Origin of the sequence: Paractinoplanes bogorensis (genome assembly GCF_018829635.1) — a bacterium.
GTDB lineage: Bacteria > Actinomycetota > Actinomycetes > Mycobacteriales > Micromonosporaceae > Actinoplanes > Actinoplanes bogorensis.
In genome coordinates, this window is record NZ_JAHKKG010000007.1 from 55,588 (window position 1) to 284,016 (window position 228,429).

Consider the following 228,429-nt stretch of genomic DNA (forward strand, 5'->3'; position numbering starts at 1 on the left):
CCACAATGGACGAATCACCCCACGGCCCCCTCGCCGTGAAGGTCAACCGGCTCTTCGAGGTGATCCGGCGCCCCGACCGCACGCCCTATCGCAACGAGGAAGTGGCCACGGCCTGCCGCGAGGCGACCGGCGAGAGCTTCTCCACCACGTACCTGTGGCAGCTGCGCAACGGCAAGCGCACCAACCCGACCAAGCGGCATCTGGAGGCTCTGGCCCAGTTCTTCCAGGTCCCCGCGGCGTATTTCTTCGACGACGAGCAGAGCACGCGCATCGCCGAGGAGCTCGAGCTGCTCGGCGCGCTGCGCGACAACGCGGTCCGGCAGATCGCGCTGCGGGCGGTCACGCTCTCGCCCGAGGGGCTCGACACGATCAGCGACATGATCGACGTCATCGGGCGGCGAGAGGCCCGCCAGGCCGGCCTCTCGCGTGACGCTGACGGCGGGGCCGGGCCCGATGGCGGTTGAGCGCGACATGTGGCGCCGGTGCCGCCGGATCGTCGACTCGCTGCCGATCCCGGCGCCGTTCGACCCGGCCCGGTTCGTCGACGCGCTGGCCCGCCGGCGCGGTCGCCCGGTCGAGCTGGTGCCGATGCCTGGCGGCATGAAACAGTGCGGCGCGCTGGTCGCGACCGACCGGGCCGACTACCTCTTCTACGCCGCCAGCACGACCCGGCTGCACCAGGAGCACATCCTGTTGCACGAGGTCGGGCACCTGCTCTGCGGCCACACCGACGACCGCACCCTCACCGCCCTGCCGGCCATGCTGCTGCCCAACCTGTCCGACGACCTGGTCCGCCGGGTGCTCGGCCGCTCCGACTACTCGGTCGCCCAGGAACAGGAGGCCGAGCTGATCGCCTCGATGATCGCGCAGCGGGCCCGCCGCGGCCCGGCCGCCGGCACCGGTCCGGTCGACCCCGAGGTGGCCGACGGCCTGGCCCGGCTCGGCTCGATCTTCGACACCGGCTGACCCCGGCGGGCGCGGTGCTGATCTGGCTCAACATCCTGGCCCTGCCCTGTGCCGCCCTGGTCGCGGCGTACAAGCTGATCCCGGTGAACGGCCGGCGCCCGGCCGAGGGCACCCGTTACCTCTCCGCCTTCTTCCTCTGCATCGGCCTCGGACTGGCCGTGATGTCGCATCCGGTGCTGACCGCGATCAGCCAGGTCGAGCCGCTGCCCAACCTGGGCCGGCTGCTCGGCAACTCGCTGGAGATGCTGGCCGCCTACTTCCTCGGCGCGCTCGGCCACAGCATCGCCCGTCCGTCCGGCACCCGGCGCTGGCTCCGCCGGTATGCCGTCCTGCTGATCGGCGCGATCACGCTGATGCTGGTGCTGCTGGCCACCGCCGGCACCACGTTCACCCTCAACTACGTCAACGCCTACTCGCGGAACCCGGCGGTCGTCGTCTACCTGCTGGTCTTTTTCGGCTACATCATGCTGTGCCTGGTCACGTTCATCGCCAACGTGGGCGGCTACGTGCGGCACCTGGCCCCCGGCGTGTTGCGGGTCGGGCTGAGTCTGGTGGTCGCGGGCGCCGCGCTGGGCATCGTGTGGGCCGGCTGGTCCGGGTTGCGACCGGTGGTCACGCTCACCACCGGCCGATCGCTGGCCACCACCCTGCCGGTCGGCACCACGCTGGGCGCGATCTGCCTGCTGCTGTGGCTGATCGGGGCGACCCTGACCGCCTGGGGTGACCGGATCACCGCCCCGCTGCGCTGGTGGCGCGCGCTGCGCGAACTGCGCCGCATCCAGCCACTCTGGCGGGCGCTGCGGACGGCGGTGCCGCAGGTCGCCCTCGACACCGGCGGCGGCTGGCCGTCGGCCGGGGTGGAGTTCGCGCTCTACCGGCGGGTGATCGAGGTCCGCGACGCCCAGCTGACCCTGCGCCCCTATGCGCATCCCGACGTCTCCGAATGGCTGGGCCCGGCCGCCGATCCGGCCACGCTGGAGGCGGCGGTGATCGCGTCGGCGCTGGTCGGGCACGCCCGGGGCCGCAACTACGGCACCGAGCACCCGTTCCAGGAGCTGGACGCCTCACTGGCCTCGGAGAGCGCCTGGCTGTCCGAGGTGTCCCGCCAGTTCACCGGCTCGTCCGAGGTGCAGCGAATCCGCCGCCTGGCCGACACGTCCCTGGGTGGTGACGGGTCACAAGGCGGCTCGGCGGGATGACCGGGGTCAGCGCTGAGCCTCCCAGCGAGGCGTGAAGGTGATGGACTGGGCCTGGGCGGCGTCGTTGCTCTGGACGATCCACTCGAGTTTCCAGGTTCGGCTGGTGCCGGTGGTGGCCGACCAGGTGCCGACGCCGTTCGCCCAGGAGCCAGTGGCGGCGATGAAGGCGTCGAGGGTCTTGGTGCCGTCCTTCATGCCGGTCGTGTTGTAGAGGGTGCTGGTGGAGCTGAAGTCGCTGCAGTCGGTGTTGTTGCCGGTGCCGACCTGCAGGCGAAACACCATGTACGAGCCGAGCGCGCCGGTCGCCGGGGGTATGTACATCTTCACCGTGGCCGGCAGCGAACCGGTGTAGGTCGTGATCACGCACGCGAGGGCGGTGCTGCCGGGGATGACATTCGTCGCCGTGAAGAACTGGCTGCCCGAGGCCGCGGTGCCGGTGAGCACCACCGTGCCGGTGTAGAGGGTGTTGCCGTTGTTCGAGGTCTGCGCGGTGAACCGCGCGTCGGCCGGGCGCAGTTGAGTGACCGTGACGGCGAGTGCCGCGGCCACGGCGTACCAGCGCAGACGTCGCCAGAGGTGGCGCCGCGGCCGGCGGGTATGTCTGCCCACAGCTCCGGCCTCCTCACCTCACCTGTTCGGCAGGTTGGGAATCGGGCTGAACGCGGAACGGCTCCGGCGGCTGGAAGCCACCGGAGCCGATCTCACTGGTCCGTTTGGTGATTAGCGCTGCGCCTCCCACGTGACGCCGAACTTGACGCCGTCACCCTGCACCGAGTCGGGCGCGGTGGACGGGAGCGCATAGGTGAAGCGGAAGACGCGCCACTGGTTCTGGCCGATGGTCGGGGCCGACAGGGTCGTGCCGGCGTAGTTCTGGTTGTTCTTGATGAGGGTCCGGAGGCTGGTCGCCGCCGTCACGTTGCTGAAGGTGCCGACGCCGGACGGCGCGCAGTTGCCGTAGCCGGGGTCGGTGGCCAGGTCGGCGCTGTTCACCTCGATCTGCAGGGTGGTGTAGTCGTCCATCTCCGACGCGGCGCTGTCGGCCCAGTCGACGTAGGCGGCGCCGGCGGCGCTCTCCTGCGCCTTGTTGGTGCCGGTGATGGGGAAGTACATCTTGATCGCGGTGGGCGTCAGCGAACCGGTGTAGGTGACGGCCATACACACCGTTCCCGTGGCGCCCGGCGCCATGGCCGACGGGGTGAACATCGCGGTCGAACCGCCGTCGTTGTCCGCGATGGCGACCGTACCGGCGCCCAGGGTGTTGCCGTCGTTGCTGGTGGTCGCGGTGAACGTCGCGTGCGACGACTGCCACACGACGCCCGAACACGCGATCAGGCCGACGACCGCGGCAACCCCGCGACGAGCGCGGTTGCTCTTGACGGCCTTGGTGATGATCCCCCGCATATGTTTCCCCTTCATCGATCCCCCATGGAAACCGCTGCGGCGGTCTCAGGGATCCAGTTCGGTCGAGGGGCGGGGGCCATCGAGTCGCGAATCAGTGCAGCTGAGTTGCCAATCGGTGCACGGCGCAGGCGGTAGGAGTCGGCGTCCACGGGACCGTCGAGAACCCCGTGAGCGACCGGGACACGCCGGACGCGGTACGGGTCGGCGTCCACCGGCCCGTCCGACAGGCGCCGCGGGGCGCTGGGCGGCGGCGTGGGCGGCTCGTTCCGGCGTGGCTGCCAGAGCAGCAGGGTGAGCAGCAGGATGGCGGCCGCGACGACCGGCACGTAACGCCCCTGCCGGATCCAGAGGTAGGGCAGCCCGATGTACGGGATGCGGATCCGCGGAATGCCGACCAGGTGGTCCATCGGCACCGGCGTGCTGTCGGCGGTCGGGTTGGCGTCGCCCTTGGTGATCATGCGGCCGGCCTCGTCCAGGCGGATCACCCGGTGCATGAGCAGCTCACCGGGATGCGCGGGGTCGTTGACCAGGACGACCGTGCCGACCTCGACGTGCGTCGGCGGCGGGGCGGCGGCGGAGATGACGTCGCCGGGCCGGATCCTGGGCATCATCGAACCGGAGACCACAACCGTGGACTTCCACCCCAGCAGCACCGGGGCCATCGACACCAGCAGCAGTCCCACGATGCACGCGAGGGCCGCGTCCCGGGCGTCGAAGAGCAGCACGCGACCCTCGGAACGAGCGCGGAGCAGCAGCGCCCGTCCGTCCCTGGGTGCACAGTGCTTGCCCACGGCGCGCTAACCCCCTGTCATCCGTTTGTCACATCGGCGTACCGGTGAGACGACTGAGCCCGACTCCTTATCCGGGCCACCCGCGGGACCGATCAAACGGCGGTCAGCACACCCGGGGGAGGAGAAAAGCATGGCGGCCGTACGGCGTTCACGTGTGACAGCCGTCCTGATGACCCTCGCGGCGTCGGGGGTGCTGCTGTCGGCCGCGCTCGGTGGCAACAGCACCGAGATGGCCCGGATGTCGCTCGCCGGAAGCGCCGGAAGCGCCGGAAGCGAAGGCACGCCCGCGATGTTCAGCGCACGCCAGCTCGTTCCCGGCCACGCGGTCAGCAACTGCCTGCCGATCGTCAACGGCAACACCGCCGACCGCGGGCCCGTACGCCTGACCGCCGCCGATCTGACCGGTCCGCTCGTCGCCGGCCTGCACATCCGGGTCGAGCTCGGCACCGGCGGAGCTTTCGGCAACTGCACCGGATTCACCGGCACCACCGTGTTCGACGGGCCGCTGACCGGCCTGGCCGCGAGCGGAGTCTCCACCGGCTGGGTGCCGGCCGCGCGGGAGACCCGCACCTATCGGCTCACGGTAGAGGTCGCCGACGACAACGCACTCCAGCACAGCCGCGCCACCGGAACGCTCACCTGGCTGCGCACCCCGGGCACAGCCATACCGAGCACGCCGAGCACACCGGCCACACCAGATACATCGGGTACTCCGGCTACCACGGATCCCAGGATCAACGCCGACGGTCAGACCCAGGCTTCCGTACGCCGTACGAACGCGCCCTTCTTCGACGCCGCATCGACGGGCAACGCGCCACAACCGAACGCGGCGCGATCCGGCGGTCCGGCTGGAGGAAGCGCGGTCCCGGCGCCCACCGGCTGGCACGCGGCGGCGAAGACGGCGGCCGACACGATCGACGTCGCCATGAAGCTGGTCGGCGCCACCGCCCGCCATCCCTGGTACGTGCTGTCCTCGCTGGCCGTCATGTGGCTGTTCCTGTTCGCCGCCGACCGCTCCGAGAAGCGTGACCCCAAGCGTGCCTATCTGCGGTTTCCCCCCGACCCCGAGGACGGCCGAAAGTGACCCCGACGCGCGATCGGATCCGATGGATGCTCGTCGGCCGGGTGATCCTGGCCGCGGTGGTGCTCTTCCTGTGGTGGCGCGGCGCTCCGCCGTACGGGGAAGCCCCGGTCTGGCTCGGCTGGGGCGTGGCCTGGCCCGCGATCACCGCGCTGACCCTGTTCGCCGGCCGGTTCGCCCGGATGGCTCTGACCGCGACCCTGCTCGGTGACGGTCTGCTGCTCGGCGCGGCCGGCTGGGCCCTGGGCGACCTGGCCGGCCGGATGGGCGTGCTGATCGTGCTGCACGCGGTGGCGGTCACCCTGTTCGCCTCGTTCCGCACCGGGGTCCGCATCGCGTTCTGGCACAGCCTGGTCGCCATGCTGCTGATCGACGCGGTCGGCCTCGGCCTGCTCCCGGACACCGGGGGATGGACGTGGTCCGCATCCTGGCCGTATTTCGCGGTGCTGTGGCTCGCGGTGTCGAGCGCGGCGGTCTACGCGGCCCGGAACGAGCGGACGCTGCGCCGGCGGCACGACGAGGAAGCGGTCCGGCAGTTCGGCGTGGCCGTCGCGGAGGCGCCCGGTCCGGTGGCGGTCACGACGGCGCTGGCCGAGTTCGGACGGCGGGAACTCGCGGGCCGGCGGGCGGCCGTCCTCGCGTACGGGGAAGGCTTCGGTCTGGGGGTGGTGGCCGACGGCGTCACCCACGTCGACCGGCCGGGACCGGAGAACGAACCTGCCTTTGCCCGTGATGAGCCGGACTACCGCCTGCTTTCGCGGCTCGACGACCGTACGGGGAAATGGTTTGCCTCGGTCTTGCCTGGTGCCCGGAACGTGGTTGTCATGCCGTGGGCGACCGGCGCGCTCGTGGTCGAGGTCGGCGCCGAGCGGGTCGAGCGCGGCGCGGTCGAGAACGTGGTGCGGGCCGTCCGGATGGTCGCGGAGACGGCCCGATGAGGCTGATGCGGCGGCGCGCCCTGGCCGTGGTCGGGCTGCTGGTGACGGCGGGGACGGTGTGGCAGGCGAGTTACGCGAGTTTCGCCGACGGCATCACCAGCCCGGGCAACAGTTGGGAGACCGGGGCGGTGACGCTGACCGACAGTGCCGGCGGAAGCGCGTTGTTCGCGGGCTACGGAACCGGTCTGGCGCCCGGCCCGCAGCCTTCGCGGTGCATCGAGGTGACCTACGGCGGTGATGTGGCCGCCGACGTCCGGCTCTATCTGGCCGGGCTGGACAACTACGGCGGGCGGCTCGACACGTTGGTGACGATGCGGATCGAGCTCGGTTCCGGCTCGTCGTGCGCGGCGCCGGGCACATGGACGACGCTCTCGGACACCACCCTGCGGGCCACGCCGAGCACCTGGGCGGCCGGACCGGGCGGGTGGACCGTGTCGGGTCGCGAGACCCACCCGTACCGCTTCACGCCCACGATCGCCGGCGACAACGCGGCCCAGGGTTCCCGGGTGTCGGCCGACTTCGTCTGGGAGGCGCGCAGCCGGTAGGCCCGCTCAGTTTCCGTCCGGTTGCGCCGAACCGGTAACTATGCGGCGCAAGCGATGGGGAACCGCCCTTGTGGTGGCGCTCGCCGGGCTGATGGGCGTGCTGTTCCTGCTGCCGCCGTCGTCGGCCACCTTCACCTCGCAGGTGAACACCCCGGCGACGATCGCCGCCTCGGCCAGTTTTCCCGGTCAGCCCAAGCTGATCAGCGACAAGGGCCCGGTCTTCTACCACCGCATGGAGGAGGCCCCGGCGGCCACGACCGGGTCGGTCGCGGCCGACACGATGAGCTCGAGCGCGGGCGTCTACGGACCGGTCACCAACTCGTCGTCGCTGTGGTGGCGCTTCGACGAGACCGCGACGACGGCCCCGTTCAGCGACGTCTCCGGCTCGGCCGACACCGCCTCGATCAACGGCACCGCGACCGCGGGCGGCGCCGGGCCGATGGGCGGATCGGTCCAGCTGGGCAGCGGCAGCTCGCTGTCGTCGGCCCTGTCCCCGTTCCGGGCCGGTTACAGCTTCACGATGTCGGTCTGGGTGAACATCGGGTCGGTGGTGCCCTCCGGGAGCACCCGCTTCGGGGTGCTGAGCATGACCGGGAACTCGGCCGGCACCCCGAACGGATCCGGCACGTACGCCCGCAGCGACGCCATGATCATCGCGGACGCGCCGGCCAACTGCCCGGTGACGTCCAGCCCGTGCTGGGCGTTCGGGATGGCCGGCAACCCGCAGAACGCCGCGGTCGCCTTCGACTACACGCGCAGCACGACCGCGGTGGTGGCCAACACCTGGGTCAACCTCACCGCGGTGTACGACACGTCGACCTCGCTCATGTCGCTCTATGTCAACGGGGTGCTGGAGGGCACCCCCAAGGCGCACACGGTTCCCACCGGTGCCGCCACCAACAGCGGGCTGGACGTCGGGCGTTTCCGGGACACCACTTGGCAGGGCACGACCGGCGGCACGACGCTGATCGGCGAGACGCGGACCTGGCGACGGGCGGTCACGGCGGCCGACATCACCCAGCTCGTGGTGCGGCCCAACGTCCGCTACGGGTTCACCGAGGCCGCCGGCACCAGCACGACCTATACGAGCGCGGCCAACAGCACCGGCGCTCCGGGCGCGGTCAGCCGGTCGTCCGCGCTCACCACGCAGTCCGGCGCGAGTCTGGTCGCGGGCCGGGAGGGAAGCGCCTTCTGGGCCGGCACCAACCTCGGCTACATCATGGGCCCGAACACCCAGCTCAACACGGCCAGCAGCTTCACCGTCTCGGCCTGGGTGAAACTGACCGACACCACGGTCGACAAGACCTTCTTCTCGGCCAACTACGGGGCCGGCACGGTCGTCAGCCTCGGTTATGTGCAGAGCACCAACCGGTGGACGATGGGCGTCCTGAGCGGGCTGACCACCTATCCGATCAACAGCGACGTCACCACTCCGGTGGTGACCAACCAGTGGGTGCACCTGGTCGGCGTCCACGACGACTTCAACAACCTGCTCCGGCTCTACGTCGACGGGGTTCCCCAGGCGACGGTGCCCTTCGCCCTGACTCCCGCCACCGCCAACGGCCCCACGGTCGTCGGGGCCAAGCAGCAGCTGGGGATCGTCACCGACACCTGGTCGGGATACGTCGACGACCTGCGCCTCTACAGCGGTTACCCGCTCAACTCGGCGGCCACGACCACCACCACCATGCAGAGCTTCGTCAACCAGCTCAACCCCGCCCTCTCGGCCGAGACGCCGGGCGGGTTGCTGGGCACCAAGAGCGGTCATGCCGGCTCGACCGCGGTGGCCTTCGGCGGCACCGGCAACGGCTACAACGGCAAATACGCCGTGGCCGCCGCCACGACCGTGTTCTCGGTCGAGTGCCTGGTGCGGGTGGCGGCCGGTCAGAGCGGGATCATCGCCGGACTCACCAGCTCGGCCACCAGCCTGGGCAACACCACCGGTGACCGCTACCTCTACGTCGATTCGGCGGGCAAGGTGCGCTTCGGGGTGCTCGTCGCCGGCAGCCCGGTCACCGTGGTGAGCGCGGCCAGCGTCGACGACGGCGCCTGGCACCACATCACGGCGAGCGTCGGCCCGATCCTCAACGCCGGCACCACCCTGGCCACCGGCGGGCTCAAGCTCTCCCTGGACGGCACCATGGTCTCGAACTCCGCGGTGACCGCGGCCGTCGCCTCGACCGGCTACTGGCGCTGGGGTGGCGCGCCCATGCTGCCGGCGGCCAACTGGCCGTCGTCGCCGAACAACCTGTACCTGACCGGCACGCTCGACGAGTTCGCCGTCTACGACAAGCAGCTGAGCGACCAGGACGACCTCGCGCGCATCTACGGCAACTACTGAGTCTTTTTTAGGGGATGAGCACCAGCTTGCCGTGGCCGATCTTGTGGGCTTTGGCCGCCTCGTCGAGTGGAAGCATCACGTCGACAATCACCCGCAGGGCTCCTGATCCGGCGCTCTCGACCAGCTGCGCCCGGGCGGCGGCGCGGATCTCGGTGCCGGCGTCCTGCCCCGGTCCGTAGCCGAGCAGCTTGATGCCGGCCGTGGCCCGGCGCGGCGACCCGGTGATCGAGGCGATCCGGGCGCGGTCGGCCACCAGCTCGAGCGAGACGTCGAGCGCCTCGTCGGTGCCGGCCAGGTCGATCGCGGCGTCGATGCCGTCCGGGGCGGCGGCGCGCACCCGATCGGCCAGCCCGGGGCCATATTCGATCGGAACAGCACCCATTTCCCGTACGAGGGAATGGTTGCGCTCCGCCGCGGTGGCGATCACTTTCGCTCCCGCCGCGACGGCCAGTTGCACGGCCATCAGGCCCACCCCGCCCGACCCGCCGTGGATCAGAACCGTGTCACCGCGTCCCACCCCGGCCGCGTGCAGGGCGTGGACCGCGGTGGTGCCGGTCAGCATCAGCGAGCCGGCCTCGGCCCAGCCCAGCCCGCTCGGCTTGGCCAGGATCGACGTGGCCGGCGCGGTCACGTAGTCGGCGTAGGCGGCCGTCACCGGATAGACGATGACCTCGTCACCGACCCGTACGCCGGTCACGCCCGCCCCGACCTCGGTGACCACGCCCGCGCACTCCAGGCCGATCGAGGGCATCGAGGCGGCGACCCCGGCCGCGTCCTTGTGGCTGTCGTCCACCTTGTGGAAGGCGCCGCTGTAGATCTTCCAGTCGATCGGGTTGACGCCCGCGGCGCGCACCCGGACGACGACCCCGTCCGCGGCGGCGTGGGGCATGGGCTGGTCGAACACGGCGAGCACATCGGGGCTGCCATAGCTGGTCGGACGCACGATTCGAGGCATGAGCCCAGTATCGGGTCGCCCCTGGCATGATGCCCAGTGCATTGTTGGTACGGACTACCTGCATCAAACGCACTGATGGAGTCGGTATGCCTTCGGATCTCAACCTGCTGCGCGTGTTCGACGCGCTGATGGACACGGGCAGCGTCGCCGAGGCCGCCGTACGCCTGAATCTGTCCGCCCCCGCGACCAGCCGCGCGCTGGCCCGGCTCCGCCGCATGATGAACGACCCGATCCTCGTCCGGGCCGGCCGCGGACTCGTCCCCACGCCGTTCGCCCGGCAGTCCGCGGGCACGGTCAAGGCGCTGCTCGAAGCGGCCGACGGTCTGCGGGCCGACCCCACCGGCGGCGACCCGGCCACCTGGCAGCGGACCTTCGCCATCCGCCTGAACGACGCGCTCACCCCCGTGCTGGCGCCCCGTCTGACCCGGCGCATTGCCGATGAGGCTTCCGGCGTACGCCTCCAGTTCGTGCACCAGGACTCCAAGGAACCCGAACCACTCCGCGACGGCACGATCGTCCTCGACATCGGGGCGGCCGGCCCGCCACCGCCCGACATCCACGTCTCGACGCTGTTCACCGCCCGCTTCGTCGCCGTGGTCGCGGCCGACTCCGACCTGGGCCGCGCCCCGGCCCTGACCGTCGACGACCTGTGCCGCCACCCGCACATCTCAGCCTCGCGGCGCGGCCTGGCCCGGGGCCCGCTCGACGACGCCCTGGCCCACATCGGACGCTCCCGCCACGTCGCCGCCGTCGTTCCGTCCTATGCCATGGGCGCGTTGATGGCCCTCGAAGACGAACTCATCTGCCTGGTACCCCAGGTGACGGCGGCCCACCTGATCGACCGGGGCGTTCCCCTGCGAGCCCACGAGGTCCCTTTCGACCTGCCCACCACGGATGTCGAGCTGCGCTGGCACCGCCGCGTCCACCACGACCCGGCCTCGCTGTGGTTACGCACCCACGTGCTCGACGTCCTCATCCCGCTGGTCGGCGTGTTTGACGCCGATCAATAGGTTGTGGCGGTGAAACGGACCTTGGTGCTCTCGGTGCGCTGGCTCCTCCTGACCGCGCACGCCGCGGCGCTGGCACCTGCTCTCTGGGTGTGGGTCACCGAGGCGTCGGCGGCCTTCCACACCGGCCCCGACCTGAACATCAGCGCCGCGGTCTACGCGCTCTACCTCGGGTTTCTCGGTCTGCCGTGGACGCTGCCGTTCGTCGCGTTCGACATCGGCCGGCTGCCGGACCCGCTCCAGGACGTTGTGGTGGTCGGCTTCGCCGTGCTCAACTTCGCCCTGCACGCCACCCTGGTGGTGCGCCGGACGGCCCGGCCGCGTCCAGCAGCGGAGAGTGTCCGCCATGACGGATGAGCCGATGACGGTGGAGATCCGCGAAGCCCGTCCGGAGCTAGCGCGGCGTACCGGATCCGGAACGCACGAGCTGGCATCGTGGGCCTGACCCTGGAGAGCGGTGCCGCCCACGTAGTGGTGCGCGGCGGTGGAGGCCATGATGACCGCACCGTTCGGCGACGGTTCGCCGCACGTGATTGTCCGGGCCGTGGCGGTGTCCGGTTCGGCCGACATCGACGCCGCTGCTCTCGGCGAGAATCCAGAGCCCCGCATCCTGCTCGGCACGACACGGCCGACGGCCGCGTTCAGCCGCCGCGACACGCACCTGCCGGGCTACGAGCGGGCCCTGGTCGTCTGCCGTGAGCACGGCTTCGAACCGGTGATCCGGCCGGTCGGCGGGCGGCTCGCGGCCTACGACGAGGGCTCGCTGGTCGTGCACTGGACGGCCCCGCACCGCACGGCCCAAGACTTCATCACCGCGCGGTTCGAGTTGTTCGCGGCGACGCTGGCGGCCGCGCTCACGAAGCTCGGCGTGCCCGACGTCCGCGTCGGCTCGGTGCCGGGCGAATACTGCGAAGGCGAGTGGAGCGTCAACACCGGCGGGACGGCCAAGCTGGCCGGCACCGGTCAGCGGATGAACCGGCACGGCTTCCTGTTCTCGGCCGTCGTCACCGTGACCGCCCCGGAACGGATCCGGGCCGTGCTGACCGACGCCTACGCGGTGCTCGACCTCGAGTTCGAGCCGCGCTCGGTGGGGGCGGTCGCCGACTACGCCCCCGGCGTCACCGTCGAAGACGTGATCGACGAACTCCGGGCCGTCTTCTAGTCAGAGATATCTGGCCAGGGTGGTGGCGATCTCGGCCCGCATCGGGTCGGGGTCGGCCCAGCTCCAGTTGGGGTGGGCGCGGTTCGTCATCAGCGACACCACCACCTTGCGTGACGGGTCGACCAGCAGTGAGGTGCCGGTGAATCCGGTGTGGCCGAACGTCGTGGCCGACGACAGGGTGCCCATGAACCAGGGCTGGCGCAGCGTCACCCCGAGGCCGTGGTCGGACGGGCGGCCGGGGCGTTCCGGGTCGACCGCGGGCAGCCCGGCGTTGTGGTTCTTCACCATGTCGGCGACGATCTCGGCCGAGAGCAGGCGCTTGCCGCCGTAGGTGCCGCCGGCCAGCAGCATCTGGCCGGTCAACGCGACGTCGCGGGCGGTGCCGAACATGCCGGCGCTGCCGATCACGCCGCCCATCTGCCAGGCGATGTCGTCGTGCACGTGGCCGCGCAGCAGGCCTCGCGACGTGCGGGCGTCGGTGGCGGCCAGGCGGGTCGCGATCTCGGTCGCGGTGAGCCACTTGCGCGGGTTGAAGCCCATGTAACGCAGGCCCAGCGGTGCGGTCACGTTGGTCTTGATCGCGGCGTCCAGGGTGAGGCCGGTGACCTTCTCGACGATCTGGGCGGCCACCATCAGGCCGACGCTCGAATAGCGGAACGCCCGGGCCCCGCTGACCAGGGGAGTGGCCAGCACCTTGGCCCGTTGCGCCGCCGCCGACAAACCTTTCACGCCGGTGGCGCCGACCGGCAGGCCGCTGGTGTGGGTCAGCAGCATCCGTACGGTCACCTTGTCCTTGCCCGTGCCGGTGAACCCGGGCAGGTAGCGGACGACCGGCGCGTCCAGGTCGACCTTGCCCCGGTCGACCTGCTGCAGCAACGCGATCGACGTGTAGACCTTGGTCAGCGAGGCCAGGTCGAAGATGGAGTCCGTACGCATGGCGACCCGCTTCGAGGCGGCCAGCTCGACCGGCCCGGCGTTGTAGCGTAGGGCGTGCCCGACGGCGATGTTCACCGTGGTCGCGTTGTTGACCATCACGACCAGGGCGGCCCCGGCGTACGTCGGGTGCTTGGGGTTGGCCGTCGTCGGCTTGAGGTATTTGGTCAGCACCGCCTGCAGCGGGGCGACATAGGTAGCGGCCGCCGCCGCTACGCCGCCCGCCCCGCCGGATGAAACGCCGTCGACCCAGGCACGAGAGCCGGGCGAGGAGCAGCCGGCCGCGGTGGCGGACAGGGCGACGGCTCCCAAGAGGTGGCGACGAGTCAACGGCATGGGCGCGATCATCTCAGGGGCCGCCGCGTCCCGGCAATCGCGGGCGTTGTCCAGCCTTTTCGAAACTCCCATGGTCTGAGCTGCGGCCATGGTTATCGTCGCCTCACCTTGATCGCGCCGGGTGGGTCAGCGGACCCCGGCGCCATATCTCTGTGTGATTTTCACACGGCCCCGCCGGCCCCGGTGAACCCCGGAAACCCGCGCCTGGACGACGTTTTGTTTCCCCGTGGACACACTCTTGACATCGTTCGGCGGCCGTGAATATGGTGCTTCTCACACGGCAAGAGCTAGATCTATCACAGAGATAACGTGAGGGAGTGGCATCGGAGATGCGCGCAGTGGTGTTCGCGGAACAGGGGAAGCTTTCGCTCGAGGACCGGGCCGACCTGGTGCCCGGGCACAAGGAAGTTCTGGTCGAGACCGCCGCGGTGGGCATCTGCGGCACGGACACTCATGTGTTCGACGGGGAGTTCGAGGGCACGGTCTATCCGCTGGTGCCGGGCCACGAGGCCACCGGCACCGTGGTCGCGCTCGGCCCGGGCGTCGAGAACGTCCAGGTCGGCGACCACGTCGCGGTCAACCCGAGCACCACCTGCGGCGAGTGCGAGTACTGCCTGACCGGCCGGCAGAACCTGTGCCGGGCCTGGAACGGCCTCGGCGTCGTGGCCTCGGACGGCGCGGCCCAGGAACGGTTCCTGGCCCCGGTCGCCAACGTCTTCAAGCTCCGGCCCGAGACCGACATCTACCAGGCCGCGCTGATCGAGCCGCTGGCCTGTGCCATCCGGGGCTGGGACGTGCTGCCCCGGCGCATCGGCGACCACGTGCTGGTCTACGGCTCGGGCACGATGGGCCTGCTGATGGCCCAGCTCGCCCCGCGGGCCGGTGCCGCCTCGGTCACGATCGTCGACATCAACGAGGCCCGGCTGCGGGTCGCCGCCGACGTCGGCATCACGTCGCGGGTGACGAACGCCGACGACGCCGGCCGCGACAACTGGGACGTGGTCATCGACTGCACCGGCAGCGTCCGGGCCATCGAGGACGGGCTCAAGCGGGTCAAGGCGGGCGGCTTCTTCCAGCACTTCGGCGTGGCCCCGGCCGAGGCGGTGGCCGGCTACTCGCCGTTCCGCATCTATCGCGACGAGGTCTCCATCGTCGGCACCATGGCCGTGCTCAACACGTTCGGCCGGGCGGTCGAGATGTTCGAGGCGGGCGCGATCCAGGCCGCCCCGATGATCAGCCACTCGTTCACGCTGGACGACTACGAGGCCGGGCTCGAGATGTTCCGCGCCGGCACCGGCCGCAAGCTGCAGATCCGGCCCAACGACACCCAGTCCCGGGTGCTGCTGCCGTGAAAAACCGTATCTGGATCGGCATCGCCGTGCTCGTCGTGGTCGCGATGGGCTTCGGCACCAAGGTGGTCGACGGCAACGAGGCAACCGCCGCCGCCGCGCAGAAGTTCGACCCCGCCACGTACGGCACCACCGAGTTCCCCAAGATCCAGGCCGCTCTCGAGGAGCGGGCCGCACCGGCGGCCGAACTCGCCGCGGCACTGAAGAAGGACAAGGCGGCGGCCGAGAAGCAGTACGGCGTCCCCAGCAGCACCGGCGCCGAGATGGCGACCAGCTTCACCGGCACGGTCGGCAAGATCGACGGCGGTATCGCCACGGTCGACGTCGAGGGCCTGCCGTCCGGGCTGGTCGTCCGGGTGCAGGTCGGCCCCGCGATCAACGGCACCGATCTGCGCGACTCGACCGGCACGATCACCTTCGGCCAGTTCACCAACCAGATCGAGTACCAGGACGCGGCGTCGGCGCTCAACGAGGAGATGAAGAAGCAGGTCCTCGCGCCGCTCGGTGACGCCAAGGAGCTGACCGGGCAGAAGCTCACCGTGGTCGGGGTCTTCCCGCTGATCAACCCGAACGGCTGGCTGGTCACCCCGGCGAAGGCGAGCAAGGGATGAACAGTGCAGGCGAGGTGGTGCTCAGCGCCCGGCAGGTGGTGAAGACGTACGGGTCGACCCGGGCTCTGAAAGGTGTCGACTTCGACATCCACCGGGGGCAGGTCACCACGCTGTTCGGCGAGAACGGGGCCGGCAAGTCGACGCTGATGAAGATCCTGTCCGGGGTCGAGTCACCGACCGGCGGCGAGATCGTCCTGCACGGCGAGCCGGTGCGTTTCGATTCCACGGTGGCGGCCCGCGAGAAGGGCATCTCGATCATCCACCAGGAGCTGAGCCTGGCCCCCAACCTCAGCGTGCGCGACAACATCTTCATGGGACGCGAACTGCGTACCCGCACCGGGGTGGACTTCGCCGAGGAGGCCCGGCAGACCCGGGCGCTGATGACCGAGCTGCAGGAGGACATCGACCCGTCGACGTTGGTGGCCGACCTGCGGCTGGGTCAGCAGCAGATCGTCGAGATCGCCCGCGCGCTGTCCGTCAACGCCCAGATCCTGATCATGGACGAGCCGACGTCGGCGCTCAGCGCGGCCGAGGTCGAGGTGCTGTTCAAGGTCATCCACGACCTGACCGCGCGCGGGGTGTCGATCGTCTACATCTCGCACCACCTCGAAGAGGCGCTGCAGGTCACCGATCACGCCGTCGTACTGCGGGACGGGGCGATCGCGGCCACCGCCGAGCGCTCCGAGATCGACCTCGAGTGGATCGTGCGCCGGATGGTCGGGGCCGGCTTCGACCTCGGCGAGCCGCCCGCGGGCTCGCAGCAGGATCAGGTCGCGCTGTCGATCGAGAACGTGGTGGCCGACGGTGTCGACGACCTGAGCCTCCAGGTGCGGGCGGGCGAGATCGTCTGCCTGTACGGACTGATGGGCGCCGGCCGCACGGAGTTGCTGGAGGCGGTCGCGGGCCGGGTCCCGATCGAGTCCGGCACGATCCGGCTCGCCGGCCAGGACGTCAGCGGCCTGACCATCGCCGAGCGGATCGATCGCGGGCTCGGCCTGGTGCCCGAGGACCGGCAACGCGACGGGCTGGTGCAGACCATGACGGTCGGCCGCAACCTGTCGCTGGCGAGCATCGAGTCGTTCGTCCGGGGCGCCTTTCTCTCCCGGGGGGCCGAGCGTCGCCTGGTCGACGGGGCGATTCACGACGTACGGGTAAAAACCGCCGGAGGCGACGCCGCGATCGGATCCCTCAGCGGCGGCAACCAGCAGAAGGTCGTGATCGGCAAGATCCTGGCCACCGGGCCCGACGTCATCCTGCTCGACGAGCCCAGCCGCGGCATCGACGTCGGCGCCAAGGGCGAGGTGTTCCGGCTGCTGGCCGAGCGGGCCAAGGCGGGGCTGGCCGTCCTCTATTCCACCTCCGAGGTGGGGGAGTGCCTGAGCATCGCCCACCGGATCGTCGTGATGCGGCGCGGGCGGATCGCCGCCGAGTTCGACGCCGGCGTCACCAAGGAAACCATCATGGCCGCCTCGGGTGAGGCGGTGGTCGCATGAAGCCTCCAGACAGGGACCGTCAGATGAACGTCGGCAAACTGATCCTCGAGGGCCGCGCGTTCCTCGCGCTGCTCGTCGTCATCGTCGTCTTCTCGTTGCTCTCGCCCAACTACTTCAGTGTCAGCAACCTGCTGACCATGTCGTCGCACGTCGCCGTGTACGCGGTGCTGGCCATCGGCATGCTCCTGGTCATCCTCAACGGCGGCATCGACCTCTCGGTCGGCTCGACCCTCGGCCTGTCCGGGGTGATCGCCGGCGCACTGATGCAGGGCGTGCCCGTCTTCGGGGTCCGGCTGTTCCCGTCGGTCTGGGTCGTCGTCATCGTCACGTGTGCCGTCGGCGCCCTGATCGGCCTGCTCAACGGGGTGCTGGTGGCGAGATTCAGAGTCGCTTCCTTCGTGGCGACGCTGGGCACGCTTTATGTCGTACGGGGAATCGGTCTGCTCATGACCGACGGCCTCACCTACAACGACCTCGGCGGCGACCCCGCCCTGGGCAACACCGGGTTCGACTGGCTCGGCTTCAACAAGCTGCTGGGCATCCCGATCGGTGTGCTGGTGATGATCGTCGTCGCCGCGGTGGCCAGTGTGCTGCTCAGCCGCACGGTCTTCGGCCGCTGGCTGTACTCGGCGGGCGGCAACGAGCGCGCGGCCGAGCTCTCCGGCGTCCCGGTCAAAAAGGTCAAGGTCTGGGTGTACGTGGTCTCGGGGCTGTGCGCCGCGGTCGCCGGCCTGATCCTGTCGTCCGAACTGACCTCGGCCGGACCCACCGCGGGCACCTCCTACGAGCTCACCGCGATCGCCGCGGTCGTGATCGGCGGCGCCGCGCTGACCGGCGGCCGGGGCAACGTGCGGGGCACCATGCTCGGCGCGTTCGTCATCGGCTTCCTCTCCGACGGCCTGGTCATCGTCGGCGTCTCGGCCTACTGGCAGACCGTCTTCACCGGTGCCGTCATCGTCCTCGCCGTCCTGCTCAACGCCGTGCAGTACGGCCGTAAGCGCCCTCGCAAGAAGCCGGCCGACACCCCCACGGACACGCCGAAAACCTTGGCTTCCGTCGCCTGAAATCCCGTTCGCGCAATTCCTTCAGATAAGGAAGTGGGTACCCCCATGCCTCGTTACGGTTCGGTCGCGCTCGCGACCGGCGCACTCGCCCTGGTGCTGACCGGCGGTTGCTCCGCCGCGGCGGAGAAGACCGACGCCGCCGGCGGTGACTCGAAAGCCGGCGGCCTGATCACGATCATCGTCAACGACCCGTCCAACCCCTATTGGCAGACCGAGGGCACGGTGGCCGAGGCCGAGGCCAAGAAGCTCGGCTACACGGCCAACGTCTCGGCCTCCAAGGGCGACACCAACACCGAGAGCAACCTGATCGACACCGCGATCACCAACAAGTCGGTCGCCATCATCCTCGACCCGGCCAACGCCAGCGGATCGGTCGGCGCGGTCAAGAAGGCCAACGCCGCCGACATCCCGGTCTTCCTGGTCAACGCCGAGATCAACCAGGAGGGCCTGGCCAAGGCTCAACTGGTGTCGAACAACGCGCAGGGCGCGGCGATCGGCGCCCAGCAGTGGATCACCGCGGTCGGCGACTCGGGCGAGTACGTCGAGCTCTTCGGCGCGCCGTCGGACAACAACGCGGCCACCCGGTCCAACGGCTACAAGACCGTGCTGACCCAGTACCCGACCCTCAAGCAGGTCGGTAAGGACGTCGCCAACTGGGACCGGACCCAGGGCCACGACAAGATGCAGAGCCTGCTGCAGGCCCACCCGACCATCAAGGGTGTGATCTCGGGCAACGACGAGATGGCGCTCGGCGCGATCGCCGCCCTGAAGTCGGCCGGCAAGCTCGGCCAGGTCAAGGTGGGCGGCTTCGACGGCTCGCCCGACGCGATCGCCGCCATCAAGGCCGGTGAGCTGCAGTACACCGTGCTCCAGCCGGTCGCCACCTTTGCCAAGAAGGCCGTCGAGCAGGCCGACTCCTACCTGCGTACGGGAAAAACGGGTGTGGCGGTCGAGAAGCAGGCCTTCGACTGTGTGCTGATCACCAAGGAGAACGTGGCCGACTACATCGCCCCGTTCACGCTCAAGTCCTAGAGGGAGGGTCCCAGTGAGCTACCTCCGGATCGACGCGTCGACCTTCCGGGACGACATGATCGGCGGGTTCGTCGCCGCCCACGGTGACGTGGTCCGCCCGGTGACCGGCGGCGTCACCCGGGTCGCGGGCACCCCGGCGGGCCAGGTGGCAGTGGTCATCGGAGGCGGATCCGGCCACTACCCGGCGTTCGCCGGGCTGGTCGGACCGGGTCTCGCCCACGGGGCCGCGATGGGTGAGGTCTTCGCCTCGCCGTCGGCCCAGCAGGTGTACGCCGTGGCCCGCGCGGTCGCCGCCGGCTCGGGCGTGCTGCTCGCCTACGGCAACTACGCCGGTGACGTCCTGAACTTCGACCAGGCTGAGCAGCGTCTGCGGTCGGACGGCATCCCGTGCCGCACGGTGGTCGTCACCGACGACATCGCGAGCGCCACGCCCGACCAGGCCCACCTGCGGCGCGGGATCGCCGGCGACTTCGTCGTCTTCCGCGCCGCCGGGTGGGCGGCCGAGCAGGGCCGCGACCTGGACGATGTGTGGGAACTGGCCGACCGGGCCAACCGGCGGACCCGGTCGCTCGGCGTCGCGTTCTCGGGTTGCACGCTGCCCGGGGCCGACGGGCCGCTGTTCACCGTGCCGGCCGGGCGGATGGCGGTCGGGATCGGGATCCACGGCGAGCCCGGCATCGACGAGACGGCGTTGCCGTCGGTCGACGAACTGGCCGAGCTGCTGACCCGGCGGGTTCTGGCGGAGGCCCCGGCGGGTGAGCGGGTCGCGGTGATCCTGAACGGTCTTGGTTCGGTCAAGGCCGAGGAGCTGTTCGTCATCTATCAGCGGGTGGCGACACTGCTGAACGACGCCGGGCGCACGGTCGTGCAGCCCGAGGTGGGCGAGCTGGCCACCAGTTTCGAGATGGCCGGGGTCTCGCTCACCGTGACTGTGCTGGACGAGGAGCTCGAGCAGGCCTGGACGTCCCCGGCACACAGCGCTGCCTATCGGCGGGGGACTGTGATCGCGGATGGATCGGCCTTGATGAGCGAGTCGATCTTGCCGCCGACGAAGATCAACCGAGGGTCCGACGACTCGCGGGCCGCGGCTGCGGTTGTGGTGCACGCGTTGCACCAGATCACGGCCACCATCGACACGCACATCGACGAGCTGGGCCGCCTCGACGCGCTGGCCGGCGACGGCGACCACGGCCTCGGGATGCACCGGGGCGCGACCGCCGCCACCGCCGCGGCCGACGAGGCGTGCCAGGCCGGTGGCGGGGCCCGGGCCACGCTGGACGCCGCCGCGCAGGCCTGGGCCGACAAGGCGGGCGGCACCTCGGGCGCGCTCTGGGGGCTCGCCCTGGCCGCGGTGGCGGCCGAGTTCTCCGACGACCACGCGCCCGCCACCGGTGACGTCGTGGCCGGCGTGCGGGCGGCCGCCGCCGCCATCACCCGGGCCGGTAAAGCCGAGCTGGGCGACAAGACCATGGTGGACGCGCTGCTGCCGTTCGCCGACCGGCTGGCCGAGCTGGTCTCCTCGGGCGCCGACCTCGGCGCGGCGTGGCCGGTCGCCGCCGAGACCGCCACCTCGGCCGCCCGGGCCACGGCCGACCTGCAACCGCGTCTCGGACGGGCCCGCGCCCACACCACTAGGAGCATCGGTTCGCCCGACCCGGGCGCCGTCTCGATGGCTCTCGCGCTGACCGCCGTGAGCCCGCTGCTCTTCGCCAGAAAGGCCGTGTGATGAGTTTTCGGATAGTGGTCGGATCGGACGACGCCGGCTTCGAGTACAAGGAGGCGCTCAAGGCCGACCTGCTGCGCCACCCGTCGGTCACCGAGGTGGTCGACGTGGGGGTCGGCGCGGACGACCACACCGCCTATCCCAGCATCGCCATCGCCGCGGCCGAGATGATCGTGCAGGGGACGGCCGACCGGGCGCTGCTCGTCTGCGGCACCGGCCTCGGCGTGGCCATCGCGGCCAACAAGGTTCCCGGCGTACGAGCCGTGACCGCGCACGACAGTTTCTCGGTCGAGCGTTCGGTGCTGAGCAACAACGCCCAGGTGCTCACGTTCGGTCAGCGGGTCATCGGCCTGGAACTGGCCCGGCGGCTGGCCCGGGAATGGCTCAGCTACTCGTTCGACGAAACCTCGGAATCCGCGCGGAAGGTCGCCGTCCTCTCCGAATATGAGCAGAATGCGTCGTCCTGAACCCGGTCCGGCCCGCACCTTCCTCGCGGTCAGCCTGAAGATGTACTTCGACCCGGCGCGGACGCTGGAGTGGACGGCCGGGGTGGCCGAACTGGCCCGCACCCACCCGGCCGTCACCGGCGGCCACGTCGACCTGGTCGTGCTGCCGTCCCTGCCGGTTCTCGGTTCCGTGGTGGAGCTGCTGGCCGGCACCGGGGTGGCGGTGGGCGCCCAGGATCTCTTCCACCTCGACCGCGGGGCCTACACCGGCGCGGTCAGCGGGGCCGACCTGCGCCAGCTCGGATGCGCGTACGCGGAGGTCGGGCACTTCGAACGACGCACGATCTTCGGGGAGGACGACCGGATGATCCGGCGCAAGATGGTCGCCGCGCGGCGCAACGATCTGATCCCGCTGCTCTGCGTGGGGGAGTCGCGGGCCGTCTCGGTCGACGAGGCGGTGTCCGAGTGCGTGGGTCAGCTCGAGGCGGCGGTCGGGCGGGACGACATCCCGCTCGTGGTGGCGTACGAGCCGACCTGGGCCATCGGGGCCGCCGAGCCGGCCGGGCCGACGCACGTGAAGGCGGTGACGGCCGAGATCCGGGCCTGGCTGGGCGACCGCGACGCCCGGGTCATCTACGGCGGCAGCGCCGGGAACGGCCTGCTCACCGAGCTCGACGGCGCCGTCGACGGCCTGTTCCTGGGCCGGTCGGCCCACCGGGTTCCGGCCCTACGCTCTATCCTCGACGAGACCAGGGGCGTCCGATGACGCAGCGCGCAGATCACGACGGGGGATCCAGCACCATGTCGACCGAGCCGGTCGCCGGCGACACCCGCCAGTCGCGGCAGCTGGCCCGGCAGCGGGCCATCACCGAGGCCGTGGTGGCCGAGGGTGCGGTCCGCATCGAGCAGCTGGCCGAGCGTTTCCAGATCAGCCTGATGACCGTGCACCGCGACCTCGACGAGCTCGAGGCGCGGGGCATCCTCCGCAAGTCCCGCGGGGTGGCCACCGCCCTGTCGACCAGCCTGATCGAGTCGAGCGACGTCTACCGGCTCAGCCGCCAGTCGGCCGAGAAGGAAGCACTGGCCGTGGCCGCGATGAGTTTCGTCGAGCCCGGGCAGGCCATCTTCCTCGACGACTCGACCACTGTGCTGCGGATGGCCCCGCACCTGGCCGACAAGACGCCGCTGACCGTCATCACCAACGTGCTGAGCCTGATCAACGAGCTGCGCGGCACCACCGGCATCAACCTGCTCGGGCTGGGCGGCCAGTACTACAACTGGTGCAGCGCCTTCATGGGCCCGATGACCACGCAGACCATCGCCGGGCTGCAGGCCGACCTGTTCATCATGTCGACGTCGGCCATCACCAAAGACATCGCGTTCCACCAGTTCCTCGAGACGATCGAGACCAAGCGCGCGATGTTCGAGTCGGCCAACCGGCGCATCCTGCTGGCCGACCACACCAAGTTCGAGCGGCAGGCGCTGCACGCGCTGGCCCCGCTGAAAGACTTCGACACCGTCATCGTGGACGACGGCACCGCGCCGGAACACGTCGAACGGATGCGCTCGAAGGGCATCGAGGTGCTGGTCGCCCCGACGCCCCGTCGCCTCAGTAAATCCTGAGCATGGACTTGATGCGCAGCTCGGGGACGGTCTTCGTGCCGCCCTTGACGGTCTCGAAGGTGAACCAGCCGACGACGTCCGCCTTCGCCTCGAACATCTGGTCCACCTTGTAGGCGCCCAGCATCTCCGCGTCACCGCTGAAGATGACCGGATAGACCGCCGGGTTCTCGTACGGGGTGTTGCTCGCGTTGGCCAGCATGCGCTCGGAGCCGGTGCGGCTGTCGTACTGGCCGATCCGGCCGTAGATGACGATCTTCTCGCCGGCGTGGGCCGTCGGGTTCTTGGCGATGCTGGTCCAGGCGCGGCTGGTCAGCCCCTTGTAGGTGGGGGTCTTCTTTGGCGTCGGGGTGGGGGTCGGCGTCTTTGCGGTCCGGACCGGGGTCGCCTCGTTGACCGGAATGATCACGACCGGGTCCTCGGTCACGGCCGGGGCCGGGGCGGTGGTGCGGACGACCTCGGCGGGACGCGCCGCCACGATCTCGACCGGCGAACCGGAGCTGCCGGCGATCCGGACGACGGCGGTGCCGCCGATCGCGAAGGCCACGACCGCGCCCACGGTGCCGAGGACGTACGGCAGCTTCGAGCGCTTCGGCGCCGGCTTCCCGTAGCCGTAGTCGTAGTGCGACATCGTGGTTCCTCCCCCGAGGTGGGCCTGCGTTCCCGGCTCGATCTGCCCATTCGGCCGATCCGCGGTCGGTATGAGGCGTTGGCGAATCCCGGGTCGGCGGGACTGGGAGCTCTGCCGCCCGGGACCGGGCGCGGCCGAGGCTACGGACATGGACATTCGCACTGTTTCCCGCCGCTTCGGCGCCGCGTCGCTCATCCTCGGCCCGCTCGCCCTGGCGATCCCGCTGACCGTCACCGACGAGTCGGCGCCGGTCGCCGACCAGCTCCGCGACTACGCCGGTCACTCCGGCCTCGCGCTCACCAGCAACCTTCTGCTGTTCCCGCTGATGCTGCTGGTGCCGGCCATGGTCTACGCCGGTCGGCTGGCCACGCCCAAGCTCGGCTTCTTCGGCGGTGGGATCGCCGCGTTCGGGTGGCTGTGCGGGCTGATCGGCATCGGCGGCGGCGGGATCCTGCTCTACCAGGCGTCCCAGCAGGCCGACCAGGGCGCGGCGGCCTCGATGGTCGAGGCGGTCAACGGCGATCCGGTCTACGGCACCCTGGTCGGGGTCTTCGTGCTCGGGCACCTGGTCGGCATGATCGTGCTCGGGATCGGGCTGCTGCGGGCCAAGATGGTCCCGACGTGGGCGGCGGCGCTGTTCACGGCGTACCCGGTGCTGCACTTCGCAGGCAACGCGGTGAACCCGATCGTCGACACCGTGGCCGGCGTGGTGCTGCTGGTGGGCTGCGTGGTGCTGGCCACCCGGCTGGTCCGGACGCCCGGCGAAGAGCCGATTCCGTACGCGGCGGCGGCCCAGCACAATCCAGCGTGATGACGTCGAACACCTCCCGGGGCGCGGTCGTGACGGCCGCGCTCTTCGCGCTGCTCGCCGTCGCCCTGTGCCTGACCGGGCCGACCGGCCCGATCACCGTGCTGGTGTCGGTGACCGCCCTGGTCTACGTGGCGGTGGCCCAGGTCGGCGCGGTGATCATCCGGAGCCGCCCGCGCCGCCCGATCGGCTGGATCTTCCTGGTCTCGGGCGTGGCGATGCCGGTCTCGGCGGCGATCCAGGCGGCGTCCGATCTCGCGCTGCACACCGGGCGGGTCACCACGGGCGCGTGGCTGGCCGTGGTGCAGACACCGTTCGCCGTGCTCGGCGCGCCGCTCGTGGCGACGTACGGAATCCTGCTCTTCCCCGATCGTCATCTCGGCTCGCGCGGCCGCCGGATCCTGGCCCGGGTCTACGCGTTCCAGCTGGCCGGACTGCTGATCTGGGGCACGTTCTCGACCAACGCCAACGACCTGCCGGTGCCCAACCCGATCGCGATCCCGGCCACCGACGGCGGCGTCCTGCTCATCCTGATCATGGGCCCGCTGAGCGCGCTGGCCTGCGTCTCGCTGTGGCGCTACGCCCGGGCCGACCCGGGGGAGCACGCGCCCGCCCTGCGTACCGCGAGCAGGGTCGCCTGGGTGGTGCCGGCCGCCTATCTGGCCTGCGTGGTGGCCGGGATGACCACGGGCGAGACCGCCCCGGTGGCCGTGCTGGAGAACATGGCGGCGGTCGCGGTCGGTGTCGCCGCGTGGGTGGGAATCGTCCGGTACGGGCTGTTCGACACCCGGGCCGTACTCAGCCGCACCCTGACGTACGCCCTGCTCACCGTCGCCCTGGCCGCGGTCTGGCTGGCCGTGGCGGTCGGGCTCGGCCTGGTCTTCGGCGGCCTGGTTCCGCAGGTGGTCGCCGCGGTCACCGCCGCGCTGGCCGTACTGCCGCTGCGTGACCTGGCCCAGCGCCGGATCAACCAGTTGGTGTACGGGCTGCGCGACGACCCGGCGGCTGCGTTCGCGCGCCTGGGCGATCGGCTCGACGCGACCGCCGAACCGGCCGAGATGCTGCCCGCCGCCGCCCGCACGGTCGCCGAGGCATTGCGATTGCCGTACGTGGCCATCGAGGTCGGCGGCGAGACGCTGTGCCGGCACGGGAAGCAGCTGCCCGACCGGCCGGTCGACGCGCTGCCGCTGCCGTTCGCGGGCGAGACCGTGGGCCGGTTGCAGTGGCAGGACCCGCCCGGCGGCCGGCTGCGGCCGGACGAGCGCCGCCTTCTCACCGGCCTGACCCGCCAGGTCGCGGTGGCGGCCCGCGCGGTGGTGCTGACCGAGGCGTTGCAGAATGCGCGGCAGACACTGGTCGCCGCCCGCGAGGAGGAACGCCGTCGTCTGCGGCGCGACCTGCACGACGGGCTCGGGCCGACACTGGCCGGCATCGCGCTCGGCATCGACACGGCCCGCCGCTCGGTGCCGGCCGGGGAGGGCACGGCCGAGCTGCTGGGCACGCTGCGCGAGGCGACCGAGGCCGCGGTGGGGGACATCCGCCGGATCGTGTACGACCTGCGGCCGCCCGTCCTCGACGAACTGGGCCTGGCCGGGGCGGTCCGCGAGCAGGCGGTCCGGCTCGGTGCGGCCGACATCGACGTCCCGGCCGACCTGCCGCCGCTGCCCGCCGCGGTGGAGGTGGCGGCGTACCGGATCGCGGTGGAAGCCCTGACCAACGCGGCCCGGCACGCCCCCGGCACTCCGGTGTCGGTGCGGCTGTCGCTGGATTCCGCGCTCGAGGTCAGCGTGTCCGACGACGGCGCCGGGCTGCCCGACGGCTATCGCGCCGGGGTCGGCCTGACCTCGATGCGGGAACGGGCGGCCGAGCTGGGCGGGCACTGCCGGATCAGCCGGCGCGAGCCGCGCGGCACGCTGGTGCACGCGCTCATCCCGCTTCCGGGGGTGGCCGGGTGACGCTGCGCGTGCTGGTGGCCGACGACCATCCGCTGTTCCGCGAGGGCCTGCGGGCGCTGATCGCCGACTCGCCCGAGACCGAGCCGGCCGGGGTGGCGGCCGACGGGGAGCAGGCGGTCGCGCTGGCTCTGCAGAACCGTCCCGACGTGGTGGTGATGGATCTGCGGATGCCCGGCCTGAACGGGGTCGAGGCGACCCGGCAGATCGTGGCGGCGCTGCCCGGCGTCGCCGTCCTGGTGCTCACCATGGTCGAGGAGGACGCGTCGATCTTCGCGGCGATGCGCGCGGGCGCCCGGGGCTATGTGCTCAAGGGGGCCGAGCCGGAGGCGATCCTGCGCTCGATCCGGGTGGTCGCCTCGGGCGAGGCGATCTTCGGGGCGGACGTGGCGGCGCGGCTGACCCAATTCTTCGCGGGTGCCCCGGAATCGGGGGCGGTGCCCTTTCCCGGCCTGACCGCCCGGGAACGCGACATCCTCACCCTGATGGCGACCGGCGCGGCCAACGCCGTCATCGCCGCGCGGCTCGGCCTGACCGAGAAGACGGTGCGCAACAACGTCTCGAACATCTTCGTGAAGCTGCGGGTGGCCGACCGGGCCGCCGCCGTGGCCCGGGCCCGGGACGCCGGGCTCGGCGGTCAGGCCTGACTCAGCAGGACGCCTTGCCGTTGTTGACGCGCTCGGTGCTGTGCCGCTGGTAGCCGAGTTCGGCGCCGCCGCGCAGCGTGATGGTGTTGCAGCGATGGCTGGCCGGGGTCGAGTGGGCCACGAAGCTGGCCGTGCTGACCGTGTTGCCGTCGAACGTGACCTTGCTCAGGTCGCCGTCGAGGATCGGTGGGTCGCTCGAACCGGTGCTCGAGATGGTGTTGCCGGTCCACGCGATCTGCGCGTCCCCGATGGCGAAGTTGCCGCCGGTGTGCAGCACCATGCCGCCGTGCGTGTTGCTGAACTTGTTGTTGCGCAGCCGGATGTTGTGCGCCGACGAGTCGCCCGAGTCGCTGCCGATCTCGAGCACACCCTGGGTGTTGTTGCCGGTGCTGTGGTGCACGTCGAGGTTGTCGCCGTAGTTCCATACCTCGACGAAGCCGCCGTCGTGCCCGTAGTCGTGGCTCGGGGCCCGGCAGTTGGTGCAGCTGCTGTAGCCGATCTCGACGTCGTGCGCCTCGACCAGGAAGCCGACCGCGCCGTAGTCGTCGTCGCCGCCCGGGGTGTCGCGCACCATGCTCAGGTCGCGCACGGTGACCCGCTGGGCCCAGCCGCCGCGGCCGCGGAACTGCACGCCGACGCCGGCGTTGTCGACCGTGCTCGACTGGACGCCGCTGTTCGACCCCATGATCACGATGCCGTTCTTGAGGGCGTCGGTGACCCGGATGTTCTCCACGATCTGGTACGAACCGGAGAGCGTGATCACGCCCTCGCGGTCGGTCTTGCCGCCGTCGATGACCGGGAGGGCGCCGGAGCCGTACGCGGTCAGCTTGATCGGTCTGCTCTTGGTGCCGTCGCCGCGCAGGTCGATCAGCGTGTTCCAGGTGCAGCCGCGGGCCAGCCCGATCACCGTGCCGGCGTCGATCGACCGTGAGGTGGCGGCGTCGACGCTGCGCAGCGGCTTGGCCTGGGTGCCGTTGTTGCCGTCGTTGCCGTTCCGGCAGTCGACGTGGACGTCGATGCGCTGGGTGGCCGAGGCCGACGGCTTGGGTGGGGCCGACGTCACATAGGTGGCCGGGCCGAGCTTGGGGGCGACGCTGACCGCCGTGCCGGGCGCGGGCGCCGCCGAGCCGGACAACGGGGCCGGAGTCGGTGTGCCGGTGAGGGTCTCGCTCACCGTCTCGGGGTCGGCGGAACCGCGGTGGGCGACGACAAATGCGCCACTTCCGGCGATCGCGACAGCGGCAAATGCCAGCGGGAGGCGGAGGCGTCTGCTCAGCATTGCGCCACCCTAACGGACGACGGAATCAACATATCGACATTCGTCAGCGACCCCCGGGCGGGTTGCGCGCATTTGGTTTGTTTCGCCGTTCCGCCGAATGGACCGGGTGACCTAGGCCACTCTGCCCGAAAAACGTATCCACCATTTTGTGATCTACATCGGATTCGCTTTCACCTGGGGAAACGTACGGCGATACGGGAGCGGTCCGTCCGACCTCTGGTGCGGAGATAGACGCGCCGCTAGGGTTTGCACCGCTTGATCGACGGCTGACGGGGCGCCGCGATGAGTCTTCCTCTACCCAGATGGGATGAACCTTGACGTCCACATCGGCCGGTCAGGCGACGGACCGAAATCAACGACAGCAGTCCATCGCCCGGCGGGTCGTCCGGCTCGTCCTCGTGCCCAGTGTGGTGGCCCTGCTGATCTGGTTCGCCGCTTCCGGATACCTGGTTTTCCAGGGCTTCTACAACCGCGCGGTGGCCAACTCGGTGCGGCAGGTGTCGATCCCGGCCGTGGCCGCGCTCTCGTCGTTGCAGCAGGAGCGCCGGCAGAGCGTCTCCTTCCTGGCCCGCCCGTCGAACGGGCTGACCTCGCTGCTCGAGCGGCGCCGGCAGACCGACCAGCGGGTCGACGCCCTGCGGTCGGCCGCCGACGGCGCGCTCGGGCAGGCCCCCGAGTCGATCAAGTCGCGCTGGACCAGCCTGTCCGGCTATCTCGACCGGCTGCCGGCCACCCGCAGCGCGATCGACGCGCGGTCGATGAGCGGTGACGACGCCTACGCCTTCTACAACACTCTGCTCGACGCGGCCACCGACCTGTTCGACAACCAGGCCCGCGTGGTGCCCGATGTGACCGCGACCCAGGGCGGCATCATCGCCACCGAGGTGTTCCGGGCCAGCGACCTGATGTCCCGGGCCGGCTCGATCGTCGACGGCGCGCTCGCCTCCGGGCCGCTCACCCGGGCCGACTATCTCGAGTTCGTCCGGCTCGTCGGGGCCTACCACGCCGCGCTGACCACGTCTTCTCCGCACCTCGAACCGGCCGTGCGGACGAGGTTCGCCGAGATCGAGGCGAGTACCGCCTGGAAGCAGCTGATCCAGGCCGAGAACGCGATCACCTCGGGTGGCCCGTGGGCCCGCAGCGTGCCGGCCTCCCTGTCGCTCGGCGTCGACCGGTGGTCACAGCTCACCGGCACCGTCTCGGCCGACCTGATCGACCTGACCGTCCAGCAGGCCGACCAGGTCTCGGCCCGGGCCCTGCGGACCGGTAACAACCAGCTGCTGACCGCGACCCTGGGTTCGGTGCTGGCCCTCGCGATCGCCGTCGGCGCCATCCTGTGGGCCGTCCGCCAGTCGCGGGTGCTGGTCGACCGGGCCTTGTCGGTGCGTCTGGCCAAGCTCGGCAGCGACGCCGACACGCTCGTCGACCAGCGGCTGCCCTCGGTCATGGACCGGCTCCGCCGCCGTGAGCAGGTCGACCTGGCCTCCGAGTTCGCCGCACCCGACTACGGCGGCGACGAGATCGGCCAGGTCGCCCGGGTGATCAACCGGTCGCTGCAGGCGGCCGCGGGCGCGGCGGTCGACGAGGCCAAGGCCCGGGCTGCCGGTATGGCGATGCTGATGGGTGTCGCCCGCCGTCCGCAGCGCCCGCTGCAGCGCGGCCTCAAGGTGGTCGAGGATCTGCAGGAGCAGGTCGGCGACGAGAAGCTGCTGACCGATCTGTTCGACATCCACCACCAGCTCAACCAGACCCGGCGCTTCCTGGAAAATCTGGTCATTCTGGCCGGCGGTCAGATCGGCCGGCGCTTCCAGAATCCGGTCGCCCTGCGCCGCGTGCTGCTGGCCTCGTTCGCCGAGGCCCGCAACTATCAGCGGATCACGCTGCGCCGGGCCAACGACGTGGCGCTCGCCGGGCACGCCGTGGCCGAGGTCATCCACCTGCTGGCCGAGCTGCTGGACAACGCGCTGGCCTTCTCGCCGCCGGACACCACGGTGTGGGTCACCTCGAGCCGGGTGCAGCACGGCGTGGCGATCGAGATCGAGGACGCCGGCGTGGGCATGTCGGCCGAGGCCGTCGAGCGGGCCAACACGCTGCTCGCGACCGCGCCGACGCCGGACGTGACGGAACTGCGGGACGGCGCCCAGATCGGTCTGCACGTGGTGGCCGAGCTGGCCAAGCGCGAGGGTGTGCAGATCAGCCTGCGGCGCTCCGCGTACGGCGGTCTGCTGGCCATCGTCCTGCTGCCCGAGCGCATTCTGGTCGGCTGCGAGCGCGACGGTTCCGGCGACAGCCGGGCCATGCCGATCGTCCCGGCCGCTCAGCGCCCGGAGCCGCCGCGCCCGGCCCCGGCGGAGCCCCAGGCGCCGGTGGAGCGGACGACCGCGGTCGCGGTGCTCGAGCCCAAGCCGAACGGGAAGCCCCCGCTCCCGCACCGCCGTCCGCAGCAGCACCTCGCGCCCGGACTGCTCGAGGAGGACGAGCCTTCCGAGGCCGAGGTCACCGAGGTTGTCCCGACCCGGTCGCCCGAGGAGGCCCGGGCCCGGTTCGCCCGCTACCAGCGCGGCTGGGCCGAGGGCGCGACGGCCGACCGCACCGACGACACCACCGATGATGAGCAAGGCGGGAACCCGTGACCGATCCGACGACCAGCCCGACCGACCTGCCCTGGATGTTGGACGACCTGGTCGAGGTGCCGCACGTCATCTCGGTCGTGGTGCTGTCGACCGACGGGCTGATCATCCAGAAGTCGTCGCTCATCTCGCAGGACCTGGCCGAGATCCTGGCCGCCGGCGCGTCCTCGATGTACAGCGTCGCGGCCGGCACCGGTCGCCGGTTCAAGAGCGGCCCGGTGCACCAGGTGATCATCGAGTACGGCGACAACACCCTGTTCATCGCGGCCGCCGGGCAGAACGCGCGCCTGGCCGTGCTGTGCGAGCAGGACGTCGACATGGGCCTGGTCGCGTACGAGGTGAGCCGGCTGGTCACCCGCATCGGCGACTTCCTGGGCACCGGGATCCGGTCCGTGGCGCCGGTCGACTCATGACGTTGGAGACGTGGGACGGTGACGACGAGTCGGCCGCGGGCCGGTTCGTGCCGCTGTACGTCCTCGTCAACGGCCGGACGGCGCCGCGGGACTCCAGCCTCGACCTGGCCACCCAGGTGGTGGCGCTGCCGGTGGACACCCGTCGGCTGGAACCGGAATACCTCGAGATCCTGCGCCGGTGCGACGGCTGGATCTCGGTGGCCGAGATCGGCGCATACCTGCGGATGCCGCTGGCGATCACCAAGGTGATGGTCGACGTGCTGATCGAGCAGGGCTATCTCGAGGTGGGCAATCCGGCCCAGCAGAAGATCATCGACCGGCACGTGCTCGACGCCGTGCTGGCCGGCCTGGAACGGCTGTAGGGGGGAGGCGACGTGGACCGCACTTCAGTCAAGATCGTTGTGGCCGGCGGGTTCGGCACCGGCAAGACGACGCTGGTCGCCTCGGTGAGTGAGATCCCGCCGCTGACCACGGAGGAACTCCTGACCGAGGCGAGTGTCGGGGTGGACGACACCACCGGGGTCGAGGGGAAGACGACCACCACCGTGGCCCTCGACTTCGGGCGCATCACGATCAGTCCCGACGTGGTGCTCTATCTCTTCGGCACCCCGGGCCAGGACCGGTTCTGGTTCATGTGGGACGAGCTGGCCCAGGGCGCGGTCGGCGCGATCGTGCTGGTCGACACGCGCCGGCTCGACTCCAGCTTCCCCGCCGTCGACTATTTCGAGCGGCGGGGCATCCCGTTCGTCACCGCGGTCAACCGGTTCTTCGGCGAGTGCGACTACACCGAGGACGAGATCCGCGGGGCGCTCGAGCTGGATCCGAAGGTGCCGCTGGTCTGGTGCGACGCGCGGGACCGGGGATCGAGCAAGCTGGCCCTGATCACCCTGGTCCGGCACGCCATGGCCCGTCTGCCCGCCCGCGCTTAAGCCAGTGGCGCCAGCCGTACCTTGAAGTGCCGCAGGATGGGTGGCGTCGAGACGATCCGGTAGCCCTTGATCCGCTCCGGGTCCTTGGCGATGCCCGCGAGCGTCTCGGCCACGTACTCGAAATGCTCCTGGGTGTAGACGCGGCGCGGGATGGCCAGCCGGACCAGCTCGAAGGGCGCCGCGGTGACCAGCCGGTGCTGATCGTCCATCGTGCCCAGATAGAGCGAGCCCAGCTCGGCGCACCGGATCCCGCCGTCCAGGTAGAGCTGGCAGCCGAGCGAGTGGCCCGGGAACTCGGCCGGGGTCAGGTGCGGCAGCAGGCGCCCGGCGTTGAGATAGAGCGCGTGCATACCGGCCGGCTGGATGATGTCGACGCCGGCCTCGGTGATCATGCGGGCCAGGTTGGCGGTCGCGGCCGCCCGAGCCGCCAGATAGGCGGGATCGACCACCTCGCGCAGGCCGACCGCGAGCCGTTCCAGATCGTGCCCGGCCAGACCCCCGTACGTGGAAAAGCCCTCGGTGGCGATGAGCAGGGCCTCGCAGCGGGCGTGCAGAGCGTCGTCGCGCAGCCCGATGCACCCGCCGATGCTGGCCAGTCCGTCCTTCTTGAGGCTGATCACGCACCCGTCGGCGAGGTCGAACGCCTCCCGGGCGATCTCGCGCGGTGACCGGTCCTGATAACCGTCCTCACGCTCGCGCACGAACCAGGCATTCTCCGCGAACCGCGCCGCATCCAGGAAGAACGGGACATCGTGCGAACGACACATTTCCCGTACGGCCCGCAGGTTGGCCATCGACACCGGCTGGGCGCCGAGCCCGTTGTTGGTGATCGTCATCAGCACCAGCCCGACGCGTCCGCCGTCCGGGCCGGACAGCAGCGCGGCCAGCGCGTCCAGATCGATGTTGCCCTTGAACGGCTCCGGGCTGTCCAGGTCGAGCGCCTCGGCGCAGGGCAGGTCGAGCGCCTCGGCCCCGGACAACTCCACGTTGGCGTGGGTGGTGTCGAAGTGGGTGTTGCTGACGCAGATCTGCCCCGGGTCGAGCAGCGTGCCGAACAGGATTCGCTCGCCGGCCCGGCCCTGATGCACCGGCAGCACGTGCGGGTAGCCGGTCAGGTCGGCCACCTCGTCGAGGAAGCGGAACCAGGACCGGGCTCCCGCGTACGACTCGTCGCCGACCGCGGCCGCCGCTTCCTGGGCGGCCGAGGTGGCCCCGGTGCCCGAGTCGGAGAGCAGGTCGATGGTGATCTGGTCGGCCCGCAGGTTGAACGGGTTGTAGCCGGCCGCGTCGAGGGCTCCGGCGCGTTCCTCGGGACTGAGGAACGGGATCGGTTCGACGACCTTGATCCGGTACGGCGGGGGAAGGGGCACAGCGACTCCTCTTTACGCGGCAGGCAGCCAGACGCTGCGCGGAGGGGTTACCTCGTACGCCTCGGCCGACAGATAGACAGTGACACCCGGGCGTGGCGGGCCCAGTCGCAGGGAAACGTGCGCGATCAGTCCGACGCCGGCCCCGAGCGGGCGGCGCGATACCGCGGCCACGCACCGGTGCAGCAGGTCGGTGCTGAAGCCGTGCCGGGCCACCACGGCCGTGACCCGCTCGTGGGCCTGCAGATCGTCGTCCACATAGTCACGGATCGGCACATACAGGCTGTAACCGACCGGCCGGGTGGCGCCCCCGGCCAGGGTGTAGCTGCCGACCAGCGGGCGCCGGTCGAACACGCCCTTGCCGCCCGCCTCCAGGCAGAACTCGGCGATCTCGGCCGGGTCGACGCCGGGCACCACGGTGGCGGCGCGGGCCACGTCGGCGGCGTCGGCCTCGTGGTGGCTGACGTAGAGCTTCACCCGGGCCTGGGGACCGTCGTGCAGGTCGACGGCGAAGAAGGAGAGCCGGTCGCGGCGGCCGAGTTCGCCCGGGCGGATCGAGCGGGCCAGCATCGTCCGGTACGCGTCGTGCAGCCCGAGCCGGCCGAGCGCCTCCTCGACCAGTTCCGGTGCGCGGTCGACGCCCGCCACCTCGGGATTGAAGTAGACCTTGAACTCGGGATCACGGCCGTGCCGGAACACCAGCGAGCACCACAGGGTGAAGTTGCCGGTCGGGTCCGGTGTGAAGAACACGTCGCGGATCGCGTCGAGGCGTCCGGTGGCGAGCCCGAACCGGGCGGCGTTGGCGGCCAGGAAGGCGTACGCGGCCTCGGTGTTGGCCTCGAGCCCGGGGGTGAGGCCCGGCACCTCGGCCAGGATGCGCAGGGCCGGGGCCTCGGTGTCGTTGAAGGCGACCGAGAACTCGATCGGGGAGTGGTCGTCGGCGACGTCCGACGGCCAGGCGGGCGGCTCGGCGAGCGAGCGGGTCCCGTGCGGTCCGAGCAGTCCGGCCAGCAGGTCGAGCGGGACGGCCGGGTCGAGATCGAGCGACCGGCATAACGGATTCAGCTGCCCGGCCAGATGGTGAAGGACCGAGAAGTGGCGCATGGAGTTGTCCTGTTCGGCCGGTGTGGATCACATGGGTCGCACCTATCGTGAGTGGACAACTACGCTTAGTCGAGCGAGACATGGATCACAATGCATGCCGCATGGACGATTCGATCACGGTTCGTGGTGACCGAAAGGGATCGTTCACGCATCGCGGGGCGAACCTCGATCACGCAGCGCTAAGTGCCTGCGAAAACCGGAAAAAGGTTCACAATGCCAAGGTGGACACCGTGACCGCGCTCAATCCGCGGGCGGAGAGGGCGGTCAGCAACTCGTCGGTCGTCTCGGCCACGCCGCGGCGTTTGTCCGAGCCCTCGTGCAGGACGACGATCGAGCCGGCCCGGATCGAGGTGCGCAGCCCCTCGGCGATCGCCTGGTCGCCCGGTCCGCCGTTGTGGCCGGCCACCAGGGTGCCGAGCACGGCCCGCAGCTTCATCCCGGCGGCCGCCCGCAGCATGCTCGGCTTGTAGAAGCCGGAGCCGGGGCGGAACCAGCGGACCGGCCCGTACGGCGCGAGCAGCCGGTTCACCTCGGCCAGGTCGCGCGCGAACTGCTCGTCCGGCACCAGCACCGAGCGCTCGTCGCGCATCAGGTGGTTGGCGACCTCGTGGCCCTCGGCGATGATCCGCTCCATCAGTTCCGGGTGGGCCCGGACGCGTTCCCCGACGACGAAGAAGGTGGCCCGCGCCCCGTGCCGGCGCAACACGTCGAGCAGCCGGGGTGTGGTCGCGGGGTGCGGGCCGTCGTCGAAGGTCAGAGCGAACAGGGGTTCCGCGGTGTCGACATACCAGAGGACGTCACCCGGGAAGAGCCGGGACAAGACCCTCGTCGCCGGTTCCCGCCACCGCAGAAAGCCCCGATTGGTCATCCTCTTTTTTACACCCGGGGGATCAGGACGTTGGTGACCTTCTTGGCCACGGCCAGGTTCTCGTCGTCGGAGCCGCCGCGGACGTAGATGTCGAGCTGGACCGTGCCGTAGAGCACGTAGAGGTGACCGGCCAGGGTGAAGGCGTCCTCACCGACACCGTCGACCGGTTCGGCGTCGGCGATCACGATGTCGAAGTCCTCGGCCGTCGTGCGGCCCAGGAACACGGCGAGCTGGCCGTCCTCCTGCTGCCACTGGCAGAAGCGGGTCGCGTCGCCCTTGCTGCCGCCGTCCTCGTCGATCTGAGTGATCTTGCGGCCGGTCAGCGACACGACCTCCTGCTTCGACAGCAGTGTGCACGGGTCGGGGATGTCACCCGAGTCCTTGACCGAGCCCATACCGGACTCGGACTCCGGTTCGGTCGTCTTCCCGGCCGGGGTGGGCTTGTCCTTGGGCGCGGCCGTGGTCGCGGCCGGGGTGGGGGAGCCGGCGACGGCTTCCTCGATGAGGCCGCAGCCTCCGGTGAGCGAGACGGCGACGACGGCGGCCAGGGCGACGAGGCGGTGCTTCACGGGGTCTCCTCATTCAGCGGTGCGGTTGAGAGAACGATGCGGGAGGCCGCCAAAAATCTTCTAAAGAAGCTCGGCCACGGCCTCGGCCAGCGACGTGGCCGAGGCGGCGCGGAAGGCCAGAGCCACCTCGGCGGGGGACAGGGCGGCCCGGGCCCGCGCCTCGGCGTCGTCCCGGTCGGCGATCTCGTCCGGGGTGAAGCTGGGCGCGCCCAGGGCCGAGCGTTCCCGCTCGGCCAGCACGAGCAGGCGCAGCCCGTCGACCGCCGAGCCCTCCAGTACGGCGAGCTGGGCCAGGCCCTCGACCGCGTCGAGCTGGCCCTCGGCGATGCCGAGCTCGGTATAAATGGCCAGCGCCTCACGCATGGTCGAGCGGGCCGGCTCGTAGCGGCCGCGGCGCCGGTGCGTAGTGGACAGGTTGGTCAGCGCGGCCGCCTCGCCCCGCCGGTCGTTCAGCGCCCGGAAGCCGTCCAGCGCGCGGGTGAACAACGGTTCCGCCTCGTCGAGCCGGCCCATGCAGCGCAGCGTCCCGGCGGTGTTGTTGGAGGCGGCGGCGATCATCCGGGCGTCCCCGGCGGCCTCGGCCAGCTCCAGGGCCTCCTGCCCGAAGGCGAGCGACGCCGGATAGTCCTCCTGGGCCTGCGCGGTGATCAGCAGGTTGTTCAGTGCGGCGATCATGCCCGTACGGTCGTCGAGCGTCCGGAAGGTGGCCAGCCCCTCCTCGCCCAGCCGGCGCGCCTCGGCCAGGTCGCCCGAGTTGCGGGCCAGCGCGGCCGCCGCCCGCAGCGCCTTGGCCCGCAGCGCGGTCGGCTCGGCCGAGCGGTCGAGCGCGCGGCCCAGCCAGCCCAGGCCCTCGGCCATCCGCCCGGCGACCCACCAGTACCACCACATCGCGGCCGCGATGGCCAGCCCCTCGGCCGGGTCGCCCTCGTGCAGCGACCAGTCGACCGCGGCCACGATCGTGTCGTGGTCGGCCCCGATCGTGGCCAGCCATTCGGTGTGCGCGGGCCCGTCCACCGGCGGCGGGGCCTTCAGTTTCGTCGTCCAGTAGTTGGTCAGGGCGAGGAAGGCCGCGGCCCGCTCGACCGGTCCGAGGCGCTCACGCGCGTATTCGCGGATGGTCTCGGTCATCCGGTAGCGCCCGTCGCGCCACTCCACCATGGACCGGTCGACCAGCTGGGTCAGCGGGTCGAGCGGGTCGCCGCCGGCCACCTCGGTCGCCGCGGCCAGGTCGAACCCGCCCGCGAAGACGCCCAGCCGGCGCAGCAGCTCCTGCTGGGGGACGTCGAGCAGGTCATAGCCCCAGTCGATGGCGGCCCGCATGGTCTGGTGCCGGGCCACCGGGGAGGTGCCGGTCAGCACGTCGAGGCGGCGGTCGAGGCGGGAGACGATCTCGGACAGCGGCAGCGCCCGCAGCCGGGCCGCGGCCAGCTCGATGGCCAGCGGCAACCCGTCCAACCGGCGGCACAGTTCGGCCGCCACGGCCTGCTCGGCCGGCGCGAGACCGGCACCGCCGCGCGCGGCCGCGACGCGATCGGCCAGGAGGCGTACGGCATCGGAATGTGGATCGGTCGACCCCGGCGCCGGGGTGGCCAGGCCGCCCAACCCGAAGATCACTTCGCCGCTGAGGCCGAGCTGCTCGCGGCTCGTGGCCACCAGCCGCAGACCCGGGCACGCGGCCAGCAGGGTGTGGGCCAGTTCGGCGGCCTCGGCCCGTACGTGCTCGCAGTTGTCCAGCACCACCAGCACCCGGCCGCCGAGCTGCCGGGTCACCGTGTCGAGCAGCGGGGTGCCCGGTTCCTCGCGGATGCCGGCCGCCGCGGCCAGCCGGATGGCGAGCGGGCCCTCCCGGTGCTCGGCCAGCTCGACGACGTGCACGGTGTCGTGGTCGGAGGCGACCTCGCGGGCCAGTTCCAGGCTGAGCCGGGTCTTGCCGGCCCCACCGGGCCCGACGATGGTCAGCAGCCGGGCCGTGCCGAGCAGATCGATCACCCGATCGAGTTCGGCCCGCCGGCCGATGAAGCGGTTGCGGCGCGCGGGCACCCCGTTGGCCGGGCGGTCCAGGGTCGGGTCCTGCCGGCGGACAGCGGCGGCCAGGGCGTCGAGTTCCGGGCCGGGCCGGGCGCCGAGTTCGTCAAGTGCCGCGGCCGTACGGTCGTAGGCGCGCAATGCGTCTCCGGCCCGCCCCGAGCGATAGAGGGCGACCATCAGATGCCGGACCAGTCCCTCGGCGGTCGGCTGCTCGGCCACCCACCCGGCCAGCTCGGTCGCGGCCTCGACGTGCCGGCCCTCGGTCAGGGCGCGCTGAGCCCACTCCTGCCGCGCGTTCAGCCGCAACTCGGTGAGCCGGGCGCCGGCCGCGGCAACGCTGGGCCCGGCCGCCACCCCCTCGTACGCCTCGCCCCGCCACAGGTCGAGCGAGCGCGACTGCTCGAACTCGGCCGCGTCGAAACTCGCCCCGGCCAGGTCGAGCCGGTAGCCGCTCGGGGCCGTGCCGACCCGGTCGCCGACCACCTTGCGCAGCGCCGAGACGTGCATCTGCAGCGTCGCCGTGGCGGTCGAGGGCGCACCGTCGGGCCACAACTCGGCCAGCAACCGCTCGACCGTCACCGGCTTGCCCCGGGCGGCCAGCAGCACCGCCAGCAGAGCGCGTGGCTTCGGGGGCACCGGAAGCTCGCCGTCGTCGTGACACACCCGCACCGGACCCAGCACCTCGAACCGCACCCGCGCCTCTTTTTTGGTGGTTTTTTGGCGGCGCCGTCCAGGCTTCCCGCACAAGGTCGGACAGGGAGTGAAGACATGCTACGGGTACGACGTACCAGCTCAGCGATACTGACCACGATCGTGTTGGCGACACTGACCGCTTGTACGACGGCGGAATCACCCGTCGCGGGAGACAGCGGCGACGACGGTGAGTTCTCGCTCGGACCAAAGGTCACGCTGACCTTCGATCTGTCCGGAGCGATCACCCTTTCGGGTAAGCAGACCGCCCTGGCGCCCTCTGGCGGAGCGGAGTTTCTCAAGAGTTGCGACGAGTACGCGAACAGGTCGCAGTACTCGATCGCCGGCCTGCTCGACGGCGACGTGGACGGCAAGAAGGTCATCGTCGAGCTCGAGATCGAGGACTACAAAGGCCCGGGCACGTACCCGAAGGACCAGTTGGTCGCTCCGGGTTCGCGCCCGAGCATCGGCGTCGACAACAAGGTCTACGGCACCTGGCCCGAGTCGACGTCGAGCGAGGTGACCACCGACGGCAAGGGCGGCGGAACCTGGACGTTCAAGAAGCTCGCGGCCACCGCCGAGGGCGGCCTACCGGGCGAACCTGTCAACGGCACCCTGAAGTGGACTTGTAAGAACCCCTAGTCTCTTTTACTGGATCGCGAGGTAATCCAGCTCCGCATACCCGTCACCCTTGGCCAGCCGTACGCGATTGACTCCCGCGGCCAACGGGACGTCGACGAACGAGTGGCGCAGCACGGCGTCCTGGCGGGGACCCGTGAGCCACTCGTTCGTCGACGGGTACGACGCCACCCCGCGCTCGACGCCGTTGACCAGCACCCGGTGGGTGGCCGTGCCCGGCAGCCCGTTGGCATAGCCGATGTCGAGCCGGTAGGTGGCGGCCATCGGCACCTCGACGGTGAACTCGACCGCGCTGTCCGGGTTGTCGATGCCGCCGACCAGGTCGGGGAACTCGTTGTAGCCGTAGTGCCCGATCCGTGCGTTCGTCACGGCGGCCAGCTCGGCCTCGTAGCGGTGCTGGTCCGGGCGTACGTCCAGGAAATCGACCTCGGCGTAGCCGTTGCCTTTGGTCAGCCGCACCTGATTCGTGCCCGCTTTCAGGACGAGCCGCTTGGTGACCGTGCCCATCGTGGTGTCGGCCCAACCGCCGGTCGACGGATAGGTGATCTCGCCCTGGCCCGTGCCGTTGACGGTCACCTGATGCGTGGATGTCGCGGCGGTGCCGTTGGCGTAGCGCACCTGCACCTCGTACAGGCCGGTCGTGGGAGCCTGGACGGCGAAGGTGAGCGCGCTGTCGGCGAAATCAATGCCGCCCACGTACGCGTTCCCCGACGCGAGCTTCGCCGCCTGGTGCTGGACGACGTGGGTGGCGGTCGCGCGCTCGGCCTCGTAGACGGTCGACGGCGTCACCGGGTTCGCGGGCGGGCTGATGACGATGCGATAGCCGTCGTACTGCTCCATCCGCTTGATCGGCACGGTCACGCCACCTGACGAGTCGAGCGTCATCGTCTGGTCGAAGAGCTGATAGGTCCCCGTACGGGGATCGCCCTGTCTCTCCACGCGCTGATCCACCGCGTACGGGTCCCGGCTCCACCGGGTCGTCTCCAACCGCACCCGCACGTTCCCGCGTTGCGGCAGGTTGGTGATCCGCACGTCGACGTCGCCCTGCTCACCCCCGGCCAGCACGGTCAGTGACTGACTGCCGTCGTCGTACGTGGCCACGGCGTCGGACGCCTGATAACGGCGCGTGTCCCAGCGGCTCACGAACACCCGCTGCCCGGCCATGGACCGGTACCAATTCATCATGAACCAGCCCGCGTTGGGCTGGAGACCGTTCCCCGTACGCCGGAGCGTGTTCCCGAGCAGCCCCGGATTGGTATAGATGCCCATCGCCCCGTAGTCGACGCCGTACCGCTCGAACTCGGCCCAGTGCTTGACCATCGTGCCCGGCACACCCTCGAAGTCCCCGGTGCCCGGCCCGTACTCCTCGATCACCACCGGCAGCGGACGCCCCGGCACGCCGAGCTCATTCTCGAGCGGCCGGTAGTAGCGGCTGAGCCCCTCGGGCACGTCCCCCGGGCTGGCGCCGAGACTGTGCCAGCCGATCATGTTCGGGGTGGTGCCGGTGGCGACCGCGTTGCTCAGGAAGGCCCGCATCCGCGCCTGCAGGTCGGGCTCCCACGGGCGGTAGTGCTCGAAGTTCGGACCCATGATCTTCACCTGCGCGTCGATCGCCCGGATGCGCCGGAACGTCTGCGTCCACAGCCACCGGAACTTCTCGTCGTAGCTCGCGCCGGGCACATTCGGGTCCTGCGCGAACCCGCCCTGGAGCTTGTTGTCCGGCTCGTTGAACGGGGCGACCGCGAGCACCAGATCCCGGTACTTCTGGATCGATCGGGTGGCGCTGTCCACCTTGGCGAACCAGTCGGCGGTGCCCTTCCACTGGTAGGGCCAGCCACCCATCAGGTCGTTGTAGCGCACGATCATCCGTACGCCGGTGCCGTTCAGTTTTGACGCGACGGCCTCGGTCGACGTGGGGTAGGAGGCGTCGCCGTCGGCGCTGGCATGCTGGCTGAGCCAGAGCTGGCTGCCGCTGGTCAGATCACGCGGGGTGGCCGGCGTGGCCGCAAACCCGAACAGGGTGCCGAGGCCCGCCTTCTTCAGCGGCCCGAACCTCTGCCCCGCATCCACCGTGATCACACTTGGGGCTGCATTTATCGGCGCGGGCGCTACGGCGAAAGCGCTCAGGAGCAGGGCGACGGCGGCGACTTTCATCGAAACCTCCCGATGGATGGCGGTCGATCGCCAGCATCGGTCGTCGCGCTGTGTCAGGCCTACAGGTTTCGAAACTCGGTCACTGTTTCTGTACGGCGGACACGTCTACGCAGAGGACGCCGCGGTTGCCCTCCTGGTCGGCGATCACGGTGAGCCCTTCGCTCTGGTCGACGACAGTCCCACCAGCGGCGACGGCGGCCGCGACCCGCTGCTCGGCCACGTCGGGCGCCACGTAGACCTCGACGTGGAACCGCCGGCCCTCGCCGGCGTCACCGAACCACAGATTCGGAACCCGAACGGTGGCGTCCCGGATCTCGTCCCCCGGCGTGCCGCGCCCGCGCGACCCGGCGTCCCCGGTCAGCAGGGCGGCCCACACCGGCGCGATGGTCGCGGAGTTCGCCGTGTCGAGGCCGAGCTCGCACTCACTGACCGACCCCGGATCCGCGACCAGCCCGCGCTCGGCCGCGATCGTGGTGATCCGGCGCGCGAGATCCACGTCCTGCTGGGTGACCCACTCGATGACGTACTCGGTGCCGTCGTCGTCGCGATAGATGGCGTCGGCGGTGACCAGTTCGAGGTCGACGTAGCCATGGCCGATCGACACCCGCGGGTGGTGCCCGATCGCGTCACCCGCCTCACCCACCGCGCCGACGAACCGCACCCCGTCACCGAAGCCGTCGATCAGATAGCGGGCGTGCAGCCCTTGGGCCAGCTTGCGCCAGTCGGCCAGCTCAGCTGCGGCGATCCGGTCACCCCTCAGCATGTCCATGGCCCCGGACCATATCGCCTCGGCGCGCCCTGCATCAGACTCCCGCGATGATCCTGGTGAGAAAGCGGACGGTGATGAACAGCAGCGCGAGACCGCCAACCACGATGATCAAGACGGTCGCTCCCCGCGACCGCGGCCCCCGCTGGGAGCGCCTCACCATCGCGTCGTAGTCCCGCTTCCCCTTCCGGGCGACCTTCCTGCGGTAGCTTTCATCGCGCATCTTCTTCATTTCGTACCAGTCAGCCATCGTTACTCCTTTCCCTGTCCAGCGCCTCTTTCGTGAGACGGGCGACCTGTCGCTGGACCAGGTGGATGCCGATCTGCGGTGGGGTTCGCTGTCTCCATCTGACGGACAGAAAATCGGCCGGGTGGCGATAGTGTGGTGATGGATCTCGATTCGAGTGTTCGCCGTTGCCGAGGTCGTGGTGGACGCCGCCTGGGAGGTGCCGCTCGACTCCGAACGCCGCGTTGCCGATGCGACGCGGTCCCGGGCGACCTCACAGCAGCGATTTGTCTTCACCAAGGAATGGTCGCGGGCGTGGTGTTCGACACCGAGATCCGTCAGGTGGAAATCCCCGGAGCGAAGCGGTGGCGCCGGCGCGGGTAGTCCGAGTCGGCGCAGCGCAAATCGTTCGCGGTGTCGGTGGTGATGAAGGTAGCTTCCCCGCGTTACTGCGATGGCCGGGAGGCAGCTGGATGAAGGTCGGGGAAGCCAGCCGTACGGCGTGGGCCGCGGCGGAGTTCCGGGCGGCGCATCAGGTGGTGGACGGTGGGCGGGTCTTCGCCGATCCGCTGGCGGTGCGTCTGCTGGACAGCCGGCCGCGGGATCGGATGCCGGTCGACCCGGCGCAGCCGTCGGCCCGGGCCACCCGGCTGTTTCTCGCGGCTCGATCCCGGTTCGCCGAGGATGCGGTGGCCGGTGCGGTGCGGACCGGAGTGAAGCGCGTTGTGGTGCTGGGGGCGGGGCTCGACACGTTCGCCTATCGCAATCCGTTCCCGGACGTCCGGGTCGTCGAGGTCGACCACCCGGATACGCAGGCGTGGAAGCGGGAACTGCTGGCCCAGGCGGGCATCGGTGTGCCGGACTCCGTCACGTACGCGGGAATCGATTTTGAAACGCAGTCGCTGGTCGACGTGTTGACGGGTGAGCGGTCGTTCTTCGTCTGGCTGGGTGTGGTGCCCTATCTGAATCGGGCGGGGTTCGACGCGACGCTGCGGTATGTGGCCGGCCATCCCGGGTCCGAGGTGGTCTTCGACTACACGATGCCGCCGTCGTCGATGCCGGCGGTGGCCCGGGCGGCGCTCGAGGATCAGGCGAAGCAGGCCGCGAGCGTGGACGAACCGTTCCAGACCTACTTCCGGCCGGACGACCTGGCCGCCATCATGCGGGCCGAGGGCTTCGCTGTGGTGGACGACATCGGTCCGGCCGAGATGGCGGAACGCTGGTTCGAGGCGCAGGACGCCGTGCCCGCCGGAACGCCCGGCGGACACATCATGCACGCCCGCGTCTAGAGCTTCCGCGTGGCGAACCGGGCTACGGCGCCGGCGACCAGAAGGGCCAGGCCGATCAGGGCCACCGCGGTCGTGTTGCCGCCGGTGATCGGGAGGCCGCCGCCGCTGCCGCCCCCGGTGCCGGCGCCGGTCGCGGTGATCACGATGGCCGCGCTGTCGTCGGACGGGTCGGGGTCGCCGGCCGGGGGCGGACCGAGCCGCTCGGTCTTGATCGTGCCCCGCAGGGTGCCGGGCTGGTCGATGCGGAGCGTGAACTCGAAGTCGACCGTCTTGCCGGGCAGATAGGGCACGCCCAGGGTCGGCTCGGTGAAGCAGTAGAAGTTGCCGTCGCCGGCGTGGGCTCCGGCCGGGAACGGCGCACCGGGCGGCGGACGGTCGAAGTTGAACGGCTCGCACAGGCGGGAATGCTTGACCACCGTGGTGCCCCGGGGCGGGGTCACCGTGACCTGCAGCTCGGACCCCTCCTCCAACCCGTAGCCCTCGATGCGGGCCGGGCCGTTGTTGCGCACGCCGAGGCGTACGGGAATGGTCTGGCCGGTCCGGGCCGAAGCGGTGGCGCCCAGTGCCGTGAAGTTGGACTGGTTGACGCCGGTGACCGAGATGGTGAAGCTGTCCGCGTTGTCGTTGGTCCCGGTCTCGGTCTGCGGGTCGGCCAGCGTCGCGGCCACCGGGGCCAGTTCGAGCGCGGGACCGGACCCGGCCGGACGCGGGCGGCCCAGATCGGCGTAGTCCTGCGCGGTGTACCAGGTGAAGTTGGCGAGCCACTTGCTCGGTGCCCACACCGCGCCGGCCGCGGTGAGCTGCCAGGGCGTGGCCAACCGGTAGGCCTGACCCGGAGCGAGCTCGCGGTCGAACACGCAGGCGGCTCCGAACTCGGTGGGCGCGCAGTTGCTGTGCCGCGTGCTGGCGAACCCGCGGACGGTGGACAGTTCGAGGACCACGCCGGTCACCGGGTCGTCGCCGCTGTTGCGGACGCCGGCGTTCAGCCCGGTGGACGCTCCGGTCGCCACCGAGACGTCGCCCTGGGTTTCGACCGCGGTGAGCGAGACCTGCTCGGCGATGGTGATCCGGCCGGTCGCGGTGGCTCGCGTACGGCCGTCGACCACTGCGCGTACGGTCAGTTGCGCGCTCGCACCCAGCCGGGCACCGGGCTTGGCGGTCACCGGGAGCGAGACGTTGCTGGCACTGCCAGGGCACGTGATCGTGGTGGCCGTGGTGACGCAGCGGGGATCGGTCCACGGCGCGACGGTGGCGATCGCGCTCGCCTCGGCGAAGTCGACCACCAGGTTGCCCGCGGTCGCCACCGAGTAGGGAAGCACCGAATATTCCACCCGCATCGGCTTGGCGGCACCGCCCGGCTCGACGCTGACATCGGCCACCGTCAAACTCCAGGCGGGAGCAGCCTGGGCCGCAGCCGCGGGCACAAGGGCGGCGAGCAGGGCAATCAGGGTGGCACCAGCGAGCCTGCGCATGTGGCTTCTCTCATCCCGGGGCGGACGAACGAGCGGAGCGTACCCCTCCGCCTCGCTCGAAAGTGGTCCACCGACCGGTTTTCCGAGGCCGACCGTTCTGCGCCGCGACCTGTCCGCTAGATCCACTTCTGGGGGCACCGGCCATCCGTTCTCCATACCGAGGAACGAAATGACCGGATTTGAGAGGAATACAATGAACAAGCTTGCTCGCGCCATCGCCCTCGGTGGGTTCAGCGTTCTCACCGCCATGACCGTCGGCATGGGACCGGCCCAGGCCGCCCCGGCTACCCCCGTCGCCCCGGACAGCAAGGCCACGGTCACCCACAACGTCTGGCGAGGAGAGAGCCAGATCGTCGGCTTCTACCGCTCGCTCCGCGCCTGCCAGCTGGCCGGCTACTTCGGCGAGCGCCGGGGCGCCTGGGACGACTTCGACTGCACCTTCGTGCGGGTCGGCCTCCGCCGGGGCGCGTGGGCCCTCGAGGTCGCCGACTACGACAACTGGAACTCGTACGGCTTCGGCCGTCCGTTCCAGGTCGTCCGGGGCTTCCCGGCGCAGTACCGGCCGGTGTGGGCCGGTCAGTACCGGCCGGGCCGCCCGGGTCAGTTCCGGCACTACCGCCCGGGTTCGCAGCGCAACGACTGGATGCGGGACCGCGACCGCCGCCAGGGTGGCCGGGACGACAACGGCCGCGGGGGCTGGGACGGCCGGGACGACAACAACGGCCGTGGCGACAACGGCCGTGGCGACAACGGCCGTGGCGACAACGGCCGTGGCGACAACGGCCGTGGCGACAACGGCCGCGGTGACAACGGCCGCGGTGACAACGGGCGTGGCGACAACGGGCGCGGCGACAACGGGCGCGGCCACAGGGGCTGACCTGTAGGCGTGATGTCCCAGGCGGCGCCGACACGGTGCCGCCTGGGATCACGGCTGCATGAGGAGCAATGTCTCGTCGTCGGCCAGCGGCGGCACCGGCCCGGCCGGCGAGGCGGGGAAGGCCCGGGGCACGGAATAGAGGTCGGACGTCCACAAGGCCTCGCCGCCCGCGCCCGGGCGCATCAGCGCATATCGCGCCTCGGCTTCCCGGATCTTCCGCTCGACGTCGAACAGGGCGTAGTAGTTCTCCCGCCACTCGTCGACCCAGCGCTGATACCACCGGCGGCCCGGATCGCCCGTGTCTCCCGGCGATGCGAACTGATCGGTCTTCTCCAGCAGCCGGATCACCATGACCTCGGTGCACCACGCGCAGAAGTGCCTGGTGTCCCGCAGGCCGGCGCCATGCTCCTCGGTGTAGGTGCCGTCCGGGTTGGCGGTCGGATCCTGGGACGCCATCTGGGTGTAGGCGAAGTTGTCGTGGGTGCCGTTCATCAGGCACTGGTACTCGGCGTGCCAGGCCCCGATCTGCCGGGCCCCGCCGATCCAGAGCCAGCCGACCACCGGCGACGGATCGCGGCCGGCCCCCACCCGGGCGAAATGACCGGTCGGGGCCAGATGCAGCCACGGTACGGAATCAGCGGTGTCCTGATAGGACAGGTTGGACACGTTGAAGACCGTCAGAGGCGACGGATTCGTACGGTCGCTGCGGGTTCCGCGCCCGTCGATGTACTCGTCGGCGAGCAGACCGAGCGCGTGGCTGAGTTCGTGGATCGAGTTCGCCCCGTACGCCACCCGGACCTGCCGGGCCTGGTCGGGCGGCTCGCGTCGCACCTGGTTGGTCATCCCGCTGACATTGCCGCTCGCAGCCGAGCGGATGAGCATCGAGACGACCAGGTTGCGATAGATCCCGCGCAGATCGTCGGCGGTGCCGGCGGTCGGTCCGAGTTGCACCTCGGCGGGATAGAAACGCAGGTTGGCGTCGCCGAACGTGCCGACCGCGTCCCACAGTCGCTGCCGGAACCGCCGGCCGGCGTCGTCACCGGCCGACCACCAGCCACCGGTCTTGACGATGCCGGTGCCGTCGCCGTTGACGTTGCAGCCGTAGTACGACGTACGCGCGGACGACGCCCGGGCGGTGGACGGCGTGTAGAGCGCGCGGACCCGGATCGCTCCCGCGAAGGTCGTGTAGACGTCCAACGCGTAGAACGCGGCCAGCCAGTTGGTGAGTTCGGCCCGGAACTCGGCCGCGTTCAGATAGCCGTCGCCGAGGATCAGCACGTCGATGCCGCGGTCGCCGGCGAGCGGAACCGTCGAGCCGGGGCGGCGGATGTCCGGAACCGAGCGGGTCGCCCAGTTGGCCCGGCCCAGCTCGTACCGGACCTGGCCGTTGCTCAGCGCGGTCTCGGTGATGGTCAGGTCGGGCATGGTTCAGAACCGCATCGGCGAGCGGAGCACCCGTACCCCGTCGACCTCGAACGAGTCGCCGGGCGCGCTCTTCTGGAACGAGGCGGCGCCGCCGTGGCTGACCTTGATCTGCAGCCCGGACCGCATGGCCTCGGTGATCAGGGTCATCTGGGCCAGATAGAACGGGCGGTCGGCGGCCTCGAGGTTCATCGTGAACCAGGCGCGCAGCGGCCCGATCTTGATCCAGTTGTCCGCGGCCGGGTCGGCCGTGAGCGCGAACCACAGCCGGGAGACGTCCCGCGTCTCGACTTCGATGGTGCCGACGAATCCCACGGTGTTCATGACCTCAGAGGATCACGACCGGCCGACCGGCGAGAAGCACCTATCAGATGGACGACTCAACCCTTCAGGAGAGCTGAGCGTTGACCGCGCGGACGAGTTCGTCCGGATGGTCGATGACGGCCTGGGCGCCGAGGACGGTCAGCTGCGCCGCGTTCTGGGTGTAGACGAGGACCGGCTGGGCCAGGCCGGCCGCGCGCATCTCCTTGATCAGGCCGAGGCCGCTGCGGCCGGTGATGACGACCGCGAAGTCCAGCTCGCCGAGGTAGCGTACGGCGGACCCGATCGAGGTGGTCTTGGTGACGAACCGGCCGAGTTGTTCCAGCGCCACCGTCTCGTAGAGGTTGTCGTCGGGGTTGCCGTCCAACCAGAGCACCCGGGCGAGCGTGGCCGGCTCGCGTGGCGTCAGGCCGGCGACCTGGGGCGCGGGCTCACCCCGCTCGCGGGCGGCTCGCTGGACGGCGTCGGCGGCTGACGCGGTGTTGCCGGGCCGCAGCGTGACCGTGGCGGTGAACAGCTCTCCGAACGTGTGCGCCCGGAACAGCAGGACGGCCATGAGCGCCATGATTACCAGGGCAAGAAAGGAAGACCACCACAGCAGTGCATTCTTACGGTCACGGTGCGTCGAGGTGACCCCGCATATATCGATCGCTCTCGTGATGAGCAAACCGGCATAACACCCGATCACGGCAGGCGGGTGAGCCAGCGCATGACGTCGAGGGCGTGTGAGGCCGGGTCGGGAATCGGGTGGAAGACGTGCTCGACGGTGTCGTCGTGGACGATCAGGGTCAGGCGGTCGTAGAGGGTGCCGCCGGCCAGGGTGGGCAGGCCGGTCGCGGCGGCCAGGGTCAGCTGCGGGTCGGGGATCAGCGGGTACGGCAGTTGCAGCCGGTGGACGAGTTCGCGCTGGTAGCCGGTCGACTGGGCGGACAGGCCGTACACCCGGGCGGCGCCGGCGGCCAGGATCTCGGCGTGGTGGTCGCGCAGCCAGGTCGCCTGGTCGGTCGCGCCGCGGGCGCCGCACACCTCGAGCAGGCTGCGCGGCAGGTCGACGCCGGGGCGGCCGGTCAGCGGATAGATGAAGATGACCGTACGGCCGGGGCCCAGCGCGCCGAGGTCGACCGGGCGCCCGTCGGTGGCGTAGAAGTGCAGGCCGGGCAGCCGGGTCAGGTCGATCCGGCCCGGGGTCGGCCGGGGTGACGACACGACCTGCCGGGCCGCGTCGTCGATCCGGGCGTCGAGCGCGTTCCGCTGCGCGGTGAGCTCGTCGATCCGGCGCTCGAGGCCGGTGGCCGTGCTGCGGAAGGTGGCCAGCGCCGCGGTACAGACGTCGGAACCCAGGGCGATCGACTCGACGAACGGGCGCGTCTCCTCGACGGTGAGCCCCAGCGCCATCAGCTCCCGGATCTGCGCGACCTGCTGCTCGGCGACCGGCGCGTACTCGCGGTAGCCGTTGCTCAGCCGGCGCGGCACGACCAGCCCGGCCGCCTCGTAATAGCGCAGCGCCCGGATCGTCGTTCCGGTGCGTCGTGCCAGCTCACCCACCCGCATCCCGCGACCCTAAACCCGTACCCCGAGGTGCGGGTCAAGGTGTCGTTTCTCGCCGTTCTCCCGAGCGCGAAGAGGTGCCAGTCTGGCCGCTATGACAGCCATCAGCAGAGTGCACGCCCGGCAGATCCTGGACAGCCGCGGCAACCCGAGCGTCGAGGTCGACGTGGAGCTGGCCGACGGGTCGCGGGGCCGGGCCGCCGTGCCGTCCGGCGCGTCGACGGGGGCCAACGAGGCGGTCGAGCTGCGCGACGGCGACCCGCGGCGCTTCCACGGCAAGGGCGTGAGCCGGGCCGTCGCCCACGTGAACGGCGAGATCGCGGCCGCGGTGACCGGCCGGGACGCCGAGGACCAGGCCGCCGTGGACGAGGCGATGATCGAGCTCGACGGCACCAAGGACAAGTCGCGGCTGGGCGCCAACGCGATCCTCGGCGTCTCCCTGGCCACGGTCAAGGCGGCGGCCGAGGCCCATGACCAACCCCTTTTCCGGTACGTCGGTGGGGTCGGTGCGCGCCTCCTTCCGGTGCCCATGATGAACATCGTCAACGGCGGCGCCCACGCCGACAACCCGCTCGACTTCCAGGAATTCATGATCGCCCCGGTCGGCGCGACCAGCTTCTTCGAGGCCGTGCGGATGGGTGCCGAGGTGTTCCACACGCTGCGCCGTTCGCTGGCCGCGGCCGGGCACAACGTCAACGTGGGCGACGAGGGCGGGTTCGCGCCGAACTTCACCACGGCCGACGAGGCGCTCGGCTTCGTGGTCGGCGCGATCGAGCAGACCGGTTATCGGCCGGGCGAGGACATCGTGATCTGCCTCGACCCGGCGAGCTCGGAATTCTGGCGGGACGGCCGTTATGCGTACGCGGGAATGGGTCTCGACCGCACGAGTGACGAGCACATCGACTATCTCCTCGAGCTGGCCGGACGCTATCCGATCAGCTCGATCGAGGACCCGATGGCCGAGGACGACTTCACCGGCTGGAAGCGGCTCACCGCCCGGGCCGGTGAGCGCCTGCAACTGGTCGGCGACGACGTCTTCTGCACCGACGCCGACCGGCTGCTCGACGGCATCGAGGGCGGGTACGCCAACGCGATCCTGGTCAAGGTGAACCAGATCGGCACGCTGACCGAGACGATCCGTACGGTGAACACCGCCCACAAGGCCGGCTACCGCGTGGTGATGTCGCACCGGTCGGGCGAGACCGAGGACACCACGATCGCCGACCTGGCCGTCGGGCTGGGCTGCGGACAGATCAAGACCGGTTCGCTGTCCCGGTCCGATCGCACGGCCAAGTACAACCAGCTGATCCGGATCGAGGAGATGCTCGGCGCGAGCTCAGAATTCGACGGGCGGGGCGTTGTGCGGGGTGATCACCTGCACCGCTGACGGGTTGGTGCGGATCGGGCCCGGCAGCACCCCGTGGGCCTGGAGGATGGCATGACAGGCGCGCCTCAGGTCCGTACGCAAATCGTGGTGAAGGACGGCGGAGAGTCTGCGCTCACGCAGCAACGCCGTGTTCTCGCGATCGAGATCGTGGGCCACGAAGACGTCGTACGGGCGGCCCTGGAATGCCTCGACCACGGCCGCGTTGCCGCCGGCGCCGGCGTAGAGCGAGTAGATGGCGCGGATGGCCGGGTTCTGGTCGAGCGCGTCGCGGATCATGTCGACGGCATCGACGACCTCGGTTGCCGGGCGCGTCATCTCGGCCCGGAACCCGGCGGCCCGATCGTCTTCGCCCCGGAACGACTCGTGCCCCCGCACCACCAGCACGTCGCCGGGCCGGTCGCCGAGCCACTGCTCGATCAGATAGGCGGCGGTCGCCCCGGCGGCCCGGTTGTCCAGGCCGACGTAGGTGATGCGGGGGCTCGCGGGCAGGTCGGTCACCAGCGTGACCAGGGGAACTGTCAGTTTCCGACAGGCCGCGACGATCTCCGGACGGTCGGGGGCCTTGAGGATGACGCCGTGTGAGCCCGTCCGGCTGACCCGCTCGAGGGCGGGCACCACATCGCGTACGTCATGGAACCTGGCCCGGAACACCGCCGGCCGCAACCCCGGCAGCTCGGCCTCCATCGCGGCCCGGATGGTGGCCGAGAACCGGGCCGGCGCCTGCACGATCACGTCGACCATGAAGGTGCGGCCGCCCAGACGCACCTGGTCGCGCTGCCGGTCGAGGTCGGCGATGGCCTGGTGCACCTCGCGGACCGTGCTCTCGCGGACTCCGGCCCGGCCGTGCAGCACCCGGTCGACCGTCGCCTCGCTGAGACCGGCCTGCCCGGCGATCTCGCGGATCCGGTACCTCATGCCCTCACGATGAGGGCCTTTTGACGGGTTCTCAAGGGTCTGGCGCGCCGCCCGCGCACCTAGCGTGATGGCCATGACAAACACCTGGTTCACCGCAGCGGACTGCCGGCTGGAGGACTTCCGGGCCGTCTGCGAACAGAAGACCGACCTCGGCGACTATCCCCACGCGACCGACGTCGTCGACAACGTCCTCATCTATCCGGGCGACCTGGCCAACACCCGCGACATCCAGAGCGAGCTCATCCGGGCTCTGCGCGACGGCCCCGGCATCGTCGTTTTTACCGGCGCTTTCCGTACGGACGTGGTCGACCGCGCCACCGAAGTGTTCACGGCGCTCATCGCCTCCGGCGAGTCCGGCGGCGACCATTTCGCCCCGCCCGGCGCCAACGACCGGGTGTGGGGCGCGCTCGACAAGTTCGCGCTCCGCGACCCCGTCGCGTTCGCGCAGTACTACGACAACGACACGCTCGCCCTGATCAGCGAGGCCTGGCTGGGCACCGGATACCAGGTGACGTCACAGGTCAACGTGGTCAACCCGGGTGGCCCGGCGCAGGTCGCCCACCGCGACTACCACCTCGGCTTCATGTCACAGGAGCAGGCGCTGCGCTACCCCGCCCACATCCACGCGCTGTCACCCGTGCTGACCCTGCAGGGCGCGGTGGCGCACGTCGACATGCCGGTCGAGACGGGCCCGACGATGTACCTGCCGCACTCCCAGAAATACCCGGCCGGCTACGTCGCCTTCCACCAGCCGTCTTTCACCGACTACTTCAACGAGAACTACGTGCAGCTGCCGCTGGCCAAGGGTGATGCCGCGTTCTTCAACCCGGCGCTGTTCCACGGGGCCGGGACCAACCGATCTTCTTCCGTACGCCGGATGGCGAACCTGCTGCAGGTCTCGTCGGGCTTCGGCCGGGCCATGGAGTCGGTCAACCGGACGGCGATGGTGACCGCCCTCTACCCGGTGCTGCTGTCCTACGCCGGTTCGGTCGGCAACGTGATCGCCGCGTCGGCCGAGGGCTACGCGTTCCCGACCAACCTCGACCACGACCAGCCGCTCGACGGCCTGGCCCCGCGGACCCAGGCCGACCTGCTGCGCCAGGCGGTGGCCGAACGCTGGCCGGCCAACCGCTTCGAGTCCGAACTGGCCGCCGCCGACGCCCGCCGCCACGCGTAACGCTCCGGCACCCCGCCACGGTTCCGGAACGGATCCTCCGACCGGCCGTGGACCACGCCGGAAAATCCGGTGGCCTTTGTTGCGAGCGGTGAACACACTGGATCTCCCAGTGATCGGGAGGACGATGGAGACACCGCGCGCGCTTCCGGCTCCCTGGCTGGGCCGGACTCCGGAGATCGATGTGGAGGCTCTGCTCCGGCAACTGGAGGCCGAGGAGCCCACCCCGGACCGGCGCGATCTCGCCCTGGTTCTGCGGTATGCGGCGGGCCGCCTGGCCGACGCGGAATCCAAGATCCTTTTTGCTCAGTTACCGGATTTCCTCCTACGCGCCCAGCTCGTGCTCGATATCGCTGTCGAGTGGCGGATCCCCGCGGTGGAGCGTTGGGCGGTGGCCTGGCTCGAAGCGACCGGTCGCCCCTATCTGCGTACTCGCTGGTCCTCCCGGTCGAGGGACGGCCGGGAGCGGCGGGACCGGCGGACCCGGGCCGGTGACGTCACCGCGGTGGCCCGCTACGGAACGGGTGCCGTCTTCGGAACCGTCCGGGGTGTGGTCGCCTCATGGACGTCCGACGGCGAGATCCGCACGCTGGCCCACATGCCGGAGGACGTCCAGGTCCTGGCCCTGGCCTCGGACGGCGACCGAGTGGTGGCGGTCGGCGAGCACTGCGCTGTCACGACCGCCGGCTGGGCCGACGGGCCGTCCTCACCGGAGCGCCGCGCCAATCTGGTCGCCGTGGCGGTGGCCGACGGCGTGGTGGGCTGTGGCGACGAGGAGGGAACGATCCGTCGATGGCAGACCGGGTCCGGCTGGTCCGAGCCGGTGGTGGGCTACGGAACCGGTCGGGTGATCGCGGTGACCATCCGATCCGGCGCCGTCATCGCGGTATGGGCGGACGGGTTGGTTGCCGCCCTCGACGCGAACGGAACCGGCTGGGCTCCGCAGATCCCCCTGGGCGGGCCGGTGTCGGCCGCCGCCTGGGACGACCAGGGCGAGCGGCTCGCCTACGTCCGGTCCGGTGAGAAGGTGGTGCGGGTCGACGGCGAGCCGGTCCGGCAGCATCCCGGGGCACGTCTGCTCGCATGGTCGGCCGACGGCCGGCTGGCCTCGAACGGGCAGAGCCACCGGATCGCGATCGGGCCCCCGGACGGCCCCTACGACCTGCTGAGCACTGAGGAACGCACCGATGCCATCGTCTTCATCGGCCGGTCGTCCCTGGTCACGGCCCACCGCGACCACCTCGTGCAGTGGGATCTGACACTTTCCGGCAGCGACGACCCGACGCTGGTGGACGACCCGGTCGAGGCGATCGGCGTGAGCGATGCCGATCCGGGCGGCGCTGTGGTCGGCACCGCGTCGGGCCGGCTGATCGTGCATCGTGGGGACGGCGCCTCGATGGGGGACGAGGCCAAGGTGCCCTCGATCAAGGGTCTGGTGCCGTACGGCGCGGGATGGCTGATCGCCACTATGGCGGGTGCCTACGAGTGGGTGCCGGGCGGCCGGCTAAGGCAACTCTCATCGGTGCCGTGCAACAGCGTGACTGTACGGCGGGGTCGCGCGCTGTACGGCCGGGGCTCCGATGTGCGCGATGCGGACGGTTCTCGCCTGACGCGCATGCCGGCGACGGTCGCGCGTCTCCGGGCCGCCCCGGACGGCACCCTGGCCGTTCAGGACGTGGCCGGCCACCTGCGGATCATCACGATGGACGGCCGGCGGACGGACGTGGCCGTGGGGGCGGAGGAGTTGGTTACCGCGTTTCCCGGCGGCGCGCTGACCATCCGCCGGCCGACGGAGACGGAGCCGGCGACGCGGATCCGCGAGTGGCCCGGTCCTCGGCCGGCGGTGCGATTGTCGGCCGAGCCGGAGCAACTCGTGGCTTGGGGTGACGGTGAGCTCGTCGGTGCGTACGCGCGGGGAACTGCCGTGATCAGGCCCGGGCCGGACGGTGTCATCGTCGTCGCCGCCTCATTGTCGGCGTCGCGCAACGTAGCGGCCCGCGGCAGCCATCTCGTCGCCGCCGACGGCATCCGGCGCACCGGCTACGAACTACGCCGGCCCGGTCCGGGCAGTGGGGACGGCCGAGTGTCGGTCACCGCCTCCGCCGACGGCGCCGAGTGCCAGGTGCGGGTGGCCGACGGCGACCCGGTCCAGCTCGACCCCACGATCGTCCGTGATCTGCGGGAGCGGGCCGACCAGGACACCCTTCAAGGCCAGTCCGAGGCCGCCGACCTGGCCGGCGTACTCGGGGACGCCCTGTGGTCGGCCGGACTCGGCCGGGAGATCGATCGGGCCCGCGGCGACGATCCCGAGCGGCCGGTCCGGCTCGAGCTGGGGTTCGCCGACGGAGCTCCGGACTGGCTGGCCGATCTGCCGTGGGAGCTGCTGCACCGTCGATGGGCGCCGCTGATGTGGTTCGCCGACCCGCCGGTCACTCTGGTCCGGGTGGTGCCGCACGGGTCGGCGCCCCGTCCGGCCACGGCGACGCCGAGCCTGCTGGTGATGCGGGACAGCGACGATGCCCTCAAACCGGTCGGCGAGGCGTACGAGGAGATTCGGCGGCGTACCCGCTCGACGACGATCCGGCTGGTGCACGGCACCCCGGTCCGATACCCCGACGCCGCCCGGGCTGACCTGGTGCACCTCTGGGCGCACGCCACGCCCGTGGGTGTGGAGATCGACGAGACGTTGCACAGCAACGAGACGGTCGCGGACACGTTGGCCGCTCAGGGGGCCCGGTTCGTGGTGCTGGTCGGATGTTCCTCCGCCACGCTGGCCCGGCTGCTGGTCACCCGTGGGGTGGAGGCAGTGGTCGGCATGCGCGCAAAGGTCTACAACCGAACTGTCGTACCCCTCGTGGAAGGTCTGACCACGGCGGTCGTCCGGGGTGAGCCGGTCGACCAGGCCTTCGCGGCCGCCCTTCGGCAGTACGTCTTGACCGGACAACCGGGAGCCGCGGCCGTCCCGGTGCTCTATCTGCGGGCCGGCTCGTCCGGCGTCATCTTTGGAGGAGGACGAACACAGTGATCGAACACCTCACGTTCCACGAGTCGTTCGACTCGACCCGGGCCACCGCCGAATCCGCTGACACGGACCCCAATCTCACCCAGGGCCAGATCGAGGCGGTGGTCAGCCTGCTGCTCGGCCGATCACTGTCGGTCAACAACACCTATGCCTTCGATTCGCGCACGTTTCTGGAACTGGCCGACGTCGTGCTCAGCACCCGGGCCCAGGTCATCGAAGCGACCGAGGACAAGGCCGCCGTCGAGGAGCTGACCGCGGCCCGGCCGTTCGTGCTCCACCGGTTCCGCCAGCCCACCTTCCTGGTCGCCTGCGCCGACCAGCTCAACCGGACCCGGGAGAAGTTCGGTTCGGGCCTCTTCCGGCTCTCCGCCTGGAGCGAGATCAACGAGGACGCCGCAGCCCGCAAGGAACTCGCCGATCTGCTCCTGCGCATCGACGGCGGCGCGGTAGCGAAAATGCCCGGCTGGTTGGAAAAGACGCATCCGGCACTCGGCCCACGCGTCGAGACCCTGATCCGCCTGAACTCCTTCTTCAAACTCCCGGGCTCGAACCGGGATGCCCGAGTGCCACGCATCCCGGAGCAGGGATACATCGAGCATCTGCTCGAGGTGGCGGACGGGGATCAGGTCCGCTTCCACGCCATCGCCGCCGACCAGCAGTGCCCGCCACAGGTCGCGGACACGGTGCTGAGGGGCGTCCGCGAGCGGGTGGTCGAGGCCGGCCCGGCCGGGGTACGGCGAGCGTGGGTGCACGACGTCGTGGGCGCCACCGACCAGTCCGATCCTCAGCTGTTCGCCCGGCAACAACTTCAGGAGTTCCAAGACACCATCTACAACGCGGTGATGGCCGACTCGGCCTTCTCCCAGTTCGACTACATGTCGTCGACCCCTCGCACCGACGCGCGCGACGAGCTCAAACACGTCAACGCCTTGGCCGTCGGCATCATCCGCGACCGGCTCCGCCGCGATCAGACCGTCCCCCAGGACGCGGAACGCGCGGCCGACCGGATGAGCGGCCTGTTGTCGGCCGCGTCCGTTCTGCCACACGTGCCGAAGCACTCCCTCTCCGCGTTGTTCCGGGCCTACTGGGAGCTGCAGGCCGGCGAGCGGCTCCCCCAGTGGCAAGCCTCCACCCGGCAGTTGCACGAGATCCTGGGCGCCCCGGAGCGTAGTGACCGCCGCCTGCGCACAGCCTGGGCCGACCATCTGCGGCTGCTGTCCGAGACGCTGCCCGACGCTGTCGAGGCCGACGACGTCGAGCTGTGCGTGGCCACCGACGCCAATGACGGAGTCGTGCACAACCTGCGACTGGGATCGTTCGACGCCGACGAGCTCGACCGGTCGATCTCCGCCGGCGAGCACCTCGCGAAGGACTTCCTGAGCGACCTGGCCCGGCCCGCGCGATGACCGAGGCATTCGATCTGCTCATCGGCCGGTCCGGCGCGCCCGAGCCGTCCCTGCTGGCCTGGATCGCCCGCAACGCCGATCCGGCGGACTGGCCACGGGTGCTGCTGGCCGCCGAGCGGTTCGGTGGACTGGAATCGGGCGCGGCCTGGCCGGCCATCGGACTCGCGGTCCAGGAGATCGCGATCGCCTATGGCCAGGCCGAGCCGTCGCTGCCGGCCTGGCCCGAGCTCTTCACCCGTGACCTCGGCGGGCTGCTCGAGGAGGAGGTCGCCTGGATATTGCCGGAGGCTCCGGCGGAGCACCGTGCCGAGTTCCGCCGATCCGCCCTGAGCGAGATCGAACAGGCGCTGCTGTCCGGCCTCTACTGGTACGCCGCCCTGCTGATCAGTCACCTCGCGCCCTACCTCGGCTCCCTGCGCGACCGGGCCGGACGCCTGGTGGCGCAGCTGGCGAGCGGCTACTGGCGGGGGCACCTCATCGCTCTGGCCGGCCGGGAAGTTCCGGCCGGCTCCGCGACCGAGGAGGTGGATCAGTCGCACCCGGCAGCCGCCGACCTCGACCGAGCCGCCCGTGACATGTCCGTGGGCGAGTTGCGCGACCTGTGCCGACTCGCGTTGTCCATATTGCTCGGCGATCTCCCGGCCGATGCCGATTACCTCGCGCATCCCCATCGCTCCGTCCGCGAGTGGTCCGATCGGACCGAGCCGCTGGCGGTCGAGGACGCCCCTGCGCGCTGGGTCAACAACGGCATCGCCGATCCGGTCGACCGCACTCCCCGGCCGCCTGACCGCACCCTGCGCGTCGACACCGGATATCTGTTCTGGTTCGAGATTGCTGACGCGCCGCACCCGTCGGCCACCGTCCGGGAACCCGTCGAGTTCGAGCTTCCGGACGACGTCGCCGAGGGCGCGATCCTGCGGGTCACGCTGACCAGCCGGCCCGGTGAGCTGGTCGTCGAGGCCGGTCGTGAGACCGGCGAACTGGTCGTGGGGGCCGACGGGCGGGTGCGGGTGGCCCGGTCGCCCGACGGCTCGGCCGCGAGCGGGTCACGGCTGTTCTTCCCGATTCGCACCCCGGCTCAGGCCGGGCGGCACCAGCTCCGCTGCAACCTTCACTACGGCGGCCGCATCCTGCAGTCCCGCACATTGACCGCGATCGTCGACGAGGCGGAACGGGTGCAGCAGTGGGCTCTCGAGACCACCGTGGACTTCTATGGCGGCCAAGCACTCGACGGTGCCGCTCTGGCCGCGATGGAGCCGATCGACCTGTCGATCATGGTCGACGATCGGGCGCCGACCGGCGGCCAGACCGGGCTGGTGGTCGCGCAGGGCGCCGAGGTCGCCGCGGTCACGATGCCGATCGACGAGTTGCAGGAGCAGGTCGAGCGCACCCGATACGCACTGCGGACGGTGTCCCATCTGAACAAGAAGCAGCCGCGGCCCGGTGACTTCAAATACGACGACTACGAGGGCGCGTCCACCGTCGGGCCCGCGATGTTCCAGCGCGACCTCGAGCTGTTGGCCCGGCGAGGCTTCGACGCCTGGGTCGAGCTCGGCTTCGCCATCGCCGACTCGTTCGAGCGGTCCGGCCGGGCCGAGTTGCTTTCGCAGCCCGGTCCGCCCGGCGACGAAGACTCCGCGCTCTGGCGGTTGTCGGCCTGGCTGCGGCAGCCGCGGGTCATCGAGATGGCGAACGTCGCCGATTTCCGGATCCTGGTGCCGGCCACGATGATCTACGACCGTCCGCTGGCCCTGCGCGGCGCCTTGCAGATCTGCGGCACATTTCAGAACGCCCTGGCCACGCACGCGAATCTGTCCGCGGTGGAGTGCTTCCGCGGGAACTGCCCGAGCTGGGGCGACAAGAAGGTCCTCTGTCCCAGCGGGTTCTGGGGGTTCCGGCACCTGCTCGGTTCGCCTCAGTCGGTCGGCCCGCTCGGTGGCGCCGCCACCGGTCTGGACCTGAAGCCACGCAAGCAGACCATCACCTATTCCGGCCGTCCGCGCTGCGCCGTGGGCCGGGCCGCCGCCTTCGGGCGCGAACATCCGCTGTGGGTGAGCAGGCTGGGCGACGGATCTCTCCCGGTGCGCACCGACGCGGAGCGTTTGCTCGATGACCTGCGGCGCCGAGACCCCGAGCCACACCTGGTCTACTTCTATTGCCACGGCGACTTCTCCGACGGCATGCCGGTGCTCCAGTTCGACGAAGCCGGCGCGGATCAGATCGCCGCCACCGAGTTGGCGGCGTACGTGCGCTGGCCGACGAGCCGGCCCCTGGTCTTTCTCAACGCCTGCCGGTCGATCGCCACCGAACCCGAGCACGCGTCCAGCTTCATCAACGCCCTGATCCGGCGGGCCGGCGCCTCCGGCATGGTCGGCACCGAGATCATCACGTACGAGCGGCTGGCCGCGACCTTCGCCGAGCAGGTGCTCAACGAGTTCGTCACGCACGGACGCCCGATCGGCGAGGCGATGCGAACGGCCCGCCTCACGCTGCTGTCCCGCGGCAATCCGCTGGGCCTCATCTATACCGCCTACGCTCCGCCGCACCTGGCCATGCGGAGCGACACCTAACGCCTGGTGTACGGGTCCTGAGTGTCCGGGCCGGCGTCGTCATCGTCCGGCCGCCCGCCACCCATGGGCCGGGAAGCACGGCTGTTGTCGTCGGGACCCATTTCGTCCCGGCCGTACTTCGGGCGCCGGCCGTCCAGGAACCAGGCCAGGGTGAAGCGCTTGTTGATCACGACGAGGAGCAGCAGGACGATGAAGTAGGAGAAAAAACCCACGGCCAGACCGATGCCGTACGCCCCGAACAGCACGGTGTCGGACGGGAACAACTCGAGCACCGCGGCGCCACCGATCGCGCCCAGGATGCTCGCCACATCGGCCAGCTTGATCTCGGTGCGGTAGCGGTTGACGAAATAGGTGAACCACCCGATCACCGTTCCGAAGAAGAAGGCTCCCCATTCGGCGCTCATCCAGGTGTCTCCCTTTCGACGGATCGGCGGACACCCCACCGGAAGATCGCGTGCACGGCCATCCCGGCGACCAGCCCGGCCGCGATCTGCGGAGCGACACCGATGCCGGCCACCAGGGCCGGCACGCCAGTGGTCAGCACCGCGACCGCCGCGACCACACCGGCCGAGGGCCGGCCACCAGTGAGAAGCCACCAGCCGGCCACCAAGCCGAAGGCGACCCCGCCACTGATCAGCACAGTGGCGCACTGTAGCGGACAGTGCCACACGGTCGGCAGCGACTTGTCGGCGTTTCGACTACCGAAGTCGGCCCGATCGTGTATTTCCACGAAGCACGCCCTCCAGCCGGCCAACGCCCCGGGCCCGACGGGCGCTGCCTCCACACCTGAACGGGGTGCGGATCGAGGACGGCGGAGCATCATGTGGTGGTGGCAGTCAACGAAGTCAGGGTTCTCCTCGTCGATGATCTGCGGTCGTTCGTCGACGGCCGGGAGGCTGAGGTGGCCCGCACCAGCGCGGCCGGAACGGCGATCCTCGAGCGTTATCGGGATCGGCGTCTGGACGAACTGTGGCTCGACCATGACCTCGGCGCCGATGACACGATCTGGCCGGTCGTGGAGATGCTCGAGCGAGCCGCCTTCGACGGCCGCCCGTTCGATATCGGCGTCGTCTACATCCACTCCGCCAATCCGGCCGGCGTGCCGAAGATGGCTCAGGCTCTCCGGCACTGGGGCTACCGCGTCGTCATCGCCACCGGGTCGACGGAGGTCGGCTACGTGGACAAGCCCGACGCACCGCGGCTCGTCCGGACCGAGAAGCGAATTCAGCGCCGGCCGCGAACCGGATGACTTACCTTGTGCGCGCTGATGGCGCTGACCGGGCTGTTCCGGGCGCCGGGTGAAACAGCCCGCGGCGTGCTGCGGCCCGCGCTCGCCGACCGCGCCGGAAGGCAACAGATGTAGTGACGCGGGACCGCCATGGCGGCATTTCGTCAGTCGGGCTGGATGTCGGGAATCGGGGTTCCGAGTTCCCAGAACTTGTTGATCGCTTCCCAGTACTTCGCGGACAGCGGGCGGAGCCAGGGCCGGAACGCCTCGGGGTCAACGCCGCGCGAGGTGACGGTCTGCATCTGCATACCTTCGAGATAGCCGATCACGCCCAGCTCGGAGACGTACGGGTCGCCATGGAGGATCAGATGCTCGATGTAGTCGAAGGCGGCGTCGAACTCGCTCGTGTCGCCCGCGGCGACGCGATCGGCGAGGTGGCCGACCACCCAAGCCGCGTCCAGGTAGCCGAGACGACCACCGGGAAAGTCGGGGTCGGCGTTGTCTTCAGCTATCTCGGCCCACTCGTCCGACAGGGACGGAAGCGCAGTGAGCAGCAGCGCAGGGACCTGCTCGGCGGTGACACGTGCTCCGGTGGACCCCACGCGCGCCAGCCTAGCGAGGAGTCCTGACATCGCCGGCCCAGGGGACTTCACGCCTGCTACCTGGCCGCCGACGTCCGACCCGCGGACGTGCGGCCTCGGTGAAAGGGGGCCACACGTCCGTACGGGAAAAGCGGTCTCAGAAGACTCGGATGGCGGACTCGGCCGGGGCGTGCAACAGGGTCTCGATCTCGTCGTCGAGGCGGACCAGCGTGAGTGATGCGCCGGCCATGTCGAGGGACGTGCAGTATTCGTTGACGTAGCTTCGGCCGACCGTGATGCCCTGCGCGGCCAGGCGCTGGTGGGCCCGCCGGTAGAGGATGTAGAGCTCGCTGATCGGGGTGCCGCCGAGGCCGTTGATCATGAGGGCGACCCGGTCTCCCGAGTTGTAGGGCAGGTCGGAGACCACCGCGTCGAGCAGGTCGTCGGCGATCTGGTCGGCCGCGACCAGCCGGCGGCGTTCGCGCCCGGGCTCGCCGTGGATGCCGACGCCGAACTCGATCTCGTCGGCGCCCAGTTCGAACAGCGGGGAGCCCTTGGCCGGCGGGGTGCAGGCGGTCAGCGCGACGCCCATCGTCCGGGTGACGTCGTTGACCTTCCGGCCGATGCGCAGCAATTCGTCCAGGTCGGCGCCCTGTTCGGAGGCGGCGCCGACGGCCTTGATCACGAAGAAGTTGCCGGCCACGCCGCGGCGGCCGACCGTGTAGAGGGAGTCCTGCACGGCGACGTCGTCGTTGACAGTGAGGATCTCGCACCGTACGCCGTCCGCCTCGGCCATCTCCTTGCCCATGTCGAACGCCATCCGGTCGCCGGTGTAGTTGTTCACCAGCAGCAGTACGCCCTTGGGCGAGTTGAGCAGCTTCGCCGTCTCGTAGACGTAGTCCATCGGCGGCGCCGCGAACACGTCGCCGGGGCAGGCCGCGTCGAGCATGCCCTTGCCGACCACCATCACGTGGGCCGGTTCGTGGCCGGAGCCGGAACCCTGCACGATGGACACCTTGTTCTCGTTCGGCATGTCGGCCCGCATGATCAGGTTGTATGCGGGCACGTACTTGAGGGTCTCGGGGTTGGCGAGCGCGATCCCCTCGAGCATCTCGGGGACGAAGCTCTTCGGATCGTTGACGAATTTCTTCACGACGACGCTCCTTGTGTCGGCCAGATCTCGCTGATTCGTTCGGCCAGGACCGCAACCGCCATGGCTCCGGCGTCGACCGAACCGCGGCTGCGTTCCCCGGTGTAGGCGGCCCGCCCGCGTTTGGCGACCATGTCGCTGGTGGCGTCGGCCGCTTTCCGGGCCGCCGCCGCGGCCGCGTGGATGTCCGACGTCGCTTCCAAAGAGTCGGTGAACGGCACCAGCGCGTCCAGCAACGTCTTGTCGCCCACATCGGACTGCCCGCGCGCCTTGATGCCGTCGACGGCCGCCCGCAACATGGCTACGACTTGTTCGGTGGAGAGCTCGGATGCGCCGCCGGCCGCGCCACCCGCGCGCATGAACGCCGTGCCCCAGATCGGTCCCGACGTGCCGCCGATCCGGGAGGCGATGACCATTCCCGTACGTTTGAGGAAGGTCCCCGAGTCGGTCCGGTCCAAATCGTCCCAGCCCTCGAGGAGCTTCTCGAAGCCCCGGGCCAGCGAATAGCCGAAGTCGCCGTCGCCGACGACCGAGTCCAGGTCGCCGAAGTACTTCTCGTTCCCGATCGCGGTGTCGGCGATCGTCCGGACCACGAGTTCGGTCTTCTCGATGCTCATCGGGCTTCCTCCACACAGGCGCGCAGATCGTCGAGCGTCAGATAGTCGCCGGGCCGGGCCGCGCCCCGGTTGGCCAGCACCTCGATCGGCGGCCGGCCGGGGTCGCCCAGTTCCGAGACGACGAGTACGGACTCGGTGAAGTCCTCGGCCCGGGTGTAGTCGTTCACGGTCACCAGGCAGCGCAGGCCGGCACCGGTCGCGGCGAGCAGGCCGTTGCGCGAGTCCTCGACCACGAGCGTGTCCCGTTTGTCCAAAGACAGGCGCTCGACGGCCAGCTCGTAGATTGCCGGATCGGGTTTCTTGGCCGGGACGACATCTCCGGCGAAGACGGGAATGTCGGATGCACCGACCGCGTTGGCCAGCACCGCCCGGACCGACTCCTCGGCCGACGTGGAGGCGACCGCGACAGTCCAGCCGGCATCGATCGCACCGTGGATGACTCGCGCGATGCCGGGCCGCGGCGGGATCTTGCCGTCCACCACCAGCTGCTTGAACGCCGCAGTCTTGGCCTTGTGCCAGGTGACCAGCAATTCGGTACGGTCCGCGTCGCCGATAGCCGCCGCGAACGACGGGTCGGCGAACAGCGAGGCCATCCGCTCCTTCCCGCCGCCGATCTTGAGCTTCTCGCCGTACTGCTCCTCGGTCCACTGCACCGGCAACCCGAAACGCGCGAAGGTGGCGTTGAACGCGGGCAGATGTCCGTAGCGCTCGGTGTCGGCCAGCACGCCGTCACAGTCGAAGATCAGGTTCACCAGGCCTTCCCCGATCCTCCGAAGAGCCGGATGTGCTGCCGCGCCATCGCGAACACCGCCTCGCGCTGGGCCCGGAACAGGCTCGGGGGGTCCCACTTGTCCTTCTCCTGGGCGGCCCGCAGCTGCTCCAGCGACGACTTGAGGAAGCTCTCCTTGAGCGCGGTCGAGATGTTCACCTTGGCGCAGCCGCGCGCGATCAGGTCGGTGAACTGCTCGTCCGACAGTCCGGTGCCGCCGTGCAGGGCCATCGGGACGCCGGTCGCCTCGACCAGATCGCTCACCCGTTGCGCGTTCAGGGTCGGCGCCTGTTTGTACTGTCCGTGCGCGTTGCCGATGGCCGGGGCGAAACAGTCCACGCCCGTACGGGAAATGAAATCGACGGCTACCTCGAGCGATTGGATCTTCGACGCCTCGTCCGAGCCCAGGTCGTCCTCGACGCCCTGGATGCCCTCGATCTCCCCTTCGACATGCGCTCCCGTACGGCGGGCCTCCGCGACAACCTCAGCGGTCTGCTTGAGGTTGTCGGCCACGTCGAGCTCGTGCGCGTCGAACAGCACCGAGTTCCAGCCGCCGGCCAGGCAGTCCGAGATCACCGTACGGTCCGGGCAGTGGTCCAGATGCAGGGTGACCGGCACGTCGACACCACCCACGAGGGTGTCGAAGATGCCCTTGAGCTGCGCCCGGCCGTACTGCTTGACCGTCTTGACGGACGTCTGCAGGATGACCGGCGCCCGCTCCTCGACGGCGGCGGCCAGCACGGCCTCGATGCTCAGGTCATTGACGATGTTGAAGGCGGCCACCCCGTACCGCTCGGCGAGCGCGCGGTCGAGGATCTCCTTCATGGACACGACGGGCATGTGGCCAGTCAAGCCACGATCACCCTCACGCGGTATGGGGTGAATCCCCCAGGCCGAGCCAGCCGCAGTCGAGCGCGGTCACCACCGCCGCGGTCCGGTTCGAGGCGCCCGTCTTCCGCATGATGGCACCGACATGTTTCTCCACGGTTTTCGGCGAGAGTCCCAGCCGGGTCGCGATCTCACGGTAGGTCAGGCCCAGCCACATCAGCTCGAGCACGTCGGCCTCACGCGCGGTCAGCGGTGATCGAAGTCCGGGACGATCCGCCCGGACGATGGCCGCCGCCACGGTCTGGGTCAGCACTTCGAGATCATCGACGTCGCGCGTGGTGAACTCGCCGGCCCGCGGCGCGAAGGTCACGCTGACCGCGATCACGTCGCCGCGCCACCAGATCGGCACCGCCGCGGCCGGACCCCGCCGCACCGGATCGGAACCGGCCAGATGACCGGCGCGCAGTTGCCCGTACTCGGCGATGACCACCGGCCGGCGCCGCGCGAAGGCCCGCCCGGTGGCGCCCTCGTCGAGCGGGAACGTGTCACCGAGCCGGCACAGCGCGCCGTACTCGGCGGCCTTCGTGTACTGACCCGCCTCGGCGTCGACCAGCGAGACACTGCCCGCGGCCGAGCCGGTGAGCCGCGCCGTGTGCCGCAGCAGCCGCCGCAGCACGGGCGCCAGCCGCAGATCGCGGTATTCGTCCGCGATCGCGTCCTTGCCCTGCTCAGGCCTCACCTCTCGAACATAGGGTCCGGTTCCGCCGTACGGTAGTCCTGTGCACCCGGATCCGGCGTTCCCCCGCTTCCACGGCCGGCCCGATCGAGGCTGGGTCAACGATCCGAACGGCTGCTCGTACTTCGACGGGCGCTACCACGTGTTCTTCCAGCACAACCCGGACGAGCCCGTGCACGACCGGATCACCTGGGGACACATGAGCTCGGCCGACCTCGTGTCCTGGCGGTCCGAGCCGATCGCGCTGGTGCCGCGGGCGGGCGAACTGGATGCGTACGGGTGCTGGACCGGTTGTGTCGTCGACGACGGGGGAGTGCCGACGGCCGTCTACAGCGCGGTCGCCGACGAGTCCCACCGAGCTGCGGTGTTGCTGGCGCGAGGTTCTTCGGGGCGCTGGGAGCAGAGCTCGACGCCGGTCGTTCCGCCGCTCGATCGCGTACGGGACCCGTTCGTCTTCACGGTCGACGGGCACCGCTACGCGATCCAGGGCGGACGAGACCTCCTCCTGTACGGATGTGACGACCTCACGTCGTGGGAGCCGCTCGGCACGCTGCTCGACGCTCATCCGCTGGCCCCGGCCGAGATCTGGGAGTGCCCCAACCTGATCCGCTTCGGCGACCGGTGGGTGCTGCTGGTGTCGCTCTGGAACGACGGCGAGCTGACCGGCGTGCGCTACCTGGTCGGCGACCTGACCTGGCCCGGCCCGCGGTTCCGGCCGGTGACCGGCGGGCTGGTCGACCGGGGGCCGGCCTTCTACGCGCCGCAGGTGCTGGCGATGGACGACCGGGTGCTGATGTGGGCCTGGTCGTGGGAGCTCGGCCGTGACCCGGCCGAGCACGGCTGGGCCGGCTGCCTCACCTACGCCCGCGAACTGACCCTGGCCGGCGACGTCCTGATCTCCCGCCCGGCGCGCGAACTGGACGGCTTACGCGGCCCTCGTACGGACGGCTTGTCGGCACCCGGTCTTTGTTTCGAGGCGTTGCTCGGCCCCGGCCCGGCCGAGTTGTGGCTGGACGACACCCTGGTGGCGGAGTTCGAGGTGCCGGCGTCCGCACTCCAGCCACCCCGAGTGCTGGTCGACGGCTCGATGGTGGAAATCTTCGACGGCACCGCCACGCCGTACACGACTCGCGCCTACCCGACCGCGACCAGCCGCTGGCACATTCGTGGTGCCACGGACCATTTTGCCTTCGGCTGAGTGGTGACCGTGTCGGGGATTCCGGAGAGTCGTGATGTGGTCGAGGTCGCCAGCGTGGCGCGTGCGGCCGGCTATCCGGCGCGGACGATCGCCCGGCTGGGCGAGGGCCTCGACAACATCGCATACGAGGTCGACGGTGAGCTGATCGTCCGGTTCAGTAAAGCGGCCGGGTCGGACCGCGAGGCCCGGTTGCTCACCGTGGTCGCCGGGTTGTCGCCGGTGCCGGTGCCGACGCCGATCTTCGCGGATGCGGCGCGCGGATGTCTGGCGTACCGGAAACTGCCCGGCACCTCCCTGCTCGATCTCCCGTGGCCGCAGCGGTCGGGTTGCGCCGCGCCGTTGAACCGGCTGCTCGAGGTGTTGCACGCGGCGCCCGTCTCGCTCTTCGAGGGCCTGGTCGAGGAGGACGACCTGCCGGGCGGCGAGTGGCTGAGCGAGGCGGCCGAGTTCTACGCCGAGGTTGCCGCCATCATTCCGGCCGTTTTCCACGGCCGGATCGAGGCGTTCCTGGCCGCCCCTCCACCGGCCGGCGGCTACGAGCTGGTGTTCTCGCACAACGATCTGGGCGCCGAGCACGTCCTGGTCGACGATTCCGGCGCCGTGACCGGGATCCTCGACTGGAGCGACGCCGCGTTCGCCGATCCGGCCTACGACTTTGCCCTGCTCCTGCGCGATCTCGGCCCGGCCGCGATCCGCCCCCGCGACGACATCGCCGAGCGGGCCCTCTTCTACGCCCGATGCAGTGTGCTGGAAGACCTGGCGTACGGCGTCGACCGATATGTGCGGAACGGCCTCGCCGCGCTGGAGTGGCTCTTCCCCGTCCAGGGCACGTGATCTGCGCCATTCCCCTCATGGACAGCCGCAGGCTGCCGTTGGGGGGCTTCAGATCACACGTTAGGGCAGGTGATGTTCGGGTACCCCGCCGGTAGCATGGCTGACTTGCGGCTTTGAGGTAAATCGAACGCGCCACTAAGGTAAACGGCAAGTTAACGAGCGTAGGGGAACCGGGGTAGAGGACAGCAGTGACTGAAGCGGTCATGACCACGTGTTTCTGGCAGCCACCCGAGATCGGAAAGGTGCCGAAGGTCGAGCTCAAGGTGGCCGTCTCTCCGGCCGACCTGGCCACGCTCGGTGCGGATCTCCGAAACGGCGTTTCCCGTACGGTCTACTTCCTCGACACCCCCGGCCTGGCCTTGCGCAAGCGCGGTCTGATCGTCCGGGTCCGCAGCACCAAGGGCCGGCCCGGCGACGCCGTCGTCAAGCTCCGCCGCCCGGTGCTGCCCAAGACGCCGGGGTGGCTGCGCCGCGACGACGACTTCGCGGTCGAGATCGACGCGCTGCCCGACAACTACGCCTGCTCGGGCGCGCTCAAGCGAACCCTCGGCCGCAGCGAGGTGGATCGCACGGTGGCGTCCGGCAAATCGTTGACCCGGCTTCTGTCCGCGCAGCAGAGGCGCCTGCTCACGGCGTACGGGAAAACGCCCTTGACCGCTCTGCAGGTGTTCGGCCCGGTCGAGGTGCGGCGGTGCCGGCTGACCCTGGCCGCACTCGACCATCCGCTGGTCGCCGAACGGTGGCGCTTCCCCGACGGCTCGGTGATCGCCGAACTGTCCACCCGCTGCTCGTCGTCCCGGGTCTTCGAGGTGGCCGACGAGACGTCGAGCGCGCTGCGGGCGTACGGGATCATGCCCGACGACGAACCGCAGGTGACCAAGACCGAGGCCACCCTGCGCTTCTTCGCCCCGCGCCTGGAAGCGGAAGCCGCCTGATCGCTCAGACGTCGATGCGGGAGCCCATGATCACCGTGCGGTCGCGGGGCAGACTGAAGTATTCGGCCGCGTCGGCGGTGATGTAGGACGTGGCGATGAACAGGCGCTTCCGCCACGGGGCCATGGTGTGCGAGTCGCCGCGGGCCAGTTCGATCTTGGACAGGAAGTAGGACGCCTCTTCGACCGAGATCGCGCCCTCGGTCTGCTCGGCCTTGAGCATGCGTAGCAGGTGGGGGACGTCGGGCGTCTCCATATAGCCGTAGCGGGCGGCCACGTGGGTGATGCCGTCGCCCGCGTAACCCAGGTCGTCGATCATGATGCGCTGGTCGTCGGCCAGGCGGGGGACCGGCAGGGTCTCGATCGACAGGATGATCACGTGGTCGTGGCGGACGTGGTTGTGCTCGACGTTGGCCCGCAGGGCGAGCGGGGCGGTCTGTTTGCCCCGGTTCAGGAAGATCGCCGTGCCGGGCACCCGGGTCAGAGGGGGCTTCTGGGTCTGCAGCTCGTCGACGAACTCACGCAGTGAACCCTCGGCCTTGTCGCGCTCGGCGGTGACGATCTGGCGGCCGCGCTGCCACGTGGTCATCACCGTGAAGGCGATGACACCGATCAGCAGCGGCAGCCAGGCGCCGTGCACGAGCTTGGTCAGGTTGGCGCTGACGAACAACAGGTCGATCGCCAGCAGCAGGCCGCCACCGCCGATGACCAGCCATTTCGGCGAGTGCCAGCGGACCCGGGCGAAATACAGGAACAGCAGCGTGGTGATGGTGATCGTGCCGACCACGGCCATCCCGTACGCGTAGGCCAGCGCGGCCGAGCTGCGGAACGCGAACACCAGCACGAGCACCGCGATCATCAGCAGCCAGTTGATCCACGGGACGTAGATCTGGCCGATCGTCGACTCCGAGGTGTGCGCGATGCGCAGGCGGGGCAGATAGCCGAGCTGGCCGGCCTGCGACGCCACCGAGTAGGCGCCGGTGATGACCGCCTGGGCCGCGATCACGGTGGCCGCGGTGGCCAGGATGACCAGCGGCAGCCGGGCCCAGTCGGGCACGAGCAGGAAGAACGGGCTGGACAGCTTGCTGTTGTCGCCGAGCAGGAGGGCGCCCTGGCCCAGATAGTTCAGCGTGGACGCGGGCAGCACCAGGCCGAGCCAGCCGATCACGATCGCCCGGCGCCCGAAGTGGCCCATGTCCGCATAGATCGCCTCGGCGCCGGTGACCGCCAGCACGATGGCGGCCAGCGCGAAGAACGCGATGTGGAAGTTGCCGGCCAGGAACCCGATCGCGAACGTCGGGGACAGCGCCTCGAGAATGCGGGGCTCGTGGACGATGCCGCCGATGCCGGCCACACCGAGCACCGTGAACCAGGTGACCATGATCGGCCCGAAGAAGCGGCCGACCGTCGCCGTGCCGTGCCGCTGGAACGAGAACAGCACCACGATGATCACGGCCGTGATCGGGACGACCCAGCTCTCGAAGCCGGGCCGTACGGTCTCCAGCCCCTCGATCGCCGAGAGCACCGAGATGGCCGGGGTGATCATGCTGTCGCCGAAGAACAGCGAGGCGCCGAAGATGCCCAGCGCGGCCAGGATCACCGCCCCGCGCCGCCGGTTGGACGAGCCCCAGCGGCGCAGCAGCGTGATGAGGGCCATGATGCCGCCCTCGCCGTCGTTGTTCACCCGCATCACCAGCGTGATGTAGGTGAGCGTCACGATGATCATCACGGACCAGAAGATCGTCGACACCACGCCGAGGATGTTGCCGTCGCTGATCGGCACCGGATGCGGGTCGGCCGGGTTGAAGATCGTCTGCAGGGTGTAGATCGGGCTCGTGCCGATGTCGCCGTAGACGACACCGAGCGCTCCCAGCACCACGGCCGCCTTCAGCGGGTGGTTGGCGTGGTGGACATGGGGAGTCGCCGTTTCGGGCACCTCTTGGCTCACCGGCTCATTCTGCGCGCGTTGTGCCCTCTGGGAGGTCCTATCCGGCGTGTCCCCCACCACGAGCTTCCGATACCACACGGCCGCGCTCCGAGGCGGGGAACCGGTCGAGCATCGCCCCCAGTTCACTCGCCGCCTCATTGGCCCCAAAAGCCTCAGACCCGGGTTCCAGCCGTACGCCCTCAGCCAGCGCCCCGGCCCGCACCGGATCGAAGCCGAGGTCGTCCACGAGTCTCGCCACCGTGTCCACGGCGTCCGGATCGTCCCCGGCCAGCGCGATCGCCTTGCGCCCGGGCGTGCCGGCGGGCCGCGCGCCCTCCTCGAGGTCGTGGTAGCCCATGTGGTTGAACGCCTTGACCACCCGTGACCCGGGCAGGAAGGCCTGCACGATCTCGCTCGACGAGGTGCGCGGGTCGGTCAGGTCGTCGCGGATGCCGTCGACCTCCCACCAGTAGTTCATGGCGTCGACCACGAGCTTGCCGCTCAGCGCCGCCACCGGCAGGGTCTGGTGCTTGCCCAGCGGGAGGGCGAGCACCACGATGTCGGCCCGCTCGGCCGCGTCGGCGCTGGTGGTGGGCTCGGCCCCCGGCGCGAGCACGCTGGTGATCAGGCTGATCTTGGCCGGGTCGCCCGAGCCCGAGATCAACACTCGATAGCCGGCCGCGACCGCCAGCCGGGCCAGCACCGTCCCCACCTTGCCCGCGCCGAGGATCCCGAGCGTGGTCATGCGTTCTCCGCCTTTCGTCACGCCGTCTCTGCCAGCAGCTCACGCGTCATCGGCAGGACCTTGGTGCCGAACAGCTCGACCGCACGCATCCGGGCACTGGCCGGCATCGACCCGAAGGTGTAGATCATGTCGAACCGGCCGACGCCCAGCGCCTCGATCGCACGGGCCATCTTGCGGGCCACCGTCTCGGGCGAGCCGATGTAGAGCGAGCCGTGCTCGACCTCGTGCTCGAACTCCTGTTTGCGCAGCGGCGGCCACCCCCGCAGCGCGCCGATCCGGTCGCGCATCACCTTGTAGGGCGCGTAGAACAACTCCTTGGCCTCCTCGTCGGTGTCCGCGATGAAGCCCGGCGAGTGCATGCCGACCGGGTGCGCCACGGTGCCCAGTTGCTCGGCGGCACGGCGATAGAGATCGACGTACGGCGCGAAGCGGTCGGGCGCCCCGCCGATGATCGCGAGCATCAGGGGCAGACCGTACCGCGCGGTGCGCACCACCGACTGCGGGGAGCCGCCCACGCCGACCCAGGTGGTGAGGCGGCCGGAGTCGGTCTTGGGGAACACGTCGGCGTTCTCCAGCGCCGCCCGGGTGGTGCCGCTCCAGGTCACCGGCTTCTCGTCGAGGAGCTTGACGAACAGCTCGATCTTCTCCTCGAAGAGCTTGTCGTAGTCGGCGAGGTCGTAGCCGAACAGCGGGAACGACTCGGTGAACGAGCCACGGCCCAGGATCACCTCGGCCCGCCCGTTCGACAGCGCGTCGACGGTGGCGAAGCGCTGGAACACGCGTACGGGATCATCCGAACTCAAGACCGTCACGCCCGAGGCCAGGCGGATGTTCCGGGTCTTACCGGCGATGCCCGCGAGCACGGTCTCGGGGGAGGAGATCGCGTATTCCGGACGGTGGTGCTCGCCCAGCGCGATCACGTCGACGCCCAGCTCATCGGCGAGCACGGCCTCGTCGACCACCTGGCGGATGGCCGCGCCGTAGGAGAGAAGGTTGCCCTGGTCGTCCTCCGGCACGTCGCCGAACGTGTCGAGGCCGAAGGTGAGTTCCGTCATCATGAACCCTTCAATCTGATTGACGTGTCAATTATGCCCGCTACGATTGACACGTCAATTACAGGAGGATGTTGCGGTGAGCACACGGAGGTTCCCCACTCGGGACGAGCTGCGAATCTGGCGCGACTACCTGGAGACCGGCGACCTGGTGCGCGCCTCGCTGGCGGCCCGGTTGCAGCGCTCGTCCGGGCTGTCCCCCGGCGACTACGCCGTGCTGCTGGCGCTGAGCGAGGCACCCGGCGGCCGCATGCGGTCGTCAACCTTGGCCGAGACGATCGGCTGGGAACGCAGCCGGGTCTCGCATCACCTGGGCCGCATGGAGAAACGCGACCTGATCCGGCGCGAGAACTGCACCACCGACAACCGGGGAGCCGAGGTGGTGCTGGCGCCGGCCGGGCAGGCCGCCTTCCAGGAGGCGACGCGCCCCCACCTGCGAGACATCCGCGAAATCTTCGTCGACGCGCTCACACCGGAGCAGCTCGCCGCCGCGGGCGAGATCGCCGCAGCCCTGAGAGCCCAACTAGCCCACCCCACCGCACCCAGGGGGCTGGCCTAGAAAGTACGCGGCGCAAAAGGGGCGAACTAACTTATCCACAGGCTGCGGCCCGTGATTCGCCTGACAATTCGACGGAGTAGAACTTGGTCATGGCTCGTATCGCGGTGACCGGAGGCAGCGGCAAACTCGGCCGCGCCGTTGTCAAAGACCTGCTCGACCACGGCAACGACGTCGTCAACCTGGATCAGGCGGGCGGCGCGGACCCCAGGGCGCGGTGGACCAAGACTGATTTGTCGGACTTCGGCCAGGCCGTGGGAGCGCTGACCGGGGTTGACGACCGCTACGACAAGGTCGACGCGGTTGTGCATCTGGCGGCCATTCCGGCGCCGGGGCTGCTGCCGAACGCGGCTACCTTCCACAACAACATCACGGTCACCTACAACGTCTTCGCCGCGGCGCGGACGGCGGGCATCAAGAAGATCGTGTGGGCGTCCAGCGAGACCGTGCTGGGTCTGCCGTTCGAGGAGACGCCGCCGCCCTACCTGCCGGCCGACGAGGAATATCCGGCCCGGCCCAACTCGTCGTACTCGCTCGCCAAGCACCTCGAGGAGCAGATGGCGGCCCAGTTCTGCCGGTGGGATCCGACGCTGACGATGATCGGGCTGCGTTTCTCCAACGTGATGGAACCCGACGACTATCGCGCCTTCGCGGGGTACGACGAGGACCCGCACATGCGCAGCTGGAACGCCTGGGGTTACATCGACGCCCGGGACGGGGCGCAGGCCGTCCGGCGCTCACTCGCGTACGGGGAAACCGGTCTTGAAGTCTTTGTCATCGCCAACGCCGACACCGTGATGAGCCGGTCGAGTGCCTCCCTGGCCGCCGAGGTGTTCCCGGATCTGCCGCTCAAGAAGGACCTCGGCGAACACGAGACGCTGCTCTCGATCGACAAGGCCCGGCGCCTGCTCGGCTACGAACCCGAATACACCTGGCGCTGAGGGATGCGGAACCGCGGCGGACCGACCAGGTCGGCGGCCAGCTCGCCGATCGCCGGGGTGAACTTGAAGCCGTGGCCCGAGAAACCGGCCAGCACGACCAGCGGCCCCACCCGGTCGACGATGAAGTCCGAGGTTGGCGTGCTGGTATAGGTGCAGCTGATCCAGGTTGCGTCGTCGGGGTCGGCGCCGGGGATCCACTCCCGGACGTAGTCGCGGAGCTCGGCCATGCCGGTCGGCTCGGGCTGGAACGAGCGGCTGTCGGGGTCGACCACCGGGCCGGTGCCGTGGAAGCCGACCTTGATGCCCTCGCCGGGCGTGGCCAGGCCGTAGACGCTCCGGTCGCCCCGGTGGTGGATGAAGCTCGGAAACGACGAGGCCAGCGGGGCGAAGTGGGCCGGCTGCTCCTGGGTGACCCGCAGGTCGAGGAGGCCGGGCAGCAGCTTCGAGGTCCACGCGCCGGCCGCCACCACCACGCGCCGGGCGTGCAGTGTCTCCGACTCGGTGACCACCTCGACGTGATCGTCGCCGCGCGGAGTCACCGAGAGCACCCGCGTCTCGTGCCGCACCACCGCGCCCCGCGCCCGGGCGCCCGCCTGAAGGGCCGCTACCGCGTGATCGGCGTGTATCCGGCCGCTCGACGGGTGGAAGAAGACCGGGCCGTCGAACCGCAGGCCGGGCCACCGCTCGGCCGCCTCGCCGGGCGGCAGCCACTCGCCGGGGACGCCGGCCGCGGCCAACGCGTCGGGGATGAGCCCGACCGCGCCGTGGTCGACACCGCCGGTCAGCTCGAGCAGTGCGGGGTCGAGTTCCCGCCACAGCTCCAGCGCGCGGCGGGCCAGGCGGATGTAGTCGGGTTCGGCGTACGCGAGCCGGAAGATGCGGGACGCCCCGTGTGAGGCGCCGCGGGTGTGGCCGGGCTCGAAACGTTCCAGCAGCACCACGTCGGCGCCGCGGCCGGCCAGCGCCCACGCGGCGGCCGAACCCATCGCCCCGCCGCCGATCACCAGCGCGTCGAGCATGTCAGGCCACCCGCTCGTACGGGATCTTCTCGCCGGCCTCGACCGCGACCGGCAAGCGGTTCCCGGCGGGCGGCAGCGGGCACGTGGCGAAGTCGGTGTACGCGCACGGCAGGTTCGTGGCCCGGTTGAAGTCGAGCGTCACCGTGCCGTTGGCCGCGGGCGGGTCGATGGCCAGCGAGCGGTTGGCCGCGTAGGTCGTCACGCCCGACGTCTCATCGGTGAAGAGGGCGAAGAACGAGCCGGCCGTACGCCCGTTGAAGACGGTCAGCGACAATGGCGTGCCCAGCGCCTCGAACTCGACCACGCCCGGCGACGAGTAGACGTGTTCCAGACCCTCGACGGCCGCTCCTACGGTGACGTCGCGCGGCGTCTCATAAGCCACAAATCGCCCGTTCAGCTGCCACTTACCCGAAAATGCGTAGGTCGGCGTGCCGTGAAACTCCACCCGCAGCGGATTCGAAGGGTGACGCGGCCGGACCACGTCGAAGCCCCCACGCCGAGCCACCTCGATGACGGCGTCGCCCGAGACGGGAAAGACCCCGCCGCGCTCGGGCAGCACGCCGAACTCGTGCCGGCCGGTGAGCTCGACCCCGTCCAGCGTCAGGGATTCGCCGCTTTGCAGAACAACGAAGGGGCCGGACGGGCCGGTCGCCCACTCGCCGGGTGCGTCCGGGAAGCGCCGCGGCGTCGCGTCGAGGAAGTTGAGGCTGGTGACGGCCAGGAAACCGTGGGGGTCGGCCAGGGTGCGCTCGTGTTCGGCGTGCCACTCGGCCCAGTCCGGGGTGCTCATCCCTGAATCCTACTCCTGCGGTGGGATATCGGCTGATAGAGTGCGAGCCAGGTCATGAGTGCCAGCGCACAGCCCCGGCTTGCTGGCCGGCAACCCTTCCGTTCGCGATGGGGTGCCCCGGGTGAAGACCGGGTCCGCGCCCGTCCGGGTGCGGGCAAGCGCGAGCCTCCGGAGGCAGGCCCATGTCCGACCGTCTCGATGTCGTCGGCGCCGAACTCGACTTCACCCACCTCGACTACGCCGCTTCGGCCCCGTGTGTGCGGGCGGCGGCCGACGCCGTACGGGACCTGCTGCCCTATTACGGCAGCGTGCACCGCGGTGCCGGCCTGCGGTCGCAGCGCTCGACCCTCGCCTACGAGCAGGCCCGCGAGACGGTGGCCGAGTTCGTCGGGGCCCGCGACGGCGACGAGGTCATCTTCACGCGCAACACCACCGACGCCCTGAACCTGCTGGCCCGTGCCCTGCCCGAGGACACCACGACGATCGTCTTCGACGGCGAGCACCACGCCAACCTGCTGCCCTGGCCGTCGCCGGTGCGTCTGCCGGTCACCGCCGATCCGGTCCAGACCCTTCGAGAGACCCTTTCCCGCGTACGCGGGCAGGTGCTGGTCGCCGTGACCGGGGCGAGCAATGTGACGGGTGAGATCTGGCCGGTCCATGACATTGCCGCGCTGACCCACGCGTACGGGGGAAGGGTCTTGATCGATGCGGCCCAGCTCGCGCCGCACGCGCCGGTCTCGCTGGCCGATTTCGACTACGTGGCGTTCTCGGGGCACAAGCTCTACGCCCCGTTCGGCGCCGGTGTGCTGGCCGGGCGCCGCGACTGGCTCGACGCGGCCGAACCCTACCTGCGCGGCGGCGGCGCGAGCCTGTCCGTGGGCGACGCGGCCGGCGACGTCGTGTGGGCCACCGGCCCGGCCCGGCACGAGGGCGGCACCCCCAACCTGGTCGGCGCGGTCGCGCTGGCCGCCGTGTGCGAGGCGCTGCTGCAGGCCGACCGGGCCGCGCTCGACGAGCACGAGCAGAGCCTGCTGGCCGCGCTGCCCGAGGGCGTCACGGTCTTCGGCGGCACGCGCCCCCGAGTCGGCATCGTCTCCTACGCCGTACCCGACCCGGTGACCGTCGCGAATCGGCTCGGCCGCGAGCACGGCATCGGCGTACGGGCGGGAATGTTCTGTGCCCACCCCCTGGTGCGGCGGCTCAGCGGAACCGCTGCCGAGTGCGGAACCGGCGGCCTGCTGCGCGTCAGCTTCGGCCTCGGCACCACCCACGACGACATCGACCGACTGCTGACCACCTTCGACGCCCTCGGTGTCACCGTCTGATCGGGCATCCTTGCTCGCATGGCTCGTCAACGTCCCCGTGCCGCCGCGGTTGTCATCGCGGACGGCCGGGTTCTGCTCGTCCAGCGCTACCTGCGGCAGCCGCGCCCGTGCGTGATGTGCGCGCCGGGCGCGGTGTCCTGCCCCGGGCATCACTACGCCGTGCTGCCGGGTGGCGGGGTCGAGTCCGGCGAGTCGGACGAGGATGCCGCCGTACGCGAACTGGCCGAGGAGACGACCCTCCGCGCATCGGTCGACCGTCTGCTGTGGACCGGTCGGCACAACCGGCGGCGGGCCGTGTACTTCCTGATGGCCGACGTGACCGGCACCGCCGTGCTGTCCGGCGACGAGGCCCGGATCAACGGCCCGTCCAACAGTTTCGAGCTGGTGTGGGCCGAGCCGTCCGACTTCGAGCGGCTCGGCCTGTTCCCACCCGAACTTCAGCCGTTGCTGACCGACCTGATCGAGGGCCGGAAGTCCGGGCGGGTTGACGGGTGACGGGATCTCAGTCGTGGATGGTGGCGCAGACCTTAGGTGTGCCGGTGTAGCCGCCGTTGCCGGGGCTGTTGAGCCGCCAGAACCGGGTGCAGATCTTGTCGCCGTTGGCGTAGGTCGTGCCGATCGACATCGGGGACCACTCGAAGGTGGCGTGCTTCTGCTGGTCCCAGTTCTTGAACGTCTGGTCCCGGGTGTCGTAGTGGAAGTCCGGTCCCCAGAGTTCGACGTGGCCGAGATAGGTCACCGAGGCCGGTACGAGGAGCTCGAATTTCACCGTGTCGACGTACAGGCCCTTGCCCTTGACCGTGAGACACATCGCGCGGTGGCAGTTGTAGAACGCGGACGCCGGCGCCGACGTGGCGAACAGTGTTCCGGCGGCGAGAACAGCGGTGGCGATGACGCGAGTGGCGAGAGTGCGTAGGTTCATGGTCTGGCCACGGCCGGGGAGATGGCCGGGTTCAACGCATCGCGGTTTTTCCCCGATCGAGTTCGCGCCGGGGCGCCCTACGTCAGGAGAGCGGCCGAGCCGTCGGCTCGAGGGTCGCTACCGGCGTCGAGGGTGCCGGATCGCAAGCGGGACAGCTGCACGTGGCCCGCGCCGTCGTGGGGGCCGGCGGTGGTCGACACGGTGAGGCCGTCGGTGTCGGAGGGTGTGGGGACGCCGGGCTCGAGCACCAGCTCGTCACCGCGGATGATCCAGCGTGGGCGGGCCACCAGCGCGCCGGGGTCGGCTGCGGTCAGGGCGTCGGCGGCGACCTGGGCCAGGATCCACGGCTGGGAACGGCCGCCCTGGCAGCCCAGCGCGATCACCCCGTCGGGTGTGGTGGCCATGGTCGGGCAGAGCGTGTGCGGCGGCCGCGCGCCGGGAGCGATGTGGCCGGGATGAGCCGGGTCGAGGCGGAACGAGGCGCCTCGGTTGTGCAGCACGATGCCGGTCGACGGCTCGAGGATTCCCGAGCCGAAGCTCTCGAACACGCTCTGGATGAGGGTGACGGCGTTCCCGTCGCTGTCGACGGCGGTCACGGCCACCGTGTCGCCGCCCGGGGTGCGGGATCGGGGATCGCCCAGCGACGCGTCCCGCTCGGTCTGGGCGCGGCGGCTGTCGGCCAGCAGCGTGGGGGAGCCGACCAGCTCCAAAAATGTGGCGCCCTGCGTCGGCGGCGGGGCGGCGTGCCACGTGGCCTCGCCGATCACCTTGCGCAGGGGCTCGCCGACCTCGGCCACGTGGGCCGCGAAGTCGCCGGTCGACAACGGGCTGCCCAACGAGCGCAGGCCGAGCACCAGACGGGAACCGACGTCGCCGGTGTAGAAGTTTTGCCAATCCTTTCCGATCGCGGTCAGCGTTGCCGCCAGCGAGGGCTGGACCAGTGTGGGGCGCAGCATGACGGCGGCGAGCCCGGGGTCGGCCTGGATGCGGTTGCGGCCCCGGGCGATCGCCGCTCGCAGGCCGGGCGCGAACTCGACGCCGTCGGCCGCGAGCCGGATCGCGGGCGCGAGCAACTCGTCGAGCGGAAGCCGCGCCCCGAGCCCGTGCACCGCGGCCCAGCCGGCGACGACTCCGGGCACGGTGACGGTCTGCGGGCCGTTCCACGGCATTTCCGCGCCGAGACCGGCCACGTCGACCGCGAGCGCGGCGGCGCCGATCGACAGCACCGCGCGTACGGGAAAATGGTCTGAACGCACCATCGCCACCAGATCGCCGCCGGCCGAGCACTGGTGCGGATAGACGACCGCGAGCGCTCCCGCGGCGGCCAGCGCCGCGTCGAAGGCATTGCCACCGGCGGCCACGGCCGTGCGGGCGGCCTCGACGGCGGCCGGGTGGGGAGCGGCGACAGCGACCGGCATACCCGCGACCCTATCCGGGATGGTTGACTCGGGCGGTGACCATCGGGCCGGGTTTGCTGCTGGCGCTGGCCCTGCTGGTGTCGTTCGGGCCGATCGCGACCGATCTCTATCTGCCGGGGCTGCCAGCCATGGCCGGCGACCTCGGGGCAAGCGCGTCCGGCGTGCAGCTCACGCTCACCACGTTTCTGGCCGGGCTGGCGTTCGGGCAGCTGTTCATGGGGACGATCTCGGACCGGTTCGGCCGGCGGACGCCGCTGATCGTCAGTTCGGCCGTGTGCGTGGTGGCCGGCATCGTGGCGGCGACCGCGCCCACCCTGCCGGTGCTGATCGGTGCCCGGCTCGTGCAGGGGTTCGCCGGCGCGGGTGGCGTGGTGATCGGGCGGGCCGTCATCGCCGATCTGGCCACCGGGCGGGCCGCCGCCCGCGCGCTGACGCTGATGATGACCGTGGCCGGGGTCGCGCCGGTGCTGGCCCCGGTGGTCGGTGGCGTGCTGGCCGATCCGATCGGCTGGCGCGGCATGCTGTGGACGGTCACCGGCCTGTGTGCGGCGATGCTGCTGGCCGTGCTGTTCGTGGTGCCCGAGACACACAGGGAGCGAACAAAACGCAGCAAAGCGCGGACAAACCCCAGCTTCTGGGCCTACACGGTGGTCTTCGCCAGTTCGTTCGCGATGATGATGGCCTACATCTCGGCCTCGCCCTTCCTCTATCAGCGGGTGGTGGGACTGTCCGAGGTCGCGTACGGGATCAGCTTCGGCGTCAACGCGTGCGGGCTGGTCGCCGCCGGGGCGATCGCGAGCCGCCTGGTCGGCCGGATGGAACCCCGCCGCGTGGTGCTGGGCGCGCTCGCCCTCGAGGTCACGGCCACGGTGACGCTGCTGATCCTGGTGCTGACCGGTGCCCCGGCGTGGACGCTGCCGATCCCGATCTTCTTCGCGGTCAGCGCCAACGGCGGCGTGGCCGGCCCGTCGGCCGCTCTGGCGATGAGTCACGTCCGTGCGGTCGCCGGTACCGGCAGCGCGTTGCTCGGCTTCAGCCAGTTCGGGCTCGGCGCGGTCGTCTCGCCGCTGGTCGGTCTGGGCGGCGAGGATTCCGCCCTGGTCCCGGCGATCGTGATGGTGTCGGCCGCGCTGGTGGCAACCGTCGTCGCGGTGACGGTGAACCGCCGGACGCCTCGAAGCCGTGTGGGTAGCGGAATCACTACCCACACGGACGGTGGTTGATCGATGGACGACATGACCGGCATCGATGTTCCCGCGGTACGCGCCATGGGCGCCGCCGTGGACGGGGTCGCCGATCGGCTGGCCCGGACGGCGGCCGAGATGCGGGGCTGGGAAGACGTGGGGCGTGGGGCGGTCGACGGCTCGGCCACCACGGAGGGCGGGCTGATCGGCGCCGTCTGGGCCTGGGAGATCACGATCGACGGGCTGGCCGCGATCGTGCGCGACTACGGGCACCAGCTGCGGGCGGCGGCCGGGGATTTCAGCGCCGCCGACACGGGTGCGGCCGACCGGATTCAGAGCGCCGGAACCCCGGGGGCGTGACCACGTGGCGATAACGCTGCAGGGGCTGCTCGCGGCCGACACCGGGCGGCTTCAGGACGCCGCCCGGCACTGGGATCGGCTGGCGTTCGCGCTGGACACCGCGGTCGAGGATCTGGGCCGGCACACCCGCGACCTGCCGCACGTGTGGCCGGCCGGGCCCAGCTCGACGGCGGCCCAGCGCCGGCTGGTCGATCTGCGGATGCAGCTGGGCAACGGGTACGGGCACTGCGTCGCCATCGCCGCGATCATCCGGGAGTTCGCCGGCGCGGTCGAGCACAACCGGCGGCTGCTGCACGGGCTGGTCGCCGAGGCGCAGCGGGCCGGTTTACGGATCGACCTGTGGTCCGGGCTGATCACCGTGCCGATCCAGGTGGCGGCCACGCAGTCCACGGTCGACTCGTACGCCCAGCAGATCGGGCAGATCCTGGCCCAGGTCGTCGAGGCCGACCGCCGGGCCACCGAGCAGCTGGACGAGCACAACTACCGGGAGGAGTTCATCCCGGACGCGACCCGCCCCGAATACGACCAGACCGGCCTGCTCGCCCTGGCCGGCTGGGAGCCGCGGAGCCAGGCCTCGTGGTGGCGGGCCCAGCATCCGCTCATGCAGGACCGGGCGATCGTCGAGCACCCCGAGATCGTCGGCGCCGCGGTCGGCCTGCCCGCCAAGGACCGCGACTCGGCCAACCGTCTGCTGCTGCGCCGGACCCGGGCCGAGCTGCTGGCCCGGGACGCGCGGGGCGGCCAGGCCCAGCTCGCCGTGGACAAGCGGCTGGCCGCGCTGGACGACCTGGAACGCCGCCACCGGGGGCGGCGCCTGCTCGAGTTCACCCCGTGAAACCGCCGCGTAGCGTCGTCGCGCCGGCCGTGATCCGAAAGGAGTCTCCGGCCAGAGGGTGCGAAGTGGTGTGATTGAACTGGGCCGCGAACACGTACGAACCGGGCGCCAGCGTCCCGCCCGGATCCAGCGTGAACCGGTAGACCAGCGCCTTCGGCTCGACCGCGACCGACGTCGTCACCATCTCGGCCGGGATGCTCGTCCATCGGCCGGTGTCGGCCACCCCCTCACCCCGCGCGATCCGGATCGTCACGTCCAGCCGGGTGATCCGCTCCCGCGTCGCGAGCGTCACCTGCTGCTGCGACCAGGAGGCGAAGGAGTGCGGGTCGAGCTTTCCAACAGCTTCCAACCCCTTTTCCCGTACGGGCGAAGGGGCTGAATATTCCTGCACCGGCCTCGGCACCCCGGCGGTCGGCGGCACCGGGCCGGTCGTGCCGGGCAGGCGCACCGCGGCCACGATCGCGACCACGGCCGCCACGGCCAGCGCCGCCGCCACCGGTCGCCCGGACCGGCGCGTACGGCCGCGATGGATCCGTTCGAGCATCGCGTCCCGGTCGGGGTGATGCCGCCCGGCCTCGTCGTGCAGCACGTCCCGCAGGTCGTGGTCATCAGTCGACATGAGCCACCGGCAGATCCCGTAGATAGTTGCTGAGCTGGGCCGCCCCGCGCGACGCCTGGCTCTTGACCGCGCCCACCGAGATGCCCAGGATCGCCGCCACCTCCCGTTCCGGCACGTCGAAGGCGTAGCGCAGCACCACGCACTCCCGGCGCCGCGGCGGCAACCGGCGCAGCGCGGCCCGCACGTCGAGCACCGCGGTCGCATCGGGTTCGGCCCCCGGCCGGCGCATCACCAGACCGAGCAGGCCGGCCCGTTCCCGGGTACGCCTTCTGATCCACTGACGGGCGAGGTTGGCCACGATCCCCCGGGCGTACGCGAGCGGGCTGTCCGCCGCGGCCACCCGCTCCCAATGACGCCAGATCTCCACGAAGGCGTCCGCCGCCAGGTCGTCGGCCGCGTTCGGCTCACCGGTGAGCAGGTACGCGAGGCGGGACAGGTCGGCGTGATGCGCTTCGAAGAGTCGCTGGAAGGCGTCTTCGGGGTCGGTCACACGGTCCTTCCGGGGGTGGGGGACGGCTCACCCTTTCAGTGGGGCGCCGGGCCGGAAAGGTTGCTCGCTCATCGTGGAAATTCCGGGGCGACTAGCATCGTGAAGGTTCCCGACCACATCGTTCGAAGGAGTTCACCGTGTCCGCACCCCGTACCTCTGCTGTGGCCGACCCTCTTGTCGTCCCGGCCGGGACTACGGCCGCCGATGCGGTGGCCGCAGCCGGCCTCCCGACGACGGGCCCCAAGGCGATCGTCGTCGTCCGTGACGCGGCCGGCCGCCTGCGCGACCTCGACTGGCGTCCCGAGCTCGACACCGAGGCCACCCCGGTCGCGATCGACGAGCCGGACGGGCTGAACGTGCTGCGCCACTCGGCCGCGCACGTGCTGGCCCAGGCCGTGCAGGACATCTTCCCCGAGGCCAAGCTCGGCATCGGCCCGCCGATCGAGAACGGCTTCTACTACGACTTCGACGTGCCCAAGCCGTTCCAGCCGGAAGACCTGACCAAGCTCGAGAAGCGGATGCTCGAGATCGTCAAGGCCGGCCAGACGTTCCGCCGCCGGGAGTACAAGTCGCTCGACGAGGCCAAGGTCGAGCTGGCCGACGAGCCGTACAAGCTGGAACTGGTCGACATCAAGGGCGACGTCGACGACGCAGAGCTGAGCGTGGTCGGGGCGGGCGACCTGACCCACTACGACAACCTCGACAAGGACGGCAAGCGCGTCTGGGGCGACCTGTGCCGCGGCCCGCACCTGCCGACCACCCGGCTCATCCCGGCCGTCAAGCTGATGCGCTCGGCCGCCGCCTACTGGCGCGGATCCGAGAAGAACCCGCAGCTCCAGCGCATCTACGGCACCGCGTGGCCGTCCCGCGACGAGCTCAAGGCGTACCTGAACCGGCTGGCCGAGGCCGAGCGCCGCGACCACCGCAAGCTGGGCACCGAGCTCGACCTGTTCTCGTTCCCCGACGAGATCGGCTCGGGCCTGGTCGTGTTCCACCCCAAGGGCGGCATCATCAAGCGCGAGATGGAGGACTACGTCCGCGCCCGCCACATCGAAGAGGGTTTCCAGTACGTCAGCTCGCCGCACATCACCAAGGAGGGGCTGTTCCACACCTCCGGGCACCTGCCGTACTACAAGGACACGATGTTCCCCCCGATGCAGCTCGAAGGGGCGGACTACTACCTCAAGGCCATGAACTGCCCGATGCACAACCTGATCTTCCGGTCGCGCGGACGGTCGTACCGGGAACTGCCCTTGCGGTTCTTCGAGTTCGGCACCGTCTACCGCTATGAGAAGTCGGGCGTGGTGCACGGCCTCACGCGGGTGCGCGGCCTGACTCAGGACGACTCGCACTCGTACGTGACCCACGAGCAGGCCGCGGGCGAGATCAAGCACCTGCTGAACTTCGTCCGGTCGCTGCTCGACGACTTCGGCCTCGACGACTACTACCTGGAGCTGTCGACCCGGGACCCCAAGAGCGACAAGTTCATCGGTACGGACGAGCAGTGGGCCGTCGCGACCAAGGTGCTCGAAGACGTGGCCGTCGAGTCCGGCCTCGACCTGGTGCCCGACCCGGGTGGCGCGGCCTTCTACGGCCCGAAGATCTCGGTGCAGGCCCGTGACGCGATCGGCCGCACCTGGCAGATGTCGACCATCCAGTACGACTTCAACCAGCCGGCCCGGTTCGGCCTCGAGTACCAGGCGGCCGACGGCACCCGCCAGGAACCGGTGATGATCCACTCGGCCAAGTTCGGGTCGATCGAGCGGTTCTTCGGCGTGCTCGTCGAGCACTACGCGGGCGCGTTCCCGGCCTGGCTGGCGCCGGTGCAGGTGGTGGGCATCCCGATCCGCGACGACCACGCTTCGTACCTCGAAGAGTTCGTCGCCAAGCTGCGCGCGGCCGGTGTGCGGGCCGAGGTCGACCACTCGGACGACCGGATGCAGAAGAAGATCCGCACGGCGCAGCAGCAGAAGATCCCGTTCATGGCGATCGCCGGCGACGACGACGTCAACGGCGGCACGGTCTCGTTCCGCTACCGCGACGGCTCACAGCGCAACGGTGTGCCCGTGGACGAGGCGGTGGCCCACGTCGCCGAGATCGTGAAGTCCCGGACGAACGTGAATCCGTCGGCGGCTTAGGCCGTACGGGAAAAAGGGCCGGCACCTCGACAAAGGCGCCGGCCCTTCCTGCTTCTCGTTGCTTACGCGGCGGCCTCTTCGAGCACTGCCTCGGCGCGCTCGGGGGAGCCCTCGGCCAGGCCGCGGCTGATGGTGTTGCGCGAGGCGAACCAGATGCCCAGGCCGACCAGGAACACCAGGCCCTCGGTGACGGTCAGGGCCCAGATGATGCCGGGCAGGCCGTACCAGAGGTTGCCCAGCAGCACGATCGGGATGAACAGCACGCCCTGGGCCATCGACATGATGATCGCCGGCTTGGCCAGCCCGGCCGCCTGGAACAGCGACGTGATCAGGCCGGCGAAACCGTTGGCGACCGTCGCGACGAGCTGGGCGACCAGGATGGTGACGCCGATCGTGAGCACCGCGCGGTCGGACGAGAAGGCGGACAGCACCTGCTCGCGGAAGAGGAACACCGAGCCGCAGAAGACCAGCATGACGGTGCCGACCGTGATGGCCGCGGCGCGGACGGCCGAGTTGAGGCGGGCGCGGTCGCCCTTGCCGTAGGCGTAGGCGAACAACGGCAGGACACCCAGCGTGACGCCCATGATCAGGAACTCGGGCACCTGGGCGATACGGACCGCGACACCCATGGCGGCGAGCGGGCCGTCCCCGTACGCGGAAGCCAGGTTGTTGAGCACCAGCACGGTGACGATCATGAACGCGGACTGCAGCAGCTCGCCGACGCCGACCCCGAAGACCGGCTGGACCACGTCGGACCGCAGGGTGAACCAGCGCGGGGCGAGGCTGACGTGCTCGCTGTTGCGGGTCAGCCAGTAGGCGAAGTACCCGACCATCACGGCGTTGGCCAGGCCGGTGGCCAGGGCCGCGCCGCCGACGCCCCAGTGCAGCACCAGGATGAACACGACGTCGAACACGATGTTGGCCACCGTCGACAGGATCAGGCCGATCATCGCCTGCCGGGCCGCGCCCTCGGCCCGCACCAACTGCTCGAGGCAGAATCCGGCGGCCAGCACCGGCACGAAGGCCAGCATGACGGCGACGTACTCGCGGGTGGCGGGCACGGCGGCCGAGTCCGCGCCGAGCAGCGTGACCAGCGGGCGCAGCAGGAGCAGGCCGGCCGCCCCGGCGATCACACCGGTGATCACCGCACCCCAGACCGCGAACGACGAGACGTGCTTGATCTCGCCCGCCTTGGCCGCGTCGTGCTCGGAACCGCCCAGCAGCCGGGAGATGAGCGCCCCGCCGCCGACCCCGAACACGCCGCCGATCGCCATGACCAGGCCGAGCAGTGGGGTGCCGAAGGTGATCGCGGCCAGCAGCGCGGTGTCGTGCTGCGAGCCGATGAAGCCGGCGTTGATGACGTTGTAGACCGCGCCCACGATCATCGCCGCGGCCATCGGCACACAGAGGTGCACCAGAGCGCGCAGGATCGGGGCGGTGGACAGGTACCAGCGGTTGGTGCCGACGGCGTCGGTGGTGGTGGCGCTCATGACAGCCTCCTTCGGTCGAATCCGGGCAGGGCTGAGCCGCACCGCGGCGGGTGCTCGTGCTCGGGCAGGGTGGGGTGCGCGGCGGCCGGGCCGTCGCGTTGTGCGGGTGGTGCGGAGTCTTAGCGGGTGGGTTGCGGCAGCTCGGCGGTGATCTTCTGGAGCAGCTGCTGGAGGGTGGCGCGCTCGGCGTCGTCGAGCGGGGCCAGGATCGTCTCGTCGGCGGCGGCCATGGCGGCCTCGAAGCCGGCGATCAACTCGATGCCGGCCGGGGTCGCGTAGACGCGCTTGACGCGCTCGTTGCCGGGCTCCGGGCGGCGCTCGACCAGGCCACGTCGTTCGAGACCCTGCAGGAGGCTCGACACACTGGCCGCACTCGTCCGCGTCATCTGGGCGATGTCGCGCTGGATGGCACCGGGGTTCTGCTCGAGAAAGCCCAGCGCGAAGCTCTGCTCGAAGCTGAGCTCGCGCTCGCGAACCCAGTCCTCGGCCGCCTTGCGCTGAGCCCAGCCGATCCAGCGGACCAGTTCGAGCGAGGTGGTGAGCCGTGGTGCATCCATACTTAGAAAGCTAACCGTTAGAACTCTAACTGTCAACGCTCTAAGCATGGAAAAGCCGGCCGGGATGTCCGGCCGGCTTGCTTCTCCGTCAGTTCGTGGCCAGGGCCGACTTCAGGTCGTCGGCGGCCGGGGCGGGGGTGAAGACCGGTTCGGCCCGGTGCTCGCCGCAGACCTCGCACTCCGGATCGCCCTCGGCCTCCATCCAGACGCTCTGGTACGCGTCCTGGTTGGGGATACCGTCGAAGACCCGGGGGAAGAAGTCGAACTCGCGGACGTTGCTCAGCAGCACGACGTTGTGCCGGGCGATCAGGGCCGGCCACAGGAAGTCGCGGGCCGGGGTGTCCTCGTCCAGGTGCAGCAGGGCCAGCGCCATCTTGGCCGCCGCGGTGGTGACATGGGCGATGTCGGGGCCGAGCGCCACCTCACCGGCCAGCCGTCCGGTGCCGTAGTCGACGGCCGGCCGGACGGCGTCGCTGCTGTGCCGGATCCCGGTCGCGCAGCGGTAGCAGGTGGTGATGCCCGGCACCGAGTACACCAGCTCCCCGGCCTTGGCCCCGGCGTAGAGCCCGACATAGAGCGAGGGCCGGGCCGTGGCCCCCGCGAAGTAGTTCAGCGCGGCCTGCGCGGCCGGGTCGTCGGTGCACCCGATCACCAGGTGGTGCGAGCGGACCAGGTCGCCCAGCCCGTCACCGAGGCCGGCGATCGTCGACGACACCGTGGTCACGTCGGCCGCGGGCTGGATGCTCCGCAGGTGATCGGCCAGCGCCTCGGTCTTGGGCCGGCCGAGGTCGGCCACCCGGTAGACCGAGCGGGACAGGTTCTCGGGGCTGACCTCGTCCGGGTCGATCAGGGTGAGCCGCTCGACGCCCGAGCGCACCAGCAGGTCGGCCAGCACGCTGCCGACGCTCCCGGCCCCGGCGATGAGCACCCGGCGGCCGGCCAGCTTCTCGCTGACCATGCCCCGGGTGCGGGCCGCGAGCCCGGCCCGCACCGTGCCGGGCGCCGGGGACCCGCCGAGCGCCCGGGTCAGCGCCGGGGCCAGCTCCTGCCCGGGCCGCCAGTCCAGCGCCACCGCCTCGGTCCGGCCGTCCGGCGGGGTCCGCAGCACCGTCGGCGGCAGCAGCGGATAGGACTCGTGAGCGAGGACGGTCAGTTCCTCCCCGTCGGGCCGGGTGATGGTCGCGGTCAGCACCAGCGCCCCGGCGAACGTCCCGGGGACCGGTTCCGTGGTCACCCGGCCGCCCAGGGCGTCGGCCGCCGCCCGGACGTGCCGGCCCAGCGGCACGACGGTGGTCGGCGTCAGGAACACCTGGACCCCGCCGTCGACCGACGGCACCGCGCGGTAGACCGACATCTTGGCCCCGGCGAGCGGGATCTCGTGCGGCTTCTGCGGATCGGCCCGCCGGTGCGTGACGATCGGGGCCAGGAAGGTGCCGCGGGCCGGGTTGAGGCGCAGGCTGTCCGCGTACGCGCGGTGGTCCTGGCCGGACGGATGATCCATGCCCGCCGGATGGCTGTGCAGGATCCCCTTGAACTCCAGGTTCTCCTCGCGCTCGACCCGCCGCACGTGCTGCTCGAGCTGGTCGGACGAGTTGTACGAGACGTCGCTGGTGCGGCCCTGGGGGTCGGCCAGGAACCGGGTCACCAGCGACCGGCCGGCCGGGCCGAGCAGGGCGCCGCCGCGCTCGGCCGGGTGCGCCGCCACCTCGCGCTCGATCTCGTCGAGGGCAGTGTCCAGGATGTGCATCGCGGGCCTCACTGGTCGTAGGTGAAGGGGAACTGGCCGCCGCGGCGCACCACGCTGACACCGTTGCTCCACAGCACGGCCCGGGCGTACGAGCCGTCCAGGGTCGCCATGCCGATGGTCGGGCTCAGGCAGACCGTGCCGTCCCGGTAGAGGTGCGCCTGGTGCTCACCGAACAGCCCGCTCAGATCGGGCGCCACCAGCATCGTGCGGTACTGCTGGTGCTGGGTGCTGTAGTAGCTGAAGAACGAGTACGGGTCGCCGAACTCGTTGAAGAACGTGTACATCCAGCCGGTCGTGCGGCCGACCGTGCGCTGGTGGGTGCCGGGCGGCAGCTTCATCATCGCGACCCGGGCCTCGACCGCGGGCGACTGGGCCACGGCGAAGGTCTCCTTGCTGAGCCGGGCCGCCATGTCGTCGCGGCCGTCCCGGGTGATCCGGCCGTCCCGGGTGACGCGCAGGTCGCCCGGGGTGGCGTCGCCGCGCCGCTGGGACTGCTGCAGGTCCTGCCGCAGCGCGTTGAGGTCGATGTCGTCGGACGGATGGGTCATGGCGGTTGTCCTTCCGGGCGAAGCGAATGTGTCACCAGATTCGGACGCCGGGTGGATCAACGTGGGAAAGCTTGCGCGGTGCCCGAACGGCGCCCCGGCCGACCCGTTCCGGCGGGGGTTTCCGGCGTCGCCGGCGGGTTAGGTTGCCACGGTGAAACAGGGTGTTATGTACGCGCACATCCACACTCCCTGCGGTCCCGGCGACTCCCCGTTGCCCGCCGACTGCCCGTTCGACGGGCACAAGGAGCCGGACGGTGTGGAGCTCTACGAGCTGAAGTGCCGGGTGCGGAAGGTGCCCCGCGGCGGCCACCTGTGGTTCGGCGCGGTGCGGCCCGCCGAGATCGCCGCGGACGACTGGCTGCAGGTCGGCGACCACGAGCCCGGGCCGCAGTCGGCGGTGAGCCGGGTGGCCGGGCGCATCTGGTTCACCTCACCCGAGCAGGGCTCCCGGGTGCTGGTCGAGAACCTCTCCCACAACAACACCCTGGAGCTGCGCTCCGACCGGCTGCCGCAGCCGGTCACGCTGTTCCCGATCGCCGCCGCGATGACCACCGATCCGCACTCCGAGCTGCTCGGCTCGCCGATGGCCGCGGTCCAGACCCAGAGCACCACCGTGGTGATCGCGAACGGGTCGACCAGATTCGTGGTGTGGATCGAGGTGCCGATCCGGCGCGAGTCACCGATCACCCCGCCCTGGACCCACGATCCGCGGGCGGCCGGCTCGACCGCCGAGCAGGCCGAACTGGACGACGCGGCACTGCGGATCCAGCTCGCCGCGCCCGAGAACTACCAGCTGCTGGCCGACTTCACGGACAGCGAGCGGGTGAAGAACCGGCTGCGCAACAGCGCCCGGCTGCGGGCCTTCGTCGAGCGGCGGCCGGGCGAGATCTGGCAGGACTTCGTCAAGCGCGAGCTCCGCAACGTGCGCGAGGGCCGGCCGACCCACGAGATCCACCGCCTGATCCTGGAGAGCATCGGCACCCCGCCCGAGCACGACTCCAAGTGGTACACCAACCTGGTGGCCCACCACCTCGCGCCGGAACGCGAGGTCCGCGGCAGCCGGGGCGGGGCCGGCGGCGGCATGAACGATCTGATTCCCAAGGTCAAGGGCTACTGGGCGTTCCGCCGCTTCCAGCTCGAGGACTACCTGTTGCGCGACCGCGGCCTCGACCGGGGCATCGGGCGCGACCTCGACGACTAGGGCGTATCCCGTAATCGCAGCGGCTCGCAGCGACCGGCCGTGCACACCAGATGGCCGGTCGCCGCGAGTGTCTCGGGCAGCCCCGGGCCGGCGTACCGGCCGAGGAACTCACGCCCGTCCGGATCGCTGCCCGCGCCCAGGAACAGCACCGAGCCACTGTTGTTGACCACGGTCGACCGTTCCGGCCCGTATCGGGCCTGCAACTGGGCCAGGTCGTGCCAGAACGTCACCACCTGCACGTCCAGGCCGCGTCCGGTGGTCACCCACTCCAGCAGATGCTCGGTGACCCCGGGCACCTGCGCGGCCTCGTCGACGAGCAGCAGCAGCGGCCGGATCGGCGGGCCGCTCGCCGCCCGGGCCTGCACCCGCGACCAGAGCCGGGTCAGCACCGCGGCGAACAGCGGCGCGACCTGCCGCATCCGGAAGGCGGGCAACGTCATGGCCAGCGTGGCGTCCTCGTCGAGGATCCGGTCGAGGGTGAAGTCGGAGCCGGTGGTCGCGCGCACCACGCCGGGCCGGTTGAACACCCGCAGCGCCTGGCCCACCGTGGCCATCACGCTGGTGCGGGCCCGCGCCTCGAGTTCGAGCACGCTGCGCAGCATGCGGATCGCGATCGGGTCGCCCGACTGCACGACCAGCCGTTCCGCCTGCGGGGAACGGTCGCGCACGGCCAGGTCGACGATCTGCCCGATGTCGAGGCCGGCCCGGGCTCCGGCGTAGAGGATCGGTGCGGTCCAGTTCTGCGCCAGCTCGAGCCAGAACGGCCCCTCCCGCAGCCCGCCCGAGGCGCCCCCGCCCAGCAGGACAGCCGCCACGTCCTGCGCGTCGGCCAGCGTGACGATCCACGAGGCCAGGTCGAAGCGGGCCGCCTCGACCCCGGTGGGCAGCGCCTCCTCGGGGTCGAGGAGCCAGACCGGGCCACGCTCCTGCCGGGCCGGATAGGCCGCGCCGATCAGATCCGTCTTGACGCTGAGCACCACGGCCGGCCCGGGCCAGTCGGCCAGGATCGGCGCCGCGACCCGGGTGGTCTTGCCCGAACCGGTCGGGCCGATCACCGTCACCGGCAGCAGCGGCGGGGCGTGGATGGCGCCGCCCTGCGGAGACCGGCCGAGCTCGAGGCCGGGTGACTGATTGGGCGGGCGGCGCCGCACCGGGAACGGCGACGGGCTGGCGGGTGACATGGGCCCGAGTGTCGGCGCCGGCCGGAACGGGCGGCGCGCAAGCTTGCGCGCGTCCCGGCGCCCGCCCCGGAACCCTTCCGGTCATGGAGTCCCACTTACTCATGCCCACCGCGGAACGCAATCCTCCGGGAACCGGATGACGAGGTCACGGCCCGCCCGGCAAGCTCGAGCGGCGGGGAAAGGGGACGGATGCTCGAGGATCCGGAGCCCATCGGCGAGCCGGACGAACCGGCCGACGACTGGGTGTGGCCGCGGGCCGCCGACGGCCGGTCGCGGCTCCGGCGGCTGGGCCCGAACGGCCGGTACACGCTGCGCGGCTTCTTCGGCGACGGCGGGCAGGCCTACATCTGGTACGCGCCGGACGCGGTCGACGGCTTCCCCAAGGCGATCAAGACGTCGCGCCCGGACGGCACCCTCGGCAGCGGTCAGGTCGCGGCGCGGCGGCTGGTCCGCGAGGCCCGGATCATGCAGTCGATCCCGCCCCACCCGAACGTGATGCCGCTGCTCGACTGCGGCCCCGACCACCTCGTGCGCCCCGAGTCGGAAGGGCTGCGGCCCCGGCCCGACGACCCGTACGAGGCCCGCGACCCCTGGCTCGTCCTGCCGCTGACCCCGCACCACCGGCTGGGCGACCTGATCGCGGCCGGCCCGCTCACCGCGGAGGCGTGGCTGAAGCTGGCCCGGGGGTACGCCGCCGGGCTGGCCCACCTGCACCGCTCCGAGGTCGTGCACCGCGACCTGTCGCCGGGCAACGTGCTGCTGACCGCGGACGGCCCGGTCATCACCGACTTCGGCGTCTCGTGGGCGCCCCGCTGGTTCGACCGCGAGGTCGAGCAGACGATGAGCACCGGGCTGACCCGGCAGGCCGCGGGCCGCACCGAGGACTGGCACGCGCCCGAGGTGATCGACGCCCCGCTGAGCCGCCGCCCCGACCGGCAGCCCGCGTACGACGTGTTCAGCTGGGGCCTGTTCGTCGCCACCGCCGCGGCCGGGCGGCACCCGTGGTCCAAGACGCCGGGCCACCTCGTGCTGGAGCGGTTCGAGCGCGACCGGATGAGCCGGGCCGAGACGCCGTACGACCTCGACCGGCACCTGGCCCACGCCGGCTGGGCCGACCTCGTGCTGGCCGCGCTGGAGCCGGACCCGGCCGACCGCCCGACCGCGGCCGACCTGGTCGAGGCACTCGACCGCGAACCGGCCCGCCGCCGCCGCGCGACGTCGCGGACCGAGACCCCGCAGGACCGGCCGGTGGTCGTGCTGCGCGAGGCGCTCCTCGAGCGGTGGCGCTCGGATCCGGTGTGGCTGCGGGTGGGCGGCGAAAGCCGCCTGCCGATCGGCTGGGCCGACGGCGACCCGGACGAGCCGGACGCGGTGGCGCGGCTGCTCCGTGTCTGGGCGCCGGACGGCCCCACGGCCCGGATGCTCGTGCTCGGTGCCGCCGGGTCGGGAAAGTCCGAGCTGCTCGTCGGCGTCTTCCGGCGGCTGCTGACCGACTGGCGGGAGGGGCAGCCGCTGCCACTGCTGGTGCCGCTGGCGTCGTGGGATCCCGCGCTGAGCGATCTGCGAACCTGGCTCATCGACTGGCTGCACGTCAACCACCAGTTCCTCGATCGGCCGGCCGGCGGTCCGGTGCCGCGGACGCAGGCCGAGCGGCTGCTCGACGGCCGCCAGCTCGCCCTCATCCTCGACGGCCTGGACGAGGTGCTCGACAAGGACCGGCCGGACCGGGTCGTGGCCCAGCTCAACAACCTCGACGGCCCGGCCCAGGTCCTGGTCAGCTGCCGTGCCGGGCGGCCGGCCACCGGCGAGCTGTTCCGGGGCGGCGTCACGCTCACGCTCGACGCCCAGGACCCGGCCGAGGCCGTCGGCCACCTGCGCCGGAACGGGCCGGCCGACGGGCGGTGGGATCCGGTCGTCGCGAGCCTGCCCGGGCGACTCGACCTGGCCGAGGTGCTGCGGACCCCGCTGATGGTGATGCTGGCCGACGCCCTCTACAACGACGAGAACCGCCCACCGCCGAGCGAACTGCTCGACCGGCACGGCCCGGAGGCTCTCACCCAGCACCTGCTGCGGGGCTTCGTCCCGGCCCGCTATGCGGAGGAAACGGCTGAGTACTCCGCCCCGGACGCGCGCCGCTGGCTCGGCTACCTGGCCCGGATGACCGCCGGCCCGGGCGAGCTGCGCTGGTGGGACCTGCGGGTCACCTCGGCCCCGGCCTCGCCGGTCTGGCTGCACGTGGGCACGTTGGCCGCCGTGATCGGGTGGACCGCGCTGTCGGCCGGTGTCATGAACACGGGAGTGTTCGGCAGCGCCGAGACCGGGCTGACCGACGCGATCCGGATCACGCTGGCCGCGCTGCTCGGCTACGCCGCGATCTTCCGGGTGACCGGGAGCTATCCGGCCGCGGTGCTGGCCGTGCTGGGCGCCTACATCACCGGGGTGCTGAGTGGCTCGTACGACCTGGCCGTCGCGACCGGGCTGGTGGCCGGGTTCTCCTGGCGGCCGCTGCAGCCACGCGCCCCGGCCCGCGGCGGCGACCTGCTGACCGCTGTCGGGGTCGGCGTCGCGGCGGTGGCGGGCGTGATCGCCGTACGGGTGCTGTCCCTGTTCGTGCCGCTCGACGACGCCCTGGTCATGGGGTTCGCCGCCGGTACGTTCGACGGGTTCACGGTGCGCTGGGACGAGGACGTGAACGGCTGGCTCGCCACCGGCCTGGTCGCCGGGCTGCTGACGTGGGCCGGGATCCGGGTGACCCGGGGTGGCGGACCGGCCCGGCCGCTGCTGTGCGGGCTCGTCGCCGGTGTCGTCGTATGCGCGATCGACGTGTGGGCCGACGGCGCCCGCCCGGGCATCGACCGGCCCTGGCTGCTGGCCCCGGGCGACGGTCTCGCGGCCGGGCTCGCCGTGTGGTGGATCGTCTGGGTGACCCGGGGCCGACGGCCGGTCCACCCTCGGATGGTCCGGCTCGGCGCGCCCCTGCTGTTCGGCGGCTTGACCGCCGCGCTCAACCTCCTCGGCTACCTCGACCGGGCCGACGTGACCGCCGGTCCGGTGCGGGCGCTCGGCGAGGGCGCGGCGGTCGCCGTGCTGCTCGGGCTGGCCCTGCGCCCGTCGCCCGGTGCCGGGCACCGGCGGCGCAAGGTCGTCCCGGTGGTGGTCGCGGTGCTGGTGGGTGCGGCCGTCGGCGCGCTGCACGCGGTGTCGGCCGGTCCCGCCAAAGGTGCCGCGGCCGGCTTGTCCATGGCGCTGACCGTGCTCTTCTTCCTGCTGCGGGACGAGGTCCGCTCCGGCCCGGCCCGGATCGATCCGGTCGAGGCCGGGGTTCTCGGGCTGACCGTGGCCGGGCTGCTGACCGGTTTCGCCTACGCGCTGCTGTTCGCGCTGGTGGCCGGCCTGGGTTCGCGGGTGTCGGCCGACGTCTCGCAGCGCCGCCTGCCGTCGCTGCGGATCAGCGCGCCCGCCGCCCAGATCGTCGGCGGTGCGCTGCTGGGCACGATGGCCGCCTTCGCCGCCGGGGCCAACGGGTTCCCGATGGTCTGGCTCGTCGTCATCGGTGTCACCGGCGGGGTCGCCGGGGCGTACGCGTTCGGCATCCGCGGCGACGATCCGCGCAACCGGCTCGCGGCCTCGCCGACCCGGCTCTTCCGGCAGGACCGCCGGGTGTTCGTCCGGATGACCGCGGTCATCGCCGTGGCGCTCGGCACCGCCGTCGGTGCCCGCACGGCCGCGGGCGGGCAACCGGCCGGCACCGCCCTGGCCGTGGCGGCCGGCACGCTCGCCACCTACGGCCTGACCGCCGGGTTGACGGTCGCGGCGTCGGCGACCCGCTACGGCGTGTTCGCGGTGCGCAGCGCCTATCTGGCCGCCTCGGACCAGTTGCCCTGGCGGCTGATGCGGTTCCTCGACGACGCCCACGGCCGGCGGCAGGTGCTGCGGGCGGCCGGCTCGGCCTACCAGTTCCGCCACGAACTGCTGCGCGAGCAGATCGCCGACGCCGGCCCGCACGACACCGGCGCCCGGACGCCCGTCGCCGGCGCCCCGCCGCGCTGAGCCTCAGCACATCGGCGGTCTGATTCCTACGCGGGCAGGGCCGCCTGTTCGAGGGCGGGCGGCCCGGACGGCGTACGGGAAATGCGCAGCCAGACCACGAAACCCCAGAGCACGAACCCGGCGTAGACCGCGTAGAGGATCGCCGACGGGTAGTAGCCGAAGTGCAGCAGCTCGGGGACGCCGACCAGGTCGACGGCGATCCAGCAGAGCCAGAACTCGACCCAGCCGCGGGCCATGGCGTAGGTGGCCAGCATCGAGCCGACGAAGATCCACGAGTCGGCCAGGTAATACCACCAGGGGACCGGGAAACCGGCGCCGACCTGGCGGAACACGAAGAAGCAGACGGCCACGGCGGCCAGCGCGACCAGGCCGTAGCCGAGGCGCTGCCGCGAGGTCGCCCAGCGCGGGGAGACCGCGGTTCCCTTCGTACGCCTCCGGTTGCTCTGCCAGATCCACCAGCCGTAGACGCTGGCGATCAGGAAGAACACCTGGCGCGCGGCCTGCCCGTAGAGCGGGGTGCCCTGGTCGTTGCCGACCGCCTGGCCCATGAACACGGTGAACAGCAGCACGTTGCCGACGATGCCGACCGGCCAGGCCCAGGCGCTGCGGCGCAGGCCGAACAGTGCCGACCCGAGCCCGAAGGCGTTGCCGATGATCTCGCGCCAGTAGATCGCCTGGTCGGCGGTCACCTGCCACTTGGCCGTGTAGAAAGAGTCGAGCCAGCTCACGGCTCATCGTAGGCCGCACCGGGTTTCCGCGGCGTAACGGCGAGGCATAGTGGTGTGCGTGACAGCGCCCTCGTGTCCGACCGCGACCCGGCTCTATGAGAACGGGAAGGTCATCGCGACCGACTTCGGCTACGACGAGATCGCCGGGCAGCTCGACGAGCACCCCGGCGCGGTGCTCTGGCTCGACCTGTTCGACCCCGACGGGGACGACCTGGCCTCGGTGGCCAAGCAGTTCGACCTGCACCCGCTCGCGGTCGAGGACGCGATGACCGACCACGAACGGCCCAAGCTCGACCGCTACCCGCACCACGTCTTCCTCAACGTCTACGCCGTCGACCTCGCCACGAAGGACTCGGAGACCCGATTCGGCAAGACCGAGATCAGTGTCTTCGTGACCAACCGGGCGCTGATCACCGTACGCAAGTCACCCAGTGACACCCAGCGGCTCATCGACCGCTGGGACTCCGACGCCGACCTGTGCTCGGCCGGCGGCGTCGGCTTCCTGCTCTGGGGCCTGCTCGACGTGGTGGTCGACGGCCAATATGCGGTCACCCAGCGCCTCGACGCGGGGATGGACATGGTCGAGGACGCTCTGCTCGAGGAGGGTGGCGCGCCCAGGGTGGTCCGGATGAAGGCGGTCAAGGAACGTAAGCTGCTGGCCGCGCTGCGGCGGGCCGTGTCGCCGATGCCCGAGCTGGTCGCCCAGTCCATGCGCTCCGACCTCGCGCTGGTCGACGACAAGCTGCGCCCCTACTTCCGCGACGTCGAGGACCACGCCCAGCACACCGTGGACGAGATCGAGCACCTGCGCGACCGGATCGACTCGCTGCTCGAGGCCGACAACTCCGAGCAGAGCAACGTTCTCAACAACACCACCCGCAAACTGGCCGCGTGGGCCGCCATCGTGGCCGTGCCGACCGCGGTCACCGGCTACTTCGGCCAGAACGTGCCCTATCCCGGCTACGACCAGTGGTGGGGTTTCCTGGTCAGCTCGGCCACCATTGTCGTCGTGTCGCTGCTGCTCTACCTCTATCTGAAGCGCCGCGGCTGGCTCTGAGAAGCCGTCCCCCGCGCGGCCTCCGGGTGGCGTAACCTCCGGGTGATCTGTCGGGGGAGGGTGGATGTTCGCGCTCATCTGGGGTGCGGTGCGAACACGTACCGCCCAGGTGCTGACCGTGCTCGTGCTGACCACCCTGGCGTCGGCCGTCGCGGCGGCGAGTCCCTGGTTCGCGTACGCGAGCATCAACCGCGCGGCCGCCGCCGACGTGGCCGCCGCCCCGGCCGAGCAACGCACTGTCTCGGTCCGCCGGATAGCCGACACCCAGGGCGATCCGCAGTCCTCGGTCGACGAGTTCGTGTCGATGGTGGGCGGTCTGCTCCCGCTGCCGCAGGCCGACCCGGTCACCGGGCTGGCGCTGCCGCTCACGGTCACCACGGCCGGCGCGACCCCGCCGATGAGCATCGCGTTCCGCGACGGTTTCTGTTCCCACGTACGCCTCGACGGAAAGTGCCCGGCCGCGGCCGGTGAGGCGGCGGTCAGCGTGTCCGCGGCGCAGCAGTTGGGCCTCGGCCTCGGCGACAAGCTGACACTTCGCGCCTCGCCCAACGCCGCGCCGGTCAGCCTCACCGTGGTCGCGCGGTACGCGTACGCCGATCCGGCCGGGCCGTACTGGAGCAACCCGCTCTTCGAGGCCGAGCGCGGCTTCGACCCGGTGTTCACCCCGATCGATACGTTCCGCGAGCGGCAGCTGTGGGAGCCGACCGTCACCTTCGACGTGACCGTGCCGGACGCCCTGCTCCGCGGCGACGGCGGCTACCGGCTGGGCCGGGTGCTGCGCGACGCCGAGGGCGAGCTCGGCTCCTCGGGCCTGCGGCTGGTCTATGCCAGCGGGCCGCTGCTGACCGCGATCGACAACGACCGGGCCGAGATCCGGCTCGGCGCGGTGATCGCCACCGTGCAGACGCTGATCCTCACCTGGTTCGCCATCGGCCTGGCCGGTCGCTACACCGGGCGCGACCGGCGGGGCGACGCCGCCCTGCTCAAGCTGCGCGGCAGCACCCGCTGGGCGATGCTGCGCCTGGCCTGGGGCCAGCATCTGCTGCCGTTGACCGCGGGCGCGGTGCTCGGTCTGCCACTGGGCTATCTGCTGGCGTGGTGGCTGGCCGGCCCGGTCACGGTCGGCGTTCAGCGTGTGGAGGCCGGGCTGTTCTCGCTGGCCGCGGCGGGTGCCGTGCTGCTCGGCGGCCTGCTCGTGCTGGCCGTGGTCGAGGGCGTGGTGCTGCGCCGGTCAGTGGCCGAGCTGCTGCGCCAGGTGACCTCGGGTCGCAACGACTGGCGGGCCGGTCTGGTCGACCTGCTGCTGCTGGCGATCGCGGTGGCGGCCGTCTATCAGGCCCGGTCGAGTGCGCCCGACAGCGGACTCGCGCTGGCCGCCCCGGCCCTGGTCGCGCTGGCGGTGGCGTTGCTGCTGGCCCGGCTGCTGGGCCGCATCGCCGACCGCGGCGGCAGTGCCGCGCTGCGCACCGGGCACCTGCGGTTCGGCCTGACCTCGGTGCAGGTGTCCCGGCAGACCGGCAGCGACCGGCTGTTCGCGCTGGTGGTCGTGGCGGTGGCGCTGTTCGCGACCACGCTCGGCCTGTGGCTGGGCGACCGGGCGATCCGGGTCGAGCGGGCCGGCTCCGAGCTCGGCGCCGACCGGGTGCTGCACGTGCAGGCGGCCAACCGCGCCGTGCTGCTCGACGCCGTGCGCACCGCCGACCCGGCCGGCGACAAGGCGATGGCGGTGGTGCTCGACCGCACCAGCACCACGTTGCCGCCGGTGCTCGCGGTGGACAGCCCACGGCTGGCCGCGGTGGCCGACTGGCGGCCCGAGTACGGCCCGGTCGGGCGGCTCGCGGCCGAGACCGCCGCCCGCCCCGGCCCCGAGCGGCTGACCGCGGTGACCGGCAACCGGATCGAGGTGCGGGTGCGCGCCACCGTGCGCCAACCGGCCGCGCTCGGCCTCGACCTGCAAAATCAGCGCACCGGTGCGCCGGTGACGGTGCGCCTGGGCACGCTGCGTGCGGGCGAGCAGACCCTCAGCGCGCCGGTCACCGGCTGCACCGAGGCACCCGGCTGCCGCATTCTGCGCTGGGTGCTGAGCAGCCCGCCCGAGCCCAACGGCAACGTCCCGCCCGGGCCCCGGGGCAGCGCGGTCACCATCAGCGGCGTCACCCAGCAGGGCCCGGCGGCCGAACTGCTCGGCGCCGCCCAGCTCGGCGACATCGCCTACTGGCGGTCGGGCACGGTCGGCGCTGCCCTCGACATCGCGGCCGGTAACGCCGGGCTGCGCATCGCGGTCGACCCCAACATCCAGGGCATCCCCGACATCGGCACCCAGGTGTGGGCGGTGCAGAGCGCCTTGCCGCCGCCGATCGTGCTGGCCGGGCCGGCCCCCGAGACGTGGCGGTTCGGCGAGCCGTCGCTCGACACGTTCGGGCCGCAGCCGGTGCCGGTCCGTGTCGACGGCACGGCCTCGGTGCTGCCCGTGGTCGGCCACAGTGGACTGCTGCTCGACCTCGAGACGGCGCTGCTGATCGGCGGCGACGCCAGTGCGCCGGGCGAGTTCCAGGTCTGGCTCGCGCCGGGCGCCGGCGACGACGTCGTGGACGCGTTGCGGGCGGCCGGGCTGACCATCGGGGGCGAGGAGTCGATCGCCCACCGGTCCGGTCAGTTCGCCGACCAGGCACCGGCCGCGATCGCCCGGTTCGCCGTGGTCGCGGGCGCGGTCGGACTGCTGCTGGCGGCGGCGGCCGTCGCGGTGGCGGGCACGGTCGACCGGCGCACCCGGCTCGACCAGCTGCGGGCGCTGCGCCTGCAGGGCCTGACCTTGCGGGTGGCGCTCGGCACGGCGTACGCGGGAACTCTGGCTCTGATCCTGATCGGACTGGTCGCCGGGCTGGTGGCCGCGGCGATCGCGAATCCGCTGGCCCGGGTCGGCGTGCGCGGCTTCACCGACGGCTGGAACGTGCTGCCGCCACCGGGTGCGCTCGGCTGGACGGCGCTCGCCCTGGCCGGGGCGGCCGCGCTCGTGGTGCTCGGGCTGGTCGGCTGGCTGGCCACGCTGCCGCTGGTCCGCGGGCTGCGCGGGGAGGCCGGCCGATGATCCGGCTCGTGCTCGCGATGGTCTGGACCCGGCGCGGCCAGTCGGTCACGCTGGCGCTGCTGGCCCTGGTGGCGGTGGCCTCCGCGGTCGCCGCCCCGGCCTATCTGACCGCGATCGACCGGGCCATCGCGGCCGGCCAGATCGAGACGTCGACCCCGGCCGAGCGGGGCCTGGTGATCGCGGGCACCCAGGACAACCGCGTCGACAGCGGCGCCCCCGACTTCGCCAACATCGGGGCCGCCCTGATCGAGCTGCCCGGCTTCGACTACGTCTACGGTTCGTCGTTCCCGACCGTCGGGCTCACCAAGGACCGCACGTACGCCGATCGGATGGTCTACCGGCAGGACCTGTGCGCCCACGTCCGGATCGTCGACGGGCGCTGCCTGGTCGGCGAGGACGACGTGATCGTGGGCGCGGCGGCGGCGAAACGGGCCGGGGTGACCGCGGGCGACGCCGTGACGCTGACCTTCGCCCAGTTCGTCGACGACCCGCACGACCCGTACTGGGACCCCAACGGCATTCCCAAGCGCCTGGTCATCGCGGGCGTGTACGAGGTGAACGACCCGAACGAGCCCTACTGGGGCACGCACGGCTACTTCACGTCGATCCCCGGCCGCGGACCGACTCAGCCGATCTTCACCGGCCCGGTCACCTTCGCCACCATCGACCACGGCATGACCGACCTGTCGATCGACGGCGCCGCCCGGCCCGAGGCGCTCGACGTCGACAAGCTCGAGGCGCTGCGCTCGGGTCTGCTCTCGCTCACCCGCAAGGCCACCGAGATCGGCCCCAACCTGCAGGTCGACACCGAGATCCCCTACCTTCTGACCCGCATCGACTCCGGTCGCGCGGCGGCGCACCTGCTGGTGCCCGCGCTGGCCGTCCCGCTGGTGCTGCTCGCCTGCTTCAGCATCTTCCTGGCGGTCAGCTACGGCACCTCGGGCCGCCGGCCCGAACTCGCCCTGGTCGCGCTGCGCGGCTCCCGCTGGTGGATCCGCTGGTGGCTGGCCATCGGCGAAAACCTGGTGGCGATCCTGGCCGGAGCGGTGGCCGGCTGTCTGGCCGGGCAACTGCTGGTCAACGCCGTCGCCGCGGCCCGGTTCCCCGGCGTCGGGGTCGACCCCGGCTGGGCCTCGCTGCGCTACGCCCCGCACGCCGCGGTGGCCGCCCTGGCCGCAGCCGTGCTGGCCCAGCGCCGCCAGCTGCTCAGCCCGGTCGCCGCCCTGCTGCGGCGCAACCCGGTGGCGGTCAACGGCCCCCGCGCGCTCGTCACCGAGGCCCTGGTCCTGCTGCTGGCCGTGATCTGCGCGGTGCAGCTGGCCGTGTCCGACGGCTCGCTCACCGGCGTCGGCCTGTTCGCGCCCGCCTTCGTCATCCTGGCCCTGGCCCTGCTCGCCGCGCGGGCCCTGCTGCCGCTGGTCACCCGCTATGCCACCCGGGCCCTCGAGGCCGGTCGGCTCGGCACCGCGCTGGCCGGCTTCCAGCTCTCCCGGCGCCCCGGCGCCCAGCGGCTGTTCGCGCTGCTGGTGGCGACCGTCGCGGTGGCCGGGTACGCGACCTGCGCGGTCGACGCGGCCGCCCGTGGACGAACGGTCCAGGCCGGGCTGGGCGTCGGCGCCGACCGGGTGCTCGAGGTCGAGCCGGTGTTCCGGGGCCAGCTGCTGCACGCGGTCCGCAGCGTCGACCCGGACGGGCGGTTCGCCATGGCGACGGCGCGGCTGCGCAACAGCACCGGCCTCGAACCGCTCGGCCTGGCCGTCGACTCCACCCGTCTGGCCGCGGTGGCGACCTGGCCCGGCCGCGGTCCGTCCGCCGACGAGGTGGCCCGCGACCTGCGCCCGTCATCGGCCGGCCCGATGGTGATCGGCGGTCAGGATCTCACCCTCAAGGCGACCGCCACCGGCGTCACCAAGGGCCGGGAACTGCGGCTCAACGTCGCCGTCTCGTCGCTGACCGACCTCGGTGACACCGTCATCGGGCTGGGCGACCTGCGCGAGGGCGAACACAGCTATCTGCAGCGGGCCGCGGTGTGCGCCCAGGGCTGCCGCGTCAACGGCATCCAGTTGCAGGTCAACAGCGGCGTGGTCGGGGTGACCGGCGACGTGACGATCGAGAGCATGAGCAGCGGGACGCCGGGCGACAACGTGGTTCTCTCCGACGCCGCGCGCTGGCGGATGGTCCGCAACGGCACGGTCAGCGCCGCCCCCGGCGGGCTGCGGATCCAGGTGAGCGCCCCGGGCGGAATGCCCGACGGCGCCTGGGTGCAGCCGGTCGACACCCCCTACCCGCTGCCGATCGCCTCGGCCGGAAGCGCGCCGAGCGGATACATCACCGGCCTCGACGGCAAGGCCGTGCCGGTCACCACGGTGGCGGAACTGCCCGCCGTGCCGCGCGTGGGCAGCCACGCGACCCTGCTCGACCTCGACCTGGCCGACCGCGTCGCGACCGACGCCGCCCCGGCGTTGCAGCCCGAGGTGTGGCTCAACGACCAGGCGCCGGCCGACATCGCCGAACAGCTCACCGCCCGGGGCCTGACCGTCGTGACCGACACCCGGGCGTCCCAGGTGCACCGCCGCCTCGACCAGGAAGGGCCGGCCCTGGCGCTCTGGTTCCACCTGACGGCGGCGGTGCTGGCCCTGCTGCTGGGCGCGTTCGCGCTGGTGCTGGCGGCGGCGGTCGACCGGGCCCGCCGGGTCGAAGACCTGTCGGCGCTGCGCACCCAGGGCCTGGGCGGTCCGGTGACCACGCGGGCGACCCTGTGGACCTATCCGGCGCTGGTCGGCATCGCGGCCGTGGTCGGCATGCTCACCGCGGCCGGCGCCTGGGCGGCGACCGGGTGGGCGCTGCCGCTGGCCGGTCTCGACCCGGTCGCCCTGCCCCTGCCGGGCTGGCCGCGGGTGCTCGTCCTGATCGGAGTGACCGCCGCGGTGCTGGTGGTGCTGGCCGCGGTGGCGCTGGCAACGGGCCGCGATCTGCGGGGCCGGATCAAACCATGACCCTTTCCAAGGAGGTTCGATGAGAAGTCTCAGCGTCATCGATGCGGATCTTGCCTGGGACCGTGACTTCACGGTGCTGCGTGGGGTGACGGTGGAGGCGCGGCCGGGGGAGATCCTGGCGGTGACCGGCACGTCCGGCGCAGGCAAGACGACGCTGCTCAGCGCCATGGCCGGGCTGCTGACGCCGGCCCGCGGGGAGGTGACGGTGGACGGCGAGCGGCTCACCGACCGTGATCAGGCGGTCAAGCTCGGCGTGGTGCTGATCCCGCAGGACAACGGGCTGGCGGCGATCCTGACCGCGGCCGAGAACATCTCGGTGGCCGTGATCGCGACCGGTGGCACGGCGGCCGAGGCGCGGCGACGGACCGCGGAGTCGCTCGAACCGCTCGGACTGTCGGGGCAGGCGAACCAGCTCATCGAGGAACTCTCGGGCGGCCAGCAGCAGCGCACGGCGATCGCGCGCGGGCTGGCGTTGCAGGGCGACGTGCTGCTGGCCGACGAGATCACCAGCGAGCTCGACGCCGCGAACCGCCAGCGAGTCATGGAGCTGTTGCGGGCCGAGGCGACGCGCGGAGCGGCGGTCGTGTTCGCCACCCATGACCCCGAGGCCGCGGCCGCCTGCGACCGCGAGCTGCATCTGGGCGACGGCGAGGCGGTCTGGGTCCGATCGTGAGGTCGCCTCAGGGGAGCTGCTCGGTGCCGCCGGGGACGAGGGTGACCTCGCCGTCGATGTGCTGGACCGTGAACAGCGTGCCCGGCGGATAGCTGCCGAGCACCTCGGGCGGGAGCTGGACCGTGCCGTCGCCCGCGACCACGGCGAAATCCTGCCCGTCGCGGCCCTCGGCACCGACCCGGCCGTCGCGGATCGTCACCGCACGGCCCAGCCGGGCGCCCACCTCGTTGTCGTGGGTGACGACCACGATCGTGGTCTGGCGTTCGGCGTTCACCGTCTCCATCGCGGCCAGCACCTCGTCGCGGCCCGCGGTGTCGAGCCGGCTGGTCGGCTCGTCGACCAGCAGCAGGCCGGGGCCGGTGGCGATGCCGACGGCCAGGGCGGCGCGCTGCCGGCCGCCCGGCGTCAGGTCGGACAGGCGCTGGCGGCCCTGGCCGGGCAACCCGACCAGGTCGAGGATGCGGTCGGGGTCGTCGAGCTGTATGCCGCGCGTGTGAGCCGCACGGCGCTGCGCCAGCCAGATGTTGCGGTGCAGTGACGCGTAGGGGAGAAGGTTTCGGGCCGCCCCCTGCAGCACCACGCCGATCTCGGTGCCGCGCAGGCGGGAGATCTCGCCGTCGGAGAGCTTGCCCATGTCGTAGGTGCCGATGTTGATCCGCCCGGCCGAGGGCCGCATCAGCCCGGCGAGCAGCGCGATCAGCGTCGACTTGCCCGACCCGGACGGCCCGACGAGCGCGAGCGTCTCACCCGGCGCGATCGAGAGGTCGACGCCCGCGAGAGCGACGACGTCGCCCGCCTCGGCGCGGTAGATGTGCACCACGCGGCGGCACGCCACAGCCAGTCCGTTCATGGCGATCACGCTAGCGTTTTTGGCAGCCCCGTGAAGCCCCGCCCGGGCATGGCATTTTAGGGTGAGGTACGTGCGCGACATCGCCGTTTTCTCCGGATCCGCCCATCCTGACCTCGCCGCCGAGATCTGTGAACACCTCGGGGTGCCCCTGCTGCCGACCCGTACGTCCCGGTTCGCCAACGACTGCATCGAGGTGCAGCTGCAGGCCAACTGCCGGGAGCGGGACGTCTTCCTGATTCAGCCGCTGGTTCCGCCCGTACAGGAAAATCTGGTCGAACTGCTCTTCATGCTCGACGCCGCCCGGGGTGCTTCGGCCGGGCGCATCACGGTCGTGCTGCCGCACTACGCGTACGCCCGCAGCGACAAGAAGGACGCCCCGCGCATCTCGATCGGGGGCCGTCTGGTGGCCGACCTGCTGACCACCGCCGGCGCCGACCGGGTGCTGGCCATGACCCTGCACTCGCCGCAGGTGCACGGCTTCTTCAACATCCCGGTCGACCATCTGCACGCGCTGCAGGAGCTGGCCCGCCACTTCCGGGGCTACGACCTCAGCAACACCGTGGTCGTGTCACCCGATCTGGGGAATGCCAAGGAAGCGGCCGCGTTCGCCCGGCTGCTCGGGGTGGACGTGGCGGCCGGCGCCAAGCAGCGCTACGCCGACGACAAGGTGGTGATCAGCACGATCATCGGTGAGGTGGCCGACCGCGACGTGATCGTGCTGGACGACGAGATCGCCAAGGGCAGCACGGTCTTCGAGCTGCTCGACCGGCTGCGTGAGCGCAACGTGCGCAGTGTGCGGGTGGCCTGCACGCACGGGCTGTTCGCGTCGAACGCCGTGCAGCGGCTTTCCGACGAGAAGGAGATAGAGGAGATCGTCTGCACCAACACGGTGCCGATCCCGGTGCCGAACCGTTCCGACAAGCTGACCATTCTGTCCGTGGCGCCCGCGCTGGCCGAGGCCATGCGGCGCATCCACAACGGAGAGTCGGTCAGCGCGCTGTTCGCTTGATTTAAATGTGGGGGACGGGGAGGGCAGGACACCGTCCCCCACAGCCCTGTGTTTCTTGCCGCCGGTTCGAACCGTGCTCCTTTCGCCGGGCGTCGGGTGATGGGAGCGCTCCCATCACCCGACTTTAACGGCTTCGCGCGGGCTGCGCCAGAGGAGCGTTTTCCCCGTACGGGATCAGGTGGTCGCCGTACAGGTGACCGTCGGAGCCGACGCCGTGCCGGAACCGATGAACCCGAATGTCGTCGTCCCGCCCGCGGACAGCGCACCGTTGTACGTGGCGTTCGTGGCCACCAGCGAGTTGCCGCTCGCGGTCACCGTCGAGTTCCACGACTGCTGCACCGTCTGGGCGCCGCCGTAGGCCAGCGTCACCCGCCAGCTCTTGATCGCCGCCGAGCCGGCCGTCACCTTGACGTCGGCCTGGTAGCCGCCCGACCACTGGCCGGTCAGCGCGTAGGTCGCCGAGCAGGCACCGGACGCGGGCGGGGTGGTGGTCGGCGGAGTCGTCGGCGGCGTGGTCGGGGGAGTCGTGGGCGGCGTGGTCGGGGGAGTGGTCGGCGGCGTCGTGGGCGGGGTGGTCGGAGTCGTGCCGCCGAAGTTCACGTCGCTGCAGAAGTAGTAGGACTGGTCGAGGTGGCTGGCCTGCCAGATCGTGTAGACCATGGCCCGCCCGCTACGACCGGACACCGACACCGGGATGTCGATCTCGACTCCGTCGCTGCGCTGGGTCCACTGCGCAGCCGGGGTGTTGCCGATCTGCGAGACCCGGTCGAGGTCCGACCACTTCAGGGCCGTGGTCGTCGGGTTGAAGCCCGGCTTGGTCACGTAGACCCAGATGTAGTCGGCACCGTGCCGCGCCCCGTCGAACAGCTTGACGTTGAAGCTGTTCCCGACGTTGGTGGCCGTCCAGTTCCCGACCGTGTCCATGGCGTTGTAGCGCCCGCCCTCGGTGTGGCCGGCGCTGCACAGCTGGCCGTCGGGGATGGCGCCCTGGTGGTTACCGGCCACGCCCTCACGGAAGAGGCCGTTCCAGTTCCACATCGCGTTCGGGTTGGCCTGCCACGCCTGCCAGCACATCGGGTCCTGGGTGGCCATCGTCGGGTCCTGGAACTTGCTGCCCCAGCGCTCGTAGCAACCGTAGTTGCGCGAGGCCGGGCCGGTGACGTTGCCGTGGGCGCTCGCGGGGGAGGCGGGCGCGACAAGGACGCTGAGGCCGGCCAGGAGGAGGCCGGCGACAGCGCTGAACAGAACTCTGCGTTTCATGGGGGATTAGCTCCGCATGGTTGGTGGTCCGGGGGGAGCTGCCCTCGACTCCCGAATCACTTACACCGGCGGGGTGTCGTAACACAATCGCCACAGAATTGACGATTGTCAATACTAGAGATTGACAGAGTACTTTACGGTGTGGTCGTGCAGCCGCATCCTCCCCCGGAACCCGAGTCGTTCCTCGAGAAGGAATACCTCGGCATCCCGCTCTTCATCCACATCGCGGCGACCGCTGTCACCTGCGGGCTGTGGCTCATCGTGCTTCTGGTCGTCGCTCCCGTCGAGTCGGCCAAGCGGCAGATCATGAATCCGGTCGACCGAGTGGTCGACTCTCTCTTCGAGAAGGCCCTCATGGCGGCCCTGACGATCCTGGCCGTGCCGGCCTACCTCCTCTACACGGGTGGTCAGTGGCTCTACAAACGCTGGAAGGCGCGGAGACCGAAGCCTGAGGCACACTCGTCCGATGGACCCCCTGGACCACGCGGCTGAGTTGATCGCCGGTGCACAGCGACTCGTCGTCTTCACCGGCGCCGGCATGTCGGCCGAGAGCGGCGTACCCACCTTCCGCGACGCCCTGACCGGGCTGTGGGAGCAGTACGACGCTCAGGAGCTGGCCACCCCGGAGGCCTTCGAGCGCGACCCGGCCCTGGTCTGGGGCTGGTACGAGTGGCGCCGCGAACTGGTCGAGCGGGTGTCGCCCAACGCCGGCCACGACGCGGTGGCCCGCCTCGACTGCACGCTGATCACCCAGAACGTCGACGACCTGCACGAGCGGGCCGGCTCCAAGAATGTTGTGCACCTGCACGGCAGCCTGTTCGCCCCGCGCTGTTCGGCATGCGGGCGCCCGGCCGACGGCGCTCTGCCGGGCAACCCGCCTGCGTGTGCGCACTGCGAGTTCCCCGTACGGCCGGGGGTGGTCTGGTTCGGTGAAGCGCTCCCGATGTCCGCGCTCAAGACGGCGGTGGAGTCCGCGGCCGACGCCGACGTGCTGGTCACCGTCGGGACGTCGGGACTGGTCTACCCCGCGGCCGAGATCCCGCACGTGACGGCCAAGATGGGCGGCACCGTCATCCAGGTCAATCCGCAGGCCACCCCGCTCGACGAGGCCTGCGCGATCAACCTGCGCGGCACCGCCGGGGAAGTGCTCCCAAAGATCATCCGGTAAATGGTTGCAAACCTGGCGAACCGGCACCACGCGACCCGTCCGACGCGGATCATGTCGTCATGGGTGTCATGGCTTACCCCCTCCGGTACGCACTTGCCGATCTCGCCCTGGCGCTCAGCCGGGTCTCGCACGATCCCGCCGCCGTGCAGTCCACGGCCGCCCGCGCCGCCGCCGACATGATCGGTGACGGCGCCGGTGTCCAGTTGCTGCGCGACGACGGCCGGTACGACTCGATCACGTACCACCACATCGACGACGAGCGCTCGGGTTCGATGGCCCGGGTGCTCGACCACGTCGACCAGCTCCCCGACGACGACTTCTCGACGGCGCTCGCGGCCAGCCGCCGGCCCATCGTGCTGGCCGGCGACGGCGTCGAGCCCCTGGCCGGGGAGGAACACGAGATCCACTCGGCCGTTCTGTGCCCGGTGATCGTCGACAACACGTACGCGGGCTATCTGGTGCTGACCCGCGAGGCGCCCGGATCCTTCTATTCCACGGCCGAGGTCGAGCTGGCCCGCGACATCGCCGGTGAGCTGGCCCTGGCCTGCTCGAGCGCCCGCGCCCTGGAACGGCTGCGCGCCAGCGAGGAGCGTTACCGCCGGGTCCTCGAGACGATTCCCGAGGGCGTTCTGCAGCTGGATCCGGACGCCGTGGTCACGTACGCGAACGAACCCATCGGTGTCGTCCTCGGCATGCCCCGGTCCCAGCTGGTCGGGGTCTCGCTGCGCGGCTTCCTCAACGACCAGGGCCAGAAGGAGCTGAACCGCCGCATCAACGAGTGCCGCGAGGGCCGCTCCACGGTCGGCGGCACGCGGCTCATGCGGGCCGACGGTTCGCAGCGCAGCGTCCGGATCAGCATGATGCCGCTGATGGGCGACCACGGCGAGTTCACCGGCGTGGTCTGCATGGTCACCGACACCACCGACCACATCGACGCCCGCGGGCTCAAGCGCCAGCTCGACCACCTGCGCCGGCTCGACAGCCTGGGCCAGCTGATCGGCGGCATCTCGCACGACTTCAACAACCTGCTGACCGTGGTCGGCGGCTCGGCCGAGATGATCTCCTCGTCGAGCGACGCGGACAGCCAGCACCACCGGCTGGCCGAGGACATCCTCGAGGCGGTCGGCACCGGGCGCTCGCTGACCCACCAGCTCCTCGCGTTCGGCCGCAGCGACGGCAACCGCCCCGAGATCATCCCGATCCCCGACCTCCTGACCGACGTACAGAGCCTGTTTTCCCGTACGCTCGGCGAGCACATCGGTCTTGACCTGGCCTTCGGTCCCGATGTGTGGGCCGTGAAGGCCGAACGCGGCCCGCTCGAGCAGGCGCTCGTCAACCTGGCCGCCAACGCCCGCGACGCGATGCTGCACGGCGGCATGCTGCGGGTGGCCGCGATGAACGAGGTCGTCGAGGCGGGCAAGGGCCCGGAGGGGGTCCCGCCCGGCCGGCTCGTGCACATCGTCATCACCGACACGGGTGTCGGCATGACCGACGAGGTACGCCAGCGCGCGCTCGAGCCGTTCTTCACCACCCGCCCGACCGCCGCTGGTCTGGGCCTGGCCACCACGGCCGGCATCGTGCAGGGGATCGGTGGTCACATCGAGCTCGAGTCCGAGCCGCGGATGGGCACCACGGTCCACCTCTACCTGCCCGCCGCCGAGGAGAAGACCGCCTCGGTGGCCGGCCGTCAGGGCGCGCCCGCGGTGATCGGCCGGGTCATGATCGTCGAGGACCAGCCCGAGGTGGCCCAGCTCGTACAGCGACTGATCGAGCCGGCCGGCTACGCCATCACGGTCGCCACCGACGTGCTGCAGGCGGTCAGCCTGGTCGCGGCCGGAGCGCATCCCGACCTGCTGATCACCGACGTCGTGATGCCGACGATGACCGGTCCCGAGCTGGCTGCGGCGCTGCGCACGCACCGGCCCGACCTGCCGGTGCTCTACATGTCGGGTTACACGGCGGCGTCGCTCGGCCCGCAGCTGCACCTCGACGACAACAGCATGCTGATCGAGAAGCCGTTCACCCGATCGACCCTGCTGGGGGCGATCCGAACGCTGGCCGGTACTCAACCCTCGAACGAGGGCGCCACCGCCAAGTAACGGGGATTCCGCGACTCCGACCGAAGGTGCGAAACCGGGCGCTGAGGCTTGCCTTTCGATCCGGACAAAAGCCAATATTCCGGGGCACTGTCCGCTTCGGAAGGACTTCGAGTGACTCAGGATCGCACGGCTGATCGTTCCAGTGTCGGAGCACGCGCCGACACGTACGGCACGTCGACCATGGACCTGAGCGGACGGTGCGTCGGCAGCTCGTACGTGCTCCAGCGCCCGATCGGCCAGGGCGCGACCGGCACCGTGTGGGAGGCGCTCGACCAGTCCACCGGCCGGTCGGTGGCGGTCAAGCTGTTGCACGAGAGCCTGCTGCGCCAGCCCAAGCTGGTCACCCGGTTCGTGCAGGAGCGCACGATCCTGCGGATGCTGCGCCACCGCAACGTCGTCCGGGTGCGCGACCTGTTCAGCGTGGGCGAGACCATCGGCCTGGTGATGGACCTGGTCAGCGGGGGCAGCCTGCGCGACCTGCTGCGCACCGAGCACACCGTCGGCCCCGGCGAGGCGGCCCGGCTGACCGCCCAGGTCGCCGCCGCGCTGGCCGAGGCGCACGACCTCGGCGTCGTGCACCGCGACCTCAAGCCCGACAACATCCTGCTGGCGATGGCCGACGGCCGCCCCGACACCCGCCTGACCGACTTCGGCGTGGCCCGCATCCTCAACACCCCGAGCATGACCACGCCCAGCGCGGTCGTCGGCACCCCGCACTACATGTCGCCCGAGGCCTTCCACGGCGCCACGGCCAGCCCCGCGACGGACGTCTACGCGCTCGGCGTGCTCCTGTACGAACTGGTCAGCGGACACCCGCCGTACATGAGCGACTCGATCCCCGACCTGATGCGCCGCCACCTGGAGGGCAACCCGATCCGCCGCCCCGGCATCCCCGGCCCGGTCTGGGACGTGATCACGGCCTGCATGGAGCAGAAGCCCCGCCTGCGCCCCACCGCCGCCGAACTGGTGGCCGACCTCTCCGACGCCGCCCGCCGCTTCGCCGACGTCCCGGCTCTGCCGCCACCGTCCACGGAGTCCCTGCTCGAACAGGCGCGTCCGGCGCCGATCCTGCAGCCCGCGATCGAGCCCGTACGGTCGGAACCGCTCCTGCCCCCGCCCCCCGAATCACTTGTCCCCGCACCGCGCCGCCCCGAGCGCCGCAACGCCGTCCCGAGCTGGCGCTGGGCCCGCCCCGGCGCCACCATGGCCCTGATCGCCGGCGCGATGGTCGCCTCGGCCGTCGCCACCACGGCCTGGAACATCGGCCGCTCCGACAGCACCCCGCAGGACCTGGCCGCTCCCCAGGTGGTCACCGCCCCTGCATCGACCACCTTGACCCGCCCCAGCTCGGCAGCGGCCGCACCGGGCCGAGCCGCAGCTACGGCCGCCGCCACCACCCCGGCCGGTGCTCCCGGCCGCCGCGCTCTCGCCGCCGACTCCCGGCCGATCTCCCCCTCGGCCACGCCCGCGCCCCCGGCGCCGCCGCGTTCCGCCGCCCCCGCGGCCACGCACACCCGGCCGTCACCGACGCGTTCCCCCAAGCCCGAGGCCAAGCCGTACGGCCCGTGGGAGTGCAGCTCCGGCATCGCGGTCGACTGGCAGACCAAGATGGGCGTGGTGGCCAAGCCGTGCCGGATGAGCGGCCGTGACATCCGCTACCAGGGTTCCCTGACCGGCCCCGGCGGTGGCCGCGGCCGCATCACGGTGGAACTGCAGGACACCAGCACCGGCCGTACCGTCGACGGCCCCCGAACCTGCGACAACCTGTCCTTCGAGGGCCGCCTGGGCACCCAGAACTGCGGCCCCGAATCCGCCAAGCCGGCCCGCGGCCACTCGTACGCCGTGGTCGTCTCGTTCAGTTACGAGCGCGAGGGCCAGACCCTGACCAGCAAGGCCAAGGGCCCCACCTTCACCTGGTAGCCACCCCTGTTCGCCGGCGCGGAAATACGGTGGAGGGGTTCGGCGTTCTGGCCTACCGTGATCAGCATGTACGCACCCGGTCTGCAGCAGCCCCTCGGGGCGGCTCCCGCGTGCGTGCCTTCGCTCAGCGGCGCCGATACCCGAATCTGACCCTTCCCCACCAGCAGCAGAACCCCGGGGAAGGGTGGTCGCTCCATGCGCGGTTCTGGCGCTCCCGGCTTGGCAGGCAGGTGGCGCAACCCCGAATTGCCTTACATCCAGTGAGGACTGAGAAATCATGGCGAAGAGCCAGTTCATCCGTACGAAGCCGCACCTCAACATCGGCACGATGGGGCACGTCGACCACGGGAAGACGACCCTGACCGCCGCCATCACGAAGGTTCTCGCCGACCGCGACCCGGCCTCCAACCGGTACGTCGCGTTCGAGGGCATCGACAAGGCGCCGGAGGAGGCCGCCCGCGGCATCACCATCACCATCGCGCACGTCGAGTACGAGACGCCGAACCGGCACTACGCGCACGTCGACATGCCGGGCCACGCCGACTACGTGAAGAACATGATCACGGGCGCGGCTCAGGTCGACGGGGCGATCCTCGTGGTCAGCGCGCAGGACGGCAGCATGCCGCAGACCCGCGAGCACGTGCTGCTCGCCCAGCGGGTCGGCGTGCCGCACCTGGTGGTGGCGCTCAACAAGAGCGACGCCGTGGACGACCCGGAGCTGCTCGACCTGGTCGAGCTCGAGGTGCGGGAGCTGCTGAGCGAGTACGGGTTCCCCGGTGACGAGGTTCCCGTCGTACGGGTCAGCGCGCTGAAGGCGCTCGAGGGCGACCCGAAGTGGGTGCAGTCGGTGGTCGACCTGCTCGACGCGGTCGACGAGTACGTACCGATCCCGCCGCGCGAGCTCGGTGAGCCGTTCCTGATGCCGATCGAGAACGTGCTCACGATCAGCGGGCGCGGCACCGTGGTCACCGGCAAGATCGACCGCGGCACGCTGCGGGTCGGTGACGCGGTCGAGGTGGTCGGGCTCGGGCCCACCGTCGCCACCGTGGCGACCGGGCTCGAGACGTTCGGCAAGTCGCTCGAGACGGCCGAGGCCGGCGACAACGCGGCGATCCTGCTGCGCGGCATCAAGCGCGACCAGGTGCAGCGCGGCCAGGTGGTGGCGTTGCCGGGCAGCGTGACCCCGCACCAGAAGTTCGAGGCCCGCATGTACGCGCTCACGAAGGAGGAGGGTGGCCGGCACACGCCGTTCGAGTCGAACTACCGGCCGCAGTTCTACTTCCACACCACGGACGTGTCCGGCGGCCTCGACCTGGGTGACCTCGACCTGGTCATGCCGGGCGACACGCTCGACAAGGTCACGGTGACGCTGGGCAAGCCGGTCGCGCTCGAGGCCGGCACCGGTTTCGCGGTCCGTGAGGGCAACCGCACGGTCGCCGCGGGCACCGTGACGGCGCTGCTCGACTAGATCGGAGAGGCGGTCGGTGAAAGCCGGCCGCCTCGTTCCGTCCGGGGGCGGGGAACCAGCGCCACGAGCAGCATCAACGGGATCACCGCGATCATCGTGGTGGCCAGGCCGGCGTGGTCGGCGACCCAGCCGATCAGGGCCGGACCGAGCAGGATCCCGCTGTAGGTGAAGGTGGTCAGCCGCGAGGTCAGCGTCGCCGTGGAGGCGCCCGGCAGCCGGCCGACGGCGCTGAAGGTCAGCGGCACCAGCACCGAGGAGCCGAGCCCGGCCAGCGCGAACCCGGCCACGGCCACACCCGGGTGCGGGATCAGGACGGCCACCGTGAAACCGGCGGCCGCGGTCAGCGCGCCGGCTCGGAACAGTCCGGGGCGGTGGCTGAGCCGATCACCGGCCAGCCGGCCCAGGGTCTGACCACCGGTGTACGCCGTGATCGCCACCGCGGCCAGGCTCAGCGAGGCGCTCCTGGCCTCGTACAGGAAAATTCCGCCCCAGCCGAGCGCCGCCCCCTCGCAGATCATCAGCGCGGTGGCGGTCAGGCCGAGGACGAGCAGTGGGCGGCTCCACCCCGAGCGGATCGAAACCGCGGCGCCCGGTTCCTGCGCGAAGCGTCCAGTGTCCGGCAGCTGTCGTCCGATCAGCACGCCTGCCACCAGGAGGACAGCTCCCGCCACGGTGAGGTGCGTGGCGAGGGTGACCCCGAAATGCGCCAGGGCGGCCGTGGACAGCGACGCGATCACCGCGCTGACGCTCCAGGCCGCGTGGCACCCGTTGAGGATCGGCCGTCCGAGTTCCCGTTCGACGGCGACCGCGCTCGCGTTCATCGCCGCATCGGTGGCACCGTGGACACCGCCGAGCACTGCAGCCCCACCGATGTACCACCACGGTCCGGGGGCGAACGCCAGCCCGACCAGCAGGATCGGCATCACGGTCAGCGCGGTGCGCAGGACGGCTCGCGTGCCGACCCGTGCCGCCAGTGGCCCGACGGCCTGCATGCAACCCAGCGCGGCCAGGGCGAACAGCAGCCCGGAGAGCCCGAACCGGGCGTCGCTGAGGTCGTGGGCCGACTTGAACGACGGCGCCCGCACGATGTAGGTGGACAGCGTCAGACCGTTGAGCAGGAACACCATGGTGACCGCCCGGCGGGCGAGTTGGCTGTCGATCATGCGGGGCCTCCCGGCGTCGTGTGCGGATACACACTTCCGACGAACGGCGCCCCCCGAATTCGGACCACTAGTCTGGTGATCATGAAAATGCCGTTGCCCGAAGGCGAGTTCGACGCGTACCTGTTCGACTGCGACGGCACGATCGCCGACTCGATGCCGGTGCACCACCGGGCCTGGCTGCGCGCGCTCGAACCGTGGGGCGCGACGTTCGACGAAGAGCTGTTCTACGCCTGGGGCGGGCGCCCGCCGGCCACGGTGATCGCCGAGCTGAACGCGCGGCAGGGGCTGGCCATGCCGGTCGACGAGGTGAACGAGCAGCGGGAGAAGTACTTCCAGGAGCTGTTGCCCGAGGTGACCGCGGTGCCCGAGGTGCTCGAGCACATTCAGGACGCGTACGGGAAAGTGCCTTTTGCTGTGGTCTCGGGCAGCGCGCGGGATTCGGTGACCGCGTCGCTGACCGCGCTCGGGCTGCTCGACCGTTTCGACGTGCTGGTGTGTGCGGGCGACTACGTGAACGGCAAGCCCGATCCGGAGTGCTTCCTGGCCGCGGCCGAGCTGCTCGACGTGGCGCCCGAGCGTTGTGTCGTCTTCGAGGACACCGATTTCGGCGTACGGGCGGCGACCGCGGCCGGGATGGCAGTAGTCCGGGTGCCGCCACCGTGGCAGCGGCACCCGTCCGACGTCAGCTGAGCTGCAGCCGTCCGACCGCCCCGCCCGCCACCCTGAAATCAGACTAAAGACATCCGTCCGACCGCCCCGCCCGCCACCCTGAAATCAGACTAAAGACAAGTAGTCGAGGTTGAAGCCGCCCGTCTCGCAGTAGACCGTGACCAGCTGGTCGCCGGCGGGCAGCGTCACCGGCACGTGCACCGACTGATAAGCGGCCCACCCGCCGGTGTCCGGCACCGAGACGGTGGCCAGCGTCGCGCCCGCCGCGTCGCGGAACGTGATGGCGTCGGTGGCCACCGCGCCGGTGCCGTTGGCGACGCGCAGCTCGAGGTCGTAGGTCCCGGGCTGCGCGATGTCGACGCGGTAGCTGAGCCAGTTCCCGGCCGCGGTCCAGCCGATGTTCCGGCCGCCGCTGGCGCCGGCATTGCTCTCGACGAAGTTGGCGCCACCCTCGGTCCAGCCGTGCTGCGCGGCGTACGACTCCGCTTCCACACGTACGCCCGGGGGTGCGCCGTGCGGCACGACGTTCACGTCGACCGTGACCGTGTCGCGGGCCCGGCCGTCGGTCACGTGGAAGGTCAGCCGCTGGGGGCCCGCGGTCGTCGGGCTGAGCGTCACCACTCCGGTTGTCGCGTCGACCGAGACGCCGGCGGGCAGGTCGGTGGCGTAGTAGGCGAGCCGGTCGCGGTCCCGGTCGGTGGCCGACAGACGGAACGTGGTGGTCGCGTACTGGTCGGCGGTCACCGCGGGTACGTCGCGCAGCACCGGGGCGTGGTTGTGGCGGTTGTTCAGGTCGGCCGTCCACCGGTACGTGGCGTACGAGTTGGCGGGCACGGTCACCGTCCCGCCCCCGATGAACTGGACATTTCGGGGGCTCGCGGCCGAGTTGCCGAGCACGGCGGTGAACCGGTCGCCGTCGCGGTAGACGACGTTCGCGACTCCGCGCGACGCCGCGCTGGATTCGACGCGTACATCGGACGGGGTCAGATAGCGAGCGAATTGGCCCAGCGCATAGAGCTCACCGCGTACGGAAAAGGTCTGGGTCTCGGTGTTGACCTTGACCATCCGGTCGGGCCATTTGGTGGTACGGCCGACCTCTTCCCAGTCCACATTGTTGTCGCGTTTATCGGTCCAGTGCAGAGTGCCGCCGGTCTGGTCGGTCGTCTGCGCCCACAGCACATAACTGCTGGCGTCGAGCCGGAAATAGTCGAGCACGGTGGCCGGGTTGAGATCGCTGGTCTCGGTCATGTGGACCGGTTTCCCGTACGCCTCGTAAGCATCGCGCATCACCGCCGGATCGCCCCAATAGGGGTGGAACGCGATTCCGTCGGCGGCTTTCCGGGTGGCCGGATCGTTCATGATCCGGTAGTAGTTCTTGGTCGTCGTGCTGTTCGGGTCGCGCCAATCCCAGAAGTTGAAGTCGTGCACGTAGAGCTGCGTCCGCAGTCCCGCTCTCCGGACTTCGCGCTTGATCGCCACGGCCAGTTTCTGCTGCTGCTCCACACTGATGTCCATCGCCGGATAGACGACGTCCATCCCCGGCTCGTTGAGCAGAGTCAGGGCATCGATGCGAATTCCCTTTTTCCCGTACGCCTGCAGGTACTTCACGTAGTACCGGGCGAACACGTCGATCGCATCGTCCCGCAGCTTGCCGACCTGATAATGCTCGGTCGTGCTGCCCGGCTTGAGGGCGACCTCGCCGGTGAACCGGTTGTTCGTCTTCATCCAGGACGGTGCACTCCAGGCCGAGGCGAAGAACGTCGCGTCCGGGTTGTACTTCTGAATCAGCTTGACCGCCTCGACCATGTGCAGGTCGATGTCGCGCTGGATGGAGAAATACTTCAGGTCGAAGTCCTCGGTGACACCGGCCGGCAATTCGTCATAGGACCAGAACGGCAGGTGCTCGATCAGGTCGGGGCTGCCGATGGTGAGCCGGAATCGATCGAACCCGGCACCGTTCTTCGGGTCGACGAGAAGCTTGACGGCCTTCTCCCGCTCGGCCGGGGTGAGTTTCCACAGATTCGAGACGCTGGTCTCGTCGATCGAGAAGCCGATGCCGCTGTAGCGCTGCCGTTCCTGCGACGGGTCGACCACAACGGTGGCTGTCTCATCGGCCGTGCCGGCCCTCGGCAGGGGTGCCCAGTGCGCGGTGCCGCCCGAGTAGGTGCCGGACGGCCCGGCGGCGGTCGCGGGCTGGGCCGCCGGAACCGTCAGGGCCATCGCCAGCAGCGCGATCGCGGATCGCTTCATGCGTCCCCCAGGGATAGATCGGTGGCTATCTGGAAGGGGAGTTTATTGATTGCTTCAACTAAGCCGCAACAGGTCTCCTGATCGGTCCCAGGACTGACCGTGATGTCAATCCCTGGGTCGATGACCGCGGGCGCCGCGATACCTACGATCGTGGGCATGCGCACCGGCCTCCACTTGCGACGCCGCGCCGACCTCATCGGCGCGGTCATGCTGTGGCTGCTGCTCACGTCGCTGCTGGTGATCACACCGGGTGGGCCGCAGTCGGGGCCGGCCTGGGTCGCCGCGTTCGGGCTGGCCACCATCCAGGCGGGCGCGGTGGCGTGGGTCCGGCACCGCCCCGAGACGGCGATGGCCGTCGCGATCGTGGCCGGGGTGGGGATCGAAGCGCTGTCGCCCGACGTCGGCTGGCTGGGTCAGGTCGCCGCGGTGCTCGCCTCATATGCGCTGGTCCGTCCGCCCCGGCGGTCGTTGTGGATCCTGGGGCTGCTGGTCGCGGCCACGCCGTGGAAACTGGCGACCGGCGACTGGCGCAACCTGATGCTGGCCGTCGCCGGTCCGGCGCTCGGCTGGGCGCTGGGCGAGCTGGGCCGGGTCCGCCGCCTGCGCCGCCAGGACGCGGAGCGCCGCATCCTGGCCCAGGAACGGGCCCGCATCGCCCGCGAACTGCACGACGTGCTGACCCACACGGTCTCGGTGATCGTGGTGCAGGCGGGCGCGGCCGCCGACATTTTCGACGCCCGCCCCGATCTGGCCCGCAAGGCGCTCGGGGCGATCGACACGGCGGCCCGGTCGACGCTGGCCGAGCTGCGGGTGCTGCTGCAGACGATGAGCGCCGGCGAGGCGTCCGGCGTCGACGTGCCGCAGCCCGGCCTCGACCAGCTCGGCTCGCTCACCGCGGGCCTGCGCGAGACCGGTCTGCGGGTCGAGCTCGACCATCGGCCGGGCGGCGAGCCGCTGCCCGCCGCGGTCGACCTGTCGGCCTACCGGATCGTGCAGGAGTCGCTGACCAACACGTTGCGACACAGCCGCTCGACCCACGCCCGGGTCAGCGTCACCCGGGCGCCGGCCTCGATCCTGGTCGAGATCAGCGACGACGGCCCGGCCCGGGCGACCGGCCGCGCCGACGCTTCCGGCCACCGCGGCATCGTCGGCATGCGCGAGCGCGCCCGCTTGCTGGGCGGCACGCTGGACGCGGGCCCACAGCCCGGCGGCGGCTTCCGCGTGCTGGCCGACCTGCCCATACCCGCCGACGGCCGGGCATCGCGATGACGGGGCCCGTCGCCCTTCGGAAGTCCGCCGGCCGCTTCCGCGCGCTCACCGAACTGCCCGCTGCGGGCCGGCGTTCGGGTGTCGCGGTTCGTGGTGTGTTGGCGGTGCGGCGGCGGCTTCCGGGTGGTCGCGGATCTGCCCGTGCGGGCTGGCGTTCGGGTGTCTCGATGGCCGGCACCATGACCTGTTGGTGGTTGGGTGTGGTGGTGACTGGGACCGTGTTCCGTTGGTGGTTGGTTGTGATGGCGGCTTGGTCCGTGGCCCGTCGGTGGTCGGCTTTGGCGATGACCGAGGCTGTGAACCGCTCGGGTGTTGCGGTGGTTGGGGCCGTGACCCGTGGGCGCTTGGGTGTTGCGGTGGCTGGGTCCGTGGCCCTTCGGTGGTCGGCTTTGGCGATGACCGAGGCCGTGAACCGCTCGGGTGTTGCGGTGGTCGGAGCCCTGACCCGTCGGCGCTTGGGTGTTGCGGTGGCTGGGGCCGTGGCCTGTCGGTGGCCGGGGGCAGCGGTGGTCGGAGCCGTGTCCGGTTGGGGGTCGGGCGCCGTGGTGTTCGGTGTTTTCCACGACGGTGATCGGGTGTTGCGGTGATCCGGGTTCTGATCGCCGATGACCAGGAGCTGGTGCGGGCCGGGTTCGCGATGATCGTCGACAGCCGGGAGGATCTCGAAGTCGTGGGCGAGGCGGGTGACGGGGTCGAGGCGGTGGCGTTGGCCGAGTCGCTGCGTCCCGACGTCGTGCTGATGGATGTGCGGATGCCCCGGATGGACGGCATCGAGGCGACCCGGCAGCTGGCCGCGACCGGGAACCCGGCCCGGGTGGTCATCGTGACCACCTTCGACCTCGACGAGCCGGTGTTTGCCGCGCTGCGGGCCGGGGCCAGCGGTTTCCTGCTCAAGGACACCCGCCCCGACGACCTGGCCGCGGCGATCCGGGTGGTGGCCCGCGGCGAGGCGCTGCTGGCGCCCACGGTGACCCGGCGGCTGCTCGACCGCTTCGCCGGCGAGTTGCCCGGCGGGGCGCCGCCGCCCGCGCTCGACGCGCTCAGCGACCGCGAGATCGAGGTGTTCGTGCTGGTCGCGCGGGCCCTGTCGAACGACGAGATCGCCGAGCGGCTCACGCTCAGCCGCGCCACCGTGAAGACCCACCTGTCAGCGATCCTGTTCAAGCTGGGCCTGCGCGACCGCGTCCAGGCGGCGGTGCTGGCCTACGAGTGCGGCCTGGTCCGCCCCGGCACAGCCCCGCCCGCGGGGTGACAACAGTCCGCGCCTGCGCCCAGCAGGCGGTCCGCTCGAGCTCGAGCAGCGCCGCCGCGGCCCGCGTGGACACGTCACCGGACCACAGCTGTGCCGTCACGGCCCCCCGGGAACCACCACCGCCACCCTCGACCGCGATCAGCGACGCCGCCGGTCCGCCGGCCAGCTGGACCGCCCGCCCGCTGGCCCTCCTGGCGTGCCAGCCCGCCCCCGGCCGGCCTGACTGGCCCGCCCGGCTGACGTGCTTGCCGGGCTGACGTGCTTGCCGGGCTGACCTGCTTGCCGGGCTGACCTGCTTGCTCGGCTGATCCGACTGGCCTGCCCGCCTTCGCATGGACCCACCCGGTTCTTCGTAGCCCGCCCGGCCCTGCCTCGGCTCCGTCTGGGGGATGACGACAAGACCCGTCCGCGGCCCGATTCGCCGCCGCCGTCGGCTTCCTAGCGTCTCTCCTATGAGGAGACACACGATGATGGTGTTCGTCATGGCCATTCCGGTGATACTCGGTCTGGCTGCTCCCGCCCAGGCGGCTCAACCCCTGGCTGCTCCTGCAAGGGCGGCTCAGCCCCTGGCTGCTCCTGCAAGGGCGGCTCAAACCCTGGCCACTCCCGCCCGGGCCGCCGATCCCGCGGTGAGCTGTGGGTCGCTGGCGTCGGCCCGGCTTCCGGAGGCGTCGGTGACGTCGGCGGCGGTGATTACCGTCCAACTGCGGCAGCCGACCTCGATGTGTGAGGTCAAAGGGGTGATCCGGCCGGCCACGCATTTCACCGTGCGGCTGCCGGTCAGCGGGTGGACCGGCCAGTACGTGCAGGTCGGCTGTGGTGGGCTGTGCGGCGCGGTGCCGGGGCTCGACCTGCCCCCGGTGGGCTTCAGTTGCGCCGCGGCGCTCGACGGCCACCTGGTGGTCGCCGCCGATGACACCGGCCACACCGCGAGCGGGCCGGCCACGTGGGGCGGTGACAACCGGGCGCGGCTCGAGTTCGGTCTGCTGTCCGAGCATCGCCTGCGCTACGTCGCCGACGCGGTGATGAAAGCCTATTTCGGGCGGGGCCCGGCGCACCGCTACTTCGACGGCTGCTCGACCGGTGGGCGACAGGCGCTGAACCTGGCTCAGCGCTTCCCGGGCGACTTCGACGGACTGCTGGCCGGAGCCCCGGCCAACAATCTGGCGCCGCTGGCTCTGCTCAACGCGTGGAACGTCACCCGCAACATTGACGCCGCGGGCCGGCAGATTCTCGGCTCGGGCAAGCTGCCCGCCCTGCACGCGGCCGTCGTCAAGGCGTGCGGCGAGGTCATCCAGGATCCCCGGCGCTGCGGCTTCCAGCCGTCGTCGATGCTCTGCCGGGCCGGCCGCGACACCCCGGCCTGTCTGACGCCGGCCCAGGTCGCGACCGTGACCGACTTCTATCGCGGTCCGCGCGGGCTCTACAACGGCGGAATGCCGTACGGGTCCGAGCTCGGGTGGCGGGGCGCCTTCGTGGTCGACTCGGGCTCACCGCTGGACGGGCCGACCGCCGCGATCGCGCTCGACTGGTTCCGCTACCTGGGGTTCGCCCGCGTCCAGCCGGACTTCCAGTTGAGCGACGTACGGTTCGACACGGCGACCTTCGACCGACTGAACCGGCTGGGCGACGCGATCTACAACGCCAACAACCCGGACCTGTCGGCGTTCCGGGCCCGCGGTGGCAAGATCATTCTCTATCACGGCTGGGCCGATCCCTCGATCCCGCCGTTCTCGACTGTGGACTACTACGCCGCCGTGCAGAAACGGGGCGGCAGTCAGTCGTACGCACGCCTCTACATGATCCCGGCGGGCTACCACTGCCTGTTCGGCCCGGAGGCGTCCACGACACCGTCGGAGATCGGTGTCCCGGAGTTCCTGCAACCGCTCATGGACTGGGTGGAACGGGGCACCGCGCCGGGCGTGGTCAACGTGCCCACGGTCGACGCGAAGTTCCAGGTGATCCGCGACCTGGACGTCGAACCGTTCGACGCGCTCGCCCCGGTCCGGCCGGCGCCGGGCAGTCTGAACGCCGGCTACCACTACGTCGGCGGCTACTGACCGAGCTGGCCGGCCGGCGAAGTCAGGTCGTTACTGACCCAGGTGGTCGGCCGGCGAAGTCAGGTCGTTACTGACCGAGGCGGTCGGCCAGCGACTTCAGGAACTCGGGGTTGTCGTCGGGGGCGACGAACACCGGGCGCGGCCGCAGCGGGACGGCCGGCACCGGGCGGCCCTTGACGAACCAGGCAATCGCGCCGATCGGCGACAGCAGCAGGATGGCGAACATCCAGGCGGCCCAGGGCGCGGTGCGGATGGCGCTCTCGTCGGCGCGGAGACAGTCGACCAGCGCGATCATCACCAGCGCGACGTCGAGCAGCAGCAGAGTAGCGAAAACCTGGGCCATGGCAGAGACGATCCCGGTCGCGAGTGCGACCGGGAGGTCTCGTACGGGTGCCGTTCAGGGTCAGAGCGCGCTGTTCAAAGCGGGCAGGTAACCCCTGGTGTAGCCGGTGGCGTTGGGGTGGAACGAGTTCTGCGGTGGGATGACGGTCAGCCCGTTCAGGTAGGGGCTCGACGCGCAGATGCCGTGGCCGGCGAACTCGTCCTCGACATCCGAGTAGGTGAAGCCGGCCGCTCCGGCCCGGCCCTCGATCACGTCGTTGAGCAGCCGCGCGCCCTCGTTGAGCACGCGCCGCTTGGCCAGGCTCATGCCGGCGATCCCGCACGAGGCCGACGACGTGTCGAACAGTTGCGGATAGCCGAGCACGACGACCTCGGCGTTCGGGGCCTTGCGTTTGATTGCCGCGTACGTGGCGTCGAGCTTGCCGGGAATCGAGTTCTCGATGTCCGTACGGGCGGAAGCGACTTTTGCCGCACACGCCGCGTCGGTGCCCACCTGGCAGCCGATCACGGTCGAGGCGAATCCGGCGTCGTTGCCGCCGATCGTGATCGTGATCAGCTCGGCCGAGCTGCTGAGGAACGGGATCTGCAGGTTGCGTACGTCGCCGGTCTCGGCACCGCTGCAGGCCAGGTTGGTGAACGACTTGGGCTTGTTGGCCGCCGCCCACCGGCCCGGGTAGCCCTGCGAGCTGCGCAGGCAGAGGCCGCTCTGGCCGGGCGCGCCGACCCCCGAGGAGTAGGAGTCGCCGAGCGCGACATAGTCGGTGGAGTCGTAGCCGGCCGCGGCGGCGGGGGCGGCGATGGTGAGGGTCAGCAGCGACACAAAAGTGGCGAGACAGCCGAGTCGGGATAGGCGTCGGCCCATGGGGTGGCCTCCGGTCCGTGGGGGAGAGGAAGCCGGAGCGCTCCGGTTACTGAACGGTAATTCAGGACCTTGATAAAAGACAGACGGTGACTTTCCCATTACGCACGTGTAACGTTCGTCGATGTGACCAGCGTCGATCTCGCTGCGTGACAGGGCATTCACACGAGCACCACAGCCGATCTTCAGGCTCTGCTCAGGGCGCCGGACTACGTTCCTCACATGGAAGAAGAACGGGCTGTTCGGATCGTCGAAACGCTGCGAGCGCGCAACGTCTTCGCCCACGTGAAGCTGCCGCAGGCCGGCATCACGCAATACGGCATCCGCGTCACGCTGTCCGACGGTCGCGAGGCGATCTGGGACAACGACGGCACGGCCGGTCTCGAGGCCCAGATCATGCGCAACGGGATCCTGGTTGGGTTCGTCCCATCGATCCCCGAGTCGGAAAACTTCGGTGACGGCCAGATCATCGAGGCGATCGCCACCGCCGACTACGACCGCCCGGTCGGCCGTTCCCGCCCGACCGCCGCGCGGCCCACCGTGCCCAACCGGCCACCCGCGCCGGTGTCACTGGCCCAGCGGCTGCGCAGCGGCTTCCGAAACTAAAGACTCAAGCTGCGGAGGGGCTCAGATCCCGCCTGGCGGCGTCCCTCAGGAGTCCGGACTTATCAGCTCGATCAGGCGGTCGAGCGCGATCGGCCACAGTTCCGGGGTCAGGTTCGAGAGCAGGGTCTCGGCCAGAGCCTGAGCGACCAGGTCGATGCGCTCCTGCACCTCCGGGTCGAGCGTTACCGGTGGCGCCGGCGGCAGTGGGGAAGGGGGTTCCCCCACCGCCGGCGCCACGATGTCCGTCGGCGCCACGATATCCACGGGCGCCACGATGTCCGCCGATACCGCGATATCCGCCGGCGTCGCGAGCGGCGTCACGTCGTCCGGTTCAAAGGCCGGCCCCGACGGTACGAACGGCAGATCCTCCGGCGCCCCGACCAGGTGCAGAAACCCGGTCGCCCGGGTCAGCGCGATGTACAGCAGCCGATGCCCGCGCGGGTCGTCGTCCACGATGAAACCCGGCTCGACCACGATCGCCGCGTCGAACTCCAGGCCCTTCGCCTCGTGCGGCCCGAGCAGCGTGATCGCCGGGCTGCGCTCGTCGCCCGGCGCCGACCGCCACGGCAACTCCTCGGCCCGCAGCAGCGTCTCGATCTCGTCCCGGCAGCGTGGTGGGCAGACGATGGCCACCGAGCGCCCGTCCGCGGCGTGGTCCGCAGCCGCCGCGACCACCACGGCCGCCCGCTCGGCCGGCTCGACCGGTGCGACCATCGGGTCGGCCGGCCCGTCCCGCACGGTTGTCGGCGGCTGCACGCTCGGCGCCGCGCTCGGCAGCAACTCGGCCGCCAGTTCGAAGATCTGCCGGGGCACGCGATAGCCGAACCGCAACTCCCGGTGCACGTGCGGCATCGCCGACGGCAGGTGCGCGAGCACGTCGTGCCAGTCGTCGCGCGCCCACGGCCCGGTCGACTGGGCCATGTCGCCGACCACGGTGAGCGAACCGTTCGACGAACGTCGGGAGATCGCCCGCAACTGCATGGGGGAGAGGTCCGGTGCCTCGTCGACCACCACATGGGCGTACGTACGCGGCTCTTGGCCCGACAGGTGCTCGGCCTCGTCGAGCAGCGGCAGGTCGGCGTCGCTGAACGGCGGATCCTCGGCGTCGCCGCGGTACAGCGCGTTGGTCTCGCGGTCGGTGAACTCGCCGCCCGCCGCCTCGGCCAGCAGCGCCCGCGATCCGAACAGCTCGGCCAGGAACGTCGCCGCATCGAACTCCGGCCACAACCGGTCGGCCAGCTGGTCGGCCGCCTCGAGGATGAGCCGCGGATCCTCGGTGCCGGCCACGAGCGCGGCCCGCAGCAGACGCCGCCGGTCGCCGGGGGTCGCTTCGCTCGCCTTGGCGGTGGTGATCACCCGCTGGATCATCGCCGGGTCGAGGGTCACCACCTTTCCCCGTACGACGATCAGGGCCGGCACCCGGCCCTGCCGCTCCCGGCGCTTCTCGATCGCCCGGCCGAGCAGCGCGGCCATCCGGGCCTCGCCCTTGAGCCGGGTGACGTGCGGTGACTCGGGGCGGCCGGTAGCCGCCTTGGGCAGCAGCCCGTCGACCGAGCTGTGCTCGACCCCGGCGCAGCCCCATGCGTCGAGCAGGGCCCGGGTGCGCTGCGCGAAGGCGGCCGACGGCCCGACCACCAGCACCTCGGCGTCCACGCCGAGGGCGGTTTCGGTCAGCAGCCAGGCCACCCGGCGCAGCGCGGTGTCGGTCTTGCCGGTGCCCGGGCCGCCCTGGATGATCAGCACGCTCTCCGGTGTCGTCCGGATCAGTTCGTCCTGTTCGGCGCGGATGGTCGCGGCGACGTCCGGGCCCTCGCCGGCGCCGGCCCGGGTCATCTCGGCCAGCAGCGGGTCCTCCGGCGGACCGGCCGGCCGTTCCCCGCCGTCCGCCCCGGCCCCGTCGAGCGCGGCACCGTCCGGCCCAGCCGCGGTCAGTCCGGCGAAGAGCTCGGGGTCCGGCGCTGGGCTGAGCACCGGCTCGCCGGCGGGGAGCACGTCAGCCGCCCTCGAGCGGAACCTCGAGCCGTACGCTCCCGCGCAGGTCGAGGAAGACGCGGCCGGGCGCCCGCACCACCCGGATCACTACGTCGGAGCAGTGCGGGCAGCGCGCCACCAGACCCGGCGAGTGCGGCCAGACCATCAGCGTGCCGACCGCGTCGGTGTGGGTGCACCCCGCGCACACGTATCGGGCCGCGGTCACGTCCACCGCGAAGATCTCGCGCAGGTCGCCCGCCATCGCGTTCCCGTCGAGCGGCAGGCCACCGCCCGCGGTGGAGCTGCCGTCGAGCGGTGTGCTCGTCACGACGTACCCCCGAATCTCTCGGTGCGGATCCGGCGTGGGTCGTGACCGAGCGCGACCAGGATGTCGGCGGCGGTCTCGACGAACGTGGTCGGACCGCAGACGTAGCAGTCCGGCCCGAAGTCCGGCGGCCAACCGTACGTGTTCAGGGCGGCCACGTCGATCCTCTTCGCAGGTGAGGGCCATCCGTCAGGTGTCTTGCGCGTGTACACGTGATGCACGTCCAGACCCTGATCTTCCCGTACGCGTCGACGCAGCTCATCGCCGTACAGCAGGTCTTCGGGCGTACGCACCGAGTAGATCAGCCGGAACGGTTGCCGGGTGCCCGCGACGGCCCGGGCCCGCACCATCGCCATCAGCGGAACCAGCCCCGAGCCGCCCGCCACCAGCAGCACCGGCGCCGTCTGCTGCGGACGCCACACGAACCACCCGCCGACCGGCCCGCGCAGTTCGAGCTGCTCGCCGACCTCGATCACGTCGGTCAGATAGGGCGACACCTCGCCGTCGTCCAGCCGCTGGATGGTCAGCTCGACCTTGCCCCCGGGCTGCCACGCGGACGCGATCGAGTAGCTGCGCTGTGCGCGGTAGCCGTCCTCGGCCGTCAGCCGCACGTCGATGTGCTGCCCGGGCAGGTGGCCCGGCCAGTCCGGCACGTCGAGCACGAGCGTGCGCGCCGTCGGCGACTCCCAGCGGGCCTCGGCGAGCGTCGCCGCCCGCCAGGTCAGTCGCCCTGATACCGCTGTTCGCGCCATGGGTCTCCGTACATGTGGTAGCCCGCCGCCTCCCAGAAGCCGGGCTCGTCCTCGGGCATCAGCTGCAGGCCGTTGACCCACTTGGCCGATTTCCAGAAATAGAGGTGCGGGATGAGCAGCCGGGCCGGCCCGCCGTGCTCGGGATGCAGATCTTCGCCGTCGAACTGGTAGGCGATCCAGGCCTTGCCGTCGAGCAGATCTTCCAGCGGTACGTTCGTGGTGTACCCGCCGAAGCTGTGGACCATCGAGTATTCGGCGACGGTGTCGACGTTCTCGAGCAGAGTCTCGATCGAGACCCCGCGCCAGGTGGTGCCGAGCTTCGACCACTTGGTCACGCAGTGGATGTCGACCGTGACGTCCTCGGCCGGCAGGGCCTGGAACTCTTTCCAGTCCCAGCTCGTCTTCTCGCCGGTCTCGGTGGTGACGGTGAAGCGCCAGCGGTCGAGCGGGATGCGCGGGGTCGGCCCGGCCGAGAGCACCGGGAAGTCATGGGTGAGGTACTGGCCGGGCGGGAGTCCGGGCACCGACTCGCGCCGCCGGCCACCGAATCCCCGGGAGATGATGCCCATGGTTGAGAAGTAAACCGCATGATCATTTCATTCGACAGCGCTCTGATCGGATGGGATCAGGTGCTCGGCATCGCGTATCGGCGGTTTTGGTGAGGTTTGTCCGTCTGGGTGGCAGCATGAAACCCGGACCTGCCGGACGACCACGGGAAACTGCGCGCGATGACAGTGCACGACGAGAACGGCGTCTATCGCTCGGGAACGCGGGAGCGGCGCATCCAGCGGCGTAAACAGCTCGGGGTCGGGCTGGCCGGGATGGCTGTGTTCGGTGCCGCCGGAGTGTTCGGCATGCAGGCCTACACCGTCGCCGAGAACACGGCCGCCAGCATCCAGGACCACCCGGTCCTGCGGCCGCGGGTCCCGCCGACCTCGCCGTCGCCGTCACCGTCGGTGTCCCGGTCGCGCGCGCGGGATGCGGCGTCGACCGGGCCGGGCAAGGTGACCCGGGACGGCGCCCGGCAGCGGACCAGCCCGACCCCGACGCCGTCACCCTCGTTGTCGGTGTCCGCGTCGCCCGGCATGACGGCCGCCGAGGCGGTGAACCGGCACGACGAGTCCGCGCCGGGGGCGACCATCCGGGTCACGTCGGCCGCGTTCGACCTGACCGGTCAGCCCGAGCTCGCGATCGTGGGCGACGACGGCTGGACGGTGGGGCGGGCGCGGTGCACCAAGACCGTACGGAATGATCCCGGCGCCCGGCCCCGGGTGGTGCCGACGACGCTGGTCTGCTGGCGCGTGTCCCCGGATCGCAGCGTGGTCACCGTCGCCACCGCCGCGCGCGGCCGCCCGTCGTCGGGCCAGACGGTCGCCGCTCTCGAACGGGAGTGGGCACGACTGAGCCCCCGAGGCTGACCCCGGGGGCTTCTCCGTCGGTTTGCCGGTCAGGCGATCTTGACTGAACCCGTGGTTACACCGGTGACGCCGGCCTTGGTCGGCACGACCAGGCGCACCGTGGCGCCCGACGGCAGCGGCTTGACCAGCGTGGTGCCCGTCCCGGCGGTGAAGGTGCCGTACTTGACCCACTTGCTCTTCTCGAGCCGCTGCACCTCGATTGTCTGTCCGGACGGGCCGGCCAGCTTGAGCTCGAGCTGGCGCGCGGCCGGGCTGGTCACGGAGGCGGTCGAGCGGACCGAGAACGTGACCGTCGGCGAGCTCACCGGGTTGGCCGAGTCGGAGGCCGGCACGTCGAGGCGGACCTGGAAGGGCGCGGTCGCCGAGCGGGAGAAGACGACCTTCCCGTACGCGTCGGTGGTGGCCGCGATCGTCGTGGCCTTGCCGCCGGCCGGGGTCATGACGATCTTGACCGGCTGGGACGCGAAGGGCGCGTTGTTCGCCGTGAGGGCGTAGGTGACCGTGACCGTGGCGCCGTAGACCGACGAGGTCGTCGACGTCGTGACCCGGATCGACGGGGTGACCTTGACGGCCGGCTTCGTCGGGCTCGTCGTCGGGGCCGCCGTGGTCGGAGCCGTCGTCGGCGCGGTGGTGGCCGGTGCGGTCGTGGGCGCGGTGGTCGTCGGAGCCGTGGTGGCGGGGGCCGTCGTGGCCGGCGCGGTCGTCGGAGCCGTGGTGGCCTTGGTGACAGCGGCGAGCGCGGCCACGGCGTCGATCCGGCCGTAGCCGTAGTCGTTGTCGCGACCCTTGGTGCCCAGGTCGACGGCCGAGGTCTCGAGCGCCGACTCCACCTGGTCCGGGGTGAGGCTCTTGTCGTACGCCTTGAGCAGCGCCGCAACCGCAGCGACGTGCGGCGACGCCATCGAGGTGCCGCTCATTGTGGCGTAGCCGGTCTTGCCGCCCAGTGCGGTCGGGTAGGTGCTGAGGATCGACGATCCCGGGGCGGCCACGTCAACGTAGCTGCCCGCGTTCGAGTAGGAGCCGACCTTGTCCGACGAGTCGGTGGCGGCCACGCCGATCACGCCCGCGTCGGCGGCCGGGTAGCTGGTCGGGCTGCCGTCCTGACGCTCGTTGCCAGCTGCGGCCACGACCACGACACCCTTGCTGCGGGCGTACGAGATGGCGTTGGTGACCGCGGTGACCTGGGACGTCGCGCCGAGCGACATGTTGATGACGCCCGCGCCGTGGTCGGTCGCCCAGATGATGCCCTCGGCGGTGTCGGACATGTAGCCCGAGCCCTTGTCGTTGAGCACCCGGATCGGCATGATCTTGGCGCCGGGCGCGATGCCGCTGATCCCGATGCCGTTGCCGGTGACCGCGGCGATGGTGCCGGCCACGTGCGTGCCGTGCCCGTTGGGGTCGGTGGTGACGCCCGCCGTGTTGGCGATCGCGTCGTAGCCGCCGACCAGGTCGGCGGCGAGGTCCGGGTGCTTGGCGTCCACGCCGGTGTCGAGCACGGCCACGGTCACGCCGGAGCCGGTCGACTTCGTCCAGGCGCTCGCGACCGAGATCTTGTTGAAGTCCCACTGCTGGCTGCGGTACGTGTCGGTGCCGGTGGGCGCGTCGGACGCGGTGACCACGGCGTCGAGTTCGACCCCGACCGCACCCTGAGCGTCCTGCCCCGACTTGACGGCGCTGGCGGCGGCCGACTTGCTGGTGGCGGTGGTGACCTTGATGACCGGCTTGCCGCTGGCGTCGACGCTGGTGCTCACGACCCGGACGGGCTTGGCGGCGGAGACGGTGGCGGGCAGCAGCTGCGCGGCGGGCTCACTGAGGTTGTAGGTCGACGGCTGCCACTCGGTGGCGGCGGTCGTGGTGGCGGGCAGCGCGATGGCGGCCACGCCGGAGATCGCCCCGATAGCCAGGGCCCCCAGTGCCGTACGGCGCAGGTGCTTCCTCATACGTCGTCCTCCCCCAAGGTGTCGGTCGAGGGAACAGTCGGCGCGGGCGTCAGATCCAGCAGACTTTTGCCCGGAGCAGCTCAGGTGCGGTGGGTCACCAATCGGGATCAGGGCAATGCCGAACCAAATTCGCAACTCGCAGTAACTACGCGAATACGGCAAGTTACGCTCCCCGAGACGGCCCGACCTCCTTCGGACAGCGCGGGCCTACCTAAACCAAACCGACGCGGTTCGTAAGACCGTAGGAGGACACACGCATGCGCAAGTCCGTCAGCTCGGAGGCCGATATGGCTCCCTCGTTCTTCCAGTCCCGGGCCGCCCGCGGCCGTGCCGTCGCCCTCGTCGGTGCCGCCGCCCTCGCGACCGGTCTGATGGCGGCTCCCGCTTACGCCGCCGTATCCGGCACGATCACCGTTACGTCGCCGTCGAACGGCAAGGTCGCGGCCCTCACCGCGAAGCAGGTCGTTCTGCTCACGGTCTCCGGCGCCAACGCCACGCCGCTGTCCGAGGACAACGTCGTCAGCGTCGACCTCGGCTCCTGCACCAGCATCATGACCTACGTCGTGACCAGCCCGACGACCCTCAGCGTCAAGACGCCCGGCACCTGTGCCGCCAGCACGAACGGCGTCGCCGAGGCCGTCAACATCAACTTCACTGGCAGCGACGTGCTGACCAAGGCGTCCGCCATCACGTTCGTGCCGCCGGCCAGCCTGGTCGCGGTCGCGAGCAAGCCGGTCATCGCCGAGAACAGCTCCGGCCAGGCCACCGCTCAGCAGACCCAGCGGTTCTTCTCGCAGGGTGGCCAGTACATCCGCGTGAAGGCCGGCTCCGGGTACGCCTTCGACCCGCGGGCCGCCGCGGCCCTCAAGGTGACCCTGGGCGGTAAGGACGCCACCGAGGTCAAGGTCTACGCGGGTACGACCACCGGCGGCCTGAACCAGGGTGACCAGCTCACGGCCAGCAACACCACCGACGCCGTTCTGACGGCCCAGGTCGGCAACTACCTGACCTTCAAGAGCACGGCCGGCATGGACGAGTCGAACGACACGATCACCATCGCGCAGAACGGCGTGAGCAAGAGCTTCCTCACGGCCGACACGGGTGCCGACGTCAAGACCGGCCCGGTGATCACTGCGACGAGCGTCAGCACCGGCAAGTCGACCGGTGGCACGACTGTCGTGCTGACCGGAACGAACTTCGACAAGACCAACGCCAACTGGGCGGTCAGCGGCACCGCGCACGTGTTCTTCTGCGGCGTCGAGGCCACCTACCCGACCACCGTGGTCAACACCGCCGGCACCTCGCTGACGGTTGTCACGCCGTCGGTGTCGGGCGTCTCGGCCGGTCTCGGCACGACCACGTACGCCGGTACCTGCCCGATCAAGGTCACGGACTCGAGCTACACCCCGGCGTGGAGCAGCCCGGTCTCGCCGTCGGCCGACTTCGTGTTCACCCAGGAGTAAGCACCACCCAGTAATGCTGCGAAGCCCGGTCTCGTTTTTCGAGGCCGGGCTTCACCTTTTGGGCATGACCGGCAAATCATGCTCGATACGCTGATTTCGCGGTGGCCCGGTGGCGCCGCGAACTTCGGGGGAGGGCTTCGGAATGTCCCAGCGCGTGCTTCGCCGTTCACTTGGACTCGGGTTGACGTCGGTGGTCCTGACCACGGCCGCGGTGGTGGCCGTGGCCGAACCGGCCTGGGCCGACCCGTTGCCGTTGACCCTGAACGTCTCGGTCGGGCCGAGCGGCGCCCGCGGAACCCTTGTCGGCACCGTCGCCGCGACCTCGGCGCCGTTCCCGGTCGGCACTACGCCGACCGTCCAGTTCCAGTACATCGGCGGCAACAACACCGCGTGCAGCGCCACGGCTCGCCCGGTCACCCAGATCGCGATCTCGGGCATCACCACCACGGCCGGGGCTCTGACCGTGGATCCCGCCACCGTCCGGCGGATCGGCACTAACAAGATCGCCTTCGACCTGCCCACCAGCGCCTATCCGGCAACGGACTCCAACGGCGATCCGAGCACGGTCAACTACGACGGCCTCGTGCTCCTCGGGGACCAGTCCGTGGCCAAGTGGAGTGTCTGCGTCTACGACACCGATTCCACCGTCGCCAGCACCCTGCTCGCCGCCGGCACATACACGCTCGCGCAGAAGCCGGTGATCACCTCGATCGTCCCGGCGGCCAGCGCGGCCGGCGGTGGACAGTCGATCACCGTGAACGGTACGGGTCTCGGCTCGGCCACCACGACGACCACCGCCTCGATCGACGGGGTTCCGCTGACCAACCTGCAGGTAGCGGCGAACGGCAGCAGCTTCACGGCGGTCACCGGCCCACACGCCGCCGGCACCAACCTGGACCTGGTCGTGACGGCGCCGGGCGGCAAGGTGAGCAGCCTCGACCCGGACAACAACGGCCTGCCCGAGGACAACGACAACTCCACCGCCGACACGCCGATCCCGTTCTCCTACAGCAACGGCATCACGATCTCGCCCAACACGAGCGCGCTCGGCACGACGGTCGACGTCGACATCGTCGGCGCGGGCTTCTCGCAGCTCTCGTTCGATCCGAACGGCGACCCTTACGACGCCAACGCGCACGTGTTCCTGGTCAACGGCAAATACGACGCCGCCACCAACCGGGGCGTGGCCGAGTGCGGCGCGGTCTCCGTGGTGAACGACACCGAGCTGATCTGCACGCTCGACCTGTCGCTCTACGCGCTCGACCCCGCGACCAGTCTCCCGGCCTCCCCGAACGGCCCCATCGCCGAGGGCGCCTACATCCTGACGATCGTGGCCAACGGCGGCCCCGGCGTGGGCGTCGGCGCGGCCCCGACCATGGTGAGCAGCAGCGCCACCTTCACCGTCGCGTCCTACTGAGCCGGCGTCGTCCACAGGCCGCGCCTCGAAGCGCGCGCCTGTGGACAACCGGCCGCCTCAGCCTTGACAGCCCCGTGCCCCGGGACTGGGCCGCCGGTCCGCGCCAGTGCCTACGCCGATTGACGCCTCGTTCGACCTGGTCGCGCCGTTTCGGCAGCCGGGCCGAACGCAGGCGACCGGCCCCCGCCCGACTCGGTTCTGGGCGCAACCACTCACGCACGTCGCCGTGACGCGCCTCGCGTTCTGGGCGCGCCAGCGGCCAGCGGGGCACGGCGCGGTCCCCGCGGGAGCGACGGTCCGTCACCCACCACCCCGCCGGGACAGAAAGCCCTTGGTGTTGATCTTTCCGTGTGCTAGGTTCTTCTCAGTTCGAGTCTTACTCACTACGAGATGAACCGGTGACCTGATGCAGAGCGAAGCCGAATTCCTCGCCGGCTACGACCCGCGGGACTATCCGTCGGTGGCCGTGACGGTCGATGTCGTGGCGCTGACCATTCGCGACGATCGGCTCTGCGTGCTGCTGGTCGAGCGGGCCGAGCAGCCGTTCGCGGGAAGCCGCGCCCTGCCCGGCGGCTTCGTTCGCGACGAGACGCTCGACGCGGCGGCGCTGCGGGAACTCTCCGAGGAGACAGGCGTCGAGCGGCTGCACCTCGAGCAGCTCAAGACCTACGGCGATCCGGGGCGTGACCCTCGGATGCGGGTGTTCTCGGTGGCCTACCTGGCGTTCGCGCCGAGCCTGGCCGATCCGACCGCCGGCGGTGACGCGGCCGGCGCCTACTGGGTTCCGGTCGAGCAGGCCGTCGGCCTGGCCTTCGACCACGACACCGTGCTGGCCGACGGGCTCGAGCGGGCCCGCGCCAAGCTCGAATACACGCCGCTGGCGACCGCCTTCGCGGGTGACGAGTTCACCATCTCGGAGCTGCGGCAGATCTACGCCGCGGTCTGGGGCGAGGAACTGCACGCGGGCAACTTCCATCGCAAGGTGCTGTCGGTGCCGGGGTTCGTCGAGGGCACCGGGCGCACGGCTTCGCGTGCCAGTGAGCGCGGCGGCCCCAAACCCAAGCTCTATCGCGCCGGCGACGCCCGGTTGCTGCACCCGGCCCTGTTGCGGCCGGCCAGGGAGGACGACTTCCGATGATGTTCACCGACGCCGTCGACCAGATAAAGCGGGCATCCACTTTTGCGGCTCTGGGCGAGGGGGAGGCGACCTACAAGGCGTACGCCAAGATCGTGCACCCGGACGCCGTGAGCGAGGCCGACAACGCCACGGCCACCTGGGCCTTCGCCGCCCTGTCGAAGCTCTATCACGAGCGCAGCCGGCTGGTGGCGAGCGGCGACATCGCCGATCTCAGCGCCGGCGACGACGGTCAGTTGATCAAGGTGCCGCGTGAGCCGGGCGACAACGACCTGATGGAGGCCGAGGCCGACGCTCTGCGGACGCTCCGGGAGAAGGGCGACCCGAAATACCGCCCGTACGTCGCCCGGCTGCTCGACACCTATCTGCACGAGGACGAGGCCCGGAAGAGAAGGCGGGTCAACGTCATCCGGCGGCTCGACGGGTTCGTCCCGCTGAGCGTCGTCGGCAAGCGGGATCCGCGCGACGTCGCCTGGATCTGGCGGCGGCTGCTGGTCGGGCTCGGCTGGGCCCACCAGGCCGGCGTGATCCACGGCGCGGTGCTCGAGGACCACGTGCTCATCCACCCCGGCGAGCACGGGCTCGCGCTCGTCGACTGGTGCTACTCGGGCGCCTCGGTCAAGGCGATCGTCGCCGCGCGCAAAGACGACTACCCGCCCGAGGTCCGCAACGACAAGCGGGCCACCCCGGCCACCGACATCTACATGGCCACCGCGCTGATGGTCCGGCTCATGGACGATCCGCCGGCGCCCCTGACGAGATTCGCCCAGGGCTGCCTCTACGACAAACCCCGGATGCGGCCCCAGGACGCCTGGCGCCTGCTCCACGAGCTCGACGAAACCTTGCACTCCCTCTACGGGCCCCGGAAATTCCGGCCCTTCACCGTCTAGGAGGACGACATGGGAAGCGGACGCTGGTCGACCGACGTGTACACGGCCGCCGACAACTACCGCCGGGCCACCGGCACGAGCGCCTTCGCCTACAGCGACAACGGCGCCCGGAAGGCCCACAAGGCCCTCGACCCGATGAACGTGAGCAAGCGGGAGAGCCGGGACAGCGACGAGCACCCGTTCAGCACGCCGATCGCCGTGCTGTTCGACGTCACCGGCTCGATGGGGGGCGTGCCGCGGGTGCTGCAGACCAAGCTGCCGCAGCTGCTGGGCCTGCTGACCCGCAAGGGCTACGCCACCGACCCGCACATCCTGTTCGGCGCGGTCGGCGACGCCACCTGCGACCGGGTGCCGCTGCAGATCGGGCAGTTCGAGTCGGACAACCGGATGGACGAGGACCTCGAGCGGATCGTGCTCGAGGGCGGTGGCGGCGGCCAGATGACCGAGTCGTACGAGCTGGCCATGTACTTCATGGCCCGGCACACCTCGCTCGACTCGTTCGAGAAGCGGGGGCGGCGCGGCTACCTGTTCCTGATCGGCGACGAGAAGCCGTACGACCAGGTCAAGCCGGCCGAGGTGAAGAAATTTCTCGGGGAGCGCGCCGAGAAGATGAGCACCGAGGCCATCGTGGCCGAGCTGCAGCGCACGTTCGACGTCTACTACCTGCTCCCGACCGCGGCGGGTCACGGCGGCAACCGTGACGTGCTGAAGCGGTGGCGCGGGCTGCTGGGACAGAACGTGCTCGAGCTCGACGACCTGGACGCGGTGTGCGAGACGATCGCGCTCACGGTGGGTCTCGGCGAGGGGACGATCGACCTCGACGCCGGCCTCGACGATCTGGTCGAGGAGGGGTCGGCTCACCGGACGACGGTCGGCAAGGCGCTCGCTCCGCTGCAGCGTGGCGGCGTGGTGCGGAAGGGCGCCCTGTCGATCGGCACCACCGGATCGGGGAACGAGCGGCTGTGAACGAGCACGTCGCGGTCGTCGACCTCGGTTACGGGGACGCCGGTAAAGGCACGGTGGTGGACGCCCTGGTGGCGTCCGCCCCCGTGCGGGCGGTGCTGCGTTTCAACGGGGGAGCGCAGGCCGCACACAACGTCATCACCGAGGACGGCCGGCAGCACACGTTCGCGCAGTTCGGTTCGGGCACGCTGCGTGGCGTCCCGACCCACCTGACCCGCTTCATGATCGTCGACCCGCTGGCCCTGTCGTCCGAGGCGTCTTCGCTGGGCAACCCGTACGAGCTGCTCACGGTGGATGGCGACGCCCTTCTCGCCACTCCGTGGCATCGTGCGGCGAACCGGCGGCGGGAGGAGGCGCGCGGCGGGGACCGTCACGGTTCGTGCGGCATGGGCGTCGGCGAGACGATGGCGTACGCACTGGGTCACGCTCACGCTCCGCGCGTTTCCGACACCCTTTCCCGTACGCGTCTTCGCCGTGTCCTGGCCGCCGTGGAGTCCGATCTCGGCCCCGCCGGGGTGCCCCTGGACGACGTCGTCGAGGCGTTCCTGGCCTTCGGGCGTACGGTCTCGATCGTCGATTCCGCGTACGCGCAACGGTTGCTGGCCGAAGGCCCGTGTGTCTTCGAGGGCGCGCAAGGGGTGCTGCTCGACGAGTGGCGCGGCTGGCACCCGCACACGACCTGGTCGACGACGACGTTCGACAACGTGGCCGAGCTGTGCCCGTCGTTCCGGCGGCTCGGCGTGGTGCGCACCTACACCACCCGGCACGGCGCCGGCCCGTTCGTGACCGAGGACGCCACGCTCGACCTGCCCGAGGGGCACAACGCGACCGGGCGATGGCAGGGCGCCTTCCGGGTCGGGCACTTCGACGCGGTCGCCCACCGCTACGCCGTCGAGGTGGCCGGCGGGGTCGACGGGCTCGCCGTGACGCACCTGGACGTGGTCGACCGGTGCCCGGCGCTGCGGATCTGTGAGTCGTACGAGGTCGACGGGTCGCCCTGGAACCGGATCGCCCCCGGCCCGGCGCGCGATCTCGACCACCAGGAAGCCCTGACCGCCCGCCTGAACCGGGCGCGGCCGGGCGTCCTTTCGCGGCCGGACGACTGGGCGTCGGCCATCGAGAATCTTCTCTCGGCGCCGGTGGAGATCGAGTCGTGGGGACCGTCGTCGGCCGATAAGAAATTCCTTTCTTAGGGACGCCTTACCTAATAAAAGAAATTCGTGGTGTCGTTTCATCAATTCCGGGAAATGGTTTATGGTCTAGACGACCGGGTTGAAATTTGGAGGCGACGATCCCATGACTCAGATGCTGGAAATGCCCCGCGTTTCGCAGTGCACCGTCACCGCGTGTGGCTACAACCACGACGGGTGTACCGCCTTCGCGGTCACCATCGGCAGCGCGATCTCGGCCGAGTGCGACACCTATGTCGAGGGCGGCAAGGGCGGCACCGGCAAGCCGTTGGCGCAGGTGGGGGCGTGCAAGCGCGCCGACTGCAAGAACAACGAGAACCTCGAGTGCAAGGCCGCCGCGATCGTGGTCGGTGAGTCCGGCGACAAGGCCGACTGCCTCACCTACGAAAAGGCCTGACCGACTGAAAGTAATGCGCCCGCCGTCGCTGAGTGCGACTGGCGGGCGCTTTTGTTAGGTTAGGCTTTCTTATTACAGATACATGCCCGTGCTCGGTTCCGATTTCGGCACGGTTACCGGCTCACTACCGGTCTTGAGCGCGTAGAGTTCGGCCAGCGTCGCTCCCGACGGGCTGATTCCGCGCGATTCCCCGAGCCAGGCGACCGCCTCGGCGTACGGGAGCCGCCCGACCTCGATGCTGGCCAGGCAACGACCCGGCCGCACCACCGCCGGGTGCAGCGACGCCAGATCCTCGTTGGTGGTGATCGCGATCAGCGCGTTGCGGCCCTGCCCGAGCAGCCCGTCGGTCAGGTTGAGCAGCCGCGACAACGACTGGCCGGCGCTCGCCTTGGCCTCGCCGCTGATCAGCTCGTCGCAGTCCTCGAGCATGAGCAGCCGCCAGCGCGGCTCGTCCTCGTCGTCGCTGCCCAGCGCCACGCTCATCAGATAGGCCGGGTCGTTGAACAGCCGCTCCGGGTCGAGAACGCAGTCGACCTGGCACCACGAACGCCACTGCTGGGCCAGCGCGCGCAGGGCGGTGGTCTTACCCGTGCCCGGCTCGCCGTGCAGCAGCAGGAGACGACCGCTGATCGTCTTGCTGTCGAGCGCCATGAGCCGTTCCAGCGTGGCCGCGACCGGGCTGGCGTAGTTGCGCCGGATCGTCTCCCACGGCGCGGCGTCGATCTCGCGGGCGGCCCGGCGCGGGCCGTGCTGCCCGAAGTGCCAGAAACCGATCGGCACGTTCTCGGGTGACGGCTCGGGCGCCTGCACGGCGTCCTTGGTGGCCGCCACGAGGATGGTCTCGGCCAGCTCGGCGCTGACCGCAGTGACCGTGACCCGGGCCCGGCGGCTCTGCTTCCAGCGGTTCACGTGCAGCGTCCAGCCGTCGCCGACCGAGAGCCGGCCCTGACCGTCCTCGTCGAGGGCGTCGCGCACGATCTGGGCGTCGTCGACGCTGAGGGTCGCTTCGGCCTTGACGTTCTCGAGGTACTTGCTGCGCCCGTACGGCTCCCGCCCGGTGACGAACGCATCCAGGGCGAGCAGGTCCACCACGTCGACCAGGCGGTCGCCGTCGTCCACCGCACCGGCCAGCGGCAGGGACGCCGAGGCGGGCGCGGTGGGCGCCGTCTCGACGTGCCGGCCGCCGAGCCGGTCGACGGACTGGTGGGGAGTACGCATGTCTTCGATGATCGTCGGTCGATGCCCTTCCGGCACTCGAATTTCCCGTCAGTCACCCGGCTTGCGCGTGAGGAGGAACACCGGGATCAGGCGCTCGGTCTTCTTCTGGTAGCCCGCGTAGTTCGGGAACGCGGCGACCGCCCGCTCCCACCACACGGCACGCTCGTCCCCGTCGAGCTCGCGGGCGACGTAGTCGTGCTCCTCGGTGCCGTCACGCAACTCGACGTGCGGCTCCTTGCGCAGGTTGTAGACCCACACCGGATTCTTGGGAGCACCCCCGAGCGAGCCGACGGCCACATACTCGCCGTCGTGCTCGACCTTCATCAGCGGCGTCTTACGCAGCTTGCCGGTCTTGCTGCCCACCGAGGTCAGAAGCACCACCGGATAGCCGTGCAGCTCGTTCCCGGTGGTGCCACCGCTGGCTTCGATCTTGTCGGCCTGCTTGCGAGCCCAGTCGGACGTGCTGGGCGCATATTCTCCAGTTAACGGCACGACGCCAGCTTAGGCTCGCTCGCCTCCGGCAAGCCCCGAGACGTCGATCACCGCAGACGTCGATCAACGCAGACCTCAGAGCCCGCCCTCCCTTGGGGGCCCCCGCCACGACCAGTCTGACAAGATCGCTGGATCTTGGCCGAGTGCCCTGTGGACAGCCGGCAATTGTGGACAGCCGGCAATTGTGGATAACCCTGCGTCAGCGCAGGCCGACGACTGCGGCGTCGGTGCCGCCGCGCCACAGCACGCCTGCCTCGCTGAAGCCGGCCACCCGCAGCGCGTCGACGTGCCACAGCGCGGGTGGCGTCCACTCCTGGTGGTGCCGGGTGCCGGGATAGATGCGCTCGCGCTCGGCGGCCCTGGGCGCCAGGAACTCGTCGGCCGCGGCCCGCGCCCACCAGTCACTCCACGACGTCGCGGCGCCGGACGCGTAACGGGCCTCGCGCTCGGCCCGGCCGTGGTCGCGCAGCTTCTCGGACAGCGTGGGCAGCGACTCCTCGGGCATGTGGTCGGCGTTCGCAAAGATCCCGCCCGGCCGCAGCACCTCGCGGATCTCGCCGTAGAGCGCCGCCACCCGCTCGGCCGGCAGCCAGTGCAGCGCCGTCGCGGTGAGCACCGCGTCGAAACCGTCCTCGGGCAGCTTGGCCCGCCAGCCCGGATCGCCGAGGTCGGCGTCGACCACCGTGCCGCGCTCCCGCAGCGACGCCTCGGCGATCGCCATCAGCACCGGATCCTGGTCGAGCACGGTGACCCGCGCCCCCGGGAACCGGGCCAGCACCCGCAACGAGATCGTCCCCGTGCCGCCCGCCAGATCGAGCACCTTGGGCGCCCCGCCCTCGGTCGTGGCGGCCACCGCCTCGAGCATCGCGGCGAACCGCTCCTCCCGGTCGTGCAGGAACGCCTCCTGCTGCCGATCCCAGCTCTCCTGCCACACGCGGGGGTTGCTCAAGTAAGCACTCATACTCCTCACGCTAGTTACATCGACGTGCCGTTACAACCCGCTGCCCGCCTTGCGCTCGTCGGCGAAGCGTTCGGCGAACGCCTTCAGGTCGCGCCTCTCGATGGCCGCCGCCATCAGGTCGGGGAACGCGTCCGGCGTGCAGGCGAAAGCCGGCACCCCAAGAGCCGCCAGCGCCGCCGCGTTCTCGTGGTCGTAGGCCGGCGCACCCTCGTCGGAGAGCGCGAGCAACACCACGACCTGCACCCCGGCCGCGGTCATCTCGGCCACCCGGCGCAGCATCTGGTCGCGCACGCCGCCCTCGTAGAGATCGCTGATCAGCACGAAGATGCTGTCGCGGGGACGGGTGATGAGTTGCTGGCTGTAGGCGATGGCGCGGTTGATGTCGGTGCCGCCGCCCAGCTGCGTGCCGAACAGCACCTCGACCGGGTCTTCGAGCTGCTCGGTCAGGTCGACCACCGAGGTGTCGAAGACGACCAGCGACGTGCGGAGCGACTTCATCGAGGCGAGCACGGCCGCGAACACGCCCGAGAACACGACCGAGGCCGCCATCGAGCCGGACTGGTCGACGCAGAGCACGACGTCGCGCTGCACCGCCGTCGTACGCCGCCCGTAGCCGATCAGCCGCTCGGGGATGACCGTGCGGTGCTCGGCCTGGTAGTGCTTCAGGTTGGCCTGGATCGTGCGGTTCCAGTCGATGTCGGAGTGCCGCGGACGGTTGATGCGGGCCGCCCGGTTGAGCGCGCCGGTCACCGCGGCCCGGGTCTTCTGCGCGATCCGCTTCTCGAGTTGCTCGACCACCGTCCGTACGACCTGGCGGGCCGCGTCCTTGGTCTTCTCCGGCATCACGCGGTTGAGCGAGAGCAGCGTGCCGACCAGGTGGACGTCGGGTTCGACGGCGTTGAGCATCTCGGGTTCGAGCAGCAGCCGGGTCAGGTCGAGGCGCTCGATCGCGTCCTGCTGCATGACCTGCACGACCGTGCTCGGGAAGTATTCGCGGATGTCGCCCAGCCAGCGGGCCACCTTGGGCGCCGACCCGCCGAGCCCGGCCGAGCGCCGGCTGCTCTTCTCCCCGTCACCGTCACCGCCCGAGTCGTAGAGCGCCGACAGCGCCGAATCCATCGCGCCGTCCCGCCCTTCGGCCTGGCCCAGCGACTCTTCGGCCGGCCCGCCGAGCACCATCCTCCAGCGCCGGCGCCGTTCGCGGGTGACTTCATCTTCGGACATCACGCCTCCCGGGCGGCAACATCGTGACCCAGCAGGGCGCGAAGCGTGGGCAGCACCAGATCGGCCCGCCCCGGATCGAAGCCGAGCCCGCCGGCGCCCGGCACCGGATCACCGCCGCGCGGGCCGGCCACCCGCTCGCCGATGGCCCGCCGCTCGCCGGATTCGAACGCTCCGAACGTGCGGCGCAGCAACGGCAGCACGTCGTCGAACGCGGCGCCCGGGATGTCGGCCAGCCAGTCGTCGAGCAACTGCAGCAACGCGTCGTCGTGCACCAGCAGCAGGCCGCCGCCGGACAGGAAGCCCTCGACCCAGGCCGCCGCGTGGGCCGGCGCGGTGCCGACGGTCAGCGGCAACCGCAGCCGGCGCCGCACCTCGGCTCCGTCGAGCCGGCCCGCGTCGAGCAGCAGGCGGGTCAGCCGTCCGGCGAGCAGCCCGTGCAGGTCGGCCCGCCCGGCCAGCGACTCCAGCGTGGACAGCCAACGCTCGCGCAGTTCGTCGTCCTCCAGCAGGCCGACCGCCGACTGCACGCCGTCGACGCGGTCGCGCAGCGACTTGGCGGCCTCGTCCGAGAGCGAGCCGACGGCCGAGGGCAGCGCCGCGCAGACCCGCACCAGCAGGCTGCTGGTCACGGTGGCGAGCCCGGCCACGTCGGTGCGCCGGACGTCGCCGTAGCGCAGCGTGCGGGCCAGCGCCGGGATGGCCGCCATCAGGTGGTTCACGTCGGCGTCGAGCGCGGCGTGAGCGTCGAGCGAGGTCAGCACCCGGGGGTACGCCTCGGCCAGATCGGCCAGCAGGCACGTCTCGACGAGCGCGGTCACGTCGGCCAGCGACCCGGCCTTGTCCGCGGCCTGGATCACCTTGGCCGTGGCGGCGGCGGCCACCGTGGTGCCGTACATGCTGCCCTCGACGAGGCGTACGGCGAACTCGGGTTGCCACCGCAGCTTCCACTCCTCGCGGAAGGTGCCGGTGCTCCGCCGGGACGCCGTCGGTTCGCCCCACGGCACGTCGATCGTGCGCAGCCGGTGCAGCAGGCGGCTGCGCTTGAGGTCGGTGTCCTTGCGCAGGTCGAGGTCGAGCGCCCGTTCCAGCGCCTCGGGCTTGAGCCGGGCCGCGCGCTGCTGGGCGGTGAGATCCTTGGCCAGCGGTACGGAGGGCATGTCGTCGGGCACTCCACCGAGCCGCTCGCCGACGACGAGTTTGCGGGTGATCAGCTCGACCCGCAGCGGTTCGCCGTCGCACATCACCGCCTCGGCCGCCTCGGTGACCTCGGCCAGCCCGGCCAGCGGACGCCCGCGCATGGTGGCCAGCGCCTCGGCCAGCCGGGTGGCCTCGATGACGTGCGCCGACGACGTCGGTACGCCCTCGTGACGCAGCACGCCGGCCGCGTCGACCAGCCAGCGCGGCACCACTTCGTCGGCCGAACTGAACAGGTGGTGGTACCAGCCCGGGGAGCTGACCCCGGCGCCGTAACCGGACCAGGACGCCAGCCGTCCGTAGGTCCACGGCACCCAGGTGAAGTCGACCTTCGCCTTCTTGCGCCCCTTGAGCAGGGCGGTGTCGTCCTTGACGGCGACCTTGCGGGTCAGCGCGGGCACATGCCAGGCTCCGCAGACCACCGCGATCTCCTCGTACGACTTCCGGACCTCGCGCAACACGGTGCGCATGTAGGCCTCGCGGACCAGGTCGTCCGGGTCTTCCGGCGACTCGTCGCGGATCGCCGTCATCGCCTCCGCGATCGCCTCGAAGGCGGGCATCCCGCGGTGCTCGACCACGTCTTCCCACCACCGCTCCGGATCGTCGTATCCGGCCGCCGCGGCCAACTCCCCGATCGGATCAACCGGCCGACGAGGCTCCGCGGGCGGGTCAGGAGGCGCGGGCGGGTCAGCAGGTGGGGGCGCGGGCGTGTCGCTCATCCGATAAGCGAACGGCAGATCGAAGAACCGGACCGGCACCCCACGCGAGACCGCCCACCGGATCGCCTGCCACTCCGGCGAGAACACCGCGAACGGCCAGAAGGCGGCCCGCCGCGGGTCGTCGGAGGCGTAGCCGAGCAGCGCCACCGGCGGCTCGAGCCCCGCGTCGACCACCCACCGCACGAGCGCGTCGGCCTCGGGCGGCCCCTCGACCAGCAGCACCTCGGGCGGCTGCCGCTCGAGCTCGGCCACCACCGCCCGGGCCGACCCCGGCCCGTGGTGGCGGACGCCGTAGAGCCGCTCAGGCATCGCGGGCGGCCCGATAGAAGTCGCGCCAGTCGGACCGCTCGCGCACCACGGTCTCGAGGTATTCGCGCCACACCACACCGTCGGACACCGGGTCTTTCACCACCGCGCCCAGGATGCCCGCGGCCACGTCGCCCGGGTGCAGCCGCCCGTCGCCGAAGTGGGCCGCCAGCGCCATGCCGTTGGTGATCACCGAGATCGCCTCGGCCGTGGACAGCGTGCCGGTCGGCGACTTGAGCTTGGTGCGGCCGTCTTCGGTCATGCCGCTGCGCAGCTCGCGGAACACCGTGACCACGCGGCGGATCTCGTCGAGCGCGGCCGGCACCTCGGGCAGGTCGAGCGACTTTCCGAGCTGGGCCACCCGCCGGGCCACGATCTCGACCTCGTCGTCGGCCGAGGCGGGCACCGGCAGCACCACCGTGTTGAACCGGCGGCGCAGCGCGCTGGACAGCTCGTTGACCCCGCGGTCGCGGTCGTTGGCCGTCGCGATCAGGTTGAAGCCACGCTCGGCCTGCACCTCGGTGTTGAGCTCGGGCACCGGCAGCGTCTTCTCGGACAGGATCGTGATCAGCGCATCCTGCACGTCGGACGGCACGCGGGTGAGCTCTTCGAGCCGGGCGATCGTGCCGGTGCGCATGGCCCGCATGATCGGGCTGGGCACGAGGGCGGCGTCGGTCGGGCCTTCGGCGAGCAGGCGCGCGTAGTTCCAGCCGTAGCGGATCGCCTCTTCGGCCGTGCCCGCCGTGCCCTGCACGAGCAGTGTGGAGTCGCCCGAGACAGCCGCCGCGAGATGCTCGGACACCCACGTCTTGGCCGTGCCGGGCACGCCGAGCAGCAGCAGCGCCCGATCGGTGACCAGGGTGGAGACGGCGACCTCCATGAGCCGCCGCGGCCCCACGTACTTCGGCGTGATCTTGGCGCCGTCGCCGAGCAGATAGGTCACCACGGCCTGCGGCGAGAGGCGCCAGCCGGGCGGCCGGGGCCGGTCGTCGGACGCCGCGAGCAGGGCCAGCTCTTCGGCGTACTGGTCCTCGGCGTGCGGGCGCAGTGCGGTCACGGAGTTACTCCCTCGGTCGGGACGAGCTCATCGAGCATCTCTTGGCGGAAGGTCAGGGTGCGGGCCAGCTCGGCCACCGGGCGGACCCGGGACGGGTCGGCCGGCTCCTGGTCGAGCTGGAGCGCCAGGCGGCCGACCAGGTCGGCGTAGCCCGGCGGCATGGCCAGCCCGGCCTCGCGGCACAGCTCGCCGAGCTGCCAGCTGTGCCGGTCGGTGCGGGCGCGGTGGGCGATGGTCTCGAGGACGGCCACCGACAGCTCTTCGGGCCAGTGGCCGGGGTGGATCGCGAGCAGCCGGTTGGCCAGCGCGTCGTCGCGGCGCAGGGCGTCGGCGGCCAGCCGGCCCAGTTCGTCGGGCGGCAGTACCAGGTGCAGGTCCCACCGCACCGACTCGCGCAGCGCCTCGGCCGACCCGGCCAGCAGCGCCCCGGCCCAGGCCGCGTCCTCCTGCACGACGGCGGCCTTGGCCCAGCCGTGCAGCAGCGGCGTCTCCCAGTCGGTGCCGCGGGCCATCCGCAGCATCGCGGCCGGCTCGGACCAGGTGTCGAGCGGGGTGGCGGCGACGATCTCCTCGAGCAGCCAGGCGCTCACGCCGATGCCGCGCGCCGGGGTCGAGGCCACCCCGTCGCGGCGCAGACCGGCGTCCAGTTCTTCGGGCGGTGTGACGATCAGCCGGTCGGAACCGATCAGGCGGCGCTCACGGCGTACGAGAGAAAGGGCTCGCTGGGTCATCCGGGTCTGCAATTGGGAACCGGGCAGCCGGCGCAGCAGCTCGAGCGCGGCCTCGCGGACCTCTTTGCGCCGGTCGTCGAGGGCCTGCTCGAGGAACGGATCGTCGGCGGCCGACAGCCCGGTGGCCAGCGCCCCGAGGAACCGGGCCCGGTCGTCCGAGGATTCCTCGGCCCAGGTGCTCAGCACCAGCTCGCGGCCGGCCGCCGGGTCGGTCGCCCGCAGCTGGGTGAGGTGCCCGAGGCGCTCGCCCGAGCTGCCCATGTGCCAGTCGGGCAGGTCGGCCGACACCGGCGCCTCGTCGCGCAGCCAGCGCCAGTCGGCCCGCATGCCGGCCAGCCACACACCGCGCCGGCCGGCGACCCGGGCCAGCGCGGGGCGGACGATCGAGTTGCGGCGGCCCGCGTCGAGCAGCGCGGGCAACGCGGCCGGCGGCACGTGGCCACCCCGCTCGGCCGCGGCGGCCAGCCACTGGGTGAGCAGCTCCTGCGCGAGCTGGGCCCCGCCCGGCACGGCACCGGCGAGGATGCGCAGCAGGCGGGCCCCGGCCGGGGCCGGTAGCGGCTCGTCGGTCTCGGCGGGCGTGGCCGGGACCGCCTCGTGACCGGCACCGGGCAGCACGCCGGCCCGGCGCCGGGTGAGCGCGACGGCGGCCGCCTCGAGCAGGGAGGCCTCACCCGTCCAGGGGCGGCGGTCGGTGCCGACCAGGGCCGCGGCCAGCAACTCGGGCGGCAGCTCGGGATGGCGGACGACGGCCGGGTCGGGCACCGGGGGAGCGGCGGCCACGAACCGGCCGCCGGCCCACGCGGCGAGCGGGCGCAGACCGCCCGGCGACCACTCGGCGGCCACCGTCGCCGGATGCCCACCGGCTGCGGCGAACAGCCAGAACGGCTCGCGATGGCCGGCTGCGAGCGGCAGCGCGGCGCCTTTCTCGTCGACCAGCCAGCCGTCGTCGCTCGGCACGACGCCGGACAGCAGCACCGGCGCGTCGAACCGCCACGGCTCGGCCGCCACCGTCGCGCTGTAGCCGGCCAGCGACTCGGCCAGCGGCGCGGCGCCGTCGGGCTCGCGGAACGACTCGGCCGCGCTGACCCGCTCGGCCACGAGGGCCCGCAGCGGCGCGGCACCGGGATAGAACGCCAGCTCACCGCGGAACTCGGTGCCCGGCACGAGATCGGAGGTGAGCGGCTGGCCGGGCGCGGCGAACGCCAGTACCAGGGCGAACCGCTGCGTCGAGGAGCCGCGCAGCCACGTGCGCCGGGTGGTCAGGGCGCCGTCGTCGACCTCGACCGAGCCGAGCACCTGCCACCGGTCGGTGACGCGCGGCCCGGCCAGCACGTCGTCGGTGGCCACCGGGAAGCCGATCCGGCTGCGTACGGTGGCGGCCAACTCGGGCGGCAGATCGGCCAGCCGGTCGTAGCCGGTGACCAGGAGCCGGAGCAGCGCCAGCTCGCCGAGCAGCCGGTCGGCCCAGTGCGGCCCGATGCCGGCGACCGAGGTGAGCCGGCGAACCGCACCGGCCGCCGTCGGGGCCTGCGCGTCGACCAGGCGGGCGGCCATCGCCTCGAACGGCTGGTGGCCGCCGCGCTGGGCCCCGGCCAGGCCCTGGCGGATCTGGTCGTCGAGCCAGCGGCTGAGCTCGGTCATGCCGCCGGCGACCCGCTCGGCCCGCTGCTCGACCCGTTTCGCGGCGGCGGCCGGATCGGGGGTGCTCGCGGCCTTGGGCTTTGCGGCCGCCCGGGCGGCGCGGGCCGCCTGCCACTCGACCGCGAACGCGGCCGGCGGGGCGTCGGCCACATCGGACTCGGCCCACAGCAGGAGCAGGGCCAGCGCGTGCTTGCAGGGGATCTTGCGGCTCGGGCAGTTGCACTTGAACGCGGGGCCGGTCAGGTCGACGCACACCTGATAGCTGCGGCATTGTCCCCACAGGATGTCGTCGACGCGCCCGGTCGCCGACCAGGAGGCCGGGAAGGACAAGCCACGGGCGGCCTTCACCGACGGGGCATCGGGGGCGAGCGTCTCGACCTGGGCGGCGGACCATCGTTCAACGGGCACGGGCAAACCCTAGGCCGCCCGTACGACATTTTCCCCGCCCCTGGTCACGCCGCCGATCGGCGATGAAATGATCGGCGGATGAAGGTCGTGGTCTTCGGGGCAACCGGCATGGTCGGCCAGGGTGTGCTGCGCGAGAGCCTGCTCGCGCCGGACGTCGACGAGGTGGTGGCGGTCGGCCGCACCCCGACCGGCCTCAGCCATCCGCGCCTGCGTGAGGTGCGGCTGGCCGACTTCGGCGACCTCAGCGGGATCAGGGACGAACTGCGGGGCACCGACGCCTGCTTCTACTGCCTGGGCGTCTCGTCGGTCGGGATGGACGAGGCGGCGTACACGAAAATCTCCTACGACTTCCCGATGGCTGCCGCGCGCACGTTCCACGATCTCAACCCCCAGACCGTTTTCGTGTACGTCTCGGGGGCGAGCACAAACGCAGAGAGCCGCCAGATGTGGGCCCGGGTCAAGGGCCGCACCGAGCGGGAGATCATCGAGTTGCTGCCGAACGGCTACGCCTTCCGCCCCGGCATGATCCAGCCGACCCGTGGCATCCGGTCGAAGACGCGCTGGTACAACGCCGTCTACACGGTCGTCGGCCCGGTCATTCCGCTGCTCGAGCGGGTCGCCCCGAAATACGTCACCACCACCGACCGGATCGGCCAGGCCATGCTGCGCGCGGCCCGGGTCGGTTTCGCCGGGCACATCGTCGAGAACGCCGACCTGCGCTGATCAGCCGGTCGCGCCGTGCCCGGCCGGCACCACCTCGCCGGGCCGGGGCGGCGGCGGGGGAGTGCCGTCGCCGAACGGCCGTCCGCCCAGCTTCTCGCGCCCGTGCTCGGTGAGCCAGCCGGACAGGTCGGGCCCGGCCGGCACGATCTGAGTCGGATTGATGTCCTTGTGCACGACGTAGTAGTGCTTCTTGATGTCGGCGAAGTCGATCGTGTCGCCGAAGCCCGGGGTCTGGAAGAGATCCCGCGCGTACGCCCACAGCACCGGCATCTCGGTCAGCTTGCTGCGGTTGCACTTGAAATGCCCGTGATAGGCGGCGTCGAAGCGGGCCAGGGTGGTGAACAGCCGCACGTCGGCCTCGGTGATCGTGTCGCCGACCAGGTAGCGCTGCCCCGACAACAGATCCGAGAGCCCATCGAGACGATCGAAGAGTTTCCCGTACGCCTTCTCGTAGGCTTCCTGCGAGCCCGCGAACCCGGCCCGGTAGACACCGTTGTTGACGTCGGTGAACACGACCCGGTTGACCTTGTCGATCTGGTCGCGCAGCTCCTCGGGATAGAGCTTGGGTGCCCCGTCGCGGTGATACCGGGTCCACTCCAGCGAGAGGTCGATGGTGATCTGCGCGAAGTCGTTCGTCACCACCTGACCGGTCGGCACGTCGACGATCGCGGGCACGGTGATGCCTTTCTCGTACGCGGGAAAGCGTTTGAAGTACGCCTCCTGCAGGCGCTCGATGCCGAGCACCGGGTCACGCCCACCCGGATCCAGGTCGAAGGTCCAGCTGCGCACGTCGTGCGTCGGCCCGGCGATACCCTGCGAGAGCACGTCCTCCAGCCCGAGCAGGCGCCGCACGATGATCGCCCGGTTGGCCCACGGACAGGCCCGCGCCACCACGAGCCGGTAGCGGCCGGGCTCGACCGGATAGCCGTCCCGCCCGTCGGCGGTGATCCGGGTGGTGATGTACCGCTGATCCCGGGTGAATTCGCCCGTCGGGTTCGCATACGCCATGCCCCCATCCTGCGACCGCCCCGGCGAATGCGCCCGCCGAACAGCGATGGCCGTCCCTCACGTGGGGACGGCCGTCCACCGGTCAGTCGCGGGCGCCGGTCAGTTCCGGGCGGAGCATCAGGATCACCCCGAGGGCCAGGTAGCCGACGATCAGGTGGCCCGAGGCGGTCCAGCGCAGCACCGAGTCGCCCAGGGCGCCGGCGATCGGGACGTTGACGACGGCCCAGCTCTCGGCGATCAGCGGCCAGCCGCGCAGCAGACCGGTCCAGCGGCCGGCTGTGGCGATCTTGATGGCGATGACGAACATGCCGAGCATCGACAGCGGCCAGAACAGGTCCATGACCAGCAGCGGCACGCTCTCCCGGGCATCCGGCAGGGCGCTCCACAGGATGGTCCAGAGGGTGGCCACCGCGAGCAGGCCGTATTCGACCTTGAGCATCGCCCGGGCGACCCGGGAGGTGCCGGTGGCCCGGGTCTTGAGCTGCACCGTGATCAGGCCGAAGAGGCCCAGCTGGAAGGCGAGCGAGCTGAGGTTGGCGACCTGCTCGCCGACGGTGCCGGTCGGGTTGGCGCCGTAGGCCAGCAGGCCCGCGGCCCAGACGGCCGAGCCGGCGGCGACGCCGAGACCGGCCCGGCGGACGAAGGTGCGACCGGCGCGGACGGTGGGGTCGTCGGTGCGGGCGGGGGCGGGCTGGATGGTGATCGTCATGGCGGTGTCTCCCGGTGAGAAGCGGTTCGTGGTTCGACGCCGATGACTTTCGCCGGGGGCCGTCCCGGGCCGTAAGGGTCGTCCGCCACCGTTGCCGTCCCCACGAATGTCCCGGGTCGACCGGGACATTTGCCCGCTGCCCGAGGGACTCCCCGCCTGCGACGATGACCCGCGTGACGCCCGACGACGCCGCCCCGCCCGCGCCCCGCACCACGATGGCGATCGCGGCTGTCGTGCTCGGCCTGGCCCTGCTCGCCGCCGCGACAGCGCTCGACCTGGCCGTGCCGGCCGCGCACCGCGAGCTCACCCGCACCGAGATCGTCTGGACGGCCGGGCTCCCCGGCCTGGGCCTGCTGATACCCGGCGCCATCATGCTGCGCCGGCTCCCCCGTCACCCGGTGGCGTGGGTGCTCGTCGGGTCGGGCTTGCACTGGATCGCCGACGGCGCCGCCGCGAGCTGGCTCGCCTACGCCACGCTGCACGACCGGCCGGGGGCGAGTGCGGCCTTCTGGGTCTACAACCGGCTCGGTGCCCTGCTGCTCGTCTGGCTCCCCCTGCTGCTCCTGCTCTATCCGGGCGGGCGCCTTCCGGCCGGGCGGTGGCGGGTGGCGGCGTACGTCAGCCTGGTCCTCTCCTCGCTGGCGCCGCTGGCCACGCTGGTCGTGCCGGCCTCGGCGGCCGACGACCGCGGGGGCTCGCCGACCCCGGCCGTGTTCGCCGGGCTCGACCTCGACCCGACCTCGATCGCGCTGCCCGCCGGCTGGTGGGTCCCGCTGCTCTCGGCCCTGTGGATCGCACTGCCGCTGGGCATGCTGATCGCGTTCGTGGTCGTGGTCCGCACGTTCCGGGGCACCACCGGCGACGCCCGGCTGGCCCTGCGGTGGCTGCTGTGGGCGGCCGTGGCCGACGTGATCGTGTTCGTGTCGACGCTGCTCCTACCCGGCTTCACCGACGTGGCGATCGGTCCCGCGGTCGCGCTCACCGGTGCCGCGATCACGATCGGCCTGGTCCGGCCGCGCCTGCTCGACGTCGACCGGCTGCTCGGCGGCACCCTGCTCTACGCCGCGCTGGCCGCCACGGTGCTGGTCGTCGACGCCTGCATCCTGGGTGCGACGGGCGCGTTCCTCGACAGCCGGATGGCCGAGCGGGATGCCGCCGTGCTGGCGATGCTGCTGGTCACCGCCGGCTACGGGCCGCTGCGGCACCGCCTGTGGATCGCCGTCCGCCGGCTGCTGTTCGGCCGCCGCGACGATCCGTACGGTGTCGTGGCCGGGCTGGCCGAACAGCTCGAACACTCCCCGTCACCGGCCGACGAACTGCTCGCCGTGGCCCGGGCCGTGGCCGGGGCGTTCCGTCTGCCGTACGTCGAGGTCGAGGTCAGCCGGTCCGGCGGCGAGAAGCTCGTGGCCACCGTGGGCGAGCCGGCCGGGCCCACCCGCGCGCTGCCGATCACCTATCGCGGCGAGACCGTGGGCCGGGTCGTCCTGCCGCTCCGGGCCCGCGACGAGCGCCTGCTCACCGACGTCGTCCGCCAGGCCGCGATCGCCGCCCGCTCGGCCCACCTGGCCCAGGAACTGCAGCGCAGCCGCGAGCAGATCGTCGCCGCCCGCGAGGAGGAGCGCCGGCGGCTGCGCCGCGACCTGCACGACGGGCTCGGCCCCACGCTCGGCGGCGTCGGCCTGCGCATCGACACGGCCCGTAACCTGGCCACCCGCACGCCCGGGGAGGCCGACCGGCTGCTGCGCCAGGCCCGCGAAGACGTGACCACGGCGCTGGCCGACGTCCGGCGGCTCGTGCACGACCTGCGGCCGCCCGCGCTGGACGACGTCGGGCTGCTGGGAGCCGTACGGCAGCAGGCCGCCCGGCTGAAAGCCCCTGGGCTGACCGTCACCGTGACGGGTGACGACCTCGATCGTCTGCCCGCCGCGGTCGAGGTCGCGGCCTACCGGATCGCCTCGGAAGCCCTGACCAATGTGGCCCGGCACGCCGCGGCGACCACGGCCCACGTCACGCTCACCCGGCGCGACGGGGCCCTCGAGATCGTGGTGACCGACGACGGCGTGGGCATCCCGGCCGGCACGCCGAGCGGGGTCGGGCTCGTGTCGCTGCGCGAGCGCGCCGCCGAGCTGGGCGGCGACTGCCGCATAGAGTGCCCGGACAGTCGCGGCACGGTCGTCCGGGCCCGGCTGCCGATGGGGGTGCTGGTGTGATCCGGGTTCTGGTCGCCGACGACCATCCGATCTATCGTGACGGGCTGGCCGTGCTGCTGGCCACGGTCGACGGCCTCGAGGTGGTGGGCACGGCGTCCGACGGGGTCGAGGCGGTGGCGGCGGCGACCCGGCTGCGGCCCGACGTCGTGGTCATGGACGTGCAGATGCCCCGGCTCAACGGCGTCGAGGCCACCCGCCGGCTCGCGACCGACGCGCCCGGCGTGGGCATTGTGGTGCTCACCATGTCGGAGGACGACGGCACGGTCTTCGCGGCGGTCCGCGCGGGTGCCCGGGGCTATCTGGTGAAGGGCGCCGAGCAGGAGGAGATCGTCCGGGCGATCACGACCGTGGCCGCTGGGGGAGCGGTGTTCGGGGCGACCCTGGCCATCCGGATAGCCGAGTTCTTCGCCGCCGGCCCACCCGCCCCGACCGAGGCGTTCCCGCAGCTCACGGCCCGTGAGCGCGAGATTCTGGAGCTGCTCGCGGCGGGTCGCTCGAACGCGCAGATCGCGGCCGCTCTCTACCTGTCGCCCAAGACGGTGCGCAACAACGTCTCCAACGTGTTCGCCAAGCTCCAGGTGGCCGACCGGGCCGAGGCGATCGTCCGGGCCCGGGAAGCCGGACTGGGCCACTGACGGCCCGCGATCTGTCAGAGTGGCCGGGTGGCCGCGACCTTACGAAGCTCCCTGACGCAGTGGACGGTGTTCGTCCCCGTCGTCGCCATCGTCGCGCTGGCGTTCACCTGGGGCCGAGATCTCCCCACGGTCGTGGTGGTGATCGCCGCGCTGCTGCTCGGGGGCGCCGTGCTCGCGGCCGTGCACCACGCCGAGGTGGTCGCGCACAAGGTCGGTGAGCCCTACGGGTCGCTCGTGCTGGCCATCGCGGTCACGATCATCGAGGTCGCGCTCATCGTCACCCTGATGATCAGCGGCGGCGAGAAGGCGCAGGCGCTCGCCCGCGACACCGTGTTCGCCGCCGTGATGATCACCTGCAACGGTCTGCTCGGCCTGTCGATCCTGGTCGGGGCGCTGCGCCGGCACGTGGCGGTCTTCAACGCCGAGGGCACCGGCGGCGCCTTCGCCACGGTGGCCACCCTGGCCACGCTCAGCCTCGTGCTGCCCAGCTTCACCACCAGCCGCCCCGGCCCGCAGTTCTCGCCGGCCCAGCTCGCCTTCGCGGCGGTTGCCTCGCTGGGCCTGTACGGCCTGTTCGTCACCGTGCAGACCCGCCGGCACCGCGACTACTTCCTGCCGATCACCACCAGCGGCAAGGTGATCGACGTCGAGGAGCATCTCGACCCGCCGTCCGGCCGCACCGCCCTGATCAGCCTGGGCACGCTGATGGTGGCCCTGATCGCCGTGGTCGGCCTGGCCAAGGGCGTCTCCCCGGCGATCGAGTCCGGCGTGGCCTCGATCGGTCTGCCCCAGTCCGTCGTCGGCGTGGTGATCGCCCTGCTGGTGCTGCTGCCCGAGACGATCGCGGCGACCCGGGCCGCCGCCCGCGACCGGGTGCAGACCAGCCTCAACCTGGCGGTCGGCTCGGCCATGGCCAGCATCGGCCTGACCATCCCGGCCATCGCCATCGCGATGATCTGGCTCGACGGCCCGCTGCTGCTGGGCCTGGGCGGCACCCAGATGGTGCTGCTGGCCCTGACCGTCGTGGTCGGCACGCTGACCATCGTCCCCGGCCGCGCGAACGTCCTGCAGGGCGGCGTCCACTTGGCATTGATGGCCGCATTCCTGTTCCTGGCCGCCAGCCCGTAAACCCGGGCGCCGTACCCGCTCTCCCCGGATGCTTGGAGAACGCTCTCCCAACATCAACTGCGTCGACCGGTATGACCGGCTTTGACCGGCACGGAGAGGCAGGACTCGCGGGTAACTATTGACACACATGAAAGCCCGGCGTAACACTTCGGCCATTCGTGGAGAGCGCTTTCCCCGAGCTTCCTCACATCCCCAGGAGTTCCCCGTGACAACGGCTTCCTCCCCGCCACGCAGGTGGCGACGCCTCGCCATCCCCCTAGCCACCGCCCTCGCCGCCGCCGGCCTCGCCGTGGCCGCGAACGGCAGCGCGTTCGCCGCCGACACGCTGCTCTCGCAGGGCAAACCCACTACCGCCTCGTCCAACGAGACGGCCGACACCGTGGCCGCCAACGCGACCGACGGCAACCCGGGCACCCGCTGGTCGAGCCAGTTCTCCGACCCGCAGTGGCTGCGCGTCGACCTCGGCCAGACCTCGACCATCACCTCGGTCGTGCTGCAGTGGGAGGCGGCCTACGGCACCGGCTACCAGATCCAGACGTCGGCCGACGGCAACGCCTGGACCTCGATCTACACCAAGACCGGCGGTACCGGCGGCACCGAGACGCTGACCGTGAACGGCAGTGGCCGGTACGTCCGGATGTACGGCACCACCCGCAACGGCGGCTACGGCTATTCGCTGTGGGAGTTCAAGGTCTACGGCAGCACCGGGACCACCACGCCGCCGACCACGCCGCCGCCGACCACGCTCCCGCCCACTCAGCCGCCGGGTGACTTCACCACCATCTGGCAGGACACCTTCGACGGCGCGGCGGGCACCTCGCCCTCGGCGGCCAACTGGCTGATGCGTACGGGAACGCAATATCCCGGCGGAGCGGCCAACTGGGGCACCGGCGAGGTGGAGACGGCCAGCAACTCGACCGCCAACGTCTCGCTCGACGGCGCCGGCAAGCTGAACATCAAGGCGATCAAGGACGGCAACGGCAACTGGACGTCCGGCCGCCTGGAGACCCAGCGCACCGACTTCGAGCCGCTGGCCGGGCAGCAGACCAAGTTCACCGCCGTGCTCAAGCAGCCCAGCGTGGCCAACCAGCTCGGATACTGGCCGGGCTTCCGGGCCACCGGGGCGGCCTACCGCGGCAACTTCAACAACTGGCCGGGTGTCGGCGAGACCGACATCATGACCGGGGTCAACGGGCGCAGCCAGCTGGCCCAGACCCTGCACTGCGGCACCGCACCGGACGGGGTCTGCGCCGAGTACAACGGACGCTCCTCCGGGTTCGCGTCGTGCACCGGCTGCCAGACCGGCTTCCACGAGTACACGCAGATCATCGACCGCACCAAGACCGACGAGGAGATCCGGTTCTACCTGGACGGGCGGCAGACCTGGGTCGTACGGGAATCGCAGGTCGGTGTGACGGCCTGGAACGCGGCCGTGCACCACGGGTTCTTCCTGCGCCTCGACCTGGCCATCGGCGGCTCGCTGCCGAACGCGATCGCGGGCCGCACCACGCCGACCGCCGACACCACCTCGGGCGGCGTGCTCAGCGTCGACTCGGTCAGCGTGGCCCGCACGGCGACCGGCACGGTTCCGGCCGCGATGACCGACCCGGCCGCACCGGGCGGGCCGAGCGTGGTCAAGGTGACCGGCAGCCAGGGCAACTGGCAGCTGCAGGTCAACGGAGCCCCGTACCAGGTCAAGGGTTTGACCTATGGCCCGCCGCAGGCCGCGGCCGACGGCTACATGCGTGATCTGAAGAACATGGGCGCCAACACGATCCGCACCTGGGGCGTGGACGACGCGAACACGCCGACGCTGCTCGACCGGGCTTCCCGGCAGGGCCTCAAGGTGATCGTCGGGCACTGGCTCAACCAGGGCGCCGACTACGTGAACGACACCGCGTACAAGAACTCGGTCAAGGCCGAGATCGTGGCCCGGGTCAACACGCTCAAGAACAACCCGGGCGTGCTGATGTGGGACGTCGGCAACGAGGTCATCCTGACCATGCAGGACCACGGGCTGTCGGCGGCCGAGGTCGAGGCGCGGCGGGTCGGCTACGCCAAGTTCGTCAACGAGGTGGCGGTGGCGATCCACGCGGCCGACCCGAACCACCCGGTGACGTCGACCGACGCGTACACGGGCGCCTGGCCCTACTACAAGCAGTACGCTCCGGCGCTCGACCTGCTGGCGGTCAACTCGTACGGCGCGATCAACAACATCTACCCGGACTGGGTGGCCGGCGGTTACACCAAGCCGTACGTCGTCACCGAGGCCGGCCCCGAGGGCGAGTGGGAGGTGCCCAACGACGTCAACGGGGTGCCGACCGAGCCCAGCGACCTCAAGAAGCGGGACCAGTACGCGAGCAGCTGGGCCGCGATCAACGCGCACCCGACGGTGGCCCTGGGCGCGACCGAGTTCCACTACGGACTCGAGAACGACTTCGGCGGGGTGTGGCTCAACACCACTCCCGGCGGGTGGCGGCGGCACGGCTACTACTCGCTGAGCCGGGCCTGGACCGGGACGACGCCGGCCAACACGCCGCCGGAGATCACCAGCATGACGGTGGCCAACCAGACCGCCGTACCGGCCGGAGGGTCTTTGAATGTCTCGGTGAACGTGACCGACCCGCAGGGTGACCTGATCCGCTACAACATGATGTACAGCGACAAGTACGCGGGCGGCGGCACCGGCTTCACCAACGTGACCTTCACCGACAACGGCAACGGCACGTTCACGGCCAAGGCACCGGAGCGGCTCGGCGTGTGGAAGGTCTACGTGTACGCGTTCGACGGCCACGGCAACGTCGGGATCGAGCAGAAGTCGATCCGCGTCGTCGCCCCGCCCGAGACCGGCACCAACCTGTCGCGGGGCAAGACCGCCACCGCGTCCACCTATCAGCCCACCGGCACGAACGGGCCACAGCTTCCCTCGTACGCCGTCGACGGCGACTACGGCACACGGTGGGCCAGCGAATGGGTCGGCACCGCGTGGCTGCAGGTCGACCTGGGTTCGGTGCAGTCGTTCAACAAGGTGCGGCTGGCCTGGGAGGCGGCGTACGCGACCGGCTACCAGATCCAGACGTCGAACGACGGCACCAACTGGACGACGGTCTATTCGACGACAAGCGGGGACGGCGGCTTCGACGAGCTGAACGTCTCCGGGTCGGGTCGCTACGTCCGGATGAACGGGCTGACGCGGGCCACCACGTACGGATATTCGCTCTACGAGTTCGGTGTCTACCGGGTCTGATTCTCCCCAGCCCCTTCTTCGCCCCGGCCCTGAGTTCTAGGGTCGGGGCGAAGGAGGTGGCGTCCCATGAACTCAGTGATCCACTTCGAGGTGCCGTTCGACGACGGCGAGCGCGCCACGACGTTCTACCGCGAGGCCTTCGGCTGGGCGCTCGACTCGATGCCCGGCTACCGCTACACGATGGCCACGACCACGCCGACCGATGACCAGGGCCGCCCGGCCGCGCCCGGCGGCATCAACGGCGGCATGCTGGCCCGGACCGGCCCGATCACGGCGCCGGTCATCACCATCGGCGTCGACAGCATCGACGAGGCGCTGGCCACCGTCGAGAAGCTCGGCGGCAAGACCGCGATCGGGCGGCAGCCGGTCGGCGGGATGGGTTTCAGTGCCTACTTCCACGATACCGAGGGCAACCTGATCGGCCTCTGGGAGAACGCCTGAGGGCTCCGGAATAACAAAAAATCCGGTAGTCATTCATCAATACCCGCATTATTGACACCGGCCCCTTTAAACAGCCAGAATCGCGAACGTGAAATATGTTCCCCGGATTCTGCTGGTCGCGGTGCTCGGCGTGTCGGGCTGCTCGGCGACGGGATCCGGCACCTCGGGCCCGCCCCCGGCCGGCCCGAGCGCGCAGGCCGCGGCGGCCGGTTTCGGCGGCACCGACCTGGCCTGGATCGAGATCAACATCGCCATGTCGGAGCAGCTTCTGCCGCTGCTCGAGCTGGCACCGAAGCGGACGAAGAACCCGCAGACGCTGTCCACGGTTCTGCAGGTCAAGGGGTTCACCGACGCCGAGCTGAGCGTTCTGCGCCAGCTGCACACCCGGGCCGGGCTGCCCACGGAGAACCCGCACGAGGGCATGCCGATGCCGGGGATGGTCACGCCCGACGACGTCAAGGAAGCCTCGCAGCTGAGCGGGCCCGCCTTCGACAAGACGGTCAGCCGGCTCATCCGGGCCCACCTCGAACAGGGCCAGAGCCTGGCCCGCAGCGAGGACAAATCGGGGATCGAACCGCAGACCCGCGATCTGGCGCTGCAAATTCTGCGGACCCGTTCCGGGGCCTTGTCCACAATGCCGAGTGCCGCGCCATAAAGAAACGGGCACCGTCCGCGGACGGTGCCCGTTTGTTCGTGCGAGTGACGGTTACGGCAGCACGTAGTTCTCGTTCAGTGCGGCGCCGCGGTCAGGCTTGTAGAGGTCGAAACCGCGCGGGTCACACTGCAGGCCACCGTTGATGCAGTGGGTGACCAGGGCGGCCAGCGTCCGCGGGTCGAAGGCGTTGAACACGTCGTAGTGGAACGAGAAGCCGCGGCCGCTGGAGAAGCGGACGTTGCTCATGTTGCCGCTCACCGGCCACGCCATCTTGAACTCGATCATCGGGACGGCCACCGGGTGCGAGGCCGGGCAGACGCCGAGCACCGGGTACGCCATGTGGCTCTTGTGGTCGGGCGTGTCCAGGTGCAGGCCGTTCCAGCAGCTCGGAGCCTGGAAGCGGACGTTGAGCTGGCTGCCCGCGGCACAGTTGGCCGGGATGTCCCAGTTGAACGACAGGTCACCGCACTCGAAGCCCTCGACCGCGCCCGGGTGGTTGCGGAAGTCTTCGAGGGTCGAGGTCGGGCTGCCGACCACGTAACGCAGGCCCTCGGGGAACGGGCGCACGCTGCGGTAGTCGATGACCCCGGACTTGTAGTAGATGGTCTGCCGGCCGACCGGCTGCACCGCGGTGTCGCCGTTGAGCAGCGTCGGCATCCAGTAACCGGTCTTGTCACCGGGCGTGATGCACGAGGTGCCGCCGCCCTTGAGGCTGGCCACCGTCGTGTTCGCGTTCGTCGTGGTGTTGCCCATGAACGTGTGCGAGTGCGAGGCGCCGGGCAGGCCGGGGAAGACGATCGGGTCGTCGTTCAGGTTGGTGCGGCTCACCGAGCAGTTCATCTGGAACTCGTGGTGGGTCGTCGGCGGGTTCGTGTCCGGCGGCACCGCGGTCGACGGCACCACCCCGGTCACCGGCGGGTTGGCCATCACATAGCCGGCGCCGCTGGTCGGCGGTGCGCTGGTCAGGGTGCCGTAGACCTGGAACTCGTACAGCGAGTAGCCGTAGCCGGTGCCGCGCTGGGTGCCGTACATGCGCACGTAGCGACCCGAGCCGCTGACCGACAGCGTCTGCGTGCCGCCGGTGGCGTTGGTCGTGCTGTAGACGTTCGTCCAGTTGTTGCCGTCGGCCGACGTCTGGATCTGGAAGGCTTTCGCGTACGCCGCCTCCCAGGTCAGCTTGACCTGGCTGATGGTGGCGGTGCCGCCGAGGTCGACGCGCAGCCACTGCGGGTCGCTCCACGCGCTGCCCCACCGGGTGGTGAGGTTGCCGTCGACAGCCGCGGCGGCCGGGGCGCCACCGTTCTCGGACGACGACGCGAGCGTGGGCCGGCCCTGGGAAAGCAGGGTGTCCGCCGCCTGGGCGGTGCGGACACCGGTGAGTACGGCGGTGACGGTGAGGGCCGCCACCGCGCCGATGGTCAGAAAGCGCCGTGGTCGATGGGGATTCACTAGGTCTCCTTCGGGGGATTGGAGAGCGCTTTCCGAGTGTTACGCTCCGATGTCAGGGACGTCAATACGTACGCGGGTTTCCGCTGGTTCCGGAACTCTCCCGGCCGGCGTTTCGACTCGCAGGGAGAGCGCTCTCCACCTGTGCTATAAAGACGTCCATGAGAACCGAGCGGCTCCCGACCCTCGAGGACGTGGCCCGGGAGGCCGGGGTGTCCCGAGCGACCGTGTCCCGCGTCATCAACGGGATCCGCAACGTCGACCCCCAGCTGCACGAGGTGGTGTGGGACGCGGTCGGCCGCACCGGCTACGTGCCCAACCGGCTGGCCCGCTCGCTGGTCACCCGGCGCACCGGCACGGTCGCGCTGGTCGTCTCCGACTCCGAGACCCACGACGACGACCCGTTCATGGGCCGGTTCTTCGCCGATCCCTACTTCGGCCGGGTCGTCGGCGGGCTGATGAGCGTGCTGCGCGGCCAGGGCGTCCAGCTCGCCCTGCAGATCGTCGGCACCGACGACGGGCGCAAACGGCTGGTCGGCGACCTGCGCAACGGCCAGGCCGACGGCGCCATCGTGCTGTCCCTTCCGGCCGTCGACCCGCTGCCCCGCATGCTGACCGAGGGCGGGGTGCCGGCCGTGCTGATCGGGCGCCCGGCCGAGCCGGTGCCGATCGACTACGTCGACCTGGCCAACGACACCGGCGCCGCGCTGGCCGCGGAACACCTGCTGACCCGCGGCTGCCAGCGCATCGGCATGATCTCGGGACCGGCCGACGTGCCCGCCAGCAGCGACCGCATCGCGGGCTTCCGCCGGTCACTGGCCCGGCGCGGCCACGGCTGGGTGCCGACCGAGACCGGCAACTTCACCCGCGACAGCGGCGAGATCGCCATGCGCGACCTGCTGGCCGCCAACCCGCAGCTCGACGGCGTCTTCGTGGCCAACGACCTGATGGCGCTGGGCGCCCTGGCCGCGCTGCGCTCAGCCGGCCGCGACGTGCCGGGCGACGTGGCCGTGGTCGGCTTCGACGACAGCAGCGCCGCGGTGGCCGCCTCGCCCGCGCTGACCACGATCCGCCACCCGCTCGAAGACATGGCCGCCGAGGCCGCCCGCATGCTGCTGGCCCGCATCGAAGAGCCGGCCATGCGCGTCGCGTCGGTCATCTACGAGCCCGCCCTGATCGAGCGCGGCTCGGCCTGAGCCGGGGCGGGCGCCGGCCACGGGGCAGCGCCCGCCCTGCCCGCGCATACCCGAGCACACTGTCGTGAGTCGTTGCGGACCGTCGCGCAGACCTGGCCACGATGCCCCGGGACGGGAGTCCGGGAGCGTTCCTCGAGCGGGCCGCCGAGAAACTTCGAGAAAGTTCGGCGGATGATGTCGAGGACCGGTGGGTCGCTCCGACCGGACGGTGACAGAGCGATCAGCGACAGGGGAGTCAGACGATGAAGTACATGCTGATGATGTTCGGGGACGGCGGCGACATGGCGGCCACCGTCGATCCGGCCTGGGTGCGCGACATGATCACGTGGATGCACGACTTCGACGCCGAGTTGCGGAAGTCGGGGGAGCTGCTCGAGGACCACGGGCTGGCGTTCCCGTCGACGGCCAAGACCGTCAGCTACGACGAGGGCCAGGTCGCCGTCACCGACGGGCCCTTCGCCGAGAGCAAGGAATCCCTCGCCGGGTTCTGGATCATCGACGTGGCGGGGGAGGACCGGGCGCTCGAGCTGGCCGGGAAGATCGCCTTCTGGTCGCGCAAGGTGGAGGTGCGCGAGGTGCACGACCAGGCGCCGGAGTTCGAATGACCGAGCCCGTCGAGCACCTGCTGCGTGAGCTCGCGCCGCAGGTGCTCGGCGCCCTCGTCCGGCGGTACGGACAGTTCGACGCGGCCGAGGACGCGACCCAGGAGGCCCTGCTCGCCGCCGCGGTGCAGTGGCCGCGTGAGGGCGTACCGGAAAATCCTCGCTCGTGGCTGGTCTCGGTGGGGGCCCGGCGGCTGGTCGACGAGTTCCGCAGCGACAGCGCCCGGCGCCGGCGCGAGAGCACGATGGCGCGCGCCGAAATAGCGCCGGAAACACCGGAGGCGAGTGACGACACGCTCGACCTGCTGTTTCTGTGCGCACACCCGGCCCTCTCGCCGCCGTCGCAGCTGGCGCTCACCCTGCGGGCGGTCGGCGGTCTCACCACGGCCGAGATCGCCGCGGCGTTCCTGGTGCCCGAGTCGACCATGGCGCAGCGGATCAGCCGGGCCAAGCAGGCGATCCGGCGCAGCGGGCAGGAGTTTCCGCCACCGCAGGGCGGCGAGCGGCTGGGGGTCGTACGGCAAACTCTGTATTTGATCTTCAATGAGGGTTACACCGCGAGTGGCGGGCCCGAGCTGCAGCGGGCCGAGCTGACCGGTGAGGCGATCCGGCTGGCGCGCATGCTGCACGGACTGCTGCCGGGCGATCACGAGACGGCCGGGTTGCTGGCGCTGATGCTGCTCACCGACGCCCGGCGGTCCGCGCGCACCACCGCCGAGGGGGAGCTGGTGCCGCTTGACCGGCAGGACCGTTCGCTCTGGAGCAAGGAACGGATCACCGAGGGCGTGGCGCTGGTGTCGTCGGTGCTCGGCCGTGGCCCGATCGGTCCCTACCAGGTGCAGGCCGCGATCGCCGCGCTGCACGACGAGGCCGCCTCGGACGCCGAGACCGACTGGCCGCAGATCCTGGCCCTCTACGAGGTGCTCGAACGGATCACCCCGGGCCCGATCGTCACCCTCAACAGGGCGGTCGCGGTCGCCCGGACCCACGGGCCGCTCGCCGGCCTGGCCGTGGTGGGCGATGTCGACCTCGCCGGCCACCACCGGCTGGCGGCCGTGCGGGCCCACCTGCTCGAACAGGCCGGATTCGCCGCGGAGGCCCGGCGCGAGTTCCTGGCCGCGGCCCGGATGACGACCAGCGCCCCGGAACAGCGGTATTTAACAAAGAGGGCGCTTACATTGCCCGAACACTGAGGGCGCAGCCGGGACGGCATGATAGTTCGGTGACCGAAGCCAAGGGCCTCGTACTGGTGGTCGAGGATGAGCGCCCGATCGCCGACCTGGTGCGCCTCTATCTGAGCCGCGACGGCTTCGGCGTGCACGTCGAGCACGACGGCACGGCCGGGCTGGCCGCCGCGCGCCGGATGCGCCCGGTCGCCTGCATCCTCGACATCGCGCTGCCCGGCCTCGAGGGCACCGAGATCGTCAAGCGGATGCGTGCGGAGGGTGACTGGACGCCGGTCATCCTGCTCACCGCGCGTGACGACGAGATCGACCGGATCCTCGGGCTTGAGCTCGGCGCCGACGACTACGTGACCAAGCCGTTCAGCCCGCGCGAGCTGGTCACCCGGGTGCGGGCCCTGCTGCGCCGGGCCGGCGGTCCGCCCGACGGCGGGGTGGTGCGGACCCTGGGTCCCGTACGCCTCGACCCGGCGCGCCGCGAAGCCACCGTCGACGGCGTCCCGCTCACCCTGACCCCGACCGAGTTCGACCTGCTGCAGCACCTGCTCGCTCGTCCGGGCCGGGTCTTCACGCGGGAGGAGCTGCTGTCCGGTGTCTGGGGGTACGCCCCGGCGGCCGGCACCCGCACGGTCGACGTGCACGTGGCCCAGGTCCGGGCCAAGCTGGGCGACGCCGCGGCGCTGATCCGCACGGTCCGTGGCGTCGGATACACCGCGGATGCGTAAGACCCTCACCGGCCAGGTCGTGCTGGTCACCGTGGCCACCGCGGTCGTGTCGGTGCTGATCACCGCAGCCGTGGCCATCCCGGTCTCGATCCGCTCGATCAACACCCAGCTGCGGGCCGAGCTGCAGGAGAAGAGCGCCATCGCCGTCGAGCTGCTGGCCACCGAGCGGCCGGCCGCCCGTGAGCGCATCGTGCAGTCGCTGCGCCGCGACGGCATCGACGTCTACCTGATCCGGCGCGGGGCGGTCGACAAGGCCGGTCTGCCCGATCGGATCGTGCGACAGGTCGCCGGTGGCACGCTGGTCGACGCCCGGGCCCAGGTCGACGGCCGGATGTCGTTCGTGGCCGGGCGTCCGCTCTCCGGAGTGAACAGTGGGGTGGTGCTCAGCAAAGAGGTGGCGTCGGGCATAGCCGCACGAGTCTTGAGCACCGTGTGGATCGCCCTTCTCGCCGGCCTGATCGGCGGGATCCTGGCCGGTGCGCTGCTGGCCCGCTTCATCGCCCGTCCGATCCGGCGCGCGGCCGGTGCCGCCGCCCGGCTGTCGGCGGGGGACCGGTCGGTGCGGATCGCCCGCAGCGGCCCGGCCGAGGCGGCCGAGCTCGCCGACGCGGTCAACCAGCTGGCCAGCGCGTTGCAGGTGAGCGAGGGGCGGGAGCGCGAGTTCCTGCTGTCGGTCTCGCACGAACTGCGGACGCCGCTGGCCACCCTGCGCGGCTACGCCGAGGCGCTGGCCGACGGCGTGGTCGGCCCGGACGGCGCCGAGAAGGCCGGCGCGACCATGCTGGCCGAGGCCGAGCGCCTGGAACGGCTCGTCTCCGACCTGCTCGTGCTGTCCCGGCTCGAGGCGGCCGACCTGCCGATCGACGTCGTCCCGGTCGACCTGGTCGAGCTGGTCGGCGCGGCCGGGGAGGCCTGGACCGCCCGCTGCGGCACCGACGGCCCGGTGCTGCGGGTCGAACTGCCGGACCACCCGGTGGTCGTCCACACCGATCCGGGCCGGATCCGTCAGGTGATCGACGGCCTGTGCGAGAACGCGCTCCGGGTCGTTCCGGCCGGTCAGCCGTTGATCCTGGCGGTACGGGGAAACACGATCGAGATCCGCGACGGCGGTCCCGGCTTCACCGACGACGACCTCGCCGTGGCGTTCGACCGGGGTGCCCTCAACCACCGCTACCGGGGGATCCGCAAGGTGGGCAGCGGGCTCGGACTGGCCCTGGCCGCTCGCCTGGTGACCCGGCTCGGCGGCCGGATCACCGCCGGTCACGCCCCGGAGGGCGGAGCGATGTTCACCGTGGAAATGCCCCCGGCGGGCTTCACTGCAGGAATGCCCCGAGCGGGCTGAGCAGCAGCTTGTTGACGCCGGCGGCGGTGTTGTCGAGGGCGGTGCGTTCGCGGTCGGTGGCCATCATGTCGTGCCGGAAGCCCCACAACTTCTGCGCGTTCCGCCAGGCCACGTTGCGGGTGTATTCGACCGCCTCGCCCTGCCACCAGTCGTCCAGACAGCCGTTCATCATGTCGATCAGCAGCTGCCACTTCTCCAGGTAGCCGCGGCGCAGCCCGGGGATCGACTCGGCGAAGATCTCGTTGATCTGCAGGTAGTCGTGGTGCTGCTCGCTGTCGTCGACCGGGTCGCGGCCCAGGTGGTCGAACGTGGTCACCAGCGCGAACGGCAGGTCGAAGTTGATGTGCGCGTTGACCCCGGCGCAGGCCGACGGCAGCGGCCGGCAGTCCGGCCCCGGGATGCGCTGGAACAGGCTGACCCACACCTGCGGGCAGCGCGGGCTTGACCCCGGGCCGGCCCAGGCCCGCAGCGCGTCGAAGTAGCGGGCGGCGAACTCCACGTCCAGCCGCGACAGGAACGCCGGGTCCTTGAACTGGCCGGCGTACAGGCGGTCGAGCACACCCTCGGTGATCGTCAGGTAGAGCTTGTTGAAATCACAGAGCGGGTTCTCGCCCAGCAGCGGGGGCACCCGGGTCAGGATCGCCTGCAGCTCGCGGAGCTGCTCGACCACGCCGGGGACGTCGTCGGGGTGGTTGCTCAGGAGATCCGTCATCTCCTGGTGCGCCGGTCCCCAGACCGACTGGTTCATGGGTTCTCCTCCACAACAAAAGGCGGAGGGCCCCCTAGCACCGCCCGGCGGCGGTGGCCGCCGGGCGGTGCTCCCCCGTGGCCACAGACTTCCAAAGGCGGCCTACGTAGGGATCGGTAGTTATACGTACGTGGGCGCGCCCGAAGATAACGAAAAGGTCACGCCGCGGTGAGATAGACCCGGCTTGCCTGTACGCGGGTGCGCACCTGGAGCTTGTCGAAGATGTGCCCGACGTGGACGCCGACCGTCCGCTCGCTGATGAACAGCTGCTCGCCGATCTCGCGGTTGGTCAGGCCCTCGGCCACCGCGGCCAGCACCTCGCGCTCGCGCACGGTCAGCAGGCCCAGCTCGTCGGTCTCGGCCGGACCGGGCGCGGGCATCGGCACGGTCGGCAGGTCGTCGGCCAGGGCCACCCGGTGCCGCTGGGCCACCGAGACGATCTCGTCGGCGAACGGACGGGCGCCCATCGCGGTCGCCGTCGCGTACGCCTCCCGCAATGCCTCGGTCGCCGCGGCCCGCCGCGCCCGGCGTTGCAGACCGGCCTCGGCCTGCCGCAACCTCGAGTACGCGGCCGGGTAGGGCTGGCGGCGCAGGTCCCATGCCTGCGCGGCCCGGGCCCACAGCGTCGGGTCGTGCTGCCCCTCGGCCCGGCTGAGCTCGGCCGCGCACAGGTCGAGATAGGCGTCGATCGTGGCCCGCACCGGCGCCGCCGCGTTGCCGGCCCCGGCCGCCATCCGCTCGACCGCGGTGGTGAGCCGCCGCAACGCGACCGGGTCGACCGGCTGGCCGGCCGCGTGCGCCTCGGCCTCGGCCCGCAGACCGTGCCAGGCCAGCACCCCGATCAGCACCAGGTCGTCGGAGCGGGTCTCGGTGAGCCCGCGCTGCACCGCGGCCCGCGCGTCGGCGTGCCGGGCCTGCCACATCGCCAGCCCGGCCCGCAGCGTCAGCATCGGCAGCACGTGCCGGGCCCCGCCGCCGGCCAACAGGGTGGCCACCGCGTCGAGATCACGGTGGGCGGCGTCGACGTCGCCGAACCCGACCCACAACTGGCAGCGCGAGAGCAGCAGCTCGACCGCGTCGGCGCCGGACGGCCGGTGCCGCATCGCGATGTCGAGCACCGAGTCGGCCTCGGACCACTGCCCGACCCGGAACAGGCCCTTGGCCGCGATCGCCAGCAGACGGGTCTGATAGGTGCGGCCGGCCCCGAGCGAGGCCAGCCGTTCGGCACCGCGGCGGGCGACCAGCACCCCCTCCTCGATGCTGTTCAGCGGCCCGATCAGCAGCTCGGCCAGGTGCAGGTAGGCCACGCCGAGCTCGTCCGGGTGCCCGCTGCGCTCGGCGATCTCGACCGCGTGCCGGATCACGGCCAGACCGGCGTCGGGATCCTCGCGGAACGCCGCGCTGAAACCCAGCGCGGCCGACGCCCGGACCAGGTCGGCCGTGGAGCCGTTGACCTCGGCCATTTCGAGGGCCTCTTGGGCGCGGGCGTTGGCGTCGGCGTAGCGGCCCAGGTGCAGCAGCAACTCGGCCAGGAACGCGGCCGCCGACGCCCGTTGCCGCGGCGAGCAGTCGGGTGCGTCGAGGGCACGGGCGTACTCGGCCTCGGCGTGCGCCGTCCGGCCGGCCGCGGCCAGATAACGCGCGCGGCGAAGGTGCAGGTCGCACCGGTTGGGCGCGTCGGCCCGCAGGGCCAGCTCGTCGAGCCGGGACAGGGCCCGCTGATGCTCGCCGCACTGGTGGGCCGACTCGGCCGCGTGGGCCAGCAGTTCGGTGCGCTCCGGGGCGGCCTCGGTGGTCAGCTCCAACGCCGACGACCAGTAGCGATGCGCCTCGGTGAAACCGTAGAGCTCTTCGGCCGACCGGGCCGCGGCGACCATCGACGGCAGCGCCCGGGCCGGCTCGCCCGCCTGCTGCCAGTGGTGGGCCAGCCGGGCGTGACCGGGCGCGGCCTCACCCTCCTCGAGTGCCTCGGCATACCGCCGGTGCAGGGCCGCGGCCTCGGCCGGCAGCACCTCGGCGGCGAGCACCTCGGCGACCAGGCGGTGCCGCAGCCGGTAACCGTCGGAGTCGCTGGCCACGAACCGGTGCGCGACCGCGGCCCGGACCGCCTCGATCAGCTCGGCCTCGGGCACCGGCACGACCCGGGCCAGCACGGCGTGCTCGACCGGCTCGACGCCGGCCGCGATCGCGTGCACCACGGCGTGCGCCGTCGGGGGCAGCTCGTCGACCCGGGACAGGAAGATCTCACGCAGCGTGTCGGACAGCTCGACCCGGCCGTCGCGCAGGTCACGGGCCAGTTCCTCGGCCACGAACGGGTTGCCGCCGCTGCGCTTGTAGACCCGGTCGGCGTCCTCCGGCTCGACCGTGCCGCCGGCGATCGCGGTCACCAGCTCGACCGTCTGGTCACGGTCGAGCGGGGCGAGGTCGACCACCCGTACGGACCGCAGCCGCCGCAGCTCGGCCAGCACCTTGCGCAGCGGGTGCGCGCCCTGGAGGGCCTCGGCCCGGACGGCGGCCAGCACCGCGATGCGGACGTCACCCAGCCCGGCCAGCAGATAGAGCAGCAGTTGACGGGTACTGCGATCGGCCCACTGCAGATCGTCGAGCACCAGCAGCAGGCGCCGCTCACCGGCCACCTTGTGCAGCTCGCGGGAGACCCGGTCGAGCAGGTCGGCGGCATCGCTGGCCACGGCCGGGCCACTGTGGCCGGAATGCCGCAGGGCCTGCAGCACCGGGTGCAGCGGGGAGGCGTCACCGATGTCGAGGCAGGTGCCGGACAGCACGGAGAAACCTGCGTCGCGCATCGCCCGGGCGGTCTCGCGCAGCAGCCGGCTCTTGCCGACTCCGCTCTCCCCGGTGACGAACACCGCGGAGTTACCACCAGGGCCCGCATCACGCAGGTCGGACAGGACCTGGGTCAGCAGGTCGGCGCGCCCGACCAGCGGCCCGTCCTCCTCCTCGCCGGCCATGGTGGTCACCCTAGTGCCCATCGACCTGGAACCATCTCGGCGGTTCGGTCGGTTCTACGTCACACGAGACGCCGAACGGTTTCTTCTGTCGGAGATACGTCGTTCTGCGGATCCGGTAGTGGACTGCGCCTGACACCGTTCTTCCCGGGGCAAGAACGTGAACTGGGGGAGCGTGAAGACATGACCGCAATCGCTATGGCGGAGCAGGAGCGGCGTCAGACCGTCACCGTCCTCTTCATCGACATCGTGGGCTACACCTCGCTGGTCGACGAACTGGACTGCGCGGAGGTCCGCGCCCTGCAGCGCGACTACTTCGGAACTGTGACCGAGGCGGTCCGCGCGGGCGGCGGAGTGGTGGAGAAATACGTCGGAGACGCGGTGATGGCGGTGTTCGGCACCGGTCCCGCGGGCTTCGGCGCGGAAGCGGCCGCCTCGGCGGTCCGGGTGGGCCTGTCGGCCCAGGAGGCGTTGAGGGGGCAACTCCTGGCCGGCAGGCACGCTGTCCGTACGAGGGTCGGCCTCGCGACCGGCGACGTGATCGTCGACATCGAGGCGGCCCGCGACTTCGGGCACGGCATGATCAGCGGCAGCGTGGTCAACACCGCGTCGCGGCTGCAGTCCTACGCACCGCACGACACCGTGGTGGTGTGCCCGCAGACCCGATCGGCGGCGGGTGACCTGATCGCGTTCCAAGAGCTTCCTCCCGTACGGGTTCCGGGCAAGCCACGCGCACTAGATCTGTACCGGGCCCTGGAGCCCTACCGGGTCGGCGCGGCCAAACGTCATCTGTACGCGGTCCCGGCGGCGGCAGCTTAGGAGCGGCCCCCGACACGGGTACGTCAGCCGTTACCTCTTGATGAGCATCTGGTAGGCAGTCCCGCCTTACGGTGGGACGGTCCCAGTCTGACCGACTAGTGTCGCGCCGGGTTCACGCTTCACAGCCACCTGCCCACGGACGCGGGTCTTCCAGTTGGCTCCACGTGCTGCCACCGGGCCACTCCCGGCGGTGTCGAACTGTGCCGCAAGGGCGGCGAGGTTGAGTGCGGCGTTGCGGTCGCGGTCGATGACCAGGCCGCACGCCTGGCAGCGGTAGGTGCGCTCGTGCAGGGCGAGTTTGGTTTTCACCACGCCGCAGTCCGAGCAGGTTTTCGAAGACGGATACCACCGGTCGGCCACAAGAAGCCGTCCGCCGTTCCACGTGGTCTTGTAGGCCAGCTGCCGACGGATCTCGCCGAAGCCGGCATCGGCAATGTGCCGGGCCAGACGTCGGTTGGCGAGCATACCGGTGACATTGAGATCTTCCACCACAATTGTGCCGTGCTCACGGGTCAGCCTGGTGGTGAGTTTGTGAAGGGCGTCGCGGCGTAGGTTGGCCACTCGGGCATGGGTTCGGCCGAGCCGTACGGCGGCTCGTTGCCATCGGTTCGACGGACGGCGGCCGGTGTGACGGTCTGGGCCGGTCTTGCGTGACAGCGCCCGCCCGAGGACGCGGAGTTGTTTCTGGTTGGCGGCGAGGTGGCGGGGGTTGTCGACGAACTCACCGGTGGACAGCACCGCGAGGTGTTTGATCCCGACGTCGACTCCGACGACCGAGCCCGGTCGGGTCGGGCGCCGTTCGATGCGGTCGATGTCGACGGTGAAGGCGACGTGCCAGCGGCCGCCATCTCGCCTCACGGTCGCGGACAGTATCCGGGCGGTGCCGGCTTCGAGACGGCGGGCCATTTTGCGGGCGGACTCGTGCAGTTTCAGCCGGCCCAGCCGCGGGAGCACGACGTGCATCCGGTCGGGCTCGACCCGGATCGCCCCAGTGGTGAAACGAATGCTGGGGGTAGTGCGGTGCCGGGATTTGAACCGCGGAAACCCGACTGTACGGCCGGCGCGCTCGCCCGATCGGGAGTCGGACCAGTTCTTCAGAGCGCGGGCGAGAGCGTCGAGGCCGGTGTTGAACGCTTCTTTGGACACCTCATTCCACCAAGGCGCGACGGTAGGCTTCGCGACATTCCACGCCCTCCGTAATGCCGGCAGGGTCCAACCGATCGACAGGGTGAGCGCCTCGTCCGTCAGGCCGTAAGACCGTTCCGCAGTCCGCTGATTGAGCACTGTCTTGACCTGGGCCAGCGCCCAGTTGTGAGCGAACCGGGCCGCCCCGGCGTGCGCCATCACCGCCCGGGTTTGGGAACCGGTGAGATCAAGTGCGAACCGGTACGCCTGCCTCACCCGCACATCCGCACCCCCTCCCACAACCGGGTCATGAGTATCGCGTCGCGGTACGACAGTTTCCCGCCGCTCGCGCGGGCCGACTACCAGAAGACGCTCACGAGCGCTTCTGTTTATGTGACCGCGAGTCGGCAATACCCGTCAGAAGCGTGTCGTAGCTCACCGGCCGTAGCTTTTGCCCGTATCATCCCGTTCAGTTGTGGGCCCACCCGGCTCGGCGAACGAGAAGTGTCGGAGGCTCCCGGTAGGCTCGCCGCGTTCTGACCACCACCTGGGCCGATCGGGAGTGCCACCTCGTGACCGCGGAAATCCTGTACGGGGCTGATGACCTCACGCACCTGGAAGGACTGGACGCCGTCCGGAAACGCCCGGGCATGTACATCGGCTCCACCGACAGCCGGGGCATCAACCACCTCGCCAACGAGATCATCGACAACTGCACCGACGAAGGCGTCGGCGGCCACGCCACCCAGGTCGCCGTCATCCTCCACCCCGACGGTTCGGTGCAGGTCGACGACGACGGCCGGGGCATCCCGACCGCCATCAACACCAAGTCCGGCCTCAACGGTGTCGAGCTCGTCCTCACCCGCCTGCACGCCGGCGGCAAGTTCGGCGGCTCCGGCTACAAGACCTCCGGCGGCCTGCACGGCGTCGGCGCCTCGGCCGTCAACGCGCTCGCCCTCCGCTTCGACGTCACCGTCAAGCGCGACGGCAAGGTCCACGAGATCTCGTTCCAGCGCGGCGTCCCCGGCACGTTCGACGGCCCCGGCCCGCAGGCCCGCTTCCATCCCGAGTCCGGGCTGCGCGTCGCCCGCAAGATGAAGCGCGGCGAGCCCGGCGGCACGTCCATCCGCTACTGGTACGACGAGCGCTACTTCGAGACCGGCGCCCGCCTCGACGTCGACGCCGTCCGCACCAAGCTGCGCAACACCGCGTTCCTCGTCCCCGGCGTGCTCTACTCGCTGCGCGACGCGACCGCCGAAGAGACCACGAACGAGACCTTCCACTTCCCGCAGGGCCTGACCGACATGGTCGAGTTCCTCACCCACGCCGGCGACAAGCCGGTCTCGGGCGTCCTCATGGTCACCGGCGAGGGCACGTACAAGGAAAACGCCGCCGACGAGAACGGCGTGATGCAGTCCAACGTCGAACGCCGGGCCGAGGTCGAGATCGCGTTCCGCTGGGGCACCGGCTACGAACGCACCATCGAGTGCTTCACCAACACGATCCGCAACACCCACGGCGGCACACACCGAAAGGGCTTCGAGCGCGCCCTCGTACGCTCCCTGACCGAGGCCATCCGCAACACGCGCGGCCTGCTCAAGCCCAAAGAGGACCCGCCCGTCCTCGACGACCTGCTCGAGGGCATGACCGCGGTCATCCACGTGCGCATCCCCGAGCCCCAGTTCACCTCGCAGACCAAGGACGAACTGTCCACGGCCGGCATCACCCGGGTGCTCCAGGGCCTGGTCGAGAAGTTCGTCAAGGAGTGGATCGACGGCCGCAAGACCAAGGCCGAGGCCCGCACGGTGCTGCAAAAGGTGGTCGACGCGGCTCGCGTCCGGCTGACCCAGAAGCAGCAGAAAGACGCGGCCCGCCGCAAGACCGCCCTCGAGGGCGCGTCGATGCCCCCCAAGCTGGTCGACTGCCGCGCCACCGGCATCGCAAGATCAGAACTGTACATCGTGGAGGGCGACTCGGCCCTCGGAACCGCGCGAATGGCGCGAAGCTCCGAATATCAGGCGCTTCTGCCCATCCGCGGCAAGATCCTCAACGTGCAGAAGGCGTCGCTGCAGCAGGTGCTCGACAACAACGAGTGCTCGGCCATCGTGCAGGTGCTCGGGGCCGGTTCGGGCCGCACCTTCGACCTGCCCGCCATGCGCTACGGCCGCGTCATGATCATGGCGGACGCCGACGTCGACGGCTCCCACATCCGCACGCTGCTGATCACCCTGTTCGCCAAGTACATGCGCCCGGTGATCGAGCAGGGCCGGCTGTTCGCCGCCATGCCGCCGCTGCACAAGGTGGTCACCAAGGGCCGCAACTCGGAGACCATCTTCACGTACACCCAGCAGGAGATGGAGTCGACCGTCGCCCGCTTCGAACGCGGCGGCACCCAGGTGCAGAAGCCGGTGCCCCGGTTCAAGGGTCTCGGCGAGATGGACGCCGACGAGTTGTGGGACACCACGATGAACCCGGCGACCCGCACGGTCCGCCGCATCACGCTCGACGACGCCGAACGCGCCGAGGCCACCCTCGAGCTGCTGATGGGCGAACGGGTCGAGCCGCGGAAGAACTGGCTGATCGAGGCGGCGGGCCGCATCGACCAAGAGACGATCGACGCCTGAGAGGTCTTGATGGCACGCCGCAAGAACACTGACAACCGCGTCGATCTGTCCGCCTTCGACCAGGCGGGCGCCCGCGTCATCGACAACCCGCTCACGACCGAGGTCGAAGACTCCTACCTGGAGTACGCCTATTCGGTCATCCACTCGCGCGCTCTGCCCGACGCCCGCGACGGCTTGAAGCCGGTCCACCGCCGCATCCTGTGGTCGATGTCGGAGCAGAATCATCGGCCCGACCGCCCCTACGTGAAGTCGGCCCGCGTCGTCGGCGACGTGATGGGTAAGTACCACCCGCACGGTGACCTGGCCATCTACGACGCCCTGGTCCGCCTGGCGCAGGACTTCTCGCTCAACGCGCCGCTGATCGACGGGCATGGCAACTTCGGCTCGCCCGACGACGGACCGGCCGCCTCGCGGTACACCGAGGCGCGGATGTCGCGTGAGGCGATGCTGCTGGTCGGCGAGCTGGGCGAGGGCACGGTCGACTTCAAGCCGACCTACGACGGCTCCGAGATCGAGCCCAAGGTTCTGCCCGCGGCGTTCCCCAACCTGCTGGTCAACGGCACCTCGGGCATCGCGGTCGGTATGGCCACCAACATGATTCCGCACAACCTCGGTGAGGTGGTGGCGGCCGCCCGTCATCTGATCACCAACCCCGAGGCCGATCTCGACGCGCTGATGCGGTTCGTGCCGGGGCCCGACCTGCCGACCGGTGGACAGCTGCTCGGGCTGGACGAGGTGCGGCGGGCCTACGAGACCGGGCGCGGCGTGGTGCGGATGCGGGCCCGCGCGCAGACCGGGCCGCTCGAGGGTGGGCGGGGCCGGCAGGCCATCACGGTCACCGAACTGCCCTACGGGGTCGGCACCGAGAAGATCATCGAGGCCATCACCGACGAGGTGAAGGGCAAGCTGATCGTGTCGGGGCCGAAGCGCGGGCAGCGGCAGGCGGCCCGGCTGCAGGGCATCGCCGACGTGAAGGACCTGACCGACCGCGAGCACGGTACCCGGCTGGTGATCGAGTGCAAGGTCGGCGTCAATCCGCAGGCGTTGCTGGCCGATCTCTACCGGTTGACGCCGCTGGAGAGCTCGTTCGGCATCAACAACCTGGTGCTGGTCGAGGGCCAGCCGCAGACGCTGGGCCTCAAGGCTCTGCTCGAGGTGTTCGTCCAGCATCGCTACGAGGTGGTGACCCGGCGCACCGAGTTCCGCCGCAAGAAGCGGCAGGACCGTCTGCACCTGGTCGACGGTCTGCTCATCGCGCTGATCGACATCGACCGGGTGGTCGCGATCATCCGGGGCAGCGACGACGCGGCCGCGGCCAAGGCGTCCCTGATGTCGGAGTTCAGCCTCAGTGACATTCAGGCCACCTACATCCTCGACACTCCGCTGCGGCGGCTCACCCGGTTCGACCGGATCGAGCTGGAGACCGAGCAGGAGCGGTTGAACGCCGAGATCGCCGAGCTGAGCCGGATCCTCGACAACTTCGACGTGCTGCAGCAGCTGGTGTCGGACGAACTGGCCGCGGTGGCGTCGGAGTTCGGCGGCCCGCGACGCACCACGCTGATCGACGGTGACCTCAAGGAGGTGCTGGCCGCGTCGGCGCCGGCCGGGCCGCTCGAGGTGGCCGACGACCCGTGCCAGGTGATCCTGTCGGCGACCGGTCTGATCGCGCGGACGGCGGCCGAGAGCGAGGAGGCCACCGAGGCGCGGCGCCGGTCGGGCCGGGTCAAGCACGACGCCGTACGCGCGGTGGTGCACTCGACCGCACGCGGCCGGCTGCTGCTGATCACCAACCGGGGCCGGGCCTTCAAGACCGACGTGCTGCCGTTGCCGGTGCTGCCCGAGCAGTCGGGCACGGTGTCGGTGCGGGGTGGCATGTCCGCGTCCGAGCTGGTGCCGCTCGAGAAGGGGGAGAAGGTCGTCGGCCTGGCCCCCCTGTCGGCGGCCGGTTCGCCGGGCATCGCCATCGGCACCCGGCAGGGCGTGATCAAGGTGTGCGCGCCCGAGTGGCCGGTGCGGTCGGACGAGTTCGAGGTGATCACGCTCAAGGACGGCGACGAGGTGCTGCAGGCGACGTGGCTGACCGACGGGTCGGAGTCGCTGGTGTTCGTCACGTCCGACGCTTCGCTGCTGCGGTTCCCGGCCAAGACGGTGCGGCCGCAGGGTCTCAAGGGTGGCGGCATGGCCGGGGTCAACCTGACCGCCGAGGCCGAGGTGGTGTCGTTCAACGTCGTGCTGACGGCCGACAACGATCACGGCGAGCCGATGGTCGTAACGTCGACCGGCACGCAGGTCAAGGTGTCGCCGTTCGCGTCCTACCCGGCCAAGGGCAGGGCGACCGGTGGCGTACGGGCGCAGCGGTTCCTCAAGGGCGAGACGCGTCTGACGGTGGCCTGGGTCGGGCCGCGGCCGGTCGGGTCGAGCAGCACCGGCGATCCGATCGATCTGCCCGATCAGGACGCGCGCCGCGACGGCTCGGGCGAGGCCGTGATCATGGGCCCGCAGATCATCGGCCACCTGATCGAGCGGGGCTGAAAGAGCGCGGCTGAAAGAGCGCGGCTAACGCGGCTTGTCGGGCCCGAGGTCGAGGATCCGGACGATCTCCAGGGCCCGGTTGACGGCGAGCTGGACGGCTTCGGGCTCGGTGGCGTTGATGTTCGCGTCGATAGTGAACAGTTCGTCACCTCGTACGGTGAAAGCGGGAATCTCCCCGGTGAGGAAGGCGCGGCGCAGCTGCGGGTTCTCGAGCCGGGGGGAGTCGCCGACGGTGACGAACGGGAGCCGCATGGCCATCGGCGGTTGCCGGTGGGGCAGGCGCACGATCACGAAGACGCCGGTGCCCGTGCCGGCCAGGCTGGCCCCGGAGAAGGCTCCGCCGTCCCATTCGACCTCACCGGTGGTGACCGGTAGTCCGTCGACGACGCCCTGCAACGCGAACGAGACCTGACTACTGCCGGTGACGTGCAGGCCGGTCCAGGCCCACTCGCGGTAGTCCACGTCGATCCGGGTCCAGCCGTTGCGGGCGGCCCAGCGGGTCATCGACCGGTGACCCATCAGGCGCGAGACGTTGTAGGCCCAATAGGCGAGCAGGCCCAGCCCGAACAGCGCCGCGCAGCCCAGCAGGTTGCGGGCGCTGAAGCCGAGCACGATCAGCAGGGCACCGGCGATCAGTGACCAGGTCGCTTTCCACCAGATGCGCATCGACAAACATGGTAGGAGAAGCGGTCACGGCAGCAGGTCGAGGTGCCGCGCGACGGATCGGGCGCGCACGACGGCCCGCTCGACCGTGGCCGGGCGGACGGCGCCGGCCTCCACGGTGAACAACTCGTCGGCGCGCAACGTCCAGGGCGGGATCTCCCCGGCTCGGAACGCCTCGCGCAACCCGGGCCGGGCCAGTTCGGGAGCGTCGCCGACGACGATGTCGGGCAGGCGCATCGCCATGCCGGGATGCGGTTCGGGCAGGTTGAGCACCACGAAGAGGCCGTGTCCGTCGCGCCCGGCCACCGCCCCGGTCAACGCGCCACCCGACCAGCGCACCTCGCCGAACGTGACGCCGGGCCGCTTCCAGGCGCGGCCGGGTTCGACCCGCCCGCTGAGCGCCAGGCCGTCCCACGGCCACGGCCGGCTCGACGCGGCGACCGCCGTCCAGCCGTTCGCACGGGCCCAGCGGCCCAGCCCGAAGCGTCGCCGCACCGGCGCGATCAGCACCGTCACCAGCGCTCCGAGGAGCACGGCGATCGCGCCGGCCAGGCCGGGAACCGGGTGCCAGGTGCCGAGGACGCCAAAGCCGATCAGGCCGATCAGCAGGACGAGCCCGAGCACCGGGCTCACGGCATGCGCCGGCGTCCGGCGAATCCGAGGTCGGCCCGGTGGTACCAGTTCAGGCCGGTCTCGCCCTCGAGCCAGCACAGGTCGACGTCGACGCCCTCGATCTCGGACGGGAAGTCGACCAGCAGCGGCGCCAGGCTCTTGAGCACGGCGCCGGTCTGCTGCACCACGGTCATCAGGTCGTCGAGCCGCGCCGAGGCGGCCTTCCACTCCGGCATGCCGCCCAGCGGCGTCGGCGGACCCCCGGCCCCGATGACCGCTCCGAGTTCGGCCGCGTCAGCACGCAGCGCAACGATTTCGTCCAACACGGGCCGTAGCCGCTCGAGCTCTTCCCGCGCCTCGCTCACCGTGAATAGCCCCATGACAAGAGACTGCCAGCCTTCGGCCCAAGATCCCACTACAGCTAGGTGATTTCTTTCCCGTACGAAGGGCAGGAGCGCGCCCGTACGAAGGGCAGGAGCGCGCCCGTACGAGCTCACGAGCCGTCGACGATTCCGTAGCGCGCCATCACCGCGGCCCGCCGGGTCTGGTTGACCGCGCGCACCCGCCGGCCCACGACCAGACCGTCGGCCAGCGCCCACACCCCGAGCCCGCCCAGCGTGAACAGCATGGCGATCGAGCGCCCGGTGTCGCCCAGGTAGAACCGGTGGCCCCCGATGAGGCCGGTCAGGGCCCAGAGCGTGTACGCGACCCGGGCGTCCTTGCGGACGGCGGCGAACTCGAACTCGGCGCGCTGCGCCCGGTAGCGGAGATCGTCCGACGGGTCGGTCACGAGCGTCAACGTTAGTCGGCGCGAGGGATGATGGGAGCGTGGACCTTCAGGTGGTGGAGCAGGTGGCCGAGCTCGGCGCGTGGGTGGCCGAGGGCGGCGTGGTGGTGCTGAGCGGCGCCGGCCTGTCGACCGATTCCGGCATTCCGGACTATCGCGGCCCGTCCGGGTCGGCCCGGCGCAGCACCCCGATGACCTACCAGACCTTCACCCGCGATCCGATCGCCCGCCGGCGCTACTGGGCCCGCTCCCATCTCGGGTGGCGCACGATCGGCGAGGCCCGGCCCAACGACGGCCACCGCGCCGTGGCCACCCTGCAGCGGGCCGGCCTGGTCGACGGGATCATCACGCAGAACGTGGACGGCCTGCACCAGGCGGCGGGCGCCGCCGACGTCGTCGAGCTGCACGGCAATCTGGCCCGCATCACCTGTCTGGCCTGCGGTGACCTGACCCCGCGGGAACGGCTGGCCGAGCGGCTGGACGCCGCCAACCCGGCCTTCGAGGCCTCGGCGCTGGCGATCAACGCCGACGGCGACGCCGAGCTCGACGACACCGAGCTGGACGGGTTCCGGGTGGTCGACTGCCTGGGCTGCGGCGGGATGCTCAAGCCGGACGTCGTCTACTTCGGCGAGACCGTGCCGCCGGGCCGGGTCGAGCGCAGCTTCGCGCTCGTGGCCGGGGCGCGGACGCTGCTCGTGCTCGGATCGTCCCTGACCGTGATGTCGGGCCGGCGCTTCGTGCTGCGCGCGGCCAAGGACGGGATCCGGGTCGCGATCGTCAACCGGGGCGTGACGCGCGGCGAACCGTACGCAGGGCTCACCGTCGATGCCCCATTGGGCATTGTTCTGCCCAACCTCGTCGATGCGACGGCTGTCGTTTCGCCCGTAAAAACAGGCGTTTGACCAGGCGTTAACGAAGGTCCCGCCGGGTGGTTACGGTACTGAAACCTAAATAATTCAATGGCCCCGTTGACGTGATGGGCCTCACTGGCGTTAACTGCCGAAACCGCTTCCGAAACCGGTTCCGAAATCCCGGCGCAACGAAGCGGTGACACGCCAGGTGGACTCACGGAGGACCAGTGCCAATCACCATCGCCGATGTGGCGGCCCGGGCCAAGGTCAGCAAGACGACCGTGTCCCGCGTGCTCAACGGCAAGGGTGAGCTGGACGAATCGACCGCCGCGCGGGTCCGTGCGGTGATCGACGAGCTGGGTTACGTGCCGAGCTCACGGGCCGTCGGACTGGCCCGCGGGCGGACCCGGGTCGTCGGCATGCTCGTGCCCTCGCTGACCTGGCCGTGGATCGGCGAGGTGATCCAGGGTGCGGTCGATGTGCTCGAGACCGAGCGCTACGGCCTGCTGCTGTTCACCTGCAACCGCGGCGAGGAGTCGATGCGCCAGTTCGGCGCGCAGGTGTCCGCCAAGTCGTTCGACGGCCTGCTGGTCATCGAGCCCGAGGGCACCCTCGACTACATCGCCACGCTGCATCGCCGGGGCCTGCCGGTCGTGCTCATCGACGATCGCGACCAGACCTCGGGCGAGATCCCCAGTGTCGGCACGACCAACCACGACGGCGCCGGCTCGGCCGCGCGGCATCTGCTCGAGATCGGGCGTACGAAGCCGCTGGTGATCGCCGGACCGGAGCAGTTCGGCTGCACGCGTCAGCGTCTGGCCGGTTTCGCCTCGGTGTTCGCCGAGGCGGGGCACCCGATCACCGCCGAACGGCGACTGCCGGGTGACTTCACGGTGGCCCGTGGCTCGGCCGGCGTTCAGGCCGCGCTCGAGTCCGGGGTGGAGTTCGACGCGGTGTTCGCCCACAACGACCTGTCCGCGATCGGCGCGATGCAGGCGCTGCTCGACGCCGGCCGCCGCATCCCGCAGGACGTGGCGGTGGTGGGTTTCGACGACATACCGACCGCGGCGCACACCCAGCCGCCGCTGACGACCGTGCACCAACCGCTGCGCGAGATGGGTGAGGCAGCGGCGCGGACGCTGCTCGCCCACTTCGAGGGCACACCCCTGCCCAACCGTCCGACCGTGATCCCCACGTCCCTCAACACCCGACCCTCCACATTGGCTTAGCCAGATAACAACGATCTCGGGGCCGGCCACGTGCCGGTGCCGCGATGGTGCACGCCCCAAATGGAACGTCAACGCCGACGGCAGCAACAGCTACCGGCACGACGGCCGTTTGCTCACCCCGATTCCGTCACATTCGAGGAGTTTTGTGATGCAGAGAAGGAAACTGTTCGCGGTTGCCCTGGCGAGTGCGCTCGCCACGGGTGGACTCGCCGCGTGCGGCGACTCGCCCAACGCCGACAACGCGAACAACGCCAACAAGGCGTCGGTGGACTTCCTCAAGATCGGCATGCCGAACGGCACGCAGACCGAGAACCACAACCCGTTCGCCGGCACCTCCTCGGCGAACGCGCTCGGGTACAAGTGGATGATCTACGAGCCGCTGACCCAGTGGAACCCGGTGCGCCCGGCCGAGCCCGCCGTCCCGTGGCTGGCCAGCGGGGTCAAGTGGGCCGACGACTACAAGTCGGCCGAGGTCACGGTCCGCGACAACGCCACCTGGTCGGACGGTCAGAAGCTCACCGCCGAGGACGTCGCCTACACGTTCACGCTGCTCAAGAGCAACGAGGCGCTCAACCAGAACGCCATCCCGTTCGACCAGATCACGGTGGCCGGCAACGTCGTGAAGGTCACCTTCAAGACGCCGCAGTTCGTCAACCAGAACAAGATCATGGCGAGCACCCCGATCGTGCCCAAGCACATCTGGGAGAAGATCTCGGACCCGGCGACGGACGTCAACAAGACCCCGGTCGGCTCGGGCCCGTACACGCTGAAGTCCTTCACCCAGGCCGGCGTCACGCTGTCGGTGCGCACCGAGGGCTACTGGGGAACGGTGCCGCAGGTCAAGGAGCTGCGGTACGTCTCCTACGCCGACAACAACGCCCAGGGCACCGCGCTGGCCAACGGCGACTCGGAGTGGTCGTTCGTCTTCCTGCCGAACCCGCAGGCGACCTTCGTCGCCAAGGACCCGGAGCACCACAAGGTGTGGGCGCCCGGCGTGCTCGGCATCCACGGTCTCTACATCAACACCACGATCAAGCCGTTCGACGACGTGAAGCTGCGTCAGGCCATGAACATGGTGATCAACCGGACCGACATCTTCACCCAGGCCGAGGCGTCGTACTTCCACCCGGAGATCAAGAGCGTGACCGGCCTGCCGCCGGGCGCCGGTGACGCGTTCATCGCTCCGGAGTACAAGGGCAAGGAGTTCTCGAACGACGTCGAGGGCGCCAAGGCTCTGCTGGCCAGCGCCGGCTACAAGCTCAACGGCAAGGTGCTGAGCGACCCGTCCGGCAAGCCGGTCAAGATCAAGCTCAGCGACCCGGCGCCGTGGTCGGACTACCAGACCACGCTCGAGATCATCAAGAGCAACTTCGCCGAGATCGGCATCGACGCGACGGTCGAGAAGCCCAACCAGGACGTCTGGGACAAGAACGTGCAGACCGGCGCGTTCGAGGCCTCGATGCGGTGGACGAACGGTGGCGCGACGCCGTACGACATCTACCAGACCGTGATGGACGGCGACATGCTCAAGCCGATCGGCACCGCCGCTCAGCAGGGCAACTTCGGCCGCTTCAAGAGCCCTGAGGCGACCGCCGCGCTCAAGGCCTACGCCAACGCCACCAGCGACGAGGCCCGCACCACGGCGATGAACTCGATCCAGAAGATCTTCGTCGAGCAGGCCCCGATGTTCCCGGTCGGTGCCGACAACGTGGGCGCCGCCTACAGCGACAAGAACTGGACCGGCTGGCCGACCGACGCCGACCCGTACTCGGGTGCGCAGCCGACCCAGCCGTACGTGTCGCTGATCATCGGCAAGCTCAAGCCCGCCAACTCCTGATCGCCCGTGCCGCTCCCCGTGCCGTCCAGGCGCGGGGAGCGGCATTCCGCCGCCCCCGCAAAGGAATCACGCCCATGACGTCGACTCAGGACGCCAAGGTGCAGACCGGCGAAGTGGTGCTTGAGGCTGTCGGCCTGACCAAGCATTTTCCCGTACGCCGCAAACTGCGCCAATTTTTCACGAGGGAGCAGAACGCGGTTCACGCCGTCGACGACGTGAACCTGACTCTGCGCCGCGGCCAGGTGGTCGCACTGGTCGGCGAGTCCGGCTCCGGTAAGTCCACGGTGGCCCGCCTGCTCGCCCAGCTCTATCCGCGTACCGACGGCGACATCCGGCTGCACGGCGAATCGACCCGGGTCAAGGGCGGGGGCGCGTTCCGGGCGTACGCGGCACGAGTTCAGATGATCTTTCAGGATCCGTTCGCGTCGCTGAACCCGGTGCACACGATCCGCTATCACCTGACCCGGTCGTTGAAGATCCACCACAACGCCGGGAAGACCGACGAGGACCTCGAGATCGCGCTGCGCGACCTGCTCACCCGGGTCAGCCTCACGCCGCCCGAGCGGTACCTCGACAAGTTCCCGCACGAGCTCTCCGGCGGCCAGCGGCAGCGCGTCGCGATCGCCCGCGCGCTCGGCGCCCAGCCCGAGGCCCTGCTGGCCGACGAGCCGGTGTCCATGCTGGACGTCTCCATCCGCCTCGGCGTGCTCAACCTGCTGCGCGACCTCAAGGAGCGCCTCAACCTGGCGATCCTCTACATCACCCACGACATCGCGTCGGCGCGCTACTTCGCCGACGAGACGCTGGTGATGTACGCGGGCCGGATGGTCGAGGGCGGCGACAGCGAGACCGTCACCCAGTCGCCCGCGCACCCGTACACCCGCCTGCTGATCGACTCGGCGCCCGACCCGGACCGGCTGGCCGGCGACGTGAACCCGCTGGACGAGGACCGGGGCAACGGCGAGCCGCCGAGCCTGATCCGCCCGCCGTCCGGCTGCCGGTTCCACCCGCGCTGCCCGGCCGCCATGGCCCGCTGCGAGACCGACCTGCCCGTACGCCTCGAGATCGGCGACAAGCCCGGCCACTGGGCCGCCTGCTGGCTGTATGACGAAGCCACGGTGAAAGAAGCCGCGAAATGAAGTATTTCCTCCAGCGCATCGCGTTCTACCTGTTCACCGCATGGGCCGCGATCACCCTCAACTTCTTCATCCCGCGCATGGTGCCGGGCGACCCGGTGCAGTCGCTGATCTCCAAGTTCCGCGGCCAGATGAGCACCGAGGCGATCAACTCGCTGTACGTGCTGTTCGGCCTCGACGACAACAAGGGTCTGTGGACGCAGTACGTGGACTACTGGAAGCAGCTGTTCCAGGGTGACCTCGGCCTGTCGTTCACGTTCTTCCCGTCGCCGGTCTCGGAGATCATCGGCGACGCGCTGCCGTGGACGGTGACGCTGGTCGGCATCACCACGGTGATCAGCTTCCTGATCGGCACCAGCCTCGGCGTGCTGGCCGGCTGGCGGCGCGGCTCGTGGACCGACGGCCTGCTGCCGGTCACCACGTTCTTCTCGTCGGTGCCGTACTTCTGGCTCGGCATCATCGCGATCTACCTGCTGACCGGCCCGGACAGCTTCTTCCCGAGCTCCGGCGGCTTCGACTCGGCGCTGGTGCCGGCCTGGGACCAGTACTTCATCCCGAGCGCCCTGCAGCACAGCCTGCTGCCCGCGCTGACCATCCTGATCTCGTCGGTGAGCGGCTGGATCCTGAGCATGCGCAACATGATGGTGACGGTCTCGAGCGAGGACTACATCACCGTCGCGCACGCCAAGGGCCTGTCCGAGCGGCGGGTGGCGGTGAGCTACGCGGCCCGCAACGCGCTGCTGCCCAACATCTCCGGCTTCGCGTTGTCACTCGGCTTCATTGTCGGCGGCACGCTGCTGGTCGAGATCGTGTTCTCCTACCCCGGCCTCGGGTTCATCCTGCTGCAGGCGCTGGGCGCCAAGGACTACCCGCTGATGCAGGGCATCTTCCTGGTCATCACGATCTCGGTGCTGGTCGCCAACCTGCTGGCCGACCTGGCCTACCTGCTCCTCGACCCGCGTACCCGCAAGGAGGGCTGAGCGATGACGATTCCCACCTCGAGCACCGCCCAGGTCATCCCCGGCCAGGGGGCCATGGCCACGCCGGAGAACGCCAAGCCGGGCAAGAAGGCCAAACGGCAGCGCTTCCTGTTCCTCAAGAACAAGAAGGCGGCCGTCGGTCTGGTCGTCCTGTTCTTCTACATCCTCTTCGGGATCATCGGGCCCTGGATCACCCCGTACGACCCCAGCGCGCGCAGCAACGATCTGCTGCAGCCGCCGTCCGGCGACCACTGGTTCGGCACGACCCACCTCGGGCAGGACGTGTTCAGCCAGGTGCTCGACGGCACCCAGAGCGTGGTGTTCGTCGGCTTCCTGGCCGGCACCATCGCCACCGTGCTGTCGGTGATCATCGGCATCACGGCCGGCTACCTGGGCGGCAAGGCCGACGACACGCTGTCCGCACTGTCCAACGTGTTCCTGGTCATCCCGGCCGTCCCGCTGATGATCATCATCACGTCGATCCTGGACAACGCCAGCAACCTGCTGCTCGCCCTGATCATCGGCCTCACGTCATGGTCGTGGAACGCCCGGGTGCTCCGCGCCCAGACGCTCTCGCTGCGGCGGCGCGACTACATCGAGGCGTCCCGGGCCACCGGTGAGAAGACCTGGCGCATCGTCGGCTTCGAACTGCTGCCCAACCTGACCGCGGTCATCGCCTCGGGTTTCATCGGCACGGTCATCTTCGCCGTGCTCTCGCTGATCACCCTGGCCTTCATCGGCATCGTCTCCAACGCCGGCTGGAACTGGGGCACGATCCTGTTCTGGGCGCAGGGCCAGCAGGCGCTCGCCCAGGGCGCGTGGTGGTGGTTCGTGCCGGCCGGTCTGGCCATCGCGTTTCTCGGCACCGCCCTGTCGCTGATCAACTTCGCGATCGACGAGTTCGTCAGCCCCCGCCTGCGCAGCGCGGGCAAGACCAAGCTCAAGACGGCCTCCGGCGGCACCGTACGGATGCGGATCGGCTTCACGCCCGTGCTGTCGAACTCGGCCGAGCCGCACACGCACGCCCGGCCGCTACCCGGTCTCACGCCGGGTGCCGCCACGCCCGTGGTCCGAGAGGCGAAGTGATGGAACCCGTACTCGAAATTCGTAACCTCAACGTCGACTACGGTCTCGGCGACAAGGCCGTGCGCGCGGTCCGCGACGTCAACCTGACCCTGCACCGCGGCGAGGTGCTCGGTCTGGCCGGCGAGAGCGGCTCGGGCAAGTCGACCCTGGCCTACGGGCTGACCCGGCTGCTCGCCCCGCCCGGCGTGATCACCGGTGGCGAGGTCATCTACCACCCCGAGAAGGGCGACCCGTACGACGTCCTGGGCCTGAGCGACCGCGGACTGCGCGAGTTCCGCTGGGCCGAGACGGCGATCGTCTTCCAGGGCGCGATGAACTCGCTCAACCCGGTGCACAAGATCTCGACCCAGCTGACCGACGTGCTCAAGGCCCACGAGCCCAAGATGAGCGAGCACAGCCGCAACGCCCGGGCCCGCGAGATGCTCAAGCTGGTCGGGATCTCGTCCGACCGGATGGACGCCTATCCGCACCAGCTCTCCGGCGGCATGCGGCAGCGCGTCATGATCGGTATGGCGCTGATCCTGCAGCCGCAGGTCGTCATCATGGACGAGCCGACCACCGCCCTCGACGTGGTCATGCAGCGGCAGATCCTGGGCCAGCTGATCGAACTGCGCGAGCGGCTCGGCTTCTCGGTCATCTTCATCACGCACGACCTGTCGCTGCTGGTCGAGTTCTCCAACCGGATCGCCATCATGTACGGCGGCCGGATCGTCGAGGAAGCGCCCGCGGCCACGATCTATCGGGACGCTCTGCACCCGTACTCGAAAGGTCTGCTGAGCTCTTTCCCCGCCCTGCGCGGGCCGCGCCGAGAGCTCGCCGGCATCCCCGGCTCGCCGCCCGACCTGGCCGGCATGCCCACCGGATGCTCGTTCCACCCCCGCTGTCCGAAGGCGTTCGAGCCGTGCTCGACGCACATCCCGGTGCTCGGTCGCCCGGACAGCCCGGACGGAGCCGCACGTTCCGTCGCGTGCTGGCTGCATCCCACGGAGCAACCCGTCGGATGAAACGGGGGCCGCCCGCTTTTCGAAGTGGGCGGCCCTCAAAACCCTTCCAACCACCCCGCCGCCGCCCCTAACCGGACTGAAGGCGGAGCCCCTGGAGAGCCATGAACCCCACCACCACCAAGTTCCCGCTCGCCACCGGCCTGCCGCCCAAGTTCGTCTGGGGCGTCGCCACCGCGTCGTACCAGATCGAGGGCGCGGCGAGCGAGGACGGCCGCACCCCGTCCATCTGGGACACGTTCTCAGCTGTGCCCGGCGCCGTCGTGAACGGCGACAACGGCGACGTGGCGTGCGACCACTACCACCGGATGCCGCAGGACGTGGCGCTGATGAAGAGCCTCGGCGTCGACAGCTACCGGTTCTCGGTGGCCTGGCCGCGGATCCAGCCGCACGGGAGCGGACCGATCAACCCGGCCGGGATGGCCTTCTACGAGCGGCTGGTCGATGAGCTGCTGGAGAACGGCATCGCCCCCTGGGTCACGCTCTATCACTGGGACCTGCCGCAGGAGCTCGAGGACGCGGGCGGCTGGCCCCACCGCGACACCGCCTACCGGTTCGCCGACTACGCGATGATGGTCTTCGACAAGCTGCAGGACCGGGTCGACACGTTCACCACGCTGAACGAGCCGTGGTGCTCGGCCTTCCTCGGCTACAACGTCGGCGTGCACGCGCCCGGCCGCAAGGACTTCGACGCGTCCCTCGCCGCCACCCACCACCTGCTGCTCGGTCACGGCCTGGCCACCCAGCGGATGCGCGCGGCCGAGACCCGCCCGCACACGTACGGGATCACGCTGAACATGGGCACGGCCGACCCGGCCGGCGACACCCAGGCCGACCGGGACGCGGCCCGCCGCGCCGACGGCATGGGCCTGCGGCTCTATCTGGACCCGCTGCGCAAGGGGGAGTACCCGGCCGACATGGTCGAGGACCTGACCGCCCGCGGCTCGGCGATGCCGGTCCAGGACGGCGACCTCGAGATCATCTCGACGCCGTTCGACGTGCTCGGCGTCAACTTCTACTTCGGACAGGACTTCGCCGGCACCGACGCCGAGGGCAGCACGCACGAGGCGAACGGGGACCCGGTGGTGCGCGCGGTGCTGCCCGACACCCCGAAGACGGCGATGGGGTGGCCGATCACCCCCGAGCGCTTCACCCAGCTGCTGGTCCGCCTGCACCACGACTACCCCGGGCTGCCGATGGTGATCACCGAGAACGGTGCCGCCTTCGACGACCAGCCGGACGCCTCGGGCTATGTCGCGGACGACGACCGTACGGAATATCTCTCGACCCACATCGCCGCGGTGGCCGCCGCTCGCGAGCAGGGCGCCGACATCCGCGGGTACTTCGCGTGGTCGCTGCTCGACAACTTCGAGTGGGCCGAGGGTTACGCCAAGCGGTTCGGCATCGTGCACGTCGATTACGAGACCCAGGAGCGCACGCCCAAGCAGAGCGCCCTCTGGTTCCGCGCCTCGATCGCCGGGATGCGCGCGTCCTGATGACTCCGGGTGCGGCTGCGAGCCTGGCGCCGCGGCCGCACCCGGCTCCAATCCACGCCGAGAAAGGAAACGGCGTACGGGAAAGGTCCTATCGCGCCCTTGCTCCCGGGCGGCGCTGGCGGGGTGTGAAGGCCAGCACCGGTTCGGGCGGCTCGGCCAGGCCCCCCTCGGCCAGCAACTGCGCGATCGGCAGGGTGGCCGCGCCCATCGCCACCGCATCGGTGCCGAGCTCGCAGAGGGTGATGGAGGTCTGCGCGTACGGGCGTCGCAGTGCATGCCGGGCCGCGGCCTGGCGGATCTCGGGCAGGAAGCGGGCGCCGAAGATCGATCCGGTGTCCCCGCCGAGCACGATCCGCTCGGGGCTGAACAGATTTATCAGGTCGCCCAGGCCCGCGCCGAGATAGCCGGCCGTCTGCTCGAAGACCTCGAGCGCCGCGTCCGGCAGGTCGTCCCGCTTCAGATATCGGGGCAGAAGCGTTTCCTCATACGCCTCCCCGACCGCCCCGGCCAGCCGCCGCCCGATCCGTTCGGCGCCGACATAGGCCTCCAGGCAGCCCCGCGCCCCGCACCGGCACTCGTCGCCGTCGTAGATCAGCGTGGTGTGTCCCCACTCGCCGGCGTTGCTGTTCGCCCCCCGGTAGTAGCTGCGCCCGTCCATCACGACGGCCGCGCCCACCCCCGTGCCGATCATGACGATGACCGCGTGCCGGGCGCCGCGGCCCGCACCGAACCACATCTCGGCCTGGCCGTGGGTCTTGGCGCCGTTCTCCACGAAGATCGGCACGTCGGTGCCGGCCCGCAGCATCGCGCCCAGCGGAACCGTGTCCCAGCCGGTGGGCTGCGCGTCGACCACGCCGTCGGCGTCGACCACACCCGGTACGCCGACCCCGAAGCCGAGCACGTCGGCCGCCGCGACCCCGGCCTGCTCGATCACCTGGTCGAGGCCGGTCAGCACCCGGCCCGCGACCCGCTCGGGATGGTCGTCGTGCTCGAGGCGCGCCACCGCGAGGCGGGACATCTCGAGGTCGTACAACTCGACCAGCACGCGCGTCTCACCGACGTCGGCGCCCACCACGTACCGGAAACCGGGGTTGACCCTCAGCAGCACCCGCGGGCGGCCGCCGTCCGAGCCGACCAGACCGGCCTCCTGAACCAGGCCCTCCTCGATCATCTCGCCGATCAGATTGCTGACACTGGCCTGGCTCAGCGCCGTGCTGGTGGCGAGTTGCTGGCGGCTCTGCAACCCGCCGTGGAACAGGTCGGTGAGCAGGCTGGACCGGTTCGCCCGGCGGACGTCACGCACCGTCGTACGCCTGGTATCCAAACCGCACCCCTTTTGTGTGGCCGCTCCCCGAACTGCCATCTAACGCCACGTGGCCGGAAAATCGTAAGCCGACCGCATCGACGTCGGCATATCGTGCCCGAGTGACCGACTATCGCGACGTCAATCGCGCCAACTGGGACGACCGCGCCGCCGCCCACGCCGCCTCGCCCGGCTACGCCGTCGACCGGTTCGCCGCTGACCCGGAGCATCTCAGCGACGTCGTCCGTTTCGACCAGCCCCGGCTCGGCGACCTGCGCGGACTGCGCGGCGTGCACCTGCAGTGCCACATCGGCACCGACACGGTCTCGCTGTCCCGGCTCGGCGCCACCATGACCGGCCTCGACTTCTCGCCCAGGTCGCTCGACGAGGCCCGCCGGATCGCCGCGCTGGCCGGGGCCGACGTGCGGTTCGTGCAGTCCGATGTCTACGACGCCGTGGCCGCCGTCGGTGACGGATATGACCTGGTCTATACCGGGGTGGGAGCACTCTGCTGGCTGCCCGACGTGAAGCGCTGGGCGCGCACCGTCGCGGCACTGCTCAAGCCGGGCGGGCGGCTGTTCATCCGCGAGGGCCACCCGGTGCTGTGGGCGCTCGACTACGACCGCAAGGACGACGTGATCGCCCTCGAATACCCCTACTTCGAGCGGGAGGAGGGGCTGGTCTTCGAAGAGGGCGGCACCTACGTCGAGACCGAGGCCGAGTTCGCGCACAACACGACCGTCGAATGGAACCACGGCATCGGCGAGATCGTGACCGCCGTGCTCGACGCCGGGCTGACCCTGACCGGCCTGGTCGAGCACACCAGCGTGCCGTGGGAGGCCCTCGAAGGCGGCCGGATGACCGACATCGGCCGCGGCGAGTACCAGTTGACCGACCGTCCCGACCGGATGCCGCACAGCTACACGCTGCAGGCCGTGAAACCTCCCGTTTAGAGATCAATCCTCGCGGGGTATTCGCGGGCATCCCCACGGCATAGGAGGCCCCGATGCGCGCAGGCTCGATCGGCGGGCTGATTCTGATCATCTGGCTCGTTCTGGGCGGCGTGGCCGCCTACGAACGGGGTTACTTCTCCGACACCAGCAACACCAGTTGCGCCGAGTTCGGCACGATCGTCGTCACCGTAGTGGCCGGCCCCCTCAACTGGGCCGGCATCAACCCGAAGATCACCTGCGACGTGGACGTTCCGCCACCCAGCAAGTGACCTGACCGACCCGGCGACGGCGCCCGCTCTCCAGCGGGCGCCGTCGCCGCACCCGGACGGGTGATTTGTGTCATTCGTGAGCGACTGGCCGTAACTCGGATGAGCCATGCGCGTTCCGGCCGGAAAAGGTAAGTTGATCGGTGTGACGGCCGTGGCGCGTGTGCTCCCCAGAGACTGGGATGGGCACCGGTTGCTGCGCTTTCTGACCGGGCTGGCCATGCTCGCCCTGGCGTTCGCCGCTCACCTCGCCCCGGCCCGGCTCGAGACCGCGGCCCCCGCGCCGGTGCTCGCCGAGGCCAGCATCGCCGCCCCCGCGCCGGTCGTCGCTGATGCCGGCATCGCCGCCCCCGCGCCGGTCGCCGCCACGAGCATCGGCGCCGCCCCGCAAGACGGACAAATCGCCCAGGCCGCCCCCGCGGTCCGGATCGCGACGCCGGCCACTGAGTTGCCGGTCGGCTCGACCGTCCCGGTGCTCGTGGCGGTTCTCGTGCTCGCAGGGCTGGCCATGCGCGTACGGGGAAATCGTGGTCCTCCGCTCCTGACCCTCTGAATCACACGCGCCGGCGGCCCACCGCTGCCCGCGGCGAGAGCCGCTTCACCCTGCCCGGTCCTTGAGGAGAACCGCGTAAGCCTGTGAGGTTGCGATGGAAAACGCCCTGCAAAGCTTCTTCGTCTCCATTCCCCAGGCCGCCGCGCTCTGGCTGGTCATCCTGGTCGCCATCGCCGTGGCCGGGGCCTACGTCGGCCTGCCGCGCTCGGCGCCGGTTCCGCCGCTGACCCCGGCCCAGGCCGACGAGATGCGCTACGCCGACGAGGTCGTCGTGGCGGCTGAACGTGCCGCCGCCACCGCCGCCCGCCGCCGGGCCGAGTGGGCCGCCGCGCAGGAGCGGGTCGACGCCGCCTGGCGCGCGTTCGACGAGGCTGACCGCATCGCCCGCGAGGGAGCCCAGGCCGCCGCCTTTCCGCTGATGAGCCGGCGCCGCAAGCCGGGTGAGAACGCCGACCGCCAGCGCTACCTGCACCACGCCGCGGTCGCCGCCTGCCGGAACCGGCAGATCTCGATCGCCCAGCTCAACGACGTGCTCGCGCACCGCGGCTGGAACCCGCGGCTGCATCCGGTGGTGCAGGAGGGATTGCTGCGCAACGCGGTCCGGGCGCACCGCATGTCGCAGTACGAGGACGCGCAGAAGCTCGAGCAGGCCGCCTGGCAGGAGTCCGAACTGGCCGCCGAGGCGTTGCGCACCCTGCGGGCCGAGGCCGCCACGGCGATCGTGCGGGCCGCCGTGACCAAGGAGTCGCCGGCCGACGACGAGTGGTTCGCCGACCAGTGGGCGACCGGCGAGATCCCGGCCACCAAGGCCTACGCCTGATCGTCCCTTGTGGAGACGGGGACGTTCGCCCGCGACCATCAGGTTAGGCGGGTACCGTAACCGGGCAGGATGACCGCCGACACCTTATCGGGCAGGGGGCCAGAGCGTGGCATCAACTCCGGCGGGCGGGCAGCCTCCCGTGATCCGGATGCACCGGGCCGCGCGCGTGGAGGACGCCCTCCACGAGATCGTCGAGCGCCGGCTGCGCAACCGGGGCTGGCGGCCGGTGATCACCGCCTACACCGGCTACGGCGCGCCGGGCTGGGCCCGGGTGATGGCCCGGGTCGTGCTGACCCGTGGCAATGCCCGGGACAAGAAGCTCGACAAGACGCGCGGCTGGCGCAGCTTCACCAGTTCGCCGGTGCACAACACGGTCGTGAAGATCCAGATCGGCGACAGCATCACCGAGACCCGCACCGACCGCAGCGGCTACGTCGACACCCGGGTCAAGGGTGACCTCGAGCCGGGCTGGGGGAGCGTGCGGCTGTTCACCGAGGGCGCGGCTCCGGCCGACGCGCCGATCCGGGTGGTCGACCCCGAGGCCCGCTTCGGCCTGATCAGCGACATCGACGACACGGTCATGGTCACCGCGCTGCCGCGTCCGCTGCTGGCCGCCTGGAACACGTTCGTGCTCGACGAGCACGCGCGCATGGCGGTGCCGGGCATGGCCGTCCTCTACGAGCGTCTGATCACGGCCAACGCGGGCACCCCGGTGTTCTACCTGTCGACCGGCGCCTGGAACGTGGCGCCGACGCTGTCCCGCTTCCTGTCCCGTCATCTCTATCCGGCGGGCCCGCTGCTGCTCACCGACTGGGGGCCGACGCCCGACCGCTGGTTCCGCAGCGGCCAGGAGCACAAGCGCACGACGCTGCAACGGCTGTCCCGGGAGTTCCCGAACATCCGCTGGCTGCTGATCGGCGACGACGGGCAGCACGATCAGGAGATCTACTCCGAGTTCGCGCACGCGCACCCGGAAAACGTGGCCGCGATCGCGATCCGGCGCCTGTCGCCGACCCAGTCGGTGCTGGCCGGCGCCATCCCGGGCCCGTCGGGCAACCCCGAGGCGGTCGGCTCGGGCGGAAAGACCTGGTTCTCCGCGCCCGACGGGGCCGGTTTGTGGTCGCTACTCCGCGATACTGATGTCGTCTGAGTCCGCGGCAGCTGCCTCGGCCACCCGCTGGTGCAGCCGGTCGCGGATCTCGTCGGGCGTATATTGCCGTCGTCTACGTTCGGCTCGCGCCACGACGGCGCCCGTTGCCGCGACCCCCGCCAGACCGGCCAATCCCACTACCTTCCACCAACGCATCACTTGAGGATAGACACGTGGACGCCGCCATCAGCCTCGACGAGGCCATCGACCTGACCCGGACCGGGGATATCTGGATCTTCCGGGGCCGCACGGGCGCCGACCGGGCGATCCAGACGCTGACCAACAGCCCCGTGAACCACGTGGGTATGGCGATCGTCGTCGAGGACATGCCGCCGCTCATGTGGCACGCCGAGCTCGGCCGGTCGCTACCCGACCTGTGGTCCGGTACGTTCCAGCGCGGGGTCCAGCTGCACGACCTGCGCGACGCGGTGACCGTGTGGGCGCACCGCTACGGCCAGCGGGGCTGGTTGCGGCAGCTGGAACCGGGTGTGCCCAAAGAGATGGAAGACAAGGCACTCAAGACGGTGGCCCGCCTCGACGGCACGCCGTTCCCGTCGTCGGCCCAGCTGGCCTGGCGCTGGGTGCGGGGCCGGGTGCCGCAGGTGCGGCCGCGGTGGCGCCTGCGCGGCGGCAAGGGCCCGGTCACCGAGGCCGCGCTCGAGACCGCCTACTGCGCCGAGGTGGTCGCGGTGACGTACGAGGACATGGGGTTGCTGCCGCGGGGGCGGCAACCCAACTGGTACGACCCGGGTCGCTTCTGGAGCGGCGACGACCTCGAGCTGGCCGACGGTTTCACCCTCTCGGACGAGATCGAGGTGGACATCCCCGCCGACTAGGGCCACCTTGTCGGGATGGGTGGTGTGCGATTGGTCGGGCGGGTGGCCGAGGTGGTCGCCCTCGACCGGTTGCGGGCCTCGGCCGAGCAGGGCGCGGGCGCCACGGTGCTGCTGATCGGTGAGGCCGGCATCGGCAAGACGACGGTGGTCGAAGAGGCGGCCGCCCGGGCCACCGCGGCCGGGGTCACGGTGCTGGCCGGGCGGGCCGATCCCGACGAGGGTGCCCCGAGCTTCTGGCCGTGGACCGGCCTGCTGCGCGACGCCCCGCACGGGCTCTCCCCGGCTCTGCTGACCATGGCCGATGCGGGTGAGCCCGCGGTCGCAGCCCGGTTCCGCGCCATCCAGGCCACGATCGCTGCCCTCCTCGAAAAAGCCGAAGCACACCCGCTGATGCTCGTGCTCGAGGATCTGCACTGGGCCGACGACGCCTCGCTGGCCCTGCTGGCCGCCCTGTCCCGCCGGATCGGCCACGCCCGTGTCCTGCTGGTCGGCACCGCCCGCCCCGACCGCATCCCGGCCCTGGACAGCGCCGAGGTGCTGACCCTCGGGCCGTGGGACCAGGCGGCGGTCGGCGACTATCTGAACGCCCACCCGAGCTGGGCGCCGGTCGTGCACCGCCTCGGTGGGGGCAGCCCGCTCTACACCCGTGAGCTGGCCCGGCTGTTGCAGCGCGACAATCGGCTGAGCGGCCCGGCCGGCGCGATCGACCTGCCCGACGGCCTGCGCCGGCTGGTGGCCCGGCGCACGGCCCAGCTCACCACGGCCTGCCGGCAGATGCTGTCGACGGCGGCGGCCTACGGGGCCGACATCGACGTGACCGTGCTGGCCCGGGTGGTGCCGGTCGCGGCACTCGGCGAGGCGGTCGCGGCCGGGGTGCTGGTGGACGATCCGTGGGCGCCGGCCCGGGTGCGGTTCGGGCACGAGCTGGTCCGGCAGGCCCTCTACGACGGGCTCGGACGCGACGAGCGGATCCGGGCCCACGCCGCGATCGCCGATGCGCTGGCCGGCATCGGGAGCCCGGCCGAGATCGCCCGCCACCGGGTGCGGGCCGCGGTCGACGACCCGTCGAGGAGCGTCGCCGTCGAGGCCTGCGTGGCGGCGGCGCGGGCGGCGGCCCGGGGCCTCGACTACGCGGAGGCGGTGGCTTGGCTGAGCCGGGCCCTCGACAACGCTCCGGGCGACCCGTGGTTGCGGTTGGAGCGCGCTGAGGCGGCGTACCGGAACGGGCAGTTGGATCTGGCCCTGACCGACTGCGAGGCGATCGTCGACGAGGTCGGGGCCCCGGCCGCGCTGGTGATCCGGGGGCTCGGCGGACCGCTCGGGCCGGCCCTGCTGCGGCTCTGCGAACGGGCCCTCGACCAGGAGCTCGAGGCCGCGGAACGGGCGAAAGTCCTTTCCCAGTACGCTTTCCTGCTCGCCGACGACCGCGACCCGGAGCGGGCGGAACGGATCGGCCGGGAGGCCATGACGCTGGCCGAGGCCGCGCAGCGACCGGACGCGCTGGTCGCCGCCCTGCACGCGCGGCACGAGACGATCGACACGCTGTCCGCGCTGGACGAGGTGGATGAACTGGCCCGGCGCAGCTGCGAACTGGCCGGTCCGAGCGGGCGGCCGGACGCCGAGTTGTGGGGCCGTTCGTGGCGCCTCGACGTGTGTCTGGCGCGCGGCGATCTGGTGGAGTTCGACGCCGAGTCCGAGCGCCTGGCCGGTCTGGTCGAGCGGCTCGGCTGGCCGGTCGCGCGCTGGCACCTGCTGCGGGCCCGGGCCGCGCGGGCGTTGCTGGCGGGCCGGATCGGCGACGCGCGCGACCTGGCGACCGAGGCCCGGGACGTCGCCGCGCGCTCGCAGGACGCCTCCGCGCCGTACCTCTACTGGGCCTTCCTCGGCGGTCTGTCCACGCTGACCGGGGACTACGCCTGGGCCGGCGACCTGCCGTTCGACGACCGGGCGCCGATCGCGGTGGCCCAGCTCGGGCAGATCGCGATGGGCCGCGGCGACCGGGAGACGGCCGTGGCGTCGATCCGGCGGCTGGCCCCGATGCTGCCCCGGCTGCCCGCCGACGGCCGGCGCGTGTTCGTGACGATGATCGCCGGCGAGGTGGCCGCCTGGACCGGCGACCTGGACGTCGTGGCGGGCTGCTACGAGCGGATGCGGCCGCACGCCGGGCTCTATCTGAACTCGATGTCGGCCTGCCACGGTACGTTCGCCCGCCTGCTCGGGACGATGGCGACCGCGCTCGGCCGGCCCGAGGCGCCCGATCTTCTGGCCCGGGCGGTCGAGCTCGAGGAGCGCATCGGCGCGCCCGCATTCGTGTGCCAGGCCCAGATCGCGTACGCCGGAAGCCTGCGCACCACCGACCCACGCCGTTCCCGCGAGCTCGGGTCGGCCGCACTGGCCACCGCCCGTCGTCTGGGCTTGACGGCCCTGGCGGCCCGGGCGGCCGAACTCGCCCGGGACGACCTCACCGCCCGGGAACGCGAGATCGCCGCGCTCGTCGCCGACGGACTGTCCAACCGGGCCGTGGCCGAGCGTCTGGTGCTCTCCGAACGCACGGTCGAGACGCACGTACGCAACATCCTCGGCAAGCTCGGCTTCGCCAACCGGGCCGACCTACGTGCCGCATCTCAGTACCGGCACTGAGGTTCGCGCCCGCGGGAACGACGAGTCTCGAAGCATGACGACACAGATGCACAACACCCTTCGCCCCGGCACCTACACCATCGACACCGCGCGGTCGGCCTGCCGGCTGACCGCCACCCACACCTTCGGGCTCAAGCCGGTCGCGGCCACCGTCGACCTGCGCGGCGGCACGATCACCGTGGCCGGCGACCTGGCCGCCTCGACCGCCTCGGCCGTGCTCGACGCGGGCACCTTCCGCAGCGACGACGAGCGGCGGAACAAGGACATCGCCGGCCGGAAGTTCTTCGACGCCGCGCAGCACCCGACGATCGCGTTCCGCAGCACGGGCTGCCGCCGTGGCGAGGAGGGCTGGCTGCTCGACGGGGTCCTGCGGGTACGCGGCCACGACAGCGACGTGACGCTCGCGATCGAGGTCGCCCGGTCCACGCCGGACGGTTGCCATGTGGTGGCCACCGGCGTGATCGACCGGATCGCCGCCGGAATCACGGCCGGCCGGGCGCTGATCGCGCGGCCGGTGCGTGTGGTTCTTGATCTGCACGCGTGCTGACCACCTGGCGGGCGACGCGGACGAAGGAGGCGACGGCCGGCGAGCGTGACTCGGCCAGCCAGACCACCTCGAGGGTGGCCGGCGGGAGTTCCGGCACTTCCCGATAGGCGATGTTCGGGCGCGGGAACCGCTCGGCCACCCAGTCCGGCAGGAACCACACGATGCTCCCGATCTCGACCAGGCTGAACAGCTGGGAGACGTCCTTGACCAGCGCGACCGGCGGCGGCAGCACGTTGCCGGTCTCGGCCCGGGCGCCGTTGGGCAGTTTGCGGCCGGTCAGGTCGGCCAGCCGGATCGTGGTGCGCGCGGCCAGCGGGTCGGCCGCGGGCAGCGCCACCACGCGGGCCCCGGTCACCAGCGGTTCGCTGTCCATGTCGCGGTCGTCGAACGGGGCCAGGGCCAGCGCCACGTCGGCCCGCCCGTCACGCAGGGCGGGCACCTGCTGCCCGGGACCGCCGAGCACCAGTTCGATCGGCAGCGTGTCGTACGCGTCCACGATCAGCGGCAGCAACCCCGCGTCGTAGTCGGCCTTGAGCGCCACCCGCAACGTGGGTTCGGCCTGCCCCGCACGCCGGGCCCGGCGAGCTGCCGCCGCCACCGCGTCCAGCGCGACCCGGGCGTCGGCCAGCAACGCCTCGCCGGCCGGGGTGAGCGTGACCTGCCGGGTGGTGCGGATCAGCAGTGGCACGCCGAGCTGCCGTTCCAGGTCGCGGATGGCCTTGGAGAGCGGCGGCTGGGCCATGTCGAGCCGTCCGGCCGCCCGCCCGAAATGCAGCTCCTCGGCCACCGCCACGAAGTAGCGCAACTGCCGGGTCTCCAGCTCACTCATATTCACACGGTATCAATCCAGATGCAGACGATCTTTCCCTCGTACGCCCCCGGAGGCGTTGACTGAAGCACATGAACGTAGTCACCGCTCCCACCAGCACGATCGGCCGCCAGGTGGTGCAGAACCTGCTCGACGCCGGAGAACCCGTACGCGTCGTGGCCCGGGACCCGGCCCGGCTCGCCCCGGACGTCGCCGGCCGTGTCGAGGTCGTCGTGGGCACACACCGCGACCCGGCCGTCGTGGCCGAGGCGTTCACCGGCGCCGAGGCCGTCTTCTGGCTGGTTCCGGCCGACCCGCGGGCCACCAGCGTGGACGAGGCCTACGTCGGCTTCAGCCGCCCGGCCGCCGAGGCGTTCCAGGCTCGGGGCGTCCGGCGGGTGGTCGGCATCTCGGCCCTCGGTCGCGGCACCCCGGTCGCGGATCGGGCCGGCCTGGTCACCGGCTCGCTGGCCATGGACGACCTGATCGCCGCAACCGGCGTGCCCTACCGCGCGCTCTGCATGCCGTCCTTCATGGACAACACGCTGCGCCAGATCGCACCGATCAAGAACCAGGGCGTCCTGTACGGTCCGATCGTCCCCGGCCTCAAGGCGCCCTCGGTGGCCACCCGCGACATCGGCGCCGTCGCGGCCCGGCTGCTGCGCGACGATTCGTGGACCGGGTCGCAGGAGGTACCGGTCTACGGCCCCGACGACCTGACCTTCGACGAGATGGCCGCGATCATCTCCGAGGCGCTGGGCCGGCCGGTTCGTTACCAGCAGACGCCGGCCGACGCGTACAAGCAGAACTTCCTGGGTTTCGGCTATTCCGGCGCGATGGCCCAGGCCATGCTCGACATGGCGCAGGCCAAGAACAACGGCCTGGACAACGGCGTTTCCCGTACGCCGGAAGACAGCACCCCGACCTCATTCCGGCAGTGGTGCCTCGACGTGCTGAAGGAGGCCGTCGATGCCTGAGTCGCTGACCGGTCAGGTCGTCATCGTCACCGGCGCCTCGTCCGGCATCGGCGCGGCCACCGTCCGGCTGCTGCACGCGGCCGGCGCCCACCCGGTGCTGGCCGCGCGCCGGGCCGACCGCCTCGACGCGTTGAGCGAAGAACTCGGCGGCGCCCTGGCGGTGCCGACCGACGTCACCGTCCCGGCCCAGGTGCGCGCGCTGGCCGAGGCCACGATGGAACGCCACGGCCGGATCGACGGCCTGGTCAACAACGCGGGAGCGGGCAGCACGTTCCGGATCGAGGACCTCGACCCGGACGACTACCTGGATCTCTACCGGCTCAACGTGATCAGCGTGGTCAACGGCGTTCAGGCCGTGCTCCCGCACATGCGTAAGGCCGGGCACGGGCGGATCGTGAACGTCAGCTCGGGCAGCGTGCAGACGGCCGAGACGAACGGGCTGGTCGGTCCGTACGCCGCGACCAAGGCGGCCCTGAACCTGCTGACCCACTCGATCGGCCTGCAACTGGCCGCCGACGGCATCGAGGTCAGCCTGGTCTCGCCGCGGATCACCGCCACCGAGTTCAACGACGGCGCCTACGACCGCCCGTCGATCGAGATGGGCGCCGTCACGGTCGTGCCGCACTCACCCGCGTACGTGGGCCGGGTCATCCTGCGGGCCCTGCGCACCGGCGAGGCCCGCATCGACATCCCGGCCGGTCCCGAGCAGCCGGACTTCCCGGACGCGGGCTGACCTGCGCTTTTCGGGCAGCACGGGACAGTGCCGGAGACGACAGTCGCGGGCCGCCCTCATCGGGCGACCCGCGACTGTGGACGAACTGAGGTCAGCGACCAGCGCGGCGACCGCCGACGCGGGTGCCGGCCGAGAACGCCGCCGCCCCGCCGCTGCGCGACTGGCTGGTGTGGACCGGCGTCGAGCCCGACCGACCGGCCGAACCACTTCGGGGCGCCGAACCCGACCGCGAACCCGTGCGCGGCTGCGAACCGGCGGTCGCACCGGTGGCGGCGCCTCCGCGGCGGCCCCGCGAGGAGCTCTTCTGCTCGGGCACGCCACCCTCGGCGGCCGGACGACCGGTACCCCGGCCCCGGCCCCCGCCGCCACTGCCGCGGCGCGCGCGAGGCGCCGACGACGCGGTGCGCTCGGGAGCGGGCGCGGCGACCGGCGCGGTGACGAAGACACGCTCGCCCGGCGCCAGCTCGGCCAGCAGCGGGTCACCCGGGCGGGTGCGGCTGGTGGTCGGGCGTACGCCGGCCTTGCGGGTCAGATCGCGCACCTCGTGCTGCTGGTCGTCGGTCATCAGCGTGATCACGGTGCCCGCGGCGCCGGCCCGGGCGGTGCGGCCCGACCGGTGCAGGTAGGCCTTGTGCTCGACCGGCGGGTCGGCGTGGATCACCAGGGCGACGTCGTCGACGTGGATGCCGCGGGCCGCGATGTCGGTGGCCACCAGCGTCTCGGCGGTGCCGTCGGAGAACGCCGCCATGTTGCGGTTGCGGGCGTTCTGGGCGAGGTTGCCGTGCAGCTCGACGGCGGGCACCCCGGCCGCGATGAGCTGGCGGGTCAGCACCTTGGCCCGGCGCTTGGTGCGGGTGAAGACGACCGAGCGGCCCGGCGCCTGCAGCAGGTCGACCAGAACCGGGAAGCGGTCGTCACCGCGTACGTGCAGAACGTGGTGGGCCATCTCGACCGGCGCCTCGGTGGCCGAGTCGACCGAGTGCGTCACCGGCTTGCGCATGAAGCGCTTGACCAGCACGTCGACGCCGTTGTCGAGAGTGGCCGAGAAGAGCATGCGCTGGCCGTCGCGCGGGGTCTGGTCCATCAGCTTGCGCACGACCGGCAGGAAGCCGAGGTCGGCCATGTGGTCGGCCTCGTCGAGCACGGTGATCTCGACCGCGTCCAGCGAGGCGTGGCCGTTGCGCAGGTGGTCGTCGAGCCGGCCGGGGCAGGCGACCAGGATGTCGACGCCGGCCTTGAGGCCCTTGATCTGCGGGTTGGCACCGACGCCGCCGAAGACGGTGAGGGTGCGCAGGCCGAGCTTGGCCGCCAGCGGCGCGATGGTCGCGTCGATCTGGGTGGCCAGTTCGCGGGTCGGGGCCAGGATCAGCGCACGCGGCCGGCCCGGCCGGCGCGGCGACTTCGAGACGGCCAGGCGGGCCAGCACGGGCAGCGCGAACGCGTAGGTCTTGCCCGAGCCGGTGCGACCCCGGCCGAGCACGTCGCGTCCGGCGATCGAGTCGGGCAGCGTCGCGGCCTGGATCGGGAACGGGGTGGTGATGCCGAGTTCTGCGAGGGCCGTGGTGAGCACAGCGGGCACGCCGAAATCGGTGAAGGTGGTCATGTAGCGGAAGCTCCGTAACGTCGAAGGTCGTCCTGCCCGGCGCGACTGTGTCCAAATCAACATCAGTTGTCTCAGTCGCGGCGCGTGGTGGCCGATCCGAGGGGACAGTGCCGAGGGCTCCTGTCCGGCGGCGGCCCGAGGCAAGACTGAGCGGGCCGCGTGATCAAGCATACCTGGCCGCTTTGCAACCCGCTGGCACCCGAATTAGACCCATTTAGCACTTTATTGGAGTCACCTTTCTCCTCAGCGCCGGGATATCTCCCCCCACCCGGCCAGGTACGCGAGGAGACCCCCCACATGAGCGGTGCCACTTTTGCTGCCGACCGCCGTCGCGCCGACCGCGGTTCGGACGACCGTCGTCGCGAGGATCGCGTCCAGGCCCACATGCCACTGGTCGGCCATCTGGTGCGCGAGATGCTGGCCCGGGTCCCGGCCCACGTCAACCGCGACGACCTGCTCTCGGCCGGGTACGCCGCCCTGGTGCACGCGGCCCGCGGATACGACGAGGACCGTAACGTGCCGTTCGCCCGGTTCGCCGCGGCGCGTGTCCGGGGTGCCCTGCTCGACGAGCTGCGCGGGCTCGACTGGGCCAGCCGCTCGGTGCGGCAGCGGGCCCGGCGTACCGACGGTGCTCGACAGGAGCTGACCGCCGAACTGGGCCGCGTACCGACCGTCCGCGAGGTGGCCGACCGGCTCGGCTGCTCGGTCGAGGACATCGAGCACGCCGACGACGACGTGCAGCGGGCGGTGGTGTTCAGCCTCCAGGGCTTCGCCACGGCCGGCGCCGAGGACATGGTGACCGAGCCCAGCGCCGGTCCCGAGGAGATGCTGCTGATGCGTGAGCGGCTCGGCTATCTGCGGCACGCCATCGACGCACTGCCCGACCGGCTGAAGGCGGTCGTGCAGGGCTACTTCTTCGAGGAACGGCCGATGGCCCGGATCGCCGAGGATCTCGGCGTCACCGAGTCGCGGGTGTCCCAGCTGCGGGCCGAGGCGCTGACCCTGCTGCGGGACGGGATGAACACCCACCTCGACCCGGCCCTGGCGGCGCAGACGCCGGCCAAGGAGGGCTGTGTGGCCCGCCGCCGGACGGCCTACTACGACCAGATCGAGGCCCGTGGAGACCTGCGCGCGCGGCTCGCGCTCACCGGACCGGACGGCTTACCGGTAGCCGCCTGAGCTCCGGGGTGGTTGGGTGGGGCCCGTCGCGGTTCGCGGCGGGCCCTCCGTCCGGCTCTACTGGTTGGCGCAGGTGCCGGCCTTCTTCTGGGCCGCGATCGCCTTGGCCGCGCCCAGCTTGTAGAGGGCCAGGCCCTCCTTGGCCGGCTCGAGCTTCCAGGCGTCGCCCTCGTAGACCATCGTGTACGACTGCGCGGCCACGAGCTGCTTGGCGATGACGACGGCCCGGTCAGTGCCCTCCATCCGGGCGCTGGACAGCGTGATCGTCAGGCCCTTGCGCGAGCAGGCCGTGTTGAGCTTCACGTAGTCGTCCTTGGTGATCGCCTGCTTGCCCGCGGCGGTGTACATGTCCCAGGCGCCGGCGAAGTCCCCGCCGGCGAAGCGGTCGAAGACCGTCTGGGCGGCCTGCTTGGCGCCCTCGACGTTCTTGGCCTCGGGTCCGCCCGCGGCGGCCTGGGCGGCGCTGCCGGACGGTGCCTCGTCGTCGCCGCTGCACGCGGTCGAGAAGGCGAGGGTGGCGGCCGCGATGAGGGCGAGCGCGCCGAGGCGTCGGATCGGGTGGTGGTTGGTCATGCCCGGGTTAAAGCGGATCGGCCGTCGTGCGTAACGGCTCGCCGGAAACCATGACCGATAGACGACAATTTCGTGGCGAGCCGTAACCTGCCATCGATGCGCTAGTCTGGTCGTTTGTCGAGAGACAAAAATAGCGGCCGATAAGGGCCGCCAGTGCCGAATGCTACCACAAAGGGGAGTGGCTTTGTCAAGCTCCGCCGCGGCCGACCTCGAAGCCGAACAGGCGTACCTCACCACCCTCTACAACCGGCTGGACGGCCTGCGTGAGCAGGCCGACAACCGTCTGCGCGCCATTCTTCTCGAGGCCGGCGGCACCCCGCAGGGCCGGGCGCAGCGGGAGGCGACCCGCTCGCATTACGCCGAACAACTCGCCCAGATGAATGCCGTGGAGAACGGCCTCTGCTTCGGCCGGCTCGATTTCACCGCGGACGAGCCGCGCTACATCGGACGGATCGGGCTGTCGGCCGAGGAACACGATCGTGACCCCCTGCTGGTCGACTGGCGGGCCCCGGCGTCGCGATCGTTCTATCTCGCCACCGCGGTGTCGCCCGACGGGGTGAAACGGCGCCGGCATCTGCGCACCAAGGGGCGGCGCCTGACCGCCATCGACGACGAGGTGCTCGATCTCGAGGCCGGCCGGAGCGGCGGTCGCGAGGACGTGACCGGCGAGGCGGCGCTGCTGTCGGCGCTGACCGCCAACCGTACGGGCCGGATGCGCGACATCGTCGAGACCATCCAGTCCGAGCAGGACGAGGTCATCCGGGCCGGGCTGCCCGGCGTCATGGTGGTGCAGGGAGGTCCCGGCACCGGCAAGACGGCCGTCGCGCTGCACCGGGCGGCCTACCTGCTCTACACGTACCGGGGGCAGCTGACCAAGCAGGGCGTGCTGATCCTCGGGCCCAACCCGACCTTCCTGCGCTACATCTCGCAGGTGCTGCCGTCCCTGGCCGAGACCGGGGTGCTGCTGGCCACGCTGGGGGACATGTTTCCCGGCGTACGGGCCCGGGCCGTCGAATCCCCGGCTACGTCGGCCCTGAAGGGCCGTACGGCGATGCTCGACGTGCTGGCGAACGCGGTGGCCGACTGGCAGACCGTGCCGGACGCGTACGTGGAGGTTGACCACGACGGCTACCCGCTGCGCATCGAGCGGGCCGTGCTCGAGGACGCCCGGGCCGCCGCCCGCCGCACCGCCCGCCCGCACAACGTGGCCCGGTCGGTCTTCGTCACCGAGGCCATCCACGCGCTGTCGCTGCAGATCGCCGAGCGGATCGGCGCCGACCCGCTGGGCGGGGAAAATCTGCTCTCCGAGGCCGACCTGGCCGAGACCCGCCGCGAACTGCGTGAAGACATCGACGTCCAGCAGACGCTGTTCGACTTCTGGCCGGTACTCACCCCGCGCCGGGTGCTGCGCGAGCTGTTGAGCGATCCCGTACGCCTGGAGGCCGCCGCCCCCGAGCTCTCCGCCGCCGACCGGGCCCTGCTGCGGCGCGACCACGACGCCCGCTGGTCCCCGGCCGACGTGCCGCTGCTCGACGAGCTGGCCGAGCTGCTCGGCGTCGACGACACGCTCAAGGCCCGCCAGGTGGCCCAGGAGAGGCGCGAGGCCATCGAGTACGCCGAGGGTGTGCTCGAGATCGTCGAAGGTTCCCGCTCGCTCGACTTCGAGGACCAGGAGGAGGAGATCCTCTCCGCCACCGACGTCGTCGACGCCAGCGCGTTCGTCGAACGGCACGAGGTGCTCGACACCCGGACGGCGGCCGAGCGGGCCGCGGCCGACCGCACCTGGGCCTTCGGTCACGTGATCGTCGACGAGGCGCAGGAGTTGTCGCCGATGGCCTGGCGGTTGCTCATGCGGCGCTGCCCGAGCCGCTCGATGACCGTGGTCGGCGACGTCGCCCAGACCTCGGAACTGGCCGGCACGACCACCTGGGAACAGGTCTTCGAGCCGTACGTGGCGCAGCGCTGGAACCTGGTCGAGCTGACCGTCAACTACCGCACCCCGGCCGAGGTGATGGCGGTGGCGGCCGACGTGCTGGCCGCGGTCGACCCGGCCCTCGAACCGCCGCGCTCGGTCCGCACGTCCGGGGTCGAACCGTGGGCGCTGCGGGTGCCCGCCGTCGCCCTTCCGGCCGAGACGATTGCGGCCGTACGCCTCGAGGCCGCCGAAGCCGGCGAGGGCCGTGTCGGCGTTCTGGTGCCGGAGTCACGCCAGGCCGATCTCGGGCGCGCCCTGGTCGAGGCGGTGCCCGGGGCAGCCGTGGGGGAGCAGCCCGACCTGCTCAATCAGGTGGTGCTGATGACCGTACGGCAGGCCAAGGGGCTGGAGTTCGACTCGGTCATCGTGATCGAGCCCGACGAGATCATCGCCGAGAGCCCGCGCGGACTGTCCGACCTCTATGTGGCGGTCACCCGGGCCACCCGGCGGCTCGGTGTGCTGCACACGGCCGACCTGCCCAAGGTGCTCAGCGCCCTGGCATGAGAAAAAGGGGGCTCGGCCTGATGCCGAGCCCCCGGAAAACTACGCCGCCACCGGCGTCTTGGCGAGCGGCCCACGGCTGTACGCGGTGTGGCCGTGCGCGTTGGTCATCGCGAGCCGGCTGTGCACCGACGTGCTCTCCGCGATGGTGTTGTAGTAGGTGGCCCGGCGGCGAGCGGTGATGCTCTCCGGGTTGTCCGGCACCGGCGCCAGCTCGGGGCTGAGGTGCGTGTTCAGACCGTCCTTGAGCAGCGACAGCGCCTCGGCACGGAGCTGCGACACCCGCGACTCGGTCACGCCGAGGTCGGCCGCGATGTCGGCCATCGGACGCTCCTGCAGGAAGTACTCGGTGATGACGACCTGCAGACGGTCCGGCAGCGAGCTGATCGCGTGGTGCAGGTAGCCGATCTGCTCGCGGCGGATCAGCATGTCCTCGGGGCCCGGGGTCTTCTCGGTCACCAGGTCGTCGGCGCTGCTGGTGGTGAAGCCCTGCAGCGACAGCACGGTCGCGCGCTGCACGTCGGTGTCGGTCTGCTTGAGCTCGCTGGTGGTGGTGCCGAGCGCCTGGGCCAGCTCGTCGGCGGTGGGCGTGCGGCCCAGCGTGGTGGTCAGCGCCTGGCGGGTGGTGTCGGTGGCGCGGGCCTTGGTGCGCACCGAGCGGGTCGCCCAGTCGAGGGCGCGCAGCTCGTCGAGGATGGCGCCGCGGATGCGGGTGCTGGCGAAGCGGTGGAACGGGATGCCGCGGTCCGGGTCCCAGCCGCGGGCCGCGGTGACCAGCGCGTGCAGGCCGGCACTGGTGAGGTCGTCGCGGTGGATGTGGTTGGGGATGCGGCTGAGCATGTCGCGCACCAGGTGGCCGACGAGCGGCATGTGGGTGCGGATGATCTCTTCCTGCTCGGCCGCGGACAGAACCGTGACAGCAGCGGTGTCGGCAGTGATGTCGGCAGCGTTCGCGGTGCTGGTCATCGGTGGTTCCCCCCGTCGTCGGTGACTGACACAGGGAGGTTCGTCCGGGGGCGGTTGCCGATTGAGCGGCGACGGGGTGCGCCTCGGTTGCTGTGACATGGCGTCGCTTCGCTCCGCAGGCGATCGCCTTGTAACCGGTGAGATGGCAGGCGGTTCTCCGCCGTCCGCAAACCCCGCGGCCGTCGGAGAACCGCTTGCCATCTCACCGGCGGCGATCGCGGCGCCTGTGGGTTCGTTGAGAACTCGGGCCGGTGTCTTTGCGCCGTTGCGACGGACTGGCACCTTTGGCGCATGGACCTCTCCGACAGCGCCTGGGTGATCAATCTGATCGCCGGCATCGCGGTCGCCGTGGGCGTGGTCGGCGTCGTCATCCCGGTCGTCCCCGGCCTGCTGCTGAGCTGGGCCGGGGTGCTGCTGTGGGCGGCCCTCGGCGACGGCAGCGGCGCGGTGCGCTGGCTGGTCTTCGTCGTCGCCACGGCCGTGGCCCTGCTCGGTGCCCTGGTCAAATATCTGGTGCCCGGCCGCCGCCTCAAGCACGCGGGCGTGCCCAACTCGGCGCTGCTGGCCGGCGGACTGCTCGGGGTGATCGGCTTCTTCGTGATCCCGGTGCTCGGCCTGCCGCTGGGCTTCGTGCTCGGCGTCTATCTGGTCGAACGCGTGCGCCTGGGCGCCGACCAGGCCTGGGCCTCGACCAAATACGCCCTGCACGCGGCCGGCATGGCCATGCTGATCGAGTTCACGGCCGCGCTGGCCGTCGCCGTCGTCTGGGTCTTCGGCCTGTTCTGGTCGAGCGCGATGATGCCTTAGGGCGCGTCTGGCGCCTTAACGGGTTCTCCGCCGGCGGCGGCGCTGGGTCAGCAGGAGCAACAGGGGCGCACCGGCCAGCAGCAGGGCGACCGACCCGGCCGCCAGCATCGAGAGCAGCGGCGGTGGCCCGTCGGTGCCGCCGGGTGCCGCGGCCGGCTGGGGCGCCGCGGGTTTCGGGGTCGGCGAGGGCGACGGCGCCACATCTTCGGGCGACACCAGCTTGCCGACGGATTCGTCCCTGGGCAGCGAGAAGCCCCAGTCGAGCAGCGCCTGGCCCTGCTGATAGCCGCGCATCGGCCGGGCCTCGGCACCGAGCAGCGTCACCACCAGGCGGCGCCCGTTCCGGTCGGCCGCGCCCACATAGCTGTGCCTGGCCACCGTCGTGAAGCCGGTCTTACCGCCCATCGCGCCGGGATAGCCGTAGATCAGCTTGTTCTCGTTCTGGAACTGGAAGCCGCCCTTCTTCAGTTGCGGCTGGGCCGGCATCTGGGCCGACTTCGTGAGCACGTAGCGGCGGAAGTCGGCGTTGGCGAAACAGATCCGGGCGATCAGCGCCAGGTCGTACGCGCTGGTGAACTGACCCGGACCATCCAGCCCGGACGGGGTGACCGCGTGCGTCTGGTAGGCGCCGATCCGCTTGGCCAGCGCGTTCATCTCGCCCACGGTGCGGGCCACACCGTCGGTGCCGCCGCCCCCGGCCAGCCGGGCCAGCGCGTTGGCGGCGTCGTTGCCCGAGTTGAGCATCAGGCCCAGCCACAGCGTCGAGATCGGGTACTTCCCGCCGACCAGCAAACCGACCGCCGAACTGCCCCGCTCGATGTCGAGGTCACCGGCGGTCACGGTGATCCGTTGTTTCGGGTCCAGCTTGTCGATCACCGTCGCCGCCAGCAGCGTCTTCTGCACGCTGGCCGGGGTACGGAAGACGTGCGGGCCGCAGCCGCCGAGCACCTCGCCGGTGTCGAGGTCGGCGACCATCCAGGTGCTCGCGGTGACCGCGGGTGGTGCCTTGGCCCCGGCCGGGATCACCAGGCCGTGGGTCGCGAGGGCGTCGCCGCCGATGGCACTGCCGACCGGGTCGTCCGGCGGGGGAACCGGCGTCGGCGGGCGGTTGGGCGGCGGTGCGACCTTGGGCTTGGGGCACGGGATCACGGCTGCGGCGTGGGCCGGGGCGGCCGGAACGAGCACGGGGATGAGCACGGCGGTGCAGGCCGCCGCGAGGATTCGGCGGATCAAGGCCAGGAGACTCCCGCCTCGAGCCGCTGGTCGAGCAGTTTCCGCAGCGGAATCGTCTCGCCGTCACCGCCGCCGGCGCCCACGATCAGCCGGGGCATGCTCGGGGTCAGGTCGGCGCCGGCGAAGCGGGCGCGCAGCGAAGCGGGCACGGTCAGCACGTAATACTCGCCGTCGTCGCCCACGGCGACCGACCGGTTCGACTTGAGGTACCACCCGCGCACGTGCGTCCGATAGGTGGCGCGGCCGTCGAAGGTCCGGGCCTGGAGCGTCTGCGGTGTCAGCCCGCGCTCGGCGGCCCGGTGCACGAAGTCGTCGATCAAGGCCGAGGCCTCGCGGGCCTCGGCGGCGCGGCCGGCCTCGAGCGCCGCGGCGTGGCCGGCGATCGCCTGCCGTCGCTGTTCCTGCCAGTCGGCGTCCCGCTCCATGCCAGCGACACTAGGTGATGCCCGGGCGCCCGTCCAAGCCGAGCTTTCCGCTGTGATTACCGTGAATACCTCCGGTGCCATTCAATAGGCCACTCGCCTTGTCCTTCGAAAAAGAATTGCTAATCGGCCTGAGACAGTTGCGCGCGTACCCTGTGGCGAGCAACACTTGGCGCGGTTGGTCGGGCGGACTTGGGAGTCGTCATGGCGCGGCAGGTAATCACCACTCTGATCGACGATCTGGACGGAAAGAAGGCCGACCGCACGGTCGAGTTCAGTCTGGACGGCATTAACTACACGATCGACCTTTCCGAGGCCAATGCGGGGAAGCTGCGTAAGGCGCTCGACCCCTTCATCAACGCGGGCACCCGGCTCGGTCGTTCGTCGACCGGCCGCATCCCGCCCCGCCGGGCCGGAACGGGCCGCACGGCCGGCTCCCGCGACGAAAACCGGCAGATCCGCGAGTGGGCCACGGCCAACGGGCATCAGATTTCCGAGCGGGGCCGCATTCCACAGAGCGTGACGCAGGCTTACCGCGCGGCGAACGGCCACTGACTCTCTGCGCGGCGCGTGCAATTTGCGTACGGGGAGCGAGTCGGAGGCTCCTGTCCGCAGAGGTTTCTTACCTGGGGAAAATGGCGAAAGGCCTCACGCCGTACGCAGGGATTGGTCCTCGGCCTCGCCGCCGGCCGCCGCCGCGAACGCCCGCAACGAGCGCACCAGCTCCTCCCGATCGACCGGCGCCATCCGCTCCAGCACCTCGGCCAGGGCCTGACGCCGGCGCTCGCGCAACTCGTCGAGCAGCCGGCGGGCCGACGACGTGAGCAGCAGCCGCACCTCGCGCCGGTCGCGCGGGTCGGGCACCCGGCGCAGCAGGCCGGTCGCCTCGAGCCGGTCGCACAGGCGGCTGGCCGACGAGGGCACCACCTCGAGCGCCTCGGCGAGCCGGCTCATGTTGGTGTGGCTGTTGCCGGCCACGATCGCCAGCACGCGCAGCTGGGCCGGCGGCACGCTCGGATTTTGCGCCTGGCCGGCCGTGTCCAGCACGGAGACGAGCGCGTCAGCCGTCGACTCGACGGAGGCGGCGACGTCGGTGACCCGGTCCATGGCGGATGTTTCCCTGTTCGTCAGACGTGCACGTCGATGCGTCCGCCCTGCCACTACCCGCCCGCCCGCGGGTTCATGCCGTTCCGCGGAGCCAATCGAGACAGACGATGACAGCGTCGTCCTCCTGGTCGTCACCGGCGTGGTAGTCGCGCAGCGCCCGGATCACCGTACCCACCGCCTCGGTCGGAGGTTGCAGGCGTGTCCGGCGCAACGCCGTCAGCAGGGCGGAATCACCGTACGCGGCCTTCCCGCCGGGCGCCGCGGCGTGTACCCCGTCGCTCACCACGAGCAGGCGGTCACCCGACTCCAGCTGGAACTTCTGCGTCTCGTAGCGGCTGTCGCCGAACATGCCGAGCGGCAACTGCTGTTCCAAAGTGACCGGGCGGATGTCGCCCTCGTGGGCGATCAGGGCCCGGGGCGAGCCGGCGTCGACCGCCTCGACCGTGCCGCCGCTCAGGTCGATCTCGAGCAGCAGGGTCGCCACGTGCGAGGTCCCGCCGTGCCGCGAATAGATCGCGTCGGAGGCGAGCTCGGCCTGTTCGACGATGTTGGCGCCGGACCGGCGGGCGTTGCGCATGGCGTTCACCGCGACGGTGGTCAGCAGGGCCGCCTCGATGCCGTCGCCCTGGCCGTTGAGCACGGTCAGGGTGAGGCGGTCGTCGGTGACGGCCCAGTCGTAGTGGTCGCCGTACATCGCGTAGGCCGGCTCGAGCTGTCCGGCCAGCCGGAACCGTTCGCCGGTCAGTGAGCGCCCGGGCAGCAGGTCCCACTGCAACTCGGCGGCCATGGTCAACCGCTGTCGCCGGACGATCTGCCGGTAGCGGTCGGTATCCTTGTCGGCCGCGCGCAACGCCAGGGCCAGTTCGTCGGCCACCCCGGTCAGTTCGGTGACCAGCTCGTGGCCGGGAGCCTCGGTGAGGTCGACCCGCAGCACGCCGATCCGGTCGCCCCAGGTGGCGAGCGGGAGCAGCACGCGTCGCAGGGCGGCGTCGGTCACCGGCTGCTGGCTGCCGAAGCACCGCTGCTCGAGGGCGCTGCCGGGGGGCGTCTCGGGCTCGAGGACGGGCCAGAGCGAGCTCAGGGTCAGATCGCTGAGCAGCACCTCGGTGCCCGCGACGGGGAACCAGGTGCGCAGGTGCTCGGCCACCACCTCGGGGAGGCGATCGGGCGGTGCTTGACGTAGGAACGAACCGACGGAAGCCGGACGGGCGGACACTCGATCTCCCCTTCCTGGAGACGAACAGGCAATAGTTGCCGAAGAGCAAGCATCATAGGCGCTTGCCTCCGGGGCGTTGGCAGGAGGTCTAGGCGAACGACTTCTCGAAATGGATCAAGCTGCCCCGCCGCGGTGTGGAATGCATGCGGACGTTCTCGCCCAGGGCCTTGATCAGCGCCAGTCCGCGGCCGCTCTCGCTGGCCGGGCCGGCCGGGCCGACCGCCTCCGGGTCGAATCCGTCCCCGGTGTCGCGCACGTCTATCGAGCAGTGCTTCTCGGCCACGTCCAGGCAGACCTCGAACGTCTCGGCGCCACCGGCGTGCCGGACGACGTTCGAGCACGCCTCGGTGATGGCGATCTCCAGATCGTCCTGCGAGCCGCGGTCCACCTGCAGGACGGCAAGGGCGGAGCGCAGCATCCGGCGGACGGTGGGCACACTGCCCGCTTCCCGGGGTAGGTCGAGCCGGAGTGTCATACGCATGGTCCTGTGTTTCCCGCTCGCCCCGAGACCTAATCGTGGCCGTCGCCGCATCACCTCATCCGATCTTCGCGAGAAAACGTGTTATCCATGGACGGCTCGGTCGTCTCCCTTCCCGTGGCCGATGAGGCCCGGCCCGGTAAGACGCCCACGAAAGGTTGGACAATGGCGGAGCAACCCGACATCGCGGTCGTGATCGCCGCTCGCGACGGGGACCCGGTGGCGGTCGACCGGCTCGTGGCCGGTTATCTGCCGCTGGTCTACACGATCGTCGGGCGCGCTCTCGAGGGTCACGCCGACGTCGACGACGTGGTGCAGGACGTCATGCTGCGCGTGCTGCGCAACCTGGGCGACCTGCGCGAGCCCGAGGCATTCCGGTCGTGGCTGGTCGCGATCACCGTCCGCCAGGTGCGCGAGCGGTTCCGGGCCCGGCGCGGTGCCCCCGAGGCGCTGCTGCACGAGGACATCCGCGACCCCGGCGCCGACTTCACCGACCTGTCGATCACCCGGCTCGAGCTCAGCGGCCAGCGCCGGGAGACCGCCGAGGCGACCCGCTGGCTCGACGAGGACAACCGCGAGCTGCTCTCGCTCTGGTGGCTCGAGGCCTCGGGCGAGCTCACCCGCGACGAGATCGTCGACGCCATGGACGTCACCCGCCAGCACGCCGCCGTCCGGATCCAGCGGATGAAGGGTCAGCTCGAGACGGCCCGGGTCGTCGTGCGGGCGCTGACCGCCAACCCGCCCTGCCTCGACCTGCAGATGCTCACCACCGAGTGGGACGGGCGGCCCAGCCCGCTGTGGCGCAAGCGGATCGCCCGCCACACCCGCGAGTGCCGCTACTGCTCCCCGGCCTGGAACGGGCTGGTCGCGGCCGAGCGCCTGCTGGCCGGCATGGCGCTGGTGCCGCTGCCGGCCGGGCTGATGGGCAAGGGCGTGCTCGCCTCCCTCGGCGCCGGTGGGGTGGCCTCGTCGAAGGCCGCGGCGGCGGGCGGCGCGGCCGCTTCGAAGTCGGTCGGCGCGGGCACCGCCAAGATCGCGGCCAAGGTCGGGTTCAGCCTGTCCCGCAAGGTCATGACCGCCGCCCTGTCGACCACCGCGGTCGCCGGCGGCACGGCGGCCGTGGTCGTGGTGCAGAAGTCCGATCCGCCGGTCGCCACCGCCGCCGTGGTCGCCCCGACCACCCGGCCGGCCCCGGCCCCCAGCACGGTCAAGCCCAGCCCGACCCCGTCGGTGACGCCCAGCGCCACGCCGAGCGCGACGCCGACGACGAAGAAGCCGGCCGTGGTCGTCACCGCCAAGGCGAGCAAGAAGAAGGGCGTCGGCGTCTGGGAGTTCACCGGCACCAAGGCGGCCCTCGGTGACGTCGGCGCCGGCTGGTACTACAACTGGTCGTCGAACAACCGCAGCATGCCCGGCCCGGCCGACGTCGAGTTCGTGCCGATGATCTGGGGCAAGGCCAACGTCACCGACAGCACCCTGGCCGAGGCCAAGAAAGAGGGCAAGATCCTGCTCGGCTTCAACGAGCCGGACATGGACGGCCAGGCCAAGATGAGCGTCGAGGACGCCCTGGCCGACTGGCCGAAGCTGCAGTCGACCGGCATGCGGCTGGGCAGCCCCGCGGTCGCGTTCGGCGGGGACACGGCGGGCGGCTGGCTCGACCGCTTCATGAGCGGCGCCAAGGACAAGAACTACCGTGTCGACTTCATCACGCTGCACTGGTACGGGTCCGACTTCTCACCGGCCGCGGTCGACCAGTTCCTCGGCTACGTCGACGCCGTGCACAAGCGCTACGGCAAGCCGATCTGGGTCACCGAGTACGGCCTGATGAACTTTGGCGGCAGCCCCAAATACCCGTCCCAGGCCCAGTTGGTGACCTTCATCAACGGCACGACCAGGGGCATGCAGAAGCGTTCGTACGTCGAGCGGTACGCCTGGTTCGGTTTGCCCGCTGTGGGAGACAGTGTCGATTTCGGGCTCTACAAGGACGGCAACAGTCCGACGGACGCCGGAAAGGCGTACAAGGCCGCGGGGTAAGTTCGGCTCATGATTCGGTTCGGGTACAAGGCGTCGGCGGAACAGTTCGCCCCGGCGGAACTGCTCAGATACAGCGTGCTGGCCGAGGAGCTGGGCTTCGACTCGGTCTTCGTCAGCGACCACCTCCAGCCGTGGCGGCACGACGGCGGGCACGCCCCGGCCGCGCTGCCGTGGCTGGGCGCGCTGGCCGCCCGGACCGAGCGGGTGCTGATCGGCACCAGCGTGCTGACGCCGACCTTCCGTTACCACCCGGCCGTGGTCGCGCAGGCCTTCGCCACCCTGGGCTGCCTCGCTCCGGGCCGGGCCATCCTCGGCGTCGGCTCGGGCGAGTCGCTCAACGAGGTGCCGCTCGGGCTCGAGTGGCCGGACGGCAAGGAGCGCTTCGCCCGCCTCAAAGAAGCGGTGCTGCTGATCCAGAAGCTGTGGACCGAAGACCGGGTGACGTACGAGGGCCAGTTCTACCGTACGGAAAACGCCACTATCTACGACAAGCCGGACACGCAGGTCCCGATCTACATCGGCGCCTCCGGCCCGGCCGCCACCCGCCTGGCCGGCCGGATCGCCGACGGCTTCATCACCACCAGCGGCAAGGGCCACGCGCTCTACACCGACACGCTGCTGCCCGCCGTCCGCGAGGGCGCCGAAAAGGCTGGCCGCAAGACCGACGACCTCGACCTGATGATCGAGGTCAAGGTCAGCTTCGACGACGACCTCGAGCGCGCCCACAACGACACCCACTACTGGGGTGCGCTGGCGCTGTCCCCCGACGAGAAGACCGGCGTCGAAGACCCGATCGAGATGCAGCGCCTGGCCGACGCCCTGCCGGTCGAGCGCACGGCCACCCGCTGGATCTGCTCCTCCGACGCCGACGAGCACGTCGCCAAGGTCGCCGAATACCTCGACATGGGCTTCAAGCACCTGGTCTTCCACGCGCCGGGCCCCGACCAGGAACGCTTCCTGCGCCTGTATTCCGAGCGAATCCTCCCGCAGCTGCGCGACCGCACCTGAGAGCGGTCGGGCCGGGCCATCCACACCGCCCGGCCCGACCCGTCGCGTCGCCACTCGGGACAACGAGGTTCGATCGTCGTACTTCTGTCGGATCGCCGCGCTGTCGACACAGCGCGAGCGGTCGATGAGATCCTGTTCCGCGCCGGTCGAGAGGCCCGGCTACGGATGCGGAGACCGACGGCAGCATGACTGGACCAGACACAACGAACGCCGGCTCTCGCTGGCTTTACCACTTCACACATGTCGACAATCTCGGAGCGATCCGACAGTCCGGATATCGTGCGAACACCGGGACCGCCTGCCGGCCGTTATCAAGGCGGAGACAGGCCGCTGATCTACCTGGTCACGAACGTGCGAGCAGTCGTCGAAGCCGGGCTCACGTGGGTGGCAACAGACGGCAACGCGGCCACAGCGACCTCAGAGTTCACCACGGATTCGTCGAGCATGCTGGGAATGGTCGACTGGCCGCTGATGGAGGCCGAACGTTGGAACAACACCCAGGAGGATCCTGACCGGCAGCGCCGACGCCAGGCCGAGTTCCTCGTTCACGGGTTCGAACGGAGGTGAGGGAAATGATCGAGGAAGCACACGGGAATCTCCTCACAGCTGACGCGGACGCCTTGGTCAACACGGTGAACACGGTGGGTGTGATGGGCAAGGGAATTGCTCTCCAGTTCAAGCGCGCCTTTCCCGCCAACTTCCGGGCCTACCGTGCTGCTTGTGCGCGCGGAGACATCAGGCTCGGCCACGTCTGGGCGTTCGACACGGGGGTGATCGGCTCACGCCGTTACATCCTCAACTTCCCGACGAAGCAGCACTGGCGCAGCAGTTCCCGGTTGGCCGACATCGCCGCCGGCCTGGATTCGCTGGTTGACGTCGTCCAAGAGTTGGGCATCCGGTCGGTAGCCATCCCGGCGCTCGGCTGCGGCAACGGCGGGTTGGACTGGAACGAGGTCCGGCCGTTGATCGAGAAGGCGTGCGACCGCATGCAAGACGTTCGAGCGATCGTCTTTCCGCCTGAGGGTGCCCCGTCCGCTGACGCGATGCCGAACGCCACACCTCAGCCACCGCTCACTCAACCGCGGGCTCTGCTGGTGACGGCGGTCAATCGGTATCTGGATCGAGCACGGTTGCAGGAAGTTCGTGATGGCATCAGTGAGTTGGAGATTCAGAAGCTCGCCTACTTCCTGCAGGTTCTCGGTGCTCCTCTCCGGCTGACCTTCGTGCGTGGAACCTACGGGCCGTACGCCCCTCAGTTGAGTCATGTTCTCGATGCGCTCGAAGGCCACCACCTGACGGGGCTGGGCGACCGATCCGCTCGGGTGACTGAGTTCGCGCCCATCAATCCGGTGCCGCGGAGCGTCGACGCGGCCGAAGAGCTCCTTGCGGATCAACCGGCTGAGCTGGAGCGGCTGTCCACGCTGCTGGATCTCGTGGAGGGGTTCGAGACTCCGTACAGCCTCGAGTTGCTGGCGACGGTTCATTTCGCCTCGGGATATGAGCCCATGACTGATGACCCGGGCGCCCTCGCTGATCGAGTCGCGTCGTGGAGTTTGCGGAAAGCTCGAATGTTCACCGAGAAGCACGTCACGCTGGCCGCGGCCCGGTTGGCTGACCGGAATCTCTTGCCGGCTTGAGGCGGCTTACTCGTCCAGCTTCTTGATCGATCGGAGGCGGGCTCGGCGGCCGGTGGTGGCGCCCTCGCCGTTGATGACGCGTAGGTCGGGGCGGTCCTGGCGCAAGCCCTGGATTCGGCGGCGGCGGGTGCCGACCTCTCGGGCCGTGGGCTGGGTGGCGCCGAAGGCGATGCGCCACGGCATCTGGCCCGATCGGGGCTGCAGGTCGGGGCCGCCCAGACGCTCCGGGTGACCCTCGCGACGGGGTGCGGGCGGCGTGTTCCGGATGTGCTGCGCGGGGCTGACGTGCGGCTGTCCCCACGCCGGCCGGCCCGCCGAGCGCCGGTCGGCTTCGGCCCAGGCCGGGCGAGCGCTGGCGGACGAGGCCGGGCGGGCGGGGGCGGGGGTCTGGCGGACTGTGGTGCGTTCGCGGGCCAGGCGTTCGCGGGCGCGTCGTTCGTGGGCCAGGCTTTCGATGGCCCAGCGGTCGAGGGCGCGACGGCCGGCGCCGGTCTCGTCGTTCATGACGGGGCGGTGGGCGACCGGGGCGGGGTGCGCGGGTGTCTCGGCCTCCACGCCGGAGCGGCGTTCCTGGCGAGCTGTGCGCAGCCAGTGGCGCAGACGCAGGCGTTCGGTGTCGCGGGCGCGGCGGACCGGCGGGTACGCGGTGCTGCCGACCTCGGCCACGCGCAGGCCCCGCATGGCCGGGCGCAGCGCCAGCAACGGCCCGATCTCGGGGCCCTCGCCCCACACGGGGACGGTGCGCGGGGCCGGGTCGGGCAATCCCAGGCGATGTGCGGCGTCGCGCCAGAACGCCGCGTACCCGAAACCGGGGTCGGTGCGGTGGATGCCCAGGAACCGGGCCAGGATCCAGATCAGCGCCAGGTTGGCCCAGCGGTGCAGCCGGCGGCCGGTCAGGTCGCGGCCACCGGCGGAATAGCGCGAGCCGAGCGCGACGTCGGCCCCGGCCACCAGAGCCGCGACGAAGCGGGGGATCTCGGCCGGGTCGGTCGAGGCGTCGCCGTTCAGGGTGACCACCACGTCGCCGCGGGCGGCCCGGACGCCGGCCGCGATCGCGTTGCCCAGGCCCGGCCGGGCCGGCTGGACGAGCACGACGTCGGGCCGGCCCACGAGGGCGGAACGCAACGAAGCATCCGCGCCGACAACCACGACCTGGAGGACGGGGGGCAGACCGCGCAGCATGAGGTGCAGCCCGCCCGCGTCGACGACGGGGATCACGACGCTCACGGAGGGTGACGTCGTGCGGGTGCTGCTCGTCGCTGCGGAAAGCGGCGAAGGAGGCATGGCGGTGCTCCTCAGGCTGGATCCTGATCAAGAAAACTACCGGTCGGCAACCGTGCAGCAACTCACCGGAACGGAGGAGGACGGTCGACTTCCGAAGGACATCCGAGGTCCGATAAAGCCGGTTCGTCACTACGCTGCGTACGGGAATGGGGGTTTCGGGGTAGGGTTTGGTCCGTTGCGGGGATTGTCCTGGGGAAAGAGGAATACCAGTGAAGCTTGGCCTGCACATCTCGAACTTCACCTGGCCCGACGGGCGGCCCGGTGCTCGCCGACATCGCCTCCGCGGCGGACGGGGCCGGCTTCGAGCGGATCAGCGTGATGGACCACTTCTGGCAGATCGGGGTGATCGGCCCGCCGGAGTGGGACATGCTCGAGGCCTACACGGCGCTCGGCTTCCTCGCCGCACACACGAAGAACGCGAAGCTCTTCACCATGGTTACGGGCGTCGTCTATCGCGAACCCGGCCTTCTCGCCAAGGCGGTCACCACGCTCGACGTGCTCAGCGGCGGACGGGCCATTCTGGGCATCGGGGCCGCGTGGAACGAGCACGAGTCGATCGGCCTCGGCCTGCCGTTCCCGCCGACCAAGGAGCGTTTCGAGCGTCTCGAGGAGGCACTGCAGATCTGCCGGCAGATGTTCTCGGGCGACGAATCCCCGTACGAGGGAAAGCATTATCGGCTCGGCCGCACGCTCAACCATCCGCTGCCGCTCAGCCGCCCGCACCTGCCGATCCTGGTCGGGGGCGGTGGTGAGAAGAAGACGCTGCGCCTGGTCGCGCAATATGCCGACGCCTGCAACCTGTTCGCCGGGCCCGAGCTGCCGCACAAGCTCGACGTGCTCAAGCGGCACTGCGACGAGGTCGGCCGCGACTACGACGAGATCCAGAAGACCGTGATGTACCGCTACGACCTGGGCGAGAAAGGTGAGCGGGTCGGCGCGACGATCGAGGAGCTGCGCGACCTGCATCGGCTCGGCGTCGAGGTCGGGCACGGCGGCCTGCGCAACTCGTGGGAGCTGAACCAGTACGAGGTCTTCGCCAAGGAGATCATCCCGGCGGCGGAAGCGTTCTGAGCAGAGGAAGAGCATGGCGATCGAAGCAGTGGTGTTCGACCTGGACGGCGTGATCATCGACTCCGAGGAGGTGTGGGAGGAGGTGCGGCGCGGCTACGTGGCCGAGCACAACCGCGAGTTCCTTCCCGACACACAGAGCCGCATGATGGGCATGAACACCCAGGAGTGGTCCGGTCATCTGGCTGAGGACGTCGGAGTTCCCCGTACGCCCGAGCAGGTCGCCGCCGACGTACTGGGCCGGATGGCCGAGCGCTACCGCACGTCGCTCCCGATCATCCCCGGCGCCGCCGAGGCGGTCCGCCGGCTCGGCGCCCGCTTCCCGCTGGCGCTGGCCAGTTCGTCGGCCCGGGTGCTGATCGACCAGGTGCTCGAGTCGGCCGGGCTGACCGACGCGTTCCGGGTGACGCTCTCGACCGAGGAGGTGCCGCGCGGCAAGCCGGCCCCCGACGTCTATCTCGCCGCCTGCGAAAAGCTGGGCTACGCCCCGGCCGTGTGCGCCGCCGTCGAGGATTCGAGCAACGGCCTGCGGTCCGCGGGTGCGGCCGGGCTCGCGGTCATCGCCGTGCCGCACGGCATCTATCCACCCGCCGAGGACGCGCTGGCCCTGGCCTCGATGGTGGTCACCGGCGTGACCGAGTTGTCACCGGAGGTAATCGAGAACCTCCGATAGGTGTGAATCGGATTCACCTCGGGTAGGGGGCGGGCGACTGTTCCCCTGGAGGTGGCCTGTGGTGCTTGCCGCGGAGAGCGGGCTGAGGCTCGATCTCGACATTTTCGACTACCTGATTTTGATCCTCTACTTCGGCACCGTGCTGGGGGTGGGCTTCGCGGCCCGAAGAGCGATCAAGACCAGCGCCGACTTCTTCCTCTCCGGGCGTTCGATGCCCGCCTGGGTGACCGGTCTGGCCTTCGTCTCGGCCAACCTGGGCGCGCTCGAGATCCTCGGCATGGCCGCCAACGGGGCCCAGTACGGCCTGCTGACGCTGCACTACTACTGGATCGGCGCGGTGCCGGCCATGGTGTTCCTCGGCATCGTGATGATGCCGTTCTACTACGGCTCCAAGGTGCGCAGCGTCCCCGAGTTCCTGCGGCGGCGCTTCAACAACTCGACGCACCTGTTCAACGCGCTCAGCTTCGCCGTGGCGCAGGTGCTGATCGCCGGCGTCAACCTGTTCGCGCTGGCCCTGATCCTGGACGCGCTGCTCGGCTGGCCGCTGTGGGTGTCGATCCTGGTCGGCGCCGCGATCGTGCTGACCTACATCACCATCGGCGGTCTGTCGTCGGCCATCTACAACGAGGTGCTGCAGTTCTTCGTCATCCTGGCCGGCCTGATCCCGCTCACCATCGTCGGCCTGGTCAAGGTCGGCGGCATCAACGGTCTGTTCGACGCGGTGCGCAGCGGTCCGCTCGGGGACGCCGCCCTGCACACCTGGTCGAACACCGGCAGCAGCGCCGACAACCCGCTCGGCGCCAACTGGATCGGCATCCTCTTCGGTCTCGGTTTCGTGCTGTCGTTCGGCTACTGGACGACCAACTTCGCCGAGGTGCAGCGGGCCCTGTCGGCCAAGGACATGAACGCGGCCCGGCGTACGCCGATCATCGCCGCCTTCCCGAAGCTGCTGATCCCGGCCGTCACCGTGATCCCCGGTCTGATCGCGGTCATCACGGTCAAGGGGCTGGGCGCCGACGAGGGCGACCTGACCTACAACAACGCGATCCCGCTGCTGATGCGTGACCTGCTGCCCAACGGCGTGCTCGGGGTGGCCGTGACCGGTCTGCTGGCGTCCTTCATGGCCGGTATGGCGGCCAACGTCAGTGGGTTCAACACCGTTTTCACGTACGACATCTGGCAGGCCTACATCCGCAAGGGCCGCAGCGACGAGTACTACCTGAAGATCGGCCGCTACGCCACGATCGGCGGTGTCGTGATCGGCATCGGCACGGCGTTCATCGCCAGTGGCTACGGCAACATCATGGAGTACATCCAGCAGCTGTTCTCGCTGTTCAACGCGCCGCTGTTCGCGACCTTCATCGTCGGCATGTTCTGGAAGCGGATGACGCCGTGGGCCGGGTTCTGGTCGCTGTTCCTGGGCTTCGTCGCCTCGCTGACGCTCTACATCCTCTATCTGACCGACGCGGTCGCGTTCAACTCGGCGCTGGAGCAGAGCTTCTGGGGTGCCGGCGTGGCCTTCGTCACGGCGGTCATCGTGGCCATCGCGGTCACCCTCTTCACCCCGTCCAAGCCGGACGAGGAACTGCAGGGTCTCGTGTACGGCCTCGGTGGCTCGACGACCAGCGGTGAGGTGATCGTCTCGGGTGACAAGGTCTGGTGGCGCAACCCGGTCGTGCTCGGCCTGACCGCAGTCGTGCTGGCCCTCGCCCTCTACATCCCGGTCTGGTAAGGGGAGAACGACCATGACGGAGAAGAACAACCAGGTCGACGAGCAGAAACTGTCGGCCGCGGCGCGGCTGTTCGACGTACGGCGGGTGATCGGTGGCCTGTTCGTCGTGTACGGCGTGATCGTCACGCTGATCGGCCTGTTCGACAGTCAAGCCGAGATCGACAAGGCCGAGGGCGTACGGATCAACCTGTGGATGGGCATCGGCATGCTCGTCCTGGGTCTGCTCTTCCTGCTGTGGCTGCGGCTCAATCCGCCCAAGACGCCCGACGCGTCGGAGATCACTCCCGAGGACGACCGTCCCGCAGCGCACTGAGTATCGAGGCGGTGTGACCTGGTTGCCTTCGGGTTGCACCGCCTCCGCTTCCTTCGCGACGCGACCGGGCGTGACCGATAGACGGGGCATGGAAGCCATCGCACCCATCAGCAACGCCCGGGCCGGCGGTTACCGCACCGCGGGCTGGCAGCAGCAGATCCGAGTCGACTACGCCGTGAACAAGGTCATGCAGACCCACCGGGGGCAGAACGAGAGCCAGGTGGCACAGGCCATTCACGACCAGCTCCGCGCCGTCGGCGTGGTGCCCAACAGCCGTCAGATCGCCCAGTACGCGGCGGCGATCTCGGCTCTGCCCGAACTCCCGCCCAACAACAACTAGCTCTCCGGCCCGGTCCCCTCAGGGGGCCGGGCCGCATGATTAGATACCCCCGATACATCGGCGATCTTCAACGTATGCCGCTCAAACGGGGGTTTGAACGTGAGGCACCACACTGCCGCGCGCCTTCGTGCCGTACTGACCGGGGCGCTCGCCGCCCTCGTCGCCGGCACGCTGTTGCACGCTCCACCCGCCTCGGCCGCGCCGCGGGCACTCGCCCTGGACGCGCCCGCGGTCGTGATTCCACCGCTGGTCACCGAGACCTGGAACGGCACCACCGGCGTCGACGCGATCGCCGAGCGGTGGCGCAAGGCGGTCACCGACGTCGCCACCCTGTCGCCCGAGCCCGAGGTCCGCGAGGCGGCACTGGCCGCGCTGGCCAGCGGTGACCCGGCCGCGGTCCAGAAGTTCGCCACGGTCGACAAGCCGGCCCTGGAGAAGCAGGTCGCCGCGCGCAAAAAGCAGGAGGCGGCCGACAACCTCGCACGCATCACGGCGATGAAGGGCACCGGCACGCCCGGCGGCTACTTCAACGCCGAGGTCGAGCGGGTCCTCAAGGGAACCGACAGCGATCGCTCGGCGTTCCTGGCCTACGGCGGCGACATCGCCCGCCAGCGGGACGAGAAGGTCGCGGCCGACGCCCGCGAGCGGGCCACGCAACTGCGCGAGCGGATCCGGGTCCTGGTGGCGGCGGCCCCGGCCGAGTCGCGGGTCCGGGCGGCGGCCGATCAGGCGCTGGCCGGCGACGACGCCGCCGTGGCCGCGTTCTGGGCGACCGGCTACCTGACCGCGGCCAAGGCCGACGCGGCCGAGCGCGAGCAGTACCTGAAAGACCTCGAGGCGCGGAACAAGGCCGCCGAGGATCTGTCCGACCTGGCCCAGCGGGCCAAGCGGGCGTCCGAGGCCCGCACCCGGCTGCTGGCCGCGCACGGCGACGGCGTCCGCGCGCTGCAGCAGTCGGCCAACGCGATGGCCGGCGCGGCCAACGCGGCCCGGCAGTCGCAGCGGGTGCTGGCCGGCTCGGGCACGACCGCGGCCAAGGCGACCGAGCTGAACGCGGCCAAGACCCAGACGGCCAACCAGGTCACCGCCGCCCGCAACGCCGCGCAGCAGGCCCAGGCGTCGGCGGCGATCGCCACCGCCGCGGCCGACGAGCTGATCGCCACCGGCCTGACCTACGGGGCCGAGTGGTCGCTGATCACCCAGGGGCTCCGGGACGCCGCCACCGCGGCGCTCGGTGCGGCCACGACCGCGGCGAACGCCATCGACGCGACCATCGCGACCAACAACGCCCAGGGCGCTCAGGCCCAGGCCGAAGCGCACGCGAAGCAGGCCGAGGAATGGCGCCGGCACGCCGAGGAGCACGCGGCGGCGGCGGCCAAGCTGGCCGCGGCGGCCAAGCGGCAGGCCGACGCGGCGAAGACCGCGGCCACCCGCACCAAGGCGGCCCGGGTGAAGGCCGAGGCGGCCGAGGCCGAGGCGTGGGCCAAGGCCGAGCAGACCCGCAGGCACCGCGAGACCGCCGAGGCGCAGGCCGCCGAGGCCAAGAAGTACCGGCAGGTCGCCGAGTCCGAGCGGGCCAACGCGGCCCGCTACCGTGCGCAGGCCGAGCAGGAGGCGGCCACCGCCCGGAGCGCACGGCAGCAGGCCGAGGCTCAGGCCTCCATCGCCGCCGGGGCGCGCAGCCGGGCCGAGGGGGCCGACCGGGCCGCGTCCGGCGCGGCCGACCGGGCCTGGCAGCACGAGGACAGCGCCCGCCGGGCCCGCGACGAGGCGATGGCGGCCGAGCGGGCCGAGCAGGCGGCCAAGGCCAAGGCGGCGGCCATGCGCTCGGCCGCCTCGGCCGCGTCCACCGACGCCGAGAAGGCCGAGGCGCAGGCCCAGGCCGACCTGGCCGATCGCGAGGCCGGCACGGCGGGTACGGCGGCCCGCTCGGCCCGCTCGGCGGCCAACACGGCGACCGGGGCGGCGGCCAACTCGCGGGCGGCGGCGACGCAGGCCCAGCGGGCGGCCGACCGGGCCCACGCCGCGGCGCAGCAGGCCCAGGCGGCCGCGGCGGCCGCCGACGCGGCCGCCGACAAGGCCGAGGCGACCGCGAAGGCGACGCACGCGGCCCGGGTCAAGGCCGACGCGGCCGCCGCCACGGCGACCGCCCAGGAGATCCGCGCCGCCCGGGCCGCGGAGTCGGCCACCAGGCTGGCCGAGCAGGCGGCCGACGAGGCGGTCCGTGCACTGTGGGCGGCCAACCGGACCCAGGACGAGGCGAACGCCGCCACCACCGAGGCGGTGGCGGCGGCGGCCCAGGCCGAGATCGCGGTCAGCGCCGCGGCCGCGGCGCGGGAGTCGGCGGCCGGCATCGCCGAGCCCGCCAACAGCGCGATCGGCATGGTCTCCCCGTTCACCGGCGCCGACATCGACGCCGACTTCGTGCAGCTGGTGGCCGAGCAGGCCAAGACCATCGGCGCCGAGCAGGCGGCGGCGGCCGCGGCCCGCGCGGCCGAGGCGGTCACCGCGGCCGAGCGGGCCGAGGCGGCCGCGGTGCGGGCGAACGAGCAGGTGCCGGGCGCGTTCGCGGCTTCCGCCCGGGCGGCCCGGTCGGCCGCCGAAGCGGCGGCCTCGGCGGCCGAGGCCAAGAAGGCGGCGGCGCAGGCCGCGGCCGACGGTGCCGCGGCCCGTTCCGCGGCGGCCAGCGCCGGCCGGGCCGACGCCCAGGCCAAGGCCGACGCGATCGCGGCCCGGCAGGCGGCCAACGAGGCCGCCCAGGACGCGGCGATCGCGGGCCGCGCGGCCGACGCGGCGCAAGCCGACGCCAACGCGGCCAACAGTGCGGCCACGGCGGCCGAGTCCGACGCGGCGGCGGCTCGCGGTGCGGCCGACCGGGCCGAGGCCGACGCGGCCAAGGCCCGCACGGCGGCGGACAGTGCGCAGCGGCATGCGGACAGCGCCGCGGTCGCGGCCAGCAACGCCCTGCAGTACGCGGTGGCCGCGCAGCAGGCGGCCGAACGGGCCGAGGAGGCGCAGCGCAAGCGCGACGCCCAGGCGATGGCCGACTCGATCGGCGACGACCCGGGACAGCCGATCGACCCCGACCTGTTCCAATACCTGACTCCCGAGGAGCAGGAGCGGTTGCGGCAGGCCCAGGCCGAGGGCGGGCAGACGATGCTCGACTGGTTCAAGGAGAACGCCTGGGACCTGTTCCTCGAGCTCTCCGGGGTCGGCGACATCAAGAAGTGCGTCATGGAAGGCAACATCGAGGCCTGCCTGTGGTCGCTGGCCAACCTGTTGCCGGCCAACAAGATCTTCGGGACGTTGTTCAAGCTCGGCAAGCTGATGCCGAAGCTGTTCAAGTTCCTCGAGAAGATCAAGGTCGCCCGTAAGGAGGCCGACGAGCTCAGCGACCTGGCCAAGGCCAAGCGGACGCACGCCAACCCGTGCGGCGGCAAGAAGGCGGCTCGCGCGTCGGTGCGGGCGCAGGCGGCCGACGTCCCGGACGAGGTCTGTCCGCTCATGACCAACCACGTCGACGGCGCGGACGGGCTGATGGCCGAGGTCGACCGGGACGGCATCCTGAACCTGTACATCAAGAGCGGGGACAAGACTCCGTCCGGCGGCGAGATGTTCGACGAGGCCCTGGACTGGGCCGAGAAGACCGGAAAGCTCAAGGGGGTCGCCGGCAAGTGGATCGCCGAGGGCGAGGACCGGGCCCTGGCTGACAACCTCGACTCGTTCAACGCCGGTATCCAGATCAGTTTGGATCCCGAGGAGGCGGCGATGTACACCTTCACCGGGAAGAAGGCGGGCCGGGCCGGCTTCACCAAGGCCCGGGTGCTCTACGACAAGCTCAGGGGAACGCCGGGCAACTACACGAACGTCGAGGTGGTCTTTGAGAAACCCTGATCCGAACGCTCCGGCCTGGGTGGCCGTCGCCCGCGAGTTCGCCGGTGACGGCACCACCCCGGCCGGGATTCTCCGCCGGGTCCGCGATCGGGAGCCCGGCAGCCTGTCCGGCGGCCTGATCGTCACCGGTCTGGTGATGGGATTCGGTGTGCCGATCCGCACCGCGATGGACACCGTTCGCTGGCAGGGGCTCGGTGCCGGCCACAGCATGACCGACGACGAGCTGAACGAGCTGCTCGCGCCCTATTTCTAGGCGGCGAACCGGAGGATCCGGTCGTCGCCGCCGCGGGGATCACCTCGGCCGTCCCGGTTCGAGGTGGTCACCCACAGGGCGCCGTCCGGAGCCACGGCCACGGTCCGCAACCGGCCGTACCTACCGGTGAGCTCGGCCTTGGGTGCGCCGCCACCCAGCGGGACCGTCCACAACCGTTCGCCGCGGAGACCGGCGACATACAGCGTGTTGCCGGCGACCGCCGCGCCCGACGGCGAGGCGTCGTCGGTGGCCCACTGCACGATCGGGTCGACGTATTTCGCGTTGCCCGCCTTGCCCTCGACCTCGGGCCAGCCGTAGTTCCGGCCCGGCTCGATCACGTTCACCTCGTCCCACGTGTTCTGGCCGAACTCGATGCCGTACATCGTGCCGTCGAGGCCCCAGGCCAGGCCCTGGACGTTGCGGTGGCCCAGCGACCACACCGGCGAGCCGGACGGGTTGCCGGGTGCGGGCCTGCCGTCCCGGGTGAGCCGCAGGATCTTGCCGTTCACGTCGTTCCGGTCCTGCGACGCGCTTCCGTCGCCGGCGTCGCCCGTGCCCACGTACAGGAAATCGTCGGGACCGAAGGCGAGCCGGCCTCCGTTGTGGATGCGCGCCTTGTCGATCCCGTCAAAGATCACCTGTGGTTTGCCGCCGAGCTGGAACCGTTCGATCCGGTTGTCGCGGGACGAGGTGAAGTAGGCGTAGACGTACTTGTTCTGCGCGTAGTCGGGGTCGACCGCGATGCCGAGCAGGCCACCCTCGCCGCCGGCGTCGACCCCGTCGACGTGATGGGCCTGGGTCGGGTCACCGCCGCCGGCCGGGATGCGCAGGATGTCGCCCGAGTCGCGCTCGCTGACCAGCGCCGAGCCGTCGGGCAGGAACGCCAGCCCCCACGGCACCTCGAGCCCGGTGACGATCGTCTGCGGCCGGCTCAGATCGGGTTCGCCCTTCTCGGCCGGCTCGGCCGCGGCCGGCGACGACGGCGGTGCGGCCGGTGTGGCCGACGGTCCGTAGGACGTGCCGCTCGGCGTCGAGGCCTCGCCGTCGGAGCAGGCGACCAGCAGAAAGGCGCCGGCCGTGGCGAGGACGAGACGCGTTCGTGCGGCGGGTGTCATCGCTCCACGGTGCCACGGCCCGGCGAACTTTCCCCGGTTTACCGGACTCATGATCTTCGTGCGTCCCAAGATGGGGCCGTGCGGTGCCTCGGCCGTGCAGGGCGGAGAGAGAACGCGTGCGAGCTTCGACGCGACCCTTCCGGGCCGCGGCCCTCACGGTCGTCACCCTGCTGGCGTACGGGCTGGTGGCCACCCCGGCCCGGGCCGCGTCGACGATCACCTGGACGGTCTGCCCCGAGGACGCCGAGGTGCAGTGCGGCGAGATGAAGGTGCCGGCCGACTGGGCAAATCCGGCCGGCCCGAAGGTCACGCTGACCATGGCCCGCCGGAAGGCGACCGACCCGGCCCACCGCATCGGCGTGCTGCTGGTCAACCCGGGCGGCCCCGGCGGTTCGGCGGTCGACTTCACCTTCGCGGCGACCGGGTTCTTCGGCGCGGAGGTGCGGAAACGGTTCGACATCGTGGGCGTCGACCCGCGCGGGGTGGGCCGGAGCGCGCCCGTGCTCTGCTCGCAGGACCTGGTCGACGCCAAGCCGTCCGCGCTGGTCGAGTCCGAGGCGCAATACACGGCGATGATCGCGTTCAACCGGAAGCTGGCCGCCGACTGTGCCGCGCGTACCGGAGCGCATTTCGCCCACGTCGACACGGTCAGCGTGGTCCGCGACTTCGACGCCGTGCGGGCCGGGCTGGGGGAGAAGCAGATCAACTTCTACGGCGCCTCGTACGGCACGTTGATCGGTCTCCAGTACGCCCAGCTCTACCCGCGACGGCTGCGCGGGCTCGTGCTCGACAGCGTGATGGACCACAGCGCCGACCTGACGAACTTCCTGACCAACGAGACCGCGGCCGCGCAGGACTCGTTCGGCGAGTTCGTGAAGTGGTGCGCCCGCGACGCCCGTTGCGTGGTCCGCGGTCAGGACATTCCGAAGCTGTGGGCCGCCGCCGTGACCCGGGCCCGGGCCGGCACGCTGGTCAGCCCGTACGACCCGTCGCTCAAGGTGACGGTGACCGACCTGCTGACCGCGGC

Annotated in this window: 205 protein-coding genes and 1 riboswitch (1 of these 206 only partly in view); of the genes, 120 read left to right on the forward strand and 85 right to left on the reverse strand. The window is 70.9% G+C overall.

Annotated features, from left to right (window positions below):
* The first annotated feature begins 5 nt into the window (after window positions 1–5).
* Genes KOI35_RS22740 through KOI35_RS22750 form a run of 3 tightly spaced genes read left to right on the forward strand, consistent with a single transcriptional unit; the run spans window position 6 to window position 2,165 of the window.
* The gene (locus KOI35_RS22740; protein WP_215789738.1) at window positions 6–464 is read left to right on the forward strand and encodes an XRE family transcriptional regulator; all 459 of its coding nucleotides are present in this window, start codon (window positions 6–8) and stop codon (window positions 462–464) included.
* A complete protein-coding gene (locus KOI35_RS22745) occupies window positions 454–966 on the forward strand; it encodes a hypothetical protein (protein WP_215789741.1) in 513 nt (170 codons plus the stop codon). Before KOI35_RS22740 ends, KOI35_RS22745 begins: the two co-directional genes overlap by 11 nt.
* Before the next feature lie 14 nt (window positions 967–980).
* Window positions 981–2,165: an MAB_1171c family putative transporter gene (locus tag KOI35_RS22750; RefSeq protein ID WP_215789743.1), complete on the forward strand. Its 1,185-nt coding sequence runs from the start codon at window positions 981–983 to the stop codon at window positions 2,163–2,165.
* A 6-nt stretch (window positions 2,166–2,171) separates the two neighbouring features.
* Here KOI35_RS22750 and KOI35_RS22755 read toward each other — a convergent pair whose 3' ends face one another.
* The 3 genes from KOI35_RS22755 to KOI35_RS22765 all read right to left on the reverse strand — a co-directional run bounded on the left by KOI35_RS22755 (window position 2,172) and on the right by KOI35_RS22765 (window position 4,291).
* Entirely contained in the window at window positions 2,172–2,774 is a 603-nt protein-coding gene (locus KOI35_RS22755; protein WP_215789745.1) for a hypothetical protein, read from the reverse strand.
* A 111-nt stretch (window positions 2,775–2,885) separates the two neighbouring features.
* A complete protein-coding gene (locus tag KOI35_RS22760) occupies window positions 2,886–3,566 on the reverse strand; it encodes a hypothetical protein (RefSeq protein WP_215789747.1) in 681 nt (226 codons plus the stop codon).
* 11 nt (window positions 3,567–3,577) lie between these two features.
* On the reverse strand, window positions 3,578–4,291 hold the full coding sequence (locus KOI35_RS22765; protein WP_215789749.1) for a signal peptidase I: 714 nt from the start codon (window positions 4,289–4,291) through the stop codon (window positions 3,578–3,580).
* Between the two features lie 220 nt (window positions 4,292–4,511).
* Here KOI35_RS22765 and KOI35_RS22770 point away from each other — a divergent pair, with 220 nt between their 5' ends.
* The 4 genes from KOI35_RS22770 to KOI35_RS22785 are packed head-to-tail and all read left to right on the forward strand — an operon-like array spanning window position 4,512 to window position 9,262.
* Window positions 4,512–5,441 carry a hypothetical protein gene (locus KOI35_RS22770; protein ID WP_215789751.1) on the forward strand — a complete coding sequence of 310 codons (930 nt, stop codon included), beginning with the start codon at window positions 4,512–4,514 and terminating at the stop codon, window positions 5,439–5,441.
* Window positions 5,442–5,467: 26 nt separating this feature from the next.
* Complete coding sequence (locus KOI35_RS22775) at window positions 5,468–6,376, forward strand: hypothetical protein (protein WP_215789753.1); 909 nt, start codon at window positions 5,468–5,470, stop codon at window positions 6,374–6,376.
* Window positions 6,373–6,921 carry a hypothetical protein gene (locus KOI35_RS22780; RefSeq protein WP_215789755.1) on the forward strand — a complete coding sequence of 183 codons (549 nt, stop codon included), beginning with the start codon at window positions 6,373–6,375 and terminating at the stop codon, window positions 6,919–6,921. Before KOI35_RS22775 ends, KOI35_RS22780 begins: the two co-directional genes overlap by 4 nt.
* Window positions 6,922–6,961: 40 nt before the next feature.
* Window positions 6,962–9,262, forward strand: coding sequence for a LamG-like jellyroll fold domain-containing protein (locus KOI35_RS22785; protein WP_215789757.1), 2,301 nt, complete (start codon window positions 6,962–6,964; stop codon window positions 9,260–9,262).
* Window positions 9,263–9,269: 7 nt separating this feature from the next.
* Here KOI35_RS22785 and KOI35_RS22790 read toward each other — a convergent pair whose 3' ends face one another.
* Entirely contained in the window at window positions 9,270–10,217 is a 948-nt protein-coding gene (locus tag KOI35_RS22790) for an NADP-dependent oxidoreductase (protein WP_215789760.1), read from the reverse strand.
* 86 nt (window positions 10,218–10,303) lie between these two features.
* Between KOI35_RS22790 and KOI35_RS22795 the strand changes: the two genes are divergently transcribed.
* From KOI35_RS22795 to KOI35_RS22805, 3 genes are all read left to right on the forward strand, one after another.
* On the forward strand, window positions 10,304–11,227 hold the full coding sequence (locus KOI35_RS22795) for a LysR family transcriptional regulator (RefSeq protein WP_215789762.1): 924 nt from the start codon (window positions 10,304–10,306) through the stop codon (window positions 11,225–11,227).
* Between the two features lie 9 nt (window positions 11,228–11,236).
* Entirely contained in the window at window positions 11,237–11,581 is a 345-nt protein-coding gene (locus KOI35_RS22800) for a hypothetical protein (protein WP_215789764.1), read from the forward strand.
* Between the two features lie 136 nt (window positions 11,582–11,717).
* Window positions 11,718–12,386 carry a lipoyl protein ligase domain-containing protein gene (locus tag KOI35_RS22805; protein ID WP_215789766.1) on the forward strand — a complete coding sequence of 223 codons (669 nt, stop codon included), beginning with the start codon at window positions 11,718–11,720 and terminating at the stop codon, window positions 12,384–12,386.
* Here the strand turns inward: KOI35_RS22805 and KOI35_RS22810 are convergent, their stop codons facing one another.
* Window positions 12,387–13,655 (reverse strand): serine hydrolase domain-containing protein, encoded by a 1,269-nt coding sequence (locus KOI35_RS22810; protein ID WP_215789770.1) that lies wholly within the window; start codon window positions 13,653–13,655, stop codon window positions 12,387–12,389.
* 329 nt (window positions 13,656–13,984) lie between these two features.
* Between KOI35_RS22810 and KOI35_RS22815 the strand changes: the two genes are divergently transcribed.
* From KOI35_RS22815 to KOI35_RS22855, 9 genes are read left to right on the forward strand one after another with little or no spacing between them, the layout of a single operon-like run.
* On the forward strand, window positions 13,985–15,007 hold the full coding sequence (locus tag KOI35_RS22815) for a zinc-dependent alcohol dehydrogenase family protein (protein ID WP_215789772.1): 1,023 nt from the start codon (window positions 13,985–13,987) through the stop codon (window positions 15,005–15,007).
* Window positions 15,004–15,615, forward strand: a complete 612-nt coding sequence (locus tag KOI35_RS22820; RefSeq protein WP_215789774.1) for a DUF2291 family protein — start codon at window positions 15,004–15,006, stop codon at window positions 15,613–15,615. Before KOI35_RS22815 ends, KOI35_RS22820 begins: the two co-directional genes overlap by 4 nt.
* A complete protein-coding gene (locus tag KOI35_RS22825; RefSeq protein ID WP_215789776.1) occupies window positions 15,612–17,108 on the forward strand; it encodes a sugar ABC transporter ATP-binding protein in 1,497 nt (498 codons plus the stop codon). Before KOI35_RS22820 ends, KOI35_RS22825 begins: the two co-directional genes overlap by 4 nt.
* A gap of 23 nt (window positions 17,109–17,131) precedes the next feature.
* Window positions 17,132–18,172 (forward strand): ABC transporter permease, encoded by a 1,041-nt coding sequence (locus KOI35_RS22830; RefSeq protein WP_215789778.1) that lies wholly within the window; start codon window positions 17,132–17,134, stop codon window positions 18,170–18,172.
* 45 nt (window positions 18,173–18,217) lie between these two features.
* Window positions 18,218–19,204: a D-ribose ABC transporter substrate-binding protein gene (locus tag KOI35_RS22835; RefSeq protein ID WP_215789780.1), complete on the forward strand. Its 987-nt coding sequence runs from the start codon at window positions 18,218–18,220 to the stop codon at window positions 19,202–19,204.
* A 13-nt stretch (window positions 19,205–19,217) separates the two neighbouring features.
* A complete protein-coding gene (locus KOI35_RS22840) occupies window positions 19,218–20,930 on the forward strand; it encodes a dihydroxyacetone kinase family protein (protein ID WP_215789782.1) in 1,713 nt (570 codons plus the stop codon).
* On the forward strand, window positions 20,930–21,394 hold the full coding sequence (locus KOI35_RS22845) for a ribose-5-phosphate isomerase (RefSeq protein WP_215789785.1): 465 nt from the start codon (window positions 20,930–20,932) through the stop codon (window positions 21,392–21,394). Before KOI35_RS22840 ends, KOI35_RS22845 begins: the two co-directional genes overlap by 1 nt.
* Complete coding sequence (locus KOI35_RS22850; RefSeq protein ID WP_215789787.1) at window positions 21,381–22,139, forward strand: triose-phosphate isomerase family protein; 759 nt, start codon at window positions 21,381–21,383, stop codon at window positions 22,137–22,139. Before KOI35_RS22845 ends, KOI35_RS22850 begins: the two co-directional genes overlap by 14 nt.
* Window positions 22,136–22,996: a DeoR/GlpR family DNA-binding transcription regulator gene (locus KOI35_RS22855; RefSeq protein WP_215789790.1), complete on the forward strand. Its 861-nt coding sequence runs from the start codon at window positions 22,136–22,138 to the stop codon at window positions 22,994–22,996. Before KOI35_RS22850 ends, KOI35_RS22855 begins: the two co-directional genes overlap by 4 nt.
* On the opposite strand, the gene KOI35_RS22860 is transcribed toward KOI35_RS22855, so the two are convergent.
* On the reverse strand, window positions 22,983–23,624 hold the full coding sequence (locus KOI35_RS22860; protein WP_215789792.1) for a hypothetical protein: 642 nt from the start codon (window positions 23,622–23,624) through the stop codon (window positions 22,983–22,985). The two genes, KOI35_RS22855 and KOI35_RS22860, sit on opposite strands and share 14 nt — an antisense overlap.
* Before the next feature lie 148 nt (window positions 23,625–23,772).
* Here KOI35_RS22860 and KOI35_RS22865 point away from each other — a divergent pair, with 148 nt between their 5' ends.
* Genes KOI35_RS22865 through KOI35_RS22875 form a run of 3 tightly spaced genes read left to right on the forward strand, consistent with a single transcriptional unit; the run spans window position 23,773 to window position 27,031 of the window.
* On the forward strand, window positions 23,773–24,435 hold the full coding sequence (locus KOI35_RS22865; protein ID WP_215789795.1) for a hypothetical protein: 663 nt from the start codon (window positions 23,773–23,775) through the stop codon (window positions 24,433–24,435).
* Window positions 24,435–26,387: a sensor histidine kinase gene (locus KOI35_RS22870; protein WP_215789797.1), complete on the forward strand. Its 1,953-nt coding sequence runs from the start codon at window positions 24,435–24,437 to the stop codon at window positions 26,385–26,387. Before KOI35_RS22865 ends, KOI35_RS22870 begins: the two co-directional genes overlap by 1 nt.
* On the forward strand, window positions 26,384–27,031 hold the full coding sequence (locus KOI35_RS22875) for a response regulator (protein WP_215789799.1): 648 nt from the start codon (window positions 26,384–26,386) through the stop codon (window positions 27,029–27,031). Before KOI35_RS22870 ends, KOI35_RS22875 begins: the two co-directional genes overlap by 4 nt.
* A 1-nt stretch (window position 27,032) precedes the next feature.
* On the opposite strand, the gene KOI35_RS22880 is transcribed toward KOI35_RS22875, so the two are convergent.
* Window positions 27,033–28,310 (reverse strand): right-handed parallel beta-helix repeat-containing protein, encoded by a 1,278-nt coding sequence (locus KOI35_RS22880; protein WP_215789802.1) that lies wholly within the window; start codon window positions 28,308–28,310, stop codon window positions 27,033–27,035.
* A gap of 314 nt (window positions 28,311–28,624) precedes the next feature.
* On the opposite strand from KOI35_RS22880, the gene KOI35_RS22885 reads away from it, so the two are divergent.
* From KOI35_RS22885 to KOI35_RS22900, 4 genes are read left to right on the forward strand one after another with little or no spacing between them, the layout of a single operon-like run.
* A complete protein-coding gene (locus KOI35_RS22885; protein WP_246613631.1) occupies window positions 28,625–30,943 on the forward strand; it encodes a sensor histidine kinase in 2,319 nt (772 codons plus the stop codon).
* Window positions 30,940–31,353, forward strand: coding sequence for a roadblock/LC7 domain-containing protein (locus KOI35_RS22890; RefSeq protein WP_308121124.1), 414 nt, complete (start codon window positions 30,940–30,942; stop codon window positions 31,351–31,353). Before KOI35_RS22885 ends, KOI35_RS22890 begins: the two co-directional genes overlap by 4 nt.
* Window positions 31,350–31,715 carry a DUF742 domain-containing protein gene (locus KOI35_RS22895; protein ID WP_215789804.1) on the forward strand — a complete coding sequence of 122 codons (366 nt, stop codon included), beginning with the start codon at window positions 31,350–31,352 and terminating at the stop codon, window positions 31,713–31,715. Before KOI35_RS22890 ends, KOI35_RS22895 begins: the two co-directional genes overlap by 4 nt.
* A gap of 12 nt (window positions 31,716–31,727) precedes the next feature.
* Window positions 31,728–32,282, forward strand: a complete 555-nt coding sequence (locus KOI35_RS22900; protein WP_215789806.1) for a GTP-binding protein — start codon at window positions 31,728–31,730, stop codon at window positions 32,280–32,282.
* Here KOI35_RS22900 and KOI35_RS22905 read toward each other — a convergent pair.
* From KOI35_RS22905 to KOI35_RS22925, 5 genes are all read right to left on the reverse strand, one after another.
* Window positions 32,279–33,652, reverse strand: coding sequence for a tryptophanase (locus KOI35_RS22905; RefSeq protein WP_215789808.1), 1,374 nt, complete (start codon window positions 33,650–33,652; stop codon window positions 32,279–32,281). The two genes, KOI35_RS22900 and KOI35_RS22905, sit on opposite strands and share 4 nt — an antisense overlap.
* Before the next feature lie 12 nt (window positions 33,653–33,664).
* The gene (locus KOI35_RS22910) at window positions 33,665–34,753 is read right to left on the reverse strand and encodes a tryptophan dimethylallyltransferase family protein (RefSeq protein WP_215789810.1); all 1,089 of its coding nucleotides are present in this window, start codon (window positions 34,751–34,753) and stop codon (window positions 33,665–33,667) included.
* A gap of 208 nt (window positions 34,754–34,961) precedes the next feature.
* Window positions 34,962–35,573 (reverse strand): polysaccharide deacetylase family protein, encoded by a 612-nt coding sequence (locus tag KOI35_RS22915; protein WP_246613632.1) that lies wholly within the window; start codon window positions 35,571–35,573, stop codon window positions 34,962–34,964.
* Between the two features lie 56 nt (window positions 35,574–35,629).
* Window positions 35,630–36,190, reverse strand: a complete 561-nt coding sequence (locus KOI35_RS22920) for a DUF3558 family protein (protein ID WP_215789814.1) — start codon at window positions 36,188–36,190, stop codon at window positions 35,630–35,632.
* Window positions 36,191–36,250: 60 nt separating this feature from the next.
* On the reverse strand, window positions 36,251–38,911 hold the full coding sequence (locus KOI35_RS22925; protein ID WP_215789816.1) for an AfsR/SARP family transcriptional regulator: 2,661 nt from the start codon (window positions 38,909–38,911) through the stop codon (window positions 36,251–36,253).
* 120 nt (window positions 38,912–39,031) lie between these two features.
* Between KOI35_RS22925 and KOI35_RS22930 the strand changes: the two genes are divergently transcribed.
* A complete protein-coding gene (locus tag KOI35_RS22930) occupies window positions 39,032–39,550 on the forward strand; it encodes a hypothetical protein (protein WP_215789818.1) in 519 nt (172 codons plus the stop codon).
* Between the two features lie 6 nt (window positions 39,551–39,556).
* Here the strand turns inward: KOI35_RS22930 and KOI35_RS22935 are convergent, their stop codons facing one another.
* The 3 genes from KOI35_RS22935 to KOI35_RS22945 form a co-directional block, all read right to left on the reverse strand.
* Window positions 39,557–41,701, reverse strand: coding sequence for a CBM35 domain-containing protein (locus KOI35_RS22935; RefSeq protein ID WP_215789820.1), 2,145 nt, complete (start codon window positions 41,699–41,701; stop codon window positions 39,557–39,559).
* Window positions 41,702–41,780: 79 nt separating this feature from the next.
* Complete coding sequence (locus KOI35_RS22940; RefSeq protein WP_215789822.1) at window positions 41,781–42,470, reverse strand: 4a-hydroxytetrahydrobiopterin dehydratase; 690 nt, start codon at window positions 42,468–42,470, stop codon at window positions 41,781–41,783.
* A 34-nt stretch (window positions 42,471–42,504) separates the two neighbouring features.
* Complete coding sequence (locus KOI35_RS22945) at window positions 42,505–42,717, reverse strand: hypothetical protein (RefSeq protein WP_215789824.1); 213 nt, start codon at window positions 42,715–42,717, stop codon at window positions 42,505–42,507.
* 449 nt (window positions 42,718–43,166) lie between these two features.
* Here KOI35_RS22945 and KOI35_RS22950 point away from each other — a divergent pair, with 449 nt between their 5' ends.
* Window positions 43,167–43,982, forward strand: coding sequence for a class I SAM-dependent methyltransferase (locus KOI35_RS22950; protein ID WP_215789826.1), 816 nt, complete (start codon window positions 43,167–43,169; stop codon window positions 43,980–43,982).
* Here KOI35_RS22950 and KOI35_RS22955 read toward each other — a convergent pair.
* Window positions 43,979–45,454, reverse strand: coding sequence for a hypothetical protein (locus KOI35_RS22955; RefSeq protein ID WP_215789828.1), 1,476 nt, complete (start codon window positions 45,452–45,454; stop codon window positions 43,979–43,981). The genes KOI35_RS22950 and KOI35_RS22955 overlap by 4 nt on opposite strands.
* A 193-nt stretch (window positions 45,455–45,647) precedes the next feature.
* Between KOI35_RS22955 and KOI35_RS22960 the strand changes: the two genes are divergently transcribed.
* A complete protein-coding gene (locus KOI35_RS22960) occupies window positions 45,648–46,331 on the forward strand; it encodes a hypothetical protein (RefSeq protein ID WP_215789831.1) in 684 nt (227 codons plus the stop codon).
* 48 nt (window positions 46,332–46,379) lie between these two features.
* Here KOI35_RS22960 and KOI35_RS22965 read toward each other — a convergent pair whose 3' ends face one another.
* From KOI35_RS22965 to KOI35_RS22980, 4 genes are all read right to left on the reverse strand, one after another.
* The gene (locus KOI35_RS22965; RefSeq protein ID WP_215789833.1) at window positions 46,380–47,756 is read right to left on the reverse strand and encodes a hypothetical protein; all 1,377 of its coding nucleotides are present in this window, start codon (window positions 47,754–47,756) and stop codon (window positions 46,380–46,382) included.
* Window positions 47,757–47,759: 3 nt separating this feature from the next.
* Window positions 47,760–48,077, reverse strand: coding sequence for a hypothetical protein (locus KOI35_RS22970; RefSeq protein WP_215789836.1), 318 nt, complete (start codon window positions 48,075–48,077; stop codon window positions 47,760–47,762).
* A 64-nt stretch (window positions 48,078–48,141) separates the two neighbouring features.
* A complete protein-coding gene (locus KOI35_RS22975; RefSeq protein ID WP_215789838.1) occupies window positions 48,142–48,630 on the reverse strand; it encodes a DNA-binding transcriptional response regulator in 489 nt (162 codons plus the stop codon).
* A gap of 128 nt (window positions 48,631–48,758) precedes the next feature.
* On the reverse strand, window positions 48,759–49,625 hold the full coding sequence (locus KOI35_RS22980; protein WP_215789841.1) for a MerR family transcriptional regulator: 867 nt from the start codon (window positions 49,623–49,625) through the stop codon (window positions 48,759–48,761).
* A 91-nt stretch (window positions 49,626–49,716) separates the two neighbouring features.
* On the opposite strand from KOI35_RS22980, the gene eno reads away from it, so the two are divergent.
* Window positions 49,717–51,009: a phosphopyruvate hydratase gene (gene eno / locus KOI35_RS22985; RefSeq protein ID WP_215789843.1), complete on the forward strand. Its 1,293-nt coding sequence runs from the start codon at window positions 49,717–49,719 to the stop codon at window positions 51,007–51,009.
* On the opposite strand, the gene KOI35_RS22990 is transcribed toward eno, so the two are convergent.
* The gene (locus KOI35_RS22990; RefSeq protein ID WP_215789845.1) at window positions 50,959–51,924 is read right to left on the reverse strand and encodes a LacI family DNA-binding transcriptional regulator; all 966 of its coding nucleotides are present in this window, start codon (window positions 51,922–51,924) and stop codon (window positions 50,959–50,961) included. The genes eno and KOI35_RS22990 overlap by 51 nt on opposite strands.
* A 73-nt stretch (window positions 51,925–51,997) precedes the next feature.
* On the opposite strand from KOI35_RS22990, the gene KOI35_RS22995 reads away from it, so the two are divergent.
* The 4 genes from KOI35_RS22995 to KOI35_RS23010 all read left to right on the forward strand — a co-directional run bounded on the left by KOI35_RS22995 (window position 51,998) and on the right by KOI35_RS23010 (window position 60,096).
* Window positions 51,998–53,101 (forward strand): phytanoyl-CoA dioxygenase family protein, encoded by a 1,104-nt coding sequence (locus KOI35_RS22995; RefSeq protein WP_215789848.1) that lies wholly within the window; start codon window positions 51,998–52,000, stop codon window positions 53,099–53,101.
* A gap of 124 nt (window positions 53,102–53,225) precedes the next feature.
* Window positions 53,226–56,123 (forward strand): CHAT domain-containing protein, encoded by a 2,898-nt coding sequence (locus KOI35_RS23000; RefSeq protein ID WP_215789850.1) that lies wholly within the window; start codon window positions 53,226–53,228, stop codon window positions 56,121–56,123.
* The gene (locus tag KOI35_RS23005; protein ID WP_215789852.1) at window positions 56,120–57,526 is read left to right on the forward strand and encodes a hypothetical protein; all 1,407 of its coding nucleotides are present in this window, start codon (window positions 56,120–56,122) and stop codon (window positions 57,524–57,526) included. Before KOI35_RS23000 ends, KOI35_RS23005 begins: the two co-directional genes overlap by 4 nt.
* A complete protein-coding gene (locus KOI35_RS23010; protein WP_215789854.1) occupies window positions 57,523–60,096 on the forward strand; it encodes a CHAT domain-containing protein in 2,574 nt (857 codons plus the stop codon). Before KOI35_RS23005 ends, KOI35_RS23010 begins: the two co-directional genes overlap by 4 nt.
* On the opposite strand, the gene KOI35_RS23015 is transcribed toward KOI35_RS23010, so the two are convergent.
* Window positions 60,093–60,500 carry a hypothetical protein gene (locus tag KOI35_RS23015; RefSeq protein ID WP_215789856.1) on the reverse strand — a complete coding sequence of 136 codons (408 nt, stop codon included), beginning with the start codon at window positions 60,498–60,500 and terminating at the stop codon, window positions 60,093–60,095. The genes KOI35_RS23010 and KOI35_RS23015 overlap by 4 nt on opposite strands.
* Window positions 60,497–60,736: a hypothetical protein gene (locus KOI35_RS23020; protein WP_215789859.1), complete on the reverse strand. Its 240-nt coding sequence runs from the start codon at window positions 60,734–60,736 to the stop codon at window positions 60,497–60,499. The genes KOI35_RS23015 and KOI35_RS23020 overlap by 4 nt, the downstream gene beginning before the upstream one ends.
* A 189-nt stretch (window positions 60,737–60,925) precedes the next feature.
* Between KOI35_RS23020 and KOI35_RS23025 the strand changes: the two genes are divergently transcribed.
* The gene (locus tag KOI35_RS23025) at window positions 60,926–61,345 is read left to right on the forward strand and encodes a cyclic-phosphate processing receiver domain-containing protein (protein WP_215789861.1); all 420 of its coding nucleotides are present in this window, start codon (window positions 60,926–60,928) and stop codon (window positions 61,343–61,345) included.
* Between the two features lie 143 nt (window positions 61,346–61,488).
* On the opposite strand, the gene KOI35_RS23030 is transcribed toward KOI35_RS23025, so the two are convergent.
* The 6 genes from KOI35_RS23030 to KOI35_RS23055 all read right to left on the reverse strand — a co-directional run bounded on the left by KOI35_RS23030 (window position 61,489) and on the right by KOI35_RS23055 (window position 66,008).
* Window positions 61,489–61,926 (reverse strand): DUF7674 family protein, encoded by a 438-nt coding sequence (locus KOI35_RS23030; RefSeq protein WP_215789863.1) that lies wholly within the window; start codon window positions 61,924–61,926, stop codon window positions 61,489–61,491.
* A gap of 136 nt (window positions 61,927–62,062) precedes the next feature.
* Window positions 62,063–63,058: a dihydroxyacetone kinase subunit DhaK gene (dhaK, locus tag KOI35_RS23035; RefSeq protein WP_215789866.1), complete on the reverse strand. Its 996-nt coding sequence runs from the start codon at window positions 63,056–63,058 to the stop codon at window positions 62,063–62,065.
* Window positions 63,055–63,672 carry a dihydroxyacetone kinase subunit DhaL gene (dhaL, locus tag KOI35_RS23040; protein WP_215789869.1) on the reverse strand — a complete coding sequence of 206 codons (618 nt, stop codon included), beginning with the start codon at window positions 63,670–63,672 and terminating at the stop codon, window positions 63,055–63,057. The genes dhaK and dhaL overlap by 4 nt, the downstream gene beginning before the upstream one ends.
* Entirely contained in the window at window positions 63,669–64,424 is a 756-nt protein-coding gene (locus KOI35_RS23045; protein ID WP_215789871.1) for an HAD-IA family hydrolase, read from the reverse strand. The genes dhaL and KOI35_RS23045 overlap by 4 nt, the downstream gene beginning before the upstream one ends.
* Window positions 64,421–65,281, reverse strand: a complete 861-nt coding sequence (locus KOI35_RS23050) for a class II fructose-bisphosphate aldolase (RefSeq protein ID WP_215789885.1) — start codon at window positions 65,279–65,281, stop codon at window positions 64,421–64,423. Before KOI35_RS23050 ends, KOI35_RS23045 begins: the two co-directional genes overlap by 4 nt.
* A gap of 25 nt (window positions 65,282–65,306) precedes the next feature.
* Window positions 65,307–66,008: a helix-turn-helix transcriptional regulator gene (locus KOI35_RS23055; RefSeq protein WP_215789887.1), complete on the reverse strand. Its 702-nt coding sequence runs from the start codon at window positions 66,006–66,008 to the stop codon at window positions 65,307–65,309.
* Between the two features lie 40 nt (window positions 66,009–66,048).
* Between KOI35_RS23055 and KOI35_RS23060 the strand changes: the two genes are divergently transcribed.
* The 3 genes from KOI35_RS23060 (at window position 66,049) to KOI35_RS23070 (ending at window position 68,972) form a co-directional block, all read left to right on the forward strand.
* Window positions 66,049–67,203 carry a glycoside hydrolase family 32 protein gene (locus KOI35_RS23060; RefSeq protein ID WP_215789890.1) on the forward strand — a complete coding sequence of 385 codons (1,155 nt, stop codon included), beginning with the start codon at window positions 66,049–66,051 and terminating at the stop codon, window positions 67,201–67,203.
* 36 nt (window positions 67,204–67,239) lie between these two features.
* Window positions 67,240–68,037 carry a phosphotransferase family protein gene (locus KOI35_RS23065; protein ID WP_308121125.1) on the forward strand — a complete coding sequence of 266 codons (798 nt, stop codon included), beginning with the start codon at window positions 67,240–67,242 and terminating at the stop codon, window positions 68,035–68,037.
* A gap of 188 nt (window positions 68,038–68,225) precedes the next feature.
* Window positions 68,226–68,972, forward strand: coding sequence for a CYTH domain-containing protein (locus KOI35_RS23070; protein ID WP_215789892.1), 747 nt, complete (start codon window positions 68,226–68,228; stop codon window positions 68,970–68,972).
* A gap of 4 nt (window positions 68,973–68,976) precedes the next feature.
* Here KOI35_RS23070 and KOI35_RS23075 read toward each other — a convergent pair whose 3' ends face one another.
* The 3 genes from KOI35_RS23075 to KOI35_RS23085 are packed head-to-tail and all read right to left on the reverse strand — an operon-like array spanning window position 68,977 to window position 72,696.
* On the reverse strand, window positions 68,977–70,917 hold the full coding sequence (locus tag KOI35_RS23075) for a potassium transporter Kup (RefSeq protein ID WP_308121126.1): 1,941 nt from the start codon (window positions 70,915–70,917) through the stop codon (window positions 68,977–68,979).
* 37 nt (window positions 70,918–70,954) lie between these two features.
* On the reverse strand, window positions 70,955–71,641 hold the full coding sequence (locus tag KOI35_RS23080) for an NADPH-dependent F420 reductase (RefSeq protein WP_215789896.1): 687 nt from the start codon (window positions 71,639–71,641) through the stop codon (window positions 70,955–70,957).
* 17 nt (window positions 71,642–71,658) lie between these two features.
* The gene (locus KOI35_RS23085; protein WP_215790813.1) at window positions 71,659–72,696 is read right to left on the reverse strand and encodes an LLM class flavin-dependent oxidoreductase; all 1,038 of its coding nucleotides are present in this window, start codon (window positions 72,694–72,696) and stop codon (window positions 71,659–71,661) included.
* A 76-nt stretch (window positions 72,697–72,772) separates the two neighbouring features.
* Here KOI35_RS23085 and KOI35_RS23090 point away from each other — a divergent pair, with 76 nt between their 5' ends.
* The gene (locus tag KOI35_RS23090; protein WP_215789899.1) at window positions 72,773–73,252 is read left to right on the forward strand and encodes a MarR family winged helix-turn-helix transcriptional regulator; all 480 of its coding nucleotides are present in this window, start codon (window positions 72,773–72,775) and stop codon (window positions 73,250–73,252) included.
* Between the two features lie 89 nt (window positions 73,253–73,341).
* Complete coding sequence (locus tag KOI35_RS23095) at window positions 73,342–74,190, forward strand: NAD-dependent epimerase/dehydratase family protein (protein WP_215789901.1); 849 nt, start codon at window positions 73,342–73,344, stop codon at window positions 74,188–74,190.
* On the opposite strand, the gene KOI35_RS23100 is transcribed toward KOI35_RS23095, so the two are convergent.
* A complete protein-coding gene (locus tag KOI35_RS23100; RefSeq protein WP_215789903.1) occupies window positions 74,163–75,209 on the reverse strand; it encodes an FAD-dependent oxidoreductase in 1,047 nt (348 codons plus the stop codon). The genes KOI35_RS23095 and KOI35_RS23100 overlap by 28 nt on opposite strands.
* A gap of 1 nt (window position 75,210) precedes the next feature.
* Window positions 75,211–75,999 (reverse strand): DUF1684 domain-containing protein, encoded by a 789-nt coding sequence (locus tag KOI35_RS23105; RefSeq protein ID WP_215789905.1) that lies wholly within the window; start codon window positions 75,997–75,999, stop codon window positions 75,211–75,213.
* A 50-nt stretch (window positions 76,000–76,049) separates the two neighbouring features.
* Window positions 76,050–76,166: riboswitch (SAM riboswitch) on the forward strand.
* Between the two features lie 15 nt (window positions 76,167–76,181).
* Here KOI35_RS23105 and KOI35_RS23110 point away from each other — a divergent pair.
* Both KOI35_RS23110 and KOI35_RS23115 read left to right on the forward strand, forming a co-directional pair.
* The gene (locus tag KOI35_RS23110) at window positions 76,182–77,324 is read left to right on the forward strand and encodes an aminotransferase class V-fold PLP-dependent enzyme (protein ID WP_215789907.1); all 1,143 of its coding nucleotides are present in this window, start codon (window positions 76,182–76,184) and stop codon (window positions 77,322–77,324) included.
* Between the two features lie 18 nt (window positions 77,325–77,342).
* A complete protein-coding gene (locus KOI35_RS23115; protein WP_215789910.1) occupies window positions 77,343–77,819 on the forward strand; it encodes an NUDIX domain-containing protein in 477 nt (158 codons plus the stop codon).
* Window positions 77,820–77,826: 7 nt separating this feature from the next.
* Here KOI35_RS23115 and KOI35_RS23120 read toward each other — a convergent pair whose 3' ends face one another.
* Both KOI35_RS23120 and KOI35_RS23125 read right to left on the reverse strand, forming a co-directional pair.
* Window positions 77,827–78,246 carry a hypothetical protein gene (locus tag KOI35_RS23120; protein ID WP_215789912.1) on the reverse strand — a complete coding sequence of 140 codons (420 nt, stop codon included), beginning with the start codon at window positions 78,244–78,246 and terminating at the stop codon, window positions 77,827–77,829.
* Window positions 78,247–78,323: 77 nt separating this feature from the next.
* Complete coding sequence (locus KOI35_RS23125) at window positions 78,324–79,664, reverse strand: gamma-glutamyltransferase (RefSeq protein WP_215789915.1); 1,341 nt, start codon at window positions 79,662–79,664, stop codon at window positions 78,324–78,326.
* Window positions 79,665–79,699: 35 nt separating this feature from the next.
* On the opposite strand from KOI35_RS23125, the gene KOI35_RS23130 reads away from it, so the two are divergent.
* From KOI35_RS23130 to KOI35_RS23140, 3 genes are read left to right on the forward strand one after another with little or no spacing between them, the layout of a single operon-like run.
* Window positions 79,700–80,887: a multidrug effflux MFS transporter gene (locus KOI35_RS23130; RefSeq protein ID WP_215789917.1), complete on the forward strand. Its 1,188-nt coding sequence runs from the start codon at window positions 79,700–79,702 to the stop codon at window positions 80,885–80,887.
* A 3-nt stretch (window positions 80,888–80,890) separates the two neighbouring features.
* The gene (locus KOI35_RS23135) at window positions 80,891–81,208 is read left to right on the forward strand and encodes a hypothetical protein (protein WP_215789919.1); all 318 of its coding nucleotides are present in this window, start codon (window positions 80,891–80,893) and stop codon (window positions 81,206–81,208) included.
* 4 nt (window positions 81,209–81,212) lie between these two features.
* A complete protein-coding gene (locus tag KOI35_RS23140) occupies window positions 81,213–82,043 on the forward strand; it encodes a hypothetical protein (RefSeq protein ID WP_215789921.1) in 831 nt (276 codons plus the stop codon).
* Here KOI35_RS23140 and KOI35_RS23145 read toward each other — a convergent pair.
* Window positions 82,033–82,662 (reverse strand): hypothetical protein, encoded by a 630-nt coding sequence (locus KOI35_RS23145; RefSeq protein ID WP_215789923.1) that lies wholly within the window; start codon window positions 82,660–82,662, stop codon window positions 82,033–82,035. The genes KOI35_RS23140 and KOI35_RS23145 overlap by 11 nt on opposite strands.
* Window positions 82,652–83,152, reverse strand: coding sequence for a SigE family RNA polymerase sigma factor (locus tag KOI35_RS23150; RefSeq protein ID WP_215789925.1), 501 nt, complete (start codon window positions 83,150–83,152; stop codon window positions 82,652–82,654). Before KOI35_RS23150 ends, KOI35_RS23145 begins: the two co-directional genes overlap by 11 nt.
* Before the next feature lie 137 nt (window positions 83,153–83,289).
* Here KOI35_RS23150 and thrS point away from each other — a divergent pair, with 137 nt between their 5' ends.
* Window positions 83,290–85,290: a threonine--tRNA ligase gene (gene thrS / locus KOI35_RS23155; protein WP_215789928.1), complete on the forward strand. Its 2,001-nt coding sequence runs from the start codon at window positions 83,290–83,292 to the stop codon at window positions 85,288–85,290.
* Window positions 85,291–85,352: 62 nt separating this feature from the next.
* Here the strand turns inward: thrS and KOI35_RS23160 are convergent, their stop codons facing one another.
* The 4 genes from KOI35_RS23160 to KOI35_RS23175 all read right to left on the reverse strand — a co-directional run bounded on the left by KOI35_RS23160 (window position 85,353) and on the right by KOI35_RS23175 (window position 89,632).
* On the reverse strand, window positions 85,353–86,780 hold the full coding sequence (locus KOI35_RS23160) for an MATE family efflux transporter (protein WP_215789930.1): 1,428 nt from the start codon (window positions 86,778–86,780) through the stop codon (window positions 85,353–85,355).
* Window positions 86,781–86,899: 119 nt separating this feature from the next.
* Window positions 86,900–87,337: a MarR family winged helix-turn-helix transcriptional regulator gene (locus tag KOI35_RS23165; RefSeq protein WP_215789932.1), complete on the reverse strand. Its 438-nt coding sequence runs from the start codon at window positions 87,335–87,337 to the stop codon at window positions 86,900–86,902.
* Window positions 87,338–87,425: 88 nt separating this feature from the next.
* Window positions 87,426–89,084 carry a ThiF family adenylyltransferase gene (locus KOI35_RS23170; RefSeq protein ID WP_215789935.1) on the reverse strand — a complete coding sequence of 553 codons (1,659 nt, stop codon included), beginning with the start codon at window positions 89,082–89,084 and terminating at the stop codon, window positions 87,426–87,428.
* An 8-nt stretch (window positions 89,085–89,092) separates the two neighbouring features.
* The gene (locus tag KOI35_RS23175) at window positions 89,093–89,632 is read right to left on the reverse strand and encodes a hypothetical protein (protein ID WP_215789938.1); all 540 of its coding nucleotides are present in this window, start codon (window positions 89,630–89,632) and stop codon (window positions 89,093–89,095) included.
* 151 nt (window positions 89,633–89,783) lie between these two features.
* Here KOI35_RS23175 and KOI35_RS23180 point away from each other — a divergent pair, with 151 nt between their 5' ends.
* Window positions 89,784–90,833 carry a hypothetical protein gene (locus tag KOI35_RS23180; RefSeq protein WP_215789940.1) on the forward strand — a complete coding sequence of 350 codons (1,050 nt, stop codon included), beginning with the start codon at window positions 89,784–89,786 and terminating at the stop codon, window positions 90,831–90,833.
* Here the strand turns inward: KOI35_RS23180 and KOI35_RS23185 are convergent.
* Window positions 90,830–92,014, reverse strand: coding sequence for a type IV secretory system conjugative DNA transfer family protein (locus tag KOI35_RS23185; RefSeq protein ID WP_215789942.1), 1,185 nt, complete (start codon window positions 92,012–92,014; stop codon window positions 90,830–90,832). The genes KOI35_RS23180 and KOI35_RS23185 overlap by 4 nt on opposite strands.
* A 189-nt stretch (window positions 92,015–92,203) precedes the next feature.
* On the opposite strand from KOI35_RS23185, the gene KOI35_RS23190 reads away from it, so the two are divergent.
* Complete coding sequence (locus KOI35_RS23190; protein WP_215789945.1) at window positions 92,204–96,064, forward strand: protein kinase domain-containing protein; 3,861 nt, start codon at window positions 92,204–92,206, stop codon at window positions 96,062–96,064.
* Between the two features lie 26 nt (window positions 96,065–96,090).
* Here KOI35_RS23190 and KOI35_RS23195 read toward each other — a convergent pair whose 3' ends face one another.
* The gene (locus KOI35_RS23195; protein WP_438870624.1) at window positions 96,091–96,753 is read right to left on the reverse strand and encodes a nicotinamide mononucleotide transporter family protein; all 663 of its coding nucleotides are present in this window, start codon (window positions 96,751–96,753) and stop codon (window positions 96,091–96,093) included.
* 97 nt (window positions 96,754–96,850) lie between these two features.
* On the opposite strand from KOI35_RS23195, the gene KOI35_RS23200 reads away from it, so the two are divergent.
* From KOI35_RS23200 to KOI35_RS23215, 4 genes are all read left to right on the forward strand, one after another.
* On the forward strand, window positions 96,851–97,849 hold the full coding sequence (locus KOI35_RS23200) for a magnesium transporter CorA family protein (RefSeq protein ID WP_308121127.1): 999 nt from the start codon (window positions 96,851–96,853) through the stop codon (window positions 97,847–97,849).
* 64 nt (window positions 97,850–97,913) lie between these two features.
* Window positions 97,914–100,937 (forward strand): FtsX-like permease family protein, encoded by a 3,024-nt coding sequence (locus tag KOI35_RS23205; RefSeq protein ID WP_215789951.1) that lies wholly within the window; start codon window positions 97,914–97,916, stop codon window positions 100,935–100,937.
* Window positions 100,934–103,933, forward strand: a complete 3,000-nt coding sequence (locus KOI35_RS23210) for an ABC transporter permease family protein (protein ID WP_215789953.1) — start codon at window positions 100,934–100,936, stop codon at window positions 103,931–103,933. The genes KOI35_RS23205 and KOI35_RS23210 overlap by 4 nt, the downstream gene beginning before the upstream one ends.
* 19 nt (window positions 103,934–103,952) lie before the next feature.
* Window positions 103,953–104,606, forward strand: coding sequence for an ABC transporter ATP-binding protein (locus KOI35_RS23215; protein WP_215789956.1), 654 nt, complete (start codon window positions 103,953–103,955; stop codon window positions 104,604–104,606).
* Between the two features lie 7 nt (window positions 104,607–104,613).
* On the opposite strand, the gene KOI35_RS23220 is transcribed toward KOI35_RS23215, so the two are convergent.
* Window positions 104,614–105,456: an ABC transporter ATP-binding protein gene (locus tag KOI35_RS23220; protein WP_215789958.1), complete on the reverse strand. Its 843-nt coding sequence runs from the start codon at window positions 105,454–105,456 to the stop codon at window positions 104,614–104,616.
* A gap of 70 nt (window positions 105,457–105,526) precedes the next feature.
* On the opposite strand from KOI35_RS23220, the gene KOI35_RS23225 reads away from it, so the two are divergent.
* Window positions 105,527–106,465 carry a ribose-phosphate diphosphokinase gene (locus tag KOI35_RS23225; protein ID WP_215789961.1) on the forward strand — a complete coding sequence of 313 codons (939 nt, stop codon included), beginning with the start codon at window positions 105,527–105,529 and terminating at the stop codon, window positions 106,463–106,465.
* 174 nt (window positions 106,466–106,639) lie between these two features.
* On the opposite strand, the gene KOI35_RS23230 is transcribed toward KOI35_RS23225, so the two are convergent.
* Window positions 106,640–107,725, reverse strand: a complete 1,086-nt coding sequence (locus KOI35_RS23230) for a lytic polysaccharide monooxygenase auxiliary activity family 9 protein (protein WP_215789963.1) — start codon at window positions 107,723–107,725, stop codon at window positions 106,640–106,642.
* A gap of 147 nt (window positions 107,726–107,872) precedes the next feature.
* On the opposite strand from KOI35_RS23230, the gene KOI35_RS23235 reads away from it, so the two are divergent.
* The 5 genes from KOI35_RS23235 to tuf all read left to right on the forward strand — a co-directional run bounded on the left by KOI35_RS23235 (window position 107,873) and on the right by tuf (window position 114,380).
* Window positions 107,873–108,217, forward strand: coding sequence for a hypothetical protein (locus KOI35_RS23235; RefSeq protein WP_215789965.1), 345 nt, complete (start codon window positions 107,873–107,875; stop codon window positions 108,215–108,217).
* On the forward strand, window positions 108,192–108,893 hold the full coding sequence (locus KOI35_RS23240; protein WP_215789967.1) for an SIR2 family NAD-dependent protein deacylase: 702 nt from the start codon (window positions 108,192–108,194) through the stop codon (window positions 108,891–108,893). The genes KOI35_RS23235 and KOI35_RS23240 overlap by 26 nt, the downstream gene beginning before the upstream one ends.
* Before the next feature lie 68 nt (window positions 108,894–108,961).
* Window positions 108,962–110,992, forward strand: coding sequence for a hybrid sensor histidine kinase/response regulator (locus KOI35_RS23245; protein ID WP_246613635.1), 2,031 nt, complete (start codon window positions 108,962–108,964; stop codon window positions 110,990–110,992).
* Between the two features lie 111 nt (window positions 110,993–111,103).
* Entirely contained in the window at window positions 111,104–112,912 is a 1,809-nt protein-coding gene (locus tag KOI35_RS23250; protein WP_308121128.1) for a serine/threonine-protein kinase, read from the forward strand.
* Between the two features lie 277 nt (window positions 112,913–113,189).
* Entirely contained in the window at window positions 113,190–114,380 is a 1,191-nt protein-coding gene (gene tuf, locus KOI35_RS23255; protein ID WP_215789971.1) for an elongation factor Tu, read from the forward strand.
* Here tuf and KOI35_RS23260 read toward each other — a convergent pair.
* Window positions 114,377–115,543 carry an MFS transporter gene (locus tag KOI35_RS23260; RefSeq protein ID WP_215789973.1) on the reverse strand — a complete coding sequence of 389 codons (1,167 nt, stop codon included), beginning with the start codon at window positions 115,541–115,543 and terminating at the stop codon, window positions 114,377–114,379. The genes tuf and KOI35_RS23260 overlap by 4 nt on opposite strands.
* Window positions 115,544–115,624: 81 nt before the next feature.
* On the opposite strand from KOI35_RS23260, the gene KOI35_RS23265 reads away from it, so the two are divergent.
* A complete protein-coding gene (locus KOI35_RS23265) occupies window positions 115,625–116,233 on the forward strand; it encodes an HAD family hydrolase (protein ID WP_215789975.1) in 609 nt (202 codons plus the stop codon).
* An 84-nt stretch (window positions 116,234–116,317) separates the two neighbouring features.
* On the opposite strand, the gene KOI35_RS23270 is transcribed toward KOI35_RS23265, so the two are convergent.
* Window positions 116,318–118,462, reverse strand: a complete 2,145-nt coding sequence (locus KOI35_RS23270; protein WP_215789977.1) for a carbohydrate-binding protein — start codon at window positions 118,460–118,462, stop codon at window positions 116,318–116,320.
* A gap of 156 nt (window positions 118,463–118,618) precedes the next feature.
* On the opposite strand from KOI35_RS23270, the gene KOI35_RS23275 reads away from it, so the two are divergent.
* The 3 genes from KOI35_RS23275 (at window position 118,619) to KOI35_RS23285 (ending at window position 123,043) form a co-directional block, all read left to right on the forward strand.
* The gene (locus KOI35_RS23275) at window positions 118,619–119,731 is read left to right on the forward strand and encodes a sensor histidine kinase (protein WP_215789979.1); all 1,113 of its coding nucleotides are present in this window, start codon (window positions 118,619–118,621) and stop codon (window positions 119,729–119,731) included.
* A 583-nt stretch (window positions 119,732–120,314) separates the two neighbouring features.
* On the forward strand, window positions 120,315–120,983 hold the full coding sequence (locus KOI35_RS23280; protein ID WP_215789981.1) for a response regulator: 669 nt from the start codon (window positions 120,315–120,317) through the stop codon (window positions 120,981–120,983).
* 452 nt (window positions 120,984–121,435) lie between these two features.
* Window positions 121,436–123,043 carry a tannase/feruloyl esterase family alpha/beta hydrolase gene (locus KOI35_RS23285; RefSeq protein WP_246613636.1) on the forward strand — a complete coding sequence of 536 codons (1,608 nt, stop codon included), beginning with the start codon at window positions 121,436–121,438 and terminating at the stop codon, window positions 123,041–123,043.
* Window positions 123,044–123,110: 67 nt separating this feature from the next.
* On the opposite strand, the gene KOI35_RS23290 is transcribed toward KOI35_RS23285, so the two are convergent.
* The gene (locus KOI35_RS23290) at window positions 123,111–123,386 is read right to left on the reverse strand and encodes a PLD nuclease N-terminal domain-containing protein (RefSeq protein WP_215789983.1); all 276 of its coding nucleotides are present in this window, start codon (window positions 123,384–123,386) and stop codon (window positions 123,111–123,113) included.
* A 60-nt stretch (window positions 123,387–123,446) separates the two neighbouring features.
* Window positions 123,447–124,247: an SGNH/GDSL hydrolase family protein gene (locus tag KOI35_RS23295; RefSeq protein ID WP_215789985.1), complete on the reverse strand. Its 801-nt coding sequence runs from the start codon at window positions 124,245–124,247 to the stop codon at window positions 123,447–123,449.
* A gap of 219 nt (window positions 124,248–124,466) precedes the next feature.
* On the opposite strand from KOI35_RS23295, the gene KOI35_RS23300 reads away from it, so the two are divergent.
* Window positions 124,467–124,850: a hypothetical protein gene (locus tag KOI35_RS23300; protein WP_215789987.1), complete on the forward strand. Its 384-nt coding sequence runs from the start codon at window positions 124,467–124,469 to the stop codon at window positions 124,848–124,850.
* A gap of 45 nt (window positions 124,851–124,895) precedes the next feature.
* On the opposite strand, the gene KOI35_RS23305 is transcribed toward KOI35_RS23300, so the two are convergent.
* The 4 genes from KOI35_RS23305 to KOI35_RS23320 are packed head-to-tail and all read right to left on the reverse strand — an operon-like array spanning window position 124,896 to window position 128,467.
* Window positions 124,896–126,842 (reverse strand): AAA family ATPase, encoded by a 1,947-nt coding sequence (locus KOI35_RS23305; protein ID WP_215789989.1) that lies wholly within the window; start codon window positions 126,840–126,842, stop codon window positions 124,896–124,898.
* Window position 126,843: 1 nt separating this feature from the next.
* The gene (locus KOI35_RS23310; RefSeq protein ID WP_308121129.1) at window positions 126,844–127,149 is read right to left on the reverse strand and encodes a DUF6510 family protein; all 306 of its coding nucleotides are present in this window, start codon (window positions 127,147–127,149) and stop codon (window positions 126,844–126,846) included.
* Window positions 127,146–127,898, reverse strand: coding sequence for a ferredoxin reductase (locus KOI35_RS23315; protein WP_215789991.1), 753 nt, complete (start codon window positions 127,896–127,898; stop codon window positions 127,146–127,148). The genes KOI35_RS23310 and KOI35_RS23315 overlap by 4 nt, the downstream gene beginning before the upstream one ends.
* Entirely contained in the window at window positions 127,868–128,467 is a 600-nt protein-coding gene (locus KOI35_RS23320) for a sulfite oxidase-like oxidoreductase (protein ID WP_215789993.1), read from the reverse strand. The genes KOI35_RS23315 and KOI35_RS23320 overlap by 31 nt, the downstream gene beginning before the upstream one ends.
* A gap of 159 nt (window positions 128,468–128,626) precedes the next feature.
* Here KOI35_RS23320 and KOI35_RS23325 point away from each other — a divergent pair, with 159 nt between their 5' ends.
* Window positions 128,627–129,316, forward strand: coding sequence for a hypothetical protein (locus KOI35_RS23325; RefSeq protein WP_215789995.1), 690 nt, complete (start codon window positions 128,627–128,629; stop codon window positions 129,314–129,316).
* Between the two features lie 29 nt (window positions 129,317–129,345).
* Here KOI35_RS23325 and KOI35_RS23330 read toward each other — a convergent pair whose 3' ends face one another.
* On the reverse strand, window positions 129,346–131,256 hold the full coding sequence (locus KOI35_RS23330) for a S8 family peptidase (protein ID WP_215789997.1): 1,911 nt from the start codon (window positions 131,254–131,256) through the stop codon (window positions 129,346–129,348).
* Between the two features lie 257 nt (window positions 131,257–131,513).
* Between KOI35_RS23330 and KOI35_RS23335 the strand changes: the two genes are divergently transcribed.
* The 7 genes from KOI35_RS23335 (at window position 131,514) to KOI35_RS23365 (ending at window position 138,711) form a co-directional block, all read left to right on the forward strand.
* Entirely contained in the window at window positions 131,514–132,719 is a 1,206-nt protein-coding gene (locus tag KOI35_RS23335) for an IPT/TIG domain-containing protein (protein ID WP_215789999.1), read from the forward strand.
* A 190-nt stretch (window positions 132,720–132,909) separates the two neighbouring features.
* A complete protein-coding gene (locus KOI35_RS23340; protein ID WP_308121147.1) occupies window positions 132,910–134,136 on the forward strand; it encodes an IPT/TIG domain-containing protein in 1,227 nt (408 codons plus the stop codon).
* A gap of 406 nt (window positions 134,137–134,542) precedes the next feature.
* A complete protein-coding gene (locus KOI35_RS23345) occupies window positions 134,543–135,274 on the forward strand; it encodes an NUDIX hydrolase (RefSeq protein WP_215790004.1) in 732 nt (243 codons plus the stop codon).
* Window positions 135,271–136,161, forward strand: a complete 891-nt coding sequence (locus KOI35_RS23350; protein ID WP_215790006.1) for a serine/threonine-protein kinase — start codon at window positions 135,271–135,273, stop codon at window positions 136,159–136,161. The genes KOI35_RS23345 and KOI35_RS23350 overlap by 4 nt, the downstream gene beginning before the upstream one ends.
* Window positions 136,162–136,170: 9 nt before the next feature.
* On the forward strand, window positions 136,171–137,127 hold the full coding sequence (locus tag KOI35_RS23355) for a hypothetical protein (RefSeq protein WP_215790008.1): 957 nt from the start codon (window positions 136,171–136,173) through the stop codon (window positions 137,125–137,127).
* A complete protein-coding gene (locus KOI35_RS23360) occupies window positions 137,124–138,317 on the forward strand; it encodes an adenylosuccinate synthetase (protein WP_215790010.1) in 1,194 nt (397 codons plus the stop codon). Before KOI35_RS23355 ends, KOI35_RS23360 begins: the two co-directional genes overlap by 4 nt.
* A gap of 103 nt (window positions 138,318–138,420) precedes the next feature.
* A complete protein-coding gene (locus tag KOI35_RS23365) occupies window positions 138,421–138,711 on the forward strand; it encodes a DUF1540 domain-containing protein (RefSeq protein WP_215790013.1) in 291 nt (96 codons plus the stop codon).
* 72 nt (window positions 138,712–138,783) lie between these two features.
* Here KOI35_RS23365 and KOI35_RS23370 read toward each other — a convergent pair whose 3' ends face one another.
* From KOI35_RS23370 to KOI35_RS23400, 7 genes are all read right to left on the reverse strand, one after another.
* Complete coding sequence (locus tag KOI35_RS23370; RefSeq protein WP_215790015.1) at window positions 138,784–139,929, reverse strand: DUF5925 domain-containing protein; 1,146 nt, start codon at window positions 139,927–139,929, stop codon at window positions 138,784–138,786.
* Between the two features lie 48 nt (window positions 139,930–139,977).
* A complete protein-coding gene (locus KOI35_RS23375) occupies window positions 139,978–140,421 on the reverse strand; it encodes a nitroreductase family deazaflavin-dependent oxidoreductase (RefSeq protein ID WP_215790017.1) in 444 nt (147 codons plus the stop codon).
* 199 nt (window positions 140,422–140,620) lie between these two features.
* A complete protein-coding gene (locus KOI35_RS23380; protein ID WP_215790019.1) occupies window positions 140,621–141,382 on the reverse strand; it encodes a class I SAM-dependent methyltransferase in 762 nt (253 codons plus the stop codon).
* Between the two features lie 30 nt (window positions 141,383–141,412).
* Window positions 141,413–142,606 (reverse strand): VWA domain-containing protein, encoded by a 1,194-nt coding sequence (locus KOI35_RS23385; protein ID WP_215790022.1) that lies wholly within the window; start codon window positions 142,604–142,606, stop codon window positions 141,413–141,415.
* Window positions 142,606–144,828, reverse strand: coding sequence for a DUF5682 family protein (locus tag KOI35_RS23390; RefSeq protein ID WP_215790025.1), 2,223 nt, complete (start codon window positions 144,826–144,828; stop codon window positions 142,606–142,608). Before KOI35_RS23390 ends, KOI35_RS23385 begins: the two co-directional genes overlap by 1 nt.
* Entirely contained in the window at window positions 144,821–145,882 is a 1,062-nt protein-coding gene (locus tag KOI35_RS23395) for an ATP-binding protein (protein WP_215790027.1), read from the reverse strand. The genes KOI35_RS23390 and KOI35_RS23395 overlap by 8 nt, the downstream gene beginning before the upstream one ends.
* A complete protein-coding gene (locus KOI35_RS23400; RefSeq protein ID WP_215790029.1) occupies window positions 145,879–148,665 on the reverse strand; it encodes a DUF5691 domain-containing protein in 2,787 nt (928 codons plus the stop codon). Before KOI35_RS23400 ends, KOI35_RS23395 begins: the two co-directional genes overlap by 4 nt.
* A gap of 78 nt (window positions 148,666–148,743) precedes the next feature.
* Here KOI35_RS23400 and KOI35_RS23405 point away from each other — a divergent pair, with 78 nt between their 5' ends.
* A complete protein-coding gene (locus tag KOI35_RS23405; RefSeq protein ID WP_215790031.1) occupies window positions 148,744–149,388 on the forward strand; it encodes a Rossmann-fold NAD(P)-binding domain-containing protein in 645 nt (214 codons plus the stop codon).
* On the opposite strand, the gene KOI35_RS23410 is transcribed toward KOI35_RS23405, so the two are convergent.
* Window positions 149,389–150,396 (reverse strand): glutathione S-transferase family protein, encoded by a 1,008-nt coding sequence (locus KOI35_RS23410; RefSeq protein ID WP_215790033.1) that lies wholly within the window; start codon window positions 150,394–150,396, stop codon window positions 149,389–149,391.
* An 82-nt stretch (window positions 150,397–150,478) separates the two neighbouring features.
* Window positions 150,479–151,105 (reverse strand): hypothetical protein, encoded by a 627-nt coding sequence (locus tag KOI35_RS23415; protein WP_215790035.1) that lies wholly within the window; start codon window positions 151,103–151,105, stop codon window positions 150,479–150,481.
* A 173-nt stretch (window positions 151,106–151,278) separates the two neighbouring features.
* Between KOI35_RS23415 and KOI35_RS49005 the strand changes: the two genes are divergently transcribed.
* The 6 genes from KOI35_RS49005 (at window position 151,279) to KOI35_RS23445 (ending at window position 159,421) form a co-directional block, all read left to right on the forward strand.
* Window positions 151,279–153,315 carry a sensor histidine kinase gene (locus KOI35_RS49005; RefSeq protein WP_215790037.1) on the forward strand — a complete coding sequence of 679 codons (2,037 nt, stop codon included), beginning with the start codon at window positions 151,279–151,281 and terminating at the stop codon, window positions 153,313–153,315.
* A complete protein-coding gene (locus KOI35_RS23425; protein WP_215790039.1) occupies window positions 153,312–153,950 on the forward strand; it encodes a response regulator in 639 nt (212 codons plus the stop codon). Before KOI35_RS49005 ends, KOI35_RS23425 begins: the two co-directional genes overlap by 4 nt.
* A gap of 66 nt (window positions 153,951–154,016) precedes the next feature.
* Window positions 154,017–155,078 carry a calcium:cation antiporter gene (locus KOI35_RS23430; RefSeq protein ID WP_438870620.1) on the forward strand — a complete coding sequence of 354 codons (1,062 nt, stop codon included), beginning with the start codon at window positions 154,017–154,019 and terminating at the stop codon, window positions 155,076–155,078.
* Window positions 155,079–155,283: 205 nt separating this feature from the next.
* Window positions 155,284–158,325, forward strand: a complete 3,042-nt coding sequence (locus KOI35_RS23435; RefSeq protein ID WP_438870621.1) for a discoidin domain-containing protein — start codon at window positions 155,284–155,286, stop codon at window positions 158,323–158,325.
* A 66-nt stretch (window positions 158,326–158,391) separates the two neighbouring features.
* Complete coding sequence (locus KOI35_RS23440; protein ID WP_215790045.1) at window positions 158,392–158,766, forward strand: VOC family protein; 375 nt, start codon at window positions 158,392–158,394, stop codon at window positions 158,764–158,766.
* Between the two features lie 88 nt (window positions 158,767–158,854).
* Entirely contained in the window at window positions 158,855–159,421 is a 567-nt protein-coding gene (locus KOI35_RS23445; RefSeq protein WP_215790047.1) for a DUF305 domain-containing protein, read from the forward strand.
* Between the two features lie 51 nt (window positions 159,422–159,472).
* Here KOI35_RS23445 and KOI35_RS23450 read toward each other — a convergent pair whose 3' ends face one another.
* Window positions 159,473–160,828, reverse strand: coding sequence for a DUF1996 domain-containing protein (locus KOI35_RS23450; RefSeq protein WP_215790823.1), 1,356 nt, complete (start codon window positions 160,826–160,828; stop codon window positions 159,473–159,475).
* Between the two features lie 200 nt (window positions 160,829–161,028).
* Between KOI35_RS23450 and KOI35_RS23455 the strand changes: the two genes are divergently transcribed.
* The 5 genes from KOI35_RS23455 to KOI35_RS23475 all read left to right on the forward strand — a co-directional run bounded on the left by KOI35_RS23455 (window position 161,029) and on the right by KOI35_RS23475 (window position 165,913).
* On the forward strand, window positions 161,029–162,063 hold the full coding sequence (locus KOI35_RS23455) for a LacI family DNA-binding transcriptional regulator (protein WP_215790049.1): 1,035 nt from the start codon (window positions 161,029–161,031) through the stop codon (window positions 162,061–162,063).
* A gap of 242 nt (window positions 162,064–162,305) precedes the next feature.
* Window positions 162,306–162,668: a YciI family protein gene (locus tag KOI35_RS23460; protein WP_215790051.1), complete on the forward strand. Its 363-nt coding sequence runs from the start codon at window positions 162,306–162,308 to the stop codon at window positions 162,666–162,668.
* Entirely contained in the window at window positions 162,665–163,858 is a 1,194-nt protein-coding gene (locus KOI35_RS23465; RefSeq protein ID WP_215790053.1) for an RNA polymerase sigma factor, read from the forward strand. Before KOI35_RS23460 ends, KOI35_RS23465 begins: the two co-directional genes overlap by 4 nt.
* 29 nt (window positions 163,859–163,887) lie before the next feature.
* The gene (locus tag KOI35_RS23470; protein ID WP_215790055.1) at window positions 163,888–164,571 is read left to right on the forward strand and encodes a response regulator transcription factor; all 684 of its coding nucleotides are present in this window, start codon (window positions 163,888–163,890) and stop codon (window positions 164,569–164,571) included.
* Window positions 164,564–165,913, forward strand: coding sequence for a sensor histidine kinase (locus tag KOI35_RS23475; protein ID WP_215790058.1), 1,350 nt, complete (start codon window positions 164,564–164,566; stop codon window positions 165,911–165,913). The genes KOI35_RS23470 and KOI35_RS23475 overlap by 8 nt, the downstream gene beginning before the upstream one ends.
* On the opposite strand, the gene KOI35_RS23480 is transcribed toward KOI35_RS23475, so the two are convergent.
* Together KOI35_RS23480 and KOI35_RS23485 are read right to left on the reverse strand one after the other, a co-directional pair.
* The gene (locus KOI35_RS23480; RefSeq protein WP_215790060.1) at window positions 165,885–166,661 is read right to left on the reverse strand and encodes a DUF5995 family protein; all 777 of its coding nucleotides are present in this window, start codon (window positions 166,659–166,661) and stop codon (window positions 165,885–165,887) included. The genes KOI35_RS23475 and KOI35_RS23480 overlap by 29 nt on opposite strands.
* A gap of 158 nt (window positions 166,662–166,819) precedes the next feature.
* Window positions 166,820–169,630 (reverse strand): helix-turn-helix transcriptional regulator, encoded by a 2,811-nt coding sequence (locus tag KOI35_RS23485; protein ID WP_215790826.1) that lies wholly within the window; start codon window positions 169,628–169,630, stop codon window positions 166,820–166,822.
* 180 nt (window positions 169,631–169,810) lie between these two features.
* Here KOI35_RS23485 and KOI35_RS23490 point away from each other — a divergent pair, with 180 nt between their 5' ends.
* On the forward strand, window positions 169,811–170,446 hold the full coding sequence (locus tag KOI35_RS23490; RefSeq protein ID WP_215790062.1) for an adenylate/guanylate cyclase domain-containing protein: 636 nt from the start codon (window positions 169,811–169,813) through the stop codon (window positions 170,444–170,446).
* A gap of 66 nt (window positions 170,447–170,512) precedes the next feature.
* On the opposite strand, the gene tnpB is transcribed toward KOI35_RS23490, so the two are convergent.
* A complete protein-coding gene (gene tnpB, locus KOI35_RS23495) occupies window positions 170,513–171,847 on the reverse strand; it encodes an IS607 family element RNA-guided endonuclease TnpB (RefSeq protein ID WP_308121130.1) in 1,335 nt (444 codons plus the stop codon).
* A gap of 296 nt (window positions 171,848–172,143) precedes the next feature.
* On the opposite strand from tnpB, the gene KOI35_RS23500 reads away from it, so the two are divergent.
* Window positions 172,144–174,195 (forward strand): DNA gyrase/topoisomerase IV subunit B, encoded by a 2,052-nt coding sequence (locus tag KOI35_RS23500; protein WP_215790066.1) that lies wholly within the window; start codon window positions 172,144–172,146, stop codon window positions 174,193–174,195.
* A 9-nt stretch (window positions 174,196–174,204) separates the two neighbouring features.
* A complete protein-coding gene (locus KOI35_RS23505) occupies window positions 174,205–176,727 on the forward strand; it encodes a DNA gyrase/topoisomerase IV subunit A (protein ID WP_215790068.1) in 2,523 nt (840 codons plus the stop codon).
* A 24-nt stretch (window positions 176,728–176,751) separates the two neighbouring features.
* On the opposite strand, the gene KOI35_RS23510 is transcribed toward KOI35_RS23505, so the two are convergent.
* From KOI35_RS23510 to KOI35_RS23525, 4 genes are all read right to left on the reverse strand, one after another.
* Window positions 176,752–177,393 (reverse strand): hypothetical protein, encoded by a 642-nt coding sequence (locus KOI35_RS23510; protein ID WP_215790070.1) that lies wholly within the window; start codon window positions 177,391–177,393, stop codon window positions 176,752–176,754.
* A 24-nt stretch (window positions 177,394–177,417) separates the two neighbouring features.
* Window positions 177,418–178,014, reverse strand: coding sequence for a hypothetical protein (locus tag KOI35_RS23515; RefSeq protein ID WP_215790072.1), 597 nt, complete (start codon window positions 178,012–178,014; stop codon window positions 177,418–177,420).
* Between the two features lie 5 nt (window positions 178,015–178,019).
* Window positions 178,020–178,382 (reverse strand): DUF2203 domain-containing protein, encoded by a 363-nt coding sequence (locus KOI35_RS23520; RefSeq protein WP_215790074.1) that lies wholly within the window; start codon window positions 178,380–178,382, stop codon window positions 178,020–178,022.
* 113 nt (window positions 178,383–178,495) lie between these two features.
* Window positions 178,496–178,792, reverse strand: a complete 297-nt coding sequence (locus tag KOI35_RS23525; protein ID WP_215790076.1) for a TM2 domain-containing protein — start codon at window positions 178,790–178,792, stop codon at window positions 178,496–178,498.
* 38 nt (window positions 178,793–178,830) lie between these two features.
* Here KOI35_RS23525 and KOI35_RS23530 point away from each other — a divergent pair, with 38 nt between their 5' ends.
* From KOI35_RS23530 to KOI35_RS23565, 8 genes are all read left to right on the forward strand, one after another.
* Window positions 178,831–179,691 carry an NAD-dependent protein deacetylase gene (locus tag KOI35_RS23530; RefSeq protein ID WP_215790079.1) on the forward strand — a complete coding sequence of 287 codons (861 nt, stop codon included), beginning with the start codon at window positions 178,831–178,833 and terminating at the stop codon, window positions 179,689–179,691.
* 176 nt (window positions 179,692–179,867) lie between these two features.
* Complete coding sequence (locus KOI35_RS23535) at window positions 179,868–180,869, forward strand: LacI family DNA-binding transcriptional regulator (protein ID WP_215790081.1); 1,002 nt, start codon at window positions 179,868–179,870, stop codon at window positions 180,867–180,869.
* A gap of 148 nt (window positions 180,870–181,017) precedes the next feature.
* On the forward strand, window positions 181,018–182,706 hold the full coding sequence (locus KOI35_RS23540) for an ABC transporter substrate-binding protein (RefSeq protein ID WP_215790082.1): 1,689 nt from the start codon (window positions 181,018–181,020) through the stop codon (window positions 182,704–182,706).
* 74 nt (window positions 182,707–182,780) lie between these two features.
* On the forward strand, window positions 182,781–183,845 hold the full coding sequence (locus tag KOI35_RS23545) for an ABC transporter ATP-binding protein (RefSeq protein ID WP_215790084.1): 1,065 nt from the start codon (window positions 182,781–182,783) through the stop codon (window positions 183,843–183,845).
* Window positions 183,842–184,822 (forward strand): ABC transporter permease, encoded by a 981-nt coding sequence (locus tag KOI35_RS23550; RefSeq protein ID WP_215790086.1) that lies wholly within the window; start codon window positions 183,842–183,844, stop codon window positions 184,820–184,822. The genes KOI35_RS23545 and KOI35_RS23550 overlap by 4 nt, the downstream gene beginning before the upstream one ends.
* 3 nt (window positions 184,823–184,825) lie before the next feature.
* A complete protein-coding gene (locus KOI35_RS23555; RefSeq protein WP_215790089.1) occupies window positions 184,826–185,908 on the forward strand; it encodes an ABC transporter permease in 1,083 nt (360 codons plus the stop codon).
* Window positions 185,908–186,912: an ABC transporter ATP-binding protein gene (locus KOI35_RS23560; RefSeq protein WP_215790091.1), complete on the forward strand. Its 1,005-nt coding sequence runs from the start codon at window positions 185,908–185,910 to the stop codon at window positions 186,910–186,912. Before KOI35_RS23555 ends, KOI35_RS23560 begins: the two co-directional genes overlap by 1 nt.
* A 101-nt stretch (window positions 186,913–187,013) precedes the next feature.
* Window positions 187,014–188,405 carry a GH1 family beta-glucosidase gene (locus KOI35_RS23565; protein ID WP_215790093.1) on the forward strand — a complete coding sequence of 464 codons (1,392 nt, stop codon included), beginning with the start codon at window positions 187,014–187,016 and terminating at the stop codon, window positions 188,403–188,405.
* An 88-nt stretch (window positions 188,406–188,493) separates the two neighbouring features.
* Here the strand turns inward: KOI35_RS23565 and KOI35_RS23570 are convergent, their stop codons facing one another.
* Entirely contained in the window at window positions 188,494–189,729 is a 1,236-nt protein-coding gene (locus KOI35_RS23570) for an ROK family protein (protein WP_215790095.1), read from the reverse strand.
* 101 nt (window positions 189,730–189,830) lie between these two features.
* On the opposite strand from KOI35_RS23570, the gene KOI35_RS23575 reads away from it, so the two are divergent.
* The 5 genes from KOI35_RS23575 to KOI35_RS23595 all read left to right on the forward strand — a co-directional run bounded on the left by KOI35_RS23575 (window position 189,831) and on the right by KOI35_RS23595 (window position 193,450).
* A complete protein-coding gene (locus KOI35_RS23575) occupies window positions 189,831–190,661 on the forward strand; it encodes a class I SAM-dependent methyltransferase (protein ID WP_215790097.1) in 831 nt (276 codons plus the stop codon).
* A gap of 53 nt (window positions 190,662–190,714) precedes the next feature.
* Window positions 190,715–190,930 (forward strand): hypothetical protein, encoded by a 216-nt coding sequence (locus KOI35_RS23580; protein WP_215790099.1) that lies wholly within the window; start codon window positions 190,715–190,717, stop codon window positions 190,928–190,930.
* Between the two features lie 142 nt (window positions 190,931–191,072).
* A complete protein-coding gene (locus tag KOI35_RS23585) occupies window positions 191,073–191,480 on the forward strand; it encodes a hypothetical protein (protein WP_215790101.1) in 408 nt (135 codons plus the stop codon).
* 94 nt (window positions 191,481–191,574) lie between these two features.
* Window positions 191,575–192,300, forward strand: coding sequence for a hypothetical protein (locus KOI35_RS23590; protein ID WP_215790103.1), 726 nt, complete (start codon window positions 191,575–191,577; stop codon window positions 192,298–192,300).
* Between the two features lie 148 nt (window positions 192,301–192,448).
* Window positions 192,449–193,450 carry an App1 family protein phosphatidate phosphatase gene (locus KOI35_RS23595; RefSeq protein WP_215790828.1) on the forward strand — a complete coding sequence of 334 codons (1,002 nt, stop codon included), beginning with the start codon at window positions 192,449–192,451 and terminating at the stop codon, window positions 193,448–193,450.
* Here KOI35_RS23595 and KOI35_RS47565 read toward each other — a convergent pair.
* The gene (locus tag KOI35_RS47565) at window positions 193,424–193,606 is read right to left on the reverse strand and encodes a hypothetical protein (RefSeq protein ID WP_246613638.1); all 183 of its coding nucleotides are present in this window, start codon (window positions 193,604–193,606) and stop codon (window positions 193,424–193,426) included. The genes KOI35_RS23595 and KOI35_RS47565 overlap by 27 nt on opposite strands.
* A gap of 17 nt (window positions 193,607–193,623) precedes the next feature.
* Here KOI35_RS47565 and KOI35_RS23600 point away from each other — a divergent pair, with 17 nt between their 5' ends.
* The 3 genes from KOI35_RS23600 to KOI35_RS23610 are packed head-to-tail and all read left to right on the forward strand — an operon-like array spanning window position 193,624 to window position 197,473.
* Window positions 193,624–194,286, forward strand: a complete 663-nt coding sequence (locus tag KOI35_RS23600) for a hypothetical protein (RefSeq protein WP_215790105.1) — start codon at window positions 193,624–193,626, stop codon at window positions 194,284–194,286.
* A 24-nt stretch (window positions 194,287–194,310) separates the two neighbouring features.
* Window positions 194,311–196,926 carry an ATP-binding protein gene (locus KOI35_RS23605; RefSeq protein WP_215790106.1) on the forward strand — a complete coding sequence of 872 codons (2,616 nt, stop codon included), beginning with the start codon at window positions 194,311–194,313 and terminating at the stop codon, window positions 196,924–196,926.
* 34 nt (window positions 196,927–196,960) lie between these two features.
* Window positions 196,961–197,473, forward strand: coding sequence for a YceI family protein (locus KOI35_RS23610; RefSeq protein ID WP_215790109.1), 513 nt, complete (start codon window positions 196,961–196,963; stop codon window positions 197,471–197,473).
* Here the strand turns inward: KOI35_RS23610 and KOI35_RS23615 are convergent.
* Window positions 197,409–198,302, reverse strand: a complete 894-nt coding sequence (locus KOI35_RS23615; protein ID WP_215790111.1) for a LysR family transcriptional regulator — start codon at window positions 198,300–198,302, stop codon at window positions 197,409–197,411. The genes KOI35_RS23610 and KOI35_RS23615 overlap by 65 nt on opposite strands.
* Before the next feature lie 71 nt (window positions 198,303–198,373).
* Here KOI35_RS23615 and KOI35_RS23620 point away from each other — a divergent pair, with 71 nt between their 5' ends.
* Window positions 198,374–199,258 (forward strand): NmrA family NAD(P)-binding protein, encoded by an 885-nt coding sequence (locus KOI35_RS23620; RefSeq protein WP_215790113.1) that lies wholly within the window; start codon window positions 198,374–198,376, stop codon window positions 199,256–199,258.
* Window positions 199,251–199,991 (forward strand): SDR family NAD(P)-dependent oxidoreductase, encoded by a 741-nt coding sequence (locus KOI35_RS23625; protein ID WP_215790115.1) that lies wholly within the window; start codon window positions 199,251–199,253, stop codon window positions 199,989–199,991. The genes KOI35_RS23620 and KOI35_RS23625 overlap by 8 nt, the downstream gene beginning before the upstream one ends.
* A 91-nt stretch (window positions 199,992–200,082) precedes the next feature.
* Here KOI35_RS23625 and KOI35_RS23630 read toward each other — a convergent pair whose 3' ends face one another.
* Window positions 200,083–201,594 carry a DEAD/DEAH box helicase gene (locus tag KOI35_RS23630; RefSeq protein ID WP_215790117.1) on the reverse strand — a complete coding sequence of 504 codons (1,512 nt, stop codon included), beginning with the start codon at window positions 201,592–201,594 and terminating at the stop codon, window positions 200,083–200,085.
* 297 nt (window positions 201,595–201,891) lie between these two features.
* Between KOI35_RS23630 and KOI35_RS23635 the strand changes: the two genes are divergently transcribed.
* Window positions 201,892–202,773 carry a sigma-70 family RNA polymerase sigma factor gene (locus KOI35_RS23635; protein ID WP_215790119.1) on the forward strand — a complete coding sequence of 294 codons (882 nt, stop codon included), beginning with the start codon at window positions 201,892–201,894 and terminating at the stop codon, window positions 202,771–202,773.
* A 57-nt stretch (window positions 202,774–202,830) separates the two neighbouring features.
* On the opposite strand, the gene KOI35_RS23640 is transcribed toward KOI35_RS23635, so the two are convergent.
* Window positions 202,831–203,346, reverse strand: a complete 516-nt coding sequence (locus KOI35_RS23640) for a hypothetical protein (RefSeq protein WP_215790121.1) — start codon at window positions 203,344–203,346, stop codon at window positions 202,831–202,833.
* A gap of 160 nt (window positions 203,347–203,506) precedes the next feature.
* Between KOI35_RS23640 and KOI35_RS23645 the strand changes: the two genes are divergently transcribed.
* The gene (locus KOI35_RS23645; RefSeq protein WP_215790123.1) at window positions 203,507–205,825 is read left to right on the forward strand and encodes a HelD family protein; all 2,319 of its coding nucleotides are present in this window, start codon (window positions 203,507–203,509) and stop codon (window positions 205,823–205,825) included.
* Between the two features lie 39 nt (window positions 205,826–205,864).
* On the opposite strand, the gene KOI35_RS23650 is transcribed toward KOI35_RS23645, so the two are convergent.
* Window positions 205,865–206,788 carry a sigma-70 family RNA polymerase sigma factor gene (locus KOI35_RS23650; protein ID WP_215790125.1) on the reverse strand — a complete coding sequence of 308 codons (924 nt, stop codon included), beginning with the start codon at window positions 206,786–206,788 and terminating at the stop codon, window positions 205,865–205,867.
* 291 nt (window positions 206,789–207,079) lie between these two features.
* Here KOI35_RS23650 and KOI35_RS23655 point away from each other — a divergent pair, with 291 nt between their 5' ends.
* Window positions 207,080–207,595, forward strand: coding sequence for a DUF456 domain-containing protein (locus KOI35_RS23655; RefSeq protein WP_215790128.1), 516 nt, complete (start codon window positions 207,080–207,082; stop codon window positions 207,593–207,595).
* 15 nt (window positions 207,596–207,610) lie between these two features.
* On the opposite strand, the gene KOI35_RS23660 is transcribed toward KOI35_RS23655, so the two are convergent.
* Together KOI35_RS23660 and KOI35_RS23665 are read right to left on the reverse strand one after the other, a co-directional pair.
* Complete coding sequence (locus KOI35_RS23660; RefSeq protein ID WP_215790129.1) at window positions 207,611–208,828, reverse strand: D-alanyl-D-alanine carboxypeptidase family protein; 1,218 nt, start codon at window positions 208,826–208,828, stop codon at window positions 207,611–207,613.
* Entirely contained in the window at window positions 208,825–209,253 is a 429-nt protein-coding gene (locus KOI35_RS23665) for a hypothetical protein (RefSeq protein ID WP_215790131.1), read from the reverse strand. Before KOI35_RS23665 ends, KOI35_RS23660 begins: the two co-directional genes overlap by 4 nt.
* A gap of 201 nt (window positions 209,254–209,454) precedes the next feature.
* On the opposite strand from KOI35_RS23665, the gene KOI35_RS23670 reads away from it, so the two are divergent.
* Entirely contained in the window at window positions 209,455–209,805 is a 351-nt protein-coding gene (locus tag KOI35_RS23670) for a histone-like nucleoid-structuring protein Lsr2 (protein ID WP_215790133.1), read from the forward strand.
* A gap of 93 nt (window positions 209,806–209,898) precedes the next feature.
* On the opposite strand, the gene KOI35_RS23675 is transcribed toward KOI35_RS23670, so the two are convergent.
* The 3 genes from KOI35_RS23675 to KOI35_RS23685 form a co-directional block, all read right to left on the reverse strand.
* A complete protein-coding gene (locus tag KOI35_RS23675) occupies window positions 209,899–210,357 on the reverse strand; it encodes a MarR family winged helix-turn-helix transcriptional regulator (protein WP_215790134.1) in 459 nt (152 codons plus the stop codon).
* A gap of 73 nt (window positions 210,358–210,430) precedes the next feature.
* Complete coding sequence (locus tag KOI35_RS23680) at window positions 210,431–211,573, reverse strand: PP2C family protein-serine/threonine phosphatase (RefSeq protein WP_215790136.1); 1,143 nt, start codon at window positions 211,571–211,573, stop codon at window positions 210,431–210,433.
* Between the two features lie 88 nt (window positions 211,574–211,661).
* Window positions 211,662–212,054, reverse strand: a complete 393-nt coding sequence (locus KOI35_RS23685; RefSeq protein ID WP_215790138.1) for an ATP-binding protein — start codon at window positions 212,052–212,054, stop codon at window positions 211,662–211,664.
* 162 nt (window positions 212,055–212,216) lie between these two features.
* Between KOI35_RS23685 and KOI35_RS23690 the strand changes: the two genes are divergently transcribed.
* The 4 genes from KOI35_RS23690 to darG all read left to right on the forward strand — a co-directional run bounded on the left by KOI35_RS23690 (window position 212,217) and on the right by darG (window position 216,730).
* Complete coding sequence (locus KOI35_RS23690) at window positions 212,217–214,085, forward strand: sigma-70 family RNA polymerase sigma factor (RefSeq protein WP_215790140.1); 1,869 nt, start codon at window positions 212,217–212,219, stop codon at window positions 214,083–214,085.
* A 9-nt stretch (window positions 214,086–214,094) separates the two neighbouring features.
* A complete protein-coding gene (gene fgd, locus KOI35_RS23695; protein WP_215790141.1) occupies window positions 214,095–215,093 on the forward strand; it encodes a glucose-6-phosphate dehydrogenase (coenzyme-F420) in 999 nt (332 codons plus the stop codon).
* A 240-nt stretch (window positions 215,094–215,333) separates the two neighbouring features.
* Window positions 215,334–215,660: a DarT ssDNA thymidine ADP-ribosyltransferase family protein gene (locus KOI35_RS23700; RefSeq protein WP_215790143.1), complete on the forward strand. Its 327-nt coding sequence runs from the start codon at window positions 215,334–215,336 to the stop codon at window positions 215,658–215,660.
* Window positions 215,661–215,665: 5 nt separating this feature from the next.
* Window positions 215,666–216,730 (forward strand): type II toxin-antitoxin system antitoxin DNA ADP-ribosyl glycohydrolase DarG, encoded by a 1,065-nt coding sequence (darG, locus tag KOI35_RS23705; protein ID WP_215790146.1) that lies wholly within the window; start codon window positions 215,666–215,668, stop codon window positions 216,728–216,730.
* 6 nt (window positions 216,731–216,736) lie between these two features.
* On the opposite strand, the gene KOI35_RS23710 is transcribed toward darG, so the two are convergent.
* Window positions 216,737–217,957, reverse strand: a complete 1,221-nt coding sequence (locus KOI35_RS23710; protein WP_215790147.1) for a glycosyltransferase family 2 protein — start codon at window positions 217,955–217,957, stop codon at window positions 216,737–216,739.
* A gap of 318 nt (window positions 217,958–218,275) precedes the next feature.
* Between KOI35_RS23710 and KOI35_RS23715 the strand changes: the two genes are divergently transcribed.
* The 7 genes from KOI35_RS23715 to KOI35_RS23745 all read left to right on the forward strand — a co-directional run bounded on the left by KOI35_RS23715 (window position 218,276) and on the right by KOI35_RS23745 (window position 226,287).
* Entirely contained in the window at window positions 218,276–219,085 is an 810-nt protein-coding gene (locus tag KOI35_RS23715; RefSeq protein ID WP_215790149.1) for an LLM class F420-dependent oxidoreductase, read from the forward strand.
* A gap of 13 nt (window positions 219,086–219,098) precedes the next feature.
* Window positions 219,099–219,755, forward strand: coding sequence for an HAD family hydrolase (locus KOI35_RS23720; RefSeq protein ID WP_215790150.1), 657 nt, complete (start codon window positions 219,099–219,101; stop codon window positions 219,753–219,755).
* Window positions 219,756–219,813: 58 nt separating this feature from the next.
* Window positions 219,814–221,487 carry a sodium:solute symporter family protein gene (locus KOI35_RS23725; RefSeq protein WP_215790152.1) on the forward strand — a complete coding sequence of 558 codons (1,674 nt, stop codon included), beginning with the start codon at window positions 219,814–219,816 and terminating at the stop codon, window positions 221,485–221,487.
* A gap of 13 nt (window positions 221,488–221,500) precedes the next feature.
* Window positions 221,501–221,800, forward strand: coding sequence for a hypothetical protein (locus KOI35_RS23730; RefSeq protein WP_215790154.1), 300 nt, complete (start codon window positions 221,501–221,503; stop codon window positions 221,798–221,800).
* Window positions 221,801–221,888: 88 nt separating this feature from the next.
* Entirely contained in the window at window positions 221,889–222,140 is a 252-nt protein-coding gene (locus KOI35_RS23735) for a hypothetical protein (protein WP_246613639.1), read from the forward strand.
* A 99-nt stretch (window positions 222,141–222,239) separates the two neighbouring features.
* Window positions 222,240–226,034, forward strand: coding sequence for a hypothetical protein (locus KOI35_RS23740; RefSeq protein WP_215790156.1), 3,795 nt, complete (start codon window positions 222,240–222,242; stop codon window positions 226,032–226,034).
* The gene (locus tag KOI35_RS23745) at window positions 226,021–226,287 is read left to right on the forward strand and encodes a hypothetical protein (RefSeq protein WP_215790158.1); all 267 of its coding nucleotides are present in this window, start codon (window positions 226,021–226,023) and stop codon (window positions 226,285–226,287) included. The genes KOI35_RS23740 and KOI35_RS23745 overlap by 14 nt, the downstream gene beginning before the upstream one ends.
* Here the strand turns inward: KOI35_RS23745 and KOI35_RS23750 are convergent.
* Entirely contained in the window at window positions 226,284–227,402 is a 1,119-nt protein-coding gene (locus tag KOI35_RS23750) for a PQQ-dependent sugar dehydrogenase (RefSeq protein ID WP_215790159.1), read from the reverse strand. The two genes, KOI35_RS23745 and KOI35_RS23750, sit on opposite strands and share 4 nt — an antisense overlap.
* Window positions 227,403–227,518: 116 nt before the next feature.
* Here KOI35_RS23750 and KOI35_RS23755 point away from each other — a divergent pair, with 116 nt between their 5' ends.
* Window positions 227,519–228,429, forward strand: partial view of an alpha/beta fold hydrolase gene (locus tag KOI35_RS23755; RefSeq protein WP_215790161.1) — the 5' portion only. It continues 571 nt past the right edge of the window; the window shows 911 of its 1,482 coding nt (coding positions 1–911); its start codon is at window positions 227,519–227,521; its stop codon lies beyond the right edge, outside the window.

What these genes read in the sequence shown, in the direction of transcription:
- KOI35_RS22740 (WP_215789738.1), top strand. Translation starts at nt 6, where the DNA reads ATGGACGAATCACCCCACGGCCCCCTCGCCGTGAAGGTCAACCGGCTC.
- KOI35_RS22745 (WP_215789741.1), top strand. Translation starts at nt 454, where the DNA reads ATGGCGGTTGAGCGCGACATGTGGCGCCGGTGCCGCCGGATCGTCGAC.
- KOI35_RS22760 (WP_215789747.1), bottom strand. Translation starts at nt 3,566, where the DNA reads ATGCGGGGGATCATCACCAAGGCCGTCAAGAGCAACCGCGCTCGTCGC.
- KOI35_RS22775 (WP_215789753.1), top strand. Translation starts at nt 5,468, where the DNA reads ATGCTCGTCGGCCGGGTGATCCTGGCCGCGGTGGTGCTCTTCCTGTGG.
- KOI35_RS22780 (WP_215789755.1), top strand. Translation starts at nt 6,373, where the DNA reads ATGAGGCTGATGCGGCGGCGCGCCCTGGCCGTGGTCGGGCTGCTGGTG.
- KOI35_RS22785 (WP_215789757.1), top strand. Translation starts at nt 6,962, where the DNA reads ATGCGGCGCAAGCGATGGGGAACCGCCCTTGTGGTGGCGCTCGCCGGG.
- KOI35_RS22790 (WP_215789760.1), bottom strand. Translation starts at nt 10,217, where the DNA reads ATGCCTCGAATCGTGCGTCCGACCAGCTATGGCAGCCCCGATGTGCTC.
- KOI35_RS22795 (WP_215789762.1), top strand. Translation starts at nt 10,304, where the DNA reads ATGCCTTCGGATCTCAACCTGCTGCGCGTGTTCGACGCGCTGATGGAC.
- KOI35_RS22805 (WP_215789766.1), top strand. Translation starts at nt 11,718, where the DNA reads ATGATGACCGCACCGTTCGGCGACGGTTCGCCGCACGTGATTGTCCGG.
- KOI35_RS22810 (WP_215789770.1), bottom strand. Translation starts at nt 13,655, where the DNA reads ATGCCGTTGACTCGTCGCCACCTCTTGGGAGCCGTCGCCCTGTCCGCC.
- KOI35_RS22815 (WP_215789772.1), top strand. Translation starts at nt 13,985, where the DNA reads ATGCGCGCAGTGGTGTTCGCGGAACAGGGGAAGCTTTCGCTCGAGGAC.
- KOI35_RS22825 (WP_215789776.1), top strand. Translation starts at nt 15,612, where the DNA reads ATGAACAGTGCAGGCGAGGTGGTGCTCAGCGCCCGGCAGGTGGTGAAG.
- KOI35_RS22830 (WP_215789778.1), top strand. Translation starts at nt 17,132, where the DNA reads ATGAACGTCGGCAAACTGATCCTCGAGGGCCGCGCGTTCCTCGCGCTG.
- KOI35_RS22835 (WP_215789780.1), top strand. Translation starts at nt 18,218, where the DNA reads ATGCCTCGTTACGGTTCGGTCGCGCTCGCGACCGGCGCACTCGCCCTG.
- KOI35_RS22845 (WP_215789785.1), top strand. Translation starts at nt 20,930, where the DNA reads ATGAGTTTTCGGATAGTGGTCGGATCGGACGACGCCGGCTTCGAGTAC.
- KOI35_RS22850 (WP_215789787.1), top strand. Translation starts at nt 21,381, where the DNA reads ATGCGTCGTCCTGAACCCGGTCCGGCCCGCACCTTCCTCGCGGTCAGC.
- KOI35_RS22855 (WP_215789790.1), top strand. Translation starts at nt 22,136, where the DNA reads ATGACGCAGCGCGCAGATCACGACGGGGGATCCAGCACCATGTCGACC.
- KOI35_RS22860 (WP_215789792.1), bottom strand. Translation starts at nt 23,624, where the DNA reads ATGTCGCACTACGACTACGGCTACGGGAAGCCGGCGCCGAAGCGCTCG.
- KOI35_RS22865 (WP_215789795.1), top strand. Translation starts at nt 23,773, where the DNA reads ATGGACATTCGCACTGTTTCCCGCCGCTTCGGCGCCGCGTCGCTCATC.
- KOI35_RS22870 (WP_215789797.1), top strand. Translation starts at nt 24,435, where the DNA reads ATGACGTCGAACACCTCCCGGGGCGCGGTCGTGACGGCCGCGCTCTTC.
- KOI35_RS22880 (WP_215789802.1), bottom strand. Translation starts at nt 28,310, where the DNA reads ATGCTGAGCAGACGCCTCCGCCTCCCGCTGGCATTTGCCGCTGTCGCG.
- KOI35_RS22895 (WP_215789804.1), top strand. Translation starts at nt 31,350, where the DNA reads ATGACGTTGGAGACGTGGGACGGTGACGACGAGTCGGCCGCGGGCCGG.
- KOI35_RS22910 (WP_215789810.1), bottom strand. Translation starts at nt 34,753, where the DNA reads ATGCGCCACTTCTCGGTCCTTCACCATCTGGCCGGGCAGCTGAATCCG.
- KOI35_RS22935 (WP_215789820.1), bottom strand. Translation starts at nt 41,701, where the DNA reads ATGAAAGTCGCCGCCGTCGCCCTGCTCCTGAGCGCTTTCGCCGTAGCG.
- KOI35_RS22940 (WP_215789822.1), bottom strand. Translation starts at nt 42,470, where the DNA reads ATGGACATGCTGAGGGGTGACCGGATCGCCGCAGCTGAGCTGGCCGAC.
- KOI35_RS22945 (WP_215789824.1), bottom strand. Translation starts at nt 42,717, where the DNA reads ATGGCTGACTGGTACGAAATGAAGAAGATGCGCGATGAAAGCTACCGC.
- KOI35_RS22950 (WP_215789826.1), top strand. Translation starts at nt 43,167, where the DNA reads ATGAAGGTCGGGGAAGCCAGCCGTACGGCGTGGGCCGCGGCGGAGTTC.
- KOI35_RS22955 (WP_215789828.1), bottom strand. Translation starts at nt 45,454, where the DNA reads ATGCGCAGGCTCGCTGGTGCCACCCTGATTGCCCTGCTCGCCGCCCTT.
- KOI35_RS22960 (WP_215789831.1), top strand. Translation starts at nt 45,648, where the DNA reads ATGAACAAGCTTGCTCGCGCCATCGCCCTCGGTGGGTTCAGCGTTCTC.
- KOI35_RS22965 (WP_215789833.1), bottom strand. Translation starts at nt 47,756, where the DNA reads ATGCCCGACCTGACCATCACCGAGACCGCGCTGAGCAACGGCCAGGTC.
- KOI35_RS22970 (WP_215789836.1), bottom strand. Translation starts at nt 48,077, where the DNA reads ATGAACACCGTGGGATTCGTCGGCACCATCGAAGTCGAGACGCGGGAC.
- KOI35_RS22975 (WP_215789838.1), bottom strand. Translation starts at nt 48,630, where the DNA reads ATGGCCGTCCTGCTGTTCCGGGCGCACACGTTCGGAGAGCTGTTCACC.
- KOI35_RS22980 (WP_215789841.1), bottom strand. Translation starts at nt 49,625, where the DNA reads ATGCGGGTGGGTGAGCTGGCACGACGCACCGGAACGACGATCCGGGCG.
- eno (WP_215789843.1), top strand. Translation starts at nt 49,717, where the DNA reads ATGACAGCCATCAGCAGAGTGCACGCCCGGCAGATCCTGGACAGCCGC.
- KOI35_RS22990 (WP_215789845.1), bottom strand. Translation starts at nt 51,924, where the DNA reads ATGAGGTACCGGATCCGCGAGATCGCCGGGCAGGCCGGTCTCAGCGAG.
- KOI35_RS22995 (WP_215789848.1), top strand. Translation starts at nt 51,998, where the DNA reads ATGACAAACACCTGGTTCACCGCAGCGGACTGCCGGCTGGAGGACTTC.
- KOI35_RS23000 (WP_215789850.1), top strand. Translation starts at nt 53,226, where the DNA reads ATGGAGACACCGCGCGCGCTTCCGGCTCCCTGGCTGGGCCGGACTCCG.
- KOI35_RS23010 (WP_215789854.1), top strand. Translation starts at nt 57,523, where the DNA reads ATGACCGAGGCATTCGATCTGCTCATCGGCCGGTCCGGCGCGCCCGAG.
- KOI35_RS23015 (WP_215789856.1), bottom strand. Translation starts at nt 60,500, where the DNA reads ATGAGCGCCGAATGGGGAGCCTTCTTCTTCGGAACGGTGATCGGGTGG.
- dhaL (WP_215789869.1), bottom strand. Translation starts at nt 63,672, where the DNA reads ATGAGCATCGAGAAGACCGAACTCGTGGTCCGGACGATCGCCGACACC.
- KOI35_RS23050 (WP_215789885.1), bottom strand. Translation starts at nt 65,281, where the DNA reads ATGCCCGTCGTGTCCATGAAGGAGATCCTCGACCGCGCGCTCGCCGAG.
- KOI35_RS23080 (WP_215789896.1), bottom strand. Translation starts at nt 71,641, where the DNA reads ATGACCACGCTCGGGATCCTCGGCGCGGGCAAGGTGGGGACGGTGCTG.
- KOI35_RS23085 (WP_215790813.1), bottom strand. Translation starts at nt 72,696, where the DNA reads ATGACGGAACTCACCTTCGGCCTCGACACGTTCGGCGACGTGCCGGAG.
- KOI35_RS23095 (WP_215789901.1), top strand. Translation starts at nt 73,342, where the DNA reads ATGGCTCGTATCGCGGTGACCGGAGGCAGCGGCAAACTCGGCCGCGCC.
- KOI35_RS23100 (WP_215789903.1), bottom strand. Translation starts at nt 75,209, where the DNA reads ATGCTCGACGCGCTGGTGATCGGCGGCGGGGCGATGGGTTCGGCCGCC.
- KOI35_RS23105 (WP_215789905.1), bottom strand. Translation starts at nt 75,999, where the DNA reads ATGAGCACCCCGGACTGGGCCGAGTGGCACGCCGAACACGAGCGCACC.
- KOI35_RS23110 (WP_215789907.1), top strand. Translation starts at nt 76,182, where the DNA reads ATGTCCGACCGTCTCGATGTCGTCGGCGCCGAACTCGACTTCACCCAC.
- KOI35_RS23115 (WP_215789910.1), top strand. Translation starts at nt 77,343, where the DNA reads ATGGCTCGTCAACGTCCCCGTGCCGCCGCGGTTGTCATCGCGGACGGC.
- KOI35_RS23120 (WP_215789912.1), bottom strand. Translation starts at nt 78,246, where the DNA reads ATGAACCTACGCACTCTCGCCACTCGCGTCATCGCCACCGCTGTTCTC.
- KOI35_RS23125 (WP_215789915.1), bottom strand. Translation starts at nt 79,664, where the DNA reads ATGCCGGTCGCTGTCGCCGCTCCCCACCCGGCCGCCGTCGAGGCCGCC.
- KOI35_RS23135 (WP_215789919.1), top strand. Translation starts at nt 80,891, where the DNA reads ATGGACGACATGACCGGCATCGATGTTCCCGCGGTACGCGCCATGGGC.
- KOI35_RS23145 (WP_215789923.1), bottom strand. Translation starts at nt 82,662, where the DNA reads ATGTCGACTGATGACCACGACCTGCGGGACGTGCTGCACGACGAGGCC.
- KOI35_RS23160 (WP_215789930.1), bottom strand. Translation starts at nt 86,780, where the DNA reads ATGAGCGCCACCACCACCGACGCCGTCGGCACCAACCGCTGGTACCTG.
- KOI35_RS23165 (WP_215789932.1), bottom strand. Translation starts at nt 87,337, where the DNA reads ATGGATGCACCACGGCTCACCACCTCGCTCGAACTGGTCCGCTGGATC.
- KOI35_RS23170 (WP_215789935.1), bottom strand. Translation starts at nt 89,084, where the DNA reads ATGCACATCCTGGACACTGCCCTCGACGAGATCGAGCGCGAGGTGGCG.
- KOI35_RS23175 (WP_215789938.1), bottom strand. Translation starts at nt 89,632, where the DNA reads ATGACCCATCCGTCCGACGACATCGACCTCAACGCGCTGCGGCAGGAC.
- KOI35_RS23185 (WP_215789942.1), bottom strand. Translation starts at nt 92,014, where the DNA reads ATGTCACCCGCCAGCCCGTCGCCGTTCCCGGTGCGGCGCCGCCCGCCC.
- KOI35_RS23190 (WP_215789945.1), top strand. Translation starts at nt 92,204, where the DNA reads ATGCTCGAGGATCCGGAGCCCATCGGCGAGCCGGACGAACCGGCCGAC.
- KOI35_RS23205 (WP_215789951.1), top strand. Translation starts at nt 97,914, where the DNA reads ATGTTCGCGCTCATCTGGGGTGCGGTGCGAACACGTACCGCCCAGGTG.
- KOI35_RS23210 (WP_215789953.1), top strand. Translation starts at nt 100,934, where the DNA reads ATGATCCGGCTCGTGCTCGCGATGGTCTGGACCCGGCGCGGCCAGTCG.
- KOI35_RS23215 (WP_215789956.1), top strand. Translation starts at nt 103,953, where the DNA reads ATGAGAAGTCTCAGCGTCATCGATGCGGATCTTGCCTGGGACCGTGAC.
- KOI35_RS23220 (WP_215789958.1), bottom strand. Translation starts at nt 105,456, where the DNA reads ATGAACGGACTGGCTGTGGCGTGCCGCCGCGTGGTGCACATCTACCGC.
- KOI35_RS23230 (WP_215789963.1), bottom strand. Translation starts at nt 107,725, where the DNA reads ATGAAACGCAGAGTTCTGTTCAGCGCTGTCGCCGGCCTCCTCCTGGCC.
- KOI35_RS23240 (WP_215789967.1), top strand. Translation starts at nt 108,192, where the DNA reads ATGGACCCCCTGGACCACGCGGCTGAGTTGATCGCCGGTGCACAGCGA.
- KOI35_RS23245 (WP_246613635.1), top strand. Translation starts at nt 108,962, where the DNA reads ATGGCTTACCCCCTCCGGTACGCACTTGCCGATCTCGCCCTGGCGCTC.
- tuf (WP_215789971.1), top strand. Translation starts at nt 113,190, where the DNA reads ATGGCGAAGAGCCAGTTCATCCGTACGAAGCCGCACCTCAACATCGGC.
- KOI35_RS23260 (WP_215789973.1), bottom strand. Translation starts at nt 115,543, where the DNA reads ATGATCGACAGCCAACTCGCCCGCCGGGCGGTCACCATGGTGTTCCTG.
- KOI35_RS23265 (WP_215789975.1), top strand. Translation starts at nt 115,625, where the DNA reads ATGAAAATGCCGTTGCCCGAAGGCGAGTTCGACGCGTACCTGTTCGAC.
- KOI35_RS23270 (WP_215789977.1), bottom strand. Translation starts at nt 118,462, where the DNA reads ATGAAGCGATCCGCGATCGCGCTGCTGGCGATGGCCCTGACGGTTCCG.
- KOI35_RS23275 (WP_215789979.1), top strand. Translation starts at nt 118,619, where the DNA reads ATGCGCACCGGCCTCCACTTGCGACGCCGCGCCGACCTCATCGGCGCG.
- KOI35_RS23285 (WP_246613636.1), top strand. Translation starts at nt 121,436, where the DNA reads ATGAGGAGACACACGATGATGGTGTTCGTCATGGCCATTCCGGTGATA.
- KOI35_RS23290 (WP_215789983.1), bottom strand. Translation starts at nt 123,386, where the DNA reads ATGGCCCAGGTTTTCGCTACTCTGCTGCTGCTCGACGTCGCGCTGGTG.
- KOI35_RS23295 (WP_215789985.1), bottom strand. Translation starts at nt 124,247, where the DNA reads ATGGGCCGACGCCTATCCCGACTCGGCTGTCTCGCCACTTTTGTGTCG.
- KOI35_RS23300 (WP_215789987.1), top strand. Translation starts at nt 124,467, where the DNA reads ATGGAAGAAGAACGGGCTGTTCGGATCGTCGAAACGCTGCGAGCGCGC.
- KOI35_RS23315 (WP_215789991.1), bottom strand. Translation starts at nt 127,898, where the DNA reads ATGGCGCGAACAGCGGTATCAGGGCGACTGACCTGGCGGGCGGCGACG.
- KOI35_RS23320 (WP_215789993.1), bottom strand. Translation starts at nt 128,467, where the DNA reads ATGGGCATCATCTCCCGGGGATTCGGTGGCCGGCGGCGCGAGTCGGTG.
- KOI35_RS23325 (WP_215789995.1), top strand. Translation starts at nt 128,627, where the DNA reads ATGACAGTGCACGACGAGAACGGCGTCTATCGCTCGGGAACGCGGGAG.
- KOI35_RS23330 (WP_215789997.1), bottom strand. Translation starts at nt 131,256, where the DNA reads ATGAGGAAGCACCTGCGCCGTACGGCACTGGGGGCCCTGGCTATCGGG.
- KOI35_RS23335 (WP_215789999.1), top strand. Translation starts at nt 131,514, where the DNA reads ATGCGCAAGTCCGTCAGCTCGGAGGCCGATATGGCTCCCTCGTTCTTC.
- KOI35_RS23345 (WP_215790004.1), top strand. Translation starts at nt 134,543, where the DNA reads ATGCAGAGCGAAGCCGAATTCCTCGCCGGCTACGACCCGCGGGACTAT.
- KOI35_RS23350 (WP_215790006.1), top strand. Translation starts at nt 135,271, where the DNA reads ATGATGTTCACCGACGCCGTCGACCAGATAAAGCGGGCATCCACTTTT.
- KOI35_RS23355 (WP_215790008.1), top strand. Translation starts at nt 136,171, where the DNA reads ATGGGAAGCGGACGCTGGTCGACCGACGTGTACACGGCCGCCGACAAC.
- KOI35_RS23365 (WP_215790013.1), top strand. Translation starts at nt 138,421, where the DNA reads ATGACTCAGATGCTGGAAATGCCCCGCGTTTCGCAGTGCACCGTCACC.
- KOI35_RS23370 (WP_215790015.1), bottom strand. Translation starts at nt 139,929, where the DNA reads ATGCGTACTCCCCACCAGTCCGTCGACCGGCTCGGCGGCCGGCACGTC.
- KOI35_RS23380 (WP_215790019.1), bottom strand. Translation starts at nt 141,382, where the DNA reads ATGAGTGCTTACTTGAGCAACCCCCGCGTGTGGCAGGAGAGCTGGGAT.
- KOI35_RS23385 (WP_215790022.1), bottom strand. Translation starts at nt 142,606, where the DNA reads ATGTCCGAAGATGAAGTCACCCGCGAACGGCGCCGGCGCTGGAGGATG.
- KOI35_RS23390 (WP_215790025.1), bottom strand. Translation starts at nt 144,828, where the DNA reads ATGCCTGAGCGGCTCTACGGCGTCCGCCACCACGGGCCGGGGTCGGCC.
- KOI35_RS23405 (WP_215790031.1), top strand. Translation starts at nt 148,744, where the DNA reads ATGAAGGTCGTGGTCTTCGGGGCAACCGGCATGGTCGGCCAGGGTGTG.
- KOI35_RS23410 (WP_215790033.1), bottom strand. Translation starts at nt 150,396, where the DNA reads ATGGCGTATGCGAACCCGACGGGCGAATTCACCCGGGATCAGCGGTAC.
- KOI35_RS23415 (WP_215790035.1), bottom strand. Translation starts at nt 151,105, where the DNA reads ATGACGATCACCATCCAGCCCGCCCCCGCCCGCACCGACGACCCCACC.
- KOI35_RS23440 (WP_215790045.1), top strand. Translation starts at nt 158,392, where the DNA reads ATGAACTCAGTGATCCACTTCGAGGTGCCGTTCGACGACGGCGAGCGC.
- KOI35_RS23455 (WP_215790049.1), top strand. Translation starts at nt 161,029, where the DNA reads ATGAGAACCGAGCGGCTCCCGACCCTCGAGGACGTGGCCCGGGAGGCC.
- KOI35_RS23460 (WP_215790051.1), top strand. Translation starts at nt 162,306, where the DNA reads ATGAAGTACATGCTGATGATGTTCGGGGACGGCGGCGACATGGCGGCC.
- KOI35_RS23465 (WP_215790053.1), top strand. Translation starts at nt 162,665, where the DNA reads ATGACCGAGCCCGTCGAGCACCTGCTGCGTGAGCTCGCGCCGCAGGTG.
- KOI35_RS23475 (WP_215790058.1), top strand. Translation starts at nt 164,564, where the DNA reads ATGCGTAAGACCCTCACCGGCCAGGTCGTGCTGGTCACCGTGGCCACC.
- KOI35_RS23480 (WP_215790060.1), bottom strand. Translation starts at nt 166,661, where the DNA reads ATGAACCAGTCGGTCTGGGGACCGGCGCACCAGGAGATGACGGATCTC.
- KOI35_RS23485 (WP_215790826.1), bottom strand. Translation starts at nt 169,630, where the DNA reads ATGGCCGGCGAGGAGGAGGACGGGCCGCTGGTCGGGCGCGCCGACCTG.
- KOI35_RS23490 (WP_215790062.1), top strand. Translation starts at nt 169,811, where the DNA reads ATGACCGCAATCGCTATGGCGGAGCAGGAGCGGCGTCAGACCGTCACC.
- KOI35_RS23505 (WP_215790068.1), top strand. Translation starts at nt 174,205, where the DNA reads ATGGCACGCCGCAAGAACACTGACAACCGCGTCGATCTGTCCGCCTTC.
- KOI35_RS23510 (WP_215790070.1), bottom strand. Translation starts at nt 177,393, where the DNA reads ATGCGCATCTGGTGGAAAGCGACCTGGTCACTGATCGCCGGTGCCCTG.
- KOI35_RS23520 (WP_215790074.1), bottom strand. Translation starts at nt 178,382, where the DNA reads ATGGGGCTATTCACGGTGAGCGAGGCGCGGGAAGAGCTCGAGCGGCTA.
- KOI35_RS23540 (WP_215790082.1), top strand. Translation starts at nt 181,018, where the DNA reads ATGCAGAGAAGGAAACTGTTCGCGGTTGCCCTGGCGAGTGCGCTCGCC.
- KOI35_RS23545 (WP_215790084.1), top strand. Translation starts at nt 182,781, where the DNA reads ATGACGTCGACTCAGGACGCCAAGGTGCAGACCGGCGAAGTGGTGCTT.
- KOI35_RS23550 (WP_215790086.1), top strand. Translation starts at nt 183,842, where the DNA reads ATGAAGTATTTCCTCCAGCGCATCGCGTTCTACCTGTTCACCGCATGG.
- KOI35_RS23555 (WP_215790089.1), top strand. Translation starts at nt 184,826, where the DNA reads ATGACGATTCCCACCTCGAGCACCGCCCAGGTCATCCCCGGCCAGGGG.
- KOI35_RS23560 (WP_215790091.1), top strand. Translation starts at nt 185,908, where the DNA reads ATGGAACCCGTACTCGAAATTCGTAACCTCAACGTCGACTACGGTCTC.
- KOI35_RS23565 (WP_215790093.1), top strand. Translation starts at nt 187,014, where the DNA reads ATGAACCCCACCACCACCAAGTTCCCGCTCGCCACCGGCCTGCCGCCC.
- KOI35_RS23580 (WP_215790099.1), top strand. Translation starts at nt 190,715, where the DNA reads ATGCGCGCAGGCTCGATCGGCGGGCTGATTCTGATCATCTGGCTCGTT.
- KOI35_RS23590 (WP_215790103.1), top strand. Translation starts at nt 191,575, where the DNA reads ATGGAAAACGCCCTGCAAAGCTTCTTCGTCTCCATTCCCCAGGCCGCC.
- KOI35_RS23595 (WP_215790828.1), top strand. Translation starts at nt 192,449, where the DNA reads ATGCACCGGGCCGCGCGCGTGGAGGACGCCCTCCACGAGATCGTCGAG.
- KOI35_RS47565 (WP_246613638.1), bottom strand. Translation starts at nt 193,606, where the DNA reads ATGCGTTGGTGGAAGGTAGTGGGATTGGCCGGTCTGGCGGGGGTCGCG.
- KOI35_RS23610 (WP_215790109.1), top strand. Translation starts at nt 196,961, where the DNA reads ATGACGACACAGATGCACAACACCCTTCGCCCCGGCACCTACACCATC.
- KOI35_RS23615 (WP_215790111.1), bottom strand. Translation starts at nt 198,302, where the DNA reads ATGAGTGAGCTGGAGACCCGGCAGTTGCGCTACTTCGTGGCGGTGGCC.
- KOI35_RS23620 (WP_215790113.1), top strand. Translation starts at nt 198,374, where the DNA reads ATGAACGTAGTCACCGCTCCCACCAGCACGATCGGCCGCCAGGTGGTG.
- KOI35_RS23625 (WP_215790115.1), top strand. Translation starts at nt 199,251, where the DNA reads ATGCCTGAGTCGCTGACCGGTCAGGTCGTCATCGTCACCGGCGCCTCG.
- KOI35_RS23630 (WP_215790117.1), bottom strand. Translation starts at nt 201,594, where the DNA reads ATGACCACCTTCACCGATTTCGGCGTGCCCGCTGTGCTCACCACGGCC.
- KOI35_RS23635 (WP_215790119.1), top strand. Translation starts at nt 201,892, where the DNA reads ATGAGCGGTGCCACTTTTGCTGCCGACCGCCGTCGCGCCGACCGCGGT.
- KOI35_RS23640 (WP_215790121.1), bottom strand. Translation starts at nt 203,346, where the DNA reads ATGACCAACCACCACCCGATCCGACGCCTCGGCGCGCTCGCCCTCATC.
- KOI35_RS23645 (WP_215790123.1), top strand. Translation starts at nt 203,507, where the DNA reads ATGCTACCACAAAGGGGAGTGGCTTTGTCAAGCTCCGCCGCGGCCGAC.
- KOI35_RS23650 (WP_215790125.1), bottom strand. Translation starts at nt 206,788, where the DNA reads ATGACCAGCACCGCGAACGCTGCCGACATCACTGCCGACACCGCTGCT.
- KOI35_RS23655 (WP_215790128.1), top strand. Translation starts at nt 207,080, where the DNA reads ATGGACCTCTCCGACAGCGCCTGGGTGATCAATCTGATCGCCGGCATC.
- KOI35_RS23665 (WP_215790131.1), bottom strand. Translation starts at nt 209,253, where the DNA reads ATGGAGCGGGACGCCGACTGGCAGGAACAGCGACGGCAGGCGATCGCC.
- KOI35_RS23670 (WP_215790133.1), top strand. Translation starts at nt 209,455, where the DNA reads ATGGCGCGGCAGGTAATCACCACTCTGATCGACGATCTGGACGGAAAG.
- KOI35_RS23675 (WP_215790134.1), bottom strand. Translation starts at nt 210,357, where the DNA reads ATGGACCGGGTCACCGACGTCGCCGCCTCCGTCGAGTCGACGGCTGAC.
- KOI35_RS23685 (WP_215790138.1), bottom strand. Translation starts at nt 212,054, where the DNA reads ATGCGTATGACACTCCGGCTCGACCTACCCCGGGAAGCGGGCAGTGTG.
- KOI35_RS23690 (WP_215790140.1), top strand. Translation starts at nt 212,217, where the DNA reads ATGGCGGAGCAACCCGACATCGCGGTCGTGATCGCCGCTCGCGACGGG.
- fgd (WP_215790141.1), top strand. Translation starts at nt 214,095, where the DNA reads ATGATTCGGTTCGGGTACAAGGCGTCGGCGGAACAGTTCGCCCCGGCG.
- KOI35_RS23700 (WP_215790143.1), top strand. Translation starts at nt 215,334, where the DNA reads ATGTCGACAATCTCGGAGCGATCCGACAGTCCGGATATCGTGCGAACA.
- darG (WP_215790146.1), top strand. Translation starts at nt 215,666, where the DNA reads ATGATCGAGGAAGCACACGGGAATCTCCTCACAGCTGACGCGGACGCC.
- KOI35_RS23720 (WP_215790150.1), top strand. Translation starts at nt 219,099, where the DNA reads ATGGCGATCGAAGCAGTGGTGTTCGACCTGGACGGCGTGATCATCGAC.
- KOI35_RS23730 (WP_215790154.1), top strand. Translation starts at nt 221,501, where the DNA reads ATGACGGAGAAGAACAACCAGGTCGACGAGCAGAAACTGTCGGCCGCG.
- KOI35_RS23735 (WP_246613639.1), top strand. Translation starts at nt 221,889, where the DNA reads ATGGAAGCCATCGCACCCATCAGCAACGCCCGGGCCGGCGGTTACCGC.
- KOI35_RS23750 (WP_215790159.1), bottom strand. Translation starts at nt 227,402, where the DNA reads ATGACACCCGCCGCACGAACGCGTCTCGTCCTCGCCACGGCCGGCGCC.